The 226,802-nt window shown below is 69.5% G+C and carries 227 protein-coding genes and 2 riboswitches (1 of these 229 only partly in view); of the genes, 150 read left to right on the top strand and 77 right to left on the bottom strand.

Going from position 1 to position 226,802, the window contains the following annotated elements:
- The 7 genes from dxr to map all read left to right on the top strand — a co-directional run.
- On the top strand, window positions 1-1,017 hold the 3' portion of the coding sequence (dxr, locus tag LX88_RS11680) for a 1-deoxy-D-xylulose-5-phosphate reductoisomerase (RefSeq protein ID WP_258947804.1). 114 nt of this gene lie to the left of the window's left edge; 1,017 of the gene's 1,131 nt are visible here — the last part of the coding sequence; the start codon falls outside the window, past its left edge; it ends in the stop codon at window positions 1,015-1,017.
- Window positions 1,018-1,024: 7 nt separating this feature from the next.
- Entirely contained in the window at window positions 1,025-2,236 is a 1,212-nt protein-coding gene (locus LX88_RS11685; protein ID WP_258947805.1) for a M50 family metallopeptidase, read from the top strand.
- A 50-nt stretch (window positions 2,237-2,286) separates the two neighbouring features.
- The gene (ispG, locus tag LX88_RS11690) at window positions 2,287-3,417 is read left to right on the top strand and encodes a flavodoxin-dependent (E)-4-hydroxy-3-methylbut-2-enyl-diphosphate synthase (RefSeq protein WP_036016096.1); all 1,131 of its coding nucleotides are present in this window, start codon (window positions 2,287-2,289) and stop codon (window positions 3,415-3,417) included.
- Between the two features lie 138 nt (window positions 3,418-3,555).
- On the top strand, window positions 3,556-4,407 hold the full coding sequence (locus LX88_RS11695) for a GNAT family N-acetyltransferase (protein ID WP_258947806.1): 852 nt from the start codon (window positions 3,556-3,558) through the stop codon (window positions 4,405-4,407).
- Window positions 4,408-4,425: 18 nt separating this feature from the next.
- Window positions 4,426-6,216 carry a penicillin-binding transpeptidase domain-containing protein gene (locus LX88_RS11700; RefSeq protein WP_258947807.1) on the top strand — a complete coding sequence of 597 codons (1,791 nt, stop codon included), beginning with the start codon at window positions 4,426-4,428 and terminating at the stop codon, window positions 6,214-6,216.
- The gene (locus tag LX88_RS11705; protein ID WP_256241091.1) at window positions 6,216-6,344 is read left to right on the top strand and encodes a hypothetical protein; all 129 of its coding nucleotides are present in this window, start codon (window positions 6,216-6,218) and stop codon (window positions 6,342-6,344) included. Before LX88_RS11700 ends, LX88_RS11705 begins: the two co-directional genes overlap by 1 nt.
- A 10-nt stretch (window positions 6,345-6,354) precedes the next feature.
- Window positions 6,355-7,212 (top strand): type I methionyl aminopeptidase, encoded by an 858-nt coding sequence (gene map, locus LX88_RS11710; protein WP_258947808.1) that lies wholly within the window; start codon window positions 6,355-6,357, stop codon window positions 7,210-7,212.
- Here map and LX88_RS11715 read toward each other — a convergent pair.
- Window positions 7,199-7,879, bottom strand: coding sequence for an alpha/beta fold hydrolase (locus LX88_RS11715; RefSeq protein ID WP_258947809.1), 681 nt, complete (start codon window positions 7,877-7,879; stop codon window positions 7,199-7,201). The genes map and LX88_RS11715 overlap by 14 nt on opposite strands.
- Window positions 7,880-7,907: 28 nt before the next feature.
- Between LX88_RS11715 and LX88_RS11720 the strand changes: the two genes are divergently transcribed.
- Window positions 7,908-9,407 (top strand): cobyric acid synthase, encoded by a 1,500-nt coding sequence (locus tag LX88_RS11720; protein ID WP_258948229.1) that lies wholly within the window; start codon window positions 7,908-7,910, stop codon window positions 9,405-9,407.
- Here the strand turns inward: LX88_RS11720 and LX88_RS11725 are convergent.
- Window positions 9,331-10,224, bottom strand: a complete 894-nt coding sequence (locus tag LX88_RS11725; RefSeq protein ID WP_258947810.1) for an EamA family transporter — start codon at window positions 10,222-10,224, stop codon at window positions 9,331-9,333. The two genes, LX88_RS11720 and LX88_RS11725, sit on opposite strands and share 77 nt — an antisense overlap.
- 73 nt (window positions 10,225-10,297) lie before the next feature.
- Here LX88_RS11725 and LX88_RS11730 point away from each other — a divergent pair, with 73 nt between their 5' ends.
- Window positions 10,298-11,188: a LysR family transcriptional regulator gene (locus tag LX88_RS11730; RefSeq protein ID WP_258947811.1), complete on the top strand. Its 891-nt coding sequence runs from the start codon at window positions 10,298-10,300 to the stop codon at window positions 11,186-11,188.
- On the opposite strand, the gene LX88_RS11735 is transcribed toward LX88_RS11730, so the two are convergent.
- The 3 genes from LX88_RS11735 to LX88_RS11745 form a co-directional block, all read right to left on the bottom strand.
- Window positions 11,185-12,276 (bottom strand): winged helix DNA-binding domain-containing protein, encoded by a 1,092-nt coding sequence (locus LX88_RS11735; protein WP_258947812.1) that lies wholly within the window; start codon window positions 12,274-12,276, stop codon window positions 11,185-11,187. The genes LX88_RS11730 and LX88_RS11735 overlap by 4 nt on opposite strands.
- The gene (locus tag LX88_RS11740; protein ID WP_258947813.1) at window positions 12,273-13,376 is read right to left on the bottom strand and encodes an epoxide hydrolase family protein; all 1,104 of its coding nucleotides are present in this window, start codon (window positions 13,374-13,376) and stop codon (window positions 12,273-12,275) included. The genes LX88_RS11735 and LX88_RS11740 overlap by 4 nt, the downstream gene beginning before the upstream one ends.
- 207 nt (window positions 13,377-13,583) lie before the next feature.
- Window positions 13,584-14,255, bottom strand: a complete 672-nt coding sequence (locus LX88_RS11745; RefSeq protein WP_090074208.1) for a FadR/GntR family transcriptional regulator — start codon at window positions 14,253-14,255, stop codon at window positions 13,584-13,586.
- Between the two features lie 54 nt (window positions 14,256-14,309).
- Here LX88_RS11745 and LX88_RS11750 point away from each other — a divergent pair, with 54 nt between their 5' ends.
- Both LX88_RS11750 and LX88_RS11755 read left to right on the top strand, forming a co-directional pair.
- A complete protein-coding gene (locus LX88_RS11750) occupies window positions 14,310-15,548 on the top strand; it encodes an MFS transporter (protein ID WP_258948230.1) in 1,239 nt (412 codons plus the stop codon).
- A gap of 68 nt (window positions 15,549-15,616) precedes the next feature.
- Window positions 15,617-16,030 carry a VOC family protein gene (locus LX88_RS11755; RefSeq protein WP_258947814.1) on the top strand — a complete coding sequence of 138 codons (414 nt, stop codon included), beginning with the start codon at window positions 15,617-15,619 and terminating at the stop codon, window positions 16,028-16,030.
- Here LX88_RS11755 and LX88_RS11760 read toward each other — a convergent pair.
- From LX88_RS11760 to LX88_RS11770, 3 genes are all read right to left on the bottom strand, one after another.
- The gene (locus LX88_RS11760) at window positions 16,027-16,440 is read right to left on the bottom strand and encodes an NADPH-dependent FMN reductase family protein (protein ID WP_258947815.1); all 414 of its coding nucleotides are present in this window, start codon (window positions 16,438-16,440) and stop codon (window positions 16,027-16,029) included. The two genes, LX88_RS11755 and LX88_RS11760, sit on opposite strands and share 4 nt — an antisense overlap.
- A 64-nt stretch (window positions 16,441-16,504) precedes the next feature.
- On the bottom strand, window positions 16,505-17,878 hold the full coding sequence (locus LX88_RS11765) for a mycothione reductase (RefSeq protein WP_258947816.1): 1,374 nt from the start codon (window positions 17,876-17,878) through the stop codon (window positions 16,505-16,507).
- Window positions 17,879-18,309: 431 nt separating this feature from the next.
- The gene (locus LX88_RS11770; RefSeq protein ID WP_258947817.1) at window positions 18,310-18,837 is read right to left on the bottom strand and encodes a YbhB/YbcL family Raf kinase inhibitor-like protein; all 528 of its coding nucleotides are present in this window, start codon (window positions 18,835-18,837) and stop codon (window positions 18,310-18,312) included.
- 179 nt (window positions 18,838-19,016) lie between these two features.
- On the opposite strand from LX88_RS11770, the gene LX88_RS11775 reads away from it, so the two are divergent.
- The 4 genes from LX88_RS11775 to LX88_RS11790 all read left to right on the top strand — a co-directional run bounded on the left by LX88_RS11775 (window position 19,017) and on the right by LX88_RS11790 (window position 21,240).
- A complete protein-coding gene (locus tag LX88_RS11775) occupies window positions 19,017-19,697 on the top strand; it encodes a polysaccharide deacetylase family protein (RefSeq protein WP_258947818.1) in 681 nt (226 codons plus the stop codon).
- A gap of 65 nt (window positions 19,698-19,762) precedes the next feature.
- On the top strand, window positions 19,763-20,212 hold the full coding sequence (locus LX88_RS11780) for an AMIN-like domain-containing (lipo)protein (protein WP_258947819.1): 450 nt from the start codon (window positions 19,763-19,765) through the stop codon (window positions 20,210-20,212).
- Window positions 20,213-20,230: 18 nt separating this feature from the next.
- Window positions 20,231-20,701, top strand: coding sequence for an AMIN-like domain-containing (lipo)protein (locus tag LX88_RS11785; RefSeq protein ID WP_258947820.1), 471 nt, complete (start codon window positions 20,231-20,233; stop codon window positions 20,699-20,701).
- A gap of 62 nt (window positions 20,702-20,763) precedes the next feature.
- Complete coding sequence (locus tag LX88_RS11790; protein WP_258947821.1) at window positions 20,764-21,240, top strand: AMIN-like domain-containing (lipo)protein; 477 nt, start codon at window positions 20,764-20,766, stop codon at window positions 21,238-21,240.
- Between the two features lie 61 nt (window positions 21,241-21,301).
- Here the strand turns inward: LX88_RS11790 and lon are convergent, their stop codons facing one another.
- The gene (gene lon / locus LX88_RS11795) at window positions 21,302-23,653 is read right to left on the bottom strand and encodes an endopeptidase La (protein ID WP_258947822.1); all 2,352 of its coding nucleotides are present in this window, start codon (window positions 23,651-23,653) and stop codon (window positions 21,302-21,304) included.
- Between the two features lie 76 nt (window positions 23,654-23,729).
- Complete coding sequence (locus tag LX88_RS11800) at window positions 23,730-24,380, bottom strand: cytochrome P450 family protein (protein ID WP_258947823.1); 651 nt, start codon at window positions 24,378-24,380, stop codon at window positions 23,730-23,732.
- A gap of 145 nt (window positions 24,381-24,525) precedes the next feature.
- On the opposite strand from LX88_RS11800, the gene LX88_RS11805 reads away from it, so the two are divergent.
- On the top strand, window positions 24,526-25,323 hold the full coding sequence (locus LX88_RS11805; RefSeq protein WP_258948231.1) for an SAM-dependent methyltransferase: 798 nt from the start codon (window positions 24,526-24,528) through the stop codon (window positions 25,321-25,323).
- On the opposite strand, the gene srmL is transcribed toward LX88_RS11805, so the two are convergent.
- Window positions 25,296-26,324: a PheS-related mystery ligase SrmL gene (srmL, locus tag LX88_RS11810; RefSeq protein WP_258947824.1), complete on the bottom strand. Its 1,029-nt coding sequence runs from the start codon at window positions 26,322-26,324 to the stop codon at window positions 25,296-25,298. The genes LX88_RS11805 and srmL overlap by 28 nt on opposite strands.
- A 126-nt stretch (window positions 26,325-26,450) precedes the next feature.
- Window positions 26,451-28,331: a patatin-like phospholipase domain-containing protein gene (locus LX88_RS43605; RefSeq protein WP_307790115.1), complete on the bottom strand. Its 1,881-nt coding sequence runs from the start codon at window positions 28,329-28,331 to the stop codon at window positions 26,451-26,453.
- 6 nt (window positions 28,332-28,337) lie between these two features.
- Here LX88_RS43605 and LX88_RS11825 point away from each other — a divergent pair, with 6 nt between their 5' ends.
- Window positions 28,338-29,108, top strand: a complete 771-nt coding sequence (locus tag LX88_RS11825) for a hypothetical protein (RefSeq protein WP_258947825.1) — start codon at window positions 28,338-28,340, stop codon at window positions 29,106-29,108.
- Between the two features lie 3 nt (window positions 29,109-29,111).
- Here the strand turns inward: LX88_RS11825 and LX88_RS11830 are convergent, their stop codons facing one another.
- From LX88_RS11830 to LX88_RS11845, 4 genes are read right to left on the bottom strand one after another with little or no spacing between them, the layout of a single operon-like run.
- A complete protein-coding gene (locus LX88_RS11830) occupies window positions 29,112-29,654 on the bottom strand; it encodes an AAA family ATPase (RefSeq protein ID WP_258947826.1) in 543 nt (180 codons plus the stop codon).
- Window positions 29,651-30,286: a CatB-related O-acetyltransferase gene (locus tag LX88_RS11835; RefSeq protein ID WP_090074229.1), complete on the bottom strand. Its 636-nt coding sequence runs from the start codon at window positions 30,284-30,286 to the stop codon at window positions 29,651-29,653. The genes LX88_RS11830 and LX88_RS11835 overlap by 4 nt, the downstream gene beginning before the upstream one ends.
- Window positions 30,283-32,157, bottom strand: coding sequence for an ABC transporter ATP-binding protein (locus tag LX88_RS11840; protein ID WP_258947827.1), 1,875 nt, complete (start codon window positions 32,155-32,157; stop codon window positions 30,283-30,285). Before LX88_RS11840 ends, LX88_RS11835 begins: the two co-directional genes overlap by 4 nt.
- Before the next feature lie 34 nt (window positions 32,158-32,191).
- On the bottom strand, window positions 32,192-33,088 hold the full coding sequence (locus tag LX88_RS11845) for an alpha/beta hydrolase (protein WP_258947828.1): 897 nt from the start codon (window positions 33,086-33,088) through the stop codon (window positions 32,192-32,194).
- 69 nt (window positions 33,089-33,157) lie between these two features.
- On the opposite strand from LX88_RS11845, the gene LX88_RS11850 reads away from it, so the two are divergent.
- Both LX88_RS11850 and LX88_RS11855 read left to right on the top strand, forming a co-directional pair.
- On the top strand, window positions 33,158-34,180 hold the full coding sequence (locus LX88_RS11850; RefSeq protein ID WP_258947829.1) for a M48 family metallopeptidase: 1,023 nt from the start codon (window positions 33,158-33,160) through the stop codon (window positions 34,178-34,180).
- A gap of 15 nt (window positions 34,181-34,195) precedes the next feature.
- The gene (locus LX88_RS11855; protein ID WP_258947830.1) at window positions 34,196-34,972 is read left to right on the top strand and encodes a S1 family peptidase; all 777 of its coding nucleotides are present in this window, start codon (window positions 34,196-34,198) and stop codon (window positions 34,970-34,972) included.
- Between the two features lie 46 nt (window positions 34,973-35,018).
- On the opposite strand, the gene LX88_RS11860 is transcribed toward LX88_RS11855, so the two are convergent.
- Window positions 35,019-35,627: a LysE family translocator gene (locus LX88_RS11860; RefSeq protein WP_258947831.1), complete on the bottom strand. Its 609-nt coding sequence runs from the start codon at window positions 35,625-35,627 to the stop codon at window positions 35,019-35,021.
- Window positions 35,628-35,775: 148 nt separating this feature from the next.
- Between LX88_RS11860 and LX88_RS11865 the strand changes: the two genes are divergently transcribed.
- Both LX88_RS11865 and LX88_RS11870 read left to right on the top strand, forming a co-directional pair.
- Window positions 35,776-36,510, top strand: a complete 735-nt coding sequence (locus LX88_RS11865) for a serine protease (RefSeq protein WP_258947832.1) — start codon at window positions 35,776-35,778, stop codon at window positions 36,508-36,510.
- Window positions 36,511-36,523: 13 nt separating this feature from the next.
- Entirely contained in the window at window positions 36,524-36,982 is a 459-nt protein-coding gene (locus LX88_RS11870) for a GNAT family N-acetyltransferase (RefSeq protein WP_245983288.1), read from the top strand.
- On the opposite strand, the gene LX88_RS11875 is transcribed toward LX88_RS11870, so the two are convergent.
- Window positions 36,936-38,129, bottom strand: coding sequence for an 8-amino-7-oxononanoate synthase (locus LX88_RS11875; RefSeq protein ID WP_258947833.1), 1,194 nt, complete (start codon window positions 38,127-38,129; stop codon window positions 36,936-36,938). The genes LX88_RS11870 and LX88_RS11875 overlap by 47 nt on opposite strands.
- A gap of 43 nt (window positions 38,130-38,172) precedes the next feature.
- On the opposite strand from LX88_RS11875, the gene LX88_RS11880 reads away from it, so the two are divergent.
- The 12 genes from LX88_RS11880 (at window position 38,173) to cobA (ending at window position 51,932) form a co-directional block, all read left to right on the top strand.
- Window positions 38,173-39,234: a cytochrome P450 family protein gene (locus tag LX88_RS11880; RefSeq protein ID WP_258947834.1), complete on the top strand. Its 1,062-nt coding sequence runs from the start codon at window positions 38,173-38,175 to the stop codon at window positions 39,232-39,234.
- A gap of 22 nt (window positions 39,235-39,256) precedes the next feature.
- Window positions 39,257-40,216, top strand: a complete 960-nt coding sequence (locus tag LX88_RS11885; protein ID WP_258947835.1) for a threonine aldolase family protein — start codon at window positions 39,257-39,259, stop codon at window positions 40,214-40,216.
- 39 nt (window positions 40,217-40,255) lie between these two features.
- Window positions 40,256-40,382, top strand: a riboswitch (cobalamin riboswitch).
- A gap of 39 nt (window positions 40,383-40,421) precedes the next feature.
- Window positions 40,422-42,326, top strand: a complete 1,905-nt coding sequence (locus LX88_RS11890; RefSeq protein ID WP_258947836.1) for a putative cobaltochelatase — start codon at window positions 40,422-40,424, stop codon at window positions 42,324-42,326.
- 78 nt (window positions 42,327-42,404) lie between these two features.
- Entirely contained in the window at window positions 42,405-43,019 is a 615-nt protein-coding gene (gene cobO / locus LX88_RS11895; protein WP_258947837.1) for a cob(I)yrinic acid a,c-diamide adenosyltransferase, read from the top strand.
- The gene (locus LX88_RS11900; RefSeq protein WP_258947838.1) at window positions 43,013-44,392 is read left to right on the top strand and encodes a cobyrinic acid a,c-diamide synthase CobB; all 1,380 of its coding nucleotides are present in this window, start codon (window positions 43,013-43,015) and stop codon (window positions 44,390-44,392) included. Before cobO ends, LX88_RS11900 begins: the two co-directional genes overlap by 7 nt.
- Before the next feature lie 30 nt (window positions 44,393-44,422).
- Window positions 44,423-45,460 (top strand): cobalt-precorrin-4/precorrin-4 C(11)-methyltransferase, encoded by a 1,038-nt coding sequence (locus LX88_RS11905; protein WP_258947839.1) that lies wholly within the window; start codon window positions 44,423-44,425, stop codon window positions 45,458-45,460.
- A 5-nt stretch (window positions 45,461-45,465) separates the two neighbouring features.
- A complete protein-coding gene (locus LX88_RS11910; RefSeq protein WP_258947840.1) occupies window positions 45,466-46,281 on the top strand; it encodes a hypothetical protein in 816 nt (271 codons plus the stop codon).
- Window positions 46,278-47,534 carry a cobalamin biosynthesis protein gene (locus LX88_RS11915; protein WP_258947841.1) on the top strand — a complete coding sequence of 419 codons (1,257 nt, stop codon included), beginning with the start codon at window positions 46,278-46,280 and terminating at the stop codon, window positions 47,532-47,534. Before LX88_RS11910 ends, LX88_RS11915 begins: the two co-directional genes overlap by 4 nt.
- Window positions 47,535-47,635: 101 nt before the next feature.
- Window positions 47,636-49,012, top strand: a complete 1,377-nt coding sequence (locus LX88_RS11920; protein ID WP_258947842.1) for a M4 family metallopeptidase — start codon at window positions 47,636-47,638, stop codon at window positions 49,010-49,012.
- A gap of 124 nt (window positions 49,013-49,136) precedes the next feature.
- Complete coding sequence (locus LX88_RS11925; protein WP_258947843.1) at window positions 49,137-49,913, top strand: S1 family peptidase; 777 nt, start codon at window positions 49,137-49,139, stop codon at window positions 49,911-49,913.
- A 45-nt stretch (window positions 49,914-49,958) separates the two neighbouring features.
- Window positions 49,959-50,672, top strand: coding sequence for a PIG-L deacetylase family protein (locus LX88_RS11930; protein ID WP_258947844.1), 714 nt, complete (start codon window positions 49,959-49,961; stop codon window positions 50,670-50,672).
- 51 nt (window positions 50,673-50,723) lie between these two features.
- Window positions 50,724-51,932 (top strand): uroporphyrinogen-III C-methyltransferase, encoded by a 1,209-nt coding sequence (gene cobA, locus LX88_RS11935; protein ID WP_258947845.1) that lies wholly within the window; start codon window positions 50,724-50,726, stop codon window positions 51,930-51,932.
- Window positions 51,933-52,002: 70 nt separating this feature from the next.
- Here the strand turns inward: cobA and LX88_RS11940 are convergent, their stop codons facing one another.
- The 5 genes from LX88_RS11940 to LX88_RS11960 form a co-directional block, all read right to left on the bottom strand.
- Window positions 52,003-53,262 (bottom strand): MFS transporter, encoded by a 1,260-nt coding sequence (locus tag LX88_RS11940; protein WP_258947846.1) that lies wholly within the window; start codon window positions 53,260-53,262, stop codon window positions 52,003-52,005.
- A gap of 331 nt (window positions 53,263-53,593) precedes the next feature.
- Entirely contained in the window at window positions 53,594-55,141 is a 1,548-nt protein-coding gene (locus tag LX88_RS11945) for a DEAD/DEAH box helicase (protein WP_090074272.1), read from the bottom strand.
- A 236-nt stretch (window positions 55,142-55,377) separates the two neighbouring features.
- Entirely contained in the window at window positions 55,378-56,349 is a 972-nt protein-coding gene (locus LX88_RS11950; protein ID WP_372511274.1) for a serine protein kinase RIO, read from the bottom strand.
- 208 nt (window positions 56,350-56,557) lie between these two features.
- A complete protein-coding gene (yaaA, locus tag LX88_RS11955; protein WP_258947848.1) occupies window positions 56,558-57,286 on the bottom strand; it encodes a peroxide stress protein YaaA in 729 nt (242 codons plus the stop codon).
- A 110-nt stretch (window positions 57,287-57,396) separates the two neighbouring features.
- Window positions 57,397-58,152 (bottom strand): SAM-dependent methyltransferase, encoded by a 756-nt coding sequence (locus LX88_RS11960; RefSeq protein ID WP_258947849.1) that lies wholly within the window; start codon window positions 58,150-58,152, stop codon window positions 57,397-57,399.
- Between the two features lie 85 nt (window positions 58,153-58,237).
- Between LX88_RS11960 and LX88_RS44230 the strand changes: the two genes are divergently transcribed.
- Entirely contained in the window at window positions 58,238-59,194 is a 957-nt protein-coding gene (locus LX88_RS44230; RefSeq protein ID WP_258947850.1) for a GNAT family N-acetyltransferase, read from the top strand.
- On the opposite strand, the gene LX88_RS11970 is transcribed toward LX88_RS44230, so the two are convergent.
- Window positions 59,191-59,550 carry a VOC family protein gene (locus tag LX88_RS11970; RefSeq protein WP_258947851.1) on the bottom strand — a complete coding sequence of 120 codons (360 nt, stop codon included), beginning with the start codon at window positions 59,548-59,550 and terminating at the stop codon, window positions 59,191-59,193. The two genes, LX88_RS44230 and LX88_RS11970, sit on opposite strands and share 4 nt — an antisense overlap.
- A 135-nt stretch (window positions 59,551-59,685) precedes the next feature.
- Here LX88_RS11970 and LX88_RS11975 point away from each other — a divergent pair, with 135 nt between their 5' ends.
- A complete protein-coding gene (locus LX88_RS11975; RefSeq protein ID WP_258947852.1) occupies window positions 59,686-61,428 on the top strand; it encodes a proline--tRNA ligase in 1,743 nt (580 codons plus the stop codon).
- Window positions 61,429-61,904: 476 nt separating this feature from the next.
- Here the strand turns inward: LX88_RS11975 and LX88_RS11980 are convergent, their stop codons facing one another.
- Entirely contained in the window at window positions 61,905-62,885 is a 981-nt protein-coding gene (locus LX88_RS11980) for a DUF8017 domain-containing protein (protein WP_258947853.1), read from the bottom strand.
- A 119-nt stretch (window positions 62,886-63,004) separates the two neighbouring features.
- On the opposite strand from LX88_RS11980, the gene LX88_RS11985 reads away from it, so the two are divergent.
- Window positions 63,005-63,964: a YhgE/Pip domain-containing protein gene (locus LX88_RS11985; protein ID WP_258947854.1), complete on the top strand. Its 960-nt coding sequence runs from the start codon at window positions 63,005-63,007 to the stop codon at window positions 63,962-63,964.
- Here the strand turns inward: LX88_RS11985 and LX88_RS11990 are convergent.
- Together LX88_RS11990 and LX88_RS11995 are read right to left on the bottom strand one after the other, a co-directional pair.
- Complete coding sequence (locus tag LX88_RS11990; RefSeq protein ID WP_258947855.1) at window positions 63,860-64,267, bottom strand: secondary thiamine-phosphate synthase enzyme YjbQ; 408 nt, start codon at window positions 64,265-64,267, stop codon at window positions 63,860-63,862. The genes LX88_RS11985 and LX88_RS11990 overlap by 105 nt on opposite strands.
- Window positions 64,268-64,271: 4 nt before the next feature.
- Window positions 64,272-64,829, bottom strand: coding sequence for a sugar O-acetyltransferase (locus tag LX88_RS11995; RefSeq protein ID WP_258947856.1), 558 nt, complete (start codon window positions 64,827-64,829; stop codon window positions 64,272-64,274).
- 22 nt (window positions 64,830-64,851) lie between these two features.
- Between LX88_RS11995 and LX88_RS12000 the strand changes: the two genes are divergently transcribed.
- From LX88_RS12000 to LX88_RS12015, 4 genes are all read left to right on the top strand, one after another.
- Window positions 64,852-65,805, top strand: coding sequence for a glycosyltransferase (locus tag LX88_RS12000; protein WP_258947857.1), 954 nt, complete (start codon window positions 64,852-64,854; stop codon window positions 65,803-65,805).
- Between the two features lie 11 nt (window positions 65,806-65,816).
- A complete protein-coding gene (locus LX88_RS12005) occupies window positions 65,817-66,281 on the top strand; it encodes a DUF4442 domain-containing protein (RefSeq protein WP_258947858.1) in 465 nt (154 codons plus the stop codon).
- Window positions 66,274-67,227, top strand: a complete 954-nt coding sequence (locus tag LX88_RS12010; protein ID WP_258947859.1) for an aminotransferase class V-fold PLP-dependent enzyme — start codon at window positions 66,274-66,276, stop codon at window positions 67,225-67,227. Before LX88_RS12005 ends, LX88_RS12010 begins: the two co-directional genes overlap by 8 nt.
- Window positions 67,228-67,294: 67 nt before the next feature.
- Complete coding sequence (locus tag LX88_RS12015) at window positions 67,295-68,011, top strand: hypothetical protein (protein WP_258947860.1); 717 nt, start codon at window positions 67,295-67,297, stop codon at window positions 68,009-68,011.
- 7 nt (window positions 68,012-68,018) lie between these two features.
- Here the strand turns inward: LX88_RS12015 and LX88_RS12020 are convergent, their stop codons facing one another.
- The gene (locus tag LX88_RS12020) at window positions 68,019-68,441 is read right to left on the bottom strand and encodes a ferritin-like domain-containing protein (protein ID WP_258947861.1); all 423 of its coding nucleotides are present in this window, start codon (window positions 68,439-68,441) and stop codon (window positions 68,019-68,021) included.
- Entirely contained in the window at window positions 68,438-68,881 is a 444-nt protein-coding gene (locus tag LX88_RS12025) for a hypothetical protein (RefSeq protein WP_258947862.1), read from the bottom strand. Before LX88_RS12025 ends, LX88_RS12020 begins: the two co-directional genes overlap by 4 nt.
- A gap of 127 nt (window positions 68,882-69,008) precedes the next feature.
- Here LX88_RS12025 and rimP point away from each other — a divergent pair, with 127 nt between their 5' ends.
- The 19 genes from rimP (at window position 69,009) to LX88_RS12120 (ending at window position 88,466) form a co-directional block, all read left to right on the top strand.
- On the top strand, window positions 69,009-69,533 hold the full coding sequence (gene rimP, locus LX88_RS12030; protein WP_090074532.1) for a ribosome maturation factor RimP: 525 nt from the start codon (window positions 69,009-69,011) through the stop codon (window positions 69,531-69,533).
- Window positions 69,530-70,543, top strand: coding sequence for a transcription termination factor NusA (gene nusA, locus LX88_RS12035; protein WP_090074529.1), 1,014 nt, complete (start codon window positions 69,530-69,532; stop codon window positions 70,541-70,543). Before rimP ends, nusA begins: the two co-directional genes overlap by 4 nt.
- A gap of 126 nt (window positions 70,544-70,669) precedes the next feature.
- Window positions 70,670-70,909: a YlxR family protein gene (locus tag LX88_RS12040; RefSeq protein ID WP_245983337.1), complete on the top strand. Its 240-nt coding sequence runs from the start codon at window positions 70,670-70,672 to the stop codon at window positions 70,907-70,909.
- An 87-nt stretch (window positions 70,910-70,996) separates the two neighbouring features.
- Entirely contained in the window at window positions 70,997-74,221 is a 3,225-nt protein-coding gene (gene infB / locus LX88_RS12045; RefSeq protein ID WP_258947863.1) for a translation initiation factor IF-2, read from the top strand.
- A gap of 70 nt (window positions 74,222-74,291) precedes the next feature.
- Entirely contained in the window at window positions 74,292-74,588 is a 297-nt protein-coding gene (locus LX88_RS12050; protein ID WP_258947864.1) for a DUF503 domain-containing protein, read from the top strand.
- Window positions 74,589-74,601: 13 nt separating this feature from the next.
- Window positions 74,602-75,051 (top strand): 30S ribosome-binding factor RbfA, encoded by a 450-nt coding sequence (rbfA, locus tag LX88_RS12055; protein WP_258947865.1) that lies wholly within the window; start codon window positions 74,602-74,604, stop codon window positions 75,049-75,051.
- 165 nt (window positions 75,052-75,216) lie between these two features.
- Window positions 75,217-76,203, top strand: a complete 987-nt coding sequence (locus LX88_RS12060) for a DHH family phosphoesterase (RefSeq protein ID WP_258947866.1) — start codon at window positions 75,217-75,219, stop codon at window positions 76,201-76,203.
- Window positions 76,200-77,333 (top strand): ROK family transcriptional regulator, encoded by a 1,134-nt coding sequence (locus LX88_RS12065; RefSeq protein ID WP_258947867.1) that lies wholly within the window; start codon window positions 76,200-76,202, stop codon window positions 77,331-77,333. The genes LX88_RS12060 and LX88_RS12065 overlap by 4 nt, the downstream gene beginning before the upstream one ends.
- A gap of 47 nt (window positions 77,334-77,380) precedes the next feature.
- A complete protein-coding gene (locus tag LX88_RS12070) occupies window positions 77,381-78,685 on the top strand; it encodes an MATE family efflux transporter (protein ID WP_258948233.1) in 1,305 nt (434 codons plus the stop codon).
- Window positions 78,686-78,782: 97 nt separating this feature from the next.
- Window positions 78,783-80,108 carry an MFS transporter gene (locus LX88_RS12075; RefSeq protein WP_258947868.1) on the top strand — a complete coding sequence of 442 codons (1,326 nt, stop codon included), beginning with the start codon at window positions 78,783-78,785 and terminating at the stop codon, window positions 80,106-80,108.
- A gap of 11 nt (window positions 80,109-80,119) precedes the next feature.
- On the top strand, window positions 80,120-81,007 hold the full coding sequence (gene truB, locus LX88_RS12080; protein WP_258947869.1) for a tRNA pseudouridine(55) synthase TruB: 888 nt from the start codon (window positions 80,120-80,122) through the stop codon (window positions 81,005-81,007).
- A 73-nt stretch (window positions 81,008-81,080) separates the two neighbouring features.
- Window positions 81,081-82,013 (top strand): bifunctional riboflavin kinase/FAD synthetase, encoded by a 933-nt coding sequence (locus LX88_RS12085; protein WP_258947870.1) that lies wholly within the window; start codon window positions 81,081-81,083, stop codon window positions 82,011-82,013.
- Window positions 82,014-82,097: 84 nt separating this feature from the next.
- Complete coding sequence (locus LX88_RS12090; RefSeq protein WP_258948234.1) at window positions 82,098-82,580, top strand: helix-turn-helix domain-containing protein; 483 nt, start codon at window positions 82,098-82,100, stop codon at window positions 82,578-82,580.
- Complete coding sequence (locus tag LX88_RS12095; RefSeq protein WP_258947871.1) at window positions 82,577-83,023, top strand: 2'-5' RNA ligase family protein; 447 nt, start codon at window positions 82,577-82,579, stop codon at window positions 83,021-83,023. Before LX88_RS12090 ends, LX88_RS12095 begins: the two co-directional genes overlap by 4 nt.
- A gap of 126 nt (window positions 83,024-83,149) precedes the next feature.
- Entirely contained in the window at window positions 83,150-83,419 is a 270-nt protein-coding gene (gene rpsO / locus LX88_RS12100) for a 30S ribosomal protein S15 (protein ID WP_258947872.1), read from the top strand.
- Window positions 83,420-83,654: 235 nt separating this feature from the next.
- Entirely contained in the window at window positions 83,655-85,898 is a 2,244-nt protein-coding gene (locus LX88_RS12105; RefSeq protein ID WP_258947873.1) for a polyribonucleotide nucleotidyltransferase, read from the top strand.
- 107 nt (window positions 85,899-86,005) lie between these two features.
- Complete coding sequence (locus tag LX88_RS12110; protein ID WP_258948235.1) at window positions 86,006-87,298, top strand: M16 family metallopeptidase; 1,293 nt, start codon at window positions 86,006-86,008, stop codon at window positions 87,296-87,298.
- A complete protein-coding gene (gene dapB / locus LX88_RS12115; protein WP_258947874.1) occupies window positions 87,295-88,032 on the top strand; it encodes a 4-hydroxy-tetrahydrodipicolinate reductase in 738 nt (245 codons plus the stop codon). Before LX88_RS12110 ends, dapB begins: the two co-directional genes overlap by 4 nt.
- Window positions 88,029-88,466 carry a tetratricopeptide repeat protein gene (locus LX88_RS12120; RefSeq protein ID WP_258947875.1) on the top strand — a complete coding sequence of 146 codons (438 nt, stop codon included), beginning with the start codon at window positions 88,029-88,031 and terminating at the stop codon, window positions 88,464-88,466. Before dapB ends, LX88_RS12120 begins: the two co-directional genes overlap by 4 nt.
- Before the next feature lie 33 nt (window positions 88,467-88,499).
- On the opposite strand, the gene LX88_RS12125 is transcribed toward LX88_RS12120, so the two are convergent.
- Window positions 88,500-89,705: a winged helix-turn-helix domain-containing protein gene (locus LX88_RS12125; RefSeq protein WP_258948236.1), complete on the bottom strand. Its 1,206-nt coding sequence runs from the start codon at window positions 89,703-89,705 to the stop codon at window positions 88,500-88,502.
- Window positions 89,706-89,775: 70 nt separating this feature from the next.
- Between LX88_RS12125 and LX88_RS12130 the strand changes: the two genes are divergently transcribed.
- Together LX88_RS12130 and LX88_RS12135 are read left to right on the top strand one after the other, a co-directional pair.
- Window positions 89,776-90,318, top strand: a complete 543-nt coding sequence (locus tag LX88_RS12130; protein WP_258947876.1) for a GNAT family N-acetyltransferase — start codon at window positions 89,776-89,778, stop codon at window positions 90,316-90,318.
- A gap of 21 nt (window positions 90,319-90,339) precedes the next feature.
- Window positions 90,340-90,846, top strand: coding sequence for a hypothetical protein (locus LX88_RS12135; protein ID WP_258947877.1), 507 nt, complete (start codon window positions 90,340-90,342; stop codon window positions 90,844-90,846).
- A 122-nt stretch (window positions 90,847-90,968) separates the two neighbouring features.
- Here LX88_RS12135 and LX88_RS12140 read toward each other — a convergent pair whose 3' ends face one another.
- Window positions 90,969-91,835, bottom strand: coding sequence for an SRPBCC family protein (locus LX88_RS12140; RefSeq protein WP_258947878.1), 867 nt, complete (start codon window positions 91,833-91,835; stop codon window positions 90,969-90,971).
- The gene (locus tag LX88_RS12145) at window positions 91,832-92,374 is read right to left on the bottom strand and encodes a winged helix-turn-helix domain-containing protein (protein WP_258947879.1); all 543 of its coding nucleotides are present in this window, start codon (window positions 92,372-92,374) and stop codon (window positions 91,832-91,834) included. Before LX88_RS12145 ends, LX88_RS12140 begins: the two co-directional genes overlap by 4 nt.
- A gap of 127 nt (window positions 92,375-92,501) precedes the next feature.
- On the opposite strand from LX88_RS12145, the gene LX88_RS12150 reads away from it, so the two are divergent.
- The 3 genes from LX88_RS12150 to LX88_RS12160 are packed head-to-tail and all read left to right on the top strand — an operon-like array spanning window position 92,502 to window position 94,613.
- A complete protein-coding gene (locus LX88_RS12150; protein ID WP_258947880.1) occupies window positions 92,502-93,485 on the top strand; it encodes an aldo/keto reductase in 984 nt (327 codons plus the stop codon).
- A 6-nt stretch (window positions 93,486-93,491) separates the two neighbouring features.
- Window positions 93,492-94,100, top strand: a complete 609-nt coding sequence (locus LX88_RS12155) for a TetR/AcrR family transcriptional regulator (protein WP_258947881.1) — start codon at window positions 93,492-93,494, stop codon at window positions 94,098-94,100.
- A gap of 18 nt (window positions 94,101-94,118) precedes the next feature.
- On the top strand, window positions 94,119-94,613 hold the full coding sequence (locus LX88_RS12160) for a hypothetical protein (protein WP_258947882.1): 495 nt from the start codon (window positions 94,119-94,121) through the stop codon (window positions 94,611-94,613).
- An 86-nt stretch (window positions 94,614-94,699) separates the two neighbouring features.
- Here the strand turns inward: LX88_RS12160 and LX88_RS12165 are convergent, their stop codons facing one another.
- Window positions 94,700-95,605, bottom strand: a complete 906-nt coding sequence (locus LX88_RS12165) for a DUF4097 family beta strand repeat-containing protein (RefSeq protein WP_258947883.1) — start codon at window positions 95,603-95,605, stop codon at window positions 94,700-94,702.
- A 5-nt stretch (window positions 95,606-95,610) separates the two neighbouring features.
- Window positions 95,611-96,123, bottom strand: coding sequence for a toxin-antitoxin system HicB family antitoxin (locus LX88_RS12170; RefSeq protein WP_258947884.1), 513 nt, complete (start codon window positions 96,121-96,123; stop codon window positions 95,611-95,613).
- Between the two features lie 67 nt (window positions 96,124-96,190).
- Between LX88_RS12170 and thyX the strand changes: the two genes are divergently transcribed.
- The 9 genes from thyX (at window position 96,191) to atpB (ending at window position 104,929) form a co-directional block, all read left to right on the top strand.
- A complete protein-coding gene (gene thyX, locus LX88_RS12175; protein WP_090073867.1) occupies window positions 96,191-96,895 on the top strand; it encodes an FAD-dependent thymidylate synthase in 705 nt (234 codons plus the stop codon).
- A 4-nt stretch (window positions 96,896-96,899) separates the two neighbouring features.
- Window positions 96,900-97,301: an ACT domain-containing protein gene (locus LX88_RS12180; protein ID WP_090073869.1), complete on the top strand. Its 402-nt coding sequence runs from the start codon at window positions 96,900-96,902 to the stop codon at window positions 97,299-97,301.
- Window positions 97,302-97,373: 72 nt separating this feature from the next.
- Complete coding sequence (locus LX88_RS12185; protein WP_258947885.1) at window positions 97,374-98,819, top strand: serine/threonine-protein kinase; 1,446 nt, start codon at window positions 97,374-97,376, stop codon at window positions 98,817-98,819.
- A 2-nt stretch (window positions 98,820-98,821) separates the two neighbouring features.
- The gene (locus LX88_RS12190; protein ID WP_258947886.1) at window positions 98,822-99,235 is read left to right on the top strand and encodes a hypothetical protein; all 414 of its coding nucleotides are present in this window, start codon (window positions 98,822-98,824) and stop codon (window positions 99,233-99,235) included.
- Window positions 99,236-99,260: 25 nt separating this feature from the next.
- A complete protein-coding gene (locus LX88_RS12195; protein ID WP_258947887.1) occupies window positions 99,261-99,872 on the top strand; it encodes a TIGR03085 family metal-binding protein in 612 nt (203 codons plus the stop codon).
- Window positions 99,873-99,891: 19 nt separating this feature from the next.
- The gene (gene dapA, locus LX88_RS12200; protein ID WP_258947888.1) at window positions 99,892-100,788 is read left to right on the top strand and encodes a 4-hydroxy-tetrahydrodipicolinate synthase; all 897 of its coding nucleotides are present in this window, start codon (window positions 99,892-99,894) and stop codon (window positions 100,786-100,788) included.
- The gene (locus LX88_RS12205) at window positions 100,785-102,464 is read left to right on the top strand and encodes a ribonuclease J (RefSeq protein WP_090073877.1); all 1,680 of its coding nucleotides are present in this window, start codon (window positions 100,785-100,787) and stop codon (window positions 102,462-102,464) included. The genes dapA and LX88_RS12205 overlap by 4 nt, the downstream gene beginning before the upstream one ends.
- Before the next feature lie 63 nt (window positions 102,465-102,527).
- On the top strand, window positions 102,528-104,048 hold the full coding sequence (locus LX88_RS12210; protein WP_258947889.1) for a DUF8426 domain-containing protein: 1,521 nt from the start codon (window positions 102,528-102,530) through the stop codon (window positions 104,046-104,048).
- A gap of 77 nt (window positions 104,049-104,125) precedes the next feature.
- Window positions 104,126-104,929, top strand: coding sequence for a F0F1 ATP synthase subunit A (atpB, locus tag LX88_RS12215; protein ID WP_258947890.1), 804 nt, complete (start codon window positions 104,126-104,128; stop codon window positions 104,927-104,929).
- Here atpB and LX88_RS12220 read toward each other — a convergent pair.
- On the bottom strand, window positions 104,926-105,540 hold the full coding sequence (locus LX88_RS12220; RefSeq protein WP_177224662.1) for a class I SAM-dependent methyltransferase: 615 nt from the start codon (window positions 105,538-105,540) through the stop codon (window positions 104,926-104,928). The two genes, atpB and LX88_RS12220, sit on opposite strands and share 4 nt — an antisense overlap.
- Before the next feature lie 105 nt (window positions 105,541-105,645).
- On the opposite strand from LX88_RS12220, the gene LX88_RS12225 reads away from it, so the two are divergent.
- From LX88_RS12225 to LX88_RS12235, 3 genes are read left to right on the top strand one after another with little or no spacing between them, the layout of a single operon-like run.
- Window positions 105,646-108,450 (top strand): AfsR/SARP family transcriptional regulator, encoded by a 2,805-nt coding sequence (locus tag LX88_RS12225; protein ID WP_258947891.1) that lies wholly within the window; start codon window positions 105,646-105,648, stop codon window positions 108,448-108,450.
- Window positions 108,451-108,459: 9 nt separating this feature from the next.
- Complete coding sequence (locus LX88_RS12230; protein ID WP_258947892.1) at window positions 108,460-109,152, top strand: alpha/beta fold hydrolase; 693 nt, start codon at window positions 108,460-108,462, stop codon at window positions 109,150-109,152.
- 48 nt (window positions 109,153-109,200) lie between these two features.
- Window positions 109,201-109,881, top strand: a complete 681-nt coding sequence (locus LX88_RS12235) for a hypothetical protein (protein ID WP_258947893.1) — start codon at window positions 109,201-109,203, stop codon at window positions 109,879-109,881.
- Here the strand turns inward: LX88_RS12235 and LX88_RS12240 are convergent.
- Window positions 109,778-110,521, bottom strand: coding sequence for a lysophospholipid acyltransferase family protein (locus LX88_RS12240; protein ID WP_258948237.1), 744 nt, complete (start codon window positions 110,519-110,521; stop codon window positions 109,778-109,780). The genes LX88_RS12235 and LX88_RS12240 overlap by 104 nt on opposite strands.
- Before the next feature lie 148 nt (window positions 110,522-110,669).
- On the opposite strand from LX88_RS12240, the gene LX88_RS12245 reads away from it, so the two are divergent.
- Complete coding sequence (locus LX88_RS12245; RefSeq protein WP_258947894.1) at window positions 110,670-113,045, top strand: FtsK/SpoIIIE family DNA translocase; 2,376 nt, start codon at window positions 110,670-110,672, stop codon at window positions 113,043-113,045.
- Window position 113,046: 1 nt separating this feature from the next.
- Here the strand turns inward: LX88_RS12245 and LX88_RS12250 are convergent, their stop codons facing one another.
- The 7 genes from LX88_RS12250 to LX88_RS12280 all read right to left on the bottom strand — a co-directional run bounded on the left by LX88_RS12250 (window position 113,047) and on the right by LX88_RS12280 (window position 118,104).
- Window positions 113,047-113,517 carry a phospholipase gene (locus tag LX88_RS12250; RefSeq protein WP_258947895.1) on the bottom strand — a complete coding sequence of 157 codons (471 nt, stop codon included), beginning with the start codon at window positions 113,515-113,517 and terminating at the stop codon, window positions 113,047-113,049.
- Window positions 113,518-113,600: 83 nt separating this feature from the next.
- A complete protein-coding gene (locus LX88_RS12255) occupies window positions 113,601-114,254 on the bottom strand; it encodes a nitroreductase family protein (protein WP_258947896.1) in 654 nt (217 codons plus the stop codon).
- 5 nt (window positions 114,255-114,259) lie between these two features.
- A complete protein-coding gene (locus LX88_RS12260) occupies window positions 114,260-115,414 on the bottom strand; it encodes a YcaO-like family protein (protein WP_258947897.1) in 1,155 nt (384 codons plus the stop codon).
- A complete protein-coding gene (locus LX88_RS44235) occupies window positions 115,411-115,821 on the bottom strand; it encodes a hypothetical protein (RefSeq protein WP_258947898.1) in 411 nt (136 codons plus the stop codon). The genes LX88_RS12260 and LX88_RS44235 overlap by 4 nt, the downstream gene beginning before the upstream one ends.
- A 94-nt stretch (window positions 115,822-115,915) precedes the next feature.
- A complete protein-coding gene (locus LX88_RS12270; RefSeq protein ID WP_258947899.1) occupies window positions 115,916-116,707 on the bottom strand; it encodes a hypothetical protein in 792 nt (263 codons plus the stop codon).
- Complete coding sequence (locus tag LX88_RS12275) at window positions 116,691-117,542, bottom strand: MerR family transcriptional regulator (protein WP_090073903.1); 852 nt, start codon at window positions 117,540-117,542, stop codon at window positions 116,691-116,693. Before LX88_RS12275 ends, LX88_RS12270 begins: the two co-directional genes overlap by 17 nt.
- A gap of 61 nt (window positions 117,543-117,603) precedes the next feature.
- The gene (locus LX88_RS12280) at window positions 117,604-118,104 is read right to left on the bottom strand and encodes an amino-acid N-acetyltransferase (RefSeq protein WP_090073905.1); all 501 of its coding nucleotides are present in this window, start codon (window positions 118,102-118,104) and stop codon (window positions 117,604-117,606) included.
- 64 nt (window positions 118,105-118,168) lie between these two features.
- On the opposite strand from LX88_RS12280, the gene rimO reads away from it, so the two are divergent.
- The 7 genes from rimO (at window position 118,169) to LX88_RS12315 (ending at window position 124,640) form a co-directional block, all read left to right on the top strand.
- Window positions 118,169-119,572, top strand: coding sequence for a 30S ribosomal protein S12 methylthiotransferase RimO (gene rimO, locus LX88_RS12285; protein ID WP_258947900.1), 1,404 nt, complete (start codon window positions 118,169-118,171; stop codon window positions 119,570-119,572).
- On the top strand, window positions 119,569-120,147 hold the full coding sequence (pgsA, locus tag LX88_RS12290) for a CDP-diacylglycerol--glycerol-3-phosphate 3-phosphatidyltransferase (RefSeq protein ID WP_090073911.1): 579 nt from the start codon (window positions 119,569-119,571) through the stop codon (window positions 120,145-120,147). The genes rimO and pgsA overlap by 4 nt, the downstream gene beginning before the upstream one ends.
- Window positions 120,144-120,617 (top strand): CinA family protein, encoded by a 474-nt coding sequence (locus LX88_RS12295; RefSeq protein WP_504928581.1) that lies wholly within the window; start codon window positions 120,144-120,146, stop codon window positions 120,615-120,617. The genes pgsA and LX88_RS12295 overlap by 4 nt, the downstream gene beginning before the upstream one ends.
- A gap of 108 nt (window positions 120,618-120,725) precedes the next feature.
- Window positions 120,726-121,148 (top strand): helix-turn-helix domain-containing protein, encoded by a 423-nt coding sequence (locus tag LX88_RS12300; RefSeq protein WP_090073917.1) that lies wholly within the window; start codon window positions 120,726-120,728, stop codon window positions 121,146-121,148.
- Between the two features lie 359 nt (window positions 121,149-121,507).
- A complete protein-coding gene (locus LX88_RS12305; protein ID WP_258947902.1) occupies window positions 121,508-122,359 on the top strand; it encodes a PspA/IM30 family protein in 852 nt (283 codons plus the stop codon).
- A 37-nt stretch (window positions 122,360-122,396) separates the two neighbouring features.
- Complete coding sequence (pspM, locus tag LX88_RS12310) at window positions 122,397-123,218, top strand: phage shock envelope stress response protein PspM (protein ID WP_258947903.1); 822 nt, start codon at window positions 122,397-122,399, stop codon at window positions 123,216-123,218.
- A gap of 168 nt (window positions 123,219-123,386) precedes the next feature.
- Window positions 123,387-124,640 (top strand): uracil-xanthine permease family protein, encoded by a 1,254-nt coding sequence (locus tag LX88_RS12315; protein ID WP_211335485.1) that lies wholly within the window; start codon window positions 123,387-123,389, stop codon window positions 124,638-124,640.
- 4 nt (window positions 124,641-124,644) lie between these two features.
- Here the strand turns inward: LX88_RS12315 and LX88_RS12320 are convergent, their stop codons facing one another.
- The 4 genes from LX88_RS12320 to LX88_RS12335 all read right to left on the bottom strand — a co-directional run bounded on the left by LX88_RS12320 (window position 124,645) and on the right by LX88_RS12335 (window position 128,554).
- A complete protein-coding gene (locus LX88_RS12320) occupies window positions 124,645-125,622 on the bottom strand; it encodes a quinone-dependent dihydroorotate dehydrogenase (protein WP_258947904.1) in 978 nt (325 codons plus the stop codon).
- Between the two features lie 61 nt (window positions 125,623-125,683).
- Window positions 125,684-126,922, bottom strand: coding sequence for a cytochrome P450 family protein (locus LX88_RS12325; protein ID WP_258947905.1), 1,239 nt, complete (start codon window positions 126,920-126,922; stop codon window positions 125,684-125,686).
- A 32-nt stretch (window positions 126,923-126,954) separates the two neighbouring features.
- Complete coding sequence (locus LX88_RS12330) at window positions 126,955-127,716, bottom strand: Fpg/Nei family DNA glycosylase (RefSeq protein WP_258947906.1); 762 nt, start codon at window positions 127,714-127,716, stop codon at window positions 126,955-126,957.
- Complete coding sequence (locus LX88_RS12335; protein ID WP_258947907.1) at window positions 127,709-128,554, bottom strand: ParA family protein; 846 nt, start codon at window positions 128,552-128,554, stop codon at window positions 127,709-127,711. Before LX88_RS12335 ends, LX88_RS12330 begins: the two co-directional genes overlap by 8 nt.
- 33 nt (window positions 128,555-128,587) lie before the next feature.
- Between LX88_RS12335 and LX88_RS12340 the strand changes: the two genes are divergently transcribed.
- The 6 genes from LX88_RS12340 to shbA all read left to right on the top strand — a co-directional run bounded on the left by LX88_RS12340 (window position 128,588) and on the right by shbA (window position 132,846).
- Complete coding sequence (locus LX88_RS12340) at window positions 128,588-129,307, top strand: class I SAM-dependent methyltransferase (protein ID WP_258947908.1); 720 nt, start codon at window positions 128,588-128,590, stop codon at window positions 129,305-129,307.
- Window positions 129,308-129,406: 99 nt separating this feature from the next.
- Entirely contained in the window at window positions 129,407-129,976 is a 570-nt protein-coding gene (locus LX88_RS12345; RefSeq protein ID WP_258947909.1) for a sigma-70 family RNA polymerase sigma factor, read from the top strand.
- Window positions 129,973-130,689, top strand: a complete 717-nt coding sequence (locus LX88_RS12350) for a class I SAM-dependent methyltransferase (protein WP_258947910.1) — start codon at window positions 129,973-129,975, stop codon at window positions 130,687-130,689. Before LX88_RS12345 ends, LX88_RS12350 begins: the two co-directional genes overlap by 4 nt.
- 85 nt (window positions 130,690-130,774) lie before the next feature.
- Window positions 130,775-131,341 (top strand): sigma-70 family RNA polymerase sigma factor, encoded by a 567-nt coding sequence (locus tag LX88_RS12355; protein ID WP_258947911.1) that lies wholly within the window; start codon window positions 130,775-130,777, stop codon window positions 131,339-131,341.
- A gap of 102 nt (window positions 131,342-131,443) precedes the next feature.
- The gene (locus LX88_RS12360; protein ID WP_258947912.1) at window positions 131,444-132,121 is read left to right on the top strand and encodes a sigma factor-like helix-turn-helix DNA-binding protein; all 678 of its coding nucleotides are present in this window, start codon (window positions 131,444-131,446) and stop codon (window positions 132,119-132,121) included.
- 233 nt (window positions 132,122-132,354) lie between these two features.
- On the top strand, window positions 132,355-132,846 hold the full coding sequence (shbA, locus tag LX88_RS12365) for an RNA polymerase sigma factor ShbA (RefSeq protein ID WP_258948238.1): 492 nt from the start codon (window positions 132,355-132,357) through the stop codon (window positions 132,844-132,846).
- Here shbA and LX88_RS12370 read toward each other — a convergent pair.
- Window positions 132,827-134,137, bottom strand: coding sequence for a type I glutamate--ammonia ligase (locus tag LX88_RS12370; RefSeq protein WP_258947913.1), 1,311 nt, complete (start codon window positions 134,135-134,137; stop codon window positions 132,827-132,829). The two genes, shbA and LX88_RS12370, sit on opposite strands and share 20 nt — an antisense overlap.
- Before the next feature lie 12 nt (window positions 134,138-134,149).
- Here LX88_RS12370 and LX88_RS12375 point away from each other — a divergent pair, with 12 nt between their 5' ends.
- The 3 genes from LX88_RS12375 to LX88_RS12385 all read left to right on the top strand — a co-directional run bounded on the left by LX88_RS12375 (window position 134,150) and on the right by LX88_RS12385 (window position 137,302).
- Window positions 134,150-135,247, top strand: coding sequence for an amidohydrolase family protein (locus LX88_RS12375; RefSeq protein WP_258947914.1), 1,098 nt, complete (start codon window positions 134,150-134,152; stop codon window positions 135,245-135,247).
- A gap of 35 nt (window positions 135,248-135,282) precedes the next feature.
- The gene (locus tag LX88_RS12380; protein ID WP_258947915.1) at window positions 135,283-136,557 is read left to right on the top strand and encodes a DNA polymerase IV; all 1,275 of its coding nucleotides are present in this window, start codon (window positions 135,283-135,285) and stop codon (window positions 136,555-136,557) included.
- An 85-nt stretch (window positions 136,558-136,642) separates the two neighbouring features.
- Entirely contained in the window at window positions 136,643-137,302 is a 660-nt protein-coding gene (locus LX88_RS12385; protein ID WP_258947916.1) for a hypothetical protein, read from the top strand.
- Window positions 137,303-137,901: 599 nt separating this feature from the next.
- Here the strand turns inward: LX88_RS12385 and LX88_RS12390 are convergent.
- Both LX88_RS12390 and LX88_RS12395 read right to left on the bottom strand, forming a co-directional pair.
- Window positions 137,902-139,002, bottom strand: coding sequence for a DUF4034 domain-containing protein (locus tag LX88_RS12390; protein ID WP_258947917.1), 1,101 nt, complete (start codon window positions 139,000-139,002; stop codon window positions 137,902-137,904).
- 18 nt (window positions 139,003-139,020) lie between these two features.
- Window positions 139,021-140,526, bottom strand: a complete 1,506-nt coding sequence (locus LX88_RS12395; RefSeq protein WP_258947918.1) for a M48 family metalloprotease — start codon at window positions 140,524-140,526, stop codon at window positions 139,021-139,023.
- 268 nt (window positions 140,527-140,794) lie between these two features.
- Here LX88_RS12395 and LX88_RS12400 point away from each other — a divergent pair, with 268 nt between their 5' ends.
- Window positions 140,795-143,950: a S8 family serine peptidase gene (locus LX88_RS12400; protein ID WP_258947919.1), complete on the top strand. Its 3,156-nt coding sequence runs from the start codon at window positions 140,795-140,797 to the stop codon at window positions 143,948-143,950.
- 236 nt (window positions 143,951-144,186) lie between these two features.
- On the opposite strand, the gene LX88_RS12405 is transcribed toward LX88_RS12400, so the two are convergent.
- Window positions 144,187-145,725 (bottom strand): alkaline phosphatase D family protein, encoded by a 1,539-nt coding sequence (locus tag LX88_RS12405; RefSeq protein ID WP_258947920.1) that lies wholly within the window; start codon window positions 145,723-145,725, stop codon window positions 144,187-144,189.
- A complete protein-coding gene (locus LX88_RS12410) occupies window positions 145,725-146,231 on the bottom strand; it encodes a hypothetical protein (protein WP_258947921.1) in 507 nt (168 codons plus the stop codon). The genes LX88_RS12405 and LX88_RS12410 overlap by 1 nt, the downstream gene beginning before the upstream one ends.
- A gap of 282 nt (window positions 146,232-146,513) precedes the next feature.
- On the opposite strand from LX88_RS12410, the gene LX88_RS12415 reads away from it, so the two are divergent.
- Window positions 146,514-146,909: an SCO2097 family morphological protein gene (locus LX88_RS12415; protein ID WP_090073948.1), complete on the top strand. Its 396-nt coding sequence runs from the start codon at window positions 146,514-146,516 to the stop codon at window positions 146,907-146,909.
- Between the two features lie 68 nt (window positions 146,910-146,977).
- Here the strand turns inward: LX88_RS12415 and LX88_RS12420 are convergent, their stop codons facing one another.
- From LX88_RS12420 to LX88_RS12430, 3 genes are read right to left on the bottom strand one after another with little or no spacing between them, the layout of a single operon-like run.
- Entirely contained in the window at window positions 146,978-149,452 is a 2,475-nt protein-coding gene (locus LX88_RS12420) for a transglutaminase TgpA family protein (RefSeq protein WP_258947922.1), read from the bottom strand.
- The gene (locus LX88_RS12425) at window positions 149,452-150,717 is read right to left on the bottom strand and encodes a DUF58 domain-containing protein (protein WP_258947923.1); all 1,266 of its coding nucleotides are present in this window, start codon (window positions 150,715-150,717) and stop codon (window positions 149,452-149,454) included. The genes LX88_RS12420 and LX88_RS12425 overlap by 1 nt, the downstream gene beginning before the upstream one ends.
- Window positions 150,718-150,719: 2 nt before the next feature.
- A complete protein-coding gene (locus tag LX88_RS12430) occupies window positions 150,720-151,904 on the bottom strand; it encodes an AAA family ATPase (RefSeq protein WP_372511280.1) in 1,185 nt (394 codons plus the stop codon).
- A 273-nt stretch (window positions 151,905-152,177) separates the two neighbouring features.
- Here LX88_RS12430 and mraZ point away from each other — a divergent pair, with 273 nt between their 5' ends.
- From mraZ to LX88_RS12455, 5 genes are all read left to right on the top strand, one after another.
- Window positions 152,178-152,609 carry a division/cell wall cluster transcriptional repressor MraZ gene (gene mraZ / locus LX88_RS12435; RefSeq protein ID WP_030479478.1) on the top strand — a complete coding sequence of 144 codons (432 nt, stop codon included), beginning with the start codon at window positions 152,178-152,180 and terminating at the stop codon, window positions 152,607-152,609.
- 167 nt (window positions 152,610-152,776) lie between these two features.
- Window positions 152,777-153,730: a 16S rRNA (cytosine(1402)-N(4))-methyltransferase RsmH gene (rsmH, locus tag LX88_RS12440; RefSeq protein WP_258947924.1), complete on the top strand. Its 954-nt coding sequence runs from the start codon at window positions 152,777-152,779 to the stop codon at window positions 153,728-153,730.
- Complete coding sequence (gene ftsL, locus LX88_RS12445) at window positions 153,727-154,299, top strand: cell division protein FtsL (RefSeq protein WP_258947925.1); 573 nt, start codon at window positions 153,727-153,729, stop codon at window positions 154,297-154,299. The genes rsmH and ftsL overlap by 4 nt, the downstream gene beginning before the upstream one ends.
- Window positions 154,299-156,200 carry a peptidoglycan D,D-transpeptidase FtsI family protein gene (locus LX88_RS12450; protein WP_258947926.1) on the top strand — a complete coding sequence of 634 codons (1,902 nt, stop codon included), beginning with the start codon at window positions 154,299-154,301 and terminating at the stop codon, window positions 156,198-156,200. The genes ftsL and LX88_RS12450 overlap by 1 nt, the downstream gene beginning before the upstream one ends.
- 313 nt (window positions 156,201-156,513) lie before the next feature.
- The gene (locus LX88_RS12455; protein ID WP_258947927.1) at window positions 156,514-157,566 is read left to right on the top strand and encodes a putative glycoside hydrolase; all 1,053 of its coding nucleotides are present in this window, start codon (window positions 156,514-156,516) and stop codon (window positions 157,564-157,566) included.
- Here the strand turns inward: LX88_RS12455 and LX88_RS12460 are convergent.
- Entirely contained in the window at window positions 157,563-158,312 is a 750-nt protein-coding gene (locus tag LX88_RS12460) for a universal stress protein (protein WP_258947928.1), read from the bottom strand. The genes LX88_RS12455 and LX88_RS12460 overlap by 4 nt on opposite strands.
- A 276-nt stretch (window positions 158,313-158,588) precedes the next feature.
- Between LX88_RS12460 and LX88_RS12465 the strand changes: the two genes are divergently transcribed.
- The 8 genes from LX88_RS12465 to LX88_RS12500 all read left to right on the top strand — a co-directional run bounded on the left by LX88_RS12465 (window position 158,589) and on the right by LX88_RS12500 (window position 168,835).
- Complete coding sequence (locus tag LX88_RS12465; protein ID WP_258947929.1) at window positions 158,589-160,115, top strand: UDP-N-acetylmuramoyl-L-alanyl-D-glutamate--2,6-diaminopimelate ligase; 1,527 nt, start codon at window positions 158,589-158,591, stop codon at window positions 160,113-160,115.
- On the top strand, window positions 160,112-161,572 hold the full coding sequence (locus LX88_RS12470) for a UDP-N-acetylmuramoyl-tripeptide--D-alanyl-D-alanine ligase (protein ID WP_258947930.1): 1,461 nt from the start codon (window positions 160,112-160,114) through the stop codon (window positions 161,570-161,572). Before LX88_RS12465 ends, LX88_RS12470 begins: the two co-directional genes overlap by 4 nt.
- Window positions 161,569-162,654 (top strand): phospho-N-acetylmuramoyl-pentapeptide-transferase, encoded by a 1,086-nt coding sequence (gene mraY / locus LX88_RS12475; protein ID WP_258947931.1) that lies wholly within the window; start codon window positions 161,569-161,571, stop codon window positions 162,652-162,654. Before LX88_RS12470 ends, mraY begins: the two co-directional genes overlap by 4 nt.
- Window positions 162,655-162,658: 4 nt before the next feature.
- Entirely contained in the window at window positions 162,659-164,032 is a 1,374-nt protein-coding gene (murD, locus tag LX88_RS12480) for a UDP-N-acetylmuramoyl-L-alanine--D-glutamate ligase (protein WP_258947932.1), read from the top strand.
- Between the two features lie 87 nt (window positions 164,033-164,119).
- Window positions 164,120-165,586, top strand: coding sequence for a putative lipid II flippase FtsW (gene ftsW, locus LX88_RS12485; RefSeq protein WP_443674874.1), 1,467 nt, complete (start codon window positions 164,120-164,122; stop codon window positions 165,584-165,586).
- A 35-nt stretch (window positions 165,587-165,621) separates the two neighbouring features.
- Entirely contained in the window at window positions 165,622-166,725 is a 1,104-nt protein-coding gene (murG, locus tag LX88_RS12490; protein ID WP_258947933.1) for an undecaprenyldiphospho-muramoylpentapeptide beta-N-acetylglucosaminyltransferase, read from the top strand.
- Entirely contained in the window at window positions 166,722-168,089 is a 1,368-nt protein-coding gene (gene murC / locus LX88_RS12495; RefSeq protein WP_258947934.1) for a UDP-N-acetylmuramate--L-alanine ligase, read from the top strand. Before murG ends, murC begins: the two co-directional genes overlap by 4 nt.
- Window positions 168,086-168,835 (top strand): cell division protein FtsQ/DivIB, encoded by a 750-nt coding sequence (locus LX88_RS12500; protein ID WP_258947935.1) that lies wholly within the window; start codon window positions 168,086-168,088, stop codon window positions 168,833-168,835. The genes murC and LX88_RS12500 overlap by 4 nt, the downstream gene beginning before the upstream one ends.
- 277 nt (window positions 168,836-169,112) lie before the next feature.
- On the opposite strand, the gene LX88_RS12505 is transcribed toward LX88_RS12500, so the two are convergent.
- Window positions 169,113-169,238 (bottom strand): hypothetical protein, encoded by a 126-nt coding sequence (locus tag LX88_RS12505; protein ID WP_258947936.1) that lies wholly within the window; start codon window positions 169,236-169,238, stop codon window positions 169,113-169,115.
- 237 nt (window positions 169,239-169,475) lie between these two features.
- Here LX88_RS12505 and LX88_RS12510 point away from each other — a divergent pair, with 237 nt between their 5' ends.
- The 9 genes from LX88_RS12510 to LX88_RS12550 all read left to right on the top strand — a co-directional run bounded on the left by LX88_RS12510 (window position 169,476) and on the right by LX88_RS12550 (window position 176,900).
- On the top strand, window positions 169,476-169,970 hold the full coding sequence (locus LX88_RS12510; RefSeq protein ID WP_258947937.1) for a DinB family protein: 495 nt from the start codon (window positions 169,476-169,478) through the stop codon (window positions 169,968-169,970).
- A gap of 340 nt (window positions 169,971-170,310) precedes the next feature.
- Entirely contained in the window at window positions 170,311-171,663 is a 1,353-nt protein-coding gene (gene ftsZ, locus LX88_RS12515) for a cell division protein FtsZ (RefSeq protein ID WP_258947938.1), read from the top strand.
- Window positions 171,664-172,180: 517 nt separating this feature from the next.
- Window positions 172,181-172,885 carry a peptidoglycan editing factor PgeF gene (gene pgeF / locus LX88_RS12520; RefSeq protein WP_258947939.1) on the top strand — a complete coding sequence of 235 codons (705 nt, stop codon included), beginning with the start codon at window positions 172,181-172,183 and terminating at the stop codon, window positions 172,883-172,885.
- Entirely contained in the window at window positions 172,882-173,580 is a 699-nt protein-coding gene (locus LX88_RS12525) for a YggS family pyridoxal phosphate-dependent enzyme (protein WP_258947940.1), read from the top strand. The genes pgeF and LX88_RS12525 overlap by 4 nt, the downstream gene beginning before the upstream one ends.
- A gap of 67 nt (window positions 173,581-173,647) precedes the next feature.
- Window positions 173,648-174,301: a cell division protein SepF gene (locus LX88_RS12530; protein WP_090067507.1), complete on the top strand. Its 654-nt coding sequence runs from the start codon at window positions 173,648-173,650 to the stop codon at window positions 174,299-174,301.
- Window positions 174,302-174,319: 18 nt separating this feature from the next.
- A complete protein-coding gene (locus LX88_RS12535) occupies window positions 174,320-174,613 on the top strand; it encodes a YggT family protein (RefSeq protein WP_372511295.1) in 294 nt (97 codons plus the stop codon).
- Window positions 174,614-174,643: 30 nt separating this feature from the next.
- Window positions 174,644-175,459, top strand: coding sequence for a DivIVA-like cell division protein Wag31 (gene wag31 / locus LX88_RS12540; protein WP_086669281.1), 816 nt, complete (start codon window positions 174,644-174,646; stop codon window positions 175,457-175,459).
- A gap of 15 nt (window positions 175,460-175,474) precedes the next feature.
- Window positions 175,475-175,960, top strand: a complete 486-nt coding sequence (locus LX88_RS12545) for a hypothetical protein (RefSeq protein ID WP_258947942.1) — start codon at window positions 175,475-175,477, stop codon at window positions 175,958-175,960.
- Window positions 175,961-176,015: 55 nt separating this feature from the next.
- Window positions 176,016-176,900 carry an alpha/beta fold hydrolase gene (locus LX88_RS12550; RefSeq protein ID WP_258947943.1) on the top strand — a complete coding sequence of 295 codons (885 nt, stop codon included), beginning with the start codon at window positions 176,016-176,018 and terminating at the stop codon, window positions 176,898-176,900.
- Window positions 176,901-177,020: 120 nt separating this feature from the next.
- On the opposite strand, the gene LX88_RS44240 is transcribed toward LX88_RS12550, so the two are convergent.
- Window positions 177,021-178,169 carry an AfsR/SARP family transcriptional regulator gene (locus LX88_RS44240; RefSeq protein ID WP_258947944.1) on the bottom strand — a complete coding sequence of 383 codons (1,149 nt, stop codon included), beginning with the start codon at window positions 178,167-178,169 and terminating at the stop codon, window positions 177,021-177,023.
- Window positions 178,166-178,510 (bottom strand): DoxX family protein, encoded by a 345-nt coding sequence (locus LX88_RS12560; RefSeq protein WP_258947945.1) that lies wholly within the window; start codon window positions 178,508-178,510, stop codon window positions 178,166-178,168. Before LX88_RS12560 ends, LX88_RS44240 begins: the two co-directional genes overlap by 4 nt.
- Window positions 178,511-178,758: 248 nt before the next feature.
- Between LX88_RS12560 and ileS the strand changes: the two genes are divergently transcribed.
- Together ileS and LX88_RS12570 are read left to right on the top strand one after the other, a co-directional pair.
- The gene (gene ileS, locus LX88_RS12565) at window positions 178,759-181,863 is read left to right on the top strand and encodes an isoleucine--tRNA ligase (RefSeq protein ID WP_258947946.1); all 3,105 of its coding nucleotides are present in this window, start codon (window positions 178,759-178,761) and stop codon (window positions 181,861-181,863) included.
- 121 nt (window positions 181,864-181,984) lie between these two features.
- Window positions 181,985-182,932 carry a hypothetical protein gene (locus tag LX88_RS12570; RefSeq protein WP_258947947.1) on the top strand — a complete coding sequence of 316 codons (948 nt, stop codon included), beginning with the start codon at window positions 181,985-181,987 and terminating at the stop codon, window positions 182,930-182,932.
- A gap of 97 nt (window positions 182,933-183,029) precedes the next feature.
- Here LX88_RS12570 and LX88_RS12575 read toward each other — a convergent pair whose 3' ends face one another.
- Window positions 183,030-183,509, bottom strand: a complete 480-nt coding sequence (locus LX88_RS12575; protein ID WP_258947948.1) for an SRPBCC family protein — start codon at window positions 183,507-183,509, stop codon at window positions 183,030-183,032.
- A 58-nt stretch (window positions 183,510-183,567) separates the two neighbouring features.
- On the opposite strand from LX88_RS12575, the gene LX88_RS12580 reads away from it, so the two are divergent.
- Window positions 183,568-184,134 carry a TetR/AcrR family transcriptional regulator gene (locus LX88_RS12580; protein WP_258947949.1) on the top strand — a complete coding sequence of 189 codons (567 nt, stop codon included), beginning with the start codon at window positions 183,568-183,570 and terminating at the stop codon, window positions 184,132-184,134.
- Here LX88_RS12580 and LX88_RS12585 read toward each other — a convergent pair.
- Window positions 184,107-185,045: a M28 family metallopeptidase gene (locus LX88_RS12585; protein ID WP_258947950.1), complete on the bottom strand. Its 939-nt coding sequence runs from the start codon at window positions 185,043-185,045 to the stop codon at window positions 184,107-184,109. The two genes, LX88_RS12580 and LX88_RS12585, sit on opposite strands and share 28 nt — an antisense overlap.
- Before the next feature lie 113 nt (window positions 185,046-185,158).
- Between LX88_RS12585 and LX88_RS12590 the strand changes: the two genes are divergently transcribed.
- The 5 genes from LX88_RS12590 (at window position 185,159) to LX88_RS12610 (ending at window position 190,628) form a co-directional block, all read left to right on the top strand.
- Window positions 185,159-186,646, top strand: a complete 1,488-nt coding sequence (locus tag LX88_RS12590) for a potassium/proton antiporter (RefSeq protein ID WP_307790122.1) — start codon at window positions 185,159-185,161, stop codon at window positions 186,644-186,646.
- Between the two features lie 73 nt (window positions 186,647-186,719).
- A riboswitch (SAM riboswitch) is annotated at window positions 186,720-186,834 on the top strand.
- A 37-nt stretch (window positions 186,835-186,871) separates the two neighbouring features.
- Window positions 186,872-188,203: an aminotransferase class V-fold PLP-dependent enzyme gene (locus LX88_RS12595; protein ID WP_258947952.1), complete on the top strand. Its 1,332-nt coding sequence runs from the start codon at window positions 186,872-186,874 to the stop codon at window positions 188,201-188,203.
- 23 nt (window positions 188,204-188,226) lie between these two features.
- Entirely contained in the window at window positions 188,227-188,973 is a 747-nt protein-coding gene (gene lspA, locus LX88_RS12600; RefSeq protein ID WP_308203436.1) for a signal peptidase II, read from the top strand.
- Between the two features lie 100 nt (window positions 188,974-189,073).
- Complete coding sequence (locus tag LX88_RS12605) at window positions 189,074-189,958, top strand: RluA family pseudouridine synthase (protein ID WP_090067970.1); 885 nt, start codon at window positions 189,074-189,076, stop codon at window positions 189,956-189,958.
- A 73-nt stretch (window positions 189,959-190,031) separates the two neighbouring features.
- A complete protein-coding gene (locus tag LX88_RS12610) occupies window positions 190,032-190,628 on the top strand; it encodes an NAD(P)-dependent oxidoreductase (RefSeq protein WP_258947953.1) in 597 nt (198 codons plus the stop codon).
- Here the strand turns inward: LX88_RS12610 and LX88_RS12615 are convergent.
- Entirely contained in the window at window positions 190,617-191,513 is an 897-nt protein-coding gene (locus LX88_RS12615; RefSeq protein WP_258947954.1) for a LysR family transcriptional regulator, read from the bottom strand. The genes LX88_RS12610 and LX88_RS12615 overlap by 12 nt on opposite strands.
- Window positions 191,514-191,536: 23 nt before the next feature.
- Between LX88_RS12615 and LX88_RS12620 the strand changes: the two genes are divergently transcribed.
- Window positions 191,537-192,301, top strand: a complete 765-nt coding sequence (locus LX88_RS12620) for an inositol monophosphatase family protein (protein WP_258947955.1) — start codon at window positions 191,537-191,539, stop codon at window positions 192,299-192,301.
- Here LX88_RS12620 and LX88_RS12625 read toward each other — a convergent pair.
- Window positions 192,298-193,137 carry an Lrp/AsnC family transcriptional regulator gene (locus LX88_RS12625; protein ID WP_258947956.1) on the bottom strand — a complete coding sequence of 280 codons (840 nt, stop codon included), beginning with the start codon at window positions 193,135-193,137 and terminating at the stop codon, window positions 192,298-192,300. The two genes, LX88_RS12620 and LX88_RS12625, sit on opposite strands and share 4 nt — an antisense overlap.
- A gap of 298 nt (window positions 193,138-193,435) precedes the next feature.
- Between LX88_RS12625 and dnaE the strand changes: the two genes are divergently transcribed.
- The 3 genes from dnaE (at window position 193,436) to LX88_RS12640 (ending at window position 199,479) form a co-directional block, all read left to right on the top strand.
- Window positions 193,436-196,948, top strand: coding sequence for a DNA polymerase III subunit alpha (gene dnaE, locus LX88_RS12630; RefSeq protein ID WP_372511296.1), 3,513 nt, complete (start codon window positions 193,436-193,438; stop codon window positions 196,946-196,948).
- A 58-nt stretch (window positions 196,949-197,006) separates the two neighbouring features.
- Window positions 197,007-198,212, top strand: coding sequence for a cytochrome P450 family protein (locus LX88_RS12635; RefSeq protein ID WP_258947958.1), 1,206 nt, complete (start codon window positions 197,007-197,009; stop codon window positions 198,210-198,212).
- A 64-nt stretch (window positions 198,213-198,276) separates the two neighbouring features.
- Entirely contained in the window at window positions 198,277-199,479 is a 1,203-nt protein-coding gene (locus LX88_RS12640) for an adenosylmethionine--8-amino-7-oxononanoate transaminase (RefSeq protein ID WP_258948242.1), read from the top strand.
- On the opposite strand, the gene LX88_RS12645 is transcribed toward LX88_RS12640, so the two are convergent.
- Entirely contained in the window at window positions 199,452-199,694 is a 243-nt protein-coding gene (locus LX88_RS12645) for a glutaredoxin family protein (RefSeq protein ID WP_258947959.1), read from the bottom strand. The genes LX88_RS12640 and LX88_RS12645 overlap by 28 nt on opposite strands.
- Window positions 199,695-199,766: 72 nt before the next feature.
- Between LX88_RS12645 and bioD the strand changes: the two genes are divergently transcribed.
- From bioD to LX88_RS12665, 4 genes are all read left to right on the top strand, one after another.
- Window positions 199,767-200,486, top strand: a complete 720-nt coding sequence (bioD, locus tag LX88_RS12650; RefSeq protein ID WP_258947960.1) for a dethiobiotin synthase — start codon at window positions 199,767-199,769, stop codon at window positions 200,484-200,486.
- Window positions 200,487-200,556: 70 nt separating this feature from the next.
- Complete coding sequence (gene bioB / locus LX88_RS12655; protein ID WP_090067528.1) at window positions 200,557-201,573, top strand: biotin synthase BioB; 1,017 nt, start codon at window positions 200,557-200,559, stop codon at window positions 201,571-201,573.
- On the top strand, window positions 201,573-201,770 hold the full coding sequence (bsaP, locus tag LX88_RS12660) for a biotin synthase auxiliary protein BsaP (RefSeq protein ID WP_258947961.1): 198 nt from the start codon (window positions 201,573-201,575) through the stop codon (window positions 201,768-201,770). The genes bioB and bsaP overlap by 1 nt, the downstream gene beginning before the upstream one ends.
- 13 nt (window positions 201,771-201,783) lie before the next feature.
- Window positions 201,784-202,377 (top strand): DUF2567 domain-containing protein, encoded by a 594-nt coding sequence (locus LX88_RS12665; RefSeq protein ID WP_258947962.1) that lies wholly within the window; start codon window positions 201,784-201,786, stop codon window positions 202,375-202,377.
- Window positions 202,378-202,404: 27 nt separating this feature from the next.
- Here the strand turns inward: LX88_RS12665 and LX88_RS12670 are convergent, their stop codons facing one another.
- From LX88_RS12670 to LX88_RS12685, 4 genes are all read right to left on the bottom strand, one after another.
- Window positions 202,405-203,127 carry a putative hydro-lyase gene (locus LX88_RS12670; RefSeq protein ID WP_258947963.1) on the bottom strand — a complete coding sequence of 241 codons (723 nt, stop codon included), beginning with the start codon at window positions 203,125-203,127 and terminating at the stop codon, window positions 202,405-202,407.
- The gene (locus LX88_RS12675) at window positions 203,124-204,368 is read right to left on the bottom strand and encodes an MFS transporter (RefSeq protein ID WP_258947964.1); all 1,245 of its coding nucleotides are present in this window, start codon (window positions 204,366-204,368) and stop codon (window positions 203,124-203,126) included. The genes LX88_RS12670 and LX88_RS12675 overlap by 4 nt, the downstream gene beginning before the upstream one ends.
- A 289-nt stretch (window positions 204,369-204,657) precedes the next feature.
- On the bottom strand, window positions 204,658-205,338 hold the full coding sequence (locus LX88_RS12680; RefSeq protein ID WP_258947965.1) for an LON peptidase substrate-binding domain-containing protein: 681 nt from the start codon (window positions 205,336-205,338) through the stop codon (window positions 204,658-204,660).
- 10 nt (window positions 205,339-205,348) lie between these two features.
- A complete protein-coding gene (locus LX88_RS12685; protein ID WP_258947966.1) occupies window positions 205,349-206,044 on the bottom strand; it encodes an NUDIX hydrolase in 696 nt (231 codons plus the stop codon).
- A 73-nt stretch (window positions 206,045-206,117) separates the two neighbouring features.
- Here LX88_RS12685 and nadA point away from each other — a divergent pair, with 73 nt between their 5' ends.
- The 3 genes from nadA to nadC are packed head-to-tail and all read left to right on the top strand — an operon-like array spanning window position 206,118 to window position 209,583.
- Window positions 206,118-207,137: a quinolinate synthase NadA gene (gene nadA / locus LX88_RS12690; RefSeq protein WP_090067533.1), complete on the top strand. Its 1,020-nt coding sequence runs from the start codon at window positions 206,118-206,120 to the stop codon at window positions 207,135-207,137.
- Window positions 207,137-208,750, top strand: coding sequence for an L-aspartate oxidase (locus LX88_RS12695; RefSeq protein WP_258947967.1), 1,614 nt, complete (start codon window positions 207,137-207,139; stop codon window positions 208,748-208,750). The genes nadA and LX88_RS12695 overlap by 1 nt, the downstream gene beginning before the upstream one ends.
- The gene (gene nadC / locus LX88_RS12700; RefSeq protein WP_258947968.1) at window positions 208,747-209,583 is read left to right on the top strand and encodes a carboxylating nicotinate-nucleotide diphosphorylase; all 837 of its coding nucleotides are present in this window, start codon (window positions 208,747-208,749) and stop codon (window positions 209,581-209,583) included. The genes LX88_RS12695 and nadC overlap by 4 nt, the downstream gene beginning before the upstream one ends.
- Before the next feature lie 58 nt (window positions 209,584-209,641).
- On the opposite strand, the gene LX88_RS12705 is transcribed toward nadC, so the two are convergent.
- Window positions 209,642-210,058 carry an antibiotic biosynthesis monooxygenase gene (locus LX88_RS12705; protein WP_258947969.1) on the bottom strand — a complete coding sequence of 139 codons (417 nt, stop codon included), beginning with the start codon at window positions 210,056-210,058 and terminating at the stop codon, window positions 209,642-209,644.
- Window positions 210,059-210,081: 23 nt separating this feature from the next.
- Window positions 210,082-210,861 carry a carbon-nitrogen hydrolase family protein gene (locus tag LX88_RS12710; protein WP_258947970.1) on the bottom strand — a complete coding sequence of 260 codons (780 nt, stop codon included), beginning with the start codon at window positions 210,859-210,861 and terminating at the stop codon, window positions 210,082-210,084.
- A gap of 42 nt (window positions 210,862-210,903) precedes the next feature.
- Between LX88_RS12710 and LX88_RS12715 the strand changes: the two genes are divergently transcribed.
- Window positions 210,904-212,403 (top strand): ABC transporter substrate-binding protein, encoded by a 1,500-nt coding sequence (locus LX88_RS12715; RefSeq protein ID WP_258947971.1) that lies wholly within the window; start codon window positions 210,904-210,906, stop codon window positions 212,401-212,403.
- Here LX88_RS12715 and LX88_RS12720 read toward each other — a convergent pair.
- Together LX88_RS12720 and LX88_RS12725 are read right to left on the bottom strand one after the other, a co-directional pair.
- On the bottom strand, window positions 212,396-212,887 hold the full coding sequence (locus LX88_RS12720; protein WP_258947972.1) for a hypothetical protein: 492 nt from the start codon (window positions 212,885-212,887) through the stop codon (window positions 212,396-212,398). The two genes, LX88_RS12715 and LX88_RS12720, sit on opposite strands and share 8 nt — an antisense overlap.
- Window positions 212,888-212,897: 10 nt before the next feature.
- Window positions 212,898-213,386 (bottom strand): hypothetical protein, encoded by a 489-nt coding sequence (locus LX88_RS12725; protein WP_258947973.1) that lies wholly within the window; start codon window positions 213,384-213,386, stop codon window positions 212,898-212,900.
- 27 nt (window positions 213,387-213,413) lie between these two features.
- Between LX88_RS12725 and LX88_RS12730 the strand changes: the two genes are divergently transcribed.
- Window positions 213,414-214,535 (top strand): aminotransferase class V-fold PLP-dependent enzyme, encoded by a 1,122-nt coding sequence (locus LX88_RS12730; RefSeq protein WP_258947974.1) that lies wholly within the window; start codon window positions 213,414-213,416, stop codon window positions 214,533-214,535.
- Here LX88_RS12730 and LX88_RS12735 read toward each other — a convergent pair.
- On the bottom strand, window positions 214,519-215,814 hold the full coding sequence (locus tag LX88_RS12735; protein ID WP_090067540.1) for a M14 family metallopeptidase: 1,296 nt from the start codon (window positions 215,812-215,814) through the stop codon (window positions 214,519-214,521). The two genes, LX88_RS12730 and LX88_RS12735, sit on opposite strands and share 17 nt — an antisense overlap.
- A gap of 133 nt (window positions 215,815-215,947) precedes the next feature.
- Between LX88_RS12735 and hisD the strand changes: the two genes are divergently transcribed.
- From hisD to LX88_RS12755, 4 genes are read left to right on the top strand one after another with little or no spacing between them, the layout of a single operon-like run.
- Entirely contained in the window at window positions 215,948-217,264 is a 1,317-nt protein-coding gene (gene hisD / locus LX88_RS12740) for a histidinol dehydrogenase (protein WP_258947975.1), read from the top strand.
- Window positions 217,261-218,367 carry a histidinol-phosphate transaminase gene (locus LX88_RS12745; RefSeq protein WP_258947976.1) on the top strand — a complete coding sequence of 369 codons (1,107 nt, stop codon included), beginning with the start codon at window positions 217,261-217,263 and terminating at the stop codon, window positions 218,365-218,367. The genes hisD and LX88_RS12745 overlap by 4 nt, the downstream gene beginning before the upstream one ends.
- On the top strand, window positions 218,364-218,963 hold the full coding sequence (gene hisB / locus LX88_RS12750) for an imidazoleglycerol-phosphate dehydratase HisB (RefSeq protein ID WP_090067543.1): 600 nt from the start codon (window positions 218,364-218,366) through the stop codon (window positions 218,961-218,963). Before LX88_RS12745 ends, hisB begins: the two co-directional genes overlap by 4 nt.
- The gene (locus LX88_RS12755; RefSeq protein WP_258947977.1) at window positions 218,963-219,118 is read left to right on the top strand and encodes a CG2302 family histidine operon protein; all 156 of its coding nucleotides are present in this window, start codon (window positions 218,963-218,965) and stop codon (window positions 219,116-219,118) included. Before hisB ends, LX88_RS12755 begins: the two co-directional genes overlap by 1 nt.
- Here the strand turns inward: LX88_RS12755 and LX88_RS12760 are convergent.
- Together LX88_RS12760 and LX88_RS12765 are read right to left on the bottom strand one after the other, a co-directional pair.
- The gene (locus LX88_RS12760) at window positions 219,115-219,258 is read right to left on the bottom strand and encodes a hypothetical protein (RefSeq protein WP_258947978.1); all 144 of its coding nucleotides are present in this window, start codon (window positions 219,256-219,258) and stop codon (window positions 219,115-219,117) included. The two genes, LX88_RS12755 and LX88_RS12760, sit on opposite strands and share 4 nt — an antisense overlap.
- A gap of 302 nt (window positions 219,259-219,560) precedes the next feature.
- Window positions 219,561-220,085, bottom strand: coding sequence for an RNA 2'-phosphotransferase (locus LX88_RS12765; protein ID WP_258947979.1), 525 nt, complete (start codon window positions 220,083-220,085; stop codon window positions 219,561-219,563).
- 54 nt (window positions 220,086-220,139) lie between these two features.
- On the opposite strand from LX88_RS12765, the gene LX88_RS12770 reads away from it, so the two are divergent.
- Complete coding sequence (locus LX88_RS12770) at window positions 220,140-221,015, top strand: alpha/beta fold hydrolase (RefSeq protein ID WP_258947980.1); 876 nt, start codon at window positions 220,140-220,142, stop codon at window positions 221,013-221,015.
- On the opposite strand, the gene soxR is transcribed toward LX88_RS12770, so the two are convergent.
- Window positions 220,959-221,405 (bottom strand): redox-sensitive transcriptional activator SoxR, encoded by a 447-nt coding sequence (gene soxR / locus LX88_RS12775; RefSeq protein ID WP_258948243.1) that lies wholly within the window; start codon window positions 221,403-221,405, stop codon window positions 220,959-220,961. The genes LX88_RS12770 and soxR overlap by 57 nt on opposite strands.
- A 74-nt stretch (window positions 221,406-221,479) precedes the next feature.
- Between soxR and LX88_RS12780 the strand changes: the two genes are divergently transcribed.
- The 7 genes from LX88_RS12780 to priA all read left to right on the top strand — a co-directional run bounded on the left by LX88_RS12780 (window position 221,480) and on the right by priA (window position 226,028).
- On the top strand, window positions 221,480-222,142 hold the full coding sequence (locus tag LX88_RS12780) for a thiamine pyrophosphate-binding protein (RefSeq protein ID WP_258947981.1): 663 nt from the start codon (window positions 221,480-221,482) through the stop codon (window positions 222,140-222,142).
- A complete protein-coding gene (locus tag LX88_RS12785; RefSeq protein ID WP_258947982.1) occupies window positions 222,142-223,035 on the top strand; it encodes a transketolase family protein in 894 nt (297 codons plus the stop codon). The genes LX88_RS12780 and LX88_RS12785 overlap by 1 nt, the downstream gene beginning before the upstream one ends.
- A gap of 68 nt (window positions 223,036-223,103) precedes the next feature.
- Window positions 223,104-223,277: a hypothetical protein gene (locus LX88_RS12790; RefSeq protein WP_258947983.1), complete on the top strand. Its 174-nt coding sequence runs from the start codon at window positions 223,104-223,106 to the stop codon at window positions 223,275-223,277.
- An 8-nt stretch (window positions 223,278-223,285) separates the two neighbouring features.
- The gene (locus tag LX88_RS12795) at window positions 223,286-224,098 is read left to right on the top strand and encodes a hypothetical protein (protein WP_258947984.1); all 813 of its coding nucleotides are present in this window, start codon (window positions 223,286-223,288) and stop codon (window positions 224,096-224,098) included.
- Between the two features lie 10 nt (window positions 224,099-224,108).
- Window positions 224,109-224,744, top strand: coding sequence for an imidazole glycerol phosphate synthase subunit HisH (gene hisH / locus LX88_RS12800; protein WP_258947985.1), 636 nt, complete (start codon window positions 224,109-224,111; stop codon window positions 224,742-224,744).
- Window positions 224,741-225,325, top strand: a complete 585-nt coding sequence (locus LX88_RS12805) for a hypothetical protein (RefSeq protein WP_258947986.1) — start codon at window positions 224,741-224,743, stop codon at window positions 225,323-225,325. The genes hisH and LX88_RS12805 overlap by 4 nt, the downstream gene beginning before the upstream one ends.
- Window positions 225,297-226,028 (top strand): bifunctional 1-(5-phosphoribosyl)-5-((5-phosphoribosylamino)methylideneamino)imidazole-4-carboxamide isomerase/phosphoribosylanthranilate isomerase PriA, encoded by a 732-nt coding sequence (gene priA / locus LX88_RS12810; RefSeq protein ID WP_030477030.1) that lies wholly within the window; start codon window positions 225,297-225,299, stop codon window positions 226,026-226,028. Before LX88_RS12805 ends, priA begins: the two co-directional genes overlap by 29 nt.
- Here priA and LX88_RS12815 read toward each other — a convergent pair.
- Window positions 225,994-226,695, bottom strand: coding sequence for a Clp protease N-terminal domain-containing protein (locus LX88_RS12815; protein ID WP_258947987.1), 702 nt, complete (start codon window positions 226,693-226,695; stop codon window positions 225,994-225,996). The genes priA and LX88_RS12815 overlap by 35 nt on opposite strands.
- Window positions 226,696-226,802: the final 107 nt, after the last annotated feature.

Genomic DNA, 226,802 nt, shown 5'->3' on the forward strand with positions numbered 1-226,802 from the left:
GGTGGACGTCAGCTCGACCTGCTGAAAGAGCAGGCAGCGGAGTTCGACGTGAAGGTGGTCGCCGTCGCCAACGGCGCCGAGGTCCCCGGCGTCCGCACGCTGAGCAGCATGACCGACCTGATCGAGGCGGCCCCGGCGGACGTCGTCCTCAACGGCATGGACGGCTCCAGGGGGCTGGAGCCGTCCCTCAAGGCGCTCGAGACGGGGGCCACGCTCGCCCTCGCGAACAAGGAGTCGCTCATCGCGGGCGGGCCGCTCGTGCTGAAGGCGGCGAAGCCCGGCCAGATCGTGCCGGTCGACTCCGAGCACTCGGCGCTCGCGCAGTGCCTCCGGGGCGGCACCGCGGACGAGGTGCACAAGCTGGTGCTCACGGCGTCCGGCGGGCCGTTCCGCGGCAAGACGCGGAAGGACCTCGAGGCCGTCACCGTGGCGCAGGCGATGGCGCACCCGACCTGGTCGATGGGCCAGGTCGTCACGATCAACTCGGCGAACCTGGTCAACAAGGGCCTGGAGCTGATCGAGGCGCACCTGCTGTTCGGGGTCCCCTACGACCGCGTCGACGTCGTGGTGCACCCTCAGTCCATCATCCACTCCATGGTCACCTTCACGGACGGCTCGACGCTCGCGCAGGCGTCGCCTCCGGACATGCGGCTGCCGATCTCGCTGGGGCTGTCCTGGCCCGAGCGCGTCGCGGGCGCGGCCCCCGCCTGTACCTTTGACACCGCCACCTCGTGGACGTTCGAACCCCTGGACAGCGTCACGTTCCCGGCGGTCGAGCTCGCGCGGCAGGCAGGCACCGCGGGCGGTTGCCTACCTGCGATCTACAACGCCGCGAACGAGGAGGCACTCGCCTCCTTCGTCGCCGGCCACACGTCGTTCCTGTCGATCGTGGACACCATCGGCCAGGTTCTCGGCGAGGCGAACGACTGGCAGAAGGACCCCGCGGACGTCGCGGAGGTCCTGGCCGCCGAGGACTGGGCACGCGCACGTGCCCGCGAGCTGGTTGGAAGGAACTGAGCTTTCCGTGAACACATTCATCAACATCCTCGGGGTGCTGCTGTTCGCGTTCGGCATCGCGGTCTCCATCGCGTTGCACGAGTTCGGGCACCTGCTGACGGCGAAGTTCTACGGCATGAAGGTCACCCGCTACTTCATCGGTTTCGGCCCGAAGCTCTTCTCGTTCCGCAAGGGCGAGACCGAGTACGGCCTGAAGGCGATCCCGGCGGGCGGCTTCTGCGAGATCACCGGCATGACGGCGCTGGACGAGGTGCACCCGGACGACCGCAAGCGCGCCTTCTACAACCAGAAGGTGTGGAAGCGCGTCGTCGTGCTGTCCGCCGGCTCGATCACGCACTTCGTCCTCGGCTTCTTCATCCTGCTGATCCTCGCGATGACGCTGGGCCTGCCGAACAACAAGGACCAGCCGGTCCTCGCCGAGATCACGCCGTGCGTGCAGAACCACACCGTCGGCCTCACCGCGCCGTGCCAGCCCGGCGCCCCGGCCCCGGCCAAGGACGCGGGCCTGCAGCCCGGCGACGAGGTCACCGCCATCGCCGGCAAGCCGATCTCGACCTGGTCCGAGATGCTCACGGTCACCCGCGAACTGAGCGGGCCGACCGAGTTCAAGGTCCTGCGCGACGGCAAGGAGGTCGCGCTCACGGTGAACGTGCCGAAGGTCACCCGCGAGGTGACGGACGGCAAGGGCGGCCGTGAGGTCAAGGAGGTCGGCGCCATCGGCGTCACCTGGCAGCAGAACTTCGAGTACAGCCCGCTCGCCGCGGTCCCGGCCTCCATCGCGTTCACCGGCGACATGTTCGTGAACACCTGGAAGGGCCTCATGCGCTTCCCGGAGCGCATCCCGGCCGTGGTCAAGGCCATCGGTGGCGGAGAGCGAGACCTCGACACGCCCATCTCGGTGGTGGGCGCCTCACGACTGGGTGGTGACGCCGCCGAACGCGGTTTGTGGGCGTTCTTCATCCTTATGCTGGCGGGCCTGAACTTCTTCGTCGGTGTGTTCAACCTCCTGCCCCTGCTGCCGCTTGACGGTGGTCACATCGCCGTCAACCTCTACGAACGGGTGCGAGACTGGGTGAGGAAGCTGCGCGGGAAGCCCGCCGGCGCCCCGGTCAACTACATGCGCCTGTTGCCGCTCACCTACGTGGTCATCTTCATCGGCGGCGCCATCACGCTGCTGACCGTGACCGCCGACATCGTCAACCCGATCAGGTTGCAATAAGTGATCCACGGAAAGGTGCACAACCCATGAGTGACGGCGTGATGCTCGGAATGCCGGCACTGCCGCCGCCGGTGCTGTCGGAGCGACGCAAGACCAGGCAGCTGATGGTCGGCAACGTCGGTGTCGGCAGCGAGTTCCCCGTCTCCGTCCAGTCGATGACGACGACGCTCACGTCGGACGTCAACGCGACGTTGCAGCAGATCGCGGAGCTCACCGCGTCCGGCTGCGACATCGTGCGGGTCGCCTGCCCCTCGCAGGACGACGCGGACGCGTTGCCGGCGATCGCCAGGAAGTCCCAGATCCCCGTGATCGCCGACATCCACTTCCAGCCGAAGTACGTCTTCGCCGCCATCGAGGCCGGTTGTGCCGCGGTCCGGGTCAACCCGGGCAACATCCGCAAGTTCGACGACCAGGTGAAGGAGATCGCGGCCGCCGCCAAGGACCACGGCACCCCGATCCGGATCGGCGTCAACGCCGGTTCGCTCGACCCGCGCCTGCTCAAGAAGTACGGCAAGGCCACGCCCGAGGCGCTGGCCGAGTCGGCGATGTGGGAGGCGTCCCTCTTCGCGGAGCACGACTTCCACGACATCAAGATCTCCGTCAAGCACAACGACCCCGTCGTCATGGTGCGCGCGTACGAACTGCTGGCCGAGCAGTGCGACTACCCGCTGCACCTGGGCGTCACGGAGGCCGGCCCCGCCTTCCAGGGCACCATCAAGTCGGCCGTGGCCTTCGGCGCGCTGCTGCGCCAGGGCATCGGCGACACCATCCGGGTGTCGTTGTCCGCCCCGCCGGTCGAGGAGATCAAGGTCGGCCACCAGATCCTCCAGTCGCTCAACCTGCGCCCGCGCAAGCTGGAGATCGTCTCCTGCCCGTCGTGCGGCCGCGCCCAGGTCGACGTGTACACGCTCGCCGAGCAGGTCACGGCCGGTCTGGAGGGCATGGAGGTGCCACTGCGCGTCGCCGTCATGGGCTGCGTCGTGAACGGCCCCGGTGAGGCCCGCGAGGCCGACCTGGGTGTCGCCTCCGGCAACGGCAAGGGCCAGATCTTCGTGAAGGGCAAGGTCATCAAGACCGTGCCCGAGCACGCGATCGTGGAGACCCTCATCGAGGAGGCCATGCGCCTCGCCGAGGAGATGGAACCCGTCGAAGGCGGCACCCCGGCCGTCACGGTCGGCTGAGAACGCCACGCGGGGCCCTTTCGTACTGCATGAGAGTACGAAAGGGCCCCGCGTGCGTGTGAAAAGTGCCTGCGGTCACTGACAGTAGGCACTGTTGGCTGATGTCACGGACACGCCGAATCTGGCACGCTAGGTGACGTGCTGAGGCTTGCCGGAGCTCGCGTTCTCGACGAGCGCGACCTGATCGACGTGCGCGGGGTCTTCGACGACGACCCCGTGGCGGCGTGCATGGTCGCGGCACGGGTGGAAGTGGCGGGCCTCGACCCGTGGCGCCTGGGCGGCGAGATGTGGGGCTCCGACTCCAAGCCGATCAGGGGCAAGGTGGAGGGTCTCTGCTTCTCCGGCCCGAACCTGATCCCGCTCAAGGGCGGCGCGACGGCCATGCGCATGTTCGCCGACCGCGCCCGGCGCCGGGGCCGCATGTGCTCGAGCCTCGTCGGTCCGGCCGAGCAGGTCCTGACCCTCTGGGACGAGCTGCAGCCCGACTGGGGCCCGGCCAGGGAGGTCCGCGGGGACCAGCCGCTGATGGCCATCTCGACGGCCCCGAAGATCACCCCGGACCCGCACGTCCGCCAGGTCCGCCCGAGCGAGCTGAACCGCTACCTCCCCGCCGCCATCTCGATGTTCATCGAAGAGGTGGGCATCGACCCGTGCGCCGAGGACGGCGGCGCGGGCTACCGGGCGCGGGTGTCCGAGCTGATCGCCGCGGGCAGGGCCTTCGCCCGGTTCGAACACGGCGAGGTCGTCTTCAAGGCCGAGATCGGCGCCATGTCCAGCAAGGTCGGCCAGATCCAGGGCGTCTGGGTGCGTCCGGACCGCCGCGGCGAGGGCATCGGCACGGCGGGCACGGCGGCGGTGGCCGACCGGCTGACCAGGGTTCTCAACAGGACCGCGAGCCTCTACGTCAACGGTTACAACCACGTGGCGCAGGCCGCCTACCGGCGAATCGGATTCGAACAAGTCGGCCAGTACGCCACTGTCCTCTTCTGAACGGGCATACTCGCGCGAGTGCGCCTTCTCGCGACGATCACGGTGTTGCTGGTGACGGTGAGCGGCTGTGGGCTGTTCGAATCCGAACCAGGACCACCGGAGATCACCAACGACTTCCTGGCGAAGCTCGCGTCCGGTGACGTGCAGGGTGCCGCCGGGATGACGGACAACCCGAACGACGCCAAGGACACCCTCGAGAAGTTCCGGGGAGCGCTCAAGCCGGAAGGCCTGAGCAGCAAGGTCGACCAGATCCGCAAGAACGGCGAGCTGGCGTCCGAAGCGTCCGTCACGCTCGACTGGAACCTCGGCAAGAACCGCCACTGGACCTACCCGACCAAGTTCGACGTGCGCCAGGACGGCGGCACGTGGAAGGTGCACTGGGCGTCGTCGGTGGCGCACCCGAAGCTCGCACCGCAGCAGACGGTCAAGCTCGCCGAGCTCACGCCGGACCCGGCGCCGGTGCTCGACCGCGACGGCACGCCGTTGCTCGCTCCCGAACGCGTCGTCTCGGTGCTGCTCGTCGGCAAGGAGGCCGGGGACGTGGCGGCCGTCACGAAGTCCCTCGCGGACGCGCTGAACCCGCTCGACAAGGCCATCACCCAGCAGACGATCACCGACGGCGTGGGCAAGACCCCGGAGGGCCAGGCCTACCAGGTGGCGGCGCTGCGGGACGCGGACTACCAGTCGGTGAAGCCGAAGATCTACGACCTGCCCGGCGTGCGGTTCAGCTCGCAGACGTCGCTGCTGGCGCCGAGCCGCAACTTCGCCACCCAGGTGCTGCCCGCGGTGCGCAAGCTCGTCGAGAACGACATCGCCGGCAACGCGGGGTTCCGCGTCAGCACGGTCGACGCCCAGGGCACCGAGGTCGAGGAACTGCACTCGAAGGCCCCCGAGCCCGCCAAGGCCGTGAACATCGCGCTGTCGCGGGTGGTCCAGGCCGCCGCCGAGGACGCCGTCGAGCCGCTCACGCAGCCCACGATCCTGGTGGCCATCCAGCCGTCCACCGGCGACATCCTGGCCGTCGCGCAGAACGACCCGGCCGACGCCCAGGGCGCGCTCGCGCTGACCGGCCGCTTCCCGCCGGGCTCCACGATGAAGGCGGTCTCGGCGCTGGCCGCGATCCAGTCCGGCAAGGTCACCGCCGACACCCCGGTGCCGTGCCCCGGCAAGACCACCATCGACGGACGGCGGATCGTGCCGAACTCGAACGAGTTCGACAAGGGCACGATCCCGCTGCACTCCGCGTTCGCGTTCTCCTGCAACACCTCGTTCGCGCAGCTCGCCGTCGACATGCCGCCGGACCTGCTGCCGAGCGCCGCGCTGTCGCTGGGCCTCGGCGTCGACTTCGACATCGCGGGCCTCACCACGATCACCGGGTCCGTGCCGCCCGCGACGGACGTCGTGGAACGGGCCGAGGACGCGTTCGGCCAGGGCAAGGTGCTCGCCTCGCCGTTCGGCATGGCGCTCGTCTCGGCGTCGATCGTGAAGGGCTCGGTGCCGGTGCCGCAGCTGGTGCGGGGCAAGGAGACCAAAGCGGACGAACAGCCCACCGCGCCGCCCGTGGCCGCGCTGGACCCGGTGCGCGCCATGATGCGCGAGGTCGTCGAGTCGGGCACTGCACCGCAACTCAAGCCGTACGGAGACGTGCGGGGCAAGACTGGCACGGCGCAGTTCGGTGACGGCGTGCACTCACACGGGTGGTTCATGGGCTACCGGGGCGATCTCGCGTTCGCGACCCTGGTGCTCAGCGGGGAAACTTCGACACCGGCCGTGGAGGTGGCGGCGAGTTTCCTCAAGGCGGTGCCGTGATGAGCAAGACCAAGGACCTGACCACCCGTGAACGCCTGATCCGGGCCGGCATCCTGCTGCCCGTGCCCAGGCTGCCCGAGCCGAGGGCGGAGGACCAGGTTCAGGGCGTGCGGCGCGCACAAGGCTAATCTGGACTGCATGTCTGTTCGTGCCCCGCTGCAACCCGGTGTGCAATCTCCGCGACGTCAGGTGCCTTCGCGCATCGTGCGTCCCGAGTACGTCGACAAGCCCGCGCCGACGCGCGGCACCGACCCCTGGGTGCAGACGCCGGAGATCATCGAAGCCATGCGGATCGCCGGGCGCCTCGCCGCCCAGGCGCTGCAGGAGGCCGGCAAGGTCGTCGTGCCGGGCGTGACGACGGACGAGATCGACGCCGTGGCGCACGAGTTCCTGTGCGACAACGGCGCCTACCCGTCGACGCTGGGCTACCGCGGCTTCCCGAAGTCGTGCTGCACCTCGCTCAACGAGGTCATCTGCCACGGCATCCCGGACACCACCGTGGTCGAGGACGGCGACATCGTGAACATCGACGTCACCGCGTTCATCGGTGGCGTGCACGGCGACACGAACGCCACCTTCCTCGCGGGCAACGTCTCCGAGGAGGCCAAGCTCCTCGTCGAGCGCACGCACGAGGCGACGATGCGCGCCATCAAGGCCGTGAAGCCCGGCCGCGAGCTCAACGTCGTCGGCCGCGTCATCGAGGCGTACGCGAACCGGTTCGGCTACGGCGTGGTGCGCGACTTCACCGGCCACGGCATCGGCCGCACGTTCCACAGCGGCCTCGTGGTCCTGCACTACGACGAGCCGTCGGTGAAGACGGTGCTGGAACCCGGCATGACGTTCACGATCGAGCCGATGATCACGCTCGGGGACTACGAGGGCGAGATGTGGGACGACGGCTGGACCGTCACCACGAAGGACAAGAGCTGGACCGCTCAGTTCGAGCACACGATCGTCGTGACCGAGACAGGCTCGGAGATCCTCACAGTGTGCTGATCACTGCCTTCAGCGCGGCCGCGACAGCCGACGGCGACGTCGCGGCCGCCAGGTGGTGCGACTCCAGGCGCTCGACGGGCCAGCCGAGTTCAGTGGCGCGAGCCGCCGCGTCGTCGTAGACCGGCGACAGCTGCACGTACCCGCACGCCCCGGACCACTCGACGCTCGGGCGCTGTTCCTTCAGGAAGTCCCACGGCACCTCGGGTGCCTCGTCGCGCATCTCCTCGCGCAGGCCGGCGGGCACGAGCTTCAGCGGGTCCGAGTCGAACCAGCGGTCCCAGCGCGGCAGCTTGCCGTCCCGCACCGACGCCTTGACCTTCTCCACGAGGGCCGGGTCGACGGTCTCGCGCCACGACCTGCCCGGCGTCGGCAGGTCCGAGTCGAGGAACACCAGGCCCGCCACGTCCATTTCGAGTGCGTCGGCGAAGCACGGCAGCAACGGGCCCGCGCCGCTGTGGCCCACCAGCACCAGCGTGCCGCCGACGCCGGCGTCCTCCAGGGCGTCGGCGAAGGCGCCGATCAGCCGCTGGTGCACGGGCGCCTCGTTGATCCTCATCTGCAGGTCGACCAGCAGCACGGCCATCCCGTCGGAGGCCAGTTCGTCGGCGAGCGGGCGCATGCTCGACGGGCCGAGGAACGGGCTGTGCATGAGCACGACGGTGAGCATGGAGGTGATGATGGCAGCATTGGCGTCCATGCGGGGCGCGATGTTGATCTGTGGGACGACCTCGGACGCGGGCAAGAGCGTCCTGGTGGCCGGTCTGTGCCGCTTTCTGGCACGCCAGGGCGTCGACGTCGTGCCGTTCAAGGCGCAGAACATGTCGAACAACTCGTTCGTCACACTCGACGGCGGGGAAATCGGGCGGGCCCAGGCGGTGCAGGCGCGGGCGGCGTTCAAGGAGCCCAGCGTCCGGTTCAACCCGGTGCTGCTCAAGCCCGGCAGCGACCGCACGTCCCAGGTCGTCGTGCTCGGCCAGGCGGTCGGCGAGGTCTCGGCGCTGAGCTACCGCGAACGCAAGCAGCAGCTGCTCGGCACCGTCTTGTCCACTTTGGACGGGCTCAGGCGGGACCACGAGGTCGTGATCTGCGAGGGCGCGGGCTCGCCGGCCGAGATCAACCTGCGCCCCAACGACATCGCGAACATGGGCCTGGCCGTCAACGCGAACCTGCCGGTGCTCGTCGTCGGCGACATCGACCGCGGTGGCGTGTTCGCGCACCTCTTCGGCACGGTCGCGGTGCTGGACGCCGCGGACCAGGCGTTGATCTCCGGCTTCGTCGTCAACAAGTTCCGTGGCGACCAGCGCCTGCTCGAACCGGGCCTGAGGCAGCTCAAGCAGCTCACCGGGCGGCCGGTGCTCGGTGTGCTGCCGTGGAGCGAGGAACTCTGGCTCGACGCCGAGGACTCGTTGTCCTACAACGCGGACGGCGTGATCGGCAGGCCTCGGCCGCCCGTCAAGGACTGGCTGCGGGTCGCCGTGATCCGGTTGCCGCGCGTGTCGAACGCCACCGACGTCGAGGCGCTGGCCTGCGAGCCCGGTGTCTCGGTGCGGTTCGTGACGGAGCCGTCCCGGCTGGCCGACGCGGACCTGGTCGTGCTGCCCGGTTCGAAGGCCACCGTCTCCGACCTCGCCTGGTTGCGGGAAACCGGTCTGGCGCAGGCGATCGGGCGCTTCGACGGCCCGGTGCTCGGCATCTGCGGCGGGTTCCAGATGCTGTCCAAGCGGATCGAGGACGACGTGGAGTCGGGGTGCGGCGCCGTCGACGGCCTCGGCCTGCTCGACGTCGACATCCGCTTCCAGCCGCGCAAGACGCTCGCCACGCCGTCGGGCACCGCGTGGGACGAGCCCGTCACCGGCTACGAGATCCACCACGGCCAGGTCGTCCGCAGCGGGGAGACCCCGCTCATCGGTGACGAAGGTGCCCAGACCGAGCGTGTGCTCGGCACCCATTGGCACGGCCTGCTGGAGAACGACGCGTTCCGCCGCAGGTTCCTGCATTGGGCGGCCGAGCGCGCGGGCCGCGACTTCGAACCGGGCGAGGTGAGCTTCCAGGCCGCCCGCGAGGCCCAGCTGGACCTGCTGGGCGACCTGGTCGCCGATCACCTCGACACGAAGGCCGTCATCGACCTGCTGGAACGAGGGGCTCCGGCAGGGCTGCCGTTCGTGCCGCCCGGCGCCCCATCAGCTGCGGAATAGCCAGCCCGACCAGCACCAGGCCACCGGCGACGGCCTGCAGCCCGCTCAGGTCCTCGCCGAGGAACGCCCACGCCGAGAACATCCCGAACACCGGCACCAGCAACGAGAACGGCGCCACGACGGACGACTCGTACTGGCGCAGCAGGAATCCCCAGATGCCGAACCCGAGCAACGTCGAGATCCACGCGACGTACCCGACCGCGCCCACACCGGTCCAGTTGAGGCGGCCGAGCGCGCTCATGTCCTCCGTGAGCGCCGACAGGGCGAACAGCGGAAGCACCGCGACGGCACTCACCCACACCATGAACCGCAACGTGTCCGCCGGCCGTGCGTACCGCATCAGCACGTTCGACACGCCCCAGCAGGCCGCCGCCGCGATGAGCAGCGCGAACCCCAGCAGCGGCGACGAGAGGCCGTAGTCCCACGCGATCACCCCGATCCCGGCGAGGGCCAGTGCGATGCCGGTGATCTGCACGGGCTTCGGCCGTTCGCGCAGCACGACCGCCGCGAACACCGCCGTGAAGATGACCTGGCTCTGCAGCACCAGGCTCGACAGCCCCGCCGGCATGCCCGCCTTCAGTCCGATGAACAGGAAGCTGAACTTCGCGACGCCCAGCACCAGCCCGACCGAGATGACCCAGCGCCACGCCACCGACGGCCGGCCGATGAAGAAGATCGCGGGCACCGCCGCCGCGAGGAACCGCAGCGCCGAGAACAGGATCGGCGGGAACTCGTCCAGGCCGGCCTTGAGCACGACGAAGTTGAAGCCCCAGATGGCGGCGACCAGCACAGCGAGCAGGACGTGACGGGGACTCATGCCCTTAAGCTTGCGCCTGACAACTATTTAGCACTAGTTCCGATTTCTAAGGTTTTGGGTTTAGCATCGCTACATGCTCGATCTGGGAAGGCTGAAGGCCCTGCACGCCATCGCCGTGCACGGCACGGTCGGCGCGGCGGCCGAGGTGCTCGGCTACACGCCGTCCGCGGTGTCGCAGCAGATCGCCAAGCTCGAACGCGAGACCCGCACCACGCTGCTGGAACGCAGTGGCCGCGGCGTCCGCCTCACTGACGCCGCCCGCCTGCTCGCCGACACCGCGAGCCAGGTCCTCAAACTCGTCGAGGAGGCCGAGGTCGCGCTGGAGGAACAGCGGGGCGCCGCGATCGGCCGCCTCTGCATCGGCGCCTTCGCCACGGCCTCGCGTGGCCTGCTGCCCGACGTCCTGGTGCGCTTGGCCGAGCAGCACCCGGCCCTCGACGTGCGGCTCACGGAGATCGACCCGCCCTACGCCACCGAGGCCGTCGCCCGCGGCGAGCTCGACCTGGCGATCGTGCACGACTGGGCGAACACGCCCCTGCCCGTGCCGGAGTCGCTGTCGCGCGCGTTCCTCGTCAACGACGTCGCGGAGGTGCTGATCCCGGTCACGAACCCGTTGTCGCGCAAGGAATTCCTCGAACCGATCGACCTCGCCGGCGAGCGGTGGATCTGCCAGACCGAAGGCTCGATCTGCTTCGACTGGCTCGAGCGGACGTTTCACGGCGCGGGCATCGAACCGGTGGTGGCGTACCGGATCAGCGAGTACCGGACGCAGATCGCGTTGCTGGCCAAGGGGATCGGCGTGGCGCTGATCCCGCGGCTGGGCAGGGGAGAGGTGCCGGACAACGTCAAGGCCGTGCCGTTGCGGCCCACACCCACGCGGCGGCTGTACGCGGTGTGGCGGACCCAGGCCTCGCGCAGGCCCGCCATCACCGCGACTCTCGACGTGATCAAGCAGATGTCTTAGGGCGCGAGGACCACGTGCGGTTTCTTGGGGGACATCACCTTCAGCACCGCCTTGGCCTCGCGGACCACGCCGGCCATGTCCTTCTTGGTGGTCTTGAAGTACGGCTCGATCGTCAGCGTCGCCGCGTCCTTGTTCTCCACCACGTTCCAGGTGCCGCGCAGGAACCCGTCCACGAGGAACGTCGGCGGGAACACGCCGTTGCGCACCGCGCCCCAGCGCGACCGCGCCTCCTCGCTCATGATCCGCTTGCGGTCGGCGTGCCCCAGCAGCACGTTGTCGAACGCGGGCAGCAGCCGTGCGGGTGCCGGCACGTCCTCGGAGACGATCACGCCGTCCGGCACGTCGAGCAGCACCTTGCCGTCCTCGTTCTTGTACTCCACCAGGTCGAGGTCCGCCGCGTGCGCCTTGAGCCCGATCAGCCGGGACCAGGCCTGCATGTCCGCGAGCGTCGCCGGTCCGAACGCCCGCAGGTACCGCTTGATCAGCTCCGGCACCGCGGCCCGTTCGGGAAGCTCGCGGCCGAGCCACGAGGCCATCGCGACGTTCTGCGGAATGCCGCCCACGCCCCAGATCCCGCGCGGCGGCACCTGGATCATCGGCACCAGCATCTGCGCCTGCGTGGACATCTCGCGGGCCTTGGCCTCGGGGAAGTGCTCCTCGAGGTGCGCGCCGATCTCCGCGACCGTGCGGGGTTCGGCGTCGATGTACTCGCGGGTGATCCGCGCCAGCTTGTCGAGGTCGATCTCGACCCGCGTGGCGGGCGGCATCACGATCTTCGCCCACTTGTTGAGCTCCGGCTGCAACGCCGTGCGCATCAGGTACACGTCGTCGGCCGAGATCAGGTGCAACGTGCCGCGCCACAACGTCATCCGCACCAGCGAACGGTCGATGATGAGCTTGCTCAGCGCGTCGACCTTGAACGGCTTGAGCCGCGTCCACAGCGCGAGGTACGGCGGGATCGGAGCCTGGGCCTGAAGGCCGCCGAGGTGCTCGACGGCCTCGACGATCGGCATGGACGTCCGCTCCAGGAGCAGTTGCCGCGCCAGGAGGGTCCGGTTGAGGGTGCGGTTCGACAGTGTTGTGCTCACAGTGATTCGAAGAACTTCCTGATGTCTTGGACCAGCAGGTCCGGCTCCTCCATCGCGGCGAAGTGACCGCCGCGGTCGAACTCGGTCCAGTGCACGATCGACGGGATCATCTTCTCCGCCAGCGACCGCACCGGCAGGCTCAGGTCGTGCGGAAAGATCGCGACGCCGGTCGGCACGGTCGACGGCTGCTGCTGACCCCAGGTCGCCGACTGCTCCTTGTACAGCGCCGCCGACGAGCCCGCCGTGCCGGTGAACCAGTAGACGGACACGTTGGTCAGCATCTGGTCGCGGTCCACCGCGTCCTCGGGCGCGCCGTCGTTGTCCGTCCAGTCGTGGAACTTCTCCGCGATCCACGCGAGCTGCCCGACGGCCGAGTCCGTCAGCGCGTACGACAGCGTGCGCGGCCTGCTGCGTTGCAGGTGCATGTAGCCGGAGAGCTCTTTCTGGTAGTGGTCGAGTGACTCCAGCGCGCGCAGCTCCTCGTCCGACAGGTCGTTGACGCCCTGCGGCCGGAAGGTCTGCAGCATGTTCACGTGCACGCCGATGACCTGCTCGGGGAACACCCGGCCGATCTCCTGCGCGATGCCCGAACCCCAGTCGCCGCCCTGCGTGCCGTAGCGGTCGTAGCCCAGGCCCTCCATCAGCTTCGCGAACGCCCACGAGACGCGCAGGACGTTCCAGCCGGGCTTGCGGACCGGGCCCGAGAAGCCGAAGCCGGGGATCGACGGGATGACGAGGTGGAAGTCCTCGGACAGCGGCTCGATCACGTTCAGGAACTCGACGAACGAACCGGGCCAGCCGTGGACGAGCAGCAGCGGTGTCGCGTCCGGGTTCTTCGAGCGGACGTGCAGGAAGTGGATGCGCTGCCCGCTGATCTCGGTCGTGAACTGGGGGTGGGAGTTGATCCGCTCCTCCTGCGCGCGCCAGTCGAACCCGTCGCGCCAGTACTCGGCGAGCGGGCGCAGGTAGCTCAGCGGGATGCCGTAGGACCAGCCGACGCCCGGCAGGTCCTCCTCGGGCCAGCGCGTGCCGGCCAGGCGGGAGCGGAGGTCGTCGATCTCCGCCTGCGGGATCTCGATGCGGAACGGCGTGATCTCCATGGCCCCCACGCTATGAGCTCATGCGGACAGCGCTTGTCCGCGATTTGTGACACATCCACAATCCTTGCCGGTCTATTTCGCGCCCAGGTGGGCGCCTCCCGGCGCCGCCCCCACGCCCCCATATGCCCGATATGAGGGCGTGGGGGCGGCACCGCGATGCACCCGCCTGGCCCCGAAATAGGCCGACAAGGGTTAGTGGACGCGCCACTAGCAGAACTTCTCGATCAGCTCCTCGAAGAAACCGCCCGCCTCGATCGCCGCCTTCTCCTGGTCGCCGTCCCGGACCGCGTGCAGCAGCCCGGTGTGCGACACCTGGTCCTGGCCGGGCTGGCTGGTGTCGACAGAGGCCGCCACCGAAGCTTTGACCGCCTCGGTCAAGCCCTGGTAGAGCTCGGCTAGAAGCGTGTTGTGGGAGCACTGCACGAGCAGCACGTGGAACGCGGTGTCGTGCTCGATCACCTCGGCCCACTGCTCGCCCTCCATCGCCGCGTCGCGCTTCTGCAGCAACTCGGTGAGGCGCGCCAGCTCGGCGTCCGTGCGGTGCTTCGCGGCCAGGCGCGCGCCCTCCACCTCGAGGGTGCGGCGGACCTGGAGCACTTCCTTCAGTTCGGTCCCGCACATGCGGCGGACGGCGCCGGAGATCTCGCTGGTCGCGCGGACGAACGTGCCGTCGCCCTGCCGCACCTCCAGCAGTCCGGCGTGGGAGAGCGCGCGCACGGCCTCTCTGACCGTGTTCCGCCCCACCCCGAGCGCGGTGACCAGCTCGGGTTCGGGCGGGATGCGCTGCCCGACGGGCCATTCACCAGTCGTGATCGCGCCGCGCATCTGCTCGATCACCTGGTCGACGAGACCCGCCCGTCGGGTAGTGGCCAACGGCACAGCGTCATCCTTTCATCCGAACATCCTACGTCTGCGATAGTGGCTCGCGTGACGATGAAGCAGACGACTCTTGCCGCACAGACTGCCACCGATCCAGGTCGCAGGGTGACGGTCGTCAAGAATCGTCACGTTCCGCTGGTCGGGTCCACGTTGCTCGCGATCGGGGTCGCCCTCGCTGCCGCGAATCTCCGGCCTGCGGTGACCAGTCTGGCCTCGGTCCTGGGTGATGTCCGCGCCGCCCTTGGGGTTTCGGCCGCTTGGACCAGTGCGCTGACGGCCGTTCCGGCGCTTTGTTTCGGCTTCGCGGCGTTCGCGGCCCCCTGGCTGGGTCGCCGCCTCGGCATGGCTCGTGCGATCGGACTGTCACTGGGGGTGCTCACGCTCGGCCTCGTACTGCGCGTGATCGACGGTCCGTGGGTCGTGCTGGGCGGCACCTTCATCGCGTGTGCGGGCATCGCGGTGTCCAACGTGCTGATCCCGGTGGTGGTGAAGGCGTCCTTCCCGAACAAGGTCGGGCTGCTCACCGGCGTGTACACGGGAACGCTCTCCGCGGGTGCGGCCTTGGCCGCCGCGCTGACTCCTCGGATGGAGGAGTGGCTCGGCTCGTGGCGCCTGGCCGTCGGCGCGTGGGCGCTGTTGTCGGCCGGTGCGCTGGTCGTGTGGTTCGCCGGGGCCCGGCACGGTGCCGCGTCGACCGTGGTGCGGTCGGTCGCGCCGGTGGAGAAGCGGTCCTTGCTGCGCAGCCCGCTGGCGTGGGTGATCACGGTGTTCTTCGGGCTGCAGTCGCTGTTCGCCTACACCGTCATGGGCTGGCTGCCCGCGATGCTCGTCGACTCCGGTGTCGACCGGAACACCGCCGGCATGCTGCTCGCCGTCTCGATGCTGCTGAGCGTTCCGGTGAGCCTGTTCGTGCCGCCGATCGCCGCCCGGTTCTCCAGTCAGGGACCGATGGTCCTCGCGTTGGGCGTGCTGTCGTTCGGCGGGATCCTGGGCATGCTGGTGGCGCCCGCTGCCGCACCGGGGCTCTGGGTGGTGCTGATCGGGTTCGGCATGGGCATGTTCCCGCTGGCGCTGCTGGTGATGTCGCTGCGCACCAAGTCCACTTCGGACACCGCGCGGCTGTCGGCGATGGCGCAGAGCATCGGTTACCTGATCGCGGCTTCCGGGCCGTTCGCGTTCGGCGTGCTGCGTGAGGCCACCGGGACGTGGACCACGTCGTTGACGTTGCAGCTGGTGCTGCTCGTCGCGCTGACCGTGCTCGGCATGATCGCCGGGCGTCCCCGGTACGTCTAGGCCCTGTCCCGGCCAGCCGGTCAGGAATCAAGAAGCTTCGCGTCGGCGCTGGTCCTAGCGTTGCCGGCATGGACATCACCATTCAGGCCACGTTCCTCCCGCACACCGACCCCGAGGCCTCGCTCGCGTTCTACCGCGACCTGCTCGGCTGGGAGGTCCGCGCCGACGTCGGCCGGGGCACGATGCGGTGGGTCACCGTCGCACCGGCCGGTAGCGGCTCCGCCGTGGTCCTGGAACCGCCTGCCATGGCCGAAGGGCTCACGGACGGTCAACGGACCGCGATCGCCGAGATGATCGAGAACGGGTCGTACGCGTTCATCAACCTGGTCACGCCGGATCTCGACGGCGCGTTCGACAAGCTCCAGGCCGGTGGTGCTGACGTCGTGCAGGAACCGGCCGACCAGCCGTGGGGTGCGCGGGACTGCGTGTTCCGCGATCCCGCGGGGAACACGGTCCGGATCCAGCAGGCCCAGCCTGCCTAGTTGGAGACGAAACCGCGGTGCAGCACCGCGAGCTGGTCGGCGAGGTAACGGGCCCAGGCCTGGGCGCGGTCCCAGTCCGGCGCCTCGCCGCCGAAGCTGATCGGCCCGCTCGCGCCCAGCTTGCGGACCATGCGCGTGACGTCGTTCGGCACGGGAGGCGTGCCGCGGTGGAACAACCAGATGGGCGTGCGCTTGAGGTAGACCCTGTGCCGCTTCACGAACCGTTGCGCGTCGCGGGCCGCGACGTCACCCAAGATCACGGCACCGAACCCGTGCAGCGATTCGGCCGCGGCGACCGGGAGCACGGTGACTCTCAGCCCGCAGCCCGCGAGTTCGGTGCCGATGATCTCGGCGATCTCGTCCGTGGCAGCTGTTTTCGACGTGTAGGCGACGAGGACTCTGTCTGTCATCGCTGCATCGTCGTTGGTGCCGCTCGTTTTGGGCAGCGGCGTAAGTCCCTGTCCTTCAGGGAATTCAGTCCAGCGGCAGGTTCAGGAGCGCGTTCTCGACCAGTTCAGGCATTGCCGGATGGATCCAGTACTGGCCACGTGCCATGGACTTCGCGTCCAGGCCGAAGCTCATCGCCTGGATCAGCGGCTGGATCACCGACGAGGCCTGCGGCCCGATGATGTGCGCGCCGAGGAGCTGACCGGTGGCCGGGTCCGCGATCAGTTTCGCGAAGCCGGTCGTGTCCTCCATGGCCCAGCCGTACGCGATGGAGGCGTAGGCCTGGCTGGCCGTGACGTAACGGATGCCCTTCTCCTTGGCCTGTTCCTCGGTCAGGCCGACGCTCGCGATCTGCGGGCTGGAGAAGACGGCGGCCGGCACGAAGCGGTGGTCGCTCTTGATCTGGTCGTCGGGGTGCAGCAGGTTGTGCTGGACGACCTTGGACTCGTGGTTGGCGACATGCTTGAGCTGGTAGTCCGAGCTGATGTCGCCGAGGGCGAAGATGTGCGGCTGGCTCGTGCGCTGGTACTCGTCGACCTTGACGCGACCGTCGCCGTGCTGGTCGAGGCCGGCGTTCTGGACCTGGAGCAGGTCGCTGTTGGGCTGCCTGCCCGTTGCGATGAGAAGTTGTTGTGCCTCAACGGTTTCCTCGCCGTTGGGGCCTTCCAGGTGGAGCTTCACACCGGTCGCGGTCTTCTCGGCGCGGGTGGTCTTGCGGTTGAGCAGGACGTTCCACTTGCCCTTGGCGACCTCGGTGAAGCGCTGGGCGATCTCCAGGTCCTCGTGACGGAGGAGGAGGTTCGACCGGGCGATCACGGTGACCTCGACGCCGAAGCTGCTGAAGACGTGCGCGAACTCCGAGGCGATGAAACCGCTGCCGACGATGATCAGGCTCTCGGGGAGTTCGTCGAGGCGCATGACGGTGTCGCTCGTGTGGAAACCCGTGGTGTCCAGGTCCGCGATGTCCGGGACGGTCGGACGGCTGCCCGCGGCCACGACGATCCGGTCGGCGGTGATCGTCTCGCCGGTGCCCGTGTCGATCGTGTGCGCGTCGATGAAGTGCGCGGTGCCCTCGTAGACCGTCACGTTCGCGTTCTCGTTGGCGCGCCAGTTGCGGCCGCCCTCCGCGATCGGGTCGATCCTGTTGAAGATCCTGTCTCGGATCTCTGGCCAGTGGACGGTGTCCAGGGTGGCGTCCACGCCCAGCTTCTTGGCGTTGGCCGGGGCTGCGGCCTGGTCTGCTGTGTGGACGAACATCTTGGTGGGGATGCAGCCCACGTTGAGGCAGGTGCCACCGAAGGTGCCCTTTTCCAGGATGGCGATCTGCCAGCCTGCCATGGCTTCCGTCGGGATGCTGTTGCCGGAGCCGGTGCCGATTATGACCAGGTCGAAGTGCCTCACGTGAGGATCCAACCACTTTGGGGGTGGGGGTGTTCCCTGGATGGGGGTTGTGGAGGGCTTACGGGGGTGGCTGGGCGGGATGCGACCGGGCGGGTGGTCACCTTGCGGGCGGCCTGGTCGCCTTGCGTGCTTCCCCTGGGGGCTCTGCCCCCAGACCCCCGGCAATCTGATCGGGGGTGGCGCCGCGGGCGGGTTGATGGCACGCCTGTTGCGTTGGGCGGCTGCCGGTTGGTTTGAGGGTGCGTTTGGCGGTGGGGTCCCGTCACGAGCCGCACCAAGAGCGGGCCACATGCAAGGAGGGGTGTCCGCTTGACACCCCTCCTTGCATGCAGCAAGAGCTATGGCGCGACTCGTGACGGGACCCCACCGCCCGGCCCGTGTGGAAGGACGGCTCGCCTTCGGCTTCGCGGGTGAGTGGCGCTGCGTGCGTGTTAGTGCTGGTAGGTAGGGGTGATGATGGCCCTTGCCAGGGTGTGGAAGGCCAGGTTGAAGCTCACCACTGCTGGGGAGGCGTTCTCGTCCACGTCCAGCTTGTCCACGTCTACGGCGTGCACCACGAAGTAGTAGCGGTGGGGGTGGTCGCCCTTCGGTGGGGCGGCGCCGCCGAAGGCTCGGGTGCTGTAGTCGGAGCGGACGTGGAAGGCGTCGCCTGGGAGGGTGGCGTCTTCGGCGCCTGCGCCTGTGGCCAGGCTGGTGGTGGTCGCCGGGATGTTCACGGCCACCCAGTGCCAGAAGCCCGACGGGGTCGGTGCGTCCGGGTCGTAGCAGGTGACCACGAAGCTGCGGGTCTCCTCCGGGAAGCCCGACCAGGTCAGTTGCGGGGAGGTGTTGCCGCCCTCGAAGACCTGGGCGTCGGGGAGTTGCTCGCCGTCGCGCACGTCCGTCGAGGTGACGGTGAAGGTGCCGACCTGCGGTAGCAGCTCGTAGGGGTCGGGAGCGACTGGGCGCTCGAGGCTCATGTGGTCCTCCTTTTTGTGATCACTTCGACCCTAGCCCCGTGCAACCATGAGGGCCTGCGCGACGTCTTTCGCGTGGAGGGGGATTTTTGATGTCCAAGATGCGGCTTCTTGCTGCCTTTTTGCTGGTTGCCGGGGTTGTGGCGTGTGGGGACGCGCCTGAAACGCAGTCCGGTGGTCCGGTGTTGACCACGTCGTCGGCGCCGGTGACCACCAGTTCGTCCGAGCGGCCCAAGCGGATGTTCGAGCCGCCGTATTCGTACGGGACTGTGCAGGCACAGGCACCTGCTGTTGTCGACGGGATGGTGCCCGTTGTCACGCGGATTCAGACGGACAAGCCGTACGTGTTCATCACCATCGACGACGGGGCCGTGCAGCATCCGAAGGCTCTGGAGTTGATGATCGAGGCCGGGGTGTGGCCGTCGGTCTTCTTGAACACCAAGTACGCCGAGGGGCACAGGGACTACTTCAAGCGGTTGCCCGTGACGGTGCACAGCCACACGTCGAACCACCCGAACCTGATGGGCAAGGGGCTCGAGTTCCAGAAGAACGAGATCTGCGGCAACGCCGACTTCCTCGCCGGGGACTACGGGAAGCGGCCCACGTTGTTCCGGCCGCCGTTCGGGAACTACGACTCGACCACTCGTCAGGCGGCGGCCAGTTGTGGGTTCAAGGCGTTGGTGAACTGGACCGCGGCTGTCAACGACGGGCGGGTGCAGTTTCAGCAGGGGGACAAGCTCAGCCCTGGTGACATCGTGCTCATGCACTTCCGGACGACGTTCGTCGAGGACTTCACGGCCTTTCTCCACCGGGCGAAGCAGGACGGGCTGACGCCTGTGCCGCTGGAGGACTTCCTGGGGTAGCGGGCAACCCCGAGGGCTCGTGGGGCGTGTCCACGTGAGGGGCCTTTCGGGGAAGAGGGGGAGAGATGAAGCGCATCGCTGTCGCGCTCGTCGCCGTGGGGATGGCGATGAGCGTGGTGCCGGCCGCGTCCGCGGTTGAGGGGAACCAGCTCACGGACATCCGCACCGAGCGGCACGCCGGGTTCGATCGGGTCGTGTTCGAACTCGGCGGGCCGCGGCCCGAGGTGACGGCGGAACGGTCGGCCGAGCCTTACAACTGCGGGTCGGGCAAGCCGATCTCGGCCAAGGGGGACGAGTTCGTGGACGTCACCATGCAGCCCGCCAACGCGCACGGCTACGCCGGACCGCGCTCGTTCGAGACGCCTGGGCTCTTGAACGTCCGGAGCGTCACGAACACGTGCAACTTCGAGGCGCGCCTCGGCTTTTCGATCGGGTACGCGGGCAAGGGGCGGACGTACGAGGTCTCGTTCCTCGACAACCCGACCCGTGTGGTCGTCGACGTCAAGAACAACTGACATTCAGAGGGGGAGACGGTGAAGAAGCGTCTTGGTGCGGTGCTGCTCGCGGTGGCCGCGGTGTTCACGTTCGTTCCGATGGCGTCGGCTCAGGGGCATGCCGAGCTCACGAACATCCGGACCGGCAAGCACGACGGGTTCGAGCGGATCGTGCTCGACATGAACGGGCTGCCGAGCAACCACCAGTCCCGGGAGACCGGTTCGGTCGCGAACTGCGCTTCGGGCAACCCGGTTCCCGTGCAGGGCAACGAGATCCTCCAGTCGGTGTTCCACTACGCCGCCTCGTACGACGAGAACTTCGACCCGACCTACACGGGTCCGCGCAACTTCTCGCCGGCCGGCCTGACCAACGTGAAGACCATCGCGTTCACCTGTGACTTCGAGGCGACGCTCGGCATCGCGGTCGGTTACGACGACCCGGACTCGTGGCACAAGGTCTTCACGCTGACGAATCCCGACCGGGTCGTCATCGATGTCTACTCACGCTGAGGCAACTGTGGCGTGGGTCACACGTCTTTAGGGCATCAAGTGAGCCCTGAGAGGGGGCCGAAATGAACAAACGTCTTGTCGCACTGCTGGTGGCGGTACTGGCGGTTTTCACCTTCGTGCCGGTCGCGTCGGCGCAGAGCACGCCCACGCTGTCGAACATCCGGACCGGACAGCACGTCGGGTTCAGCCGCGTGGTGCTGGACCTGTCCGCGTTGCCGACGGAGCACCGGGTCAGTGAGGTCACGAGCGTGGCGCACTGCGCGTCCGGGAACCCGATCGCCATTGCGGCGCCTGGGGTCAACGAGATCCTGGCGGTCACGTTGATCGGTGCGGCCGCGCACGACGACAACGGGAACCTGACGTACACCGGGTCGCAGAACTTCGCGACGCCCGGCCTGAGTCACGTTCGCGGCGTCGCGCTCACGTGCGACTTCGAGGCCACCCTCGGGATCGCTGTCGGGTACAGCAATCCCTACTCGTGGCACCGCGTGTTCACGCTGACGAGCCCGAACCGGCTCATCATCGACGTGGGCCTGTAGACACGAAAAAGCCTCGTGGGGCAGCAGTCGCCGCTGCTGCCCCCACGAGGGGTCTTTGTCGTTACGCCGCAACGGTCGTCGCGACGGTCTCCTTCGAGAGCGCGTGCTCCAGCACCTGGGCCACGTCCGAGACGAAGTGCACCGTCAGCTGCTCACGCACCGACTCCGGCACGTCCTCCAGGTCCGGCTCGTTGCGCTGCGGCAGCAGCACGGTCGTGATGCCCGCACGGTGAGCGGCCAGCAGCTTCTGCTTCACGCCACCGATCGGCAACACCCGGCCGGTCAGCGAGATCTCGCCCGTCATCGCCACGTCGGAACGCACCGGGCGGCCCGAGAGCAGCGACGCCAGTGCCGTCGTCATCGTGACGCCCGCGGACGGACCGTCCTTCGGCACCGCGCCCGCCGGGACGTGGATGTGCACTCCCCGGTCGGCCAGCGCCGCGGCCCTGTCGTCGTGCGAACGCAGGTACGACAACGCGATCTGCGCGGACTCCTTCATCACGTCGCCCAGCTGGCCGGTCAGCGTCACGCCGGACGCGCCGGTGTCCTTCGGGGCCAGCGAGGCCTCGATGAACAGCACGTCGCCACCGACGCCCGTGACGGCCAGACCCGTTGCCACGCCTGGGACGGACGTGCGTTCCGCCGACTCCGGCGTGTTCTTCGGGCTGCCGATGTAGGACTTCAGCGACGGCTGGTCGACCGTGATCGGGAACTCCGCCTCGCCCAGTGCCACCTTCGCGGTCGCCTTGCGCAGGATGCGCGCGAGGGCCCGTTCCAGTTGCCGCACACCGGCTTCGCGCGTGTACTCGCTCGCGAGCTGGTGCAGTGCGGGCTTGTCGAACGTGACGTCCTCAGGCGTGAGGCCGGCCCGTTCGATCTGGCGCGGCAGCAGGTGGCCGCTGGCGATCGTGACCTTCTCGTCCTCGGTGTAGCCGTCGAGCTGCACGAGTTCCATGCGGTCGAGCAACGGCGCCGGGATCGACTCCAGCACGTTCGCGGTCGCGAGGAACACCACGTCCGAGAGGTCGAGCTCGACCTCCAGGTAGTGGTCGCGGAACGTGTGGTTCTGCGCCGGGTCCAGCACCTCGAGCAACGCCGCCGTGGGGTCGCCGCGGTAGTCGGAGCCGACCTTGTCGATCTCGTCGAGCAGCACGACCGGGTTCATCGAACCGGCCTCGCTGATCGCGCGGACGATCCGGCCGGGCAGCGCGCCGACGTACGTGCGGCGGTGCCCGCGGATCTCGGCCTCGTCGCGCACGCCACCAAGCGCCACGCGAACGAACTTGCGGCCCATCGCCCGCGCCACGGACTCGCCGAGCGACGTCTTGCCGACGCCGGGAGGGCCCGTCAGCGCGAGCACGGCACCGGAACGACGGCCGCCCACCACGCCCAGGCCGCGGTCGGCACGACGCTTGCGCACGGCCAGGTACTCGGTGATGCGCTGCTTCACGTCGTCGAGGCCCGCGTGGTCGGCGTCGAGGATCTCGCGCGCCGCCTTGATGTCGTAGGAGTCCTCGGTACGGGAGTTCCACGGCATCTCGAGGACGGTGTCGAGCCACGTCCGGATCCAGCCCACCTCGGGCGACTGCTCGGAGGTGCGCTCCAGCTTGTCGACCTCGGCCAGGGCGGCCTTCGCGATTTTCTCCGGCAGGTCTGCCGCCTCGACGCGGGCGCGGTAGTCGTCCTGCTCGGTCGCCGGCTTGCCGTCGAGCTCGGCCAGTTCCTTGCGGATCGCGGCCATCTGCTGGCGCAGCAGGAACTCCCGCTGCTGCTTCTCGACGCCTTCCTTGACGTCCTTCGCGATCGTCTCGTTGACGTCGAGCTCGGTCAGGTGCGCCTGACCCCACTCCACCAGCTTCTCCAGCCGGGTGGTGACGTCGCTCGTCTCCAGCAGCCAGATCTTCTGCTGGTCGTCGAGGTAGGAGGCGTAGCCCGCGAGGTCGGCCAGTGCGGACGGGTCGCTGATCTGCTGCACCGAGTCGACCATCTGCCACGCGCCACGCGTCTGCAGGATGTTCGTCACGAGCGCGCGGTACTGCTTCGCGAGTTCACGGGTCCGGTCGGTGATCACGGAGTCGTCCGCGATCGTCGCGTTCACCCACAGCGCCGCGCCCGGCCCCGTCGTGCCCGTGCCGATGCGCACGCGCTTGGTGCCGCGCACGACGGCAGCGCGTTCGCCACCGGGGAGGCGGCCCACCTGTTCGATCTCGGCCAGCGTGCCTACTGCTGAGTACTTCCCGTCCAGCCGTGGGACGAGGAGCACTTGATGGTTTGCCGCGGTCGTGGCCGCGTCTACGGCCGCACGCGCCTCGGAGCTCGCGTCCTCGCCGGAGATGCGGATCGGCACGACCATGCCGGGAAGCACCACGACGTCGTCCAGCGGCAGAACCGGCAGGGCCAGAGTCTCGCCCATCTCGTCACCCTCCAAAGTTGAGTCTGTACCGCTCAACCAACTGGAGTGGACTGGTGTTCCCCTGGCGTGTTCGCTGTCAGCGAGCAGCTGCCCGAACGCGTCTGACCAGCGCGATCTCACCGGTCACGCGGGCCAGCGCGGCGCTCGTGGGGCACGCGGCCAGCACGCCGACGGGTCTGCGGCGCAGGTCGAGGCGGTCGCCACCCGGGAACCTCACCGAACACCGGTTGGCCGCCGCGACGAACGGCACGAGCACCTCGCCTGCTTCGACCGTACGCCCGCTCAGCACGACCGGGTGGGGCGTCCGGCGGGCGGGAGCGATGGGGATCGGGGTGTCGAACCGCAGCAGCTCCTCCGCAGCGTCCCTGGCGAGCTCCGGCGTGGTCCTGAGCAACTCGGCCTGCTGGGGGTGCTCGTGCAGTGCGCGCAACGCGTTGGCGAGGAACGCCTGCGTGGTGGCCAGGGCACTGGCCGCGAACGCCTCCATGCCGTGCGCGAGCGTGAACGCCTCGGCCGCCGTCGCCGCGACCGACTGCGTGAAAGCCGCGTCGTCGGCGTCGAGCATTTCGAGGGTGCTCAGGGTGATCACCGGCCGGGCGAGCTTCACGGCGCGCGCGATCGCCCGTTCGGGTAGTGGTTCCGGATCACCGGAATCGATGCCGAGCACTGTGAGCACGTCGTCGTAACGGGTGATGCACCACCCGCCGATATCGGCGTCGAAGTGCACCGGAGAGCGTTCCCTGAGAAGGCGGAACCTCGCATGGCGTTCAGCAGTGCTGGAGTGCATGGTTCCTCACACGTGACCGAAACCATCTCGGTTCGGATGTGTGGCGGTGGACACCCGTGTGGCGACGACGGAGGATGCGCACGTGATGGAAGAGCTGAAGTGGGTCCCGTCCACGGTCGACGTCACGCGCCCGAGCGTGGCGCGGATGTACGACTACTACCTGGGCGGCTCGCACAACTTCGAAGCCGACCGCGCCGCCGCCAAGCAGGTGGAGCAGATCTTCCCCGGCGTCGCCCAGAGCGCGCAGGCGAACCGCTCCTTCCTGCGCCGGGTCGTCCGCCACCTGATGACGGAGGGGGTCGACCAGTTCCTCGACCTGGGATCGGGCATCCCGACCGTCGGCAACGTCCACGAGATCGCCCAGCACGACAACCCGGACGCGCGCGTCGTCTACGTCGACTTCGAGCCCGTCGCCGTCTCGCACAGCAACGCCCTGCTGGCCGACAACCCCAACGCGAACGCGATCCTCGCCGACCTGCGCGCGACCTCCACGGTCCTCGCCGGCGCCCGCGAGACGCTCGACTTCTCCCGCCCGGTCGGCGTGCTGGTCATCGCCGCGCTGCACTTCGTCCCAGACACCGACAGCCCGTACGAGGCCATCGCCCAGTACATGGCCGACCTGCCGTCCGGCTCGTACCTGGCCATCACCCACGCCACCTGGGACACGCTGTCCGAGCAGGAACTCGCCGAGGCACGTGAGGTCGCCAAGATCTACAGCAACTCGGACAACAAGCTCACCATGCGCACGCACGCCGAGGTGACGCGGTTCTTCGAGGGCATGGAGATGCTGGAGCCGGGCGTGGTCGCGGTCAACGACTGGCGCCCGGACTCCTTCGACGAGGCCCACGTGGGCATCTACGGCGCCGTGGGCCGCAAGCCCTGAAGCAGCCTGTCCCTGATCTCGTTCGTCTCGCGGTCGGTGAGGGTGCGTTCCGGCGCCCTCATCGTCACGCGGATCAGCACGTTCTTCTGGCCAGGCCTCGCGCCGAGCCTCTCCTGAACGTGGTCCGGCAGCTGTTCCGACGGCGTCTCGCTGAGCACCTCGATCTCCTCGACGACGTCCTCGGGCACCAGCGCCCGGATCCGGTCGCCCAGCATGTCCGCGTCGTCGTCGTGGCCCGCCATGATCGAGATGTCCCTGATCGCGGCCGGGTGCCGGGAGATCGGCCGGTACTCGGCCAGGTCCAGCATCTGTGAGCTGATGCGCGGGTCGGGGTTGCGCAGCAGGCGGATGTCCGGGACTCCCTTGCGCAGCATCAGGATTCGATCCAGCCCGAGGCCCATCGCGAGGCCGTGCGGGTGGTGTTTGAGGACGTGTCGCGCGGCCCGTCCGCACTCGCCGACTTCAACCCACTGGCCGTCGTGCTCGACGTCGATCTGCTTGCCGTGCGTGGTGTACGGGTGCTCGGCGTCGATCGTGCGATAACGCTTGCCGGGCAACAGGGTCCTGACGACCGTGTCGATGAGGTCGTCGAGTGGTTCGGGGCTGCTGCTGATCCGCCAGACGTCGAGCTGGTGCGGTGTGCCGGTGTGCAGGCGGTCGACCGTGTCGCGGCGGTAGACGAGGCCGGGGCAGAGCAGCGTCACGTCCGGGGACACGTCCTTGAGCGCAGGCGGGATCATCGCCGTGGTGTGGCTGCGGAGCATGCAGGTCTCGCTGACGTACCTGGTGTAGCGGGCGTCGCGGGTGATCGCGTCCCTCGGGTAGCCGAGGTGCTCGTAGTTGTGCTCCACCGGGACGAGCGGGTGGTGGCGGACTTCCCGCGGGTCGTCCAGCACGGCTTTGAGCTCGACGATCAGGAGTTGCATCGCGTGCGGGCCCTGCGCGGGATCGGTGAGGTCGCGGACGTTCAGGGCGTGCACGAGCTCTTCGTTGCGGTACATGGGTTTCCCGTTCTTCTGGCCTGGGTTCCTGGTTGCGGAGTCCCCCGGCCGACGGGAATTTCAGGCGCGCGCCACCCACGCGGGTCGGGGGTGGCTAAATCGCGTCACGGGACCAGGCTAGCGCGCCTACTCGGGTGGCGTCAGCCGCAAATCCGGATCGACCGGCGGCACCCCGTCGAACGGACCGTCGTCCTTGAGCACCCCGACGTGGTCCAGCGCCACCTCGATCCCGGCCCGGAACGGATCACCGTCGGCCGGGGGAGTGCGGAACCAGTCGTGCAACTCCTCGGGAATCTCGAACCGCCGCAGCAGTTCCTCGTACAGCGCGTCGCGGTCGGCTGCCTGCGCGCCGAGGTCCTGGTACTCGCGCAGCGCGATGCGCAGCCGGATCCAGCGGTAGCGGTCGGTGTTCTGCTGCTGCTGGAAGCGTTCGCGCAGCAGGTCACCGGCCCGTTGGCCGCGCAGTGCGAGCTTGCGGATGGTGGCAGGCGGCATGAACAGGTTCGAGCCGCCCTCGTCGGCCGACTGCCGCACGTGCGCGATGCGGCCGCGGTAGCCGGGCAGCGCCGACTGCATGGTGTCGCGCCAGTCCAGGAATGTGTCCAGGATGGACACCAGGAACCGCGGCATGGAACCGATCGACGAGTAGGGCGTGCCCGAGGCCGACGCGTCCTGTTCCGGCAGCCACACGTCCTTCGTGTCGCCGTTCGGGTAGGGCTGCAGGCTCAGACCGAACGTGGGCCAGCGCGGCAGCAGCGCGTCGAAGAAGTGGATCGGGAAGTTGCTGGTGATGCCGCCGTCGGAGAACCAGTGCACACGCCCGTCCCGGCACAGCGGCACCGCGGCGATCAGGCCGGGGAACGACAGCGACATCCGCACGGCGACCACGACCGGCAGCTCGTCGCGCGAAGGCAGGTCCCGCAACGGCATGTACTCGTGCAGCGGGCATTTGGAAGCCGTCTCGCGCCCGTTCAGCTGCTCGACCACCCGGCGCGGCAGGACGTAGCCGAGACACTCCTCGCAGTACTGCCACTCCTCCTTGAACGGCAACCGGTACGGCCTTCCCCCGGACAGGTCGGTCGTCATCAGCACGAGGTTGATGTCGCCGAGGTCGCCGAACGTCAACGCCTCGTCGGTCCCCGCGATGTCGTCCAGCTGGTCCGCGATCCAGTCGGCCAGCGGCGGCACGCCTGTCGACTTCGGCACGCCCGCCAGCCGGTCGAGCCACGACGGCCTGAAGTCACCGGTGCCGGGCACGAGTCCGAAGTGGATGGACCGCGCGTTGTTCTTCAGGAACCGCTGCATGGCATACCCGTACGTGACGAACAGCGCGCTGACGGCCGCCAGCGACAGCACCAGCCAGACCAGCAGCACGATCGCCGTCGTCGCGTGATGCCGGGAGAACGCCAGGCCCAACGCGAGCGGCACCGCCGCGAACATCCAGGCAGGCCAGGGCAGACTCGACCGCAACGGCCACAGCACGATCACCAGGCACGCCAGCGCCACCACGACGACGACCACCGCGAGCCACCCCGGATACGCCGAAGGCGCGAGCCACGCCGAGAACAGCACGGGCCCGCCCAGCCACAGCAACGCCATCAGCGCCAGCACGGACTTCGCGCGCCACCCGACCGCGCCCAGCAACGCGAAGAACAGGCACGAGATCGCACTGCGCCCCGTCGTCTCCCGCTTCTGCATGGACGCGACGACGATCCGGTACAGCGCACGGGTCTTCTCGGCGGGCTGGAACAGCTGTGCCATCCGCCACCGCTCGGCGCCCGGCCCGGACGTGAACCAGTCGATCAGCCCGGCCAGCTTCTCGAAGCCACCGGAGGCGCGCCCGCGTTCGGCCGCCGCGGTGAACCCCGCCGCGATGGCGCCGGCGGACGAACCGCCGATCTGCTTGAACTCGTAGTGGCGGGCCAGCGAGGCGACCGCGAGCGGGTACACGACTCCGCTGGTCGTACCGCCGCGCATGGTCAGGTCGCAGTAGCGGTCGTACTCCATGTGCCCATGATCGCGCGTCAGGCGGCGGTCGTCGCGAAGTTTCACCCGGACGCCATCCCGCCGATCTCCGCTCGTGACCAGCACTCGCACGTTCCGGGTGCCTGCTTGGATGTCGGCATGTCCGCGTACGACGTCGCTCGTCTCCTGCCCGCCATCCCGGAACTGCGCTCGCTGTGTCGTGCACTGGCCGCGCTGGACGTCGTGCTCAGCCCCGGCAGCGATGACCGGCACCACCTCTACGACACCGCGTGGGCGCCTGGCGAGGAGCTGGCGTCCATGCGGGACGGCGCGGGCAACGAGTACTCCATCACGTTCACGGCCGCGGGGGCATACGTGCGCGGGTTCGACCACGAGTCGCCCATGAGCCCCTACGCCACCGACGACGAGGAGCCGTGGCCCGGTGTTCTCGACAGGGTGCCTGAGGTGTTCCGTGATTGCGTGGAGGAACCGGCGTTCTCCGACGAGTTCGGCACGCCGTACGTCACGGTGTGCCTGTGGCGTGAGCACGGCGACACCGCATGGCGGCACGGAGACATCGCCTTCCCCGAGGGAGGCGACGACGGGGCCGACTGGCTGTTCGCCCTGCTGACCGACGGCACGCCCGAGGCGTTCCGGGAGTGGGCGCAGGACTACTACGAGATGCCGGTCGACCTCGGCGCGGTCCGGCACTTCTACGCCGGGCTGCCGTTGACCGCGGGCGTCGTGACCGCGCTCAACCCCGGCACGACCCTGGCCGCCGTCACCGGCGACGTCGTGGCGACCGGGTACCCGGTCTGACGTTCAGCCGGACGCCGGCGACTCGATCGGCTGCCGTTCCGCGGCCAGCCACCACGAGATCACGTCCTGCGCCACCTCGGCCACCGGCTGGTCCGCGGAGACCACGAAGTCCTCGATCCAGGTGGTGCTGTAGATCATCTCCAGCTCCTCGGCCCGGTTCAGGTGCCACCGCAGCCCGGCCTCGTCGTGGTGCCGCGCCGCGAGCCGCCGGTGGAGGACGGACAGGTCCGCCTTCAGCCGGCAGACGTTGAGCTTCGCGCCGACGACCTCGGCGTACCGCTCGCGGCCGGCCCGGCTCTCCACCACTCCCGCGAGCACGATGCGGTGCACACCGGCGTCGACGTAGTTGCGCACCACGGCTTGCAGGTTCCGCAGCTGCAGTTCGAGGTGGAACGGGTCTTCGGCCGGTGCGGGCCAGCACGCCGACAGCTGGTCGAGGTCGATGACGGCGTGCGGGACCTTCGCTTCGACGAGTCGCGCGCCGACGGCCTCTGCCACCGTCGTCTTGCCGACCCCGACCGGGCCGGTGATCAGCAGTGCCTTCACGGAGCGACGGCGGCGAGCTCGGCGGGCGTGCCGGCCATGATCACGCGGACGTGTTCGGTCACCTTCTCCACCGGCCAGTCCCACCACGCGACGCGTTCCAGCAGTGCGACGTCCGCCTCGCTGTAGCGCGTCTTCAGCAGCTTCGCGGGGTTGCCGCCGACGATGCCGTACGCGGGAACGTCCGACACCACCACGGAACCGGCGGCGATGATCGCGCCGTTGCCGATCCGCACGCCCGGCATGATCACGGCGTTGTAGCCGATCCAGACGTCGTTGCCCACCACCGTGTCGCCACGGCTCGGCGCTCCCAGCGCGATGTCGAGCGTCTTCTCGCCCCAGACGCCGCCGAAGATCGTGAACGGGAACGTCGACACGCCCGCCATGCTGTGGTTGGCGCCGGACATGATGAACCGGACGCCCTCCGCCAGCGCGCAGTAGCGCCCGATGACCAGCTTCTCCGCGCCGTAGTTGTAGAGCACGTTGCGCTGCTCGAACTCCGTGGCGTGGTGCGGGTCGTCGTAGTAGGTGTACTCGCCGACCTCGATCTGCGGGTTCTTCACCAACGGCTTGAGCAGCACCGTGCGGGCGTAGTCCGGCAACGGGTAGAGGTTGTCGGGCGAGGGAATGCTCACGGTGCTCCGATCGGCTCTTCACTGAACTGCGTGCGGTACAGCTTGGCGTAGTGGCCTTCCAGGGCCAGCAACGCTTCATGCGTACCACGTTCGACGATCTGCCCCTTGTCCACGACCAGGATCTGGTTCGCCGCGCGGATGGTCGAGAGCCGGTGCGCGATCACCAGTGACGTCCGGCCGGCGAGCGCCTCGACCAGCGCCTCCTGCACGGCGGCTTCCGATCGCGAGTCCAGGTGCGCGGTCGCCTCGTCCAGGATCACGACGCGGGGCTTGGCCAGCAGCAACCGCGCGATGGTCAGCCGTTGCCGTTCGCCACCCGAAAGACGGTAGCCGCGTTCGCCCACGACGGTGTCCAACTGATCCGGCAGCGACGCCACCAGGTCCGCGAGCCGGGCGCGGGTCAGCGCGTCCCAGATCTCCTCGTCCGTGGCCGTGGGGGCGGCGAGCCGCAGGTTCGCGCCGATCGACTCGTGGAACAGGTGCCCGTCCTGCGTCACCATGCCGACGGTCTCGCGGATCGAGTCGAACGACAGGTCACGGACGTCCACACCGGACAGCCGGACGGCACCGGAGTCCGCGTCGTACAGGCGGGGCACCAGTGAGGCGATCGTCGACTTGCCCGCACCCGACGCACCGACCAGCGCGATCAGCGAGCCGGGCTCCGCCACGAACGACACCCCGCCGAGGATCTCCTCGCCACCGCGGGTGTCGAGCGACGCCACCTCCTCCAGCGACGCCAGCGACACCTTCTCGGCGGACGGGTAGGCGAACTTCACGTCGGAGAACTCGACCCGCACCGGCCCGTCGGGCACGGAGACCGGCTCCGGCTTCTCCTTGATCAGCGGCGGCAGGTCGAGCACCTCGAAGACGCGCTCGAACGACACCAGCGCCGTCATCACGTCCACCCGTGCGCCGGCCAACGCCGTCAACGGCGCGTACAGCCTCGTGAGCAGCAGCGCGAGCGTCACGATCGTGCCCGGCGCCATCTGCCCGGCGAACACGAAGTACCCGCCCAGCCCGTAGACCAGCGCCAGCGCCAGCGACGACACCAGGGTCAACGCCACCAAAAACAGCCACTGCGCCACCGCGGTCCGCACGCCGATGTCGCGCACCCGCCGCGCCCGCGTCCCGAACTCGGCGCTCTCGATGGAGGGCCGGCCGAACAGCTTGATCAACGTCGCGCCCGGCGCGGAGAACCGCTCGGTCATCTGGGTCGTCATCATCGAGTCGAGGTTGGCCGCCTCGCGGTGCAGGGACGCCAACCGCTTGCCCATGCGCCGCGCGGGGATCAGGAAGATCGGCAGCAACAGCATCGCGAGCACCGTGACCTGCCACGACAGCGTCAGCATCACGATCAGGGTCAACACGAGCGCGATCACGTTCGTGACGACGCCGGAGATCGTCTCGGAGAACGCCCGCTGTGCCGCGATCACGTCGTTGTTCAGCCGCGACACCAGCGCACCGGTGCGCGTGCGGGTGAAGAACGCGATGGGCATCCGTTGCACGTGGTCGAAGACGGCCTGCCGCAGCCGCAGGATCAGGTCCTCGCCCACCCGCGACGACTGCCAGCGCTCGGCCAGCGAGAACCCGGCCTCCAGCACCGCCACGCCGGCGATCGCCAGCGCGAGCCACACGACCAGCCCGAAGTCACGGCCGCCGATGATGGTGTCGACGACCCGTCCGGCCAGCACCGGGGAGGCCACCGCGAGCACGGCCGCGACCGCGCTGGTGGCGAGCAACGCGTACACGGCATGTCGTTGTGGGTGGGCGAACCGGGCGACACGCTTCAACGTCGCCCGGCTCACGCGACGGTTCTTCTCGTCCTGCATCGCGCTTTCGAGCGCGTACCAGGCGTTGAAGTCGATGTTCATGACGACCAGTCTCGAACCTCGACCTACAACGAGGTCAAGCTGTTTTCAGGAACTCGTCGACTTCGGCGAGGGCCGCCGCACGCACTGGCTCAGGCGACAGGAACAGGTCGTGCATGCCGGCCTTGATCTCCACCACCTTGACCGATGATCCGATCTTCGGACCCCACTTGCGCATTCCCTCGACGTCGAGCACGGCGTCCGCCTTGGAGACGTCCTCGCTCCACTCCCGAGCGTTCAACATGCTCCTGTCGGAGTGCAGCACCAGCACCGGGACCCGCACGTCGAGTCCCTTGTGGACCTTCTCCTGCGCCACCAGCACAGCCCGGATCCACCCGGCCAGCACGGGGAAACCCGCGAGCGGCTTCCACTTCAGGTCGAAGTCCCACTCGCCGTTGCGCGAGTTGTGGATCGCGGCCCCGTACGCCTCACCGAGGTTCGCGCGGATCTTCACCTTCGGCGCGAGCCCGCCGATCAGCTTCACGACCTGCCGCATCAACGGCGGCTCGACCACGTCCAGCCATGGGCTGTTGAGCACCAACGCGTCGATGAGCTCGCTTGAGCGTCGTTCGTGCGCCCACAACGACGTGGTGAGGCCACCGGTCGAGTGACCCATGAGGACCACACGCGAGTGCTCTTCGCGGATGACGGCGATCGCCGCGTCGATCTCCTCGAAGTACACGGCCATGTCGGTCGTGTAGTTCGGCACCTCGCCGTCCCGCAGCGACCGGCCGTACCCGCGCAGGTCGACGGCGTAGAAGTCGTAGCCCTGGGCGGTGTAGTGCTCGGCCACGTGCTCCTGGAAGAAGTAGTCCGCGAAACCGTGCACGTAGAGGATGGCGCCGCGGTCGTTGGCCGCGGCCCGCCGGCGGACCAGGGTCGCTGAGGCTCCGCCGCGCAACGGCAGAACCGTGGTGTCTTCGTCGCTGCTCACCGGGCAAGTTTGCAACGGTCTGACGCCGTTTCCGTGCAGGCTTGTCCGGATCGTGTCTAACCTGGGGGAGTGACGGGGGATATTGAGCAGTCATCGAGGGTGCGGTTCCCGGGCATCAGCCCACGCGCCTATGAGCATCCTGCCGACCGAGGCGCCCTCGCGGTGCTGAGGGCGGTGCCCGCCGTGGCACCGATCCTCAAGGCGGTCGCCGGAGCCTTCACCGAGCGGGGTGAGCGCCTGCTTCAGGTGGCGTCGTCCGTCCGGGTCGGTCCCAAGCAGTACCCGCAGCTCGACCGCATCCGCAACGAGGTGGCGGCGACGTTCGACCTCGCCGAGGTGCCCGAGCTCTTCGTCGAGCGCAACGCCCAGGCGTACGGCTACACCTACGGCATCGACAAGCCGTTCATCGTGATCAGCACCGGCTCGGTCGACCTGCTCGACAACGAGTCGCTGCGCTTCCTGATCGGTCACGAGATGGGCCACGCGATGTCGGGCCACGCGCTGTACAACACGCTGCTGCGCCGGCTGATCGACCTCACCACCTCCTTCGCGTGGGTGCCCGCGGGAGCGATCGCGATGCGCGCGGTCATCGCGGCGTTGCGCGAGTGGCAGCGCAAGACCGAGCTCTCCTGCGACCGGGCCGGCCTGCTCGCCTGCCAGGACCCGCAGGCGGCGCTGCGCACGCACCTCGCGCTGGCGGGCGACCTGGGCGGCCAGGTCGACATCGCGTCGTTCCTCGCCCAGGCCAGGGAGTACGAGGAGGTCGAGGACATCCGCGACAGCCTCCTCAAGCTCCTGCACACCGAGCACCGCACGCACCCGCTGGTCGTGGTGCGGGCCGCCGAGCTGCAGCGCTGGTCAGCGAGCGAGGAGTACCGCGAGATCCTGACCGGCACGTACGCGCGCCGCGAGGACGACCGGCCGACGACGAACCTCAGCGACGACATCAAGGGCGCCGCCCGGTCGTACAAGGAGTCCATGAGCAACTCCGCCGACCCGCTGATCAAGACGATCAACGACATCGGCGAGTCGGTCATGGGCGCTGCCGGAAAGCTGTGGAGCAAGGTTGCTCCGAACGGCCCAGCGGAGTAGCTACCATCTGGAGTCATGAGACGACTCCTGGTGTTGGTTCTCTCCGCAATTCTCGCGTCAACGGGCACCGCCGCCGCCGACGAACGGATCGTCGGCGGCGAGCGGGCGTCCATCCAGGCAAACCCGTGGGCCGTTTACCTGGTCGACGAACGTGGTGCCCAGTTCTGCGGCGGCACGATCGTCGCGCCGTCCAAGGTGCTCACCGCCGCCCACTGCGCGCTCGGCCGCTCGCCGAGGGAACTGAAGGTCGTCGCCGGTCGCGAGGACAAGCAGGACCGCAGGGCCGGGGTGACGGCCGATGTCACCAAGATCTGGATCCACCAGCAGTACGTTGCCGCGGACGAGGGCGAGGACGTCGCCGTCCTGACGCTGAGGGACGCGCTGCCGTACGAGCCGCTGCCCTTCGCCGAACTCTCCGACGAGGCGCTCTACCAGCCCGGCACGATGCTGCGCGCGCTCGGCTGGGGCCGCACGTCCGAGAACGGCAAGACGTCCCGCTTCCTCCTGCAGGCCACCGTGCCGGTGCTGCCGGACGAGTTCTGCGTGGACACCTACCCGCAGTTCGTGAAGGCGGACATGTTCTGCGCGGGCTACGAGGGCGGCAAGGTCGACACCTGCCAGGGCGACTCGGGAGGCCCGATCGTGGTGGACGGCAAGCTCGTCGGCGTCACGTCGTGGGGTGAGGGCTGTGCCCGCAGGGGCAAGCCGGGTGTGTACGTCCGGATCTCGCGCTACGCGAAGGACCTTCACGCGGTCGTGGATGCTTCGCCGCCCGTGGTCGTCGACCCGTAAGTCGCGGCTGGTGGCCCGACGTCGTCGTCGGGCCACCCGTCCTCTGCTAGAGCACGAGCCCGACGGACATCGTCAGGAAGACGGCCGCGCACACCGCGTCCAGCGCCGTCGTCACGCCGGGCCGCTTGAGCTTCCCGGCCACCCGCGACGCCGCCAGCACGATCATCAGCTCCCACACCGCCGCGAGTCCGAGGAACAGGACCGCGAGCATCGCGAGCTGCGGTGCCGGTTCACCCGATCCGATGAACTGTGGCAGGAACGCCAGCGAGAACAGGATCATCTTCGGGTTCGTGATGTTGGTCAGGAAGCCCTGCCGGAACGGCCGTGTGCTCATGACCTCCTCCGGGGCGTCCCCGGTGCGCCTGATGAGCCCGCGCGTGATGGAAACCGCCAGGTAGAGCAGGTAGCCGGCGCCGATCCAGCGCAGCGCCACGAGCACCATCGGGTACTGCGCGAGCACCACTCCCAGGCCCGAGATGACCAGTGCGACCTGGACCGCCGCGGCCGTGTGGATGCCGCCCAGCGCGAGCAGGCCGGCGCGGGTGCCGGACCGCAGTGACGTGCGCAGCAGCAGGAACGCGTCCACGCCGGGGGTCACGATGACGACCGCGCACGCGATGAGGAAGGCCGGAACCTGGCCGAAGTCGAACAACACCGTACATACCCCCGTGAGCTACACCACAGACCGTAAAATCTTCGGCCTAACGGGACACTAACACGAGAATCTCCGGTTTTGACGTCGTCCTAGCGCGATCGCTACCGTAGGTGACCGTTCGTCCACCTGGTGCAACGAGGAGTGGTCCGTGAGGGGTAAGCGGCTTGCCGTGCTGGTGGCGGTGATCGCCCTGGTCAGTGGCGCGACGTCCGCCGATGCGATCGTCGGGGGGACACCCGCGCGGGTGGCCGACACCCCCTGGGTTGTGGCGATCACCACCACGGACGGTCAGCTGATCTGCGGTGGCACGCTCGTCGCCCCGGACAAGGTCATCACCGCCGCGCACTGCGTGACGCTCAAGGGCGTGCTCGGCAAGAACCAGCGTCCCGCCGAGCAGTTGCGCGTGGTCGCCGGCCGCACGGACCTCAGGAGCAAGGCCGAGGGAGTCGAGGCGGTGGTCGCGAGCGTGTGGCGGCACCCCGAGTACGTCGAGGTCACCAAGGGCGACGACGTGGCGGTGCTGACGCTGGCCCAGGCCGTGCCGTACCGGACGATCGCGCTCGGCGAGGTCGGTGACGACGGCGTGGTGCTCGGCTGGGGCCGCACCGCCGAGAACAGCCCGCCCGCCATGTCGCTGCGCAAGGTGACGGTGCCGATCCTGTCCGACTCCGAGTGCCTGCGGAAGGAACCGGACTACCGGCAGGGCGCGATGCTGTGCGCGGGGCGCGGTGACAGGGACGCCTGCACCGGCGACTCGGGCGGGCCGCTCGTGGTGCGCGGCAGGCTCGCGGGCGTCGTGTCGTTCGGCCGCGGCTGCGCCCGGCCCGATGAACCCGGTGTCTACACCCGGCTCGCGAACTACCGGCAGACGCTGGGCTTCTGATATCCACGACCAGGTGCGAACCACACAGTTTCCCGCCACCCTGCGCCGCCAGTGGGGGCTCGACCTGAGCCCCGCCCAGCTCTACGCGATCCTGCGGCTGCGTCAGGACGTCTTCGTCGTGGAGCAGAACTGCGTCTACGCCGACGTGGACGGCCGTGACCTCGACCAGGGGACACGGCACTTCTGGCTGGAGACGGAGGGAACGCTCGACCCGCTCGCCTACCTGCGGTTGCTCGAGGAACCCGACGGCACGTTCCGCGTCGGACGCGTCGCCACGGCGCGCATGGCCCGCGGCCGCGGGTACAGCCGCCGGCTCATGCAGGCCGCGCTCGTGGACATCGGCACCACGCCGTCAGTGCTCGACGCGCAGACGTACGTCGCCGACTTCTACGCGTCGTTCGGGTTCGTCGCCGAGGGCACCGAGTTCATCGAGGACGGGATTCCACACCTGCGGATGCGGCGCTCTCCCTGATCACGCGCACCGCGCGCTCGATGTCGGCCTCGGTCAGATCGGCGCGCGCGGTGAGCCGCAGCCTGCTGATCTGGTCCGGTACCGACGGCGGCCGGAAGCAGCCGACGACGACACCGCTCGTGCGGCACGTCTCGGCCCACTGGAACGCCTGCTCCGGCGAGGGCGCCCGCACGCTCACGACGGCCGCGGTCGGTGTGCTGACCTGGAAACCGGCCTCCTTCAGGCGGTTGCTCAGGTCGTGCGCCACGGTCAGCGCCCGCTCGGGACGGTCCGGCTCCTCGCGCAGGATCTTGATCGCCGTGAGGGCCGCCGCCACGCTGCTCGGCGCGAGGCCGGTGTCGAAGATGAACGGGCGCGCGGTGTCGATCAGGTGCCTGATCACCCGGCTCGGGCCGAGGACCGCACCGCCCTGCGCGCCCAGCGACTTGCTCAGCGTCAGCGTGGTGATCACGTCCGGCGCCTTGATGATGCCCGCCTCGGCGACCGCGCCGCGGCCACCGGGCCCGACGACACCGAGGCCGTGCGCGTCGTCGACGACCAGCGCGGCGCCGGTCGCACGGCAGGCCTCGTGCAGTTCGTTCAGCGGGGCGATGTCGCCGTCGACGCTGAACACCGAGTCCGTGACGACGATCGCGCGCCGCTTGCCGCGGGTCTCCAGCGCGTGCCGGACCTTGCCGACGTCGCAGTGGTCCGCGACGACGACGTCGGCCTTGGACAGGCGCGTGCCGTCGATCAGCGAGGCGTGGATGTGCTGGTCGGCGACGATCGCCGTACCGGGGCCCGTCAGCGCCGTGACCGCGGCGAGGTTCGCCATGTACCCGCTGCTGAACACGAGCGCCGACTGCGAGCCGCAGAAGTTCGCGAGCTCGAACTCCAGCTCGGCGTGCAGCTCGGTCGAGCCCGTGACCAGGCGCGATCCGGTCGAGCCCGAACCCCACTTCAGCGTGGCGGCGGCCGCGGCACCCGCGACGCGCTTGTCCTTGGCGAGGCCCAGGTAGTCGTTGCTCGCGAGGTCGAGGTCCGTCGAGTCCGACGTGCGCGGCCGCAGTCGCCGGCTCAGACCGGCCTTGGCCCGCGCTTCGGAGCGGGTGTCGATCCAGTCGAGCGTCGACTCACCGCCGCTGGAACTCGCCTCAGTTGTGCTCACGGTCACCGACCGAGTCTCCCATCCGCCCGCTAGCGTGCCGCTCGTGGACCTGTTCACCTTCACGCGCGCCGAACTCACCTCGCCGGTGCAGTTCCTCGGCGGACGCTGGGTGGTGTCGGCCTACGACGACGTGCGCGCCGTGCTGGCCGATCCGGTCACCTTCCTGCCCGACAACGCGCTCACCGCCGTCACCCCGGTGGCTCCGGCCGCCCTGCGCGCCCTGGTGAGGGCCCGCTTCTCGTTGCCGCCGACGCTCGCGAACAACGGGTCCTCGTCGCACGCCGACCTGCGGCGGCTCGTGGCCTCGTTCTTCACACCGGCTCGTGTCGCCGCTGCGGAGCCTCGCATCCGGTCCCTGGTTTCGGAACGCCTGGGTGGCGCGGATCTCGTGCGCTCGCTCGCGTGGGACCTGCCCGCGATCGTGCTGATGGACCTGCTGGGACTGCCGAACGTGGACATCCTGACGCTGAAGCGCTGGAGCACCGGTTCGCTGGAGTTCTTCTGGGGCGACATCACCCGCGAACGGCAGATGGAACTGGTCGACGACGTCGGCGACTTCCACCAGTGGCTGGTCAAGCGCTACCACGCCCGCGACGGCGAGCTGTTCTGCGCGCTGGCCGACGCCGGGGTGTCCGCTGAGGACTCCGCCGGTCTCTGCTACTTCCTGCTGATCGCGGGCCAGGAGACGACGACCCAGCTGCTGTCGACGGCGTTGCGCCGTGCGTTGCAGGACCGCTCGCTGTGGGCGCGACTGCCCGAACCCGGCGTGGCCGAGTCGTTCGTCGAGGACGTGCTGCGGACCGAGACGCCCGTGGTGACGTGGCGGCGGCTGACCGCGCGGGAGGTCGTGCTGTCCGGGGTGCGCGTGCCTGCCGGCGCGGAACTCGTGTTGTTGTTGAGCGGCAAGGAGACCGACCCCCGGCACCTCGCGTTCGGCTATGGCCGGCACTTCTGCCTCGGAGCAGGGCTGGCCCGGTTGGAGGCCGCCGTGACGTTGCGGACCGTCGCCGAGCACGAGCCGTCGCTGCGCCTGGTGGGCCCGGAGCCGGAGTGGCTGAACCTGCTGTCGTTCCGCGCACCGAAGTCGGTGGCAGTGACTCGCTGACCTGAGGTTTGATGCCCGGGTGATGAACCGACAGCTCTCCGGAACCCGCAAGAAGACGCTCCTGGAGAGGCTCGGCCCGGTGCCGGACGTCGACCCCGACCGCTACGGCGACGGCGGGCCGGTGGGCGCGCTGGAGACGCGGGTCGCGCAGCTCCTGGGCACCGAGGCCGCGCTGTTCGTGCCGACCGGGACCATGGCGCAGCAGATCGCCCTCAAGTGCTGGGCGGACCGCACGCACAACCCGATCGTCGCGATGCATCCGCAGGCCCACCAGCTCAACCACGAGGACGACGCGCTCACCGTGCTGTCCGGCCTGCGCCCGATCAAGGTGCCGAACTCCCAGGTCGCGACCTGCCCGGAGCCGTACGGGACGCTGCTGCTGGAGGTACCGGACCGCGAAGCCGGGTTCGTCCTGCCCACCTGGGACGAGCTGACCTCGCTCGTCGACGCCGCCCGCGAACGGGACGCGGTCGTGCACCTCGACGGCGCGCGGCTGTGGGAGAGCACCTTCGGCCTGGGCAAGCCGTTGCCGGAGATCGCGGGCCTGTTCGACTCGGTCTACGTGTCGTTCTACAAGTCCCTCGAAGGCATCTCCGGCGCGGCGCTCGCCGGCACCCAGGACTTCGTCGACCAGGCACGGGTGTGGCGGCACCGGTACGGCGGCATGCTGTTCCAGCAGTGGCCGGCGGCGCTGTCCGCGTTGCACGGCCTGGACACCGTGCTGCCGAAGCTCGGCACGTACGTCGAGCACGCCAAGGTCGTGGCGTCCGCCATGGGTCTGCCCGAGCCGCACACCCACCAGTTCGCGCTGCACCTGCCCGGCGACCCGCAGCGGCTGACCGAGGTGAGCGGCGAGTTCCTCGGCAACTTCTGGCGGGACGGGACGCTCGCGAAGAACGAGATCACCGTCGCCGAGCCCGCCCTGGAGTGGACGGCGGAGGAGGTCGAGGAGGCCTGGGCGGAGTTCCAGAGTCTGATCTAGGGCGACGTCGCTCACCTGGCTGTTGGACCTGGCGGTGCGAAATGCGACGATGCCGGGGCTGTGAGGGGAGTGCGAGGAAGCCGGTGTGAATCCGGCGCCGTCCCGCGACTGTGACCGGTAGCGAGAGAACCGGGAGTCAGGAACTCGTCCCCCTCTTCGACCACCGACCGCGGGCGTGGACACCCGAGGAAGGACTTCGCCGAGCATGTACCCCTTTTCGGCTGTCGTCGGACATGAAGACCTCCGCCTTGCCCTGCTGCTGAACGCCGTGCACCCCGGCATCGGCGGCGTTCTGGTCCGCGGCGAGAAGGGCACCGCGAAGTCGACCATCGTGCGGGCCCTCGCCGCGCTGTTGCCCGACCTCGACGTGTCCCGGGGCTGCCGCTTCGGCTGCGCGCCCGGCACCACCGACTGCCCCGACGCTCCGCACGAGGGTGTCGAACGGCGGCCGGCCCGGCTCGTGGAACTGCCCGTCGGCGCCACCGAGGACCGGCTGGTCGGGTCGCTCGACCTGGAGAAGGCGCTGACCGAGGGCGTGCGGGCGTTCCAGCCCGGCCTGCTGGCCGCGGCGCACCGCGGCGTGCTCTACGTCGACGAGGTCAACCTGCTGCACGACCACCTGGTCGACCTGCTGCTCGACGCCGCCGCCATGGGCCGCGCGCACGTCGAGCGCGAGGGCGTCTCGGTCTCGCACCCGTCCCAGTTCCTGCTGGTCGGCACCATGAACCCCGAGGAGGGCGAGCTGCGGCCGCAGCTGCTCGACCGGTTCGGGCTGACCGTGGCGGTGAAGGCCGCGCGGGACGTCGCCGTGCGCACCGAGGTCATCCGGCGGCGGCTCGCCTACGAGGCCGACCCCGTCACGTTCGCGGCGAAGTGGGCCGGGCAGGACGCCGAGCTCAAGCAGAAGATCACCGACGCCCGCGCCAACCTGAAGCAGGTGTCCCTTCCGGACGGTGAACTCCGCCGGATCGCCGCCGTCTGTGCCGCTTTCGAGGTCGACGGCATGCGCGCGGACCTCGTCGTCGCCCGTGCCGCCACCGCCCACGCGGCGTGGCGCGGCGCCACCGAGGTCGAGGAGACGGACGTCGAGACCGCGGTCCGGCTCGCGTTGCCGCACCGGCGCCGCCGCGACCCGTTCGACGAGCCCGGCATCGAGGAGCAGCAGCTCGAGGACGCGATGTGCCAGGCGGCCGAGCACGCGGAGGAGCCGCCGGAGGGCCCGGACGACGACGGTCCCGGCGGCGGTGAGCTGCCCGAGCCGCAGGAAGGCCCGAAGGGCAACGGGAACGCGCCCGCCGACCGTCCGGCACCGGAGCCGTCGCCCGCGTTCAAGGCGCGGCTGCTGGAGGTTCCCGGAGTCGGGGAAGGCGCACCGGGCAAGCGTTCCCGGGCCCGCGCCCGCACGGGCCGGATCGTCCGATCGTCCAAAGTGGACGGCAGTGGCCTGCACCTGGTCGACACGCTCACGAACGCGGCACCACACCAGGCGGCGCGCGGCCGCAGCGGTCCCGGGCTGTTGCTCACCGCGTCCGACCTGCGCAAGGCGGTCCGCGAGGGCAAAGAGTCGAACCTCGTCCTGTTCGTCGTCGACGCGTCGGGCTCGATGGCGGCGCAGAAGCGGATGTCGGCCGTCAGCGGCGCGGTGATCTCGTTGCTGCGCGACGCCTACCAGCGCCGGGACAAGGTCGGCGTGGTGACGTTTCGCGGCAACCAGGCCGAGCTCGCGCTCCCCCCGACGACGTCCGTCGACGCGGCGGCCACGCGCCTGAAGAAGATGCGCACCGGCGGCCGGACGCCGCTCGCCGACGGCCTGCTGAAGGCCCACCGCGTCCTGGAGATCGAACGGATGCGCGACCCGCGCAAGCGCCCGCTCGTGGTGCTGCTGACGGACGGCCGCGCGACGTCGTCCGGCCTGGGTGGCGACCCCACCAAGGACGCGCTCAAAGCCGCGACACTGCTGGAGAAGACCGCCGTCGTGGTCGTGGACTGCGAACAGGGCCACGTCCGCCTCGGTCTCGCCCAGAAGATCGCCGACGCGCTTCAAGGCACTTGCGTGAAGCTCGACCAGCTCAGCGCCGACCACCTCGCCGGCGTCGTCCGGGCCGCGTGAGTTCGCGCTGGACGACCAGCTTCCCGGCGAACTCACCGGAGTCTGCGGAGCAGCGACCAACGAGCAAGGAGAACCCCAGTGCCTCAAGGACAACCCACCGAGGTGCCGAAGGACGGCCTGACCACGCGCCAGCGCAGGAACAGGCCGTTGCTGATGCTGCACACCGGTGAGATGAAGGGGAAGTCGACGTCGGCCTTCGGCATGGCGTTGCGCGGCTGGAACCAGGGCTGGGACATCGGCGTGTTCCAGTTCGTGAAGTCCGCCAAGTGGAAGGTGGGCGAGGAGTCCGCGTTCAAGGCGCTCGGCCGGCTGCACGACGAGACCGGCGAGGGCGGCGCGGTCGAGTGGCACAAGATGGGCGAGGGCTGGTCCTGGACCCGCAAGCAGGGCACCGAGGACGATCACGCCACGGCCGCGCTCGAAGGCTGGCACGAGATCCAGCGCAGGATCAACGCCGAACGCCACGGCTTCTACGTGCTCGACGAGTTCACCTACCCGCTGCACTGGGGCTGGATCGACGTCGACGAGGTCGTGGAGACGCTCGCGAACCGGCCCGGCCACCAGCACGTCGTGATCACCGGCAGGTACGCGCCGCAGAAGTTGGCCGACGCCGCCGACCTCGTCGTGGAGATGACCAAGGTCAAGCACCCGATGGACGCCGGGCAGAAGGGGCAGCGGGGGATCGAGTGGTGAACAGGCTGGTCGTCGCCGCCCCGGCCTCCGGCAGCGGCAAGACCACCGTCGCGACCGGTCTGATGGCCGCGTTGCGCGCGGCCGGGTCGCGGGTCGCGCCGTTCAAGGTGGGGCCCGACTACATCGACCCCGGCTACCACTCGCTGGCGACCGGGAGACCGGGCCGCAACCTCGACCCGGTCATGGTCGGCGAGCACCGGATCCCCGGTCTGTTCGCGCACGGCTCGAAGGGCTGCGACATCGCCGTGGTCGAGGGCGTGATGGGGCTGTTCGACGGCCGCATCGACACCGCCGGCATCGGCTCCACCGCGCACGTCGCCAAGCTGATCGGCGCACCGGTGCTGTTCGTCGTGGACGCCCGCGGGCAGAGCCGGTCGCTGGCCGCGCTGCTGCACGGGTTCCGCGGCTACGACCCGACGGTCCGGCTCGGCGGCGTGATCCTCAACCAGGTCGGGTCGGAACGGCACGAGCAGGTGCTGCGGTCGGCGTGCGACGAGGTCGGCCTTGACGTGCTCGGCGTGCTGCCGCGCGATCCGCAGTTCTCCTTGCCCTCACGGCACTTGGGACTCGTGACGGCGGCGGAGCACGGTCCGGAGGCCGTCGCCGCGGTGGACGCGATCGCCGCCGCGGTGGCCAAGCACGTCGATCTCGACGCGGTGCGCAGGCTGGCGTCGTCGGTGCCCACGATGGCGGTCTCCGCGTGGGAACCGCAGGTCGAACGCGTCGCGGACGAGCCGGTGATCGCGGTCGCGGGCGGAGCGGCCTTCACGTTCGGCTACGCCGAGCACGTCGAGGTGCTGAAGGCGGCGGGCGCGGCCGTGGCGGTGCTCGACCCGCTGCACGACGAGGGCCTCCCGGAGGGCACGGCGGGACTCGTCCTCCCGGGCGGATTCCCGGAGCAGCACGCGGAAGCGCTGTCGGCCAACGCGACGTTGCGGGAGTCGGTCGCCCGGTTCGCTCGATCGGGCGCGCCGGTGCACGCCGAATGCGGAGGGTTGCTGTACCTCGCGAGATCGCTCGACGGGCACCCGATGTGCGGCGTGCTCGACGCCGAGGGGTTCATGACCCCGAAGCTGACCCTGGGCTATCGCGACGCGGTGGCGTCCACCGGCTCACCACTACATCCGCCGGGCAGCCGCGTGACCGGCCACGAGTTCCACCGGACCCAGCTGTCCACACCGCACTCCACCCCGCCCGCGTGGCACTGGCGCGGCGTCGACTCACGGCCCGTCGCCGAGGGCTTCGTGGTGGGTGGTGTGCACGCGTCGTACCTCCACACGCACCCGGCCGGTGACCCGGAGGCCGTAGCCCGTTTCGTGCGGGCCTGCCACCCGTTCGTGGCAGGAGTGGCAGACGGTACGGTCATCGCTTAAGTCTCTCCCCAAACCCCCTGTGGAGCTGTCGTGACGACGACCGGTCGGGTCTCCTTCGTCGGCGCCGGTCCCGGTGCCGCCGACCTCATCACTCTCCGAGGCGCTCGCCGCATCGCGGAAGCCGACGTGGTCGTCTGGGCCCCCAGCGCGGTGGACGCCGAGTGCGTCCGCGAGCACGCCCGCGCCGAGGCCGAGCTGGTCGACTTCTCGCGCGTCACGCCCGAGGAGATCACCGACGTGTACCGCCGTGCCGCCGCGGCGCGCCAGGTCGTCGTGCGCCTGCACTCGGGTGACGCCGCGACCGGTGGTGGCGTTCAGGAGCAGCACGACCTGTGCGTGCGTCTCGGCCTCGAGGTCGAGGTCGTGCCGGGCGTGTCCGTCGTCGCCGCCGCGGCCGCCAAGATCGGCCGCGAGCTCACGCAGACCGAGGCGTCCTCCACGGTGCTGATCTCGCCGGAGAGCAGCGAGCTCGTGAGCGAGTTCGCCGCGCTGCAGACCACGATGGCCGCCACGGTCTCGGGTGCGCGCACCGGCCAGTTCGTGGAGAAGCTCCTGCAGGGCGGGTACTCCGAGAGCACGCCGGTCGTCGTCGCGTACAAGGTGAGCCAGGCCGACGAACTGATCGCGCACACCACGATCGGCGAGCTGGAGTCGGTCGTGAAGCAGCACAAGCTGTACCGCCCGACGCTGTTCCTCGTCGGTGCCGCGGTGAAGGCGCCCACGCGCCGTGTCTCGGCGACGGCCACGAGCTCGGTGGACGAACCGCTGCGCGCCGCCCGCCCGACCCGCTGGTCGCGCCGTGCCGCCTCGCGCATCGCGACGCGCACGGACGAGCCGATCCCCGCTGCCGCCCCCGCCGTTCCCACCGCTCCCGCGGCCGAGCCGAACCCGGCGTGGACGGCGGTCGAGGAAATACAGCAGTCCGTGCGCAGGCCCGCCGAGGAGCCCGCGCCGAAGCCGAAGCTGACGGTGGTCGCGGCGGAGATCCCGAAGCCGCCGACGGTCAACGCCTCGACTTCCACCCCGAGGAAGAAGCCGGTCCGCAAGCCCAAGCGGTCCGCTAACTGATGTCGGTGGAGAAGCTGCGGGAGGCAGCGGGCCGTTCCGTCGAGATCGTCGACGCCGAGGACGGCCTGCGTCCCGCGCTGAACGTGTGCCGCGCCCACTCCGCCGTGATCGTCAGGCTCGCCGAGGGCATCGGCCCCGCCGAGATCGGTGCCGGCCTCGCGGGCTGGCGCCGCACGCTGACGGTGCAGGACGGCGACGAGCTGGTCCCCGTCGACCCGCGCGACGCGGTGACGCGCCGCTGGACTGCCCCGGACGCCGTGTTGTGCCTGGCGGACAACGAGTTCCTCCGCTCGAACGACGGCTGGGCGCTCCCGGACGACGCCTTCGCGAGCCGTACCCACGTGCTCGGCGCCGAGGTGCGCGCGTTCGTGCTGGCCCGCCTCGCCCCACGCCCCGGCGTGCTGGTGTGGGACGTGCTCGCGGGTTCCGGCGCGGTCGGCGTGGAGTGCGCCCGGCTCGGTGCCGCGGTGATCGCGGTCGAGCCGGACCCCGTGCAGTGCGTGCGGATCATCGCGAACGCCTCCGCGCACGGTGTCGACGTCCGCGTCGAGGAGTCCGAGCTGGACGCGCCTTCGTTGCCGCGCCCGGACGCGGTGTTCGTCGGCCGGGGTGAGCTGAGCGCGGTCAAGGCTTCGGCGGCGGTGTCGGCTCGCCGTGTCGTGGTCGCGACGGAGAGCGTCGACGAGATCGTGCCCGCGCGGGACGCGTTGCAGGCCGCCGGCTACGAGGTGGAGGGCGTGCACTGGACCGCCTCGCGCCTGCTGGACTCGGGATTCGCTCCGGCGGTCCCGGTGACCTTGTTGTGGGGAAACAAGAAGTGATCGGAGTGTTCGCCGGCCCGGCGCAGCGCGGTGACGCCGCTGACCTGGCCGGGCTTCTCGGTGCCGATGCCGTCGTCCCCGACGGCCCGGTCAAGCCCGCCGTCCGCAGCCTCTGGCCCCGCCTGGGCGCCGTCGTGTTGTTCCTGGACGCGGGGTCCGCGGTCCGGCTGGTCGCGCCCCTGTTGCGGGACAGGCGATCCGATCCCGCCGTGGTGTGCGTGGACGAGCACTTCGTCGTCGCGCTGGCCGGCGACGCGGACGTGTTCACCCGTCACGTCGCCGACGTGCTGAACCGCACGGCCGTGGTGACGACCGGTCCGCTGGTCGACTCGATGCTGGACGAGCTGGTCGAGCAGCTCGACGCCACCGCCGTCGGTGACGTCGAGGGCTGCACCGCCGCCATCGAGGCGGGCGAGAAGGTCGTGCTGCGCAATCCGCTGAGCTTCCCGCTGCCCGCGTTACCGCCCAACGTCGTGGCGGGTGGCGAGGACGCGACGTGGGTGATCGTCGTCGACGACCGGGCCGCCGCGGCGAAGGAGAACGTGTTGCGGATCGTGCCGCGCACGCTCGTCGTCGGAGTGGGGTCGACGCGCGGTGCGTCGGCCACGAGCGTGGGCGCCGCGTTGTCCGAGTTGGACGTTCAGGGCGGCCTGGACCTGCGTGCCATCAAGGCGTTCGCGACAGCGGACGCCAAGGCGGACGAACCCGGCATCGTGGACGCGGTGGAGGACTGGGGTTTCTGGCACGGCGACACGGCCGAGCTGCTGACGTTCCCGACCGGCGAGCTCGCCGAGATCGGGGTGCCGAACCCGAGTTCGGTCGTGCGCAACTCGATGGGCACCGCAAGCGTCGCGGAGGCAGCCGCGTTGCGCGGTGCGCGCAGCGTCGGGCACGGCGGCCAGATCGAGCTGGCGGCCGAGAAGTTCAAGCGGGACAACGTGACCGTGGCCGCGGCACGGGTGCTGCCGCGCGGCCGGCTCGCGCTGGTCGGGCTCGGCCCGGGTCCGGCCGAGCAGCGCACGCCCCGTGCGGAGGCGGAGATCCGGCGCGCGGCGTTCGTGATCGGCTCGCCCGAGGCGATCGACTCCGTGCGCCCGCTTCTGCGCTCGGGCACCGAAGTCGGTCACGAGGGCGCGTTCGACCTGGCCGCTCGGGGTGCCGCGGTCGCGTTCGTCGCTTTCGGAACGGGACCAACGCTGGACATTCCGGTCGAAGCCGACGTGATTGTTGTTCCCGGAGTGTGGGAACACTGATTTTTTTCCTTCTTTCGTAGGGTCTGCACCGAAGTTCTCTTGATTAGCGTCGCCATGCACACGGCCCACCCTGCTCGGGCCCGAAAGCACTGGAGACCGGCATGAGAGCCCGTCGTCTCGTCGCTGTCGCCTGCACCGCCGGCGTCGCACTGTCCCTGCTGACGATCACCGCCCAGGCCGCCGCGCCGAAGGAAGGCCTGCGGCTGCTGACCGTCCGCGACTCGCTGACCGCCACGCACACCTGGTACGAGCAGATCTACGACGGGAAACCGGTGCTGGGCGCGTACTACGCCGAACGCGTGGACAAGGCGACCGGCGAGAAGACCGTGGACGACGGCCGGCTGACGGTCGGTTCCGTCGACGTCACGCCCGCGGTGTCCGCCGAGGACGCCAGGGCGAAGTCCGCCGGTGCTCCCGAAAGCGCGAACCTGAAGGTGCTGCCCGGCACCGGGCTCGTCTACGAGGTGATCTCCGACAACGGCAAGGGATCCGAGCGCACGCTGGTGCACGCCGAGTCCGGCGTCGTCGTGAAGACCGAGAGCCTGGTCAAGCACGCGGACGGCACCGGCAAGGTGTTCAGCCCGAACCCCGTGTCGTCGCAGCAGAACCAGAACCTCGTGGACGGCGACGACGCCGACTCGGCCGTGCCCACCACCGCGTACAGGTCGGTGACGCTGTCCAACCTGGACGGATCCGGCTACCTCAAGGGCAACTACGCCCAGCTGACCGGCTCGAAGAGCAAGCTCGCGTACAACAAGAGCAACAAGTTCGAGTACACGCGCGCCAACGACCTCTTCGAGCAGGTCAACGCCTACTGGGGCGTGACGGAGTCGCAGAAGTACATCCAGGGCCTCGGGTTCAAGAACGTCAACAACGAGTCGCAGAAGATCACCACGATCGGCCTGAAAGAGGACAACTCGTTCTACGACCCGAACAAGGACCAGATCACGTTCGGCACGGGCGGCGTGGACGACGCCGAGGACGTCGAGGTGGTGTGGCACGAGCTCGGCCACGCCATCCAGGACGCCCAGGTGCCCGGCTTCGGCTCCACCGTCGAGGGCGGCTCGATCGGCGAGGGTTTCGGCGACTGGTGGGCGTTGATCATGTCCTCCGCGGATGCCAAGGACACCGCCACGGTGCCGTTGGCGTGCATCATGGACTGGGACGCCACGGCCTACACGACCGAGACGCCGCACTGCCTGCGTCGCACCGACACCGACCTGAAGTACGCCGACCGCAAGGGCCAGGTGCACTTCGACGGTCAGATCTGGTCGCGGGCACTGTGGGACCTCTACCAGAAGTTCGGCCGGGACAAGTCCGCGAAGATCGTGCTGGAGGCCCAGTTCTCCTACTCGCCTTCGACCGACTTCGCGCAGGCCGCCACCGCGACCGTCGAGACCGCCAGGAAACTTTACGGTGACACGGACGCAGCAATCGTCCGATCTGTTTTCGACGCCCGCGGAATCGAAAAGAACTAAGTCAAAAGTCAAACTGCCCTAAACAGACAAGTGGCGGTTGTGCTGCCGAATCTTCGCCCGTGACGCTGTGTGTGCTGTCGCTGTACACCCTGCACACACAGTGTCATCGGGAAGGACTGGCAACATGGCGAAAACCCTGCATCGCCTGATCGTGTCCGTCGTGGTGTCCGCTCTCGCGAGCATTTTCTTCAGCGCCCCCGCGGCCAACGCGGAGGACGTGTCGCCGATGATCGTCGGCGGTACGCGAGCGAGCACCTCGACCTATCCGTGGGTGGTCTACCTGGCCTCGACCTCCGGTTCGCAGTTCTGCGGAGGCACGCTGGTGAAGGCCAACAAGGTCGTCACCGCCGCACACTGCGTGAAGGGCCGTACCGCCGCCAGCACGCGCGTCGTGCACGGCCGTGACGACAAGCAGAGCACCGCGGGCACGGTCGCGAGCGTGACCAGGATCTGGGTGCACCCGAGCTACACCACCGCGACCGCCGGCTACGACGTCGCGGTGCTGACGCTGGACCGCAGCATCAGCTCGGCCACGCTGCCGCTGGCCACGCCGCAGGACACCGCGCTCTACGCGGCCGGCAACTCGGCGCTGATCCTCGGCTGGGGCACCACCTCCTCCGGTGGTTCCGCCTCGCGCTACCTGCTCAAGGCCAACGTGCCGCTGACCTCGGACGCGACCTGCAAGACCGCGTACTCGCAGTACAGCAACACCTCCATGGTGTGCGCGGGCTTCCCGCAGGGCGGCACCGACACCTGCCAGGGCGACTCCGGTGGCCCGCTGGTGTACGGCGGCAAGCTCATCGGTGACACCTCGTGGGGCCGCGGCTGCGCCGGCGCCGGCTACCCCGGCGTGTACGGCCGGATCGCCTCGTACTACTCGGTGATCACCGCTCAGCTCTGAGCCTGTCTGTTGCAGGGTGCGTGCTCCGGCGCGCACCCTGCACGCATGGCTGATCTGGAAGCTGTGCCCGAAGACTGGTCGAGCGCTCTGGTCGTCGTCGCTCACCCCGATGACATGGAGTACGGCGGTGCGGGCGCCATCGCGCGTTGGACCGCCCAAGGCAAGAACATCAAGTACCTGCTCGCGTGCCGTGGAGAGAACGGCATCGACTCGATGGAACCGGCTGCCTGCGCGCCGTTGCGGGTCGAGGAGCAGATCGCGTCCTGTGCGGCCGTCGGCGTCACCGAGGTCGAGTTCCTCGACCACCCGGACGGCACCATCGAGTACGGCATCCCGTTGCGGCGTGACATCGCGGCCGCCATCCGCCGCCACCGGCCGGAGTTCGTGATCACCGGCAACTACCGCGAGACCTGGCCCGGCGGCGGCCTGAACATGGCGGACCACATCGCGGTCGGACGCGCTGCCGTCGACGCGGTCAGGGACGCGGGCAACCGGTGGATCTTCCCGGAGCTCGGACTGGAGAAGTGGGAAGGCGTGAAGTACGTGGCGGCGGCGTCCTCGCCGTTGGCGACGCACGCCGTGGACATCACCGACTCGTTCGACGCTTCGGTGGCCTCTCTGCGCGCGCACAAGGCGTACCTGGAGGCGTTGAGCGGCGACATGGCCGACCCGGAGCCGTTCCTCCGTTCGATGGCAGAAGTGGTGGGGGAGCGCTTCGGAGGGGTGCTCGCCACCTCTTTCGAGCTGCTGTCCGTGTGACCATGTTCCCTTCGGCTGGACACGGCGTGTCCCGTGTGGATGCTTCTACGCATGCCCTTTGAACAGCACTACCTGGCCGGCCTCGACCTCCGGGGCCGGCGTGTCCTCGTGGTCGGCGGAGGCACGGTCGCGCAGCGCCGTCTACCTCGCCTGATCGCGTCCGGCGCCGTCGTCGAGCTCGTGTCGCCGTCCGTCACCCCCGCCGTGCAGGGCATGGTCGACGCGGGAGAGCTGACGTGGCACGAGAGGCGTTACGAGGCCGGTGACGTCGAGGGCGCGTGGTACGTGGTGGCGTGCACGTCCGACATCGAGGTGAACACGCAGATCGGTGAAGAAGCGCTCTCGCAGCGTGTGTTCTGCGTGCGCGCGGACATCGCCGTCGAGGGCACGGCCGTCACTCCGGCCACCGGCATGCACGACGGCATGTTGATCGGTGTGCTGGCGGGTGGCGAGCACCGCCGGTCGGCCTCGGTGCGCGACGGGCTCGTGGCGGCGTTGCGCGACGGCCGCATCGCGGACCAGACCGCGCCGCCCGTCGGGGTGGCCCTGGTCGGCGGCGGCCCCGGTGACCCCGAGCTGATCACCGTCCAGGGCAAGCGTTTGCTGGCACACGCGGACGTGGTCGTCGCGGACCGCCTTGCCCCGCGTGAGCTGCTGGAGGAACTGCCCGCGCACGTCGAGGTCGTGGACGCGGCGAAGATCCCCTACGGCCGTGCGGCGACGCAGGAGTTCATCAACCAGACGCTGATCGACCGCGCCAAGGAGGGCAAGTTCGTCGTCCGGCTCAAGGGCGGCGACCCGTACGTCTTCGGGCGCGGTTTCGAGGAACTGCTGGCGTGCGCGGAAGCCGGGATCCCGGTGACCGTGGTGCCGGGCGTGACGTCGGCGTTCGGTGTGCCTGCATTGGCCGGTGTGCCGGTGACGCACCGAGGAGTGGCGCACGAGGTCGTGGTCGTCTCTGGTCACGTCGCGCCGGACGATCCGCGCTCTCTCGTCGACTGGTCCGCGATCGCACGCCTTCGTGGCACCGTCGTGCTGATGATGGCGGTCGAACGGGCCGGTGCGTTCGCTACGGCGTTGATGGAAGGCCGTCCCGGTTCCACGCCCGTCGCCGTGATCCAGGAGGGCAGTACGGCGGCTCAGCGCGTGTACCGGTCCACTTTGGACACGCTGGGCGCTGATGTGAAGGCCTGGGAAGTCCGCCCGCCGGCGATCATCGTGGTGGGCCCGGTCGCGGGCATCGCTCCCGAAAGTAGCTAGTTTCTTCGCCGCGCAGCCGGTGGACTCCGCATTCGTCCCGCCTGAGTCCACCGGTTCCGCGAAGCGGACGTTAAGGCCGCGGCCGAGAAACAGCGTTCTCCCCGGCCGACACCCGCAGGTGCGTGCGCAGTGACTTCAGGCTGAGGAGCCCCACCGCGGTGCGGAGCGTCACCGCGACGTACCAGGGCGCCAGCAGCCCGAAGGAGTCCGCGGCAAGTCCGCCCAGCAGCGCGCCGACCGGCTGAACACCCCAGGTGATCAGCGTCTGCGCGCTGCTGACGCGGCCAAGCAGTTCGGCCGGCACCACACGCTGTCTGAAACTCGACGTGGCCACACCCCACACCGCCGTGCAGAACGAACTCACCACCGCGAAAACCGCGACCGTGACGAGGTCGTGGGCCACAGCGGCGATTCCCAGCCACATCAACGGAATCAGCACCACCGTGACCGTGACCGTGTTCCGGTACCTGGCGAGCAACCGCTCAGCGAGCAGCCCACCCGCAACACCCCCGCACGCGAGCGTGGCCAGGAAGACACCGAACCCCGCACCGGTGAGCCCGAGCCGTTGCTGGGCGAACAACACCAGCGTCGCCATGGTCATCGCGATGCACAGGTTCGTAGTGGCCGACACGACCGTGATGGTCCTCAACGCCTTGTGCTTCCCCAGCCACAGCAAGCCTTCCCTGACCCTGGGCCTGGCCGTCGGCACCTTGCGTTCCGTACGCATCCTGCTGACCAGCAACGCCGCAACCGCGAACGTCAGCGCGTCGACCCAGAACGGCGCAGGCACAGCGATCGCGAACAGCAGCCCACCCAGCGGCGGCCCCACGAACTGCAACGCCACAGCCTGCGACGCGAACAACCTGCCGTTCGCACGCTCCAGCAGATGGTTCTCCACAGTGGCCTTGATGAGCGGCTGCCCCACGGCCCGTGGCACGTTCTCGGCCGTGCCGATCAAAAAGGCCATGCCGTACAGAACCGCGATGTGCGCGCTGTGAAACGCAGCGAGCACCGCCATGAGCGCGCACTGAACCCACAACGCCACCAGCAGAAGCCGCCTGCCGTCGTACCGATCAGCCGCCGCGCCGGCCGGAAGCGCGGCCAGCAGCCAGGGCAGCGCGCCGAAGAAACTGACGCCGGCGATCAACTTCGGATCCTGGGTGATGGTGGTGGCGAGCAACGGGAGCGCCGCCAGGAAGATGCCATCCCCCAACGCCGAGATGGCGCTGCCGCCCCACAGCAGGTACCAGTTCCGCCCCATGGGGCACCTTACGTGCCACGACCAAAACCAACCGCAGCCGAGGCCCCGCCCTCCCAGGGGGCTGACCACCAACCTCCACTCAACCTAGCGACGATTCGCGCGTGTCAACCCACCGCTCACCGATCTGTGGACAACTCGGCCCCGCGCACGCCGAGGGCGCCTCTTCGAGGCAGGAAGGGGGCGACGCTGTCGGTTAAGGCAGCTGCCGCCGAGGAGGCACAGTCGCTGCTCTGCGGTGGGTGGCTCGGCCTGACCACGGCGAAGGCGGTCCCCTCGACGCGGGAAGTGGTCATCGCCGTCCAAGGTGTCCGTCGCGGAGGCGTCACTCGTCTACGACCCCGCACACGGCAAAGGCCGCCTCCCCAAGGGGAAGCGGCCTTTGCCGTCGATCAGATCAAGCTCAGTGCTGCGGCGCTGCCCGGCGCGGACGACCCGCGCCACGCTCGGTCCGCCCGAACGCGCGACCACCCTCGGTGCGCTCCGAACGGCGCGGTCCACCGCGGAACTCGCCACCCTCGGTGCGACGGCCGGAGCCACCGCGGTACTCACCGCGGGCGGCGCCGGCGGCGGCCGGAGCACCGAAGCGGCGGCCGGAGCCACCGGTGCGGCGGGCCGGCTTCTCGCGTTCGATGATCGGCTCGCCGGACGGCGTGCGGGCGCCGGTGATGCGAGCCAGGTCGTCGTCGCCGGGGCGCACCTTCGTGCTCTCCGGACGGATTCCCGCGCGCGCGGCCATGCCCTGGACTGCGCGACGCTGATCGTGCGTGACCAGGGTGACGACCGTGCCGGACTGACCGGCGCGGGCCGTGCGGCCGGCGCGGTGCAGGTAGTCCTTCGGGTCGGCCGGCGGGTCGACGTGGACGACCAGTGAGACGTCATCGACGTGGATGCCGCGAGCGGCGACGTCGGTGGCGATCAGGACCGGCATGGTGCCCTCGCGGAATTCGCCGAGCACGCGGGTGCGCGCGCTCTGCGCCTTGCCGCCGTGCAGCGCTCCGGCGTTGACGCCCATCGAACGCAGCTTCTTGGCCAGGCGGTCGACGTGGTGCTTGGTGCGCACGAACATGATCGTGCGGCCCTCGCGCGCGGCCACCTCGTTCACCACGTTCTGCTTGTCCTCGGCGGACACGAGCAGCAGGTGGTGCTCCATCGTCGTGACGCTCGCGGTGGCCGGGGCCACCGAGTGCGTCACCGGGGAGTGCAGGTACTGGCGGACCAGCTTGTCCACGTCGCCGTCGAGCGTCGCGGAGAACAGCAGGCGCTGCCCGTCCTGCGGGGTCAGGTCGAGGATCGCCCGGACCTGGGGCATGAAGCCCATGTCGGCCATCTGGTCGGCCTCGTCCAGCGCGGTGATCTCGACGGAGCCGAGGTCGCACGTGCCCTGGCGGACGTGGTCGGACAGGCGGCCCGGCGTCGCGATCAGCAGGTCGACGCCGCGGCGCAGGTGTTCGATCTGGCGCGGGAACGACGTGCCGCCGACGATGACGCGGCACCACAGGCCCAGCGAGCGGGCGTGCGGCGTGAGCGCCGTCTCCACCTGCATCGCGAGCTCGCGGGTCGGGACGAGGATCAGGCCGCGCGGCTTGTTCGGCTGGGAGCGGCCCTTCGCGAGGCGGGTCAGCATCGCGAGACCGAACGCCAGCGTCTTGCCGGAGCCGGTCTGGCCACGGCCGAGGATGTCGCGGCCGGCCATGGCGTCGGGAAGGGTGGCCGCCTGGATCGGGAACGGCTCGGTGATTTCGTTGGCGACGAGCGACTTGATCAGCGCGTCGGCAAGGCCGAGTTCAGCGAACGAGGGCAACGGGCCTTCCGGCAACGTGCTCTCGAACGGCTCGGCGACGATCGGTTCCTCGACCCGCTGCTGCGGACGCGAGGAATTGCCCTGGCGACCCGAGCGGCGCCGCGGTGACCTGCGGCTTTGCCCATGCTCGGAACGACCTTCGGACATTGTTGGCAAAACAAACCTCCGGGACATGGCACGTCTCGAGGCTGCCCCGCGCGCTACCGCGGCGCCGATCACAAGGACGGGCCCGGCGTGATGGTCACGCCGCTGATGAGTGGGTGGAAACACCGGTCAACGGCCGTCAGGCCTTCATCGGTGTACAGCACAGTCTAGCTGATCAATGGCGATGCCTCGCGCGCCCGGCAGTGTCGTTGGACACGGCCGGGCGCGCGACGGCCGGGTCAACCCATGCCCGCGACCTCCAGCAGCGTCGCCACCAGCGCGGACGGGTCGCCGATCTCCGGCGGCAGGCCGCGCGAGGCGAACCAGCCGCAGATGTTGCGGACGTCGCGGTCGAGGAACTCCACGCCGCGAGGGTTCGCGACGAGGTCGACCACCTGCGGCAGGTCGATCACGACCAGCCTGCCGTCGTGCACCATCAGGTTGTACGCCGAGAGGTCGCCGTGCGTGATGCCCGCCTCGGCGAGCGTCATCAGCGTCGCGACCAGCTGGCGCCACAGGTCGAGCAGCTCGTCCTCGTCGGGACGGACCTGCGCGAGCCGCGGTGCCGCGTTGCCCTCGGCGTCCCCGATGAACTCCAGCAGCAGCTCGGTGCCGCTGCGCTGCACCGGGTACGGCACCGGGGCGCCGATCTGCCACAGCCTGGAGAGCGCGGCGAACTCCGCGACCGTCCACTGTTCCGCGATCAGGTTGCGCCCGAACGCGGTGCGGTTCGCGATCGCCCGCGTCTCACGGGACTTCTTCATGCGACGACCTTCGAGGTACCCCGCGTCGCGGTGGAACATCCGGTGGTCGTTGCTGCGGTAGCGCTTGGCGGCGAGCAGGCACGACCTGTCGCCCATCGCGCGTTCCAGCAGGAAGACGTCCGCCTCCTTGCCGGTCTTCACGATGCCCAGCTCGCGGTCGACCGCGGCCAGTTCCGTGATGAGCCAGTCCGGGTGCGGTGCCGGGCCCTGGTCGGCGTCGCCCCACGTGGACCAGCGGTCGCCGTCCTCGGGGGTGTCCGCCGAACTGAGCTGGTCCTCGCGCACTCGTGCGACGCGCAGCTTCTCTTCTTCGGTCATGCGGCCGCGACGCGTGGGTTCCGCGTCATCGGCACTGTTGTTCCTGCTGCGCTTTCCCTTGCGCCGCATGGTGTCGTCGGCGCCTTCGAAAGCAGATTCGTAACGTTCGAAAAGATCGTGCTCGCGCACGGTGGGGTCTCCTACGAGATGAAGGTGACCGCCCCACTGGCGCTCTGCGATCAAACGGTGCTGATCAGGCGCGAAGGGCGGCTGGACGGGTCGCGAGTGCGGTGCCGCGCCCAAAGACAGGCTCTGACATTTCGCACCTCCTCGTTCCAGCTCCGTTATCACGCTTCGGGGAGAAGCTTGGCGCGCGCGTCCCGTGCGCGCAACCGAATTAACCGGTGATCAGGTCCGCTGTCCTCGCACCGGTCGGCACCATCGTGAGCCCGGCCTTTCGCGCGAGCTTGACCAGGCCTTTCAGGTCCGCCGGCTCCGTGCTGGACTTCGCGATGGCCCGTGCGAGCAGACCCTTGTGCGCCTTGTTGAAGTGGCTGACGACCTTGCCCTCGCTCGTGATCACCCGGACGACGACGGCGTGCGGGATCCGCGCGAGGCTCGAGTACGCGCCGGAACGCAGGTCGACGACGAACTCGTCGGCCTCCTCGAACACCGGCTCCAGCGCGGGCTTCCACACCGTGCGCAGGCTGCCGTGGGACGGGAGCGTGCTGCCGCCGGACAACCGGTACGCCGGCACCGGGTCGCCGCCGCGGACCGCCCCGAACAGCGCCGAAGCGACCGCGAGCCGCTCGTAGGCGCGTTCCTTCTCGGCCTTCTTCAGCGACGGGAAGTCCAGGTTGTCGTAGAGCACGCCGGTGTAGCGCAGCAGTGCGGGCGTGGTCTCCGACGTGCGCAGCGACGCGTTGCGGTGCACCTCGTCGACCTGGCGTTCGGAGATGTCGAGCGCCTTGAGACTCGCCGGGACGTCCTTCGCGAGATCGGCCAGCGCGGACACCAGCTTGTCGCGCACCGGGTTGAGCTCGGGGAACGACAGCGCGCCGAGGTCGAGCGGCGCGCCCTCGCCGCCGATCGCCTTGGTCTCCGACGGGGGAAGCAGCACCAGCACGGGTCAAAGGGTAGGGCAGCGGCCGAAAACGGCTGGACCTGCGGGGTCTCCCGCGCGGCACGGACGCGTTCGGCCGTCTGCGCCGCGTCGCGCGGCGCCTTGGCCGATCCCTAGGGTGCCAGCAACGTCAGGTAGGCGAGACCCATCGGGCCGCGCCACCCGCGCAGCCGGCGGTCGCGCGCGCTGTCGGCCGTCGCCCGGATCTCCGCGGCGTGCTCGGACTCCGGGTTGTCGCGCAGCCAGCGCTCCCAGGCGAGACCGTGGCCGTTCTCGAACACGTCCCACTCGTCGAGGTTCGCCTGTTCCGCGGCGAGCATGCGGTAGCCGTGGCTGTGAGCCAGGTCCACCAGGTCTGCCAGCGAGCCTAACTGGTCTCGCGGGACCGGCATGGCGGCCAGCTGGGCCTCCGTGGGCTCGCGTTCCCAGAAGCACTCGCCGAGCAGGAGCCGCCCGCGGGGAGCGAGCAGTTTCCTGGCCTCGGTGAGCGCGTTCACCGTGTGCTGCAACGGGTCTCCGCCCCACACCTGGCTGGCGCCGTTGACGATGACCACGTCGGCCGGCCTGGTCGGGTGCCACTCGGCGACATCGGCCACCTGGAGGCTGACGCGGCCGCTCAGGCCTCGGGCGTCGGCGTTGGCCTGGGCGCGCGCGATGTCCGTCGCGTTCCTGTCCACGCCGGTGCCGGTGGCCGTGGGCGCGGCCTCCAGCGTGCGCAGGAGGAACTCCGCCCAGCCGCAGCCGAGGTCGAGCACGTGAGCGTCGTCCAGTGGCATGAGCGAGCGGATGAGGCGGGCGGCTCGTTCCTCGGACAAGGGTCCGTGGAACGTCACGTCCTCGTACAATGGTGTGATCTTCGGAGATGTCATCGCTCGCAGCATGGCGCTGGTGGTACGTCCCGGGCAAGCGTTATTCGGTTGTTGGGGCCATCTCCCTTCCGTAGCGTCGATCGGCGTGGAACTCGTGTGGCGCCCGCTCACGACAGCGGACATCCCGGCGGTGGCCGCGCTCTACAACGCGGCCGAGGCGGTCGACGACACCGGCGAACTGTTGTCCGAAGAGGACTTCGCCCAGTCGTTCGGCGAGAGCGACCTGCCCGGTGGATCGCTGGCCGTGCTCGCGAGCGGACAGCTCGCGGCTTACGGGCTGATCGCGTTGCGCGACAACCCCGTTGGCACGCACCGCGTCCGGCTCGACGGGATGGTGCACCCCGAGTACCGGCGCGCGGGCATCGGCCTGCAACTGCTGCCACGCCTCACCGCACTGGCGCGCGACCTCCACGTCGCACGCCACCCGGACCTGCCCCTCACCGTGTGCACCATGGTCGAGAGCCGGTCCGAAGGGCACGTCGCGCTGGTCGAGAAGCTCGGGTTCGGCGCGAACCGCCACTTCTACGAACTGGAGGTGGCCCTGGGCGAGACACTCGCCCACGCGCCGATCCCGGCCGGCTACGAGATCGTGCCGTTCTCCGCGGCCCGTGACGAAGAGGTCCGCCTGGTCTGCAACGCGGCGTTCGCACAGCACTGGGGTTCGGTCGAGCGCAGCCCTGAGGAGTGGGCGGCGTCGTTCACCGACAGCAAGCGGTTCGTTCCGGAATCCTCCTTCCTGGCGCTCTCACAAGGCGCCGTGGCCGGGTTCGTGCTCGCACGGCACTACCCGGTCGTCGAGGAGATGACCGGCGTCCGCGAGCTGTGGATCGGCGACGTCGGCACCCTGGAGGAGCACCGCGGGCGTGGCGTGGCCTCGGCCCTGCTGAGCCACACGCTGGCTCAGGGCAGGGCGCAGGGCTACCAGCGCGCGGGACTCTCCGTGGACTCGGCCAACTCGACCCGTGCGCTCGGCGTGTACGAGCGCGCCGGGTTCGAGGTGACGCGGACCTGGATCGACTACGGGCGGCCGGAAGAGCTTTAGAGCTCCTCACCCAACTGGCCGACGCAGAACTGGTTGCCGTCCGGGTCGGCGAGCACGGACCACACGATGCCGGGGACGCTGTGCACCCCGACCTCCGTGGCGCCGAGCTCGACCAGGCGGGCGACCTCCGCCAGGCGGTCCGGCACGTGCGAGTCGAAGTGGAGTCTGTTCTTGCCTGGTGTCGCGTCCGGCACCTGCTGGATGCCGAGCGCCGGCCCGGACTCGGAGGCCTGCGCGAGCAAGATGAAGTCACCCCAGTCGTCTTGGATCGTGGTGCCCAGGGCGGCAGTCCAGAACTCCGCGAGCTTGCGCGCGTCGCCCGTGTCGATCGTGATCATGTCAATGGTCAGCGGCATGGGAAGGACGCTACTCAGGGGGTCTGACAGTTCCGGTCGCCGCAGGTCAGAGGCGAACCGGAGCACCGCGCGCGATTTCGGGGAACGTCCAACCAGTACGCTGCTACAACTGCCCGTGAACGAGGAGTACCCACCGTGATCACCAGGATGTCGTCGCTGTTCCTGCGCACCCTTCGCGAGGATCCGGCGGACGCCGAAGTGCCCAGCCACAAGCTGCTGGTGCGCGCCGGCTACGTCCGCCGCGTCGCTCCGGGCGGGTACACCTGGCTGCCGCTGGGCCTCAAGGTCCTGCGCAACATCGAGGCCGTCGTCCGCGAGGAGATGGACGCCTTCGGCGCGCAGGAGATCCAGTTCCCCGCGCTGCTGCCCAAGGAGCCCTACGAGGCGACGAACCGGTGGGAGGAGTACGGCCCCAACCTGTTCCGCCTCAAGGACCGCAAGGGCGCCGACTACCTCCTCGGCCCCACGCACGAGGAGATGTTCACCCTCACCGTGAAGGGCGAGTACAGCTCCTACAAGGACTACCCGGTCACGCTGTACCAGATCCAGACCAAGTACCGCGACGAGGCGCGTCCCCGTGCGGGCATCCTGCGCGGCCGCGAGTTCCTGATGAAGGACTCGTACTCGTTCGACCTCACCGACGAGGGCCTGAGCCAGTCGTACAAGGACCACCGCGACGCCTACATCCGCATCTTCGACCGGCTCGGCCTGGAGTACGTGATCGTCTCCGCCACGTCCGGCGCGATGGGCGGCTCGGCGTCCGAGGAGTTCCTCGCCGTCGCCGAGACGGGCGAGGACACGTTCGTCCGCAGCACCGAGTCCGGTTACGCGGCGAACGTCGAGGCCGTCGCGACGCCCGTGCCCCCCGCGCAGTCGATCGACGACAAGCCCGCGGCCCAGGTGCACCACACGCCGAACACGCCCACCATCGAGACGCTGGTGGACTTCCTCAACGCGAACACCGACCGCAAGTTCACCGCGGCGGACACGCTGAAGAACGTCCTCGTGAAGGTCAAGCACCCCGGCAAGGACTGGGAGCTGCTCGCGATCGCCGTCCCCGGTGACCGCGAGGTCGACTTCAAGCGCCTCGAGGCAGCGCTCGAACCGGCCGAGGTCGCGATGCTGGAAGCGGCGGACTTCGCCAAGAACTCGTTCCTGGTCAAGGGGTACATCGGCCCGGGAGCGATCCAGGCCAACGGTGTCCGCTTCCTCGCCGACCCCCGCATCGTCACGGGCACCGCGTGGGTCACCGGTGCCGACAAGGCCGACCACCACGTCGTCGACCTGGTGGCGGGCCGCGACTTCACCCCCGACGGCGTCATCGACGTCGCCGAGGTCCGCGAGGGCGACGCGTCGCCGGACGGCAAGGGCGTGCTGGTCGCCGCGCGCGGCATCGAGATCGGCCACATCTTCCAGCTCGGCCGCAAGTACGCGGACGCGTTCTCGCTCGACGCCCTCGGCCCGGACTCCAAGCCCGTCCGCATCACCATGGGCTCGTACGGCGTCGGCGTCTCGCGTCTCGTCGCGGTCATCGCGGAGCAGTCGCACGACGACCGCGGCCTGATCTGGCCCCGCAACGTCGCGCCCGCCGACGTCCACGTCGTGGTCGCAGGCAAGGACGAGACGCTCATGGGCGCCGGCGAGGACTTCGCGAAGCAGCTCAGCGCCAAGGGCCTCAAGGTCCTGCTGGACGACCGCAAGGCGAGCCCCGGCGTGAAGTTCGCGGACGCCGAGCTCGTCGGCATCCCGACGATCCTGGTGATCGGCCGCGGCCTGAAGGACGGCACGGTCGAGGTCAAGGACCGCCGCTCCGGCGAGCGCGCCGAGGTGCCGGTCGCCGAAGCCGTCGAGCACCTGGTGCAGGTCGTCAACAGCTGAGATCGGAACTGAACGCCGGGCAGTGCGCTGGAAGTTGGGGCGCGCGGCCCGGCGTTCGGCGTTTCGGCGGGGAGCGGTCAGGGCAGCGTGGACCGCGCACGTTCGGCGAGGCGGGACGCCCGGGGGAGCGCGCCGCGACGTGCGAGAAGGACCTCGGCCGGGTTGGTGCGGCGTGGATGCGGCTCGGCCTCGCGTGGTGGCTCGCCGCCGTCCAGGTCGGACGGCCGCGCGCGGCCCGGCGTTTCGGCGACGAGCGATAGGGCCGTCCGCGAGGGGTGGACCCGTTGCCTGACGCGGTCCTGTCGAATGGCGGCGCGCGGCAGGGTTCACGCGTCGGGGAACCTTCGGGCGGCGGTCGTTCCGAGTAGTGCTGTCGAACCGTTGCGCGGCCGGACAAGGCGTGCAAGCCGCGCGGCCGGCGTCGTGCGCACCGTTGCCCGCCGCCGTCCACGTCGGACGGCGGCGCGCGGGAGGTCCTACGAGGTCGGGATCAGCGACTCGACGATCTTCTGCAGGTCGGACTCCTTGGGCAGAGGCGGGGTGGTGCCGCCACCGCCTCCCTCCAGGTCGCCGTTGACGACCAGCACGTGCAGCTTGTTGCTGCCGTTGAGCACCACGACCTTGAGCATGCCCTTGCTCGCCAGGCACTTGTTGCTGGTCTGCGTGACGGTGGCGTCGACCTGCACACCGTCGATGGTGACCTTCTTGCCGTCCTTCTGGGTGTGCTGGATCTTCACCGGCTTGGGCTGCGTCGTCGTGACCGTCGGGGCACCGCCCGACGAGTAGTACTGCGTGGCGAGGGCCTTGGTGAAGTCGGTGGCCGTGGTGTTGATGTCGCTCTTCGGGAGCAGCGTGCCACCGTTGGTGCCCTTGGTGAACGACTTGCCCTCGCAGGTGTAGTCGCCGTAGGTGGTGACGCCGGACAGCGAGATGCCCGTGAAGCCCTCCACCGGAATCTTGGCGTCCGCGATGACGTCCCAGTTCTTCGGGACCTCGTAGTTGAAGCCGAGCGCCGTCTCGACGCACTGCCGGCCCTCGTTCTTCGGGCAGGCGGCGTCGGTCGGCTGCGCGGAGGTACTGGGCGACGGGGACGGGTCGTTCGTCGCCGTCGTGCCGCCCGAGCGCGAGAGCAGGAGCCAGGTGAGGCCGCCGCCTACGAGCAGCACGAGGACCACGGCGCCGAGCACCAGCCAGAGCGTCTTCTTGCTCTTCTTCGGCGGCTCGTCGTCGAAACCGCCGTACACGCCGAGGCCGCCGTACCCGCCGTAGCCCTGCTGCGGGAACTGGCCCTGGTCCGGGAATTGGCCCTGCTGCGGGAAACCGCCGGTCTGCGGGTACCCGCCGGTCTGGTAGCCGCCCGTCTGGTACCCACCGCTCTGGTGGTCACCCTGTTGCTGCTGGCCCCAGCCCTGCTGGTCGTTCCAGCCGCCCTGTCCGCCGCCACCTGGGTAAGTCACGGGGAAACGGTACCTGGTGGGTCTGACAGCGGTTCAATTCATCACGCGTTGACTTCCGTGGCGGGCGAGGCGTAGCGTGCCCGTTAAATTCAACGCATGATGAACTAAGGGGCCCGATGATGCGCACCGTGCTGATCACCGCCGTCGCAGGTGCTGCGGTGGCGTTCCTCCTGGGACTGCTGACGTTCGGCGTGCAGGCGACCGTGCACCCGCACGACGTCCCACTCGCCGTGGTGGCGCCTCCGCCGATAGCGGAACGCGTCGCGAGAGCCGACTCCGCCGAGGTCGACATCAGGGTCGTGTCCGCGGACGAGGCCCGGAACCTCCTGCGGGACAAGGAGGTCTACGGGGTGCTTGAGATCGCGCCCGGCCAGGCGACGATCCGGCTGAACCCGGCGGTCAACCCGTCCGGCACGCAGGTCGCCCAGCAGGTGCTGACCGGTGTCGCGCAGGGTGCCGGGCTGCCGGTGAAGGTCGAAGCCGCCACCCCCACCGCCGCCGAACGCACCGCGCCGCTCGCCGCGTCCGCGTTGCTGTGGGTCGGCGGGATGATCGCCGGACTGCTGTTCGTGGTGCTGAAGGGCACGAGGCTGAGATGGCTGTCGGCGGTGACCGCCGCCGTCCTCGTCACCGGTTCGACGGTGGGCCTGCTGGCGTGGTGGGGCGTCACGTTCACCGCTCAGGCGCTCGCGTTCATGCTCGCCGTCGCCGTGTCGTTCGCGCTGCTGCAGGCCGGGCTGTTCAAGCACCTCGGCATCCGCGCGATGGGTGTTCTCGGCATCCTCTACCTGATGGCACCGGCGGTCGCGGGCCAGGTGCCCGAGTTGCTCAACCCTGTCTACAAGGCGGTCCTGTGGTCGTGGACGCCGTTCCGGTTCTCGGCGGAAGGCCTGCGCAGCCTCATGTACGACGGTTCCATCAGCACCGAGTGGTGGGTGTTCGGCGGCATCGCGCTCATCGGGCTCGTGTTGCTTCTAGCCGGCAAGAAAGCTCAGACGGACCGTGCGGACGGGATTGTCGACGTTGGTGTCGACCAGGCAGATGGACTGCCAAGTGCCGAGCGTCAGCACACCGCCTAGAACGGGGATCGTCGCGTAGGGCGGCACCAGTGCGGGCATCACGTGGTCACGGCCGTGGCCGGGGGTGCCGTGCCGGTGCCGCCACTTCACGTCGCGGGGCAGGATGCGCTCCAGCGCGGTCAGCAGGTCGTCGTCGCTGCCCGCGCCCGTCTCGATGATGGCGATGCCCGCAGTCGCGTGGGGCACCCACACGTGCAGCAGGCCGTCGCCGTTCTCATCGGCGAGGAACCGTTGGCACTCGCTCGTCAGGTCGTGCACGACCTCGTCGGCACCGGTGCGGATCTGGATCTCCTCGCTGCGCATGACCTCAGATCTTACGAACCACCCGTGCGGGGTTGCCGACCGCAAGCACGTGAGCAGGCAGATCCCGCGTCACGACGCTGCCCGCGCCGACCACCGTGTTGTTGCCGATGATGACGCCGGGGCACACGATCACGCCGCCGCCGAACCACACCTTGTCGCCGATGACGATCGGCGCGGTCGTCTCCCAGCCCTCGATCCGCGCGTCGTGGTCCTCGATCGGGTGCAACGCCGTGAGCAGCTGCACGTTCGGACCCATCATCACGTGATCGCCGATGGTCACCGGTCCGCAGTCGAGGATGACGCCGCCGTAGTTCATGAAGCTGTTCGCACCGACGCGGGTGTTGTAGCCGTACTCGATCTGCAGGCGCTGCATGAACGTCGAGTTCTCGCCGATCTCCGCGACGAACCCCTCGAGGATCGCGTACATCCCGTCGAGGTCCTCCGGGTCGTGCGCGTTGAACCTGGCCATCTCACGCCAGCCGCGGCGCCGGTCCGCGTCCAGCTCGGGGTCCGCCGGCAGGTAGGGCTCGCCGTTGATCATCTTCTCGCGGTTGGTTCCCATGAGGACTCAGTATCGTCACGGCATGCGCGTGCTCTTCGCCAGCATGGCCGCCGCCGGCCACACGTACCCGTTGATCCCGTTGGCGCAGGCCCTGCACAAAGCCGGGCACGAGGTGCACTTCGCGGTCGGCGAGGAGATGCACCCGGTGCTCGGGAAGCTCGGGCTGCGGCCGTTCCGGCCGGGACTGGTGTTCGGTGAGATCTACGCCGAGGACATCGCGCAGGAGCTGGAGCGGTTGCTGCCCGACCTCGTGATCGGAGGGTGGGCGGTGCCCGAGGTCGTCTCCGAGGCGCGGCGCCGCGGGTTTCCCGCGCTGTGGCACGGGTTCGGGCGGATGTTCCCCGAGGGGATCGGCCTCGTGCGGCCCACCGGTGGCCGGCACCTCGACATCTGTCCGCCCTCGTTGCAGGAGGCGAACTTCCTGGAGGAGGAGCGGATCCCGTTGCGGGCGGTGCCGTTCTCGCCGCCCGGTGACGTGCCGGTGCGCACGGCCGGGAAGCTGGTCTACCTCACGCTCGGCACGGCGTTCGGCACGCGGGAACTGCTCGCCGAGGCGGTCGTGGGGCTCGGCAAGATCCCTGAGGCGCAGGTGGTCGTGGCCGCGCCGCACGTCGAGCTCGGCCACGTGCCGCCGAACGTGACGGTCCACCCGTGGCTGCCGCAGGCGGAGGTGCTCCGGTACGCGGACGTCGCCGTCCACCACGGCGGTAGCGGCACGATGCTGGGCGCGCTCGCCGCCGGCGTGCCCCAGGTCGTCCTGCCCCAGGGGGCGGACCAGTTCGGCAACGCGGACGCGCTCGTCGCGGCCGGTGCGGCGCTGCGGCCGGCCGCGTTCAGTGCCGGGCCGATCGCGGACTGCGTGCGACGGCTGCTCGTCGACTCGTCCTATCGGGAAGCCGCTGGTCAGATAGCCCGGGAGATACGTCACACGCCTTCGCCGGAAGAAGTTGCGGACAGTCTGGCGGACGTTGTGTAACACTGTTTTTTATGAAGGCAAGCCGCCTGCGCTTCGGGATGAACCTGTGGCCGCCGTTCCTGTTCGCCGGCATCCGCGTCGTGGAGATCTCGCCGGACTACCGGTACGCGCGGGTGCGGATGCGCCTGCGCCCCTGGAACCGCAACTTCTTCGGCACCCACTTCGGCGGGTCGCTCTTCGCGATGACCGACCCGTTCTGGGTGTTGCTGCTGTTCAACCAGCTCAAGGGCGAGCACGTGGTGTGGGACCGGGCCGGTGAGATCGAGTTCGTCGCGCCCGGCCGCGGCACGGTGTACGCCGAGTTCCGGCTGACCGACGACCACGTCGCCGAGGTCCTGGACCAGACCAGGGACGGCGACAAGGCGTTGATCTGGTTCGAGACGGACGTCGTCGGGCAGGATGGGGCCGTGATCGCACGGGTGAAGAAGCAGGTCTACGCGCGTCGCAAGCGCGACAAGCAGCTCGCGCATGCGTGAGGCCTTCGGAGCGGTCTTCGACGTCGAGCCCGGCTACCTGAACACGGCGTCCATCGGCGTGCCGCCCCGGCACGTCGCCGACGCGGTGGCTGCCTCGCACGAACGGTGGCGGCACGGCCAGGACACGTCGTCCACGTTCAACGAGGTCGTCGAGACCTCGCGCGAGGCGTTCGGGCGGCTGGTCGGGGTGCCCGCGGCCTCGGTCGCCTGCGGCGCGACGGTGTCGCAGTTCGTGTCGCTGGTCGCGCAGTCCCTGCCGGCCGGCTCGAAGGTCTTCGTCGACCCCGGCGACTTCACCAGCGTCACGCTCCCGTTCGTCGCGGCCGGCCACCAGATCGTGTCCACAGTGGAGGAAGCCGATCTCGTCGCCACGAGCGTGGTCCAGTCGGCGGACGGCAAGATCGCGGACCTCGAGGCGTTGCGCGCTTCGGGCAAACCCGTGCTGCTCGACGTGTCGCAGGCCGCCGGGTGGCTGCCGTTGTCGTTGGCGTGGGCCGATTTCGTCGTCGGTGTGGCCTACAAGTGGCTGATGGCACCGCGCGGCGCGGCGTGGATGGCGGTGCGCCCGGACCGGATGGCGTCCCTCAAGCCGTTGGCGGCCAACTGGTACAGCACCGGTGAGAACTACGGCACCGAGCTCGTGCTCCGTTCGGACGCACGGCGCTTCGACCTCTCGCCGACGTGGTTCTCCCACGTCGGTGCGGCGGTTGCGCTCCCGTGGGTCGCCTCTTTGGACCTCGAAGCAGTGCGCGCGCACTGCGTGAGCCTGACGGATCGCCTCCTGACCGGTTTGGGGCTGCCGCCCAACGGCTCGGCGATCGTCTCAGTCGGCGCGCCACCCGTTCAGGGGGTCGTGTCTTCGGTTCGTGCAGGTCGCACGCGGTACGCGTGTCACATGTACAACACGATCGAGGACGTTGACCGGGTGCTCGAAGCGCTCGCGTGACTGCCGTCCGTTACCGTGGGTCCTTGTGTCGGAACCACGCCAGTCACCTGAAGAGGTGACCCAGAACATGCCTCGCTTCCCGCCGAGGCCCACCGACACCGCGCCGTTGTACCCGGCCGACGAGCTCGTGAAGCTGCAGTCGATCATGGACAACCGCCAGGGGCAGCTGCCCCCGCCGCCGCCTCCGCCCCAGCGCAAGTCGACGTGGGTGGGCAAGGCGCTGGCGCTCGTCGGCGTCGCGGTGGTGTCAGGGTTCGTCTGGTGGGTGTTGCAGCCGTCGGACCCGGTCGACAAGCCGGTCGCGCAACCGCAGAAGACCGCGGGGGAGTTCGAGTTCACCACCGTGCCGGAGTTGCCGGAACCGGTGAAGGACAGCGACTGCGCCGCCCACGCGACGAGCCAGACCCAGGCGTTCTTCAAGACCACGCCGTGCCTGCAGCTGACGCGCGCCTTCTACACGGCCAAGCTGCCGGACGGCCGCACCGTGTACTCGTCGGTGTCGGTCGTGAAGATGAAGACGGCCGCCGAGGCGAAGCAGCTGCGGGAGCTCACGCAGAAGGACGGCACCGGCAACGTCAAGGACCTGGTGCTGGACAAGGCCATCAGCGTGCCGCCGCTGACCACGCTGGCCAACGGCGGGTACGCCTCCGAGCAACGCGACCAGCTCGTCGTGATCGTCGAGTCCGACTCACCGACCAGGGGAGCCGACGCGCTCGCGCACAACAAGGACATGAAGAGGGTCTCCAACGACGCGATCAGGCTCGCGTCGTCGTTCGCCGGCTGACACCCGGTCAGCCCGAGGCGACACCCGGCATCGTGATCGATGCCGGGGCCGACCCGGCCGCCTTGCGCCACCGCGTCGCCCGCACCGCCGCCGTCGTCAGCGCCTCCAGCGCCGACGTCCGCAGCGCGGAGTCGTCGGTCCGCTCCAGCACACCCCGCCACGCGGCACAGGTGTCCTGCTCGACGGCCACGAGCGCGGCGAGCGCGGAGGGCCCGTCCGACACCGGCGCGGGCGGCAGGTAGGCCGCTGCGGGCGGGTTCGGGGTCGTGCCGTGGTCACGCAGCCACCGCTCGGTCGTGTCCCGGCGCGCGCGGTGCAGGTTCGAGCCCTCCGCGACGGCCTTGTCGTTCAGGAACGCCGACACCATGCCGTAGGTCCACAACGCCGCGTGCTCGGTGCCGAGGGCGGTCTGCACGGACTCCACGCTCATGCGAGCACCTCCCGCAGCGAGGCGCAGCCGGCGGCCACCGAGCCGACGAGACCGGCTCGGTAGGCGGGCAGCGAGGCGACCGTGGCCGAGGCCTCGCGGACGGCCTCGTCGAGCGCGGTGCGCAACGCGGCCAGCGGGTCCGGCGGCGTGGGCGGAGCGGTGGGGGCGGGCGGCACGGTGGACGACTGCGGCGGGCGTTCGCGGTCGACCTCGGCCTGCAGCAGCGAGGCGTGCGTCTCACGGGCTTTCGCGATCTCCGCGGCCGCGGGCACCGTCGTCAGCGCCTGGGCCAGCTTGGCGTCCGCGCGGGCCTGCGCCGCGAGGGCCGAGAGCGGGTCCGGAGGCGGTGGCGGCGGCGGTTCTGCGGTGCACGCGACGGCGAGCGGCGCGGCGGCCACCGCGAACAGCACCCGGCGGCGGCTGACCGATTCGGAGATCACGCGACCCATGGTGCCAGCAGCCGTGCGGCGCGGTGGGAGCCGGGCGAAGGAGATAGTCTGGTCGTCCACGGCCGCCGAAATACCGTCGGCCGGGGTTTTCATGCGTTCGAACTGAAGGAGACACCACGTGTCCAGCCCGCCGCGCGGAGAGCTTTCCGCGCAGCTAGCACCCGTTGTGCGGGAAGCTCTCGAAGCCGCCGGCTTCGACCTCGACGCGCTCGACGTGAATCAGGCTGGGCGCCGCCGTCTGGTCAAAGTGGTCGTGGACGGCGAGGACGGGATCGGGCTCGACGAGGTCGCCGAGGCGAGCCGCGTGGTCTCCGCCGCACTCGACGAGCACGACCACATCATCAACGGGCCGTACACCCTCGAGGTCACCTCGCCGGGTGTCGACCGCCCCCTGACGCGCCCGCGCCACTGGAAGCGCGCTCACCTGCGTCTCGTGAAGATCAAGCAGCCCGACCAGGCCGAGTGGTTCGGCCGGGTCGGCGAGTGCGACGAGACCGGGGTCGAGCTGCTGCACAAGGACGAGCTGCGACGCGTGGAGTACCGCCACATAGAACGCGCGGTCATGGAGATCGAGTTCAAGCAGCCGCCGGTCGAGGAACTGGCTCGGCTCACTCGGAAAGCACCGGAGGAGGAGCCGAGGTGAACGTCGACATCGCCGCCCTGAGGGCGATCGAACGTGAAAAGGACATCCCCTTCGAGACGGTCCTGGAGGCGATCGAGTCAGCACTGCTGACCGCCTACAAGCACACCGATGGGCATGCCACGCATTCGAAGGTGGAGATCGACCGCAAGACCGGTGTCGTGCGCGTGATCGCGCAGGACCTGGCGCCGGACGGTGTGGTCCGGGAGGAGTGGGACGACACTCCGGAGGGCTTCGGCCGCATCGCGGCCACGACGGCGCGCCAGGTCATCCTGCAGCGCCTGCGCGACGCCGAGCACGAGCGCACGTTCGGTGAGTTCGCCGCCAAGGAGGGCGAGATCATCGCGGGTGTCGTCCAGCGCGACGCCCGTGCGAACGCCCGCGGCATGGTCGTCGTGCAGGTCGGCGACACCGAGGGCGTGCTGCCGCCGGCCGAGCAGGTGCCGGGCGAGCAGTACAACCACGGCGAGCGCATCAAGTGCTACGTCGTGAGCGTGTCGCGCGGTTCCCGCGGGCCGCAGATCGCTCTCTCGCGCACCCACCCGAACCTCGTGCGGCGGCTGTTCGCCCTCGAGGTCCCGGAGATCGCGGACGGCACCGTGGAGATCCCCGCGGTGGCACGTGAGGCAGGTCACCGTTCGAAGATCGCGGTGAAATCAACGGTTGCCGGAGTGAACCCCAAGGGCGCCTGCATCGGCCCGATGGGAGCCCGTGTGCGCAACGTCATGCACGAGCTCGGTGGCGAGAAGATCGACATCATCGACCACTCGGACGACCCTGCCACGTTCGTCGGGAATGCCTTGTCCCCGGCGAAGGTTGTGTCCGTGCGGGTGCTCGACGAGCGCGCCAAGACGGCGCGTGTCGTGGTGCCGGACTTCCAGCTCTCGCTGGCGATCGGCAAGGAGGGCCAGAACGCCCGCCTGGCCGCCCGTCTGACGGGCTGGCGCATCGACATCCGCAGTGACGCGGAGGCTCCGGCCACCGATGCGGTCACATCCGGTTCGGCTGAGTGAGCTCCAGGGGATAGAATTATCAACGGTTCAACGTCGGGAGCGGCTTCCCAGCACATCGGCCCAGTTCGTACGTGTATTGGATGCCGCACACGGACGTTGCCCTCTGAGCTGCTGCGAGTGGTCGCGGTGGACGGTTCGGTGGTTCCGGACCTCCATCGGCGGCTTCCTGGTCGAGGTGCTTGGTTGCATTTCGATCTCGAATGTCTCCGCAACGCCGAGCGGCGACGGGCGTTCTCACGGGCCCTCAAGGTCCAGGGAGCACTCGACGTCGCTTCGCTGCGCGAGCACGTCGAGCAGCAAGGGAAATTGGCTTCGGGACAGCCCCGCGGCCAGCAAGCAACAAGGAAGCAGGTCGACCCGTCATGAGTCAGCCGTGAAGCTGAAGACATGAACGCGCGACGTTAAGACGAGGTCGATGGGACTTGCCCGCCGGCCTCACGACTTAGGAGAGCAGTGGCAGGCAAGGCCCGCGTGCATGAGCTCGCAAAAGAGCTCGGTGTTACGAGCAAGGAAGTTCTCAACAAGCTCGCCGAACAGGGCGAGTACGTGAAGTCCGCGTCCTCGACCGTCGAGGCCCCCGTGGCCCGGCGGCTTCGTGACGCCTACGAAGCCAAGTCCTCGAAGCCGGCTCCCAAGCCGTCCGCTCCGAAGCCGAAGGCACCCGCACCCGCTGCCGCCGCAGCGCCCGCCGCACCGGCGGACGCCAAGCCGGCGGCCGACGACAACAAGCCCGCTGCGGCCAAGGGCATGCCCGGACCTCGTCCGGCCGCCCCGCGCCCGCCGGCCCCGAAGCCCGCACCGGCAGCTCCTGCCGCGCAGGCTCCGGCCCCCGCGGCGCCCGCACCGGCACCCGTGCAGTCCGAGGCTCCGGCAGCTCCTGCCGCGCAGGCCCCGGCCGCGCCCAAGGCAGCCCCGGCTGCCGGCTCCAAGCCGGGCAGTGGTCCGCGTCCGGGCCCGCGCCCGGCTCCGGCTCCGGCTCCGGCTCCGCAGCAGCAGCCTCAACAGCCCCAGCAGCCGCAGGCCCCGGCCGCGTCCGCTGGTGCACAGCCCCAGTCCGTGGTGCCGCCGCGCACGCAGGCTCCCAAGTCTGCGGGCCCGCGCGCCCCGCGTCCGGGCAACAACCCCTTCGGCGTCGGTGGCGGCAACGCTCCGTCGCCGCGTCCTGGACCTCGTCCCGGCCCGCGCCCCGAGCAGGGCGGCGACCGCCCCGCAGGCGGCGGTGCGAAGCCCGGAGACCCGCGTCCGGCGAACCCCCGTCCGAGCGGTGCGCCCGGTCAGGGTGGTCAGCGTCCGGCTGCCGCACAGGGTGGCGGTCGTCCCGGCCCCGGCCAGGGCGGTCCTCGTCCCGGTGGCCCCGGTCAGGGCGGTCCTCGCCCCAACCCGGGCAACATGCCCCCGCGGCCGAACCCCGGCATGATGCCGGGCAACCGTCCGGCCGGTAACAGGCCTGGTCCCGGCGGTGGCGGCGGTGGCCGTCCCGGTGGTGGCGGCGGTGGCGGCGGTCGTCCCGGTGGGGGCGGCGGCGGTGGCGGCGGCTTCCGCGGTGGCGGCGCCGGTGGCGGTGGTGGCGCCGGTGGCGGCTTCCGTCCCGGTGGCGGCGGTGGCGGTGGCGGTGGCTTCCGTCCCGGTGGCGGCGGTGGCGGCGGTGGCGGCTTCCGTCCCGGCGGTGGCGGCGGCGCAGGCGGCGGTGCCCCTGCCGGTGGTGGCGGCGGTTTCCGCGGTCGTCCCGGTGGCGGCGGTGCTGGTCGCGGCGGTACCGCTGGTGCCTTCGGTCGTCCGGGTGGTCCGGCGCGTCGTGGACGCAAGTCCAAGCGGCAGAAGCGCCAGGAGTACATGGACAACATGCAGGCGCCTTCGGTCGGTGGCGTCCGCCTGCCCAAGGGCAGTGGCGAGACGATCCGCCTTCCGCGCGGTGCCTCGCTGACCGACTTCGCCGACAAGATCAACGCCAACCCGGCGTCGCTCGTGCAGGTGCTCTTCCACCTGGGCGAGATGGTCACGGCGACCCAGTCGGTGTCCGACGAGATCTTGGAGCTGCTCGGCACCGAGATGAACTACGTCGTGCAGGTCGTGTCCCCCGAGGAGGAGGACCGCGAGCTGCTCGAGACGTTCGACATCACCTACGGCGAGGACGCCGGCGGTGAGGACGACCTGCAGATCCGTCCGCCGGTCGTGACCGTCATGGGTCACGTCGACCACGGTAAGACCCGCCTGCTCGACACCATCCGCAAGGCGAAGGTGGCCGAGGGCGAGGCCGGTGGCATCACGCAGCACATCGGTGCGTACCAGGTGCAGACCGAGCTCGAGGGCAACCCGCGGCTCATCACCTTCATCGACACCCCGGGTCACGAGGCGTTCACCGCCATGCGTGCTCGTGGTGCGAACGCGACCGACATCGCGGTCATCGTCGTCGCGGCTGACGACGGCGTGATGCCGCAGACGGTCGAGGCGATCAACCACGCCCAGGCCGCTCAGGCGCCGATCGTGGTCGCGGTCAACAAGATCGACAAGGAGGGTGCGAACCCCTCCAAGATCCGCCAGCAGCTCACCGAGTACGGACTGGTCGCCGAGGAGTATGGCGGCGACACGATGTTCGTCGACATCTCCGCGAAGCAGGGCATCAACATCGACAGCCTCCTCGAGGCCATCCTGTTGACCGCCGACGCCTCGCTGGACCTCCGGGCCAACCCGGACATGGAGGCCCAGGGTGTCGCGATCGAGGCGCACCTCGACCGCGGTCGCGGTCCGGTCGCCACGGTGCTCGTCCAGCGCGGTTCGCTGCGCGTGGGTTCCTCGATCGTCGCGGGTGACGCCTATGGTCGCGTCCGCCGCATGGTCGACGAGCACGGCGATGACGTCATCGTCGCGACCCCGTCGCGTCCGGTGCAGGTCATCGGTCTGACCTCGGTGCCGCGCGCCGGTGACTCGTTCCTCGTCGTCGACGAGGACCGCGTCGCCCGCCAGATCGCCGAGCGTCGTCAGGCCCGCACCCGCAACGCCGCCAACGCGGCGAAGCGCAAGCGCGTCAGCCTGGAAGACCTGGACGCAGCGCTCAAGGAAACCAGCGCTCTCACCTTGATCATCAAGGGTGACAACTCGGGTACCGTCGAGGCCCTCGAGGACGCGCTCATGAAGATCGAGGTCGGCGACGACGTCGAGCTGCGCGTGATCCACCGCGGTGTCGGTGGCATCACCGAAGGCGACATCAACCTCGCCGTGGCCGGTTCCGCCATCGTCATGGGCTTCAACGTCCGGGCCGAGGGCAAGGCGACCGAGCTCGCGAACCGCGAGGGTGTGGACGTCCGTTACTACACGGTCATCTACTCGGCGATCGACGAGATCGAGGCGGCCCTCAAGGGTCTCCTCAAGCCGGAGTACGAAGAGGTCCAGCTCGGCCGCGCCGAGGTCCGCGACGTCTTCAAGTCCTCCAAGGTCGGCACGATCGCGGGTTGCATGGTCCTGTCGGGCGAGATCCGTCGCAACGCCAGGGCTCGTCTGCTCCGTGACGGCAAGGTGATCGCGGAGAACCTCCCGATCAGCTCGCTCAAGCGGTTCAAGGACGACGCCACCGAGGTTCGCGAAGGTTTCGAGTGTGGTCTCACGCTCGGCAACTACAGCGACCTCAAGCTGGAAGACATCATCGAGACCTTCGAGATGCGCGAGAAGCCGCGCGCCTAGTCGGTAGGTGAAGGGTGCGGAGCCGTTTAACCGGTGGCTCCGCACCCTTTTCTTCTGGAGGATCTTGCCCATGTACGTGGGTGCTCTGGAATTGGACGTGCTTCTGGGCGACGTCCACTCGTTGAAGGAGAAGCGCTCGGTCGTCCGGCCCGTCGTGGCCGAACTGCGCAAGCGCTTCGAGGTCGCTGTCTCCGAGGCCGGTCACCTGGACCTGCATCGGCGCAGCTTGATCGGTGTGGCGGCGGTCGCCGCCGACTTGGAGCACGTCAGGGACGTTCTAGCCGGCTGTGAAAGGCTGGTCGCGGGACGACCTGAACTTGAATTGCTCTCCGCCCGGACACGATTCGTCGGGCCGGAGGACGACTAGGAAGGGGAGGCTCGTGGCCGACACGGCACGTGCCCGCAAGCTCGCCAAGCGGATCTCGCAGATCGTCGCTTCGGCTTTGGAGCACGAAGTCAAGGATCCGCGGCTTGCCCGGGTCACGATCACCGACACCAAGGTGACCGGGGACCTGCACGACGCGACCGTCTACTACACGGTGCTCGGTGAGCGCCTGAACGTGGAGCCCGACTACGCCGGGGCCGCACTGGCCCTGGAGAGCGCCAAGGGCGTGCTGCGCTCCATGGTCGGAGCTCAGACGGGGGTTCGTTTCACGCCCACGCTGACGTTCATGACCGACACGGTGCCGGACGAGGCGCGGAGGATGGAAGAGCTGCTCGCCAAGGCTCAGGCTGCCGATGCCGAAGTGGCTCGGCGGTCTGCGGGGGCGTCTCCCGCCGGGGAGGCCGACCCGTACAAGGCGCCTCGTGAGGACGACGACGAGGACTGAGTTCTCGTCGGATTTTTTGTGACCAGGGCGGACACGGTGATCGTGTCCGCCCTTTGGTTTTCGCCGGCGGTCCACGTGGCCCACAGGCGCCGGAACTGGATGGAAACTGTCTTGTCTGAGGGTGCCGCACAGCACTTCGAGACGGTTAACGGCTAACGTCTCCCTGTGGCAGACGACCTGAGCACGACCATTGCCGAGGCCGCGCGGTTATTGGCCGGCGCCCGCGATGTGACTTTGCTGAGTCACATCAACCCCGACGCTGACACGCTCGGGAGTGCTCTGGCGGTGGGACTCGCGCTGCACCGGCGCGGTGTGGCGGTGCGGGTGGCGTTCGGCGACCCGGAGGCCGTGCCCGAGAGCCTGAAGGCGCTGGACACCGCCGGGCTGCTCGTCCACCGCGACGAGGTGCCCGAGGCGCCGGAACTGCTGGTCGTCATGGACACGGGCAGCCTGGAACGGCTCGGGCCGCTGAAGAACCGCGTCGCGAACTGCCGTGGGCCCGTCATCGTCGTCGACCACCACGTGTCGAACACGCGGTACGGGACGTTGCACTGCATCGACGAGCACGCCGAGGCCACGGCGCTCATCGCCCTCAAGCTGCTCGACGAGATGGACGCCGAGGTCGACGAGCCGATCGCGCGGTGCATCTACGCCGGGCTCGTGACCGACACCGGTGGCTTCCGGAAGGCCGGGCCCGAGGCGCACCACACGGCCGCACGGCTGCTGGAGACCGGAGTGGACGCGTATGCCGTTACGCGGCCGTTGATGGACGCACATCCGTTCGCGTACCTGGGCATGCTGTCGCGCGTGCTGGCCAAGGCGGAGCTGGACCAGAAGGCAGCGCACGGCATGGGGCTCGCGCACGCGATCGTGAGCATCGAGGACGCTCACGGAGTGCGTAGCGAGGAGGTGGAGAGCGTGATCGACGTGGTGCGCTCCGCCTCCGAGGCCGAGGTCGCGGCCGTGTTGAAGGAGCTCAGGCCCGGGTTCTGGTCCGTGTCGCTGCGGGCCGTGAGCAGGGTCGACGTTCGTGAGGTGGCGCAGGTCCTCGGGGGCGGCGGGCACCGGCTGGCGGCCGGGTTCACGTTCGAGGGGGCCGCGGAGCAGGTCGTTGCCGCGCTCAAGGACGCGTTGGAACGGGTGGGGTCATGACACGGACAGGAAGCCCGCGGCTGCTGCGGGAGATCAACGACCGGGCCGCGATCGAGACCCTGCTGCGCAGCGGGGCGATGACGCGGGCCGAGCTGGAAGAGGTGATCGGGCTGTCCAAGCCCGCCACCGCCCAGCTGCTGGCGCGGCTCGAAGAGGACGGCATGGTCGTCCGCACCGGGTTGCGCGGCGGTGGGCGCGGGCCTCGGGCGCAGATGTGGGCCGTCAACGGCGGCGTCGGCTACGTGGCGGCGGTGGCGTTGTCGGCCGAGCTGATCGACGTGGCGATCGCGGACATCACCGGGTCGCTGCTGGCCGAGCACAGCGCGCCGATGCCCAAGGAGAACACCCTCCGGATCTTCCGGGAGACGGTGCAGAAGACGGCGGCGCTGGCCGGACTGACGCTCGACGCGTTGTCGCACGTCGTCGTCGGCACGCCGGGCGCGGTCGACCCGGCCACCGGTCACCTCGGGTTCGCGCCGCACCTGCCCGGCCTTTCCGCCGTCGACCTGCCGTCGACGTTGCGCGAGCTGCTCGGGACGTCGGTGTCGATCGAGAACGACATCAACCTCGCCGCGCTGGAGGAGATGAGCTCCGGCCGGGCGGCAGGGGTGCGCAACTTCGTGCTGTTCTGGCCCGCGGACGAGATCGGCTCGGCGGTCGTGGTCAACGGCACGCTGCTGCGTGGCGTCACGGGCGGCGCGGGTGAGATCGACTCGATGCAGGTGCCCGGTGGGCGCTACGGCGACCAGGTCGACAGCGAGGCGATCGTGGCGCTCGCAGCCGAGCACGGCATCACCGAGTCGTCCGGACTGGAAGCCGTCGCGCACGCGCTGAACGCCGGTACCGAGGGGCGCGCGTTCCTCACGGCGCTGGCGCACCGGATAGCACTCGGGCTGGCGAACGTCGTGTGCGTGCTCGACCCCGAACTGGTGCTGCTGTCCGGTGCGGTGGCGCACGCGGGCGGCGAGACGTTGTGCGAGCTGGTGGCGGCCGAGCTGCTGAAGCTGGTCGTGCCGCGGACGCCGGTGCACCTCGCGCAGATCACCGCGAACCCGGTGCGGGCGGGTGCGCTGCACTCGGCCCTGGCCGTGGCGCGCGAGCAGGTGTTCGGGTTGCCCCAACGGTCGTGAGTGGCCGCCATCACCGGACGGCAGCGCCTGTGGGCGCATAAGTTCGTCTGGTGGAGGATCGGGTTCCCGCTCGGCGGGTGATCGGGCTGGCGGTGCCCGCCCTGGGGGTGCTGGCGGCCGAGCCGTTGTACGTGCTCGTCGACACGGCTGTCGTGGGCCATCTTGGGGCGTTACCGCTCGCTGGGCTGGCTCTCGGCGGTGTGTTGCTCACGCAGGTGTCGACGCAGCTGACGTTCCTCTCGTACGGCACGACGGCGCGCACGGCTCGGTTGCACGGGGCTGGGCGGCGTCAGGAGGCCGTCGAGGAGGGCGTGCAGGCGACGTGGCTGGCGCTGGCCGCCGGTGTGCTCGTGGTGCTTCTGGGGCAGCTGTTCGCGCGGCCGCTGGCGGAGCTGCTCGCCGGGCCCGGAGCCGTGGCGGACGCGGCGGTGGAGTGGGTGCGCATCGCGTTGTTCGGCGCGCCGTTCATCCTCGTCACGATGGCCGGCAACGGGTGGATGCGCGGTGTCCAGGAGACCAAGCGGCCACTCAAGTACATCCTGATCGGCAACGGCATCAGCGCGGTGTTGTGTCCCGCGCTCGTCTACGGCGCCGGCTGGGGGCTTGAGGGCTCGGCGATCGCGAACGTCGTGGCGCAGGTGCTCTCGGCCGGGCTGTTCTTCAAGGCGCTGTTCGCGGAACACGTGTCGTTGAAGCCGCAGTGGACGGCCATGCGCGCGCAGCTCGGCATGGGGCGCGATCTGGTGTTGCGGAGCCTGGCGTTCCAGGCGTGCTTCATCAGCGCGGCCTCCGTGGCGGCACGGACATCCGTCGGCGCGCTGGGTGCGCATCAGGTCGTGTTGCAGCTGTGGACGTTCCTCGCGCTCGTGCTCGACTCGCTGGCGATCGCGGCGCAGTCGCTCGTCGGCGCGGCTCTGGGAGCGTCGCGGCGCCGGGAGGCGGAGAAGCTCGCCTGGCAGATCACGCGGTACGGGCTGGTGTTCGGCATCGGGCTCGGGGTCGTGTTCGCGGCGTTGTACACCGTGCTGCCGCGGGCGTTCACGACGGACGCCGGCGTGCTCGGCGAGATCCCGAACGCGTGGTGGTTCTTCGTCGCACTGCAACCGATCGCGGGTGTGGTGTTCGCGTTGGACGGGGTGCTGCTGGGTGCCGGCGACGTGAAGTTCATGAGGACGGCGACGCTCGGCTCGGCGGTGATCGGGTTCCTGCCGCTGGTGTGGGCCTCGTACGCGTTCGAGTGGGGGCTCGCCGGCATCTGGACGGGGCTGTCGGCGTTCATGGTGCTGCGGCTGGTGGCGGTGGTGTGGCGTACGCGGTCGGGGGACTGGGCGGTCGAGGGCGCCGTCCGTTAGTCCCTGTGGCCGAACTCACGGCATGAAATCGTTACCAAGAAGGTTGTTTAGGCGATGTAACTAATGTCTGCCTACCTCCAGCTTGGGAGAGTGCGCCTTGCCGCCGGTCGATCGCGCCACCCGTACCTCGTGGCTGATCTGGACCACCGCCGTCTTCGTCTACTTCGCCGCCCTGTTCCACCGCACCACGCTCGGCGTGGCCGGGTTGGAGGCGAGCGAACGCTTCGGACTCGGACCCGCTCAGCTCGGTGTGTTCACCGTGCTGCAGATCGGTGTCTACGCCCTCATGCAGATCCCCACGGGCCTGCTCGTGGACCGTTACGGGCCACGCCGGGTGCTCACCGTCGCCGCCCTGCTCATGGGCACCGGCCAGGTGCTCTTCGCCATCGCTGACTCGTACGGCCTCGGACTCGCCGCACGGGCCGTGCTGGGCATGGGCGACGCGATGACGTTCATCAGCGTGATCCGCCTCGTCGCGACGCACTTCCCGCCGCGCCAGTACTCGCTCGTCGTCGCGGTCACGGCCGCGATCGGCGGTGTCGGCAACCTCGTCGCCACGGTGCCGTTGACGCTCATGCTCGGCTCGATCGGGTGGACGTGGGCGTTCCTCATCGCGGGCGGCCTCACCGCGCTCTACTCGGTCGTGGCGTTCCTGCGGGTGCGCGACGTGCCGGCGGGGTTCATCGCGCCGAAGCCGGAAGTCGTGCCGTTCAAGAAGATCTGGCCGAAGGTGCGGCAGGCGTGGAGCGTGCCCGGCACCCGGCTCGGGTTCTGGGCGCACTTCAGCACCATGTCGACGCCCGCCGTCATCGGTCTGCTGTGGGGGTACCCGTACCTCGTGCAGGCGCAGGGGATGTCGCCGCGTGCCGCGTCCTCCACGCTCGGGCTGCTCGTCATCGGCGCGATCGTGGCGAGCCCGGTCATCGGCGGGTTGTTCTCGCGCAACCCCGAGTGGCGCATGCCGATCTCGGTCGGGTTCCTGGCGTTCGCGTTCACCGGGTGGGGCGTGCTGCTGCTGTGGCCGGGCGGGCACGTGCCGACGCCGGTCATCGCCGTGGTGTTCCTCGTGCTCACCGTCGGCGGGCCGATCTCGGGCGTGGCGTTCGCTCTCGCCCGCGACTACAACCCGTCGCACCGGCAGTCCACCGCGAGCGGTCTGGTCAACGTCGGCGGCTTCCTCGCGGTGACCATGACCGCGCTGGGCGTCGGTGTCCTGCTGGACCTCGTCGAGGGCGTGCTGGCGCCTGTTCTGGCGTTCCGCGTGGCGTTCAGCTTCTGCGTGCTCGTCCTCGTGCTGGGCAGCTGGCGGATGCTCGTCTGGTGGCGTCGGGCGCGTGCCGCGGTGTTCGAGGCGGAGGAGCGCGGGGAGACGGTGCCGGTGCAGATCCGGCGTCGCCGTTGGGACGCTCTGAACGTCGCTTAAGCTTCAGCGCCGTGAAACCCTCTGTTGCACCGGGCCTGGTCGTCGTCGACAAGCCGGACGGCATGACCTCGCACGACGTGGTGGCGCGTGTGCGCAGGATCCTCGGCACCCGCAAGGTCGGCCACGCCGGCACGCTCGACCCGATGGCGACCGGCGTGCTCGTGCTCGGCATCGAGCGCGCGACGAAACTCCTGGGCCACCTCGCCCTCGACAGCAAGGCCTACCTCGCGACGATCGTGCTCGGCGCGTCCACCACCACGGACGACGCCGAGGGCGAGGTGCTGTCCACTGAGGACGCCTCCGCCGTCGAGGACGACGCCGTCGCCGCCGAGATCGCGAAGCTGACCGGCCCGATCCAGCAGGTGCCGTCGTCCGTCTCCGCGGTGAAGATCGACGGCAAGCGCGCCTACGCCCGCGTGCGCGCCGGTGAAGACGTCGAGATCCCCGCACGGCCGGTGACCGTGCATCGGTTCGACGTGCTGTTCACGCGCCGTGAGGACAAGACGGTGCTGCTCGACGTGATGGTCGAGTGCTCGTCCGGAACCTATGTGCGCGCGTTGGCCCGCGACCTGGGCGCCGCACTCGGCGTCGGCGGGCACCTCGGGGCGTTGCGGCGCACGAGGGTCGGGCCGTTCGACCTCCGCGTGGCCAAGACCCTGGCGCAGCTGGAGGAGACGCCCGGCCTGTCGCTGGACCTGGACTCCGCGGTCGCCACGGCGTTCCCGCGCCGCGAGATCGACCCGAACGAGGCTTCGGCGCTGTCGCACGGGCAGCGGCTGCGCGCCGGCGGGATCGACGGCACCTACGGGGTGTTCGGGCCGGACGGGCACGTGATCGCGCTCGTCAAGGACGAGGGCGCCGCGTGCAAGCCCGTGGTGGTCCTGAGTCCGGCCGAGTGACGCCGTGACCGAGTCCGGACCGCTTGCGAGGCGGGCGGGCACCCGGCGGGGCCAGCGCCGTAGGCTGATCACCGTGCAACGCTGGCGCGGACTAGACCACCTTCCCGGCGGCTGGGGCCGCTGCGTCGTCACCATCGGTGTGTTCGACGGTGTCCACAATGGCCACCAGGCCCTCATCGGCCGAGCCGTCGAGCTCGCACGTGAGCGCGGCCTGCCGAGCGTGCTGATGACCTTCGACCCCCACCCGTCCGAGGTGGTGCGGCCCGGCAGCCACCCCGCGCAGCTCACCACGCTGCGGCGCCGGGCGGAGCTGGTCGAGCAGCTGGGGGTGGACCACTTCGTGGTGGTGCCGTTCAGCCTCGAGACCAGCCGGATGCCCGCGGACCAGTTCGTCCACGAGGTGCTCGTCGAGAAGTTGCACGCCGCGGCTGTCGTGGTGGGTGAGAACTTCAGCTTCGGGCACAAGGCGGCCGGTAACGTCGCGATGCTGCGCCAGCTCGGGCAGCGGTTCGGGTTCGTGACCGAGGGGGCTGATCTGGTGTCCGCAGACGACGTGACGTACTCGTCGACCTACATCCGGGCGTGCATCGACGCCGGCGACGTGAAGGCGGCGGCCGAGGCGCTGGGCCGGCCGCACCGGCTCGAGGGGATCGTCGTCAAGGGCGACGGGCGCGGCAAGGACCTCGGGTTCCCGACCGCCAACCTGTCCACGCCCAAGTTCGCGGCGGTGCCCGCGGACGGCATCTACGCGTGCTGGTTCACCGACGCCAAGGGCAAGACGCTCAAGGCCGCCGTGTCGGTGGGGACCAACCCGACGTTCTCCGGCCGTGAGCGTCGTGTGGAGGCGTTCGTGCTGGACGTGGACGAGGACTATTACGGCCAGCGCGTGGCCGTCGACTTCGTCGAAAGGCTGCGCGAGATGGAGAAGTACGACTCCGTCGAAGCCCTGCTCGAACAAATGCATCGAGATGTAGACCGAACGAGGGAACTGCTGACCGAGTCGTGACCGTCAGATTGGGCGAAGCGGGCGTCTGCACGCCCGCGGCCTGGCAGGATGCGGGTCGGACTGAGGGCTACCGGAGAGGCCAAGGTGGAGGACCACAAGATCGTTCAGCGCAACCTCGCCCTGCAACGGGAGTGGTACGGGGAGCCGCTGGGTGACCGCGTGCGCCGGTTGGTCGTGGCCTTCAACGTGTCCCAGGCTCAGCTCGCGGACGTGCTCGGGATCAGCGCGCCGATGCTGAGCCAGGTCATGAGCGGCCGTCGCGCCAAGATCGGCAACCCCTCCGTGCTCGCCCGGATGATCATGCTGGAGCGCAAGGTCCTCACGCCGGACGTGGCGACGGGGGCGCCGGAGGCGTTGCAGCGCGCGCTCGACGACGTGCGTGACTCCAAGCCGACGGTGTCGCGCGACTCGTTTCCGGTCAACGGGGACGAGAGCGTCGCGTACCCGGTGCTGCGCAGGGTCGCCGACCGGATCGAGCTGCAGCAGGCCGCCGACCTGCTGCACGAGGACTTCCCGGCGATCGCCGAGCTGTTCCGCCGGGCCATCCGGGCCGCGAACAGCAGGTGAAGTTCTTCACCGCGCTGTACCCGCCCCGGCACGTGGTCGACGAGCTCGACGCCGTGCTGGACCGAGGTCTCGACCTGGAGTGGACGAAGCCGGAGAAGTGGCACATCACGTTGTGCTTCCACGGTGAAACCGCAGATGAGGAACGCTTCAAGGCCCTGGAGGGCCACGAGGTGCCCGAAATCCGGCTCCGGGACTTCGGCGACTTCCGCGGCAAGGTCCTGTGGGCGGGAATAGACGGTGACTTAAATCGGTTGGCAAGAGCAGCGGGCGCGAACGACAATTGGTCCGCGCACCTGACGGTGGCATACGGGTACAAAGGGCAGGCCGTGCCGGAGTTCCTGAGCAGCCCGTGGCAACCGTCCGAAGCAGTACTCGTGAGCAGCGCCGACGGCGTCCACACACCCGTTGACCGGGTGGGGTTGCGCACGTCAGCGCGCCGCTGAGCAGAGTGCCTGATAGCCTTCGCAGTTGGGTCTGGCTGCGGTCCGTGGCGGCCAGTACCGGCTACCCCCGCCAGCAATTCGGCGGCGTGGGGCCGCACGGACCTCAACAAGTAGGAGAAGTACCTAGTGGCACTGTCCACGGAACAGAAGACGTCCATCCTCGGTGAGTACGGTCTGCACGACTCGGACACGGGCTCGACCGAGGCGCAGGTCGCCCTGCTGAGCAAGCGCATCGCTGACCTCACGGAGCACCTCAAGCAGCACAAGCACGACCACCACTCCCGCCGTGGTCTTCTGCTGATGGTCGGCCGTCGCCGCCGTCTGCTGAACTACTTGACCAAGGTGGACATCAACCGCTACCGCGCGCTGATCCAGCGCCTCGGTCTGCGCAGGTGATACTTGCCGAGGGGGAGTGACCGGCCGGTCACTCCCCCTCGGCGTACAACCGGGTGTATACAGATCCCTGGTTGCAAAGAGGAACGAAACATCAGGACCCGCATCGCGCGAAGCAAGTTTCCGCGCCGGTCCTCGGTAGTGGCCTCCTGGTGGAAACGCCCCAGGGGACTTCGATCGAAGACCGGCCTCGTCAAATCGCGTGAGCGGCGTCCAAAAGACGAGGAGTAACAAGTAAATGACGGACATCGAGGTCCACGAGGCGACTGCCGTTATCGACAACGGCAAGTTCGGCTCGCGCACCATCCGCTTCGAGACCGGGCGCCTCGCGCGTCAGGCCGCCGGCAGCGTGGTGGCGTACCTGGACGACGAGACCATGCTTCTGAGCGCCACGACGGCGTCGAAGCACCCCAAGGAGCACTTCGACTTCTTCCCCCTCACGGTGGACGTCGAGGAGCGCATGTACGCCGCGGGCCGCATCCCCGGCTCGTTCTTCCGGCGTGAGGGCCGTCCCAGCACGGACGCCATCCTCACCTGCCGCCTGATCGACCGTCCGCTGCGCCCGTCCTTCGTGGACGGCCTGCGCAACGAGATCCAGGTCGTCATCACGGTGATGAGCCTGAACCCGAAGGACCTGTACGACGTCGTGGCGATCAACGCCGCGTCCGCGTCGACGCAGCTCGCGGGTCTGCCGTTCTCCGGCCCGATCGGTGGCGTCCGCGTCGCTCTGATCGAGGGCCAGTGGGTCGCGTTCCCGACCTACGAGCAGCTCGAGAAGGCCGTGTTCGACATGGTCGTCGCGGGCCGCGTGGTCGACTCCGGCGACGTCGCGATCATGATGGTCGAGGCCGAGGCCACCGACAACGTGATCGACATGATCGCCGAGGGTGCCACCGCCCCGACCGAAGAGGTCGTGGCCGCGGGCCTCGAGGCCGCCAAGCCGTTCATCAAGGTCCTCTGCGAGGCCCAGGCGCAGCTCGCCCAGGTCGCCGCGAAGGCCACCGGCGACTACCCGACGTACCCGGCCTACCAGGCCGACGCGTTCGAGGCCGTCGAGGGCTCCGCTTCCGGCGAGCTCGCGCAGGCGCTGACCATCGCGGGCAAGGCCGAGCGCGAGTCCAAGCTGGACGAGATCAAGGCCGCCACGCTGGAGAAGCTGGCCGAGCAGTTCGAGGGTCGCGAGAAGGAGGTCGGCGCCGCGTTCCGCTCGCTGACCAAGAAGCTCGTGCGCCAGCGCATCCTGCGCGACAACGTCCGCATCGACGGCCGTGGCCTCACGGACATCCGTGACCTCGGTGCCGAGGTGGCCGTGATCCCGAGGACGCACGGCTCGGCGCTGTTCGAGCGCGGCGAGACCCAGATCCTGGGTGTCACCACGCTGAACATGCTGCGCATGGAGCAGCAGATCGACTCGCTCGCCCCGGAGACGCACAAGCGCTACCTGCACCACTACAACTTCCCGCCCTACTCGACCGGTGAGACCGGCCGCGTGGGTTCGCCGAAGCGCCGCGAGATCGGCCACGGCGCGCTGGCCGAGCGGGCGATCATGCCCGTGCTGCCCAAGCGCGAGGAGTTCCCCTACGCGATCCGCCAGGTGTCCGAGGCGCTGAGCTCCAACGGCTCGACGTCCATGGGCTCCGTCTGCGCCTCGACGCTGTCGCTGCTCAACGCGGGTGTCCCGCTGAAGGCGCCGGTCTCCGGCATCGCTATGGGTCTCGTCTCCGACGAGGTCGACGGTGAGACCCGCTACGTGGCGCTGACCGACATCCTCGGTGCCGAGGACGCGTTCGGCGACATGGACTTCAAGGTCGCGGGCACCAAGGAGTTCGTGACGGCGCTGCAGCTCGACACGAAGCTCGACGGCATCCCGTCCGAGGTGCTGGCGGCGGCGCTGGGCCAGGCCCGCGACGCGCGCTACACCATCCTGGAGGTCATGGCCGAGGCCATCTCCGACCCGGACGAGATGAGCGCCTTCGCTCCGCGCGTGACGTCGGTCAAGATCCCGACCGACAAGATCGGCGAGGTCATCGGCCCGAAGGGCAAGATGATCAACTCGATCACCGAGCAGACCGGTGCCGACATCTCCATCGAGGACGACGGCACGATCTACGTCGGTGCGGCGGACGGCCCCTCGGCCGAGGCCGCGATCGGCATGATCAACGCGATCGCGAACCCGCAGCTGCCGAAGGTCGGCGAGCGCTTCCTGGGCACCGTGGTGAAGACGGCCGCGTTCGGCGCGTTCGTCTCGCTGCTGCCCGGCAAGGACGGCCTCGTCCACATCTCGAAGCTGGGCAACGGCAAGCGCATCGCGAAGGTGGAGGACGTCGTCAACATCGGCGACAAGCTCCGCGTCGAGATCGCCGACATCGACCAGCGCGGCAAGATCAGCCTGATCGTCGTGTCGGACGACGCTGCCAAGCCGGCTGACGCCCCGGAGGCCGCCGAGGCCGCCGAGGCTGCTGAGGCGACTCCCGCGCAGTGAGCACGACAGACAACAACGTGACGGCCGCGGGTGCATCCACCCGCGGCCGTCCGCGTACCGGAACTCCTGGGCACCTCCAGCGGCCGGGCAGCACGCGGGTGCTCGAGATGTCCGCGGGGTCCGAGGTGCGGCGCAGCATGCTGCCCTCGGGCCTGCGGGTCATCACCGAGCGCATCCCCGGCGTGCGGTCCGCCTCGGTCGGGCTGTGGGTGCAGGTCGGGTCCCGTGACGAACGGCCCGAGGTCGCGGGTGCCGCGCACTACCTGGAACACCTGCTGTTCAAGGGAACCGCGCGGCGCACGGCGGCGGCCATCGCGGAGGAGATCGACGCGGTCGGCGGCGAGCTGAACGCGTTCACCGCGAAGGAGCACACCTGCTACTACGCGCACGTCCTCGACGAGGACCTGCCGCTGGCGGTGGACCTGGTGGCGGACGTGGTGTTCGAGGCGATCTGCGGTCCGCGTGACTTCGAGACCGAACGCGGTGTCGTGCTCGAGGAGATCGCGATGCGCGACGACGACCCCGAGGACCTGCTGCACGACGCGTTCATCGAGGCGATCTTCGGCGCGCATGCGTTGGGGCGTCCCGTTCTCGGCACCGAGAAGTCCATTCAGGACATGGAACGAGATGCGCTCTACTCGTTCTACAAGAAGCGCTACACGTTGCCGCGCATGGTGTTCTCCGTCGCGGGCAACATCGAGCACACGCACGTGATGCGTCTGGTGCGCAAAGCCGTCGGCGACCGGCTGTCGCGGGAGGGCAGCGCGGTGGCGCCACGAGCGGGTCGCGCGCGCATCGCCGACGCCCGCAAGCTGGTGCTGCACACCGACGACACCGAGCAGGCGCACATGATGCTCGGCATGCGCGGTCTCGACCGCCACGACGAGCGCCGCTTCGCGTTGAACGTGCTGAACGCGGCCATCGGCGGCGGCATGAGCTCCCGGTTGTTCCAGGAAGTGCGCGAACGGCGAGGCCTGGCGTACCAGGTGTACTCGTCGGTCGGCCTCTACGCGGACACCGGCACGTTCGCCGTCTACGCGGGCTGTCAGCCGGACCGGTTGGGAGAGACCGCCGGCGTCATCCGCGAGGTGCTCGTGGACGTCGCACGCGGTGGCCTGTCGGACGCGGAAGTGGCGCGCGGCAAGGGGCAGCTGCGCGGCGCACTCGTCCTGGGTCTGGAGGACACCAGTTCCCGGATGTCGCGCATCGGCAAGTCCGAACTGAACTACGGCGACCACCTGAGCGTCGAAGCGACGCTTGCGCGCATCGACGCCGTCACTTCCGACGAGGTGGCGTTGCTCGCACGTGAGCTGCTGCGCAGGCCCGTCGCCGCGGCGGTGGTGGGCCCTTACGATCACGCCGACGATCTGCCGGACCAGGTACACGAGGTGATTGCATGATTCGCGTCGGAGTTCTCGGCGCGCGGGGCCGCATGGGTTCCGAGGTGGTCCGCGCGGTCGAGGCCGCGAAGGACATGGAGGTCGTGGCGGCGATCGACGCCGACGACCCGTTGTCCACGCTCGTCGACGCCGGTGTCCAGGTCGTCGTCGACTTCACGCACCCCGACGTGGTGATGGGGAACCTGGAGTTCTGCGTCGCCGGCGGAATCCATTGCGTGGTCGGCACTTCCGGCTTCGACCAGGCCAAGCTGGACGCGGTCGCGGCGCTGCTCGCGGACCGTCCGGACGTCGGCGTGCTGGTGGCGCCGAACTTCGGCATCGGTGCCGTCCTGCTGATGCGCTTCTCGGAGATCGCCGCCCGCTACTACGAGTCGGCCGAGATCATCGAGCTGCACCACCCGCGCAAGGCCGACGCCCCCTCGGGCACGGCCGCCCACACCGCGCGGCTGATCGCCGCCGCGCGGGAGGGCATGGATCCGATGCCCGACGCGACGACGCAGGAAGAGCCCGGTGCCCGTGGCGCCGCCGTCGACGGTGTGCGGGTCCACTCGCTGCGGATCTCCGGGATGATCGCGCACCAGGAGGTCGTGTTCGGTGGTGAGAGCGAGACCCTGACCATCCGCCAGGACTCGTTGCACCGCACCTCTTTCATGCCCGGCGTGGTGCTGGGCGTGCGGGAGATCGTCGGTCGCCCCGGACTCGCCGTCGGCCTCGACAAGTACCTCGACCTGTGAAGGTCCGCATCACCGTCGGGGTGCTGATCGCGGCTCTCGCGGTCTACTTCGTCCTGCTCACCGGCCGGGCTGTGGCTTTGCTGCAGACCGGCGAGGTGGCCGGGGTCCTGCTCGGCGTCGGTGTGCTGATCCTGCCGCTGCTCGGGGTCTGGCTCGTGTACTCCAACCTGCGGTTCGGCTGGGAGACCGAGAAGATGGCTCGCGAGCTGGACGCGGACGGCCTGCTGCCGGACGTGTCGCACCTGCCGCGCCGGCCGTCCGGCAGGGTGGACCGGGCCGCCGCGGACTCGTGGTTCGAGGAGCGGCGGGCCGAGGTCGAGGCCTCGCCGGAGGACTGGCGGGCCTGGTTCCGGCTCGCCTACGCGTACGACGTCGCGGGGGACCGCGGGCGGGCGCGCGAGACGATGCGCAAGGCCATCGAGCTGCACGCGTGAACGAAACCCCGGGCCGCTGGCCCGGGGTTTTCGCTATGCGGTGAGCACGGCCGCGATCAGCTCCGCCGCCAGGTCGCCCTTCTGCACCACCAGCACGTCCTCCAGCCCGAGCCAGTCGGCCATGTGCCGCAGCTCAGCGGCGAGCTCCACCGCCACCCGTGGCCGGTCGACACCCTCCTCGGCCCACGCCGACTGCACCCGCAGCACCCCGGCCGCACGATCGGCCTTGATGTCCACGCGCGCCACGAGCGCACCGTCCAGCAGGAACGGGAACACGTAGTACCCGTGCACCCGGCGAGGCTCCGGCACGTAGATCTCGATGCGGTACCGGAAGCCGAAGATGCGCTCGGTCCGTGCCCGCTCCCAGATCAGCGGGTCGAACGGGCACAGCAGAGCGCGCCCGGCCACCCGGCGCGGGGCCTTCGCCTCGATGTGCCGGTAGCCGACGGCCTTCCAGCCCTCGACCGCCACCGGCTCCAGGACTCCGTCCTCCACCAGCGACGCCACCGCGGCCTGGGAGCGGCGCGGGTCGAGCCGGTAGTAGTCGCGCAGGTCGGGTTCGGTCGCCACGCCGAGAGCGACCGCGGAACGCAGCACCAGCTCGCGCGCGCCCGAGTCAGCGGTCCACTTCTGGGCCAGGACGTCGGCCGGGATGACGCGCTCGGTCAGGTCGTAGAGGCGCTCGAACGAACGGCGGGTACCTGTCGTCAGGACGCCCACGCCGAAGAGGACCTCGCAGATGCGCTTGACCTCGGACCAGTCCCACCACGGGCCCTTCGCACGGCCCCGGTCGCCCATGAGGGCCTTCTCCAGGGCGCCAGCGCCGATCGGGCCCAGTTCCTTCACCGCCGCGAGGACGTCCTCGACCAGCTGCGGTGAGCGTTCGAGAATCGTCTGGTAGTTCTGCCACCAGCCGCGCTTCTTGGCGCCGGAGTGGAACAGCGGCCAGTCGGCCACCGGCACCAGGGAGGCCTCGTGCGCCCACGTCTCCACGAGCAACCGCGGCTTGCGCACGGAGTGGGTCCAGGCCGCCTCGTCCAGCAGAGTGGGCTCGTAAGAGCCGAGGCGCGAGAACAACGGCATGTAGTGCGCGCGCACGGCCACGTTCACCGAATCGATCTGCAGCAGCTGCACGCGGGACAGGACTCGCTGCAGGTGCCTGCGGGTGGCCGCGGACGGCCTCAGGTCGGTGAAACCCTGGGCGCCCAGGGCGATTCGACGGGCCACGTCCGCACTCATCCTCTGCACGTCGCCGATGGTGCCACGCACCCCTGACAATTCCGCGACACGGCGTCGATAAGCTGCGTTTATGGCCGACGCCGGCGTGCACACCGCCACCGCTGCTGATCTTTCGGAGATCGCCCGCATCCACCGGGAGACGTGGCGGCTCGCCTACGCCGAACTGCTGCCCCCCGAAGTGCTCGACGCGCTCGACACCGATGAGGCCTGGGCACTGGCCGTCCAGAGCGGCGCGGTGCTCAAGGCGACCGAGGGGGAGTGGGTCGTCGGGTTCGTGGTGGCCAGTAAGGCTCCGGACGAGGAAGTCGCCAAGGCGGACGGTTCGCTGCCGGAGGACGCCGCCACCACCGCGCTGCTCAGCGTCCTCGTGGAACCGCGCTGGGGCCGTCGCGGACACGGCACCCGGCTCGTCGCGGAGGCGGTGCGGAGGCTCGGCGAAACGGGCGCGACGCGGGGCATCGCGTGGGTGCCGGAGGCCGACGAGGCGTCGCGGAACTTCTACGAACGACTGGGCTGGACGGGTGATGGCACGGTGCGCACGTTGGACGCAGGCGGGCGTCCGTTGCGCGAGGTCCGCGTGTCCGGGCCGCTCGAGGTCCGACTCGCCGACTGAGATCTGTGTAACCTCGGCCGCGTGCTCGCCCTCGTTGGCCTCACCTTTGGGGTCGCGTTCGGCTCAGCCGTCGTTCCCCTGATCAGCATCGAGATGTTCGTCCTGGGACTCTGCGTGCGCTGGCCGGACGTCTCGTTCTGGATCATCGGCCTCGCCGTGGCCGTCGGCCAGGTGCTGGGCAAGCTCCTGTACTTCTACGCCGCCCGCGGAGACATCCACCTGCCGAAGTTCCTGCACCGCAAGCCGAGCGGCAAACCTTCGAAGCTCAGCCGCTGGTTCGGTCCCGGCACGCGCCTGCACCGCTGGGGCGACTGGATCCACGTGAAGTGCAAGGCGCACCCGAACTGGATGGCCGGCACGCACGGGGTGAGCGCGCTGGTCGGGGTGCCGCCGTTCATGGCGACGAGCGTGCTGGCCGGGCTCGCGGGCATGTCCACGACGATGTTCGTCGCCACCGGCCTGGTGGGCCGCTTCGCGAGGTTCAGCTTCCTCGCGGCCTCACCGGCCGTCGTGATGGCGTGGTTCTGAGCACCTTCGAGCGATGTCGCCGCCTCAAGCCCCGTGCACGGTTGATGAGGGGAGCTTTCATAAACCTCAAGTTTATGAAAGCTCCCCTCATCAACGTCAGACCGCGAACGTTTCACGCCCGTTCATTCGAGAACGAGGACCCCGTCGGGCACGCCGGGGATGTCGTACGAGTGCCACATCGGGCGCCAGCCGGGCAGTTCCAGCATCCGGCGCAGGTCCGCGAACCCGCTGAGCCAGCCCATCCACGGCCCGTAGGGCGGGTTCGACGTGTCGAAGCCGCTCTGCACGAACGTCAGCCGCGTCTTGCCCTCCGAACCCTTCAGCTCCCACGACGACACCATCCCGCCGGGGAACTCCAGCGCGAAGTTCGACTCGTCGAGCGCGATGACCTTCGCGGGGTTCTCCTCCTCCGCGAGGCTTCCCATCGCCCACCGGCCGCCGACGTGCGGCTCGATCTCCATGCGGGCCCCGAACCACCGCGCGAACACGGCGGGATCGGTCAGCGCGTCGACGATGGCCGCCGGTGACGCCGCGATGTCGAACTCGAACCGCTGCTCGGGCGACGTGAAGTCGCAGAACCCCAGCACCGGCCGGCCCTCGACGTGCTCGACCAGGTTGCCCAGCACCAGCGGCCAGAACGTCAGCAGGATCTCCGACTCCTCCTTGCCGTCGCCCCACTCCGGGTAAGGGGACTGCGTCGCCGCGATGACCGTTTCGCCGTCGCGTTCCTCGACGCCGAGCTCGACCGCGTACTCGGTGCCGTACAGGAACCACGAGTAGCGCACCGACCTGTCGTCGAAGCCCAGCAGCTTCTGCCGGCCGCGTTCGCCCTCCGGTGTGTGGCGCCCCCAGAACTCGTACTCGCCGCGCTCCAGGTCCACGTGCGCGTGCTCGGCCAGCCACACCCGCAGGTCGTCGGCCGTCGTCAACGCCCGGTAGATCCTCTCGGCGGGCGCGGACGTGCGGACGCGGACGGTTCCGGTGCTCATCGGTCTTCTCCTTTGGGGTAGCAGGCGAGCGCGATGCGGAACGCATCCCCCTCCGCGCCGCCGTATCGGGTGAAGAGGTCCTGCAACGTCGTCTGCAGCTCGGCCAGGAACTGCTGCCGTTCCTCCGGCGGCACCCGGATCTCGCCGGACACGCCGATGGACGGCAGTTCGCTCGACCGGTCCAGCGCCGCCACGTCGACCTGGATCTGCTCGGCGAGGTCGACGAGGTGGCCCAGCGCGAGCTCGTCGCGCGACCCGATCCGGCCGACCAGCCGCGGTGACAGCCAGTACGACCGCGCCACGGCCTGGTAGAGGCCTTCCTGGACGCCGCGCACCTTCCGTTCCGACACCTGGGTCGCCAGCCCGGCCTTGACCAGCTGTTTGACGTGGTAGTGCACGCGCTGCGGCGTCTGGTCGAGGACCTCGGCGACCTCGGTGCACGAGCTCGGCGCGGCGAGCTGCCGCAGCACCTCCACGCGCTGCGGCTTGAGCAGGGTCTCGGCCTGCTCCATCCGGTCCAGATAGATCACGTCTCTCATCTCAAAAAAGACTTTGAACGTTCAAAACTCTTTTGTCAATCGGGCGGACAACTATGGACTGACAGATATTGAAATCTGTCAGCTGATCGGGCAGGCTGGAACCCACCGAAGACGAAGGGGTTCGAAAATGCAGAAGCGTCAGCTCGGAGCCACCGGCCCGGTCGTGTCCGCCATCGGCCTGGGCTGCATGGGCATGTCCAACGCCTACGGCCCGGCCGACCGGGACGAGAGCATCGCGACCATCCACACCGCCCTCGACGCGGGCGTCACGCTGCTCGACACCGGCGACTTCTACGGCCAGGGCCACAACGAGATGCTCATCGCCGAGGCCGTCAAGGGCCGTCGTGACGAGGTGCAGCTCAGCGTCAAGTTCGGCGGCATGCGGGACGCCGACGGCGTGTTCCTCGGGTTCGACACGAGGCCCGTCGCGGTCGCCAACTCCCTCGCGTACTCGCTGCAGCGACTCGGCACCGACCACGTCGACGTCTACCGACCGGCCCGGCTCGACCCGGACGTGCCGATCGAGGACACCATCGGCGCCATCGCCGAGCAGATCGACAAGGGCCGCGTCCGGCACATCGGCCTGAGCGAGGTGGGCGCCGACACCATCCGCCGCGCCCACGCCGTGCACCCCATCGCCGACCTGCAGATCGAGTACGGCCTGTTGGAGCGCAATGTCGAGCGGGAGATCCTGCAGGTCACGCGCGAGCTCGGGATCAGCATCACCGCGTACGGCGTGCTGTCGCGCGGCCTGATCTCGTCCACCCCGCTCACCCTCGACGCCGGTGACTGGCGTGGCCACGCACCCCGGTTCCAGGGCGACAACCTGGCCCGCAACGCCGCGCTCGTCGAGAAGCTCGGCGAGATCGCCGCGAGCAAGGGCGTGACGGTCGCGCAACTCGCGATCGCCTGGGTCGCGGCACGCGGTGAGGACGTGGTGCCTCTCGTCGGCACGACGAAGCGTGCGAGGCTGAACGAGGCGATCGGTGCCGTCGGCGTGACGTTCACCGAGCAGGAACTGCAGGAGATCGACGCTGTTGTTCCCGTCGGGGCCGCCGCGGGCACGCGCTACGCGGCCGCGCAGATGGCGATGCTGGACAGCGAGAGGTGAGATGACGTGGCGGAGGCGTTGACCGGCGAGGCGATCCTCGCGGCGACCGAAGAGGTGCTGCGCAGGTACGGCCCGGCCAAGGCGACCGTCGTCGACGTCGCCAAGGCCCTCGGGGTCAGCCACGGCAGCGTCTACCGCCACTTCCCGACGAAGGCCGCGTTGCGCGAGGCCGTGACACGGCGCTGGCTCGACGCGATCCACGTGGAGATGGAGTCGGTCCTCGACGCCGGAGCGAGCGCGGCGGACAACCTGAGGGCCTGGTTGCAGCACCTGTTCGACCGGAAGCGGCTTTCCCACGTCGACGAACCCGAGCTGTTCGCGACGTTCAAGGTGCTGGTGAGCGAGAGCCGCATCATCCCCGAGTACCACCTCGGCCACCTGGTGGGGCAGATCGCGCGCATCATCTCGGCCGGAGTGGAAACCCGCGAGTTCGTGACCGACGACATCCAGAGGACGGCGCAGGCGGTGTGGGACGCGACGCAGATGTTCCACCACCCGGCTCACGCCCAGGAGTGGGGGAATCCTCACATCCAGGACGAGTTCGACGCCGTCGTCTCACTGGTCGTGGCCGGACTGCGGTACAACCGAATCCCTAGTGCCACAGGCGATGCTTGAGGGTCACGGAGGTGAACGGTGCCGCCTGACGAGTGGATCGATCTGCTGGGAGCGCCAGAACGGCGTCCTGACCCGGTTGACTGGGACGCGGTCAAAGGCCGGGTCGGCACCGCGCTGCCCAGCGATTTCGTGCACCTGGCCGAGGCCTACCCACCGCTCATCGTCGGCGGTTATGTCCGCATCCTGCACCCCACGGCACGGGCCGGTTTCATGAACTGGATGTCGACGGCGCCCAAGATGCTGCGGGCACTGCGGCGCCAGCCGGGGCTGCAGGCGCACCCGGACTCCCCGGGCCTGCTGCCCTGGGGCATGACGGTGAACGGCGACCATTGCCTCTGGTACACCCTGGGCGAGCCGGACGAGTGGACCGTGATGATCACGGACATGCGGGAGAAGTGGTCCTATGCCGGCAGCTTCTCGAGTTTCATCAGGAAGTTCCTGACCGGTGAGCTGCGCTGCCCGCTCTTCCCGGACGACGTCCCCGGCGGCTCCAAACCGTTCCAGGAGCCTTAGCCGCCCCTTCTTTCGCCGCACGCGGGGCGCTTTCGTGCGGTGTGCCCGCACGAAAGCGCCCCGCGTGCGCCTTTTCGACCCCCCGGTCAGTTCGAAGCGGCGGTCACCAGTGCGTTGCCGCTGCCCGTGCGGCCCGTGACCGTCAGGGCGGCGTCGCCCAGCGGCTGCGACGAGACGTCGAAGTCGCTGCGCGCGGTGCCGGACGTGGACACCAGGTCGACCCGCGCGAGCGTGCCCTGCCGGATGCCGACGCGGATGTGGCCCGAGCCCGTGCCGAGCTGGATCTCGCCGGAGGCCGCGTCGGCCACGGTCAGATCGCCGCTGCCGGTGCGGACCTGGACGTTGCCCTGCACGGCGCCCAGCCACACGTCACCGGTCCCGGTGATCAGCGTGCTGGTGCCGCCGACCGACGACACCTCGACGTCGCCGCTGCCCGTCTTGGCCTTCAGCGTCGAGAGCATCGTGCCCAGGCGCACGGTGCCGGCGCCCGAGTTCACCTTGGCCTCGCCGGTCGCGCGGTCCGCGGACACGCTGCCCGTGCCGGTGTTCAGGTCCAGACGACCCGCACCGCCCGTCACGACGACGTCAGCCGCACCGGTCCGTGACGACACGTGCGACCCCACGGGAGCCGTCACCACCACGGACAGAGGCACCGCACGCAACGGCAGCGCCTTCGACGACTCGATGCGCAAGCGGTTGCCCAGCAGTTCGACGCGTGCGTCGCGCACAGCCTCCTCGGGGCCTGCCGCGGGAGCGGTCTTGTCAGGGCCGAGCTGGCCGCTGACCCAGCTCAGCACGCTGGACAGGCCCTCGGTCCACGAGTTGCCCGCGTTCGGGTCGTGCCGCACTTCGACGTGCACGCCGGTGCCGTCGACCAGCTGCACCTGCACGCGGCCGCTGAGCAGTGAGATGTCGATCTCGGCCACGCCCGCGAACTCGAAGCTCTGCTGGCGCACGACGCCGGACGGTTCGCTGTCTGTCGGCTCTGTCATCCCGCTCACCCCTGCACCCATCCGCGGACGCGCGAGCCCGAGCCGGCGTTTCCGCTCCACCCCTTGTGCTGCTGCTTGTGCTTGCCGTGCACCGCGCCGCCCACGGCCTGCTGGATGAACGAGTTCAGCGACATGCCCTGAGCCGACGCGGCGGCCTCGGCCTTCGACTTGAGCTCGTTGATCATGCGCAGCGTGATGCGGCTGATGTCACCCGTGGCGTCACCCATGCCGAAGTTCGGCATCTCGTGACGCGGAGCGGGTTCCGGCTCCGGTTCCGCCGATCCCGTGACGACCACCTGGACGTCACGACCGGACAGGCGAACGTCCACGACCTGGCCTTCCAGGGAGGCGGTGACCTCCGCGGCCAGGTCGGACAGTGCGTTCATGATCGCCAGTCGCGCGGCTGGCTCGAGCGCTGCGGACAGTGCGGCGGCCGTGCGGCGGGTGTTCTCGTCCCCCGCGGATGCGGCCGTCGCCAGGTCCTCGCGCAGTGACGCGATGTACGGCGACAGATCCATGACACCACTATGACGTCATATCCGACATCGTGCAACCGCCGCGTGGCGTCAGGACTAGTGTCGGCCCATGCCGAGAGTGCGTTTGGTGGCCAAGACCGAGTTCATCGCGCCGGACGACGTGCCGTGGACGACCGACGCGGACGGCGGCGCGGCGCTCGTCGAGTTCGCCGGCCGGGCCTGCTACCAGTCGTGGGACCGCTCGAACCCCATGACGAACACCAACGCGACGTTCCTGCACCACCTGCTCGACGTCGGGCACCTCGCCGCGTTCGAGCACGGCAGCGCCTCGCTGTACCTGACCGAGCTGCCGCGCTCGCTCACCCACGAGTTGATCCGGCACCGGCACTTCTCGTACTCGCAGCTCTCCCAGCGCACCGACCCGACCGACGTCGTGGAACCGGACCTGATCGCACAGGACCCCGAGCTGCACGCCCGGTTCGTCGCCGCGACCGACGCGAGCCTCAAGGCGTACGAGGACCTGGTGCAGAGCCTCGAGAAGACCGTGAACGGCCGGCGCGCCCGGCAGATCGCACGGTCCGTGCTGCCCAACGCCACCGGCACCGAGATCGTCGTGACGGGCAACTACCGCTCGTGGCGCCACTTCATCGCGATGCGCGCGACCGAGCACATCAACGTCGAACTGCGCGAGCTCGCCATCGCGTGCCTGCGCGAACTGACGAAGGCGGCGCCCAACGCGTTCGCGGACTTCGTCATCTCGACACTCCCGGACGGCACGGAAGTTGCCTCCAGCCCACTCGTGGTTGAAGGCTGACGCCATGAAGCGGCTCATCGTGGACGTCCGGCCCGGCGAATACGCGGTCACTCGCCTGGCACCCGACGCGCCTGTCCCCAGCGGGCTGCTCGACCTCACCGACGTCCTGGTCTCCGTGACCAGGACCCCGGCCGAGCTGTCGATCATCGCGCCCGCGTCGTTCGCAATGGACGGTGACACGGCGGAAAAGGGCTGGCGGCTGCTGACCGTGCGCGGGCCCCTGGAGTTCACGCTCACCGGCATCATGGCTGCTCTGGCGGGTGAACTGGCGGCGGCGGGCGTCTCGCTGTTCGCGTTGTCCACTTACGACACGGACCACCTGTTGGTGAAGCACAAGGATCTGGGGCGCGCGGTGCTCGCCTTGCGTGCCGCAGGTCACGAACTGGTTGTAGCACCGGAAGCCTAGGAACCGATCCTCCGTGTGGCGGGTCTGAAGTACCGTCAACGCCCCCGGTTCCGAGGTTTGTAGGAGCGCACGTTGCACGGACAGGCTGTCGAACCACGCATCATCGCGGGCAGGTACGCCCTGATCGCGGAGCTCGGTCGGGGCGGCATGGGCATCGTCTGGCGCGCCCAGGACCGTCACATCGGACGCTTCGTGGCGATCAAGGAACTGCACCTGCCGGACGGCATCGCGCACGAGGAACGCCGTGTGCTCGAAGAGCGCGCTCTGCGTGAGGCGCGCACCGCCGGCAAGCTCAACGACCCCGCCGTCGTGACGGTCTACGACGCGATCAACGAGAACGGCCTGACCTACATCATCATGGAGCTGGTCGACGCGGCGACGCTGTCGACGTTGATCAGCACGCACGGCCCGATGCCGCCGAACCAGGTCGTGTCGATCGCGCTGCAGGCGTTGTCGGCGCTCGAGACCGCGCACCAGGCCGGGATCGTGCACCGCGACGTGAAGCCCGGCAACCTGATGGTGCGCCCGGACGGCAAGCTCAAGCTCACCGACTTCGGCATCGCCCAGGCCGTCGACGACCCGCGCCTGACGACCAGCGGCAGCCTCATCGGCTCCCCCGCCTACATGGCGCCGGAACGCATCCACGGCCACGAGGCCGGTCCCGCGTCCGACCTGTGGGCGCTGGGCGCGACCCTCTGCTACGCCGTCGAGGGCTGGAGCCCGTTCGAGCGCTCCTCCACGGCCTCGACGCTGCACGCGATCATGAGCGAGACGCCGCGCCTGACCCGTGCCACGGGCGTGCTCGGCGCCGTCATCACCGGTCTGCTGATCGCCGACCCGAACGCCCGGCTGTCCGGCCCGCAGGCCCGCGCGATGCTCGCCAGCATCGGCAACCAGCCGACGCCGCCCACCGGGATCCCGCCCGTGCAGACCCAGCAGTACCAGCAGGCCCCCGCCGCAGCCGACCCGGCGAAGAAGAAGCGCAACCGCGTCATCGCGCTGGTCGGCGCCGTGGCCATCGCCGCGGCGGCGTTCACCGGCGGCATCTTCGCCCACAAGGCGTTGACGACGCCCGGCGCCAGCGGCGGCAGCCAGGCGCTCACCTACGGCGAGGGTGCCGAGATCCCGGTGTTCGGTCTCTACGAGAACACGTGCGGCATCGGCGACGTCGCACCGGCCAAGCTGCTCAACGCGGACACCCGCGAGGAGTGCGACAAGCCGCACGACTTCGAGGTGTTCGACGTGATCGACACGTTGCCCATCCAGTCGAACCTCCCCGACGCCGCGTATCCGGGCCTCGACGCGCTCAAGGGCCTCGGCGTCTCCCGCTGCGAGATGACGCTGAGCTCGGCATGGGTCAAGGACGGTGAGAAGCTCAAGCTCACGACCTTGGTCCCGAGCGAGAGCGCGTGGACCAAGGACAAGGACGGCAACGCGGAGCGCAAGATCTGGTGCATCGCCAGTGCCGGGGACGGCAGCAAACTCGACGGAACCATCAGCACGAAGAAGGACAACTGAACGTGAAGAGCCGGATCGTTCCCGCCCTCCTGGCCCTCGGCTGCGCGGCCGCCCTGACGGCGTGCGGCAACAACGAGGACAAGTTCGTCTCCGAACTCAAGGCCGCCGGGTTCAGCAACCCGGGCGAGCCCACCACGGAGAAGGAGAAGAAGTCCAAGAAGGTCGGCAAGCGCACGGTCAAGTCCTCGGAGAAGACCATCGAGGTCGTGGTGCGGGTGAAGGGCTGCGACCTGGAGTTCGCCAAGATCTCGGGGCAGTCCGGCTACTGGCTCGACGAGCTGCACGTCAACGGGCAGGAACCGGAGTGGCCCGGCTACCCGGAGAACCTGAACCGCGACCAGGTGGTCAAGCTCCTCGCCGACAACTCGGCCAAGCCGGACGGTTTCAAGAGCTGTTACAAGCCGAACGAGGCCTGAGATCGGGTTGTGGTGCAATGGGCGTGTGAGCCTCGCCCGTGACGAGCGCAAAGCGCTGGTCGACCTGATGACCGAGCTCGGCCCCGACGCGCCGACGTTGTGCGGCACGTGGCTGACCAAGGACTTGGCCGCGCACCTCGCGATCCGCGAGCGCCGCCTCGACACCGCGCCCGGCATCCTGCTGCCGGTGTTCACCAAGTGGACGGAGAAGGTCCAGGAGGACTACGCGCACAAGGCGTGGAGCGAACTCCTGGACCTGGTGCGCGTGCCCCCGTTCTGGGTCAAGCCGATCGACGAGCTCGTGAACACCGGCGAGTACTTCGTGCACCACGAGGACGTGCGGCGCGCACAGGCCGACTGGGAGCCACGCCCGTACGACGCCCGGCGCGAGGCGACGTTGTGGAAGCTGCTGCCGTTCACCGCCCGGATGACGTACAGGTCGTCGCCCGTGGGCGTGACTTTGGTGCGCCCCGACGGCGAGCACGTCGTCGCCAAGCAGGGTGCGAACGGAGTGGTGATCACCGGCGAGGTGGCCGAGCTCGTGGTGCTGGCGTTCGGGCGCGACGAGGCCCGAGTGGAATACAGCGGTGACGCCGACGCGGTGCAACGGGTGCGGTCGTTGAACCGAAGCGTCTGAACTCGGGTAGTTTCTGCGCATGCCAGGAAGCCCCTACGCAGGGACGGACCGCCCGTTCGGCCGCGTACTCACCGCCATGGTCACGCCTTTCGACTCGCGCGGCGAGGTCGATCTCCCCAAGGCGCAGGAACTGGCGAAACACCTGGTGGACCTGGGCAACGACGGCCTGGTCGTGAACGGCACGACCGGCGAGAGCCCGACGACGACCGATCGGGAGAAGGCCGCGCTGATCACGGCGGTCGTCGAAGCCGTGGGCGACCGCGCGAGCGTGGTCGCCGGCGCGGGCACGTACGACACCGCGCACAGCGTCCACCTGGTGGAGCAGGCCGCCAAGGCCGGTGCACACGGTGTGCTGGTCGTGACGCCGTACTACTCGCGGCCTCCGCAGGAAGGCCTGCTGGCACACTTCACCGCCATCGCCGACGCCTCCGAGCTGCCGGTGATGCTCTACGACATCCCGCCGCGCGCGGTCGTGCCGATCGAGGTCGACACGCTCCTGCGCCTGGCGGAACACCCGCGGATCCTGGCCGTGAAGGACGCCAAGGGCGACCTGCACGCGGGCAGCAGGGTGATCGCGAGCACCGACCTCGCCTACTACTCGGGTGACGACCCGCTGAACCTGCCGTGGCTGTCCGTGGGCGCGGTCGGGTTTGTGAGCGTCATCGGCCACCTCGCCGCGGACCGTCTCCGCGACATGGCCGACGCCTACGAGTCCGGTGACGTGGTGCGCGCGAAGGAGATCCACGAGTCGTTGCTGCCGCTGCTGCGACCTTTCCGCCGGGTTCCCGGCGTGACGTACACGAAGGCGGCGCTGCGCCTGCGCGGACTGGACGTGGGGGAACCCCGTCTGCCGCTGGTACCTGCCGCCGCCGAAGACATCGAGGCCATCGCGGCCGAACTGGGAGTTAACGCGTGACCCACTCGACCGAACTGCCGCCCGCACTGCCGGAAGGCGGCCTCCGCGTCGTCGCTCTCGGCGGAATTGGCGAGATCGGCCGCAACATGACCGTCTTCGAGCACGCCGGCCGGCTGCTCGTCGTCGACTGCGGCGTTCTGTTCCCCGAAGACGACCAGCCGGGCGTCGACCTGATCCTGCCCGACTTCCGGGCCATCGAGGACCGGCTCGACGACATCGATGCCATCGTCCTGACGCACGGCCACGAGGACCACATCGGCGCCGTGCCGTTCATGCTGAAGCTGCGCCCCGACGTGCAGGTCGTGGGTTCCCGCTTCACGCTGGCGCTGCTCGCCGCCAAGTGCCGTGAGCACCGCCAGACCCCGCGCCTGGTGGAGGTGAAGGAGGGGGAGCGGCGCTCGTACGGGCCGTTCGAGCTCGAGTTCTTCGCCGTCAACCACTCCATCCCGGACGCGCTGGCCGTGGCCATCCGCACCTCCGCGGGGCTCGTCCTGCACACCGGCGACATCAAGCTCGACCAGCTGCCCCTGGACGGTCGCCTGACCGACCTGGCGGGCTTCTCGCGCCTCGGCGACGAGGGCGTCGACCTCTTCCTGGTCGACTCGACCAACGCCGAGGTGCCCGGTTTCGTGGTGCCCGAGCGCGAGATCGGCCCCGTGCTGGAGAACGTGATCCGCAAGGCCGACCAGCGGGTCATCGTGGCCTGCTTCGCCTCGCACGTGCACCGCGTCCAGCAGGTGCTGGACGTCGCCGTGCAGTACAAGCGCAAGATCGCGTTCGTCGGCCGGTCGATGGTCCGCAACATGGGCATCGCGTCCGACCTGGGCTTCCTGAACGTGCCCGACGGCCTGTTCGTCGACCTCGACGTCGCGATGCGGATGGAGGAGGACGAGGTCATCTTCGTCTCCACCGGGTCGCAGGGCGAGCCGCTGTCGGCGCTGTCGCGCATGGCCCGCGGCGACCACCGCCAGATCTCGATCCGCGAGGGCGACACGGTGATCCTCGCGTCGTCGCTCATCCCCGGCAACGAGAACGCGGTCTTCAACGTCGTCAACGGCCTCGCCAAGCTCGGCGCGACCGTCGTGCACCAGGGCAACGCCAAGGTGCACGTCTCCGGCCACTCACCGGCCGGCGAACTCCTGTTCCTCTACAACGCCGTGCGGCCGTCCAACGTGATGCCGGTGCACGGCGAGTGGCGCCACCTCCGCGCGAACGCGGCCCTCGCGGTCGCCACCGGTGTAGCCGAGGACCACGTCGTGATCGCCGAGGACGGCGTCGTCGTGGACCTGATCGACGGCAAGGCAGCAGTCTCCGGCCGCGTCGTCGTCGGCCACGTGTACGTCGACGGCCTGTCCGTGGGCGACGTGGGCGAGTCGACGCTGTCCGACCGCCTGGTGCTGGGCGAGGGCGGCTTCATCTCGATCTCGGTCGCCATCGACCGGACGACGGGCCGCGCCGTGACGTCGCCGACGATCTCCGGCCGTGGCTTCTCCGACGACCCCAAGGCGCTGGAGGCCGTCGTTCCGCTCGTGGAGATGGAGCTGGCGCGCACCGAGGCCGAGGGCATCAGCGACACGCACCGGATCGCCCAGGCCGTGCGCCGCGTGGTCGGGCGTTGGGTGGCGGAAACCTACCGCCGCCGTCCGATGATCGTGCCGACCGTCATTCCGGTCTAGCTGGATCAGTTCGGCAGCGAACGAGTCACTCGGTACTGTCGTCCCCTCTTAGGAGGGGGCGACATGGGTGAACCACTCGCCGCGTGGCTCGTGCGCGGAGGCAAAGACGGTGAACGCGAGGCTGACGCGCTCGGCCAGGGCCTCTTCATCGCGGGCTGGCCAGGCCTGGGTGACATCAGCGGGTGCTCGGACCGCGACGAGCTGAGGCTCGCGTTGCGCGCCGCCTATCCGCTGTCCAAGAAGGGCTCGATCGACAACTGGACCGGCCAGCTCTGGCGGTTGCTGCGGGAGATCGAGGTGGACGACCACGTCGTCATGCCGCTGAAGAGGACGAGGCTGATCGCGATCGGCCGGGTGAGCGGCGAGTACCGGTATCGCACCGAGTGCCCGCCCGGCTTCCAGCACGTGCGACCGGTCGAGTGGCTGCACACCGACCTGCCGCGCGATGCGGTGGGACCGGATCTGCTGCCGAGCCTGGGATCGCTGCTCACCATCGCAGGTCTGCGCCGGTTCGGCGCCGCGCGGAGGATCGCGGAGCTGGCCGGGTCCGGTGTGGATCCGGGCTCTGGCGTCGGAGACGCGGTGAGCGGCGTGCCCGCCGACGCCGTGTCGTTCCTGGCGGCCGCGGTGCAGTCGGCGCCGGAACGGCCCGTGCGGATCACAGTGCTGCAGTTGCTGCGGTTGTTCGGCGCGAGCCGCAAGTCGGCCGGCGTGTCGGCCACGATCGAGCTCGCGCTGGAGGAGAACGGACTCGTCTCCAAGCCGTCGATCATGCAGAGCGACGCGGACGACGTCGTCTCGCTGGAACCGGTCGTCGACGACACCTCGCCGGTCGAGTCCGAGGTGGCGGATCCGGTGGAGGAACGCCTGATCAGGCTGCACGTCGGTCGGATCAGGTCGGCCACGGCCGGCGTGGTCTCGGTACAGCTGCACGACCCGTTGGTCAAAGCTCGGACGCTCATGCTCACCCACAACTTCTCGCAGCTCGCGGTGATCGAGGAGAACGGCGAGTTCCGGGGCGCGGTCAGCTGGGAGTCCATCGGTCAGGCGGACATGGCGGAACGTGCGGCGCAGGTCGAGGACGCGCTGATGCACGCACGGGTGGTCGAGCACAACGAGGACCTGCTCAACCAGATCGCCGAGATCTACGCCAGCGGCTACGTGTTCGTCCGTGGCGCAGATCGCGCGATCAGCGGCATCATCACCGCAGCGGACCTCACGCAGCAGTTCGACGGCGTGGTGCGGCCGTTCGTGTTGCTGGAGGAGATAGAACAACGCCTGCACCGGACCATGGGTGCCGTCTTCGCGGTCGAGGAGATCGCAGCGAAGGCCAGTTCTCGCCAGAGGCAGCAGATCCTGGACGGGCAGAAGCCGATGCTCGGCCTCTACCAGCAGGTGATCAAAGACGAACAGATGTGGCGGCGGCTGCGGTGGCGGCTCGACCATGAAGCGTTCTTGCGCCTGTTCAACCAGGTCCGCGAGATGCGCAACAGCTTGATGCACTTCAGCGGCGGCGTGCTGTCCGATGAGGAGCTGGCACCGCTGCACGGGTTGTTGCGCATGTTGCGCGTGGTCGATCCGTGACCGTGACCCTGCTGTGATCTGCGTCCCCCTCGTCCGATAAGGTCTACTCCCAGACCATGGACGAGGGGGTTCGCCCAATGGCCGGTAACGACGTTTTCAGCCCACCGGGCAAAGACGACATTCTTCTCCCACCGATTTTCACCTGGCACGAGCCGCTCGGCCTGCCGTTCGACTTCTCGGTGACCAAACCGCAGGCCCTGCTGGTGCTGTCGGTGGCGATCATCCTGACCTTCTTCCTGGTCACGACCAGGAGCATGAAGATCATCCCGACCCGCTGGCAGTTCGCCGCCGAATCGGTCTACGACTTCGGCCGCAACACCATCGCGCGGGAGCAGATCGGCGCCAAGGAATTCGCGCCGTACGTGCCGCTGATCGTCAGCATCTTCTGCTTCGTGCTGGTGAACAACGTCTACGGCGTGATTCCGTTCATCCAGTTCCCGACGTTCACGCACAGCGGGTTCCCGGCGGCCGTCGCGCTGCTGATCATCTTTCCGCTATACCACTACGTGGGCATCCGCAAGTTCGGCCTCAAGGGCTACCTGCGCAACCAGTTCATCATCAAGGACGTGCCGAAGCCCGTGCTGTGGGGGCTGCTGATCCCGACCGAGGTCATCCTCAAGTTCTTCTTCGACCCGGTGAACCTCGCGATCCGGGTGTTCGCGGCGATGTTCGCCGGGCACCTGCTGATCCTGGTGTTCACACTCGGCAGCGAGTTCCTGCTGTTCAACGCGCCGGTCTACCTGAAGCCGGTGTCACTGCTGGGCTTCGCGCTCGCCATCGCGCTGTTCTTCCTGGAGGCGCTGGTGCAGGTCCTGCAGGCGTACATCTTCGCCCTGCTGTCGGCACACTTCATCGGCCGCGCGCTGGCCGAGCAGCACTAGGGGCGCTGGCACACCAGGTGCAGCGACTCCTCGGGCATGGCGCCGGGGTAGGACGGGGTGAAGACCGGCCGGCTCCGGCGCACGACCCGCAGGCCGACCTCGCCCAGGTGCGCCTCGAAGTTCTCCTCGGAGAACGACGACACCTGGATCTCCTGGCCCATCCAGGGCAGGGTGACCTGCTCGACGTCGACGGCCACGGTGGCGAGGAAGAAGTGACCGCCTGGCCGCAGCCACGTCGAGATCTGGCCGAGGGTCCGGATGATCTCGGCCTGGGTCATCTGCAGCAGCGAGAAGACGGCGCAGATGACGTCCCACGAGCCGGGGGGTGACTCGAAGTCGCGGATGTCGATCTTGTGGAAGCTGGCGTCGGGGACCTGGGCCGACGCGATGTCGACCATGACCGGGGAGACGTCGAGGCCGGTCACCTTCATGCCCGCCTTGGCCAGGGTGCGCGCCACGGGAACGCCCGTGCCGCAGCCGATGTCCAGCACGCGCGAGCCCGAGGGCTGCGTCGCGGCGAACCAGGCGAGAGTGCCGTGCAGTGCGGGCTGGTGCGACCAAGCGCGTTGGTATTCCAGCCCGAGCGTGTCGAATACCTCGGCCGCGTTCATTTCCCCGCCCCTCATTTCGACCCAATCCACCTGAGTGAAGTGTGGAGAACCTCTCTGCACGCCTTCTGGATGGCTTCTGGACGAAAACTGACGGTAGGTTGCTAGATGAACGCGGACAGCGACGAAGTGAGAACACTGGTGCAGAACGAGTTGCGCGTCAGCTTGCTGGGCGCGCTCGCGGCCACGGTGGACGGTGAGGAGCTCACGCTCGGTCCGCCGCGGCAGAGGGCTGTGCTCGCGGTGCTCGCGTTGCGCGCCAATCACGTGGTGTCGCGCAGTGAACTCATCGACGCCGTATGGGGCGATGATCCACCCGCCAGCGCCGACAACGGCATCCACACCTACGTCGCCGGGCTCCGCCGGTTGTTCGAGCCGGACAGGGCGTCGCGGGCGCCGAGCGCCGTGCTGCTCTCCACGGACGCTGGATACTTGCTGAGGCTCCCGTCCGGCAGTTCCGACGCCGCCGTGTTCCGCTCCCACCTGGACGAGGCCGGACGGCTGCGGGACCAGCCGGTCGAGGCCGTCGCCGCCTTCGACGCCGCACTGGAGTTGTGGCGGGGCGTCGCCCTGGACGGCGTGCCGGGTCCGTTCGCGGCGGTGGAGCGTGCGCGTCTGGCCGAGATGCGGCTCACGGCCGTGGAACAGCGTGCGGCGCTGATGCTGATGGTCGGGCGTGAGACCGAGGTGGCGGCGGAGCTGACGACGCTGGTCACCGCGCACCCGTTGCGCGAGAGGCTGCACGGCCTGCTGATGTCCGCGCTGTACCGCAGCGGCAGGCAGGCGGAGGCGCTGGCCGTGTACGCGGACCTGCGCCGGCTGCTGATCGAGGAGCTCGGCATCGAGCCCGGTCCCGAACTGCGTCAGCTGCACGAACAGGTACTCGTCGGCCGTCCCGACCCGCAGCCGGAACCGGTGGCGCCCGCGCTGGTGCCCGTCCAGCTGCCGCACGAGATCCGCGACTTCACCGGCCGCGAGAAGGAACTGGCGAAGCTCGCCGAGGTCGTCCCGCACGACCACTCGCCGGTGCTCGTCGCGATCACCGGCACCGGCGGCGTCGGCAAGACGGCGCTGGCCGTGCGGTTCGCGCACCAGGTGGCCGCGCGGTTCCCCGACGGTCAGCTGCACGTCGACCTGCGCGGGTTCGACTCGTCGGCACCGCCCGTGCAGCCCGGCGCCGCGTTGCACCAGCTGTTGCAGAGCCTCGGCGTGCCGTCCGAACGCATCCCGGAGGACGTGCCCGCGAAGTCCGCGCTGTACCGCAGCGTCCTCGCGGGCAAACGGGTTCTGGTGCTGCTCGACAACGCGCGGCTGGCCGAGCAGGTCCGTCCGCTGCTGCCGGGCCGGTCGACGTCGATGGTGCTCGTGACGTCCCGCAACCACCTCGGCGGGCTCGTCGCCCGCGACGGCGCGCACTCGATGACGTTGTCGACCCTCACTCGTGACGAGGGCCTGGCGCTGCTGACGTCCGCGGTGGGCTCGGACCGGGTCGCCGCCGAACCGGCCGCCGCCGCGAAGCTCGTCGAGCTGTGCGGGCACCTGCCGCTGGCGGTGCGGATCGCGGCCGAACGGGTCGTGACGCGGCCGCACCTGACGCTGGCCGACCTCGCGAGCGACCTGGCCGACGAGCACGACCGGTTGAACGTGCTGGCGACGGGCGACGACGAGGACACGGCCGTGCGCGCCGCCTTCTCGTGGTCGTACCTGGCCCTGAAACCCGACGCGGCCAGGACGTTCCGGCTGATCGGCCTGCACCCCGGCGCCGAGATCAGCCTGAACGCCGTGGCGGCGCTCGCGGGCGTGCCGGTGTCGCGGGCGCGGACGCTGGTGGACGTGCTGGCGGGCGGGCACATGCTGGAGGAGGTCGCGCGCGGCCGGTTCCGGATGCACGACCTGCTTCGCCTGTACGCCACCGAACTCAGCGCCTCCGAGGAGTCGTCCGACGGCCGCGGCGAGGCCGTGGCGCGCCTGCTGGGCTGGTACTTCGACACCGCGAACGCCGCCGGCACCGTCATCGCGCCGCCCGACCACCCGGCGTTCCTGCTGCCGCCACTGTCCACTCAGGACTTCACCTCGCACGACGACGCCTTCACCTGGTGCCGCACGGAGTCCTCGAACCTGCTGGCGGTGGCGAGACTCGCCGAGGAGCAGCATTCGCCGGCGGCGTGGCAGATCCCGGTGGCCCTGTGGAACTACTTCATCGTGTCGAGCGCGCTGGACGAGTGGACGCGCACGTACCGCGTCGCCGAACGCGCCGCGACCCGTGACGGCAACCAGGCGGCCCGCGCGTGGGCGGTGCACGGCCAGGGGCTGTCGGCGTTCCGCGGGCAGCGTTTCGCGGACGCGCTGGAACTCTTCGACCGCGCGCTCGCCATCCGGCACGAGATCGGTGACGCCGTCGGCGCCGCGTGGAGCCTCACGGGTCTGGGCATGGCGTACGGCGGCCTGCGCCAGTTCGACCTCGCCGTCGACAGGTTCGGCGAGGCCCTGAGGCGGCACGCCGCGGTCGGCTCGTGGTTCGGCGAGGGCGGCACGAGGCTGTTCCTGAGCGACATCCTGCGATCGGCCGGTCAGTTCGAGGGATCGCTGGCGTCCGCGCGGACGGCGTTCGAGCTGATGGACTCGCACGACGCCGTGCACGGCAAGGCGATGGCGCTGGTCAGCATCGGCTGGGCGCAGTCGAAGCTGGGCGACCGGGTCGAGGCGCGTGACTCGTTCCGGCACGCGATCGAGTTCCTGCGGGTGCTCGGTGACCGCAAGTCTCTCGCGGAGGCGTTGCACGGGCTGGGGGAGACGAGCGCGGGGCAGCCCGACGTGGCGCGGACGTACCTGCTGGAAGCGCTGACGATCTACGAGGACTACGACCACCCGCTCACTCCCGAAGTGCGGGCGAGGCTGCACGAGCTGGGGTAGAACGGCTTCGTGCATTTCGCGGAGCACGGTGCCGGCGTCCCGGTGCTCGCCCTTCACGGCTGGACTCCCGACCACCGTTTGATGCTCGGGTGTCTGGAACCGCTCTTCGAGACCAGGCCGGGCTACCGGCGCCTGTATCCCGACCTGCCGGCGATGGGGAAGTCACCGGCGGACGGAGTGGCTTCCAGCGACGACGTGCTCGCCGCCGTCGAGGAACTCGTCGACGCCGAGATCGGTGACGAACCGTTCCTGCTGGTCGGCGAATCGTACGGCGGCTACCTCTACCGCGCTCTCGCCCACCGCCGTCCGCATCAGGTGCACGGGCTCGCCTTGATCTGCCCGACCGGCACGAAGGTGCGCGCGGCCGACCGGACGGTGCCGCTCTTCGAGGTGCGCCGGTCGGACGGCGCCGAACTCGATCCCGCCCTAACCGCGCAGTGCGACGGCATGGCCGTGGCGCGGATCGAGGTCAGGAGGGAACTGCCGGCAGGTCCGGAGCGCGGGACCTACGAACGGCCGGCACTGTTCCTGACCGGCCGCCAGGACAACATCACCGGGTACGAGGACGTGTACGCGTTGCTTTCGCACTACCCGTACGCGTCGTTCGTCGTTCTCGACACCGCCGGGCACGACCTGCAGATCGAGCAGCCGGTGTTGTTCAACGCGCTCATGGGGGACTGGCTGGACCGAGTCGCTCAGTAGGGGAGATCCCTGATGTGCTCGCGCTGATACGTAGGCAAGCTACATGTCATGCAGAAGCGCGCTCGGACCCTGTTGGTGTGGCTGCACGTCGTCACGTCCGTGGGCTGGCTCAGCCAGGCCGTGGCGTTGCTCGCCCTCGTGCTCTACGGCATGAAGACGGGCGATCTCGACGCGTTCAGAATGGCGCGCTACCTCGACCACGAGGTGCTCGCGATCATGGCCAACACCAGTGCCTTCAGCGGGTTCATGCTCAGCGCCACGACGCCGTGGGGCTACTTCCGGCACTGGTGGGTGCTCGCGAAGTTCGTGATCACGGTCAGTCAGCTCTACATCGGCATCTTCATCCTGAGCGGCAACCTCCAGGAGGCCGTGGACGGGCACGTCACGGCGTGGATGCCCGTCGGCACGTCGCTCATGATCGGTGCGATCGCGTTCCAGGCGTGGCTCAGCGTCGCGAAACCGTGGCGCCGCACGCCGTGGGCGGCCCCGTTGGTCAAGCTGCCCACGGCTAGCGCGTTCACGTTCATCGCGGCGCTGGTCATCCCGATCATCGACTTCGCGATCAGCCTGTGGCGGGGCAACCCGATGCCGTTGCTCATGCTGATCACGGTGATCGGCTACTCGATCACGCGGGCCGCCAGGGCGAGACGCCGGTCGTCGGGCGCGTCGGGTCGTGGAAGCGCGGCAGGTCCGGCTCGTCGAGGCGCAACGGCACCAAGCCCTCGGTGATCGCGACCATGATCCGCTCGTGGGCACGCCGGGCGTCGCCCATCGTCTCGGCCTTGAGGTCGGACAGCTCGACCGGCTTGCCGAAGTGGACCTTGAACGTCGGCCGCTTGCGCACCGCGCGCAGCCACGACGTCAGGTAGGGCAACGCGTCCCTCCAGCCGGAGACGTGCAGGTTGCCCCAGTACACGGCCTCGTGCGCGCCCCACTGGCTGATGGGGATCACCGGGATGTCGCCGCCAAGGGCCATGCGGGCGACGCCGGTCTTGCCGCGCTCCGGCCACATGCCGGGGTCCAGGCTGATCTTGCCCTCGGGGTAGACGGCGATCGGGTCGCCGCCCTTCTGCAACGCCGCGACGGCGCGGTGCATCGCCTCGCCCGCGTTCGCCGACCGCCGGTCGACGCGCAGGTGACCGCAGGCCTTCAGGGCCGGGCCCATGACCGGTGCGTCGAGCAGGCCGCCCGCGAGCATGAAGCGCGGGTTGACGCCGATCTTGCGGCAGGCCGCGATGAGCACCATCGGGTCGAGGTTGCCGATGTGGTTGGAGGCGAGCAGCAACGGCTTGCCGAGCAGCTCCGGCGGGATGTCGCCCGATACCTCGAGCTTGCCGGTCAGCGCGATCAGGCCCCGGTCGACCACCATGAGCACGCGCCAGAAAAGCGGTGTGGACACGCGGGGCAGCGTACGGCGTGTCGGAACGACACCGTGCCCGATCGGGGGAACCATGGGGATTCGCACGTGTCCCAGTTGCGAACGTGGCTGGTGATGCACGAGGGACTACCTTGTAGACATGGCCGGGCGCACAGGGACTTCGAGAAAGACCACGTCACGCGGCAAAGCACCAGCCAAGCCGCGGGCGCGATCCACCGCGTCCAGAAAGCCCGCACCACGCAAGAGCGGCGGCGCCATCAGTGCCGTGTGGGGTGCTTTGGGCCGTGGTGTCGGCAGCCTCGTGCGCACTGTCAGTCGTACCAAGGACCTCGATCCCGAACACCGTCGTGACGGCCTGGGTCTGCTGCTGATCGCACTCGCGGTCATCACCGGTGCCGGGGTGTGGTGGCAGGCCGGCGGACCGGTCGGTCAGTGGGTCGACGTCGCCGTGCGCAGCTCTGTCGGGTTCCCGGCGGTGATCGTGCCGGTCGTGCTGCTCAGCATCGGCGTCACGCTGATGCGCACCGACCCGATGCCCGACGCGCGGCCGCGGCTGATCATCGGCTCGCTGCTGATGATGATCGGCGTGCTCGGCATGTTCCACCTCATCGGCGGCCTGCCGATGGACCCGCTGGAACGCCGCAGCGCCGGCGGAGCCCTCGGTTATCTGGCCGGCGGGTTCCTGGCGCAGGGCCTGACGCCGTGGGTCGCCGGGCCGTTGCTGTTCCTGATCTTCGGCTATGGCCTGCTGGTCGTGACGCACACGTCGATTCGGCAGGCGCCAGAACGCATTCGCTCGTTGCTGCACCCCGGCACGTCGAAGGACGAGCCCTCGGACGCGGAGGAGCCGGTCGAGGAACCGAAGCCGGTTCGCCTGCGCCGCCCGTCCCGCCGCCGCCAGGCCGTCGAGCCCGTCGAGGAGGAACCGCAGGCCGAACTCCCGCTGGAGGAGCCCGCGGAGCCCGCCCCCAAGCCCGCCAAGGAGAAGAAGGCCGCTGCCGCACCGGCGATGGCCGTGCGCGCGGTCGAGGGCGAGTACCAGCTGCCGCCGCCGGACGTGCTGAAGGACGGCGACGCGCCGAAGACCCGCAGCAAGGCGAACGACCTCATGATCGAGGCGATCTCCGGCGTGCTGGACCAGTTCTCGATCGACGCCCAGGTCACCGGCTTCACCCGCGGCCCGACGGTCACGCGCTACGAGGTCGAGCTCGGCCCCGGCGTGAAGGTCGAGAAGATCACCGCGCTGACCAAGAACATCGCGTACGCCGTGGCGACCGACAACGTCCGCCTGCTGGCGCCGATCCCCGGCAAGTCCGCCGTCGGCATCGAGGTCCCGAACAGCGACCGCGAGATGGTGCGGCTGGGCGACGTGCTGCGCGCGCCGTCCACGCTCAAGGACACGCATCCGATGGTGATCGGCCTCGGCAAGGACATCGAGGGCCACATGGTCACCGCGAACCTGACGAAGATGCCGCACCTCCTGGTCGCGGGCTCCACGGGTTCCGGTAAGTCGTCGTTCGTCAACTCGATGCTGGTCTCGCTGCTGGCCCGCGCGACGCCGGACGAGGTCCGCATGATCCTGATCGACCCGAAGATGGTCGAGCTGACGCCGTACGAGGGCATCCCGCACCTGATCACGCCGATCATCACGCAGCCGAAGAAGGCGGCGGCAGCGCTGGCGTGGCTCGTGGAGGAGATGGAGCAGCGCTACCAGGACATGCAGGTCAACCGGGTGCGCCACGTCGACGACTTCAACCGCAAGGTGAAGTCCGGCGAGATCACCGCGCCGCCCGGCTCCGAGCGCGTCTACCGGCCGTACCCGTACATCATGGCGATCGTCGACGAGCTCGCCGACCTGATGATGACAGCACCGCGCGACGTCGAGGACGCGATCGTCCGCATCACGCAGAAGGCCCGTGCGGCCGGCATCCACCTGGTGCTCGCGACGCAGCGCCCGTCCGTCGACGTCGTCACCGGCCTGATCAAGACGAACGTGCCGTCCCGCCTGGCGTTCGCGACGTCGTCCCTGACGGACTCGCGGGTCATCCTGGACCAGCCGGGCGCCGAGAAGCTGATCGGCATGGGCGACGCCCTGTACCTGCCGATGGGTGCCTCGAAACCGGTGCGCGTCCAGGGCGCGTTCGTGGGCGACGAGGAGATCTCGGCGATCGTCGAGTTCACCAAGAACCAGGCGCAGCCCGAGTACACCGACGGCGTCACGGCGCAGAAGGCCACCGAGAAGAAGGAGGTCGACGCCGACATCGGCGACGACCTGGAGTTGCTCGTGCAGGCGACCGAGCTGATCGTGACGTCGCAGTTCGGCTCGACGTCGATGCTGCAGCGCAAGCTGCGCGTCGGGTTCGCGAAGGCGGGGCGCCTCATGGACCTGCTGGAGACCCGCGGTGTCGTCGGCCCGTCCGAGGGCTCGAAGGCACGTGAGGTGCTGATCAAGCCCGACGAGCTCGAGAACGTGGTCTACCTGATGCGTGGAGGCGGCCCCGCCGACGACGAGTGACCTACTTCAGTCCGGCGTTCTGGATGCTGGTGGCCGTCGACGACGCGCTGCCACCGAACTCGCGCACGGCCGCGTAGTACAGGTCAGCCGTGCGCTTGCAGGCCCAGTTCGAGCCGCACTGCTGGTACATGTCGGACTTGAAGTTGTTGTCGATGCGCAGGCGGTTCGTCTCGTTCCACCGGCCCTGCCGCTTGTAGTTGCGGTAGCCGAAGTCGTGCCGGTGGCAGGTCGGCAGGAACTTGAAGCCGAAGGGGTTGTCCGGCGAGTACGAACAGCCGTCGGAAGACCAGTCGAGCTGGCCCGCGTAGGGCTGTTGCGCGCGCAGTGTTGTGAACTGGCTGATGGACTTCGAGTAGAGGTAGTCGTCGGTGACCGCGACGATGTCCACGGCGTGGGCCGGGGCGCCCGTGAAGATCAGGGCGAGGGAGGCGGCGGCACCCACGAATGCCGAGCGCAGGGTTGTCGTCGACATGGCGAGCTCCTCGGAGTGTGAGCAGGGTCTCGCCAGTTGTAGCTGGTGATCGACTGTCCGCGGTAGACACGATCCGGTGAACGTCAGGTGATCTTGTGCCCGCACGCGATCGCGGTGGCCACGCGGAGGTCGCGGGGCAGGCCCAGCGCGTGCAGCATTTCGTGGTCCGCTACTCCACCGAGCAGGTAGCCGCCGAGTTCCTGCTCCGCCAAACGGAGGCAGATGTTCTGCGCCGCGGCTCCTGCTTCGATCAAGCCGAAGCGCCCGGCGCGTTCGCCGTACTTCTCGAACGAGTCCTTGTCCGTCAACACCAGGACGATCGTCAGCGGCGGCACCTCGGGCGTGCCGAGGATCTCGGCGAGGTTCGCCGGAGCGGGGCCGATGTCCTGCAGCGCGTGGCGGCGGATGTCGTAGCGGACCGCTCGGCCGTGCACGAACGCGTAGCAGCGCAACGGGTTGAGGCTGCCTGCGGACGGATAGCTGTTGTCCGACAGGGCGCCCAGCACCGCGCCGAGCTGCTTGTCGGTCAGCGGTCCATCGGAGAACTCCCGCGTGCTCCTGCGCGCCTGGAACAGCTTCTGCAGCCGGTCGTGCGGCCGGGGAAGCGGGACCGGCGCCGAGGGCAGTTCGAGCGGGTCGATCAACTCCGGCGGTGGCCGGAAGTCCCGCAGCCGGTCGCCGAGCCTGCGCTGGTGCAGTGGCGAGTACCGGCTCGCGGCCCAGAAGTCGTCGAACATCGGTGTCACCCCAGCGGATGCGGTGCGGGATTGGGGAACACGCCCGGTGAGGCGTGCGGGTAGCGCCAGGCGAGCTCACGGGCGCGGCCGCCGAGGTGCGGCCAGCGGTGGTCCGAGTGCAGTGGCGCGAGGTCGGGGGACAGGACGCGGACGCAGTGCAGTCCGACGGCCGACAGTTCCGGCGTGGTGAGCTCGCGGTAGGCGAGCCGGACGTCCGCGCGGTCGAGGGCGTGCACGAGCTCGGTCAGTTCCGCTGCCGTGCCGCGGGCTTCGGCGTCGCACGGCGGTTCGGTCTCGAAGCCGCCGAACCACGGCAGCGCGTCCCACTCCGCCGGGTGCGTGGCGTAGTAGACGGCGTGCGTGTCGAAGTCGGTGGCCTCCTCGACGGGCCGGTCGCCGTTGCGCGCCAGCCACACCTCGACGAACACCGTCCCCTGGACCCACTCCTCGTAGGCCTTCCGCACCGCTTCCGCCACGGTCGCGCGGCAGGCGAGCCCCAGCGTCGGCCGGGGTTTGCCCGCAATCGGCAGCGATCCCGCGACGGCGACCACCGGGTGCGGGCTGTAGGCGGGCGTCAGGTCGAACGCCATCGCGCCGTGCGGCAGGTCGGCGGCGAACCGTTGCGGTGCGAGGGAATGCAGCCAGGTCGTGGTGAACGCGTCGCGCTCGACCAGTTCCTGTGCGGCCCTCAGCAACGCGCTGGTCGTCGACGGGCCGGCCGCGAGCCCCGACGACGTCGCGGGCAGTCCGTACGAGGCGTCCAGGCCGACGAGACCGGTGGGCACGCGGATCGGTTCGTTGCCGGGCAACGTCCATGCCCGCGTGTACGGCGTGTCGACGTATCCCTTGCGGTAGCGGTAGTTCGGGGCCACGCGCTGCTCGACCGTGTGCAGGCTGAAGTGCTCCAGCGGCCAGCACTCACCGTCCGTGGCCGACTCCAGTGGCGCCCGCGCGGCGGCGTGCCGTTCCAGCGCCTCGGCGATCGCGGCGACCTTGCTGGTGCCGCCGGACGTACCGCCGGTGGCGAACGGTTCCGGGACCGCGGCCCAGCCCTCGACGTCCACATCGGACAGGCTGTGCGGCACGGGGTGCAGTTGCGACACGACGCCCTGCCGCCAGCCGACCGCCCGCTCGACCAGCGCCTCCGCGACGGTCTTCACCGCTTCGCCCGATAACGCCGGAAGATCCAGTACCCGAGCCCCAGCGCGCCGCCGAGGTAGAGCACACCGGCCACCGCCGCGACGCCCTCGTCCACGCTGGCGAGCGGTCCGAGCGTGAACAGAACGACGAACGGCTCCAAGCACCACAGCACGGCCCAGCCGAGCAGCCGGACCACGCTGCCCACCGGGTTCGGCGACTTGGCGATGAACCCGGAGGCGGTGGCCCACGCGAGTGCCGCCGCGAAGCTGCCGAGCCACCAGCCCCAGGGGATGTCGAAGACCGCGCCCATCGTGGCGAACGGCAGCACGACGACCAGCAACGGGAAGATCGCGGCGGGCAGGACGAGCAGGCTGCGAGGCTGGGGGAGCTCTTTCGTCTCCTCGTACAGCGCGGCAGGGATCTGCACGGCCGCTCCGACCGAGGAGATCGCGCAGCAGCAACAACAACAGCAACAGGTGGGCGTGGCGGCGCTGGCGGCGGCCGCACCGGGTGAGAACTGGTCAGGTAACCGTACTGCTGTCGCGTTCATGGTCCCCCCAAGGAAGTGACACGCGCCCGAACTCGACCGTCGGGCAGATCTCGCAGCCAGCCGCGGGCAGCACGCTCTCGCGCGTCGTCGTGAACTCGTCGAGGTTGACGGTCACGACCGTGTCCAGCAGAGCGAGCGAGCCGCTCCGGATGTTCTGGATCGCCTGCAGGGCAAGGGAAATCGGGAAGTCGTGCCGGAGAGCTCCGGGACGCGGGGGAGGCGGCGGATCCCCCCACCGCCGCCCCGCCCGCACCGCGAGGCACGCCAGGCACGCGCCGGCACCGGGCACCACGAAGGGTCCGACGGCGGCGGTGTGGTGGTACGCGAGGTCCAGCAACAGGTGCGGGACCTTCGTCTCGCGCGCCACCTCGACCAGGTCGACCAACGTGCCGGTCGTCCGCACGACGAGCAGCAGATCCGGGTTCTCGTCGTGCGGCAACCGCTCTACCAGCCCGGCGGGTGCCTCCCCGACGACGCGCGTGCCGACCCCCATCGGCTTGACGTCCTCGGCGGGCAACCCGGCCGGGCGGAGAGCGCCCAGGGTCCTCAGCTGGGCCACGTGCCGGCGAACCGGTTCCCCCAACCGGCTCTCGTCGACCGTTCGAGCCACTCCCCTCAACACTGGCTCGAACAGGCCGGCCAGCGCCACGGCCACCGCCCTGGGCAGGTCTGGGATCAGGTACGCGAGATCCGCTCCCGCGTAGACGACAAGGCCTTCGTCACGGACTTGGGCGTGCCAGGCGGGATCAGCGACCAGGCTCATCCTCGTCCCCCCGTTTCAGGAAGTTCTCGATCTCCTGCTCGCTCGGCAGGTCTCCCGCCGGGTCCATGAGGTTCTCGGCGATCGGCGGCAACGGCTGCTCGGCCCACGCGGGCTGGTAGTCGTCGCTGGGCAGCAGCCCGTGCCGTGACGCGAACTCCTCGGCGGCGTCCCGGATCGACTCCCGCAGCGTCCCCACCACCGCGGTCTCCGCCGTGTACGTCAGCTCGACGAGCAACGCCCGCACGTTCTCCAGCTGGTTCTCGTCACCGGCCTTGCGTGCGAGCTCCGGCCAGAACTGCCGTTCGAACAACCGCACGAAGTCCGCCGCCACCGCGTCGGTCGCCGTGCGCAGGCGCGTGAAGCTGTCCATCACGTCATCGCTGGGCACCCTGAGGCCGGCAAGCCTGCCGCCCGCTTCGAGTGCCCAGCGACGCGTGTGCGGCCAGCCGTACTTCCACCGCACCAAGCCCAACCGCATAGCCCGGAGGAGGAGTCGCGGTTGGACGTCTCCTGTCGGAATCAGGTGCTTGATGTCGCGCACCTTGATCCGAACCCAGTCGTCGGGCCCCTCGGCCTCGCTGAAGCCGAGGACCGCGGCGACCGACTCGCCCTTCTCGCGTGCCGAGATCAGTTCCGCGATCGCGGGCAGCGAGAACCCCCGCTGCTGCAACCGCTGGACCAACGTCAACCGCTCGACGTGCGAGGCGTCGTAGTACGCCACGCGCCCCTGCCGTCTCGGCGCGTGCAGCACACCCTTCGTCTGGTACATGCGAATGGTGCTGCTGGGCAGGCCGATCCGGGCGGCGAGCTCGTCGACGGTGAGCGATTCGGGCACGCACCGATCCTGGCGCGCGCCGTTAGTCGAGTCAAGACTCTTCGAGTAATTACTCGAAGAGTTACAACTCCAGGAGCATCCGGCTGTTGCCGAGCGTGTTCGGCTTGACGTAGCTCAGGTCGAGGAACTCGGCGACACCCTCGTCGACCGATCGCATGATCTCCTCGTAGACCTCGGGGCTCACCGGCGTGCCTTCGATCTCGATGAAGCCGTGCTTGGTGAAGAACTTGGTCTCGAACGTGAGCACGAAGATCCGCCCGAGCTGCAGCTCCCTGGCCGTCGCGATGAGCTGCGCCACTATCCGGTGCCCGACACCCCGCCCGAGCGCCATCGGCGACACGGCGACCGACCTGATCTCAGCCAGGTCCTCCCACATCACGTGCAGGGCACCGCAGCCCAGCAGCTCGCCGTCCTCCTCCGCCACCCAGAACTCCTGGACCGCCTCGTACAGCGTGACCAGCGGTTTGGTCAGCAGAACCTTGCCGGCATACCCGTCGATCAACGCCTTCATGGCGCGCACATCGCTGGTGCGGGCACGCCGCACGACTACCCCACTGGTCACAACCGTCAAGTATGAGGTGGGCACGATTCCGGTCTGACATCCCGACCCGGTTACTCTGAGCGCCGTGTCTTCTCCCACCACTCCGCGACGTGTGTCGCTGCTGACCCTGGGCTGTGCCCGCAACGAGGTCGACTCCGAAGAACTCGCCGGCCGTCTCGGCGAGGGCGGCTGGGAGCTGGTGGACGAGGGCGCGGACGTCGTCGTCGTCAACACGTGCGGCTTCGTCGAGCAGGCGAAGAAGGACTCGGTCGACACCCTGCTCGCCGCCTCCGACACCGGCGCCAAGGTCGTCGCGGTCGGGTGCATGGCCGAGCGGTACGGCAAGGAGCTCGCGGACAGCCTCCCCGAGGCGGCCGCGGTCCTGGGCTTCGACCAGTACAACGACCTGGCCGAGCGCCTGCAGGACGTGCTGCACGGCAAGCCGGTCGAGTCGCACGTGCCGGTGGACCGCCGCACGCTGCTGCCGATCACGCCGGTCAAGCGCCAGGAGGCCAAGGACGGCGTCCAGGTGCCCGGCCACGGCTGGGGGCCGACCAAGGTCCAGCGCAAGCGGCTCGACGACGCCCCCGTGGCGCCGTTGAAGATCGCGTCGGGCTGTGACCGGCGGTGCAGCTTCTGCGCCATCCCGAGCTTCCGCGGCGCGTTCGTGTCGAGGCTCCCGGACGAGATCGTCTCCGAGGCCATGTGGCTCGCCGAGAACGGCGTCAAGGAGCTGTTCCTCGTCAGCGAGAACTCCACGAGCTACGGCAAGGACCTGCCGCGCGAGCAGGGCGCACTCGAGCAGCTCCTCCCGCGGCTGGCGTCCATCCCCGGCGTCGAGCGCGTGCGGGTCAGCTACCTGCAGCCGGCCGAGACGAAGCCGTCGCTGGTGGCCGCCATCGCGAAGACCGACAAGGTCGCGAACTACTTCGACATGTCGTTCCAGCACTCCAGCGAGAACGTGCTGCGGCGCATGCGCCGGTTCGGCGACACGGACAGCTTCCTCAAGCTCGTGTGGCAGATCCGCGAGCACGCGCCCGAGGCCGGCATCCGCAGCAACTTCATCGTCGGCTTCCCCGGCGAGACCGAGGCCGACCTGCAGGAACTGGAGCGCTTCCTCACCGAGGCGCGCCTGGACGCGGTCGGCATCTTCGGGTACTCCGACGAGGACGGCACGGAGGCTGAGGGGCTCGAGGGCAAGCTCGACGCCGACACCATCGCGGAGCGGGTGCAGCGGATCGGCAACCTCGTCGAGGAGCTGACGAGCCAGCGCGCCGAGGACCGGGTCGGCACCGAGGTCGTCGTGCTGATCGAGCACGAGGAGGACGACGAGAGCGACTGCGTCGGCCGGGCCGAGCACCAGGCGCCCGAGGTCGACGGCGAGTGCATCGTGCTCGAGGCCGAGGGTCTCCGGCGCGGTGACTTCGTGCGTTGCCGCGTGGTCGACTCCGAGGGTGTGGACCTGATCGTCGAGGTACTCCCGACATGACGGAGGCCCGGAAGGTCCCGCTGCTCAACGTCGCGAACATCCTCACGATGGCGCGGCTGGCGCTCGTTCCGGTCTTCCTGTTCTCCCTGTTCGAAGCGGGCGGCTTCGACACGACGTGGCGCCTCATCGCGTTCGGGATCTTCGCCGTCGCGAGCTTCACCGACCACATCGACGGCACGCTCGCCCGCAAGCACGGGCTGATCACCGACTTCGGCAAGATCGCCGACCCGATCGCGGACAAGGCGCTGACCGGGTCCGCGCTGGTCGGCCTGAGCATGCTCGACGTGCTGCCGTGGTGGATCACGATCACCATCGCCGTGCGCGAGGTCGGCATCACGCTGCTGCGGTTCTGGGTGATCCGCTACGGCGTCATCCCGGCCAGCCGCGGCGGCAAGGCCAAGACGCTGGCCCAGGTCATCGCGATCGGGCTGTTCGTGCTCCCGCAGAACGACGTGCTGGAGCTCATCGCGTGGGCGATCATGGCCGTCGCGCTCGTGCTCACCATCGTCACGGGAATCGATTACGTCATCCGGGCGTTCAAGATGAAGGCAAGAGCAGGCCGGGCGGTGCTGTGACAGACGTCGTCAGCTTGCTCAAAGCGAGAAACCAGACCGTTGCCACGGCTGAGTCGCTGACAGCGGGTCTGCTGTGCGCGACGATCGTCGACACACCGGGGGCGAGTGCCGTGGTCCGCGGTGGGTTGATCGTCTACGCCACCGAGCTCAAGCACGAGCTCGCGGGCGTGGATCAGCAGCTGCTCGACGAGCATGGTGCCGTGCATCCCGACGTCGCGATCCAACTGGCCGAGGGTGCCCGGAAGCGGTGCCGTTCGGACTGGGGGATCGGGCTCACCGGAGTCGCCGGCCCCGATCCGCAGGACGGTGTCGCTCCGGGGACGGTCCACATCGGCTTGAGCGGCCCTGGAGTGTCCACAGTGCGGACAATCACGCTGAGTGGTGACCGCGGTGCGGTCCGTTCCGGTGCCGTGGAAAAAGCCCTGGTCCTGCTGTCGGATCACCTGCTGATCACCGAGGACGGGAACTAATGATGACTCCGCGTTCGTTCGCCCTTGGCGGACGTGTTCGGAAGTCAGTGCCCGTTGTCGGTGTCGATCGGTAACGTAGGGACACGGCCGGCCGGAAGGAGGCGCGCGATGACCGTGCTGCTACGCGAGGCGATCGGTGATCGACTTCGCCATGCCCGCACCAACCAACGCCGCACGCTGCGCGAGGTCTCTCGGACCGCCCGCGTGAGCCTGGGGTACCTGTCCGAGGTGGAGCGCGGCCGCAAAGAGGCGTCCAGCGAGCTCCTCGCGGCCATATGTGACGCGCTTGAGCTGCCCTTGTCCGAGTTGCTGCACCACGTCGCCTCCGACATCGGAGCCGTCCAGCAGACGCCGGACACGGTGCCCGACACCGTCCCGGACGGACGATCGGAGCGGGGCAAGCTGGAAGGTGGCCGCGTGCTGCCGTCCACGCTGTCGGACGACCTGTCCGACCTGCGCCTGCAGCCCATGCTCACGCACAGGCTCACGAGCAAGATCGGCGAGACGCCCAAGGCAGTTGTCGCGGCGTAATCCCATGTCATCCACGACCCCGTTCGCCCCGATGGCGAGCGGGGTCGCCTGCATTCGGGTGACATGTCACCGACTGTGGCCCCCGCCACGTGACGGTCTGCAACAAGATTGCGTCCTCGGACGTTCAACTGACAGCGACGGCAGCGTGCTGGGCGGCAGGCAACGGCTTGGCATCGGCACGCTGGGTCACCGCGTCTCCGGACGCGGGTACCGGCAGGATTGGCACGTCGTCAGGCGTGTACTCCTAAGTCCCGGGGTGGGTCAGGGTGTTCCCGGATATCTCCCCATGTCGGTGGATACGCCGACGAACAATTGAGACGATGGATCCAACACCGGCACCGAGAAGGCAGGCGTAGGAGATGGCCAGTCCGTTCGTGAAGTTCTGGAAGTACCTGATGGCGTCGTTCTCGTCGAAGATCGACGAGCACGCTGACCCGAAGGTGCAGATCCAGCAGGCCATCGAGGAGGCGCAGCGGCAGCACCAGGCCCTCTCTCAGCAGGCTGCCGCCGTCATCGGCAACCAGCGCCAGCTGGAGATGAAGCTGAACCGCCAGCTGGGCGACGTGGAGAAGCTGCAGGCTTCCGCGCGTCAGGCGCTCGTGCTCGCCGACGAGGCGCGCTCGAAGGGCGATGAGCAGAAGGCGACGCAGTTCGAGAACGCCGCGCAGAGTTTCGCCACCCAGCTCGTCACCGCCGAGCAGGGCATCGAGGACCTCAAGACGCTGCACGACCAGTCGTTGCAGGCCGCCGCGCAGGCCAAGCAGGCGGTCGAGCGCAACGCGATGATGCTGCAGCAGAGGCTGGCCGAGCGCACCAAGCTCCTCAGCCAGCTCGAGCAGGCCAAGATGCAGGAGCAGGTCTCCGCGTCGCTGAACCAGATGAGCGAGCTCGCCGCGCCGGGCAACGTACCGTCGCTGGAAGAGGTTCGCGACAAGATCGAGAAGCGCTACTCGACCGCACTCGGGTCCGCCGAGCTCGCTCAGAACTCGGTGCAGGGCCGGATGCTCGAGGTGCAGGCCTCGACCACGCAGCTCGCCGGCTCGTCGCGCCTCGAGCAGATCCGCGCCTCGATGCACGGCGGTCAGGCGAACACGCCGCAGCAGGTGACCGCGGGCAACAGCGCGGCCGCGCAGATCCAGGCCGAGATCGCGCAGCGCGTCCAGTCAGAGCAGAAGACCACGCAGCAGCAGGTTCCGCCCGCCCAGAACTGACTGGGCGCGTCGGGGCAGGAGGAGTCAGCAGGTGATCATGGAGCCCTGGAGAAACCGTCCCAACAACGAGATCGTCCGCAAGGTCGTCAACGAGTTGGGTGTGTCGCTCCAGGGCCACCCGCTGGCCGAGCAGGCGCGCTACCGGATGCAGAAGTGGAACGACCCGCGCGCCAAGCTCGAACGCAAGCGCAAGCGGACGAACGCCGTGCTCACGTTCTGGCTGATCGTGATCTCGATGCTCGGCACGCTCGCCCTGCTGGGCTTCACCGGTGTGCTCGGCACGTGGGCCGCGGTCACCGGGGCGATCGGCGCGGCGGTGCCCACCGTCCTCGCCGTGCGCAGCGGGTTCAAGCTGCGTGAGCTCAAGGCGGACAAGGTGCGTCTGGAGCTCGCTCCACCGCCACCGCCCAGGCCGCCGCTGCCCGCGCACATCTCGTCCGCGCGCGTGCCGATGGAGAAGCTCCACGCCGCCGAGGACACGATGACCCAGCTGCTCGTGCAGCTCGACTCGCCCGCGCTCACGTCGATGCCGACCGAGTCCGTCCAGCACGCCCGCCAGACCGCCCAGGAGGCCTCCACGGCCATCCGCGCGGTGTCGGCGCAGCTCCAGGCCGTCGAACGGGCCCGCGACACAGCGCCGCACCTGGAGCGCGCGTCGTTGGTCGAGGGCGTGCGGGTGCTCAGGACGCAACTGGCCGACGGCGTGGACCGCTACTGTGCGTTGGTCGCAGAGGCGGGCAACGCGCTGGCGGCGAGCACTCAGTTCCAGAACCCGGGCGAGGTCCTGGACGACGCCACGGACCACATGGCCGGTCTCGCGTCCGCGATGCGCGACGTGTCAGGCTATTCAGCCCATTAAGAAGTAACGCTCCGTAGTTGCGTGCGCCTATTCGGCGGTTCTCTCTGGAGATCCTTAGGGCAATCGTGTGATTATCGGACCGTTATCTAGCCGTAGTCGCTACATGGCGTGGCAGGATTCCGGGGCCGGTCTGCGGGAAGTCCGGCTGAATTGCCGGGAGGCAGTGCGTTGGCGTTGTGGACCGTGCACGGGGACGGCCGGATCACCGACAGTGAAACCGTCGCGCCCCAGGAGCGGGTGAGCTGGCCTCTCACCATCGGGTTCGGAGTGCAGCACCTCGTCGCCATGTTCGGCGCGACGGTGATCGTTCCCGCCGCCACCGGCCTTCCCGTCGCCACCACCCTGCTGTTCTCCGGCCTGGGCACGCTGCTCTTCCTCGTCATCACCAAGAACCGCGTCCCGAGCTACCTCGGCTCGTCCTTCGCCTTCGTGGCCCCGCTGGTGGCCGCGCGCGAGCAGGGCATCGCCGCACAACTCGGCGGTGTCGTCGCCGCGGGCCTGCTGGTGATCGTCGTCGGCATCGCGGTCAAGGCGCTCGGCGTGCGGCTGCTGGAGTCGGTCATGCCGCCGGTCGTCACCGGCGCCGTCGTGATCCTCATCGGGCTGAACCTCTCGCGCCAGGCCACCTCGAACTTCAGCGAGCAGCCCCTGATCGCGGGCCTGACCACCCTGGTGATCCTGCTGGCCGGCGTGCTGGGCCGCGGTCTGGTGTTCCGGTTCTCGATCCTGATCGGCTTCGTCGCGATCTGGATGGGCGGCCTGGCGTTCGGCGCCGTGTCGTCGGAACGGCTCGCCGCGCTGCGCGACGCGGCGTGGGTGGGCCTGCCGAAGCTCTACCAGCCCGAACTGCGGCCGTCCGTGGTGCTGCTGATGCTGCCCGTCGTGATCGTGCTGGTGGCCGAGGTCGTCGGGCACGTGAAGGCGGTCGCGGCGCTGACCGGCCGCAACCTCGACGGCAGCGCGGGCGACGCGATCATCGCGAACGGCCTGTCGACCGCCCTGTCCGGCCTAGGCGGCGGCGCCGGGACGACGACGTACTCCGAGAACATCGGCGTCATGGCCGTGACCCGCGTCTACACGACGGCGGCGTTCGCGTTCGCCGGCGTGTTCGCCACGCTGCTGGCGTTCTCCCCGAAGGCCATCGCGCTGTTCGGCACCATCCCGCCGGGCGTGCTCGGCGGCTGCACGCTCGTGCTCTACGGCCTGATCGTGCTGGTCGGCGTGCGGATCTGGATGGACCGCGGCGTCGACCTGGCGAACCCGGCGAACGCCATGGTCGGCGGCGCGGCGCTGGTGGCCGGCGTCGGCGACCTCACCATCGAGATCGGCGACCTGGAGATGGGCGGCATGGTGTGGGGCTCGCTGCTCGTCGTGATCCTGCACCCCGTGATGCGCTGGCTCAGGGCCGCCCGCCACACCTAAGCCCTCACCTCAGCGCCCGGTTGATCCTCGACACGAGTCCGGGACCTTCGTAGATGAACCCGGTGTAGATCTGTACGAGGCTCGCGCCGGCGTCGACCATGCGCTTGGCGTCGTCGGCGGACGCGATGCCGCCGACACCGATGACCGGCAGGTCGCTGTTCTTCGTGATGAACCGGACCACTTCGTTCGCGCGCTGGGTGAGCGGCTTGCCGCTGAGGCCGCCGGTCTCGCTCCTGTGCGCGCTCATGAGGCCCTCACGGCTGAGGGTGGTGTTCGTGGCGATGAGGCCCTTGATGCCGTTGTCGACGCACACCTGGATGACCTCGGAGATCGCGTCCTCGGTGAGGTCCGGCGCGATCTTGACCAGCATCGGCTTGTCCGTCGCCGCGGTCAGGGTCGCGACGAGCTCGGTGAGCGCGCCCTTGTCCTGCAGGCTGCGCAGACCGGGAGTGTTGGGCGAGCTGACGTTGATCGCGAAGTAGTCGCCGTGGCTCTTCAGCGCGTTCAGCGAGTTCAGGTAGTCCTGCACGGCGTCCTCGACCGGCGTGATCTTGGACTTGCCGAGGCTGATGCCCAGCGGTGCCTTGAGCGGCGTCCTGCCGAGCTTCGCGGCAAGCGCTTGCGCACCCGCGTTGTTGAAGCCCATCCGGTTGATGATCGCCTCGTCCTCACGAAGCCGGAACAGGCGGGGCTTCGGGTTGCCCGGCTGCGCGTGCCACGTGACCGTGCCGACCTCGACGAACCCGAAGCCCAGCGCACCCCACGCCGGCAACGCCCGGCCGTCCTTGTCGAGGCCCGCCGCGAGCCCCACGGGGTTGGGGAAGCGCACGCCGAACACGGTGCGCGGGTTGTTCTGGTTGCGGGCGAACCTCGCCAGCGGGCTCAGCCTCGCCATGACGTCGAGCGTGGTCTCGTGGACCCGCTCCGCGTCGCCGCCGTGCATTCCGAACAACGCCCTGCGAACCACCTGCTTGTACACCACGCGCCCACCCTATAACGCCAGCTCAGAGCAGGAGCGCGGCCCTCTGGTCCGCAGTTGGCGGCTAGAGCGGCTTCGGCACCTTGATGGTCGCCTGCTCGTCCAACGGCATCGTGGGCTTGGTCCGGAACGTCACCGGCAGCCCTCGCAACCCGCGGCTGCCCAGCGAGACCCGCCACGACAGCGGTTGCGAGGTGTCCAGGGCCAGCCCCGCGCACCGCCCCAGCAGCGTCCGGAACGCCACCTCGCCCTCCAGCCGGGCCAGCGGCGCGCCCAGGCAGAAGTGGATGCCGTGCCCGAACGCCAGGTGCTGGCGGTCCGCCCGTTCGATGTTGAGCTGGTCGGCCCGCGGGTACCGGTTGCCGTCGTGCTCGGCGGAGGCCAGCGACAGCAGCACGACGTCGCCAGCCTGGACCTGCGCGCCGCCGATCGTCAGCGGCCGCGTCGCGAACCGCAGCAGGTGCGAGGCCGGGCCGTCGAACCGCAGGAACTCCTCGATCGCGCCGGGCAGCAGTGACGACGAGCGCTGCAGCAGTTCGAGCTGCTCGGGGTGGCGCAGCAACGCCAGCGCGCCGTTGCCGACGAGGTCGACGGCCGTGGTGTAGCCGGCCACGAGCAGCAGGAACGCCAGCGAGGCCAGTTCGCTGTCGGACAGTGCGGCCTCGCCGGTCGAGCGGGCCAGGCCACCGATCAGGTCGTCGTCGCCGGACGTCCGCTTGTGCGTCACCAGGTCGCGCAGATAGCCCGATGTCTCCTCACGGGCAGAAGACGCGTCACCGTCCGCCAGCCCGGTGACCACGTCCGCCCAGTAGCGGAAGTTCTCCTGGTCGACGGCGGGCACGCCGAGCAGTTCCATGATCACGGTGATCGGCAGCGGCGCGGCGAAGTCCGCGATCAGGTCGCAGCGCCCGGAGTCGGCGAAGTCGTTGGCCAGCTGTGCGGCGACCTGCTCGATGCGGGGGCGCAGTGCGGCGATGCGGCGCGGCGTGAGCTGGCTCGACACCGCACGGCGCAGACGGGTGTGATTTGGCTCGTCGCTGTTCATCATGTGGTCCGACAGGTCGCCGAACCACCACGACGCGAAGTGCGGATGGCCGCGCAACGGCTCGGCGAGCGCGGAGCCGTGCGAGGACAGCAGCGGGTTGTCCAGTGCGGCGCGCACGTCGGGATAGCGGGTCACGAGCCACATGGGCACGCCGAAGGTCTCGACCCGGTGCACGGGACCTGCGTCGCGCAGGCTCTTCAGCACCGCGTACGGGTCATCGGTGAAGCCGGGGCGCAACGCATCCAGATCGACCGCCATATTGGGGGACACGGCTGGAAGAGCGTCTCGGTTCAATCTGATTGACATTTTGGGCAGAAGTACACGAATCTGCCGTCGATCTCGTCCGATCGGACTCTTGTGCGGCAACGCAAACAGGGTTTGCCGGTCCGCTCGAAAACGTAGTGCTGCACGCGCGGGTCGCCGGTGGTGCTCTGTTCTGGCCGCCACTGGTTGGCCTGCAGGAGCTTGCGTGACAGAGCAACCGCACGTGAGGCGTCCACAGATGACACCGGAGTCGTCGGCAGAACGCGCAACAGGAAACAAACTTCCGCGCGGTAGAGATTGCCGACGCCGGCCATGACCCGCTGATCCAACAATGCGAGCCCGATCGCCCGGGAAGGGTCCGCGGTCAACCGCTGAACGGCCTCAGCGGCGTCGAAGTCGGCTGCCAGAAGATCAGGACCGAGATGGGAGATGAGGCGATCCTCATCGGCGGTCGGCAGGAACTCCAGGTCGTGCAGCGCGAATCCGATGGCCTGCCGGTCGTCCACCTCGAAGACCGCGCGGGCCTGGTGCGCGGGACGACGCCAGCGCTCGCCGGGCCGGTAGAGGTGCCACGAGCCGTCCATCCGGAAGTGGCTGCGCAGGCTGTTGCCGTCGGAGAACCGGGTGAACATGTGCTTGCCGTACGTGCGCACGCCCAGCACGTCCAGACCGGTCAGGTCCAGCGCGGCCAGCCGGGGATGACGCAGTTCCCCGCGTCGCAGCGTCTTCCCAGCCAGCGCCTCGTGCATGCGATGACCGGCCAGGAAGACCGTGTCCCCTTCAGGCATCCACCGCTTCCTGGATCTCGTCGTCGTTGAAGTCGTGGTGCACGGCCCGGCGCCGGCTCCGCGAGATGCGCTGGATGCGGGCGAGCAGCAGGTTGAACGCCAGCGCCACCTCACGCGCGCCAGGAGTACCCCACTCGTGGATCGGCATGCACGCGCCCTGTGCTTGCTGCACGGCGAGACGGTCCGGCAACGCCACCGGCATCACCAACGGCCCGAAGATGTCACGCAGCTCCTCGATGCGGAACTGGTGCTCGTGCGAACGCGGCCGCACGCGGTTCACGACGACACCCAACGGCTGCAGGTCGGCGTTGTTGCTCTCACGCTCGTTCTGCACCGCCTCGAACGCCCGCTGCACACCCGCCACCGCGAACATCGTCGGCTCGGTGACCAGCAGCGCGCGGTCGGCCGCCACCAGCGCCGAACGGGTCAGCTGGCCCAGCGACGGCGGGCAGTCGAGCAGCACGAGGTGGTACGGGAACTCGTCGTACATGCCGCGCAACGTGCGCAACGCGTCCTTGAGCCGGTGCAGCCGCGACTCGTTCGGATCCGGGTGGTTGAGCAGCTCCGCGTCCTCGGACCCGGACAGCACGTCGATGCCGTCACCCCACCTGCTCGGGCGGATCGCCTCTTCGAGGTTCTCCTCGGACGGGTCCTGCAGGACGTCGTAGATGCTGGCCTTGGACTCCTCTGGCTCCAGCGTCGACGTGGCGTTGCACTGGGGATCGAGGTCGATCACCAGAGTGCGGACACCACGGCGGAGAGCGGCAGAGGCCAGGCCGAGCACCACCGTCGTCTTGCCGACGCCTCCCTTGAGGCTGAGCACGGACACCGTATGCACAGACCTACTCTAGGGTCTCCTACTCTGTTGGACATGCGACCGGACGCCGTACAGAGGGTGCTCGACGCCGAATTGGCCGCCGCACGCGAGCGCAGGGGTGGACAACACCCCCGTGTGCTCGACGTTGGTGGTGGCAGCGGTGTCTGGGCCGTTCCCCTAGCCGCAGCGGGATGCGCGGTCACGGTCGTGGAGCCCTCGCCGAACGCACTGGCGACGCTCAACACCCGTGCGCGCGAGGCGGGTGTGACGATCAACGCAGTTCAGGGCGACACGGATTCGTTGGGCGTTCCCGCCGGTGAGGCCGACCTGGTGCTGGCGCACGGCGTGCTGGAGGTCGTGGACGACGCACCCGCCGCGCTCGCCTCGCTGGCCGCCGCGGTAGCCCCTGGCGGCGCGGTGTCGGTGCTGGTCGCGAACCGGTTCGCGGCGATCCTGCACCGCGCGATCGCCGGCCGCATCGTCGACGCGCGCAGACTGCTGGACGACGACGCGGGCCAGCTCGCGGGCACCCGCGACCCGTTGCAGCGCCGGTTCGACGTCGCCGGACTCGAGAAACTCGTGCTGGACGCCGGTCTGTCCGTGGAGATCCTGCAGGGTCACGGGGTAGTTTCTGATCTCGTGCCCGGTGTGGTGCTGGACGCGAATCCGGGTGCCGCCGACGCGCTCGCCGAGCTGGAACTGGCCGCCGCCACGCGTTCCCCGCTCAGGGACGTCGCCGCCCGCCTGCACGTGCTCGCCCGCCGCACCGCCTGAAACGCTTTGCAATCGGGACTTCTATGACCCTGATGAGTGGTCCCAAACAACTCGGCGGCGAAAGATAATGTCTCCGCTGCCGACGTAGGGACCAACGCGATGGAAAGTTCCGACCTGCTGGCCTCCTTGGTCAACGAGGCCGTTGCGGGTGACCGGCAAGCCGTCGAACGGCTGCTGGCCTCCGTGCGCCCGCTCGTCGCGCGGTACTGCCGTGCGCGCGTCGGTCGCAACGAAAGGGCGTACGCGTCGGCGGACGACGTGGCGCAGGAGGTCTGCCTGGCGGTGCTCACGGCACTGCCCACCTATCGCGAGCAGGGAAGACCTTTCCTGGCGTTCGTCTACGGCATCGCCGCGCACAAGGTCGCGGACGCGCACAGGGTCTCGGCGCGCAACCGGTCCGAGCCCGTCGCCGAGGTACCGGACGGCCCGTCGCCGGCCGTCGACCCCGAGGAGAACGCGCTGCTCGGCTCGCTCTCGGTGCGACTGGGTCAGTTGCTGAGGGGCCTGCCGGACAAGCAGCGCGAGATCCTGCTGCTGCGCGTGGTGGTCGGGCTGACGGCGGAGGAGACGGCCGAGGCGATCGGGTCGACGCCGGGCGCCGTGAGGGTGGCGCAGCACCGTGCGCTGGCCAAGCTCCGCACGTCCGTGGGGGTCGAGGAACTGATTTGACCGGCGCCTTCTACGACGACCTCTCCGGGACGTACGACCTGATGTTCCCGGACTGGGACGCGTCGATGGCCCGGCAGGCGTCGCAGCTGGCGGAGTTCATCCCGGCGGACGCGCGCGTTCTCGACTGTGCGTGCGGCATCGGCACGCAAGCGATCGGTCTGGCGCTGCGCGGCCTTGAAGTCGTGGGCACCGATCTGAGTCCCAAGGCGGCTTCTCGAGCCGTTGCAGAAGCCTCTGCACGTGGCGTCGCGTTGCCCGCGTTCGCCGCGGACATGCGCTCGCTGCCGTTCGCGGACGGCTCGTTCGACGTCGTGCTCGCGGCGGACAACGCGCTACCCCATTTGCTGACGGCTCAGGACGTCCTGGCGGCGTTGCGGGAGATGCGGCGTGTGCTCCGTCCCGGAGGCCGGCTCCTCCTCTCGACGCGCGACTACGACTCGATCCGCGACGAGCGGCCGTCGTCGACTCCTCCGTCCGTCGGGCCGGGGCGAGTCGTGTGGTTCCAGCTGTGGCATTGGGACGGCGATCAGTACGAACTGGAGATGTTCCAGCTGCACGAAGCCGAGTCGTGGCACGTCGTGGTGGGCAAAGCACGGTATTGGGCGATTGCTCGTCACGAAATCACCGCTTTGGCGGAACGAGCGGGTTTCGGTTACGTGGAGTGGTTGCTCCACGCCTATTGCCAACCGCTGTTCGTTGCTGCAAACGGGTGACGTTTGAAGTTGCTCCCTACTTTCCGCATAAGAAGTGACGCGTCGCACGTCTCCTCCACGAGACGTCGATGAGGGGGCGCTTCGAATGGAGAGTTCGGCTTTGTCCGCAGAACTGGTCAGCCTGGCCGTGCAAGGCGAGCCCAGGGCCACTGACCAGCTACTTCGCTACCTGCGACCGCTGGTGGTGAAGTACTGTCGCGCGCGTGTCGGTCGCTCCGCGACAACTGCGGACGACGTCGCGCAGGAGGTGTGCCTGGCCGTGCTGACGGCCCTTCCGAAGTACCGGGAGCAAGGTAGACCGTTCCTCGCGTTCGTCTACGGCATCGCCGCGCACAAGGTCGCCGACGCGCATCGCGCGCTCGCTCGTAACCGAGCGGAGCCGGTGGCGGAGGTGCCCGACCAAGCCGGGCGGGGCGTTGGACCGGAGGAGTTCGTCCTCCAGGACGAGCTGAACGGAACGCTCGGCCAGCTGCTGCACCTCCTGCCGGCCAAGCAGCGCGAGATCCTCGTGCTGCGCGTCGTGGTGGGTCTGTCCGCGGAGGAGACCGCGGAAGCCGTGGGGTCCACGCCGGGCGCGGTTCGCGTCGCCCAGCACCGGGCGCTCGGTCGCCTTCGCAAGGAAATCGCGTCTTTGGCTGTCCCGATCGGGTGACATTCGTTTGCGTTTGTTACCAGTCGTGGCGAGTGCGTGGGGTGGACGCACCCAAACGACATACCTAGAGGCAGGAAGACACCGACATAAGGACCAGGGGGCATGGGAAGTTCGGACTCAGCGCTTGCCGCCGAGCGGCTGCGCATGGACGGGGTGCTGGTTCAGCACTTCCGTGAGTCAGGGCTCACCGGTGTCCGCTGGGACCAGTTCCACCGCCAGCTTCTCGGGCGCGGACTGCTGATCGTTACGAAACTCGTGCGGTCCGGCGCCATGTTCTCCCGCTGCGGGCACCAGGGCCGTTACCTGAACAAGCAGGACATCCCGCCGCAGGAAGCCGAGGAACTGGCGAGCGACGCGGTGTACGACGGGTTCGTCTACTTCCGGGACCGGGGTCTGCTCGGCCGGGAGTGGTCGGCGGAACACGGACTGCCGTTGGACGAGTACTTCGTCAACGCGTGCGTGCTCGCGTTCCCGAACGTGTACCGGCGCTGGCAGACGCGTGCACACGGCTGGCAGGACGTGCGGCTCGTGGAAAGCGTCGCCTCGCTCGAACACGTGGTCACCGAGGCGACGCCCGAGGACGCGGTCATCGAGCAGGCGGCGGCGAACGCCGCGTTCGCGACGCTGAGCGAGGACGGCAAGCGGTTGCTCTTCCTTCATGACCAGGGCTATTCGCATGCGGAGATCGGTGAGTTGATGCGACTCACCCCGCGCGCGGTCGAAGGACGGATCCGGCGGGCGCGTCTCGCGGTGCGCCGGCGTCCAGAAGAGGAACGGTGATCTGCGTGGAGTTCACACCCGGCCTGCACCGCAAGGTGCCCGCGGAAGCCGTTCAAGGCTCGTCCGTGGGTGGGCCGGTCTCCGCTTCCAGGGGGACCCTCGACGCGTTGGTCGAGCGGACCGCCGGCGGCACCAAGGAGCCGGTCGACCCGCCGGCACCCTCCTACTACTCGAACCGCCCGCAGACCGCGGACGAACACGTCGCGCGCGCTGTCGCCGGTGATCGCGCCGCCATCGAACGGCTGCTCGGCACCATCCGGCCGTTGATCGTGCGGTACTGCCGTGCGCGCGTTGGATCGTTCGCCTCGGCGGACGACGTTGCGCAGGACGTGTGCCTGGCCGTGCTGACCTCGTTGCCGTCGTACCGCGACCAGGGGCGTCCGTTCCTGGCGTTCGTCTACGGGATCGCGGCGCACAAGGTGGCGGACTCGTTCCGCAGCGCCTCACGCAACCGCGCCGAGGCCGTGTCCGACCTGCCGGAGTCGATGGACACCGCGGCCGGGCCTGAGCAGCGCGCGATGCAAGGAGAGCTCTCGGACCAGATGGCGACGCTTCTGCGCGTGCTGCCCGAGAAGCAGCGCGAGATCGTCGTGCTGCGTGTGATGGTGGGGTTGTCGGCGGAGGAGACGGCCGAGGCGGTCGGGTCGACGCCCGGTGCGGTCCGGGTCGCGCAGCACCGTGCGCTCTCGCGGTTGCGCAAGGAGCTCAATAACGCCAGCGAGTGATGTTGGCGATTCCCTGCGGGCTCGCGTCCTTGTACCGCTCCATCTCACCGCGCCGCACGTCGGCGATCGTGCCCGCCAGCTCCTGGCCGAACGCCTCGGTGAGCACGGTGTCCTTCTCGAACTCGTCGACGGCTTCCTTGAGCGACGTGGGCAGGCGCTGGACGTCGCCGAGCAACGCCGGGTCGACGTTCAGGCCTTCGGGCAGCACGGCCTGGGTGGCGATGCCGTCCAGACCGGCCGCGACCACGCCCGCGACGAGGAGGTACGGGTTCGCGGTCAGGTCGAAGCACTTGATCTCCAGGTTGTCCCGGATCAGGCGCAGCGCCGTTTCGCGGTTCTCCTCGCCCCACGCCACGAACGGTGCCGCCCACGTGTTCGGCACGAGCCTGAGGTAGCTCGCGAGAGAGGGCGCGCCGATCGCGCACAACGCGCGGAGGTGGTTGAGCACGCCCGCGCTGAACTGCCGCGCCTCGTCCTGGAAGCCGTCGAAGAGGTTCGTGCCGTCGCGCCAGAGGCTGAGGTGCAGGTGACCGCCGTTGCCGACGCCGCCGTTGACGACCTTGGGGGAGAACGACGGGCGCATGCCGTGCCGGATCGAGACGGCGCGGATGGTCTCCTTGACGAGCACGGCCGTGTCCGCGGCGGCCAGCAGGTCCTCCGGCGCGGTCGAGACCTCGAACTGGCCGGCGGCGTACTCGGGGTGGAACTGGAGGACCTCGACGTCCTGCTGGTCCAGGGCGTTGAGGAGGTCGACGCAGTAGTCGGACAGCTCCACCTGACGGGCGTGCCCGTACGCGGACCCGCTGGTCGCGGGGACCCAGTCGTCGGTGCCGGACTTGCCCAGGCACCACTCGACCTCGAAGCCCGCCTGGGCGGTGAGACCCGCGTCGGCGAGGTTCCGGACGGCCTTGCGGGCCTGCAGGCGCTGGTCCATCGGATAGGGGACGCCGCTCTGGAAGTGGCGGTCGGCGGGCGCCCAGGCCCAGCCCGGCTGGCCCGCGAGCACGGTGAGGCGCTCGAGGTCGGGGTGCAGCCGCAGGTCGCCGACCGGGCCGCCGGCGAAACGGCCCTGAATGATCCAGTCGTCGAAGAGGAAGACGTCGAACACCGGTGACGCGCCCACGCCGTGCGCCGCCGCGTGAGCCAGCCTGCGCAGGGGGACGGACTTGGTGCGGATGATCCCGCTGTTGTCGACCCAGGTGAGCGCCACGACGCTCACGTCCCGCGCGTTAAGCCCGTCGAAGAGTTCCGTCGCCCGGTCGAACCGCTGGTCCCGTTCCGCAGAGTCCACGATCCTGAGGGTATGGGCATCTTGCCGTTCGTCGCCGAACTCGGGCTGATAGACCACCATTGCCACGGTGTGCTGCGCACCGACAGCGCTCGTCCGGAGTTCGAGTCGTTGTTGCTGGAGGCCGATGCGGTCTCCCCGCTCGGTGGGTCGTTCTTCGACTCCGCCCTGGGGTTCGCGGTGCGGCGGTGGTGCGCGCCGTTGCTGGACCTGCCTCGGCACGCGTCCGCCGACGAGTACCTCGAACGGCGGAACTCGCTGCACATCGCCGAGGTGTCGCGCACGTTCCTGATGGCGTCCGGGATCCACACGTTCCTGGTGGACGGCGGGTTCCAGCCCGATCGGCTGCTGTCGGCCGCCGAACTGGCCGGGCTGGGCGGGGGTGTGGCGCACGAGATCGTGCGGCTGGAGGTCCTGGCGGAGACGTTGAGGCCTTCGGTCTCGCCCTCGGAGTTCGTCGACCTCGTCCGGTCGCGGCTCGCCTCGTCGTCGGCGGTGGGGGCGAAGTCCGTTGCGGCGTACCGGATCGGGCTGGGTCTTCCCGGCGTGCGGCCTGCCGACGCGGAGGTGGAGCGTGCGGTGGCGACGTGGTCGTCCGGGCGGCTGGAGGATCCGGTGGTGATCACCTGGCTGGCCTGGGAGGCGCTGGACGCCGGGCTGCCGTTGCAGTTCCACGTGGGGTACGGCGACTCGGACCTCGACCTGCACCAGTGCGATCCGTCGTTGCTGACGCCGTTCCTGCGGGCGACCGCCGCCCTCGGTGTGCCGGTGTTGCTGCTGCACAACTACCCGTTCCACCGGCAGGCCGGGTACCTCGCGCAGGTGTTCCCGCACGTGTTCTGCGACCTCGGGCTGGCGACGCACGGGCTGGGACATCAGGCGTCGCGGGTGTTCGCCGAGGCTCTGGAGATCGTGCCCTACGGGAAGTTCCTGTTCTCCTCCGATGCCTTCGCCCTGCCCGAGCTGTACTACCTCGGCGCGTTGCTGTTCCGGCGCGCGTTGTCGGACTTCCTGGCCGATGGGCTGCGGAGTGATGCGTTCGCGGACGACGACGCGCACCGCATCGCACGGCTGATCGCGTCGGAGAACGCCTCGCGGGTTTACGAACTGTAGGATTCGCGTCGAACTCACGTTCGAAAGGGGTGTTCATGGGTCGCAGTGCGAACCTGCCACGCGGCCTGGTCGACCGGTTCCGTGCGCGTGATGGCGTCTGGCCTGACGACACGGGCTGCCGGATGCTGCACGTCGACATGGACGCCTTCTACGCGTCAGTGGAGATCCGCGAACGCCCTGAGCTCGAGTCCGTGCCCGTCGTTGTCGGCGGCGTCGGCGGTCGGGGCGTCGTGAGTTCCGCGAACTACCTCGCGCGTGAGTACGGCGTGCGTTCCGCGATGCCCACGGCGCATGCCCGCCGTTTGGCGCCTCACGCGGTGTACCTGCCGCCGCAGTTCGATCTCTACCAGGAGGTCTCGCGCGGGGTCATGGCGATCTTCCGCGACATCACCCCGCTGGTGGAGCCCCTTTCCCTGGACGAGGCCTTCCTCGACGTCGGTGGCGCGCTCCGCCGGCTCGGCCTGACGCCCGGTGGCATCGGGGAGCTGATCAGGGCCCGCGTGCTGGCGGACCAGGGCGTGTCCTGTTCGGTCGGGGTGTCTTCGACGAAGTTCCTCGCGAAGCTCGCCTCGGGCATGTGCAAGCCCGACGGCATGATGGTCGTGCCCGCCGCTGCTTCTCTCGAGTTCCTGCACCCGCTGCCGGTCTCCGCTTTGTGGGGCGTGGGCGCGAAAACCGCTGCGAGGCTCGAAGGACTGGGTCTGGAGACCGTCGCCGACGTGGCCGCCACGCCTCTGCCGCGCCTGCGCCGCAAGATCGGCGTGGCCCTGGCGGAGCACTTGTACGCGCTGGCCTCCGGGGTGGACGACCGCGCCGTGGTGCCGGAGTCGCGGGAGAAGTCGATCGGCGCGGAGGAGACCTTCGAGGTCGACGTCGCCGACCGCGCGCTGCTGCGCCGCGAGTTGCTGCGCCTGTCGGAGCGCTCGGCGGGTTCGTTGCGCGCCAAGGGACTGCACGGCCGGACGGTGTCGATCAAAGTCCGCTTCTCCGACTTCACGACGATCACCCGCTCCCGCACCCTGCCGGTGTCGACCGACGTGACCCAGGAGGTCTACCGGGTGGCCGCCGAGCTCCTGGACACCCAGGTGCCGCCCGGCGACGTCCGTCTGATCGGTGTCCGAATAGAGGGTCTTGACAACGCCGACTCCGCCCAGCAACTGATCTTCGACGCCCCGGAACGAGGCTGGCGCGAAGCCGAACAAGCCGCCGACCAGGCCCGTTCCCGCTTCGGCTCGCTGGCCGTCCGCCCGGCCTCACTGCTCCGCGACAGTCCAGAAAGGACAGCGGACTTCGAACCGAAGCCCGAGTGATCGCGACTTGTCCACAGCCCCTGACTTGTCCACAGATCCGCTCACCCCCGAACCCCCCACCATCCCCAGCCCCCACCATTGACCCATGCGCCACCCCATCGACCTGGAAGCACTGGGCACCCTCTTCGTCCACCGAGTGGCCCCAGTGGCAGCCCTGATCCACATAGGACTGTCCTCGTCCCTGATCGACCAGCGGTCCCGCCCAGGCGGCCCCTGGCAACGCCTGTTCCCGAGCATCTTCCTGCTGTCCAGAGCAGGCCCGTCCCGGGAACAACTGGTGCAGGCCGCCCTCCTCTACGCAGGAGAGGGCGCGATGCTCACCGCGTTCGACGCCCTCTACCTCCACGGCATGAGGTCCGTCCTGCCGACAGCGGACGCCATCCACGTCCTGGCCCCGCGCAACTCCAACGCCTGGGGCCACGGCACCCTGCGCCTGGAACGAACAGACCGCCTACCGAAACCAGCCCTGCGCCGAGGCTTCCACGTGGCCCCCTTGGAACGCGCGGCGGTGGACGCGATCCGCCGAACCCGCTCGATCCCGGACACCAAGGCCATCCTCGACGAGGTGTCGCACTACGTGGGCATCCAAGCCCTCAGGGCCGAGCTGGCCATGGCCCCGCGCAAGGGCACCGCCCTGGCCCGCAAACTCCTGGGCGACTCCCCGTCCCGCCAGCTGGAACTGGCCGTGATGGACCACCGCCCACCATCAGTCCCACAAGCCCGAACCCCACAGCCAGTCGGCTGACCCGCCCAGCCCACAAGGCTCCCCGGCCAACCTCAACCCCGAGCTGCCCGGCAGCGCGCGTCCGTCCTCGGCGGCGTCCGGACACACCTGTCAGGCAGCGCCGCCGCACACCAGCCTCGCCGCTGAGTCGATGACCTCGCTCAGCAGCGGCGCCGTGTACCAGATCAACAGTGGTACCGACATCTCCGCCCCAGCGGCCGCGCCCACAAGGCATCCTGGCCAACCCCAACCGTGCGCTGCCCGGCAGCGCGAATCCGTCCCCGGCGGCGTCCCAACACATCAGCCTGGCAACACCGCTGTGCACGAGCCTCGCCGCTGAGCCGACGACCTCACTCAGCAGCGGCGCCGTGCACCAGATCAGCAGTGATGCCGACGGCTCCGGCCCAGCGCCTCGCCCGCCAACCGGCGCCTCGTGTACCGCGAGGCTCCGCCGCCGACCCCTAGTGGACGCGAGTCGATCCCGCCTAAGCCAGCCGCCGAATCGCACCTGATGTGGCACCCAAATCTCAACCGCCCCAGGCCTAAGCCCGCCCACCCAGAACGAAGCCGGCCAGCTCCATCGGATGCGGCACCCGAACCCCACCCACCGAAAGGAGCCACTATCGAACCGGAGCCTTGACCCCCCTGCCCTTGGCCGCAGCCTTGACCGCGATCCCTCGCTGGCTCAAGAACTTCAGCCGAGGCTCAGCGAAGTAGTCCCAAGGCCCCGCATCCGCCAAAGCCCCCAATGCCCGGAACTGCCCCACGGCCTCCTCGAACCGCTGCAGCTCGAGCAAGGCGTAGATCGCATACCCACGGTCGTTCCGCAACGCATAGGTGTCGGCACCCTCATCCGCCAACCGATCCACCAGCGCGTCGAGTGCCCCGACAACCGCGGGCGACTTCCACACGTCGGGCGAGGTGCCCTCAGCCTCGTAAGCAGCCTGCAGCGGCAGGGACAGGAGCTTGGGCGACTTGGCTGCGGCTTCGACCGCGAACGCCAAGGCCAGCTCATCCGACCCGTGCCACTTGCGGCACCAGTACTGCAGGGCCTGCGCGTGTCCGTTGTGGTGCAGGGGATCGCGCGACATCAGTTCCGCCCAGATCGCGCGGAACTCGTCGTGCTCCACCTGCAGGCCGCGGGCCAGCGTCAGCGTCGTGTTCCACGGCGTCGGGTCGTCCGGCAGCACTGCGGCGGCGACACCTGCTGCCTCGCGGGCCTCGAACAGGACGCGGTGGAAGCCCTCGAACTGTTCGCGGGTGGTCTGGGACGAGGTGCCGCTGCCTCGGATATCCCAGGCGAGGGAGACCAGCGACATCGCGTGCACGACGATCCAGTGCGGGTCACCGGGGCGGGCGGTCTGCCAGGCGTCCATCCAGGTGTCGTCCTTGGCGGCGAGGTCGGCGAGGGTCCAGACGACGCGCTGGCGGCGGTCCCAGTCGCCGTAGGTCGACGTGACGAGGTCGGCGGCGTTCTCCCAGTTGCCAGCTCGGACGTCGTCCTTCACGGCGGCGAGGGCCAGGTCCTCGATCGGCGAGGTGGTGGTCACCTCCGCGTCGGGGACGAGGCCGTAGCGCTCCGGGTGGGTTTTGGGCAGGACGTGTGAAGCCACGACGTCGGAAGGGAGTTCGTCGATCTCCACGCCCAGCCGCTTCGCTTCGCGCATCAGGCGGATGACGGTGATGAGTTCCTTGGGCTTGAACAGAAGTGAGAGCACCACGGGGTTTCTCCTGAACGCTCAGTGCGCGGGGCGGTAGTCGGGGGCCACACCGGCGGTGGCGAGCGCGGTGCGCAGGCCCTCGGTGCTGCCGTGGTCGGCGACCGCGGCGTCCAGGTGATCGGCCATGTCGAAGTCGTGAGAGGAGGTGACGAACGTGGTCCGTCCCAGCCAGTCCAGTTCCCAGCGGGCGAGACCCGTGTCGGAGAACGCCAGTGCCACCAACGCGGACAGCTCGGGCAGCACCTCGCCGCGGGCCATCTCGCGGCGGGCGCGGGCACCGGCGTCCCTGTTGCCGGGCACGTGAGTGCCCAGGCCGGCGAGGTGTCCCGCGTCCAGCGCGTCGAGCACGGTGGTCAGTGACGGCGGTCGGTTCATCGCCGCCGCGGACGCCTGCAGCAGCCGTTCGGTGCCGCGCACGACGCGGGCTCGGGCGCCGATGTGGCCGAGCGTGGCCCAGTCGACGCGTTCCTTCGACGCGGCGTCGGAGACGAGCGTGTTGAGCACGGCGGCGTCTAGCAGCGGCGTCGGGTCGGTGAGCAGTTCCAGTGCCGGGCGGTCGCCCCAGCCCGACTCGGGTTCGAGCGCCATGGCCTCGATCGCGACGATGCGGTCCTTCAGCGGTGGGTGGGAGTCGTACGGGCCGCGGTCCGGGTCGTGCGGGTGCTGGCGGATCTCCTCCAGCTCCTCGTGGAGTTCGGGGGAGGTGCGCAGGCGGGCGAAGCCGTCGAAGAACGTCGTGGGGAGGTAACCGAGTTCCCACGCGACGGTGAGGTGGCGGTTGGTGAAGAGGTCCCACGCGGCGTCGATCACCGGCAGCTCGCGCCAGGCGGACGCGGCGGCGGACGAGCCGGCCAGCGTGGCGGCGACGCGGTCGGCGGCGAACTCCTGCCGGCGGCTGATCGCCCGGGAGAGACGGAGGTACAGCTTGGCGTAGCCGCGGAACAGCTTGGCGATCATGCGCTGGAACCAGTGTTCGGCGTTCATGTGGGAACCGGCGCGCAGCATGGCTTCACGGCCGGAGACCACGACACCGGCGAAACGCGTGTCTTTGTTGGCGTAGTGCCCGAGTTCGTGGGCGAGCACGGCGATGAGTTGCTTCTCGGTCAAGGAGGTGAGCAGAGGTGCACCGATGAACATCCTGCGCCTGAGGACGCGCAGTCCCAGGAAACGGGTGTCCTCGGCGATCGCGGCGTTCACCGCGGCGACGATCCGGATCTCGTCCGGCGGGCGGGTGCCGACATCGGCGGCCAGGCGGCGGACGAGGTCCCAGAGCGCGGGCTGCTGCTCGGGCGTGACGAGGGTGCCCGGCACCTCGTCCCGCGTGCGGCGTTCCAATGAGATCAGACCTTTGACCAGTGCGTACACCAGCGGCACGACGAACAGCGCCAGCTTCACGCCGACGAACGGGCGCTCGATCAGGGCGTACGTCTCCAGCGCGAGCAGGCCACCGATCAACCCGAAAGCGAGGACGTGGAAACCGACGAGCACCGCCACCGAAATGGCAGCACGCAACGAAACACGCATGAGTAGAGCGACCTTCCCCCAAAGCCCCCAGCGCCGCCCCCAGATGACGGCAGCACGAAGTGTGCACGAGAACCCGGTCCCGACTCAATCCCGAAAGGCGGCCGGTCCGAACCTGTCCTGGTGTGTCAACCAGCCGATCGGCCAGTACGGGTACCTCGGCGGGATGACATCCGCCTGTGCAGCTCCGGCCTTCAGGCGGAGGTGAGGTGACGCTCGGTGTCCCTACGGTCACTGGCGCAACACCTCATCGAGCACTGGAGGTAAACCAGTGAGAGCAGGACAGCGAGGTGCCCGCAGGGGGATCACCGCTCTCGCGCTGTCGGCAGGTCTCGTCACCGCGGAAACGACCACGGTGACGGCGGCTGTCGCGCACGCGGAGGAGCAGGCATCGGGGCAGGGGGACCGCAGCGTCACGCTGATCACCGGTGACCGAGTGGAACTGGCCGGCAACCGCGTGGTGCGGGTCGTGCCGGGACCGGGGCGGGTCAGGCTGCCCGTGCGCACCTTCACGCGGGACGGGCACCAGCACGTGGTGCCCGCGGATGCGATCGCGTTGGTGGACAACGGAAAGCTCGACCCGCGGTTGTTCGACGTGACGTCGTTGGCCGAGTTCGGCTACGACGATTCGCGGCGCAGCACCGTTCCTGTGATCGTGCGGCCGGCGGCGGGCGCACGATCGGGCATCACGGCGTTGGCGGCGAAGGGCTCGGTCGACGGCCTGGTGACCGGCACCGTCGAGAAGTCGGGCAGCGCCTGGGAGTCGCTGCGCGGTGGTGCGGTGGAGAAGGTGTGGCTCGACGGCATCCGCGAGGTGTCGCTCGACCGCAGCACCAAGCAGATCGGTGCTCCGCAGGCGTGGCAGGCAGGCGTCACGGGCAAGGGCGTGAAGGTCGCGGTGCTCGACACTGGTGTCGACGAGAAGCACCCGGATCTGCAGGGCAGGCAGGTCGCCGAGAAGAACTTCACCGACTCGCCGGACAACACCGACGAGGTCGGGCACGGCACGCACGTCGCGTCGACCATCGCCGGCAAGGGCGAGCAGTACCGCGGTGTCGCGCCGGACGCAGAGATCCTCGACGGCAAGGTCTGCCAGCCGGGCGGTTGCAGCGAGTCGGCGATCCTCGGCGGCATGCAGTGGGCGGCCGAGCAGGGCGCGAGCGTCATCAACATGAGCCTGGGCGGCGGTGACACCCCGGAGATCGACCCGCTCGAGGAGGCCGTCAACCGGATCTCCCAGGAGACCGGCGCGCTGTTCGTGATCGCGGCGGGCAACTCCGGCCGGCCGGAGACGATCGGTTCGCCGGGCAGCGCCGAGTCCGCGCTGACCGTCGGGGCGGTGGACCGCAACGACGGCATCGCGCCGTTCTCCAGCCGTGGCCCGGCCGCGGACGGAGCGGTGAAGCCGGACATAACCGCGCCCGGCGTCGGCATCATGGCCGCCGAGGCCGGCACGCAGGGCCACGTCGCGATGGACGGCACGTCGATGGCGACGCCGCACGTCGCAGGCGTTGTCGCGTTGCTCAAGCAGCAGCACCCGGACTGGACCGGCACGCGGCTCAAGGCGACCGTCATGGCGTCGGCCAAGGCGAATCCGTCGCTGACGGCGTTCGACCAGGGCGCGGGCCGCGTCGACGTGCCGAAGATGCTGGCGCAGCAGGTGGTCGCGGACCCCGCGAACATCAACTTCGGGTTGCAGCAGTGGCCGCACGACGACGACCAGAAGATCGTCCGCGAGGTCACCTACCGCAACCCCGGCAAGGAACCCGTCACGCTCGACCTGAGCGCGGACGTCAAGGGACCGGACGGCAAGCCCTCGCCCGCCGGTCTGTTCACCGTGTCCCCGGCGAAGGTCACCGTGCCCGCCGGCGGCGAGGCGAAGGCCACGATCACCGCTGACACCAGGGTGAACGCGCCGGACGGCGCCTACAGCGGCGCGATCGTCGCGTCGAACGGCCTGCGCACGCTCGTCAGCGTCAACCGCGAGGTCGAGAGCTACGACACCGCCGTGTCGGTGCTGGGCGCCGACGGCAACCCGGCCGACTCCCACAGCACGTACTTCGTCAACACCAAGACCGGCAAGTCCTACTCAGGGCTGACGAGGAACGCCCGCCTGCCCAAGGGCGAGTACCTCGTGGACAGCGGCATCATCACCCCGGACTTCAAGGTCGCGTTCCAGGTGCAGCCGAAGTTCCAGGTGACCGGCAAGGGGTCGATCACGATCGACGCGCGCAACGCCGAACCGGTCGCGCTCAAGACGCCGGACCCCGCGGCCAAGAGCATGATCGGCACGGTCGGCTACTCCATCCCGATCGCGGGAAGGACGGACGGCCACGGCTGGGCGTTCTTCGGCGGCTTGGCGGGCCAGGTGTCCACGGCTCAGATCGGGCCGGACGTGCCGGGCTTCTCCACGACGATCGCCGAGCAGTTCCAGGGCACGGCACGCGACGAGAAGACCCCGGTCAGCTACCGCCTGATGTACACCGAGAAGGGCATGCCGACCGGCTACGAGCGCACCGCCAAGGCGAACGAGCTCGCCGAGGTGACGTCGAGCTTCCGCAACGCCGGCGAGGGCCGTCAGCACGGCATCGCAGTGATGCCGGACCCGGTGGACGGCAGCGGCGGCTTCGGCTGGTTCACCCAGGTGCCGGAAGGCGGCCGCGCGGTCGACCACGTCTCGACCGCCACCGGCAAGTGGAGTTGGATCTACGACCGAGTCGGCCCGGACAACAACTACGAGTACACGACCCAGACGCCCACGCGTTCCTTCAAGGGCGGCAAGAAGTACGCGCAGACGTTCGGCGCCGCGGTCCTCGGCCCGTCCGTCCCGTCGGCACCCGGCTTCGGCCTCGCGAGGCTCGAGGACCAGATCGCCGTCAGGGTGCCGCTCTTCACCGACAGCAACGGCGGCGAGGGCAGGGTCGACGCCGGAACGGCGAAGACCTCGTTGTTCCACAACGGCACCAAGCTCGGCGAGTCGAACCGCCCCACCGCGGTCTTCGACGTCCCGGCCGGCGAAGGCACCTACCGGGCCGAGATGGAACACAGCCGCGACGCGGAACTCTCGAAGAAGGTGAGCGGTGCCTGGACCTTCAAGGCCAAGCACACCGCCGACATCACGCACCTCCCGCTCACGGTGGTCCGCTTCCTGCCCAAGCTCGACGACGAGGACACCGCGCACGGCCGGGTGCAACTGGTCCCGCTGAAGGTCGAGCAGGCCCAGAACACGCCGAAGGTCAAGCGCGTCACCGTCGAGGTGTCCTACGACGACGGCGCGACCTGGAAGCAGGCACAGGTGGCCGGCGACAAGGTGGTCCTGCACCACCCGAAGGGCGCGAGGTCCGTTTCGTTGCGCGCCAGGACTACGGACGCGGCGGGCAACACCGGCGAGGTCACGATCATCAGCGCCTACAAGATCGCAAGCTGACCGGCCGGACCTGACGGTCAGAACTGACTGCCAGGTCCGGCCAGCACGGACGCCAGGGCCGACAGGCTGGCGCCGACAGCCCGGCCGGTCGCACGTGACGGCCTGGCTGCCCGGCCGGAACTCACCGGCCAGGAACTGTCAGACCTGCTGACTAGCATCGGATTCGGGGGATCCACCCTCCGCCCACAGGAGCCCAGGGCCCCCGAGTCCGAGCGTACTCAGCGGGTCTGACACGTTCAGGGACGCCGGTACTGCGCAGCCGACCCGGCAGTCGCCGGATCCTCGTAGCTCCCGGCCTTCCCCCGGCCGACGTGGAACGTGGTCAGCGTCGACACCGGCGACGAGGCGTCCCGCCGGTCCCCGATCACCTTCATGTGCGTGGTGAACCGCTGCGGCGTCACCTCGTACATGTCGTACCCGTACCTGTTGCCCTCGAAGTACTTCAGGTGCGGGTTCGCCGCTCCCATGACCGGTCCGTTCGCCGCGTTCCACTCCGGCGAGTACGCGCCCGACGTGACGGAGTGCGCGGTGAACTCCGTGCCGATGACCGGCGACGTGACGTCGTCGAAGTCCGGGCGGATGTCGTCCACGAACGCCGAGTGCCAGTCGCCGGTCAGCACGACGAGGTCCTTCATGCCCTCGGCGGCGACGTGGCCCAGCACCTCGCGGCGTTCTGCCAGGAAGCCGTCCCACTGGTCGGTGAAGTAGTAGCCGCCGCCGGGGCGGGCGAGTTGCGACAGCATGATCGAGTTGATCCACACCTGCCACGTCTCGCGGGCTCCGGAAATGCCGTCCAGCAGCCACTTCTTCTGTTCTGCGCCCAGGATCGTGCCGCCGGCGAGGTTCTGCGCCGACCGGTACTGCCGCAGGTCCAGCACCGTCAGGTCGAGCAACGAGCCCCACTGGCGATGGCGGTAGATCTGTGGTTCGAGAGCGCTCCCAGAGCGGATCGGCAGGTGCTCGTACCAGGCCTGGTAGGCGGCGGCTCGGCGCTTCACGAACGGTGCTGAGCCCTCGGTGCCGCTGTAGTCGTTCACCACTTCGTGGTCGTCCCACGTCAGGTAGAAGGGGTGAGCCGCGTGGGCGTCGCGCAGCGACGGATCGCCCTTGTACAACGCGTGGCGGCGTCGGTAGTCCGCAAGGGACAGCACGGCGGGGCCCTCGTGATCACGCACGTGCGCGCCGCCGACCTGGCCGTGCTCGTAGATGTAGTCGCCGAGGTGCACGACGAAATCCAGGTTCTCGGAGGCGATGCCGCGGTGTGCGGCGTAGAAGCCGTCGTGGAACGCCTGGCAGTTCGCCGTCGCGAACCTGACGCGGGACACCGGGCCGACAGGGGCCGTGCGCGTGCGGCCGACACGAGAACGCTTGCCCAAAGCCGAGAACTGGTAGTAGTAGGTGCGACCGGGCCGGAGACCGTGCACGGGCACGTGCACGCTGTGCCCCAACAGGTTCGAAGCAGCGACACTTCCGCCTGCCAGCCGCGAGCGCATCATGCGATCGGACGCGACAGACCACTCGACCTCGACGATCTCGGGCAGCGGCTGCTCGAACGCCAGGGGCTCGGGAGCCAGGCGCGTCCACAGGACCACGCTGTCCGGCAACGGGTCGCCGGAGCCGACGCCCAGCGTGAACGGCGCGGGGTCCCACGACGCGCCCAGGTCCAGGGCGGCGGCGTGCGCCTCGGCGGGGGACAGGCCGGCCGAGAGCGGCCACACGGTGCCGAGAGCGCCGGCGGCGGCCGCGGCGCGCAGGAGATCACGTCGGTTCAGCATCAGCGGCCTCCGACCGTGAACGAGATGTTGTCCGCGTAGCCGTCGTTCGACGTGCCACCACCGGAACGGGTCATTTGCAGGGTCACGACGGCAGTGCGGCTGCCCGGCGGGACGGTGCCTCGCGCCGTCCGCTCGAGCAGGCCGGTGCGGCTCGAGCGTTCCTCCGCCGTCACCGGGCCGAGCACCACCAGACCGCGCGGGGTGCCGCCGGCGTCGAGGAACTCCACCGACAGGCGGGCGCCGTCCTGCTGCGATGCGTAGCCGCCGAGCCACGCGGACACCTCGAACTGAGACGACCGGCGCGGCAAGGTCACGCTCTGTCGCAGCGTGCTCAGTGGTGTGTCCCCGCCGCCGAAGAACGACGAGCCGCGCCGCGCCGGACCGGGATCACCCGGCCCCGGATACCCCTGGCCCGTGTCGTACCGCAGCACGACCGGGGCGCCCGCGACGACGAGCCAGCCGGTCAGGCCCTGCTCGGCGGCGCCGTTGACGATGAGTTCGGTCATGCGGCTGATCCGAGCAAGCGGGGCTGTCCCGGACGGATCGCGCGGCCGAACCAGGTGTGAACAGAAGGCCACAAGGGGCTGGAACGAGCCTCACGAAGGCCTCACCACTGCCCCAGGAGGATGATGGTGACAGAACAGACCGTATGAGAAGGCCGACTGGCTAGTCGCCGGGGCGTGTGGATCGTATCCTGGAAGGTGACGTCCCCAGGGTGGGTCGTCCGCCGGGTTCGGCGGAAACCGAAAACACCCGGCGCCCGCGACCGCTGTGCCGGAGGAGGAACGATGCCACTCTCCGAGCACGAGCAGCGACTGCTCGACCAGATCGAGCGCGCGCTCTACGCCGAGGACCCGAAGTTCGCATCTACCGTACGGGGCGCCAAGTTGCGCCGGCCGTCCAAGCGACGCCGCGTGCAGGGCATCGTGTTGTTCGTGGTCGGCGTGGCCGCGCTCATCACCGGAGTGATGCTCCCGCAACTCTCGATCGCCAGCATCCCCGTGGTGAGCGTCTTCGGCTTCCTCCTCATGTTCTTCGGTGCGCTCATCACCCTGACGACGTTGCGTCGCGGTGACCAGGTCGCCGAGGGAGCGCAGGAGGACGGCAAGCCCGCGCGCAGCCGCAGCTCGTTCTCCGAACGGATGGAAGAGCGCTTCCGCCGTCGCTTCGACGAAGAGCAGTAAGCAGACCCGAGAGCTTCGAAGCGAAGGGCCCGCCCCCACCGGGAGCGGGCCCTTCGTCTGTCTCGGAACTACACCCCGGCGGGTTCCCGTTCAGCCGTGTCGGCCACCGGCGCGGGCGTCGGCTTGAGCACCGACTTCGGGAACAGCCTCGCCCTCAACGACAGCGGGGCGTTCAGCCGCAACGACTGCCGCACCGCGGCCACGGCGCCGGGCAGCGACGGGTCGGCGGCCGGGTTCGGGCTGTACCAGGACCGCTCGATCGCCCCGATCACCGTCCGCAGGCCGTCCTTGCCCGCGTCGTCCAGGTTGTGCTCGCGCGCCAACCGGCGGGCGGCGATCCGGATCGTCTCGGCGACCGGCACGGGCGCACCGCGGTCGATCGACTCGGCCATGAGCTCGCTCCAGGCGGCCGAGGCCGCGCCGGGACCGAGCGCCGTCACCGCGTGCAGGTGGTTGCGCCGTCGCACGGCACGTATCAGCAACGGCGTGAGCACCACCCCGGCGATCACCAGCAGCGCCGCGAGCCACCACGACAGCAACGCTGCCGCCAGCCCCACGCCCACCAGCCACAGCCCTGCGGCGGCCGGTATCAGCAGCTTGCGCGCCCACGACACGCCCATCAGGCCCGCGCTGAGCACACCGAGCAACGCCAGCACCAGCAGGAGCGACAGCAGCGCGGCCAGCACCAGCACGATGCCCAACGCCCACAGGTGCCACGCCGGCGGTCCCTGGGAGCTCGCCGCCGGCAGGCCCTGGTCGCCGTCCGTGCCGTCGGCCGAGGTGGAGGCCTGGGCCGAGCCGGTCGTGGAGGCCGAGGTCGACTCGGTCTGCGTGTTCGCGGTCGGCACCTCCTCCTGACCCGGCGCGGTCTCGCGCAGGTACGGCGGCACGATCCCGCGGCCGTCGTTGACCGGGGTCGGGTCGAACGTCATCCAGCCGTAGTTCGGGAAGAAGATCTCGACCCACGCGTGGGCGTCCTCGGTGCTGATCACGCGGTAGGAGTTGTCCGCGGACATGACACCGGCGGTGAAGCCGATCGCCACCCGCGACGGCAGGCCCACCACACGGGCCATGATCGCCATCGCGGACGCGAACTGCTCGCAGTAGCCGACCTTGCCCCGCACCACGAAGTCGGTCAGCGCGTCCGTGGTGACGTCGCCGCCGGTCTTGAGGTCGTAGGTGAACCCGCTGGTGGGGCCGTTGAAGAAGCTGGTGAGCGCGGCAGCCTTGTCGAAGTCGTTGGTGGCGCCCTCGACGGCCTTCCTCGCGAGGTCCACGATCGGCTGTTCGACCCCGTCGAACTTGTAGTACTCGCGGTCGACCGCGTTCGCCTGCGTCGGCGCCAGCCGCAGCGCCTGCTTCGTCGGCGTCGCCATCACCGTGTCGAGCTCGTAGGACTCCGGCTCGCGCTCCCGCTGGGTGTAGATCACGCCCTTCTTCGGGTCGAACTGGTAGTCGTCGTCCGGGGTGTCGATGCGGCGGACGGCGCCGTAGGTCGGCAGCCAGAAGCTCCGCCAGTCGCGCGGCTCGATGTTGATCCGGGTGGTCTTGCCCTCGCCGCGGTCGCCCGGCTGCGGCGGGAGCTCACCGCGCGCGGGCTGGCCGCCGGGAGGACTGCCGCGTTCCCAGCCCTTGTTGGGCACGTACTGGGCGAGCGTCGACGCCCGCATGTACGTCGGATCGTTCATGCCGCGCACGTAGAACACCTCGGCGCTGCGGCCGCGGTTGAGCATGCCGCGCAGCGACGTCATCTCGCTCAGCCCGATGCCGCCCTTGCCGCCGCCACCGCCGCCGCTGCCGGGCAGCCTGCCGACCGTGCCGACGAGCGTGAAGCCCGCGCCGACGACCAGCGCGATCACCATCGCGATCGCCGCCACCGAGGTCGCGGACCCGCCGGACCCGCTGGCCGATCCGGAACCGAGCCTGCCGCGCCACGCCTCGTGCCGGTGCTGGCCGTCGACCGCGAGCAACATCGCGAACGCCGCCGCACCCAGGATGAACGTCCAGAACGGCAGCATCTCGTCGGCCAGCGACGCGGGCACCGCGAACACGCACAGCAGCACCAGGCCGGACGCCGCGGGAGCCGCCGCGGCCACGGCCAGCGTGTCGACCAGCACCGCGACCAGGCCGATCGCCAGCACGACGAGCGCCTGGATCGCCGGTGACGCGTGCACCGGCGGCACCCCGGTCTGCACCTGCGCGACGGAATCCGCGAGCACGTCGCCGAGTTCGCCCAGCGCGTCGGGACCGGGGATGAACAGGAAGATGCCCGACCGCGTGTGCAACGCCGTGAGCAGGCACAGCAGCACGGCCACCTGGGCGATCGCGACCAGCGGCGGGGTCAGCCGGGTCGCCCGCAGGAACGCGCCGGTCACGGTGATCGCGACGATCACCACGCCGATGCGCACCAGCCACAGGTCGCCCTCGATCACGCCGGACAGCGCGGTGGACGCGCAGAGCACGGCCAGCGCGGCGATCCACGGCGTCGCCGAGGTGAACCACTCGGGCTCAGTGCCCTTCGAAGGAGCGGAACGGGATCCCATCAGCCCACCTCCGAGCGAAACGACGGGCCGCGGGTTCCGGCCGAGGCGCACAGCTCCTGCCACACCTGCTGCATCGACGCGGACGGCTTCGCGATCGCCACGCCCCAGCCCGCGCCGCCCAGCAACCGCCGGGCGTCCTCGGGTTCCGGGGCGGACGTGTCGGTACCGCCGGCCCACGCGTTCACGTCCAGCAACACGGCCAGGCTGCGGGTGCCGCGCGGCCGGTACCGGACCAGTTCCTCCGCCGACGCCGGCGAGAGACCGCCGAGCACCGCGATGACCTCCTGGCCCGCGCCGGGGTCCACGCCGCCGCTGAGTTCACGGCGGTGCGAGCCCTGCAGTGCCGCGAGCGAGTCCAGCACCACGTGGTCGCTGTGCCCGCCGTCGGACGACCCGCCCGCGAGCACCCGCCCGTCCTCGGAGACCAGGCGCACCTGGTGGCCGAAGTGGTGCAGGTGCAGGCAGATGGAGGCCGCGAACGAGATGGCCCACTCCAGTGACGCCGTCGGCCCGCTGCCGCGGTGCGCGTGCACCCGGTGGTCGAGCAGCACCGTGGTGCCACCGCGCCACGGGCGTTCCTCGACGCGCACCATCAGCTCGTCCCGCCGGGCCGTGGACCGCCAGTGGACTTTCCGCAGGTCGTCGCCCTGACGGTACGGCCGCACGACCGCGTCGTCCTCGCCCTGACCGGCCCGCAGCCGCACCGAGCCGTCGTCGCCCGCGCCCATGCCGGAACCGCCGGGCAGACCCGCCAGCCGCACCACCCGCGGCACCACGACCAGCCGGGAACGGCCCGCGAGCTCGCGGTCGAACTCGGCCAGGCCGAACGGGTCGGTGATCCGCGCCATCAGCGGGCCGACCTGCTGGATGCCGCGCATCACCGGCTTGAGCGGGTAGCGCAACGACGTCGGCGTGTTGCGGGGCAGCCGCTCCACCAGGAACCGCGGCCGCGCGCCCAGGGCGTACGGCACGGTGTCCTCCAGCATCAGCCCGCCCGTGGGCAGCCGGCCGGTGCTGCGCAGGTCGAGCTTCACCTCGGCCGCCGCACCCACCGGCACCCGGCCCGGGGCGAGGAACCGGGCGGCGTGCAGCCCCACCCGAGCCCTCGTCGCGAGCCACGCGGCCAGCAGGGGCAGCGCGATCACGAAGGCGGCGACCCGCAGCAGGTCGCGTTCGTTCAGCACGGCGGCGCACACTCCGGCGGCGAACCCCGCGGCCAGCAAGCATCTTCCGCGTGTGGTCAGACCGGAGAGTGCGGTGCGCATCGTTAGCGTGGCGTCCCTGCGTTGTTGTTGTTCATGCTGCGGACGAACGCCGCGCTCGGGTCGAGTGCCGCGGTGGGCACCGGCACCCGCTGGAGCAGCGCCCTGATCAGCTCGGCGGGGGACCGGCGAGCGGCCTGCGCCTCGGCGGTCATCACCAGCCGGTGCGCCAGCACCGGGATCGAGATCGCGTGGATGTCGTCCGGCACCACGAAGTCACGGCCTGCCAGCGCGGCCTGCGCGCGTGCGGCGCGGACGAGGTGCAGCGTGGAGCGCGGCGAGGCACCGAGTCGCAGCTCCGGCAGGCGGCGCGTCGCCGAGACCAGCTCGACGGCGTACCTGCGGACCTCGGGCGACAGGTGCACCCGGCGCACGGCCTCGACCAGGCGCAGGATCTGCGCGGCGTCCGAGACGGGCCGCAGGTCGTCGAGCGGGTTGTGGCCCGCGTGCTCGTCGACCATCGCCAGCTCGGCCTGCGGGTCCGGGTACCCGATCGACACGCGCGCGGTGAACCTGTCGCGCTGCGCCTCCGGAAGGGCGTAGGTGCCCTCCATCTCGATCGGGTTCTGCGTGGCGATCACCATGAACGGCGAGCCGAGCGGGTACGTCTTCCCGTCGACCGTGACCTGGTGCTCCTCCATGCACTCCAGCAGCGCGGACTGCGTCTTGGGGGAGGCGCGGTTGATCTCGTCGCCGACGACGATGTTCGCGAAGATCGGGCCCGGCCTGAACTCGAAGTCGTTCTCCTGCCGGTTGTAGATGGACGAGCCGGTGATGTCGCTCGGCAGCAGGTCCGGCGTGAACTGGACCCGGCTCACCGTGCAGTCGATCGAGCGGGCGAGCGCTTTGGCCAGCGAGGTCTTGCCGACACCCGGCACGTCCTCGACCAGCAGGTGCCCTTCGGCGAGCAGCGTCACGAGGGCGAGGCGGACCACGTCGGGTTTGCCGACGAGCACGCGCTCGACGTTCGCGGCGATCCGCTGGACGGCGCCGTGCAACTCACCCAGAACCTGATCGACCGGCGCATGACTGTTCGCGCTTGGGCTTCCCGGCGTCACTAAACCTCCAGCAGCCGTGTCCGGAACACGGACGTGTGAGCGTTTCACGCAGTGTGTCAAACCACGGCTAAGTGCCCTACACCTGCGGGCTACATCGGGTTCGCTCCACCAGGTTCCACCTTCCCCCACCATCTCGCCGCCACGCGCTGTTTTCGCCGAATTTTCTAGGCCGTTCGAGTGCTTATTCGGGGCTGAACACTCACCCGCGAAGGTGGTGACGCACCAGCTCCCCCACCGTCCCCCCACGCCGTCACACGGCGTCTACCTGGGAAAACAGGTCACGACATGCTGCGCGGACACCTGTTTCAACGTTGACTGTGGTGAAAAGTGGGGTACTGTGGCGGCCGGTGGGGCAGACGGGGGCTCCACTGCCGGTCGCGTCGTCCGGCAAGGGAGGTGGTTGCCGTGTTCCTGGGCACTCACTACCCGCGTCTGGACGACAAAGGCCGGCTGACACTGCCTGCGAAGTTCCGGGACGAACTGGCGGGAGGTCTGATGGTCACCAAGGGCCAGGACCACTGCCTGTACGTGTTTCCCCGGGCGGAGTTCGAGCAGATGGCGAAGAAGGTCGCCGAGGCGCCGTTCACCAACGACGCCGTACGCGCCTACCAGCGGTATCTGTTCGCAGGAACGGACGAGCAGCGTCCGGACGGTCAGGGCCGCGTCCTGATCGCACCGGAACTGCGGCGGTATGCCGGGCTGACCAAGGAGTGCGTGGTCGTCGGCGCGTTCACCAGGATGGAGATCTGGGACGCGGCGGCCTGGCAGACCTATCTCGACGAGCACGAGGACGGCTACGCCACCGCTCGCGAGGAGGTCATACCGGGCGTCTTCTGATGGCGGTCAGCCGAGCAACAGGCCGGATGTTCCACACGCGATTCGGGTGCCGTGAGGCCTCGGTCCGCTCGATCATCGGCCCTGGCGCACCTTCCCCGGCGCCAGGTTCGACGGGCGGGCGGGGACCTGACGTCACCCGAAACGCGCATCAGGGGAGTAGAGGGACGATGGATCAGCCGCGGCACGTTCCGGTGCTGCTGGACCGCGTCCTGGAACTCTTCGCTCCAGCGCTCTCCGGCAAGCCCGCCGTCGTCGTCGACACGACGCTCGGCATGGGCGGCCACTCCGACGCGCTGTTGAGCGCCCACCCCGAGCTCACGCTGATCGGGCTCGATCGCGACCCGCAGGCCATTGAGATGGCGGGTAAGCGCCTCGCACGCCACGGTGATCGCGTGCACCTCGTCAACGTCACCTACGACCACATCGACGAAGCCGTGGAAGACCTCGGCTACTCGCGTGTGGACGGTGTGCTGATGGACCTCGGCGTGTCCTCGTTGCAGCTGGACGAGGAGGAGCGCGGGTTCGCGTACTCGAAGGACGCGCCGCTCGACATGCGGATGTCCAAGGGCACCGGCATGACGGCGGCGGACGTGCTGAACACGTACTCGCACGGCGACCTGGCGCGGGTCCTCTCCACCTACGGCGAGGAGCGGTTCGCGGGCAAGATCGCCTCCGCGGTGCTGCGGGAGCGCGAGAAGGAGCCGTTCACGAACAGCGGGCGGCTCGTCGAGCTGCTCTACGCCGTCGTGCCCGCGGCTTCGCGGCGCACCGGCGGGCACCCGGCGAAGCGCACGTTCCAGGCGTTGCGGATCGAGGTCAACGGCGAGCTGGAGTCGTTGCGGCTCGCGCTGCCGGCTGCCCTGGGCGTGCTGGCCGTCGGCGGCCGGATCGTCGTCGAGTCGTACCAGTCCCTAGAGGACCGGATGGTGAAGCACGCGCTCGCGGAGCTGGCGAAGTCCAAGACGCCGCCGGGTCTGCCGGTCGAGCTGCCGGGTCACGGGCCCGAGGTCAAGCTGCTCACCAGGGGCGCGGAGCTCGCGAACGAGCAGGAGATCGAGGACAACCCGCGTGCGGCGCCGGTGCGCCTGCGCGCGGCCGAGCGGATCGGAGCACCGAGGTGACGGCTCCCGCACGGGTCGGTGGGCCGTCGCCCCGTGACCCCTCGAAGGACAAGGCCGCGCAGAAGGACAAGGCCCGGCGGCGGACCGCCGGTGCCGAGCGCGCCTACGCGCGGCGGGCCCAGCGCGCCTCGAACCTGCGGGGCGGTTCCGCGAACCCGCAGCAGAAGACCGCCTCCAAGGCGCCGTTCGTCGTGCTGGTGATGCTCGTGCTGGGTGCGGGCGTCGCCGGGATCATGTACTTCTCCACCCAGGCCGCCGCCGACACCTACCGGTTGCAGGAGGCGCGGGCGGAGGCCGAGCGGCTCACGTTGCAGATGGAGCAGCTGCGCCGCGAGGTCGCGCTGCTCGAGTCGCCGACGGACCTCGCGCGCCGGGCGAACGAGATGGGCCTGGTCCAGCCGTCGAACCCGGCACGGCTGCGGCAGAACCCGGACGGCTCGATCGAGGAGTTCGGCAAGCCGAGCGCACCGACGAAGTCGACGCCGCCGCCCCCGCCCGCACCGGAGACGCCCGCACCGCCGGACGCAGGTCAGCCTCCCGCCGGTACGACGCCTCCGGCGGGTGGCTGATGCCCGGTCCGCAGCAGAGGGGGCCACGCCGCCCGCTGTCGGTGCGCGGCTCGCGCCCGGCCGCACGTCTGGGTGGCAACAGCAGGTTGCGCATCGGGGTCGGCCGCGTCCTGCTGATCGGTGCCCTGGTGGTCGCGGGCGTGAAGCTCGTGCAGGTGCAGGGGCTGCAGGCGCAGGAGCTCTCGCTGCAGGCGCAGAAGCAGCGCACGACGCCCATCGACATCCCCGCCGAGCGCGGTTCGATCCTCGACCGCAACGGCAACCAGCTCGCGTTCTCGATCGAGGTGCGCGCGCTCTACATCCTTCCCCAGCGTGCGCGGAAGAACTGGGACGACGCCCACGCGAAGGACGCGAAGAAGTACCCGGGCACCTACGAGGACCGCGCACGCGAGATGGCGAAGTTCATCTCGTCGACGCTGGGACCCGAGGTCAACGGGGAGAAGACCGACGAGGAGACCGTCTACCAGCAGCTGGTGAAGGACATCTCCTACGAGGTCCTGGTCAGCGAGGCCGAGCCGGCCAAGGCCGCGAAGATCGTCACCAAGTACCCGGCGGAGATCGGCTCGGAGTACCGCTCCAAGCGCATCTACCCCAACGGCGACCTGGCGTCGAACATCATCGGCGCGGCCAACTGGCGCCAGGAGGAGAAGCCTCCGACCGTCCAGGGCATCCTCGGCCTGGAGAACGCCCAGGACAACGTGCTGGCCGGCCGCACCGGCCGCCGTGTGGTCGACACGATGTCGGGCGACGACACGCTCGTCATCCCGAACACCGAACGCGAGCTCGTGAAGCCGCAACCGGGCAAGAGCCTCGAGCTGACGATCGACATCGACACGCAGTACGCGGTCCAGAAGATCGTCAGCGACTACGCCAGGAAGACGAAGGCGAAGAACGCCTCGGCCGTCGTGCTGGACAGCCGCACCGGCGAGATCGTCGCGATGGCCAACGACAAGACCTACGACCCGACGGACTTCGGCAACGCGAGCGAGGACCAGAAGCGCAACACCGCGGTGTCGTCGAGCTTCGAGCCCGGCTCGGTGAACAAGATCGTCACGGCCGCGGCCGCCGTCGAGTACGGCCTGTTCAAGCCGGACGACGTGCTGCAGGTGCCGGGTTCGATCAAGGTCGCCGACCGGATCATCAAGGACGCCTGGAACCACGGCACCGTGCCCATGTCGTTCACCGGCGTGTTCGCGAAGTCCTCCAACGTCGGCACGCTGGAGGCGGCCCAGCAGGTCGGCCAGGAGCGCTACGCCGAGATGCTGCAGAAGTTCGGCCTCGGCAAGCGCACCCAGTCGGGTGTTCCGGCCGAGGAGGCGGGCGTCGTGCCGCCGCTGAACCAGTGGTCCGGTTCGACCTTCGGCAACCTGCCGATCGGCCAGGGCCTCTCGATGACGCTGCTGCAGATGACCGGCATGTACCAGGCCATCGCCAACGACGGGCTGCGCATCCCGCCGCGGCTGATCCGCGCCGAGATCGGCGAGGCGGGCGCGCGCTCGGAGAAGCAGCGCCCGGACGGCGTGCGGGTGGTGTCGCCGGAGACGGCGAAGACCGTCCGCGACATGTTCCGCTCGGTCACGCAGTCCGATCCGAGGGACGCGAACCAGAACGGCACCGGCAAGCCGGCCGCCGTGCCCGGCTACCAGATCGCGGGCAAGACCGGCACGGCGCAGCAGATCGACCAGAACTGCAAGTGCTACTCCCAGTCCCAGTACTGGACCACGTTCGCCGGCATCCTCCCGGCGGACAACCCGCGCTACGTCGTCGGCATCATGCTCGACGCGCCGTCGGACGCCCAGTCGGCCGCGCCCGTCTTCCACGAGATCGCGACCTTCCTGACCCAGCGGTTCCAGGTGCCGATGTCGGCGGAGCAGACGCCGTACGTCCGGCTGCAGCTGTAATCATTCCGGCGGGCGCGCATTGTTGGTCGTGCGCGCCCGTTCCGCAAAGTGACCTGAACCACGTCCAGGCGTGGCAGCGGACATTTCTTTTTGACAGTGAAAAACTCTTCGTAATGAGACGCAATCCATCACGTCTAATACTCCCAAACCGGAGTGGCAAGGCGAGATGGGGTTCTGCGTGCGTTCATCCAGCATTTCGATCTTGGCGGGAGTTCTGGCGGTGACCATGATTCCCGCAGTTCAGGCAGGTGAAGAGGAATGGAAGGCCGAGTCTTTTTGGCTTCACATGAACAGCACGCCCGTCAATGATCAAATGATCGCCACCGAGGCGAAGCGCCGTTCGTACGTCGTGCTGAACGCCTGGGAAGGCGATCTTGCCGCGAGGTTCAAGGCGGCCAATCCGAAGATCCAGACCTTTGTCTACAAGGACCTCTCGTCGACGCGCAGCTATGCGTGTTCGAACGGTGCCGACGATTCCGACCTCCCCACCGGCGTCGGTTACTGCGCGGCCGACCCGTCGTGGTTCCTGCGCGACTCCGCCGGCAACCGCCTCGAGTACGGCGGCTACGAGGGCCATTGGCAGATGGACGTCGGCAACACCGCGTACCAGAACGCCTGGGCCGACAACGTTGTCACGTCCTCGGCCGAGGTCTTCGACGGCGTCTTCATGGACAACGCGCTGTTCGCCTGCGACACCTACCACGACGGCGTCTGCCCGGCCGCGTACCCGACCGACGAGTCGATGCGCGAGGCCTACCTCTCGATGCTCGCCGGCACCAGGCAGAAGTTCGTGGACGCGGGCCTCAAGACCGTCGCGAACATGTCCAACGCCCGCCTGCACGAGGGCGCCTGGGACTCCTACGTCGAGCACCTCGACGGCGGCTTCGACGAGTGGTGGCTGACCTTCGGCGACAAGGACCTGCTCTCCGAGTACCCGCAGGGCTGGAGCCGGCAGATCGCCGAGATCACCGCCAACGAGGCCAAGGGCAAGATCACCTGGGTCCAGCCGCACCACAGCGGCGCCGAGCAGCCGTTCCGCTACGCCTACGCGAGCTACCTGCTGGCCAAGGGCGAGCACGCGGCGATCTCGGAGATCGAGGAGACCGACCGCTACGACGGCCCCTCGCGATGGCGCGCCGAGTACGACTGGAACCTCGGCACCCCGCTCGGCGCCCACCACGAGATCGCGAAGAACGTCCACCAGCGCGACTTCGAGTGCGGCACCGTGATCGTCAACGCCAACAAGACCGGCAGTGCGCCCGTCACGGTCAGGCTCGATCAGACCCAGACCGACGAGAAGGGCGCCCCGGTCACCTACGTGGCACTGCCGGGCACGTCCGGAACCGTGCTGCGCAAGACCTGTTAGAGCGCGGCCCGGTCGTCCTGCAACGGCTCCGGCCGGGCCACCAGCACGGGACAGGACGAGTGGTAGAGCGCGGCCCGGGTGACCAGTCCGACGCCGTCGTGCTGTCCGCCGCGTCCCACGACCACGAGGTCGGAGTCCAGTTCGGCCAAGGTCTCGTGCGGGTGCCGTGACTCCACCTGCACCTCGGGGGTCAGCTCGGGAGCGGTGGTGCGCAAGAACAACACGGCCCGGCGGACCGCGGCCTCGTCTCGCGGCACGTCCGCGCCGTGCTGGGCCGGCAGGTGCATGTGCAGCAGGCGCAGCCGCGCTCGGCGGGTGCGGCAGAGTTCGACCGCGCGCCGCAGCACGACCGGGTCCTCGCACCCGCCGACGGCAGCGGTGATCCAGCCGTGTTCGCCGCGGATCGCCTTGGGACGGCCGCGCACCACCACGACACCGCACCGCGCGCGGCGCAACACCGGGAGGACGAGGGAGCCCAGCCCCAGGCTGCGGTGCTGTTCGCCTTTGCACCCCAAGACCAAGGTCGCGCTGGAGTCCGACGCCCTCACCAGTGCGGCCACCGGGTCGTCCCCGCTCGGGCGGAAGTGGGCGGTCAGCATGGGAAGTCGTTCCAGGACCCGCTGGACCGTCGTGTCGCCGGGGTCCGCGAGGAACACCTGCAGGTCCGTCCTGAGCGACCACGCGTGTCGCGCGGCCCACTCGAACGCGTGATACGCGAATTCGGACGCGTCGACCCCGACTGTCACCGAACGACTGAAATCGGGTGCCCAGAAGGAGAATCTCCTGGCTTCCACCGCCGAGCTGGTTCTCATTACCGCCTCCTGCCGCTCCCTACCTCACCGCAGGCGCACGAGCGCTCACAGGGCACTAAGTCACGAAGCGGGCAGGAACTTGTGCGGCCGGACGGGCTCGCCCGTGAGGACCAGCGCGGCGGGCCACCCGAACGGCCCAGATCCGCGGATCATCACCCGAACGCCAACGCGCCGCTCGGCCACTCCGTGCACGCCGGTAGCCTCTTGCCCGTGCCTGCCAAGCTCGAGGGCAAGGTCGCGACCGCCCCGCCCCGCCCCAACGCCATTCGCCCTGCTTCCGTGGCTGCTCTCGCCGCGGTCGCCGACGTGCACCTGACCAGGCCAGCACATGCCGACGTCCAGGTGACGGGGGTGACTCTGCGTGCACAGCACGCGGTCCCCGGAGACCTCTACGCCGCGCTGCCGGGTGCCCGCGTCCACGGTGCCGACTTCGCCGCCGCGGCGATCGCGAACGGTGCCGTCGCCGTGCTGACGGACGAGGCCGGAGCCGCGCGCGACTCCCTCAAGGACGTCCCCGTGCTGATCCACCCGCGCCCCCGCGAGGTCGTGGGCCTGCTCGCCGCGCACGTCTACGGACAGCCGTCGACGAAGATCAAACTGTGGGGTGTCACCGGCACGTCCGGCAAGACCACCACCACGTACATGATCGAGTCGGTGCTGCGCGCCGCCGGGAAGAACACCGGCCTGATCGGCACGGTCGGCACCCGCATCGGCAGCGAGCAGCTCGGCAGTTCGCACACCACGCCCGAGGCGCCGGACCTGCAGGCGTTGTTCGCGGTCATGGCCGAGCGCGGTGTCACCGACGTGGCGATGGAGGTGTCGAGCCACGCGCTGCACATGGGCCGCGTCGCCGCCACCGAGTTCGAGATCGGCGCGTTCACGAACCTGAGCCAGGACCACCTCGACTTCCACGCGGACATGGAGGAGTACTTCCAGGTCAAGGCGCAGCTGTTCGACGGCCGCGCGCGCAAGGAGGTCGTCTGCGTCGACGGCGAGTGGGGCGAGCGGCTGGTCAAGCCGGGCACCGTCACCGTCGCGACGACCAAGCCCGCCGCCTGGACCGCGAGCGACGTCGAGGTGAGCGCGACCGGTGAGCAGACGTTCACCGCGCACGGCCCGAACGGCGACATCCGGATCCACCTCCCGCTCGCGGGCAGCTTCAACATCGCGAACGCCCTGCTGGCCATCGCCTGCTTGCATTTGGAGGGCATCGGTCCCGAGGCGATCGCCGAGGGCCTGCGGACCGTCCAGGTGCCCGGCCGGATGCAGCGCATCGACGAGGGCCAGGCCTTCACGGCCGTCGTCGACTACTCGCACAAGCCCGCCGCCGTCGCGCTCGCGCTCGACGCGGTGCGCGCCAAGACCGACGGCCGGGTGATCGTCGTGCTCGGCTGCGGTGGCGACCGCGACCGGGCCAAGCGGCCGCTGATGGGCGAGGCCGCCGCCGAACGCGCCGAGATTTTGATCATCACCGATGACAACCCGAGGACCGAAGACGCGTCCTCTATTCGGGCCGCCATGCTCCAAGGGGCCCTCGCCACCGCGAACCGGGGCGAGGTGCTCGAGATCGGCGACCGGAGGCTCGCGATCGAAAAGGCCGTCGAGCTGGCCCTTCCGGGTGACGTCGTCGTCGTGGCGGGCAAGGGGCACGAGACGGGACAAGAGATCGCCGGCGTGATCCAGCCGTTCTCGGACGTCGAGACGCTGACCGCCGCGATCAGAGAGGCGCACCGTTGATCGCACTCACGCTCGCCGAGATCGCTGAGATCGTCGGCGGACGCCTGCACGCGACCGATGGCAGTCCGGTGGTCACCGGCACCATCGAGTTCGACACCCGCAAGATCACCGAGAGGGGTCTCTTCCTGGCGCTGCCAGGAGAACGCGTGGACGGCCACGACTTCGCCGCGCAGGCCGTGGCGTCGGGCGCGGCCGGTGTGCTGGCGGGCCGCGAGGTGGACGCACCGGCGGTGATCGCGCCGCCGGTGGAGACCAGGCACGCCAACGCCTACGTGCTCGCGGGGGACAAGAGCGGCGAGGGCGCGGCGGTGCTCGAAGCACTGGCCAAGCTCGCCCGCCACGTCACGGACCGCCTGAAGGACCTGACGATCATCGGCATCACCGGTTCCGCGGGCAAGACGTCCACCAAGGACCTGATCGCCCAGGTGCTGGCCCCGGCCGGGGACGTCGTCGCGCCGCCGGAGTCGTTCAACAACGAGCTCGGCCACCCGTGGACCGCGCTGCGTTCCACCGAGGACACCAGGTTCCTGGTGCTGGAGCTGTCCGCGCGCGGCATCGGCCACATCGCGAACCTCTGCCAGGTCGCCCCGCCGCGCTTCGGTGCCGTGTTGAACGTCGGCACCGCGCACCTCAGCGAGTTCGGCTCGCGCGAGGGCATCGCGCAGGGCAAGGGCGAGCTGGTCGAGTCGCTGCCGGAGGACGGCGTCGCGATCCTGAACGCCGACGACCCGCTGGTCGCGGGCATGGCGAGCCGCACGAAGGCCAAGGTCGTCCTGGTCGGGGAGAACCCGAAGGCCGACGTCCGGGCCGTCGACATCGAGCTGGACGAACAGGCTCGTGCGAGCTTCACGCTCAAGACCTCGCAGGGCGACGCGCACGTCGAGCTCGGGCTGAACGGCTCGCACCAGGTGGGCAACGCGCTGGTCGCCGCGGCCATCGCACTCGAACTGGGCGCCACGCCCGCCGAGATCGCGCAGCGACTGGGCGCGGCGGAGCGGGTCTCCGCCCACCGCATGGTCATCACCGACCGCGCGGACGGCGTGACGGTCATCGACGACGCCTACAACGCGAACCCCGACTCGGTGCGGGCGGCGTTGAAGGCACTCGCGTCGATCTCGCGCGCCACCACGCCCGCCCGCCGCTGCTGGGCCGTCCTCGGCCCGATGGCGGAACTGGGCGACGACGCGGTGCGCGAGCACGACGAGATCGGCCGCCTGGTGGTGCGCCTCGACATCAGCAAGCTGGTCGTCGTCGGCGAGGCGGCCCGCGCGATGCACCAGGGCGCGCACCTGGAAGGATCTTGGGGAGACGAATCCGTCGCGGTGCCGGACGTGGACGCGGCGATCGCGTTGCTGCAGGGGGAAATCCGGCCCGGTGACGTAGTGCTGGTCAAGGCATCCAACGCCTATCGCCTGTGGCGCATTGCCGAGGCCCTGCTGGAGGCAGGAACCAAGTGAAGAGCATCCTGATCGCCGCAGCGATCGCACTGGCAGTGTCGATCCTGCTGACGCCCTACCTGATCAAGGTCTTCTCTCGCCAGGGCTTCGGCCAGGAGATCCGCGAAGACGGTCCGCAGCACCACAAGACCAAGCGCGGTACGCCGACCATGGGCGGCCTCGCCATCCTGGTCGCGATGTGGGCCGGTTACCTCGGCACGCACCTCGTGAACTCGATGTCGGCCTCGGCGTCGGGACAGACCCCGACGGCGTCCGGCCTGCTCGTGCTGATGCTGACGACGTCGCTCGGCGTCGTCGGCTTCCTCGACGACTTCATCAAGATCCGCAAGGCCCGCAACCTGGGCCTGAACAAGACGGCGAAGCTGGTCGGCCAGTTCATCGCGACCATCACGTTCGCGATCCTGGTGCTGCAGTTCCCGAACAAGGACGGCCTGACGCCCGCGTCGGTCAACCTGTCGTTCGTCCGCGACATCACCGTGGTCTCGTTCGGCGTCGTCGGGTTCATCGTCTTCTGCTACGGCATGGTCGCCGCGTGGTCGAACGCCGTGAACCTCACCGACGGCCTCGACGGCCTGGCCGGTGGCTCGTCGGCGATGGTGTTCGGCACGTACGTCGTGATCTCGTTCTGGCAGTTCCGCTACAACTGCTCCAGCTACGCCGTGGCGGGCTGCTACGACGTGCGCGACCCGCTGGACCTGGCGGTGATCGCGGCCGCCGCGATGGCCGGCTGCATCGGCTTCCTCTGGTGGAACGCCGCTCCGGCCAAGATCTTCATGGGTGACACCGGATCGCTCGCGCTCGGCGGCCTCGTCGCCGGTCTCGCGATCGCGACCCGCACCGAGCTGCTGATGATCGTCATCGGTGGCCTGTTCGTGGTCGAGGCCCTGTCGGTGGCGTTGCAGGTAGCGGTCTTCCGCACCTCACGACGGCGCCTGTTCCGCATGGCCCCGTTCCACCACCACTTCGAGCTGGCGGGCTGGGCGGAAACCACTGTCATCATCCGGTTCTGGTTGATGGCGGGCATCTGCTGCATGTTCGGGCTCGGCGTGTTCTACAGCGAGTGGCTGACGGGCGGTTTCTAGAGTTATGACCAAGCTGGCCGGGACAAAGGTGCTGGTGGCCGGTGCTGGAGTGACCGGCCGGTCCGCCGCGGAGGCGTTGCTCGCGGCGGGCGCCGAGGTCGTGGTGACGGACTCGTCGGCGGAACGGCTGGCGGCGCTGGAGACGCTGCTCGAAGGCGTCGAGCTGGTGCCAGGGCTGACCGAACCCCCGGCCGGCACGTCGCTGGTGGTCACGAGCCCCGGCTGGCAGCCGTCGAGCCCGTTGCTCGCGGCCGCCGCCTCGGCCGGCATCGAGGTCATCGGCGAGGTCGAACTGGCCTGGCGGATGGGCACCGAGCTGGCCGACCCGCCGGTGTGGCTCGCGGTGACGGGCACGAACGGCAAGACCACGACGGTCGGCATGCTGGAGTCGATCCTGCAGGCCGCCGGCGCGGACGCCGTGGCCTGCGGGAACGTCGGCCTGCCGGTCGTGGACGCGCTGCTGGCCGGACGCCGGGTGCTCGCGGTGGAGCTGTCGAGCTTCCAGCTGTACTGGGCGCCTTCGGTGCGTCCGCAGGCCGGCGCGCTGCTCAACCTCGCCGAGGACCACCTCGACTGGCACGGCGGCATGGACGCCTACGCCCAGGCCAAGGCCCGGATCCTCACCGGCGACGTGGCGATCGGCTGGCTCGACGACGAACTCGTCGGCGACCTGCTGGAGGCCTCGACCGCGCGTGACCGCATCGGCTTCACGCTCGACGAACCCGAGGACGGCCAGCTCGGCGTGCGCGACGGCTGGCTGGTCGACCGCGCGTTCGCCGACGACGAGGCGCTGGTCGAGGTCGCGAAGATCCGTCCGGCAGGCCCTCCCGGCATCGCGGACGCACTGGCCGCCACGGCTTTGGCGCGCGCGTACGGCGTGCCGTCCGCGGCCGTGCGCGAGGGCTTGGAGGCGTTCGAACCGGCCGCGCACCGCGCCGTGCTCGTCACCGTCGACGCCACCGGCATCAAGTACGTCAACGACTCGAAGGCGACGAACCCGCACGCGGCCGTGGCTTCCCTGCGGGCGTTCGACAGCGTCGTCTGGATCGCTGGTGGGCTGCTCAAGGGCGCGTCGGTCGAGGAGATGGTGCGGACCGAGGCCCGCCGGCTTCGAGGCGCGGTGCTGATCGGCGCCGACCGTGCCGTGATCGCGGAGGCTCTCGCGAAGCACGCGCCGGACGTGCCGGTTCGCTCGCTCGACGTCGATGGGGCCGAAGATCCGATGCTGGCGGTCGTCCGTGCCGCGCAGGAACTCGCGCAGCCCGGTGACACGGTGCTGCTCGCTCCCGCGGCGGCGTCGATGGACATGTTCAGCGACTACGCGCACCGGGGGCAGGCGTTCACGGACGCCGTCAAGCGCCTCACGGGTGGCCGGTAGGGTCGAAAGGGGGCCACCCCTCAGCGAAAGGGGCGACACGCCCCAGGAATCCCCGTTCGAGCGCTTGACACAGGAGACGATGATCCGGTGACCGTCGTCGCCGACAATCCGAGGACCAAGCGGAAGGTTCGTCCCGCAGGCCGCATCTCATCGTTGCGCAGCGGCATGACCTCGTGGCTCAGCCGACCGCTCGCCGACTTCCACCTGTTGCTCGCGATCTTCGGCATGCTCACCGTGCTCGGCCTGGTGATGGTGCTGTCGGCCTCGGCGCCGGGACAGGTCGCGTCGGGCGTGTCCGCGTACAGCGTGTTCCAGAAACAGCTGATCTACGTGTGCATCGGCGCCGTGCTGTTCTGGGTGATGCTGCGGTTCCCGTTGCGCCGGCTCCGGCACGTCTCGACGGCCGCGATGGGCATCGGCGTGGTGCTGCTGGCGCTCGTCCTGACGCCGCTCGGTGACGTCCGCGGTGGCGCGCGCTCGTGGTTCACGCTCGGGCCTGTTTCCTTCCAGCCGATCGAGGCCGTGAAGCTCGCGTTGGCGTTGTGGGGCGCGCACGTCCTGGTGACCAAGCGGGCGCTGCTGTCGCAGTACCGGCACCTGCTGGTGCCCGTCGTGCCGGTGGCGATGCTGGTGTTCGCGCTGGTCATGCTGCAGCCCGACCTCGGCGGCACGATCACGCTCGGCGTGGTGCTGATCAGCCTGCTGTGGTTCGTGGGCGCGCCGATGCGGTTGTTCGGCGTGATCGCCGGTGGCGCGGTGGCGGGTGCCGTCGTGCTCGCGATCGGTGCCACGTACCGGCTGCAGCGCGTGACGTCGTTCCTCAACCCCGACGCCGATCCCGACGGCGCCGGTCACCAGGCACGCCAGGCCATGTTCGCGCTCGCCGACGGCGGCCTGTTCGGCAAGGGACTCGCCCGGGGCAGCTCGCAGTGGCGGTACCTGCCCAACGTCGAGTCGGACTTCATCTTCGCCGTCATCGGCGAGGAACTCGGGTTCGTCGGGTGCGGTCTGGTGCTGGTGCTGTTCGGCGGGCTCGCGTGGGTCGGCCTGCGGATCGCCTCGCGCAACACCGACCCGTGGATCCGGATCGTGGCCGCGACGCTGACGGTGTGGCTCGTCGCGCAGGCCGCGATCAACATCGGCTACGTCGTGCAGCTGCTGCCCGTCACGGGCCTCACGCTGCCGATGATCTCCTCCGGCGGCACCTCGATCGTGACGACCATGATCGTGTTCGGCATCCTGGCGAACTGCGCCCGGCACGAGCCCGAGGCCGTGGCCGCGCTGCGTTCGCTAGGTCCCGGCCGCGTCGGAGGTCTGCTCCGGCTGCCCGCCCCCGAGGCGTACCGGCCACCGGCCAAGCGCAAGCCGGTCCGCCCGTCCACGCCTCCCCGCGCACCAGGCCGTTCACGCACGCAGCAACTTCCAGTGGTGGACGAACGTCGTATGGCTGGACGCTCCGCTCCGCCTTCGGAGTACCGTCGCCGCGACTCGCGGCGCACGCAGGGCCGTTCAGAGCAAGGCAGGTCGACCCGCGGTCGCGGGCGATCCAACTGAATTCGATCTTCAGCCAACTACCTTCGGGAGAAGTCTTGACCGGGCACCCTGCCCCCAGTGGTCCGTGCGTCGTGGTCGCCGGCGGTGGCACCGCCGGACACATCGAGCCGGCACTGGCGCTGGCCGACGCGGTCATGCGGCTGCGGCCGGACGCGCGTGTCGTCGCGCTCGGCACCGAACGCGGCCTGGAGAACAAGATCGTGCCGGCCCGCGGCTACCCGCTGGAGCTGATCCCGCCGGTGCCGATGCCGCGCAAGCCCACCCTGGACCTGCTGAAGCTGCCGCTCAACGTGCGCAGCGCCGTGAAGCAGACCCGCGAGGTGCTGGAGCGAGTCGGCGCGGACGTCGTCGTCGGCTTCGGCGGCTACGTGGCGCTGCCCGCGTACCTGGCCGCGCGTGGCCGCATCCCGATCGTGGTGCACGAGGCGAACGCCAAGGCCGGGCTCGCGAACAAGGTCGGCGCGAAGTTCGCCGCGCACGTCGCGGCGGCCGTGCCGGACTCCGGGCTGGTGGACGCACAGATCATCGGCATCCCGCTGCGCCAGTCGATCACGTCGCTCGACCGCGCCGCGTTGCGCGCCGAGGCCCGCCGGTTCTTCGGCCTGGACCCGCACGCGCCGGTGCTGCTGGTGTTCGGCGGTTCGCAGGGCGCGCGTTCGATCAACGAGGCAGTGGCGCCGGTCTCGGCCGAGTTCGCCCGTGCCGGCGTCGGTGTGCTGCACGCGTACGGCCCGAAGAACTCCGTTTCGGTGCAACAGGTTCCGGGCGCCCCGGCGTACGTGCCGGTGCCGTACCTGGAGCGCATGGACCTGGCGTACGCCGCCGCGGACGCGGTGCTCTGCCGTTCGGGCGCGATGACCGTCGCCGAGGTGTCGGCCGTCGGCCTGCCCGCGGTGTTCGTGCCGCTGCCCATCGGCAACGGTGAGCAGGCGCTGAACGCCGGCCCGGTCGTCTCCGCGGGCGGCGGCTTGCTCGTGCCGGACGCGGAGCTCACGCCGGAGAAGGTCGTATCGCTGGTGGTGCCGCTGATGGCGGACCGCAACCGGCTCGCGCAGATGTCCCGCGCGACGCTCGGCACCGGCCGTCGCGAGGCGGACGAGATCCTGGCCCGCTCCGTTCTGGATGTGATCAAGAAATGAGCCTCGAACGCGTTCACCTCGTCGGCATCGGCGGTGCCGGCATGAGCGGTATCGCGCGGATCCTGCTGGCGCGCGGCGTGCAGGTGTCCGGATCGGACGCCAAGGACTCGCGGACCGTGCTGGCGCTGCGTGCCCAGGGCGCGCGGATCGCCGTCGGTCACGCCGCCTCGAACCTGGACCAGCTCGTGGGCGGTCCGACCGAGGTCGTGGTGTCGACCGCGATCAAGGACACCAATCCCGAGTACGCGTCGGCCCGTGAGCGTGGCATCACCGTGCTGCGCCGTGCCGAGGCGCTCGCAGCGTTGATGGAAGACCATCGCGTCGTGTGTGTCGCCGGTACGCACGGCAAGACGTCGACCACGTCGATGCTCACCGTCGCGTTGCAGCACTGCCGGGTTGACCCGTCGTTCGCGATCGGTGGTGACCTGAACGAGTCCGGTGCCAACGCCCACCAGGGCACCGGCGGAGTGTTCGTGGCCGAGGCCGACGAGTCCGACGGCTCGTTCCTGTTCTTCTCGCCGTCCGTCGCCGTCGTGACGAACGTGGAGGCCGACCACCTCGACCACCACGGCACCGTCGAGGCCTACACGGCCGTGTTCGACTCGTTCCTGGAACGGATCGTGCCGGACGGCGTGCTGGTGTCCTGTGTGGACGATCCCGGTGCCGCTCGCCTGATCACCGAGGCCCGTGCGCGGGGGATCCGGGTGCGCGAGTACGGCCGTTCCGCGTCCGACGCGCGTCTCGTCGACTACAAGCCGCTGGAAACCGGTGGCCTGGCGTCGGTCGAGATCGACGGCGTGGCGGTCGAGGTCCGGGTCGCGGTGCCGGGCGAGCACATGGCGTTGAACGCGATCGCCGCTCTGCTGGCCGGTCTGGAGCTCGGCGCGGACCAGGCGGGGCTGCTCGAAGGCCTCGCGGCCTTCGGTGGCGTGCGGCGGCGGTTCGAGTTCAAGGGCCGCGGCAAGGGTGTGTCGGTGTACGACGACTACGCGCACCACCCGACCGAGGTCGACGCACAGCTGCGTGCCGCGCGTCCGGTCGCAGGCGCGGGCCGTGTCATCGTGGTGTTCCAGCCGCACCTGTACTCGAGGACCCGTACGTTCGCCACGGAGTTCGCCGCCGCGTTGTCGCTGGCGGACGAGGTCGTCGTGCTGGACGTCTACGGAGCCCGCGAGGAGCCCGAACCCGGCGTGACCGGCGGGTTGATCGCCGAGCAGGTCACGGCTTCCGTGCACTACGAGCCGTCGTTCGACCGCGTCCCCGCACTGGTGGCCTCGCTGGCACGGGAGGGCGACCTGGTGGTGACCATGGGCGCGGGCGACGTGACGATGCTCGGCCCCGAGATCGTCAGCGCGCTGTCATGAGCGCACCGGTTCGCGGCAGGTCCACGCGAGTTCGCTCCGCGAACCGGAGACCGAAGAGCGCCGAGTACCGGGCGCGGAGCAGGGTGATCCTGCGCCGCCGCCTGGTGGCGTTGCTGACAGTGCTTTCCGTGCTGGCACTGGCCTACTGCGTCTTCTTCACCCCGTTGCTCGGCGTCCGCCAGGTCGACGTCCGCGGCAACGTGGCGCTGACCGAGGACGAGGTCCGTGCCGTAGCGGAGATCGAGGCCGGCTCCCCGTTGGTGCGCTTGGACCTCAAGGAGATCCACGACCGCGTGGCCGGCATCCCGCGCGTCGCCGCCGTGGAGGTCGAACGCCAGCTCCCCGGCACGGTCCGGCTGCTGCTCACCGAACGCGTCCCGGTCGGCTCGGTGAAGCTGCCCGACGGCTTCCACCTCGTCGACTCGACCGGCAAGGACTACGCCGTCCTCCCGGCCCCCGCGCCGGGCGTGCCCGAACTGGTGCTGACGCTGCCGTCGTCCTCGGACCCGGCTACTCGCGCCGTGGTCGGGGTCGTGAACGAACTGCCGGAGAAGCTGCGGCCCAACGTGCTGTCGGTGGCGGCGACGACCAGTGCCGACGTGAAGCTGACGCTGTCAGGGAACCGCGTGGTGAAGTGGGGCAGCTCCGACGACACGGCACGCAAGGCGGCCGTGCTGCTCGTGCTGCTCTCGCGGCCAGGCACGACCTACGACGTGTCGTCGCCGGACCTGGCCACGGTCTCCTAGCGTGGGCACGCCCAGCACCTTGTTGTCCTGTTTGAGGATCTCCACCTGCGCGCCGTCGCGCATGTCGCTGTAGCCACCAGAACCGCAGCGTCCGGTGACGGTCATGCTGCCCCCGACGGTGAACGTGCCGGGTGCGCACGGAGGTCCTTCAGTCCGAGGTCGTGTTCGTCACGGCCGTGGTGCCGGTGGCCGTGACGGCGTGGGGAACCGGCGCGGCCGCCGGTTCCGGGACCGATGGATCGGTTGCGAGCACAAAGGATTCTCCTGTGAGTCCGGGTCAGCCGTTCGGCCTCAGCCGCGCCGTCGCGACCCGTGCGACGAGGCTGCCCAGCCTGCTCGTGACGAGTTCCAGGACGATCGCTTCGACGACGAGCGAACGCACGGACGCGGGTGCGGGTGCCAAGACATGCCTCCTGGTGATGAACGACTACCTGCTCATCGGACAGCCATCCGCGGTATTAGCCGTCTTGATCGTTGTCACCCGAAGGAAGTACTCAGGCCGGGCCACGTCGTGCTTGCGGGCGCTGGTCTCGCCGGACCGTAGGCGGCGTTGCGCTTTGCGGGACACCAGTTGGCGGACTGGGGCAGCGGCGGATAAATGCGGTGCGGTGACCTCGCGCGCTCATGCAGGCTGCGCCGCATGACACGAGTTGTACCGCCCTTTGTCGCTGATGAGCGTGCGACGTACACGGCCCTGTTGGACTACCTGCGCGCCACGATCGAACTGAAGGTCGAGGGCCTCAGGGACGCCGACGCGACGCGGGCGGTGCTGCCCTCGAAGCTGACGACCGCGGCCGGCGTGGTGAAGCACGTGCGGTGGACCGAGCACCACTGGTTCGAGGTGGTGCTCGCGGGCCGTGACTCGCGCGCGCCGTACACGATGGAGGACCCCGACGCGGACTGGCGCGTCGAGGAGGGCGAGACGCTCGCCGGGTTCCTGGCGGACTACCGCGCGCAGTGCGACACCAGCCGGGAGGTCCTCGCCGGTCTGGAGCTCGACGCCGAGGTGCCGTTCCGGGGTGATCGGACGATCTCGGCCCGCTGGGTCCTCGCGCACCTCGTCGACGAGACCGCCCGGCACGCCGGCCACCTGGACGTGGTCAGGGAACTGCTGGACGGGACCGTCGGCGACTAGCTCGCGCTTCTCCTGGTCAAGGCAAGCTGGGCGAGCGTCCCCGACGGAAAACGTCGATAGGACGGGCGAGACGATCTCCGATTCGAGGTCCGACTAGGCTTGCGGGTGCGTCGTACTCAGGACCGTACGCGCTACTTGACGGCACGACCGGGGAGTAGTAGCGCACAGTGTTGGGACCCTACGGCGTGGCTGCTGGACCGACGCACCGCTGGTGCTTACCGTCCAGCAGGAACATACGGGGTTGACATAACTCTGGGCCTCGACGAGAGGTTGAGAGTCTCAATCCGGGTGCAGCACACCCAGCACCACAGCGCGGACCACGATCAGGAAGGCGGATCCGATGACGCCCCCGCACAACTACCTCGCGGTGATCAAGGTCGTCGGCATCGGTGGTGGCGGTGTCAACGCCGTCAACCGCATGATCGAGGTCGGGCTGAAGGGCGTCGAGTTCATCGCGGTGAACACCGATGCCCAGGCCTTGCTGATGTCTGATGCCGACGTGAAGCTCGACATCGGCCGGGAGTTGACCCGCGGCCTCGGTGCGGGCGCGAACCCCGAGGTCGGGCACAGGGCCGCCGAAGACCACCGCGAGGAGATCGAGGAGGTCCTCAAGGGGGCCGACATGGTCTTCGTCACCGCGGGTGAGGGCGGCGGCACGGGTACCGGCGGCGCCCCGGTGGTGGCCTCGATCGCCCGCAAGCTCGGCGCACTGACCATCGGTGTCGTGACCCGCCCGTTCTCCTTCGAGGGCAAGCGCCGCGCCAAGCAGGCCGAAGACGGCATCCAGGCGCTGCGCAACGAGTGCGACACGCTCATCGTCATCCCGAACGACCGGCTGCTGCAGCTCGGCGACATCGGCGTGAGCCTGATGGACGCCTTCCGCTCCGCGGACGAGGTGCTCCTGTCCGGTGTCCAGGGCATCACCGACCTGATCACGACCCCCGGTCTGATCAACCTGGACTTCGCCGACGTCAAGTCGGTCATGTCCGGCGCGGGTTCGGCGTTGATGGGCATCGGCTCGGCGCGAGGAGAGGGCAGAGCGGTGCAAGCCGCGCAGAAGGCCATCAACTCGCCACTGCTGGAAGCCTCGATGGAGGGCGCGCACGGCGTGCTGCTGTCCATCGCCGGCGGCTCCGACCTGGGGTTGTTCGAGATCAACGAGTCGGCCTCGCTCGTCCAGGAGGCCGCGCACCCCGACGCGAACATCATCTTCGGTACGGTCATCGACGACTCCCTGGGCGACGAGGTCCGGGTCACGGTGATCGCGGCCGGCTTCGACGCCGGAGGCCCGACCCACAAGAAGCTGGAGCCGACGGCGCTGTCCTCGCCGCCTCGGACGGCCAGCGGGCCGATCGCCTCCGCCACGGCCACGCCTACCCACGTGCAGCAGCCGGTGGCTCAGACTCCGCCGCCCGTTCAGGCGCCTGTCGCTCAGGCACCCGTTCAGGCTCCGGTCCAGCACCCGGTCCAGCAACCAGTTCAGCATTCGGTCCAGCCCGAGGTTCGGCACGCGCCGCCTGTGCAGCAGCCTCCTACCACGGTGCCGCCTCAGCCTTCGCCGGCTCAGGGGAACGGGTACGTGCCCTCCGCGCCTCGGTCCTTGTCGCCCAACGGGTCGTTGCCTTCTCGGGCTGTGCCGGTTACCGAGGACCCTGACGATGAGGTGGATGTGCCGCCGTTCATGCGGCGGTGAGGTTCGGGTCTGGCCGTTTCGGGTCGGAGCTGCTTTGGCTGGCGCCGGGGCTGTTGCCGGACCTGATGTGCCGGACTTGATGTGCTGATCTTGTCGGACCCCCTGAGTAGCGTTTGGGCTCAGGGGGTCCTTCTATTGGGGGGACGCCTGCGTCAGCTTGGCTGCCTTGCGGTTTCGGGGTGGGTGGGCGCGACCTTGTGGGTGGTTGGGTTGCGGGCGGCCTGGTTGCCTTGCGTGCTCTCCCTGGGGCTCTGCCCCGGACCCCGGCAATCTGATCAGGGGGTCCGCGCCACGGGTGGGTTGATGGCACGCCTGTTGCGTTGGGCGGCTGCCTGTTGCTTAGAGGGTTGCGGTGGCGATGGGACCCCACCGCCTATGCCTTGCAGTAAGGACGGCTCGCCTGCGGCATCGCGTGCGGGAAGACAGCTCGCCTTCGGCTTCGTGTGGGTGGCGGCATCGCCATCGGTGTCTGCGGGGGAGGGCTGGGGTGCGTGTTCGTGCGAACTAGGGTGTGAGTGTGCGCATTCGTCGTGTTGTCACCACCCGTGCCGGTGGCGTGTCCAAGGCGCCTTACGAGTCGTTCAACCTCGGCGATCACGTTGGGGACGACCTTCGAGCCGTTGAGGCGAACCGGGGGCGGCTGGCTGAGGGGATCGGGCTTTCTGCTGATCGGTTGGTCTGGATGGAGCAGGTGCACGGGCGCACTGTTGCCACCGTGGACGGGCCGCAGGCTGAGCCGCTTGAGGCTACTGATGCCGTTGTGACGAAACGGGCTGGTCTCGGGCTTGTCGTGTTGACTGCTGACTGTGTGCCGGTTCTGCTCGGGGATCAAGAGGCCGGGGTTGTCGGGGCCGTGCACGCTGGGCGTGTTGGTGCTCGGGTTGGTGTTGTCGTCGAGGCTCTCAAGGCGATGATGGCGCTGGGGGCCGAGCTTGAGCGCGTTGAGGTTTTGCTTGGGCCCTCGGTGTGCGGTGAGTGTTACGAGGTGCCCGCCGAGATGCAGAAGGACGTCGAGAAGCACTTGCCCGGTAGTGCCTCCAAGTCGCGGAAAGGTACGCCTGCCTTGGATTTGCGGGCCGGGCTGTGGAATCAGCTCGCCAGTGCCGGGGTCGGGAAGATCGGGGTCGATCCTCGGTGCACGTTCGAGGAGAAGGACCTGTTCAGCCATCGGCGGCAGGCGCCTACCGGGCGGCTTGCCTCGGTGATCTGGATTGAGCCGTGAACCGGGCCGAGGAGTTGGCGGCGAACCTCGCGGAGGTCGAGGAGCGCATCGCCAAAGCGTGTGAGGTGGCTGGGCGGGCTCGGGACGAGGTGATGTTGCTGGCGGTGACGAAAACGTGGCCCGCCAGCGATGTGGAGATCCTTTACGGGCTCGGGCTCCGGCATTTCGCCGAGAACCGCGACCAGGAGGCCGGTGCGAAGGTCGGCCAGTTGAGACACCTCGGCGAGGCGCGGTGGCACATGGTCGGGCGGTTGCAGCGGAACAAGGCGAAGTCCGTCGTCGAGTGGGCCGACCAGGTCGACTCCGTGGACAGCGTCCGGCTGGCCGAGGCGCTGGCGAAGGCCGCGCACGCGAAAGGCGCCAAGCTTGACGTGTTGCTGCAGGTCAGCATCGACGGGGACACGTCGCGCGGTGGGGTTGCTGTTGCGGATGTGGCGGAACTGGCTGGCGTGATCACTCGTTCGGGTGATCTTATTCTCCGAGGTGCGATGACTGTCGCGCCTCGGACGATGGAGCCATCGCAGGCGTTTCAGGCGTTGGTTTCGGTGGTATCTCGCCTACGTGATGATCATCCCACTGCCACCCATGTGTCAGCGGGATTGAGCGGTGACCTGGAAGATGCCATCTCGCACGGATCGACCTGTGTGCGTGTCGGAACGGCGTTGCTCGGCGGCCGGCGACTAACCTCGCCATAGGTTGTCGGGAACCTCGGGACCGTCCGCACCGTCCCTAAGAGTGGGGAACCGCCGAGGAGGGGCTGGAATGAGCGCTTTGCACAAGCTGAAGGCCTACTTCGGGATGGTCCCCGCCGAGTACGCAGACGACCCCGGCTACGACGACGACCGCGGCCGCTACGGCGACTACCGGTCCGAGTACGCGGCCGAGGCCGACGACTACGACCCGTATCCGCGGCGCAGCCGCGTGTTCACACCGGGCCGGTCGGAGCTCCAGGGCTCCGGGTACCGGGCCGACATCGACGAGCCGGACGACTACGAGCCCGAGTCGCGGCGCGGGGGCAACCCCCCGGGCACGCGGCGCTGGAGTGCCGATGCACCCGTGCACGGCGCACTCGCTGTCGAGCCGCAGCGCGAACCCGTGAGCAGGCTGCGCCCGGTTGCCGAGCCGGCAGGCAACCCGTTGGCGCGCATCACCACGCTTCACCCCCGTACCTACAGCGAGGCGCGCACGATCGGGGAGCACTACCGCGACGGCACCCCTGTGATCTTGAACCTGACCGACATGGACGACGCGGACGCGAAGCGTCTCGTCGACTTCTCGGCCGGACTGGCGTTCGCTCTGCGCGGGTCCATGGACAAGATCACGAGCAGGGTGTTCCTTCTCTCACCGCCGAACGTTGACGTCACGGCGGAGGACCGCAGGAAGCTGGCCGAGGGCGGGTTCGGGAACCACGGTTAGAGTTGACCTGTGTTCTCCATTCGTCTCGTCCTCTTCTACGTCCTGTTCGCGTTCTCCCTGTTCCTGACCGCGCGTGTCGTGGTCGAGATGGTGCGGACGTTCGCGAGGGAGTGGCGCCCAGCGGGCGGCGTAGCCGTGACGCTTGAGACCGTCTACACGGTCACCGACCCACCGGTTCGTGTGCTCCGTCGGGTGATCCCGACTGTGCGGATCGGGGGCGTCGGGCTGGACCTATCGATTATTGTGCTGTGGCTGGTCGTTATCATTCTGATGCGATTTGCAGATCCCAGGGTGACGGGGACCATGGGATGACCGCAGCCCAGGAGTGCGAGAGGTGATCCGATGCCGTTGACCCCCGCTGATGTGCACAACGTTGCATTCAGCAAGCCGCCGATTGGCAAGCGGGGCTACAACGAGGACGAGGTAGACGCGTTCCTCGACCTGGTTGAGGGCGAGCTCGCCCGCTTGATCGAGGAGAACAACGACCTCCGTCAGCAGGTCGAGCAGCTCGACCAGCAGCTCGAGACGTCGCGTGCCGACCTCGACGACGCGCGAGCGAAGGCTTCTGCCAGCCCCATGACGACCCGTATGCCGGTGGAGGAGCCGCGCCGCCTGGCGCCGGTCCCGCCGCCCTCGGTCATGGAGCAGACGTCCCCCGGTGGTGGCGGAGACCACCACGTGCAGGCCGCGAAGGTCCTGGGCCTTGCCCAGGAGATGGCGGACCGGCTGACGGGCGAGGCGAAGGCCGAAGCGGACGGCATGCTGTCCGAGGCGCGCACGAAGTCCGAGCAGCTGTTGTCCGAGGCCCGTGCCAAGGCCGACACGATGGTCAACGAGGCGCGCACGCGTGCCGAGACCATGCTGAACGACGCGCGGACGCGTTCCGAGACGCTGGAGCGGCAGGCCCGTGAGAAGGCCACCGCGCTGGACCGTGACGCGCAGCGCAAGCACGCTGAGGTGATGGGCAACATCACCCAGGAGAAGAACACGCTCGAGAAGCAGATCGACAAGCTGCAGACGTTCGAACGTGAGTACCGCACGCGACTGAAGACGATGCTTGAGTCGTCCCTGCGCGACCTCCAGGACCGCGGCCCCGCCGCTCCGTCCGAGGGTCGGTCCCAGGGCTACTCCTTCGGCGCACGCGCCGAAGCCGGCTGAACTACTGTTCGCTAGGTGCTCTTCGTAGTTCTGCTTCTGGTGCTGGCAGCCCTCGGGTTGCTCGTTCCTGCGCTGGCCACGTCCAACACGATCTGGGCGTGGTCTTCAGTGGGCGCGAGCGTGCTCGCTGCCCTGGTCCTGGCTTGGGACTGGTGGCGGAGACGGCCGGGGGACCCCGCTGCCGACGCGCAGAGTGTAGATCAACTACGTGCAGCTGATGATCAACGGGTGGCGGGGCCGGCGGTAGCCGACACGCCGTCCGCTGACGAGGAACCACCGGAAGAGGACACCGACGCGGCGGACATGCTCGTCGTGGCCGATCTGGTGGACGAGGTGCGGGTGCTGGACGAACGGCCCCGATACCACCTGAGTTCGTGCTCCTGGCTTGCCGGGAGGCCCACGCTGGGCCTCCCGGTGCAGGAGGCACGGCAGTTGCAGTTCACGCCGTGTGCGCTGTGCACCCCGGACGCGGTCCTGGTGCGCAGAAGCCGTACCGCGTGATCTGGAATACGTCGTTTCGCGGACCGACGGAGTAGTCGCGCGCTAAGAACGACACATGTCGCTGAGATCTGTGCTGCGTGTCGTGCTGGTCGCCGCAGTCGTCCTGATCAGTGTCGCCCCGGCGACCGCTCAGCCCGACGCGGAGCTGAACCGGTGCGTCCCCGCAGGTCTGCGCCATGACTCGGTCAGCTTCAGGACAGAGGACCACGTCGTGCTGCGTGGGCTGGTCCTGGGCAGTGGGACGAGCGGTGTGCTGCTCGCACCCGGTGCAACCGAGTCCGTCTGCGCGTGGCTGCCACTGGCGCGAGAGCTCGCGGATGACGGCTACCGAGTGCTCCTCTACCAGTCGCGTTCCGGCCCGATCCCGACGGGCGCGTATCGCTACGACCTGGACCTGAGGAGCGCCGCCCTCGAACTGGGCCGTCTTGGAGCCACCTCGACGGTGGTCGGCGGTGCGGGCATCGCCGCCACCGCGGTCGCGGCGACAGCAGAGAAGATCCGGGGTCTGAAGGGCATGATCCTGCTCGCTCCCTTCGCGATCACGAGGATGGGCACGGACCTCGACGCGGTGGCGGGGGTCAGGGCGGTCCACGTGCCGTCGTTCATCGCCGCGTCGGAGGACGACGTCATCGATCTCCAGGAACTCGGCATGGGCAGGACGCACATGGCCGACTACGCGCGTCAGGTGGCCGGTGCCGCATCGGACGGCAGGCTGGAGATCGTGCCGGGCGCTGCCAGTGGAGTCGTGCTGACCGAGAACTCGGCGATGAGGGACAAGGTGCGGGCCTTCGTTCGCCAGGCGTCGCCTCCGCCGACCTTCGTCGAGCGCTGGAAGGCACCGATCAGCGGCGTTGTGCTGTTCGTACTCCTGGCGGCCGGAGTGGTCCTGCTCCGCAGGCGGAACACGACCACCCCTCCCGACGTCAGCACCGGTAGCTGATCTTCACGCGGAGCGCGTTGTCCGGCTCGTGGCCTTGACGCGTTGGCCTCGGCGTCGAACACGAAGCTCGACTACTCGCCGGCGGAGGCGACTCCCGCGCCCAGCAGGGAAAGAGCGCACTCAGAGCACGACCGGGCGTGCCCCGTGGGCGGTGACGAGGCCCGGCAGGCGTTCGCGGCTCGTCACGACGACCCGGCAGCGCGGTGTTCCCGGTAGCAGCGGCACGACCTGTGCGGTGTCCGCGGCGTTGTCGAGCACGATCAGCATCCGCCGGTCGGCCAGCAACGTGCGGTAGAGCGCTGTCTGCGCGTGCGGCTCCGGCGGGATGCCGTCCGGGCTGGTGCCCAGCGCGGTGATGAACTCGCGGACGACGTCGGCCGGGTCGGAGCCGCCGAGCGCCACGAACAGCTGGCCGTCGGGGTAGTCGGCGGCGTGTTCGTGCGCCCAGTGCAACGCGAGCCGCGTCTTCCCCGTCCCGGCCGGACCGGTGATCGTGACGATCGGTCCGTCCAGGTCGAGGGCCGCCAGTTCGGCTGCCATGCCGGCGAAATCCGCCGGGGCGGGCGGAAGTTGGCGCGGGCTCCATTGTGGACGCTCGACCAGCGACGCGTGCAGGTCGCGCAACGCGGGGCCGGGGTCGAGGCCCAGTTCGTCCGCGAGCCGATGGCGCAGCCGTGAGTAGTAGCCGACCGCTTCGGCGCGTTGGCCGGCACCGATCAACGCACGCATCAGTTGTCCCGCAAGCCGTTCGTCGAGCGGGCGTTCGGACGTGCGCCCGGTCAGTTCCGCGACCAGTGACATGTGCTCGCCTGCGGCCAGGCGCGCGTCGGTGTGGTCCAGTTCGGCCGCGGCGACCTCACCCGCCAGCGTCTCGCGAAGACCGGCGAACCACGTGCCGTGCAGCCCCTCGAACGGTTCGCCGCGCACGAGCGCCATGGCCTCAGCAGGCCGTGCGAGCGCCACGAGAGAGCGGAAGTGGTGCAGGTCGATCGACGCGGGGTCGGTCTCCAGCACGTACCCGCCGGAGCGGCGCACGATCGGGATGCCGTCCAACGCCGTCCGCAACCGCGACACGTAGCTGTAGAGCGCGGCTCTCGCCTGCCGCGGCGGCGCATCGCCCCACACCCGCGACAGCAGCTTGTCGACGCCGACGACCTGGTTGACGTCCACCAGCAACACCGCCAGCACGCTGAGCTGACGTGCGTGACCCACGTCGACGAGGGCGGTGCCCCGCCGGACCTCGGGCGGGCCGAAGAGGTGGAACCTCACCGGTCCAGGAACAGGAGCAACGCGAGCAACCCGAGCAGCGCGAGGTCCACGACGACACCGGTGGGCTTCGAGTCGTACCGCAAGCGCGTGATCGTGGCACCGACCATCAGCAGCCCGAGGCCGGCGGTGGCCGCGTGCGCCACCCACTCCCAGGTGACCAGCCCGACGACGAGGCCCGCCGCGCCCGCCCACTCCAGCGCGCCGATGGTGCGCCACAGCGCCGGGTTCATCCGGAAGTGGTCGCGTGCCTCGAGTGACGCCTTCGCGCCGAACAGCTTGCCCGCGCCCGTCGCCACGAACAGCAGGGCCAGCACGATCGACAACGCGATGGTCAACGTCATCGGCCGAGCATACGGTTTGCGCCTCCGGTTACCCTGTAACTCACAGGCACCGATCCGGCCATCACCGGGGAGCCTCCGGAAGAACGGATGCGCGAGCATCTCAGTAGAACCGGACGGGACCGGCCCGTCACAGCCGAAGAACGAGAGGCTCGCCCCCGTGGCGGGCAAGCGGGGTGGTACCGCGGCAGGCCGAGCCACATCGGTGTGTCGTCCTCGCGTGTCGCATCTGACCGCGAGGAGCAGTGGAGATGGCCTACCCCAGGGCCGGAGCGAACGAGGTCCCGGCGCAGCCGTCCTTTCCGAACCTCGAGCAGGACGTGCTCGGGTACTGGAAGGACGACGAGACCTTCCAGGCGAGCATCGACCGCAACCCGGCCGGCGAGCACGGCGAGAACGAGTTCGTCTTCTACGACGGCCCGCCGTTCGCGAACGGCCTGCCGCACTACGGGCACCTGCTGACCGGCTACGTCAAGGACGTCGTGCCGCGCTACCAGACGATGCGCGGCAAGCACGTCGAGCGCCGGTTCGGCTGGGACACGCACGGCATGCCCGCCGAGTACGAGGCGGAGAAGCAGCTCGGCATCACGCAGAAGCACGAGATCGACGAGCTGGGCATCGAGAAGTTCAACGAGGCGTGCCGCACGTCCGTGCTGCAGTACACGGACCAGTGGCGCGAGTACGTGACGCGGCAGGCTCGCTGGGTCGACTTCGACAACGACTACAAGACGCTCGACCTCGACTACATGGAAAGCGTCATGTGGGCGTTCAAGGCCTTGTGGGACAAGGGCTTGATCTACGAGGGCTTCCGGGTGCTCTGGTACTGCTGGCGTTGCCAGACGCCGCTGTCCAACACCGAGACCAAGATGGACGACGCCTACCGGGACCGGCAGGACCCCGCCGTCACGGTGGCGCTGCGCCTGGAGTCTGGCGAGAAGGCCCTGGTCTGGACGACGACGCCGTGGACGCTGCCGAGCAACCTCGCCGCCGCCGTGCACCCGGACGTCGACTACGTGACGGTCGTGGGCTCCGACGGGGACAGGTACCTGCTCGCCGAGGCCCGTGTCGCGGCGTACGCGCGTGAGCTGGGTGAGGAACCCGAGGTCGTCGCCCGCTACAAGGGATCGGACCTCGTCGGCAAGAAGTACCTGCCGCCGTTCGACTTCTTCGCGGGCCGCGAGAACGCGCACCAGGTCCTGACGGCCGACTACGTGACCACCGACGACGGCACGGGCATCGTCCACATCGCACCGGCGTTCGGTGAGGACGACAAGGTCGTGACGGACGCGGCGGGCATCGAGGTCGTCGTGCCGGTCGGGCCGGACGGCAAGTTCACCGCGGAGGTGGCGCCGTACCAGGGCGTGCACGTCTTCGAGGCGAACAAGCTGATCATCCGCGATCTCAAGGAAGCGGGCCTGCTGCTGCGTCACGAGACCTACGACCACCCGTACCCGCACTGCTGGCGCTGCCAGAACCCGCTGATCCAGCGCGCGCTGTCGGCGTGGTTCGTCGCGGTCACGCAGTTCAAGGACCGGATGGTCGAGCTCAACCAGCAGATCAACTGGGTGCCCGGCCACATCAAGGACGGCCAGTTCGGCAAGTGGCTCGAGAACGCGCGTGACTGGAACATCTCGCGCAACCGGTACTGGGGCTCGCCGCTGCCCGTGTGGACCTCGGACAACCCCGAGTTCCCGCGCACGGACGTGTACGGGTCGCTGGACGAGCTGGAGCGTGACTTCGGCGTGCGCCCGGACAACCTGCACCGGCCGTTCATCGACGAGCTGACGCGGCCGAACCCGGACGACCCGAGCGGCCAGTCGGTGATGCGGCGCATCCCGGACGTGCTCGACTGCTGGTTCGAGTCGGGTTCGATGTCGTTCGCGCAGGTGCACTACCCGTTCGAGAACGCGGACTGGTTCGAGAACCACTACCCGGGCAACTTCATCGTCGAGTACAACGGGCAGACGCGTGGCTGGTTCTACACGCTGCACGTGCTCGCGACGGCGTTGTTCGACCGGCCCGCGTTCCGCGACTGCGTGGCGCACGGCATCGTGCTCGGTGACGACGGCCAGAAGATGTCCAAGTCGCTGAAGAACTACCCGGACGTCAACGAGGTCTTCGACCGCGACGGCTCCGACGCCATGCGCTGGTTCCTCATGGCGTCGCCGATCCTGCGCGGCGGCGACCTGGTGGTGACCGAGCGCGGCATCCGCGACGCGGTGCGCCAGGCGGTGCTGCCGTTGTGGAACTCCTGGTACTTCCTCGCGTTGTACTCCAACGCTTCCGGGAAGGAGGGCACGTGGCGGGTCGACTCGAAGAACGTGCTCGACCGGTACGCGCTGGCGAAGACGCACGACCTGGTGCGCGACGTCCAGGCGGCGATGGACGTCTACGACATCTCCGGTTCGTGTCAGCTGGTGCGTGAGTACCTGGAGGTGCTGACGAACTGGTACGTGCGGCGGTCGCGGCAGCGGTTCTGGGACGGCGAGCAGGACGCGATCGACACCCTGCACACCGTGCTGGAGATCGTCACGCGCGTCACGGCGCCGTTGCTGCCGTACACGTCCGAGGTCGTGTGGCGCGGGCTGACCGGTGGCCGTTCGGTGCACCTGACGGACTTCCCGTCGGTGTCGGACGTGCCGGCGGACGACGCGCTGGTCGCGGCGATGGACGAGGTGCGCGACGTCTGCTCGACGGCGTTGTCGCTTCGCAAGGCGAACAAGCTGCGCGTGCGGCTCCCGCTGGCGCGCCTGACGGTGGCGTCCCCGGTGGCGGGCCTGCTGGAGGACTACGCCGGCATCGTCCGCGACGAGGTCAACGTCAAGGAGGTGTCGCTGTCCACGGACGTCGACGCTTACGGGCAGTTCCAGCTGGTCGTCAACGCGCGGGCGGCCGGGCCGCGGCTCGGGCCGAACGTGCAGAAGGTCATCAAGGCCGTCAAGGCCGGTGACTGGTCCGAGGTCGACGGCAGGATCGTCGCCGCCGGTGTCGAGCTGTTCGAGGGTGAGTACGAACAGCGCCTGGTGGCAACGGATCCGGCCGCGACGTCCGCACTGCCCGGTGGCGCCGGTGTCGTCGTGCTCGACACGGTGGTGTCGCCGGAGCTGGAGGCCGAGGGTGTCGCGCGTGACCTGGTGCGCGTGGTGCAGCAGGCCCGCAAGGACGCCCAGCTCGACGTGTCCGACCGGATCACGCTGACGCTGGAGCTTCCCGAGGCGGTGCGTGCCGCGGTGGAGCCGCACCTGGCGTTCGTCCAGGCGGAGACGCTGACGACGTCGGTGGTGTTCGGCGAGGGCACGGCCGAGGGCACCGTCGGTGACGGCGCCAAGGTGAAGGTCGCCGTCGCGAAGGCCTGATCCGCACGAGTGAACCGCGGGGCCGCCGTCTTCGGACGGCGGCCCCGCGTCGTGTGAGTACGAGCAAAGTGTCAGACCCTCTCGCTACGGTCGGACCAGGCCAACTAGCAAGGGGGTTGCGATGGTCCTGACTGGGGGATGGCGCGTCTTGGCGGGCGCACTGGTCCTGTCGGCCGGTGTGGTGGTGCCCGCCACCGCGTCGGCTGATCCGGCGGCCGATCCGGTCGCCGCGTGCACGTCGTGGGAGTACGTCGAACTGCCGGTGCCGCCTGCCGTGCGCAGCCACGGCGTGGTGTCGGCGGCCGGCTCGTTCGCCGTGGGCACCGGGTCGTTCTGGTCGATGTCCGGCAGCACGGCGCTGGTGTGGAAGGACGGGCAGCTGGTCGACCAGCTGTCTTCCTTCCGCAACCCGTCGTGGGCGCAGGACGTGAACTCGTCCGGTGTGGTGATCCTGACCGCGCAACTGTTCCCGGCCGCCGCGCGGTGGCGGGCGGGCGTGCCGGACTCGGTGCAGGGGTTGCAGGGCCTGCCCGGCGAGCACCGGGTCGAGGCCCTGGACATCAACGAGCGCGGCGACGTGCTCGGGCGTTCGGACGGCAAGCCGGTGGTGTGGCCGGCGGATTCCGCTGTGCCGCAGAGGGTTCCGGGCACGGACGCGTCGTGGATGCCGGTGGGCTTGGCGGACGACGGTTCGGTGCTGGCCTCGTCGGGCGGCATCGCGCACTGGATCCGCCCGTCCGGCGAGGTCGTCCCGCTCGGCAGCGCCGAGGTGCGTGCGGTGCGCGGGAACAACGCCGTGGGCGTGGCCGATTCGAAGGTCGTCAGGTGGGACGTGTCGGGCGCGGTGAGCGAACCGTACGCCTTCGCCGCGGAGGTCCTGGCGGTGAACTCCCACGGTCACCTGCTCGGCAGGACCACCTGGGGCGACACGGAGTTGTGGGCGGATCCCAGCGGTTCGCGTCCGATGCCCGGCGTGCCCGCGTACCCCTCGCTGACCGACGAGGGCGACGTCTACGGCACGTCCGGCACGTCCCCGTTGCTGCTCGACTGCACGGGAGGTGCGCGATGAGTTCGCGGCCGACGTCAACGCATCGGGCACGGTCCTGGTCAACTCCTCTGAGGGAGCACTTTCCCGGTCCGTCCGCGATCTGGCGCTCCACGCCGGTTCACGCGCGCTGTGAGTGACCGGGCCGTGAGTGATCGGGGTTCGCCCGTGGAGTGAACATCCGCCGCACCAGCCTGACCCAGGGCGACCATCGGGCTGGTGCGGCGGGTTCCCGGCCCGCCGCTCGTTCGCAGACGTCGAACAGGTCCTCGAGGCACGCGTCGTGCAGCCACCGGATCGCCAGCGCCCAGCGCAGCCGGTCGACGAGGCCGAACCGGCCGATCAGCTCGTGCCGCAGGACCGTGCCGGACGCCGAGAGCGTGTGGCTGCCCGACATGTCGGTGAACTCGAAGGTGATCGAGTCGCCGGGCACGAACTCCGTGCAGCGGTAGCGGATGGGGCCGTGGCCCCCGTCGGCGCCGACTCCCAGCGGCCGGTCGAACTCCTGCTTGCCCCAGGTGGGCGGCCAGAGTTCCTGGATGCGCTCGATGAACGGGCCCGCGGGCACGCCGAGGTCGCGGATGTGCACGTTCTTGATCATGTGAATCCCCTCCATACGCTGGCGTATGTTCCTGGAACGTACGCTAGCGTATGGAAGCGTGGCGCGGAGGAATCAGGACGACTGGACTGAGATAGCGCTGAGAGCGCTGGCCGAAGGCGGGCTCCAGGCCGTCGCGATCGAGCCGCTGGCGGCGCGGGCCGGAGCCACCAAGGGCAGCGTCTACCACCACTTCCCGAACCGCGAGGCGCTCCTGAAGGCGACCGTCGAGCGGTGGGAGCGGGAGCACACCGAGAAGGTCATCGAGCTGGTCGAGTCCGGAAGGACGCCGCACGAGAAGCTCAGGACGCTGTTCACCGTGGTGCTCGACCAGACCCGCAAGGGGTCGGTGGAGATGGCGTTGCAGGCGGGCGCGGGCAACGAGGTGATCGCGCCGGTCCTCCAGCGCGTCACCGAGAAGCGGATCGGCTACCTGACCGAGTTGTTCGAGCAACTCGGGTTCGACCAGGAGCACGCGAAGAAGCGCGCGCTGATCGCGTTCAGCCTCTACCTGGGCCAGGCGCAGATGTGGGCGACGGTGCCCGGCCTCGTCGAACCGGTGCTCGACGAGGCCGTGCAGGTGCTCACCCAGAGATCAGATCAGGCCGCGGTGGCCCACAACGCGTAGGCGATCACGTCCGCGTTGCGGTCGAGAGCCGTCACGTTGACGTTGGACGTCGTGTCGCAGGAGCGGTGGTAGCAGCGGTCGTAGGCCTGGCCGGCCGTGCCGCCCCACTTCCGCGCCTGTGCCGTGGTCTTGGTCTGCTCGGCGCCGGTGAAGGTGCCGCCGGTCGCGATGCCCTCCTGCGCGAACGCCGCGTGGTCGGAGCGGCCGTTGACCTTGGTGAGCTCGGTCTGGACCCCGATGGAGGTGAAGCCCGCCTGCAGTCGCTGCTGCAGAGCCAGCGCGCCGGGGACGGTGGGCGGCTCGGCGGCGTCGTAGACGAAGTAGCCCGGGTTCGGCGAGCCGGTCATGTCGAAGTTCAGGTACGCCTTGATCCTCGACTTCTCGGTGGCGGACAGCGAGCTCACGTAGGCCCGCGAGCCGCGCAGGCCGAGTTCCTCCGCGCCCCACCAGCCGAACCGCACGTGCTTGGTGGGCTGGAAGTTCGTCGCCTTCATCTGGAGGGCGACCTCCAGGATCGACGCGGAGCCCGTGCCGTTGTCGTTGATGCCGGGGCCCGCCGTGACGCTGTCGAGGTGGCCGCCCAGCATGACGACGTTGTTCAGGTCGCCACCGGGGTAGTCCGCGATCAGGTTGTAGCCGGTGGCGCCGCCGTAGGTGAACGACTGGACGCGCGTGGTGAAACCGGCCGCGTCGAGCTTGCTCTTCACCCAGTTGATCGAGGCCAGGTACCCCGGTCGTCCGTGTGCGCGGTTGCCGCCGTTGGCGTTGGCGATCGACTGGAACTGGTTCAGGTGTGCTTGGACGTTCGCGACGTTGATGTTCGGCGCGGCGAGGGCCGCGGGGGCCGACGCTTGCGCGGTGGTCGCTCCGGTCACCATCAAGGCGGCCGCCAGCGCGATCAGGATCCTCATGGTTCAACTCCGTGCAGGGTTAGGGATTGAGCCACTGATCAACATGCTCCTCCGTGCATGAGCGCGGTAGAGGCGATCGTCGGATTCGTCGGAATCGGTGGTGATCAACCAGAATGGTCCAGGTGGGTGACGTCACGGTCGTTCTGGGCATCGGCGCGGCCGTACTGCTGATCTCCGTGATCGCGGTGCGGGTGTCGACTCGGCTCGGGCTGCCCTCACTCCTGCTGTACCTCGGCATCGGCGTGGTCCTCGGCGAGTCCGTCGTCGGCATCAAGTTCGACGACGCCGACCTCACCCAGTCGCTCGGCATCGCGGCGCTGGTGCTGATCCTGACCGAGGGCGGCATCACCACCCGCTGGAGCGCGGTGAAGTCCTCGCTGTGGCTGGGCGTCGCACTGTCCACAGTGGCCGTCGCCGTGAGCGTGGCGGTGACCGGAACGGCGTTGCACTTCCTGCTGGGCCTCGACTGGCGGATGGCGCTGCTGTGGGGCGCGGTGCTGTCGTCCACCGACGCGGCCGCCGTCTTCAGCGTCCTGCGCTCGCTGGGCGTCGGCGCGCGGCTCACCGGCGCGCTCGAACTGGAGTCCGGCCTCAACGACGCGCCCGTCTTCATCGCCGTGGTGCTGCTGGCCTCGTCGGACCAGATCTCCTGGACCGCGCCGCTGCTGGTGGTCTACGAACTGGGCGCGGGCGCGCTCGTCGGAGTGGCGCTCGGGTATCTCGGCGGGGCCGGGCTCAGACGGGCGGCGCTGCCCTCCACCGGTCTGTACCCGCTCGCCACGGTGGCGGTGTGCGTGATCGCCTACACGGCCGGCGACCTGCTGCACGCCTCCGGGTTCCTCGCCACGTACGTCGCCGCGCTGGTCCTCGGCAACGCCCGCCTGCCGCACCGCGCCGACACCCTCTCGTTCGCCGAAGGCCTCGGCTGGCTCGCCCAGATCGGCCTCTTCGTGCTGCTCGGCCTCTACGCCTCGCCGTCACGCCTGCTCGACGTGCTGTTCCCCGCGCTGGTCGCGGGTGTGGTGCTGACGTTCGTGGCCCGGCCGCTGTCGGTGGTCCTCGCCTCGCTGCCGTTCAAGGTGCCGTGGCGCGAACAGGCGTTCCTCTCCTGGTCGGGGTTGCGCGGCGCGGTGCCCATCGTGTTCGCGCTGATTCCCCTGATCCAGGGCGTCGAGGGCGCGCGTGAACTGGTCGACGTGGTGTTCCTGCTGGTCATCGTGCTGACGGTGGTGCAGGGCACGACGCTGCCGCTCCTGGCGCGACGCCTCGGTCTGGTGAAGGCGGGCGAGGTGCAGGAGGTCCAGGTCGACTCCTCGCCCCTCGACGAGCTGGGGGCCGAGCTGCTGCAGGTGCACATCCAGCGCGGGTCGAAGCTGCACGGCGTCTACATGTCCGAACTGCGGCTACCGACCGGAGCCACGGTCAGCCTCGTGGTGCGCTCGGGGAAGAGTTTCACGCCACAACCGACGACGAGGCTGCAGACGGACGACCAGTTGCTCATCGTCAGCACGGAAGAGTCGCGCGACGCCGCTGAGCGGCGCGTGCGTGCCGTCGACAGGGCCGGCCGCTACGCCAGGTGGAAGGGCGAGACCGGCGATTAGTCGGTCTCCGACGCTTCTCACGATGTGAATCGGGTGTCGACGGGAGTGTCACCCTCCGCTAACGTCGTCGGCAGGTCATGAGAGCCAGCGTCAAGCCCAAGCTTGCTGGCCGGCAACCCTCCAACCGCGGTGGGGTGCCCTTGGTGAGGACCTGGTCCGGCGCGTGGGGCGCCGGTCAAGCGCGGGCCTTCGCACAACGGGGCCCCTGGCCTCGGAGGCAGCTCGATGACGCTCGCGATCACCCCTGGAACCACCACTTCCGTTCCGGCTGTCGTCGGCTCCGACCTGCGCGTTCCCCTGGTCACCGGAGAGCGCGTCACCTACGCCAACCTCGACCACGCGGCGTCGGCGCCCTGTCTTCAGGAGGTCCGCGACGCCGTCGACGAGCTGCTGCCCTGGTACGCCAGCGTGCACCGCGGCGCCGGGTTCGCCTCGCAGGTCTCGACCCGCGTATACGAGCAGGCCCGCGACCGCATCCGCAGGTTCGTCGGGGCGCACTCCTCCGACGCCGTCGTCTTCACCCGCAACACCACGGACTCGCTGAACCTGTTGGCGCGCAGCGTTCCCAAGAACACCGCCGTCGTGCTGTTCGACAGCGAGCACCACGCTGCGCTGCTGCCGTGGCGTGGTCCGAACGTTCAGCGCGTTCCCGCTCCGTCTTCGTCCGGTGCTGCTGTTGTCGCACTGGACCGGGCGTTGGCCGCCGCCCCGGTCGGCCCTCGGCTCGTGATCGTCACCGGGGCGTCCAACGTCACGGGGGAGCTGTGGCCGGTCGCCGAGCTCGCGAAGGTCGCCCGCCGCCATGGCGCGCGCATCGCGCTCGACGCCGCGCAGCTCGCCCCGCACCGCCCGATCAACGCCCGTGAGCTGGGCGTCGACTACATCGCGTTCTCCGGCCACAAGATCTACGCGCCCTTCGGCGCCGGCGTGCTGGTCGGCCGCGCGGACTGGTTGCAGCAGGCCCAGCCATACCTCGTGGGCGGCGGCGCCACGTCCAAGGTGACCGACCACGGCGACCGCCTCGGCGTCGCCTGGTCCGCGGTGCCCGAGCGGCACGAGGCCGGCAGCCCGAACGTCGTCGGCGTGCACGCGCTGGCCGCGGCATGCGAGATCCTGTCGCGGCACTGGGAGCAGACCGTCGCGCACGAGCAGGAACTGCTGACGCGCCTGCAGAACGGCCTGCGCGCCGTCCCCGGCTTCCGCGAGCTCGCGATCCTGGAGGACGCGGACAAGGTCGGCGTCGTGAGCTTCACGATCTCCGGCTTCGACGCGGGCTTCCTCGCGGCGGCGCTGTCCGCCGAGTACGGCATCGGTGTGCGCGACGGAGCGTTCTGCGCGCACGTGATCGTGGGACGCCTGGTCAAGCAGGCCGGATCGCACGAAGAGCGTGCCGTGCGCGCGTCGGTCGGCCTCGGCACGACGGCCGAGCACGTCGACCGTCTGATCGCCGCGCTGCGCACCCTGGTCACCGAAGGTCCGAAGTGGACCTACGAGCAGCGCGACGGCCGTTGGGTGCCGCAGGACGACAACCGAACCCTGCCGCCGTTCCTCGCGTAGTCCCTGTAGTGGACAATGACGTGGTGAGTGACGAGTCCAAGGCCGAGGAGAAAGCCTCAGGGGAGGTCGCTGACAGGTCGGCGGAAGAGCAGGTCAGCGACCCTGAGACGGTCGCGACGCCCGTGCTGTCGCCGGCCTCTGCGGAAGAGGGGTCTCCCGCGGAGTCCTCCGCGAAGGCGGAGGACGACGACGAGTTCTCCATCTCCGGTTCGATCTCCGGCTCGCTGCCGGAACCGAGGACGAAGATCCTCGGGCTCCTGGCCGGCGGCGTGCTGGCCCTCGACGTGCTCACCAAGGTCGTGTCCGTCGCGTTCCTCGAGGGCGCCGACCCGATCAAGCTGTTCGGCGGCGTGCTCTACCTGACGTTCGTCCGCAACCCCGGCGCCGCGTTCGGCCTGGCGGAGAGCATGACGTGGATCCTCGCGCTGATCGCGTTCGGCGTCGCCGGGTTCATCGTCTGGATCTCGCGCAACCTCCGCTCCCAGGGCTGGGCCGTCGGCCTCGGCCTGGTGCTGGGCGGTGCCGTGGGCAACCTCGCCGACCGCCTCTTCCGCGAGCCGGGCCCGATGCGCGGCCACGTGGTCGACTTCCTGTCGCTGTTCGACCCGTACGGCCAGGTGTGGCCGGTGTTCAACGTCGCGGACATGGCGATCGTCGGAGGCGGCGTGACGATCATCATCCTGGCGCTGCTGCAGCACGACTACGACGGCACCGTCCACAAGCGGGCAGAGCCCCTCGTGGAGCAGGACGGTCTGCAGGAGTCGAAGTAGCTGCTCCTGGTAGTTTCAGCAGGTTCTGCAAGAAGAAGAAGGTCGAGGCCCCCGCGTGAGCGGATACCGAACGCTGCCCATTCCCGACGGTCTGGACGGCATGCGCGTCGACGCCGGTCTCGCGAAGCTGCTCGGCTTGTCCCGCACCGTCGTCGCGTCCATCGCCGACGCCGACGACGTGCTGGTCGACGGCCGGGTCGTCGGCAAGTCCGACCGGCTCACGGCCGGATCGATGCTGGAGATCACGCTGCCGGCACCGCCGCAGCCGATCACCGTCCAGGCGATCCCCGTCGAAGGTCTGAAGATCATCCACGAGGACGACGACATCATCGTCGTCGACAAGCCCGTCGGGGTCGCCGTGCACCCGTCGCCGGGCTGGACCGGGCCGACCGTCGTCGGCGGGCTCCTCGCCGGCGGCCACCGCGTCGCCACGTCCGGAGCCGCCGAGCGCCAGGGCGTCGTGCACCGGCTCGACGTCGGCACGACCGGCGTGATGGTGGTCGCGAAGTCCGAGTCCGCGTACTCGGCTCTGAAGCACGCCTTCAAAGAGCGGACCGTCGACAAGGTCTACCACGCGATCGTGCAGGGCCACCCGGACCCGATCAAGGGCACCATCGACGCCCCGATCGACCGGCACCCCAAGCACGACTACAAGTTCGCCGTGATGCAGGACGGCAAGCCGTCCATCACGCACTACGAGGTCATCGAGGCGTTCCGCGCGGCGTCGTTCGTCGAGGTCCACCTGGAGACCGGGCGCACGCACCAGATCCGTGTGCACTTCTCGGCGCTGCACCACCCGTGCGTGGGCGACCTGACGTACGGGGCCGACCCGACGCTGGCCAAGCGGCTCGGGGTGACGCGGCAGTGGCTGCACGCGCGGCAGCTCGGCTTCCACCACCCGGCGGACGGCCAGTGGGTCTCGTACACGTCCGAGTACCCGGAGGACCTGTTCGTGTCGCTGGAGAAGCTGCGCGAAGAAGGCTGATTGCGTTTGAGTAAATCACCGGTTCACGACGTTGCACTTGATGTTAACCGGTGTGCTCAATAGCGTTCTCGGCATGCACCTGACAATTCTCGCGGCCTCGGGCCGGACCGGTCTCGCCCTCACCCGCCAGGCGTTGGAGCGTGGCCACACCGTCACGGCGATCGCCCGCGACCCCGCCCGGATCACCCTCGACCACCCGAACCTGCACAAGGTCCCCGGCGACGTGGGTGATCCGGCCTCGATCGTCGTCGACCCGGACACCGTCGTCCTGTCGGGTCTGGGCACGGACCGCGCGGGCGTGCTCTCGGACGGCGCCAAGGCGGTGATCGCCGCCGGGCCGCGCCGGATCATCTGGCTCGGCACCTACGGAACGGGCGCGTCGGCCGAGGCGGCGGGAGAGGGTGCCGCCGTGCTGTGGAAGTTCTTCGGCGACCGGATCCCGGACAAGGTCGAGGCCGACAACGCCGTCCTCGCCGCCGGGGGCACGGTCTTCCACGCCGGGGTGCTCACCGACGAACCGGCGGGCCCCGGCCGCACCGTCGGCCTGGACATCGCGCCGCCGTTCGACCTCTCGGCCGAGGTCAGCCGGGAGACCGTCGCCGCCGCGATGCTCGACGAGGCCGAGGAACCGCGCTTCCCCGGCGCCGTCGCGTTGCCGCTAGCGGCTTAGGACTTCGCCGACGACCGTGCGCACCTGGTCGCGCAGCCACGCGTGGGCGAGGTCGGAGTCGTAGCGCTGGTGCCAGTTGCAGTTGATCGGCGCTTCCGGCGACTCGGCCGGCAGCGGGTGGGTGACCAGCCCGAACGCCTCGATCAACGGCCGGCACAGGATCGCCGTGGTGGTGACCAGGGCATCGCTCGCGGCCGCGATCTGCACGGCCGAGTGCACGGTCGCCACGGTCGCGATCACCCTGCGCCGCAACCCTTCCGCGGCCAGCAGGTCATCGATCGGGGCGGTCAGCCGGCCGCGCCGTGAGACCAGCACGTGCGGATAGGCGGCGTACGCGCGCAGGTCCAGTTCGGTGCACGGGTGCCCGGACCGCATGACCACGGCGAGCGGGTCGGTGCCGAGCGTCTCCGAGCGGAACTCGGGGAGTTCGGGCGCGCCACCGCCGAGTTCCAGGTCGACCCGCCCGTGCCGCAGGTCGTCGGTGTCGGCGGAGTGCTCGGCGAGCACCCGCAGCCGCACTCCCGGTGCCTGCTCCGCGATCCGCCCGATCAGCGCGGGCACCACCGACGAGGCGAGGGCGTCGTGGCACTGGACGGTGAACGTGCGCTCCAGTTCGGCCAGGTCCAGCTCACGGCTGGGCGCCAGCACGGCGTTGGCCTGCCGCACCAGCCGGCGCACCTCGTCGGCGATCCCGAGCGCGTACGGCGTGGGCGTCATCGTGTGGCCGGTCCGCACGAGGATGTCGTCGCCGGTGACCTTCCTGATCCGCCCGAGCGTGCGGCTGACCGCGGGTGACGACAGGTGCAGCCGTTCCGCCGCCCCCATCACGCTGCCCTCTTCGAGGAGGGCGTCCAGCACCGTCAGCAGGTTCAGATCCGCTTGCATAACAGCCAATCTTGGAGGAAACCGTGCTCGCAGCCACCACCGCCGCCGTCCGCCGTGCCGGAGAGCGGATGTCGAAGCGCTACTCGACCGAATCCCGCACGTCCTCTCTCGCGGAACTCGTCGGCGCCGTCCAAGCCAACGACGCCGCCGTCGTCGACCTGCTGAGGCCGGAACTGGCCGAGATCCGCCCGCAGGCGCGCTGGCTCGACGACGAACACGGCTCCGGCCCCTTGGGCTCCGGCGAGTGGTGGCTCATCGACCCGGTCGGCGGCAACATGAACGCGGTCCAGGGCATGACCGACTGGAACATCGGCGTGAGCCTGGTCCGCGACGGCCGTCCGGTGCTCGCGGTCGTGCACTTCCCGCTGTTCGACGAGATGTTCACCGCAACGGAGGGCGGCGGGGCGTTCCTGAACGGCGTCCGGCTGAGCGTCGCGGACAAGACCTCGCTGGACGGCGCGCTGGCCGGCACCGGCCAGGCCCAGCCGGGGCAGGGCCCGGAGATGGCCGACCGGGTCGGCGCCTCCTACAGCGCCATGGCGAAGCAGGCCCTCTACGTGCGGATCTCGGTGCCGGTCACGCACCAGCTCGCCCAGGTCGCCGCCGGTCGGATGGACGTGCACTGGCAGCACGACAACGTGCGCGCGCACGCGTCAGGCGTGTTGCTCGTGCAGGAGGCAGGCGGAGTCGTCACCGATCTCGACGGCAAGCCGTGGGAGCTGACCAGCCGTGAGTACCTGGCGGCCGCGCCGGGCGTGCACGCGGCGGCGCTGGAGGTACTGGCTTAGTCCTCGACGGTCCAGACCAGGGTGTTCAGGTCGACCTCGGGGCGCACGCTCCAGCGGACCTGGATCACCTGGGTCTCCTCCGGCAGCACGAACACGCTGTGCCCGCCCGCCGTCTCGCCCGGCCCCACGCCGAGCTTGTGCGCGGGCCGGGAGGACAACGAGACGGGCGCCTTCGTCACCGTCTCACCGGTCTTGGTCACGAGGACCAGGTACATGTCCGGCAGCGAGGTGTAGGGGACCTGCGAGGTGTTCGTCACCTCGGTGTGCACGACCACGGACCGTTCGCCCTCGGCGAGCTTGTAACCGGCCGCCGTGAACAGGAAGTCGGCCGGGTCGACGACCTCGACCAGCTGGATGCTGAGACGGGCGCCTTCGAGGCTGTCCGCCTCCAGCGCCGAGCCGATCTTGCCGGTCCGTGACACGACGGGCTTGGGCTGCGGCTGGTCCGCGCGCACCCAGCCCGCGGTCTGGGGCGGACCCCAGGTGGCCTGCGGCGGCTGCTGCGCGGGGAACGGCTGGCTGACCGGGCCCTGCGGGCCGTAGGGCTGCTGCTGGACCGGGTGGGGGCCGCTCTGGTGCACCGCGTACGGGCCGGACGGCGGACCGCCCGCGTAACTCCCGTAGGCGGCGGCGTTCGCGAGGGCCCTGCGCACGCCGTTCGGGTCGCACTCCACACCGACGAGCAACGGGAGTCCGCTGCCGGAAAGGGTGATCAGGCGCATGGCGGCCTCGCGCGGGTCCATGCCCAGGCGCTGGGCGATCTCGTGCACGGCGGCGCGGCCGGACTCGGCGAGAACGGCGAGCAGGCGGGCGTCTACGGGATCGGGGACCACCAAAAGAACGCTACCCGGAGGTCCTGACCACCGTGTCACCGCGTACCGGATCGAGATCAAGGCAACGTGCGCTGTCGTGCGCATCGTGGCAGCCGAAGAGCGTAGGATGCGGCCCTTTTCGCCTTGGCGGGAGTTCCTGGGGCACTTGGCGGGTCGGCTTCTTGAGCCGGCGCAAGTCGGCTAGTCTCGACGAGCGCCAGGGGCCTTCCATTCCCCTCATTCGCGCTAAAACGCTTGCTATACAAGGGGGTTGCCGGTGGCGGACTCGTTTGTGCATCTGCACGTGCACACCGAGTACTCGATGCTCGACGGTGCGGCCAAGGTGGCGCCGCTGTTCGAGGAGGCCGGGCGGCTCGGCATGACCGCTGTCGGCATGAGCGACCACGGCAACATGTACGGGTCCGACGAGTTCTACCAAACCGCGGTGAAGACCGGCATCAAGCCGATCATCGGCATCGAGGCCTACCTCGCCCCGCACAACCGCCTGCACAAGAAGCCGGTCGCCTGGGGCGATCCCGGTCAGCGCAGCGACGACATCTCCGGTGCCGGCGCGTACACCCACATGACCATGTGGGCGCGCAACGCGGACGGGCTGCGGAACCTCTTCCGGCTGCACACCGAGGCCAGCAAGACGGGCTACTACTACAAGCCCCGCATGGACCGCGAGCTCGTCTCGCAGCACGCCGACGGCATCATCGCGACGACCGGCTGCCCGTCCGGCGAGGTGCAGACCCGCCTGCGGCTCGGCCAGGTCAACGAGGCGTTCCAGGCCGCGTCCGACTACCGCGACATCTTCGGCAAGGAGAACTTCTTCCTCGAGCTGATGGACCACGGCCTGGAGATCGAGCGCCGGGTCCGCGACGGCCTGCTGGAGATCAGCAAGAAGCTCGGCATCCCGCCGCTCGCGACGAACGACAGCCACTACGTCACCAAGGACCAGGCGGACACGCACTCCGCGTTGCTCTGCGTGCAGTCCGGCAAGATGCTGACCGACCCGAACCGGTTCAAGTTCGACGGCGACGGCTACTACCTGAAGTCGTCCGAGGAGATGCGGGAGATCTGGAAGGACCTCCCGGAGGCGTGCGACAACACGCTGCTGGTCGCGTCGATGGTCGAGTCCTACGAGGACATCTGGACCGTCAAGGACCGCATCCCGAACTTCGAGGTCCCCGAGGGCGAGGACCAGGCCTCCTGGTTCCGCAAGGAGATCCGGCGCGGCCTCGAGTGGCGCTTCGCGGGCAAGGAAGTTCCCGAGGAGTACATCAAGCGCTGCGACTTCGAGGCCCAGGTCATCATCGACAAGGGCTTCCCGGCGTACTTCCTGATCGTCGCCGACCTGATCAGCTACGCCCGCAGCGTGGGCATCCGCGTAGGTCCCGGTCGTGGTTCGGCCGCGGGTGCCGCCGTGTCGTGGGCGATGGGCATCACGAACATCGACCCCATCCCGCACGGCCTGCTGTTCGAGCGGTTCCTGAACCCCGAGCGCACCGCCATGCCCGACATCGACATCGACTTCGACGACCGCCGTCGTGGCGAGATGATCCGCTACGCCAGCGAGAAGTACGGCACGGACAGGGTCGCCCAGGTGATCACGTTCGGCACCATCAAGACGAAGGCCGCGTTGAAGGACTCGGCGCGCGTGCACCACGGTCAGCCGGGCTTCGCGATCGCCGACAAGATCTCGAAGGCGCTGCCGCCGCCGATCATGGCGAAGGACATCCCGCTCAACGGCATCGTCAACAAGAGCCACCCGCGCTACGGCGAGGCCGCCGAGGTCCGGTCGCTGCTGGAGACCGACTCGCAGGTGAAGGAGATCTTCGACACCGCGCTCGGTCTCGAGGGCCTGATCCGCAACGCAGGCGTGCACGCCTGCGCGGTGATCATGTCGAAGGACCCGCTCACGGAGTCCATCCCGCTCTGGTACCGCGACGACGGCTCGTTCATCACCGGCTGGGACTACCCGTCGTGCGAGAACATCGGCCTGCTGAAGATGGACTTCCTCGGGCTGCGCAACCTCACGGTGATGGGCGACGCGATCGAGAACATCGAGGCCAACCGCGGCAAGGACGCGGTCCCGGACTTCGACAAGCTCACGCTCGACGACCCGGAGACGTACGCGCTGCTCGGCCGCGGTGACACGCTCGGCGTGTTCCAGCTGGACGGCGGGCCGATGCGCGACCTGCTGCGCCGCATGCAGCCGACGACGTTCGAGGACATCGTCGCGGTCGGCGCGCTGTACCGCCCGGGTCCGATGGGTGTGAACGCGCACAACGACTACGCGGACCGCAAGAACGGCCGTCAGGAAGTCAAGCCGATCCACCCGCAGCTCGAGGAACCGCTCAAGGTGATCCTCGGCGAGACGCACGGTCTGATCGTCTACCAAGAGCAGATCATGTTCATCGCCCAGGAGGTCGCGGGCTACTCCATGGGTCGCGCGGACGTGCTCCGCAAGGCCATGGGCAAGAAGAAGGCCGAGGTCCTGGCCAAGGAGTTCGAGGGCTTCCGCGAGGGCATGCGCAACGACCCGCGCGGCTTCTCCGACGAGGCGATCCAGGCGCTGTGGGACACGATCCTCCCGTTCGCCGGCTACGCGTTCAACAAGTCGCACGCGGCCGCGTACGGCCTGATCTCGTACTGGACGGCGTACCTCAAGGCGAACTTCCGCGCCGAGTACATGGCCGCCCTGCTCACGTCGGTCGGTGACAACAAGGACAAGTCGGCGGTCTACCTCGCCGAGTGCCGCCGCCTGGGCATCAAGGTCCTCCCGCCGGACGTCAACGAGTCGGCGCTGCGCTTCGGTGCGGTCGGCACGGACATCCGCTTCGGCCTGGGCGCGATCCGCAACGTCGGCGCGAACGTCGTCGAGTCGATCATCAAGAGCCGCAAGGAGAAGGGCAACTACACGTCCTTCACGGACTTCATGGACAAGTCCGAGCTCGTCGCCTGCAACAAACGCGTGATCGAGTCGCTGATCAAGGCCGGCGCGTTCGACGCGTTCGGCCACCCCAGGCTCTCGCTGATCCAGGTGCACGAGGACGCGGTCGACGCCGTCGTCCCGATCAAGCGCAAGGAGGCGGAGGGCCAGTTCGACCTGTTCGGCGGCGACAGCGCCGACGACCAGGACGACAGCACCTCTCCTTTGGCGCACCTCAAGTTCGGCACGGACGAGTACCCGCGCAAGCAGATGCTCAGCCTGGAGAAGGAGATGCTGGGGCTGTACGTGTCCTCGCACCCCCTCGACGGCGCCGAGCGGATCCTGCGCAAGTACGCGCCGCGGCCGATCGCCGTCGTGCTCGACGACCCGCCCAAGGAGGGCGAGCTGATCGTCTCGGGCATGATCTCGTCGATCGAGCGCCGGGTGAACAAGAACGGCCTGCCGTGGGCGATCACGGTCATCGAGGACCTGGACGCGTCCATCGAGGTCCTGTTCTTCCCGAAGTCCTACGAGGTGCTGCGCGACGACCTGGAGCTCGACTCCGCCGTGTGCGTGAAGGGCCGGGTGAACTGGCGCGAGGACAAGATGGCGATCTTCGGTGACGGTGTCGTCCCGCTCGACATCAGCGACGCGGAGGCGAACCCCGGGGCGGATCCGCCTCTCGTCCTCGGGCTGCAGACCAAGACGCTGACGCCCGAGCTGATCGAGGAACTGAAGAGCGTCTTCAAGTCGCACGAGGGCCAGGTCGCCGTGCACCTGGAGGTGCAGAAGCGCGACAAGTCGAAGGAGATGATGGTGGTGGGCAACTTCCGGGTCAGCACCACGCCGTCGCTCTTCGGTGACCTCAAGACGATCCGCGGCATCACGATCCACCGCTAGAGGACGGCCGCCGGAGAAACAGTGGCGAGGGTTGAGTGAACGGGGTTAACTGGGTGAGGTGACGACACTCACCCGGTTGCCCGCCGACTACATCCAGAACCCGCACGAGGTGCATGACCTGTTACGTGCCGAAGGGCCGGCGCGGGAAGTGATCCTGCCGCACGGCCTCAAGGCCTGGCTCGTCACTCGGTACGACGAGGCGAAGATCGCTCTCACCGACCCGAGGGTCAGCAAGAACGTCCAGACCGGCGGCCACCTGATGGTCAAGCACGCCACCCAGACGCACGTGCGCCGCGAGATCGAGCCCACGCTCTCCGTCCACATGCTCAACATGGACCCGCCGGACCACACCCGGCTGCGCAAGCTCGTGACCAAGGCGTTCACCGCCCGCCGCATCGAGCTGATGCGCCCGCGCGTGCAGGAGATCGCGGCCGAGCTGATCGCGAAGCTCAACGACGGCGACGAGGTCGACCTGCTGGAGGCGTTCGCGTTCCCGCTGCCCATCACGGTGATCTGTGAGCTGCTCGGGATCCCGATCGACAACCGCGACGACTTCCGCGAGTGGTCGAACCAGCTGCTGACCTTCGGCACGCCCGAGCAGGTCAAGGCCGCCGCGGGCGCGATGGCCGGCTTCCTGTTCCAGCACGTCACGGCCATCGCCGAGGCCGAGCCGAACGACACGTTCTTCTCCGCCCTCGTGCACGCCGACGACTCCGGTGACCGGCTGAACACCGAAGAGCTGATCTCGATGGCCTTCCTGCTGCTCGTGGCGGGCCACGAGACGACGGTGAACCTCATCGGCAACGCGGTGCTGTCGTTGCTGAAGAACCCGGACCAGCTGCAGGTCCTCAAGGACCGCCCGGAGCTGATCCCGGCGAGCACCGAGGAGTTCCTGCGGCTGGAAGGGCCCGTCAACGTCGCGACCTTCCGCTACACCTTGGAACCCCTCGACCTCGGCGGCGTCACCGTTCCCGCCGACGAGATCCTCATGGTGTCGCTGATCGCCGCGAACCGGGACCCGCAGCGCTACGAGAACGCCGACCAGCTCGACGTGACGCGGTCCGCGCAGGGCCACGTGGCGTTCGGCCACGGCATCCACTTCTGCCTCGGCGCGCCGCTGGCCCGGCTGGAGTTCGACGTGGCGCTCACGCAGTTGCTGGCCCGGTTCCCGAACCTGGCGCTCGCCGCCGAACCGGAGACGCTGGGGTGGCGGGACAGCACGCTGATCCGCGGCCTGCACACCCTGCCGGTGCGCCTCGCCTAATGTGCTTCGGGTGGACGACCTGCTGAAGCTCGACCAGGCGCACGTCTGGCACCCGTACGGCCCGATGCCGGGCACCCAGGAGCCGTTGCTCGTCTCCGGGGCCTCGGGTGTCCGGCTCAAGCTCGCGGACGGCCGTGAGCTCGTCGACGGCATGTCGTCGTGGTGGGCGGCCATTCACGGCTACCGCCACCCGGTGCTGGACGCGGCCGTCACCGACCAGATCGGCCGGATGAGCCACGTGATGTTCGGCGGGCTCACGCACGAGCCCGCCATCAGGCTCGCCGCGAAGCTGGTCGAGATCACCCCCGAACCGTTGCAGCACGTGTTCCTCTGCGACTCCGGCTCGGTGTCGGTCGAGGTCGCGGTGAAGATGTGCCTGCAGTACTGGCGTTCGCAGAACCGGCCGGAGAAGCACCGGCTGATGACGTGGCGCGGCGGCTACCACGGTGACACGTTCAACCCGATGTCCGTCTGCGACCCCGACGGCGGGATGCACTCGCTGTGGCGCGGAATCCTGCCGCAGCAGGTGTTCGCGGACGCGCCGCCGGCCGAGATGGACACCGCGTACGTCCAGCACCTCGCCGACCTGATCGAGGAACACGCGGACGAACTCGCCGCGATCATCGTCGAGCCGGTCGTGCAGGGCGCCGGGGGCATGCGCTTCCACGACCCGCGCTACCTGCACGTGTTGCGCGAGCTGGCTTATACGCACGACGTGCTGCTGGTGTTCGACGAGATCGCCACGGGCTTCGGCCGCACGGGCGAGCTGTTCGGTGCCGATCACGCGAACGTCAGCCCGGACGTGATGTGCCTGGGCAAGTCGCTGACCGGCGGGTACCTGACGATGGCCGCCACCCTGTGCACGTCACGGGTGGCGGACGGGATCAGCAAGGGCGAGGTGCCGGTGCTCGCGCACGGGCCGACGTTCATGGGCAACCCGCTGGCGGCGGCGGTGTCGCTGGCGTCGATCGACCTGCTGCTGTCGCAGGACTGGAAGCGCGAGGTCGCCCGGATCTCGGCCGGTCTGATAGCGGGACTCGCGCCCGCACGCGCGTTGCCCGGCGTTCGGGACGTGCGCGTGCTGGGCGCTATCGGCGTGGTGCAGCTCCATGAGCCCGTGGACATGGCCCGTGCCACCAAGGCGGCGGTCGACGCAGGGGTGTGGCTGCGGCCGTTCCGCGACCTGATCTACACGATGCCGCCGTTCATCAGCACGGACGACGACATCGCGGCGATCTGTCAGGGCGTGATCGCGGCGGCGAGCTGAGTGTCGGTCGGCTCGACCAGGAACTCGCCGTTCGGCAGCACGACGACGGGGATGTTCTTGCGGCCCGCGATCTCGATCGCCCTGTCCCGCGCCTCGTCGTCGTTCTCGACGTCGACGTAGGTGAACGGAACGTTGCTGCGGGTCAGCCACGACTTGGCGCGGCGGCAGTCGCCACACCACTCGGCGCCGTACATCACGATCGGTTGCTCGGTCATGGCCTCACCGTAGGTGACGCAACCGAGCCGCTCGACCTCCGGAGGACCATCGATCCAATAAGGTGAGCACCTGTGAGCGTGCTGGTGATCACCGGAACCGGGACCGAGGTCGGCAAGACCGCCGTGACCGCGGGCATCGCGGCGCTGGCCAGGGCAGAAGGCAGACGGGTCGCGGTGCTCAAGCCCGCGCAGACCGGCCTGCTGCCCGGCGAGCCGGGCGACGTCGCGGAGGTGGCGCGGCTGGCGGGCGACGTGACGACCCGTGAGCTGGCCAGATACCCCGACCCACTGGCCCCGGCGACCGCGGCGAGACGCGCGGGCATGGCCACCGTGCACCCCAAGGACGTGGCCGCCGAGGTGACCGCGCTCGACGAGACCCACGACCTGGTGCTGGTCGAGGGCGCGGGCGGGCTGCTGGTGCGGTTCGACGAGGCCGGCTCGACGCTGGCCGACATCGCGTGGGCGGTGAACGCGCCGGTCCTGATCGTGGCTCAGGCCGGGCTCGGCACGTTGAACACGACCGCGCTGACGGCCGAGGCGTTGCAGCGGCGTGGGCTCGAGTCGATCGGTGTCGTGGTGGGCAGCTGGCCGCTGCACCCCGACCTCGCCTCGCTCACGAACCTGGCCGACCTGCCGGAGGCCGCGGGCGCACCGCTGCTCGGCGCGCTGCCGCAGGGTGTGACGAAGCTCGGTCCCGTGGACTTCCTCGCCGTCGCCAGGAGATCGTTTTCACCGTGGTTCGGCGGGGAGTTCGACCCGGAGACGTTCGCGGCTCAATTCGCGGTCCAGTGACCTACATCGCTGCACGAGGAAGGATTCAGTGAGGCACACTGGCTCGCCAGGCCACAGAGGAGGAGAGATCGTGACCGCAGCACCGGAACAGATCGACGTGCTCGACGAGGCTCGTGAGCAGGTGCTCGAACGAGGCGTCGGGCTCACCGAGGCTCAGGTGCTGAAGGTGCTGGAGCTCCCCGAGGACCGGATCCCCGAGCTGCTCGCGCTGGCGCACGAGGTTCGTGAACGCTGGTGCGGCCCGGAGGTCGAGGTCGAGGGCATCGTGTCGCTCAAGACCGGCGGCTGCCCCGAGGACTGCCACTTCTGCTCGCAGTCGGGCCAGTTCCCCTCGCCCGTGCGCTCGGCGTGGCTGGACATCCCCGGCCTGGTCCGCGCGGCGCGGCAGACCCGCGACACCGGCGCGACCGAGTTCTGCATCGTCGCGGCCGTGCGAGGCCCGGACAAGCGACTGCTCTCGCAGGTGCGCGACGGCATCAAGGCCATCCGCGCGGACGGCAACGACATCCAGATCGCCTGCTCGCTCGGCATGCTCACCCAGGAGCAGGTCGACGAGCTCGTGGCGATGGGCGTGCACCGCTACAACCACAACCTCGAGACCGCCCGCTCGCACTTCCCCGAGGTCGTGACCACGCACTCCTGGGAGGAGCGCTGGGACACGCTGCGGATGATCCGCGACGCCGGCATGGAGGTCTGCTGCGGCGGCATCATCGGCATGGGGGAGACGCTGGCGCAGCGCGCGGAGTTCGCCGTGCAGCTCGCCGAGCTGGAGCCGGACGAGGTCCCGCTGAACTTCCTCATCCCGAACCCCGGCACGCCGTACGAGAACTACCCGGTCGTCGAGGGCGCCGAGGCGCTGCGCACGGTCGGCGCGTTCCGGCTGGCGCTGCCGCGCACGATCCTGCGGTTCGCCGGCGGCCGTGAGCTGACGTTCGGCGACCTGGGTGCGAAGCAGGGCATGCTCGGCGGCATCAACGCGATCATCGTCGGCAACTACCTGACGAACCTCGGCCGTCCCGCGCAGCAGGACCTCGACATGCTCGAAGAGCTGTCGATGCCGATCAAGGCGCTGAGCCAGACCCTGTGATGACGACGGCTGTGTATTGCGCTTTCTGCGGCAAGGAAGAGGCTGACGGCGACCACGCGTTCTGCCGTCAGCGCCTCTCCATGATCGACCCGCCGCGCTACTGCCCTGAGTGCGCGCGCCGCATGGTCGTCCAGGTGACCCCGGACGGCTGGACGGCGCGCTGCAGCCGCCACGGAGAGACCGCGTCGGCTCGGTAGTAACCTCTCGCGAATGGACGAAAAAGCAGCGCCGGTGCGCATCGAACCCGTGCCGGAGCCGCCGTACGTCTACCACTACTACCCGCGGCCGCGGCCGAAGGTGGTGGTGAAGCGGGATCTGCTGCCGGGCCTCGTGGTGGCGCTGACGACGTTCGCGTTCGGGCTGCCGGCCGCGTACCTCTGGTCGTGGCTGGCACCGGCCCAGCTCAAGATCGTCTCGGCGCAGGACAGCAAGTTCTACCCGATCGGGGTGGAGAGCTACCACCGGCTCGACGCGCTGATGGTGTTCGTGCTGATCGGTCTCGGCGCCGGCGTGGTCACCGGGATCTCGACGTGGCTGCTGCGGCAGCGGCGCGGACCGGTCGTGATGCTGGGGATGACCGCCGGCTCGTTCGCGGCGGGCTGGATGGCGCAGTGGATGGGCGGCAAGCTGGCCCTGGCCGCCTACCCGATGCCGGCGTCGATCAAGCCGAACGACACGTTGCTCGTCGCGCCCGCTCTGGAGACGTGGTGGGGAATTCTGGCGTGGCCGCTGGGCGCCGCGCTGGCGTACGGCTGCTGCACGGCGTGGAACGGCTTGGACGACCTGGGGCGGCGCCTCGGCTGAGAGCTCGAGGCGCCGTTCTCCAGCGGCCTATCCGACTCGGTAGGCGAAGTCGGGCATGTCCGTCACGAACATCTGACCGGGCGCGTGCGTGATCGCGAACGGCGGCCTGGACTTCATCAGCACAGCCTGAGGAGTCACCCCGCAGGCCCAGAACACCGGCACGTCACCGGGTTCGTGCTCGACCGCGTCCCCGAAGTCCGGCGTGCCGATGTCCTCGATCCCGAGCATCCTCGGGTCGCCCGCACCGACCGGTGCGCCGTGCACCGACGGCATGAGCGCCGTGACCTTGTGCGCCATGTCCACAAGGGACTCCGGGATCCAGCGCATCGACACGACCATCGGGCCGTGCAGCCTTCCCGCGGGCCGGCACTGGATGTCCGTGACGAACATGGAGACGTTCCTGCCCTGCTCGACGTGCCGCAGCGGTACTCCCGCGTTGGTGAGCGCCGTCTCGAACGTGAAGCTGCAGCCGATCAGGAACGTCACCAGGTCGTCGCGCCAGTGGTCCGTGGCGTTCTCGGGCTCCGCCACCAGTTCGCCGTTCTCCCAGATGCGGTACCGCGGCGCGTGGGTGCGCACGTCCGCGTCCTGCTTGAGGGCGCTGACGGTCTCGCCCGCGTCCAGCACGTCGAGCACCGGGCACGGCTTGGGGTTGCGGTGGGTGAAGAGCAGGAAGTCGTACGCCCAGTCCCTGGGGACGGCGATCAGGTTGGCCTGCGCCTGTCCCGGTGCTCGTCCCGCGGTCGTCATTCGAGCTCCTTGTTGACCGTCTCCGGCAGCCAGATGAGCGCGACGACGGCGATCCCGTACGCGGCCGCCCCGAACAGCATCGCACCGCCGATGCCGAGCCGGTCGGCCATGAACCCCACCACGCCGGGGAACACCGCGCCGAACGCGCGCCCGAAGTTGTAGGTGAAGCCCTGGCCGGTGCCGCGCAGGTGCGTCGGGTAGAGCTCGCTGAGGTAGCTGCCGAACCCGCTGAAGATCGCGCTCATGCAGAACCCGAGCGGGAAGCCGAGGAACATGACCAACGTGTTGGCGCCGTTGGGGATCTGCGTGTAGGCGACGATCAGCAACGCGCTGGCGACCGCGAACAGCACGAAGGTCTTCTTGCGCCCCAGGTAGTCCGTGAGGTAGCCGCCGCACACGTACCCGATCCAGGCGCCGACGATGAGGAACGCGAGGTACCCGCCCGTGCCGATGACCGTGAGGCCGCGCCCCGTCTGCAGGAACGCGGGCAGCCACAACGCGAGCGTGTAGTACCCGCCCTGCACACCGGTCGCGAGCAACGCGGCGAACACCGTGGTCTTGAGGATCGGCCCCTGGAAGATCTTCGGGAACGTGCCGCGTTCCTTGAGCTGCGCCTTGGCTTCCGGCGCGTCCTCGACGTTGCGGCGCACGTAGAAGATGAGGACCGCGGGCAGTGCACCCGTCCAGAACATGATGCGCCAGGAGATGGCCGGGTCCGCGAACGAGACGACCAGCGTGTTGACGAGGACCGCCAGCCCCCAGCCGACCGCCCACGCGCTCTGGATGAACGCCACGGTCCGCCCGCGGTACTTCGGCTTGCAGTACTCGGCCACGAGGATCGCCCCGGCCGCCCACTCGCCACCGAAACCGAGGCCCTGCAGCGCGCGGAAGACCAGCAGGGTCTCGTAGTTCGTCGCGAATCCGCACAGCACCGTGAAGAACGCGTACGCCGCCACGGTGATGACCAGCGTCCTGGACCGGCCGAACCGGTCGGCCATGATCCCCGCCACCGCGCCGCCGATGGCGCTCATCAGCAGCGTGCTGGTGCCCAGCAGGCCGGCCTCCGCCTTGGTGAGGCCGAAGTAGCCGGTGATCGCGACCAGGCTCAGGGGCAGGACCCAGTAGTCGTACGAGTCCAGTCCGTAGCCGCCGAAGGCGCCGACGAACGCGCGCCTGCCCTTCTGGCCGAGACTGCGGAACCAGGCGAAACGGCCTGTTTCCTCGGTCGTGGACGTGCTCATGGGACACCTCGCAGCGTGGTGGAGGAGTGGTGGGGTGTGATGTGGGACTCAGAGTAAGGATTGTTCAACAATCCCACAAGGCCACAATTCAACGATCCGGCGATCGGCACTTCCGGATGGGCTTGATGGCGTCGGCGGATGCGGCTCAACGGTCCGCGCGTGCGTCGCCTCAACGCACACAGGGACCTTCCGTACTCACGAGCAGTACGAAAGGTCCCCGTATGCGATCGGGCTACAAGTGTGAGGCGACTCGTCCAGCAGCGTCAGCGGCGCGCCGCGAGCGGTCTGGCTAGTTGGGGCTGGGCACGTGTCCGAACTCGGTCAACGGCACCGGAACGGCCTTCAACGCGCTCAGGATCCCGGTCTCCCGGTGCAGCATCCGCCGCACCAGCCGCAACCGCCGAGCCGGCGACCTCTCCTCCAGCAACCGCTGCCGATCCTCCACGGGCAGCAGGCAGTCAGCGGCCAGCAGGTACGACAGGGCTCCCAGCGAGACGTCCTCCCCTGGCGCCGACCAGTCCTCGCGATGCCAGGCGGCGCCGCAGTACCGCTCGTGGGCGGCACGGGCTCCGCGCTCCAGGATCGGCACGACCTCCTGGGCGGCCTCGGGTACGGGAGCGTCGTCCAGGTAGTCGACATGGGCCAGCAGGTACGGCGCCGTCGTCGTGTCGACGTCCAGCAACCGGAACCGCCGCACCCCGCGCGTCACGATGTCGAAGCGGCCCTCGGGCAGCGGCCGGGCGTCCAGCAGGTCCGCCGAGCAGCCGATGTCCTGCAACGAGTGGACGTTGTCGGCTCCGACCTCCCAGCCCTGCTTGATGCACACGATGCCGAACGTCCTGCCGAACAGCGAGCCGGTCATCAGGTCGACGACGAGCTGCCGGTAGCGGGGTTCGAAGATGTGCAACGGCAAAGACGCCCCTGGCAGCAGCACTGTGCCCAGGGGGAACAACGGAAGCGTCTCTGCCACGCGCCCAACGTTACGTGGTGCCACTCCCGCCCGCCGGACGGCCGGATCCTGGCGGCCTCAGCACGGCGAACGGATCGGTCACCTTGATTCCCTTGGCGCTGAACCGGAACAACGCCGCCGGGCGGCCGCCGGACGGGCCGGGGGGAGCGGTACCACCCGTGGGCTCCAGCAACAACCGGCGCGACAGCACGCGCTGCAGGTTCGTCGCGGACACGCGGTAGCCCAGTGCCGCGGAGTAGTGGTCGCGCAGCAGCGAGATCGTGAACTCCGGTGGTGCCAGTGCGAAACCGACGTTCGTGTACGACAGCTTCGAGCCGAGCCTGTGCCGCGCTCGATCCACGATCGAGGCGTGGTCGAAGGCCATCGCGGGCAGCTTCTCCACGCAGTGCCACTCGGTGTCCGCCGGCCGTTCGGGATCGACGTCCGAAGGCACCAGTCCGAGGAACGCCGTCGCCACGACGCGGGGACCGGGAACGCGGTCCGGCGCGCTGAACACGGCGAGCTGTTCGACGTGTGACAACTGTCGCACGTCGACTTTTTCTGCCAGCTGACGGCGGATGGAGGACTCGACGTCCTCGTCCACCCGCAGCTCCCCACCCGGCAACGACCAGCGGTGAGCGTGCGGTTCCCGAGCGCGCTCCCACAGCATGACCTGGAGTGACGCACCTCTCACCCGCAACACAGCGGCCAGAACTTCGTGCCCCACACCTGCCACCTGGCTGATACTATCGGCCACGTTTTCGACCAGTAGGCGAAAACCCCGGATCGAGGAGGCAGTGATGGTCGCTACCGCAACCGTGGAGCGAACCGCGTCGGGTGTGTACGGCGGAGTCGAGCCGAACGCCGCGTGGCGAGACGAGGTGCTGCGTCTCGCGAAGGAACGCGACGCCGTCATCCTGGCGCACAACTACCAGCTGCCCGAGATCCAGGACATCGCCCACCACACCGGCGACTCCCTCGCGCTGAGCCGGATCGCCGCGCAGTCCGACGCGCAGACCATCATCTTCTGCGGCGTGCACTTCATGGCCGAGACCGCGAAGATCCTCGCCCCGCAGAAGACCGTGCTGATCCCGGACGAGCGCGCGGGCTGCTCGCTCGCCGACTCGATCACGGGCGCGCAGCTGCGCGAGTGGAAGGCCGAGCACCCCGGCGCGGTCGTCGTGTCGTACGTGAACACCACGGCCGAGGTGAAGGCCGAGACGGACATCTGCTGCACGTCCTCGAACGCCGTCGACGTCGTCAGGTCCATCCCGGCGGACCGCGAGGTGTTGTTCTGCCCGGACCAGTTCCTGGGCGCGCACGTCAAGCGCGAGACCGGTCGCGAGAACATGCACATCTGGGCGGGCGAGTGCCACGTCCACGCGGGCATCAACGGCCCCGAGCTGGCCGAGCGCGCCGCCGCGAACCCGGAAGCTGACCTCTTCATCCACCCGGAGTGCGGCTGCGCGACGAGCGCGCTGTACCTGAGCGGCGAGGGCATCGTCCCGGCGGAGAAGGTCAAGATCCTCTCGACCGGCGACATGATCACCGCGGCCCGGTCGACCAAGGCGACCAAGGTGCTCGTCGCGACTGAGATCGGCATGCTGCACCAGCTGCGCAAGGCCGCTCCGGAGATCGACTTCCGCGCCGTGAACGACCGCGCGTCCTGCACCTACATGAAGATGATCACGCCGGCCGCGCTGCTGCGCTGCGTGCGTGACGGCCTGGACGAGGTGCACGTCGACCTGGAGACCGCCGAGCGCGCCCAGGGTGCCGTGCAGCGCATGATCGAGATCGGCAAGCCCGGCGGCGGTGAGTGATGGCCGCGCGCTGGGAGGCGCGAGCCGACCTGATCGTGGTCGGCACGGGCGTGGCGGGTCTGACCGCCGCGCTGCGGGCTCGTGAGCTGGGACTGCGCGTCCTGGTCGTCACGAAGGCCGCGGGGGACGACGGCAACACCCGGTGGGCCCAGGGCGGCGTCGCCGTCGTCATGGAGGACCAGCACGACGTCGGCGACTCGGTCGCGCGGCACATCGACGACACGCTGACGGCGGGGGCGGGCCTCTGCGAGGACGCGGCCGTCGCGGCGATCATCACCGACGGTCCCGCGGCCGTCGCCCGGCTGCGCGAGCGCGGTGCCGTGTTCGACGCGAAGCCGGACGGCCTGCTCGAACGCACCCGTGAAGGCGGCCACAGCGCGTTCCGCGTCGTGCACGCCGGTGGCGACGCGACCGGCGCCGAGGTCGAGCGCGCCCTGCTCAAGGCCACTGTGGACGGAACGGTTCCCCTGCTGGAGAACCACGTCGCGGTCGACGCGGTGAAGACGCCGCTCGGTGCCGTGGCCGGACTCCTGGTCCTGGACGGCAACGGCGTGCCCGGTGTGCTCACCGCGCCCGCCGTGCTGCTGGCGACCGGTGGCCTCGGCCAGATGTACCAGGCGACCTCGAACCCCGCGGTGGCGACGGGTGACGGGCTGGCGCTGGCGCTCAGGGCCGGCGCGCTGGCCGCGGACGTCGAGTTCATCCAGTTCCACCCGACCGTCCTCTACACGGGCCGCGGCGCCCGTGGCCGGTGCCCGCTCGTCACGGAGGCCGTGCGCGGCGAAGGTGCCGTGCTGATCGACGCGACCGGTGCCCGCGTGATGAAGGGCGTGCACCCGCTCGAGGACCTGGCTCCGCGCGACGTCGTGGCGGCCGCGATCACCCGGCACATGGCGGCGGGGCCCGGCGGCGTCGACGACCACGTCTTCCTGGACGCGACGGCGCTGCACGACATGGCGACCCGCTTCCCGACCGTGTTCTCGGCCTGCGCCTCGGTGGGCATCGACCCGGCCGTGGACCCGATCCCGGTGGCCCCGGCGGCGCACTTCGCCTGCGGCGGAGTGGTTTCCACCGTCGACGGCCGCACCGGCGTGACGGGCCTCTACGCGGTCGGCGAGGTCGCCCGCACCGGTCTGCACGGCGCGAACCGCCTGGCCTCCAACAGCTTGCTCGAAGGCCTGGTCTGCGGCACGCGTGCCGCCGAGACCGTCGCCGCCGACCTCGCCATCGGCCTGATCGCGCCCGCGCGGTCGATCGAGCCGTCGCTGCCCACGGCGCCCGTCGCGGACCGCGACCTGTTGCAGCGCGTGATGTCCCGCTACGCCGCGATCGGCCGCGACGCCGAAGGCCTGGCCGTCGTCGGCTCGGTGCTCGACGTGTCCACTGTGGACAAGCAGCTGGAGTCCCGCGAACTGGTCGAGGACGCGGCGCTGACCACGGCCGCCCGCGCCCTGATCGCGGCGGCGCAGCAACGCACCGAGTCACGCGGCTGCCACGTCCGCACGGACTTCACCGAGCGTTCCGACGCGTGGCGGCGCAGCCAGCTCGTCCGGCTCACCCCGACCGGTCAGCCCGTGCTGGCCGATCCCGTTCTCGCAGAGGGGGTCGCATGACCATCGACTGGGACGACGCGAACCGGGTCATCCAGCTCGCGCTGGAAGAAGACCTCCGCTACGGCCTCGACGCCACGACGCTCGCGACCGTGCCGGAGAAGGCCGTCGCCACCGCCGAGATCACCCCTCGCGCGGCGGGCGTGCTGTGCGGCGTTTCCGTCGCCCGCACGGCTTTCCAGCGCTACCTGCCCGAGGTCGAGGTGCTCTCCGAGGCCTCCGACGGCGACAAGGCCGTGCCCGGCGAGCCGGCCCTGGTGCTCACGGGCCCGACCCGCGGCCTGCTCACCGTCGAGCGCACGGCGCTGAACCTGATCTGCCACCTGTCGGGCATCGCCACGCAGACCGCCCGCTGGGTGAGCGCGATCGAGGGCACCGGCGCGGCCGTCCGCGACTCGCGCAAGACGTTGCCGGGCCTGCGTTTGCTGCAGAAGTACGCGGTGCGGGCCGGCGGTGGCGTGAACCACCGCATGGGCCTCGGTGACGCGATCCTCATCAAGGACAACCACGTCGCCGCGGCGGGTTCGGTCGGCGCCGCGATCCGCGCGGCCCGTGCGCACGCGCCCGAGCTGCTGATGGAGGTCGAGGTAGACAGCCTCGACCAGCTCGACGAGGCGCTGGCCGAAGGCGCGGAACTGGTGCTGCTGGACAACTTCACGCCCGAGCAGTGCGCTCAGGCCGTGCGGCGGCGTCCGGACGGCGTGAAGCTGGAGGCGTCCGGCGGGCTCACGCTCGACGTGGCCCGCCAGTACGCCGAGACCGGCGTGGACTACCTCGCGGTCGGCGGCCTCACGCACTCCAGCCCGTCACTCGACCTCGGACTGGATCTTCGCTAGGGCGTGTCCCGTGAGTCCGTTCGATGAGAGTCACGGCCGCGACTGTCGCGGACGAGACTTACGGGACACGCCCTACCGGCCGGTACCGCTCGACGCTCACGTGCTGGACGCCGGGGAAGTTCTGCACCCGGCGCCAGTCGGCCGTCGGCGAGCCGACTCCGCCGCCGCGGCCCGACAGCGCGTCGACGTGGTCCTGCTCGCTGACCCACTCCGCGTAGTTGATCACGCGCCTGCCGTCCTCCCGGATGTGGAAGGCGGCGGAGATGCCGCCGGGATGGGGGTTCGGCTCGCTGGCGAGTGCCACGAACACCGAGTCGACCCACGCCCGCGCGGTGGCCTCGCTGTCGGTGTCGACGGTGACGAGCACGACGCAGCCGGGCTCCCGGCGGTCCCGAGGGTCGCCGGAGCGGTAGAGCGTGAAGCCGTCGAGGTCCTTGCGGTCGCGGACGAAGCCGGGCAGTTCGGGAAGTGTCATGTCCCCGATCCTGTGGTCTCGACCTAACTGGAGGTCAAGCGCCGGTTCGCCAGCACCGGCAACACTTCGCGTGCCTGTGCCACCACGTCGGGATCCAGGTCCACGATGGTGTCCGAGGGCTGGTCCGACAGCTGCACGACCACCTTCCCGAACGGGTCGGCGACGGTCGAGTAGCCGATCCCGGTGGGCGCCGATGACCCGAGATCACCGGGATAAGCCTGCCCACAGGCCACGACGTACGACGTGCAGTCCAACGCGCGCGCCCGCACCAGCAGCTCCCACTGCTCCTTCTTGCCCGGCCCGGCGCCCCATGAGGCCCCGACCAGCACGGCGGACGCACCCTTGTCGGCCAGCGCGCGGAAGAGCTCGGGAAAGCGGATGTCGTAGCAGGTGGCGACGCCCAGCGTGACGCCGTCGACCTCGAACGTCACCACGTCGGACCCCGGCGCGACCGTGCGCGACTCCTGGAACCCGAACGCGTCGAACAGGTGGATCTTGTCGTAGCCGGCGTGGACGTCCGGCCCGGTCACCAGGAGCGTGTTCGTCACGCGGTCACCGGAGGGCGTGAACATGCCCGCCACCACCACGACGTCGTGCTGCACTGCGATCTCGTGCACCGCGGACGCCCACGGACCGTCCAACGGCTCCGCGACGGGTCCGAGAGGCACGCCGAAGCGGCACATCGTCGCCTCGGGCAGCAGCACGACCCGCGCACCCTCGGCCCTGCGCACCGCGTCGCGGACGAGCTCCAGGTTGGAGCGGGGATCGGTGGTCGAGCTGATCTGACTCACGGCGACGCGCATGGGGATCAACTGTAGGGTCCTGACCGGATAGGGTCTAACACCGTGCGTTCCCCACTGCTCCTAGTCGTGTTGCTGGCCGTCGCGGGCTGCACCGAGACCCCTGCACCCCGCCCGGACGGTGGGCAGAACGGCACGTCGATCGTGCTGGCGGACCGCGACGAGCCCACGACGCTGAACCCGCTGCTCGGCTACGGCGCGCAGGGTGTGTCGAAGATCTACGACGGGCTGGTCGAGCACCGCCAGGACGGGTCGCTGACCCCGCGACTCGCGGCCGATCTGCCGCAGCCGTCGGCGGACGGCCTGAGCTGGACGGTGAAGCTGCGCGGCGACGTGAAGTTCACCGACGGCAGCACGTTCGGCGCCGAGGACGTCGTCGCCACCTACACGGCAGCGCTGCGGAACCCGGTCAAGGACAGGTTCAGCACGCTCAAGGGCGTCGAGCAGGTCGACCCGTCGACGGTCCGTTTCACCCTCACGCAGACGCAGGCGGCGTTCCCGCACCTGCTCGTGCTCGGCGTCCTGCCCAGCGAGCAGGCGAACCCGGACGGTCAGCCGGTCGGCACCGGCCCGTACAAGGTCACCGAGTGGAAGAAGGGCGACCGGCTGCTGCTGGAGTCCAACGAGGGCTACTTCGACGGCGCGCCCAAGGTGAAGAAGGCGACGATCGTCTTCGTCACCGACGACAACCAGCGCGCCGGCCGCATGCAGGCCGGCGAGTTCGACGGCACGGTGCTGCCGCCCAAGATCGCCACGCAGTTCGCCGCCAGGTCGGGCCTGCAGGTGAACTACCACCGCAGCGCCGACTACCGCGCCGTGCGGCTGCCCGCGGCCAACCCGGTCACCGGCAACGCCTCCGTCCGGCTGGCGCTGAACTTCGCCGCGAACCGCCAGGGCATGATCGACAGTCTGCTCGAGGGCAAGGGCACCATCGCGTACACGCCGGTGCCGGACGCGCTGGCCGAGGTGTTCGACCCGACCGCGAAGTTCCGCTTCGACAAGTCCGAGGCGACGCGGCTGCTCGACGTCGGCGGCTGGGTGCCCGGCGCGGACGGCATCCGGGTCCGCGAGGGCGTCGCCGCCCGTTTCACGCTGATGTACCCGCTGGGCGACGACCTGCGCGCGGACCTGGCCACCGCGTTCGCGGCCGACGCCAAGGCCGTGGGCGTCGACGTGCAGCTCGCCGGCCTGTCGTGGGAGGCGATCCGCCCGCGCATGGCCCAGGACGCGCTGCTCTACGGCGAGGGCTCGCCGTTCGACCCGGACCTGATGCTCTACGACCTGCGCGGCCAGGGCAGTCCCGCCGCCGACGCCGCGCTCGAGAACGGCCGCAGGCTGATCGACCCGGCGCAGCGCGCGGTGGCGTACAAGCTCTTCCAGCAGGCGTTCGTCGCCGCGCCGTCGATGGCGGTGCTGGTCTTCCCCGAGCACGCGTACGTGATGCGCGACTCGTGGAACGGCTACCAGCCGGTGGTCGACCCGAACTCCTACGGCGCGCTGGCCTGGGGTCCCTGGTGGAACCTGGAGAACTGGGAGCCTAAGTAGTCCGGGCGTTGATCTCGCGGACGGCCTTCTCCGGCTCGTCCGCCCAGAACTCGACGCGCTCGACCCGCTGCACGCCCGTCTTGCCGAGGTCGACGAGCTGCGGCTCGTGGAACGGCACGGACACGTTCGTCCTGGTCAGCGACTGGATGACGAGCGCGTCACCGATCACCTCGACGCTGCGCTGCCCCTTGTGGGTGCGCTCGGCGATCTGGGCGGGGCCGAGGTCCGCGGTCGGGATGCGCCAGTCGAAGAACCCCAGCTGCCGCAGCCGCAGCTCGTCGTCGGAGACGGTGTGCGGCTGCTTGGTCAGCACGTAGAGAGCACCCACGCACACCACCGCGTTCAGCACGCCCAGGACGAGCAGCGTGATGAGCAGCCACGGGATGTCCAGGGCGAACGCGACCAGCGCGACCCCGACCACCGTGATGATCAGGAACCGCACGTACCGCGGCTTCATGCGCTTGCCGTAGGGGATCTCCACCATGCGGGTGAGCCTATTTTCGCAGCGCGCGAACCATGCCGCCGGGGTCGTCGGTCCAGAACTCGACCTTCGTCACGTCGTGCGCGCCGCGCCGGCCCAGGTCGGCCTCCTGCGGTTCGTTCAGCCGCAGCGAGACGTTGGTGGAGCCGGAGATCTCCAGCACGAGCGTTCCGTCCACAACGGACCGCGTGCGGTGCAGCGTCCGGCTCGTCGCGCCCTGCGTCACGTTCTCGATGGCCGCCAACGGAATCCGGTACTCGAACTCACGCGCGTACCGCAGCCACAGGTACTCGTCGTCCACCGAGTGCTGGAACTTGGAGAGCATCCAGATCTGCCACCCCAGCAGCGCCGCGCCCACCACACCGAACACGAGCAGCACGGCCCGCAACCAGAACCACGGGATGATCAGCTCCACGAGCAGGACCTCCAGCGGTGTCACCACGATGAACACCCACAGGAACGGCTTCACCTGCGCGCTGTAACCGAAAGTCCGAGCCCCCATGACGTCGATGGTGGCACAGTGGAGCGGGTGAGCGACCTGATCTTCCTGGACAGCGCCGGTTCCTCGATCCCGCCCGCCGAGGTGGTGGACGAGGTGATCGGGCACCTGCGCAGGGAGACCGAGATCGGCGGTTACCGGGCCGCCGCGGAACGGCGTGACGACGTCGAGGCGGGGTACGGAGTGCTGGCCGAGCTCTTCGGCTGCGCACCGTCCGAGGTCGCGTTCACCGACAGCGCGACCCGGTCGTGGCTCACGGCTTTCGACGCCGTCCCGCTGGAGGAGGGCGACCGCGTCCTCGTCACCGAGGTCGAGTACGGCGGCAACGCGGTGCCGATGCTGCGCCGCGCCGAGGAGACCGGCGCGACGATCGAGGTCATGCCGTCCGACTCGCACGGCCGGCTGGACGTCGACGCTCTCGACCTGGACGAACGGGTCAAGCTGATCTCGCTCGTGCACGTGCCCACGAACGGCGGTCTGGTCAACCCGGTCAGCGAGGTCACGGCGAAAGCTCACGAGGTAGGCGCGCTCGTGCTACTCGACGCCTGCCAGTCGACCGGCCAGATCGACCTGTGCGGCCTCGACTACGACATGCTCGTCTGCACCGGCCGCAAGTGGCTGCGCGGGCCGCGGGGGACTGGTGCGCTGGTGGTGCGCGACGAGGTGCGCCGCAGGCTCAAGCCGCGGCTGATGGACCACAGCGCCGCCGAGTGGGTCGCGCCCGACCGTTACGAGCCGCGAGACGACGCGCGGGTGTTCGAACTGTGGGAGTACAGCGTCGCGGACCGGCTGGGTCTCATCGCCGCCGTGAAGTACGCGCTGGCCAAGGGCTTGGACGTGATCGAGGCCGAGGTCCAGGAGCGCGCCCGGCGTTTGCGCGAAGGCTTGGGCGCCATGGACGGCCTCACCGTTCACGACCTCGGCGAACGGCGGTCCGGCATCGTCACGTTCACGAGCGACCGGGTGCCGGCGACGGAGCTCAAAGACCGGCTGTGGCAGGAGGACGTCGCCGTGACGGTCTCCCAGAAGGGCTCGACGCTGATCGACATGACCCGGCGTGGCCTGGACGAAGTAGTGCGGGCCTCCCCGCACTACTTCGTCACGCCACAGGAGATCGATCAGGCGCTGGAGAGGATCAGCAGGTCTGGTTGATGACCCGCTTCACGCAGTCCGAGTAGCTCATGAACAGGTCGACGGCGCGGTCGTTGCGCGACGTCTGCGCCGCGATGACCGTGTCGCGCGGGTAGAAGCCGTTGAGGCCGCCGCTGCTCGGGTACATCTCGAAGGTGTAGGCCCAGATCTTGTGCTGGCCCCACATCCAGTCGTCGCTGCTGCCGTCGGTGATGTACAGGTCGCTCGCCTGTTCCGGCGTGTAGCCGTTGGTGGCGGCCATCTGCCGGCCGAGCGTCTGGAACGCGCGCGCCTCGTCCGCGTTGAGACCGGTGTCGGTGTCGTTGCGGGTGTAGCCGTACGGCCACAGCACGAGCTCCGAGAACGAGTGGAAGTCGATGAACGTCTTGATCTGCTGGGTGCCACCGACCACGCGCGAGTTCACGAAGTCGCGGATGCGGGTGGTCTCCGGTGCGGAGAACGCCGACGGGCCCCGGTAGGTGTCCGACGTGCTGCTGCCGCTGGAACCGCCGCAGCAGCCCCACTTGTAGCCCCAGTTGCGGTTGAGGTCGGTGCCGTTGCCCTGGCGGTTCTTGCGCCAGCCGCGGAACGAACCGGTCTCGATGTCGTACTCGGCACCGTCCGGGTTCATCATCGGGACGATCCAGACCTCGCGGCTGTCGACGAGGTTCTTGATCGCGGAGTTGGCGTAGTTGTCGGTGTAGCGCTTGATGATCTGCAGGCACTGCTCGACGGTCAGGTGCTCGCGGGCGTGCTGGCCGCAGACGAGCAGCACCTCCGGCTCGCTCTCGTCCGAGGTCACGTTGTCACTGACCTTGAGCGCCCAGATGTCCCGGTTCTGGTAGCTCTTGCCAATGCTGCGCAGGCTCGCGAGACTCGGGTGGTCGCGGACGGTCTGCTGCAGCTCCGCGGTCGTCTCCGCGAAGTTGTGGTAGCCGGTGTAGCCGGCCGGGAAGTCCTGCGTGCCGATCTGACCGGGCGCGGGATCGGAGAACTGGACCTTGCCGAGCTTCTTGAGCTCCTGCTCGAAGTCGCCCAGGTACTTGATCGGAAGTCCCGTCGCCTGCAGGGCGCGGTACTGGGACTTGTCCGCCACGACCGAGACCGTGGTGAGCTTGGTCGCACCGAGCACGTCGACGCCGATCTGGGCGACCTGGGTGCGTTCGGCGGACGTGTTGGCGGTGACCTCCAGCAGATAACGGCCGGAGTCGGCGGTACTGGGTGTCGCCATGCCCGCGACCAGCACGGGCAGACAGATGGCGAGCACTGCGGCGATCTTGCCGCGGCTCTTGCTGAACATCTTTCCTCCATCATCAGCAGGGGTTTGCGACGGAGTGGTGCTCGACCGAGCGTGGCCGTGCTGTCACACGCTGAGGTAGCGCCGATAGCGGGCTGACCGTTGACAGATTTCCGCAGGAACTAGGCTGTCGGGCATGCTCAGCCGCATCGACCTGCGAGGTCGCACCACGACTCCCGCCCAGCTGCGCGCCATCGTGCCGCGCGCCGAGGTCGACGTGGACGCTGTGCTGCATCACGTGCGCCCGATGGTGGAGGCGATCGCCGACCGCGGCGTCGAGGCCGCACTGGAGTACACCGAGAAGTTCGACGGGGTTCGTCCTGCTTCTGTCCGTGTGCCCGCTTCGGAGATTTCGTCCGCTTTGTCCTCGCTGGACCCGGCCGTGCGCGAGGCGTTGGAAGAGGTCATCGCGCGCACGCGGCGCGTGCACGCCGACCAGCGCCGCACGGAGACGACCACCCAGGTCGTGCCCGGTGGCACCGTGACGGAGAAGTGGGTGCCGGTCGCGCGCGTCGGGCTGTACGCGCCCGGCGGCCTCGCGGTCTACCCCTCGACGGTCGTGATGAACGTCGTGCCCGCGCAGATCGCCGGCGTCGAGTCGCTGGTAGTGGCCTCGCCGCCGCAGGCGGAGTTCGGTGGCCTGCCGCACCCGACGATCCTCGCCGCCGCCGCGTTGCTCGGCGTCGACGAGGTCTGGGCCGTGGGAGGCGCGCAGGCCGTGGCGCTGCTGGCCCACGGTGGCGTGGACACCGACGGCGCCGAACTGGCCCCGGTCGACATCGTCACCGGACCCGGCAACATCTACGTCACGGCGGCCAAGAGGCTGCTGCGCGGCCTGATCGGCATCGACTCCGAGGCCGGTCCGACCGAGATCGCGATCCTCGCCGACTCGACGGCCGACCCGGTGCACGTGGCCGCGGACCTGATCAGCCAGGCCGAGCACGACCCGCTCGCGGCGTCGGTGCTGGTGACGGACTCCGCCGAGCTGGCGGACGCGGTGGACACCGAGCTGGAGCGCCAGATCGGTTCGACCAAGCACACCGAACGGATCCGCACGGCGCTGGGCGGCAAGCAGTCCGCCACCGTGCTGGTGTCCTCTGTGGACGAAGGCGTCCGGGTCGTCGACGCGTACGCCGCCGAGCACCTGGAGATCCAGACGCGCGACGCGCGTGAGGTGGCCGCGCGGATCCGGTCCGCGGGCGCGATCTTCGTCGGGGCGTACGCACCGGTGTCGCTCGGCGACTACTGCGCCGGCTCCAACCACGTGCTGCCGACCGGTGGCTGCGCGCGGCACTCGTCCGGGCTGTCCGTGCAGACGTTCCTGCGCGGCATCCACGTGATCGACTACTCCGAGGAAGCACTGCGCGAGGTGGCGGACAAGGTCGTCGCGCTGGCCAACGCGGAGGACCTGCCCGCGCACGGGCAGGCCGTCACGGCGAGGTTCGCCCGATGAAGCCCGTGATCGGTGCGCGGGTGGAGCTGACCGACCTGCCCCTGCGCGAGGACCTGCGCGGCCGCACGCCTTATGGCGCGCCGCAGCTCGACGTCCCGTACCGCCTGAACACCAACGAGAACCCGTACGCGCCGACCGACGCGCTGGCCGCCGACGTCGTCGCCGCGGTCGCGGAGATCGCCGGTGAGCTGCACCGCTACCCGGACCGCGACGCGGTGGCGTTGCGCGAGGACCTGGCGGCGTACCTGTCGGACGCGACCTCGGTCCCGCTGACGTCGGAAAACCTCTGGGCCGCCAACGGTTCCAACGAGATCCTCCAGCAGATCCTGCAGGCGTTCGGCGGTCCGGGCCGCGTGGCGCTGGGCTTCGAGCCGTCGTACTCGATGCATCCGATCATCGCGGCCGGCACCCGCACCGAGTGGTCGCCGACCCCGCGTCGTTCGGACTTCTCGCTGGACGTCGAGAAGGCCGCCGCGATCATCGCGGAGACACGGCCCGACGTCGTCTTCGTGACGTCGCCGAACAACCCGACCGGCCAGTCGATCCCGCTGTCCGACCTCCGTCTGCTGATCGCGTCCTCGACGGGGATGATCATCGTGGACGAGGCGTACGCGGAGTTCTCCCCGCAGGAGAGCGCGATCAAGCTGCTGGACGAGTTCGGCTCGCGCCTGATCGTCTCGCGCACGATGTCGAAGGCCTTCGCGTTCGCCGGCGGCCGCCTCGGCTACCTGGCGGCCGCTCCGGCCGTGGTCGACGCCCTGCAGCTGGTCCGCCTGCCGTACCACCTGTCCGCACTGACGCAGGCAGCCGCGAGGGCGTCGTTGCGCCACGCCGAGGAGACGCTGGGTTCGGTGGCCCTGCTGGCCGCGGAACGTGACCGCGTCTCGTCCGAGCTGGCGGCCCTGGGTTTCCAGGTCGTGCCCTCGGACGCGAACTTCGTGCTGTTCGGCTGGTTCGAGAGCGCACGTGAGGTCTGGAAGTCCTATTTGGACCACGGCGTGCTCATCAGGGACGTCGGAATCGCGGGTCACCTGCGGGTGACCATCGGAACGCCCGAGGAGAACGACGCTTTCCTCGCGGCCAGCAAGGAGGTCAGCCGGTGAGTCGTGTCGGCAAGGTGGAGCGCACCACCAGGGAGTCGTCGGTCTACGTGGAGATCGACCTGGACGGCACCGGCCAGGTGGAGATCAGCACGGGCGTGCCGTTCTACGACCACATGCTCACGGCGTTCGGCGTGCACGGCTCGTTCGACCTGATCGTCCGCGCCACGGGTGACACGCACATCGACGCCCACCACTCGGTCGAGGACATCGCGATCGTGCTGGGCCAGGCACTGCGCGAAGCGCTGGGGGACAAGAAGGGCATCCGCCGCTTCGGCGACTGCTGGATCCCCATGGACGAAACCCTCGCGCACGCCGCGGTCGACGTCTCGGGCCGCCCGTACACCGTGCACAAGGGCGAGCCGGAGCAGTTCAACAGCTTCGTGATCGGCGGCAACTACCCGTTCGTGCTGAACAGGCACGTCTTCGAGTCGCTGGCCTTCCACGCCCAGATCGCACTGCACGTGCGAGTCGAGTACGGCCGCGACCCGCACCACATCGCCGAAGCCGAGTACAAGGCCATCGCCCGCGCCCTGCGCGTCGCGACCGAGCCCGACCCCCGCGTCGCCGGCGTCCCGTCGACCAAGGGCGTTCTCTGATGCCGAAGGAAGTGGTCGTCATCGGCCTGCTGGCCCTCGCGGGCTTCCTGGCCGGTGGCGTCTACACCACCTGGAAGACCGCCAAGGTCCTGGCGGTCATCCTGCTGGTGCTGCTCCTGGTGGCGGTCGGCGGCGCCGTTCTCTGGCTGCTCTAGCCCTTGCGGGCGAGCACCCACTGGAACGTCGCCGGGTCCGGCTCGTGCATGGTCACCAGGTCGTCGACGACGATCTCCAGGTGCCGCGCGACGAGTGCGCGGTTCTCGGCGGGGGTGTTGCTGGCGAAGAACATCTCCACGCCGAGCCAGTTCTCGGTGGTGTCCGGCGTGCCGGTGCCGAGCGAGGCCAGGAACAGGCCGCAGGGCTTCAGCCACCGTGCGATCTCCGCGATGAGCGAGGGCTGCTCGGCGCGCGGGGTCAGTCCGATCTACCTGCGCGACAGGCCGATGCCGAGCACGTCGTGCCGTTCAGCGAGCTTCCTGTCGCGCGGTACACCCCCGCCACAGCTGAGTTCGAGAACCCTCGCCCCATCGGGCAGCCGTCAGTTGAATTCGCCGAGGTACCGCGGCCGCGGATCGTAGCCGTCCTCGACGGTCCACTTCACGCCGTGGCCAGGTAACGGGCCGGCACGTGCTGCGCGAGCCACACGCCGTTCGCGCTGAGCCGGAACTCGTGCCCGTCCGCGTGCATCGCCCCGGCGTCGACGGTCAGGATCAACGGCCGCCCCCGCCGGGCCCCGACGCGTCGCGCGGTCTCGCGATCAGGCGAGAGGTGAACGTCGTGGCGTGACATGGGCCGCAGACCGTCGCGCATGATGTCGTCGAGGTACTGCGCGACGGTGCCGTGGAACAGCTGGTCCGGCGGGACCGCGGTAGGCAGGCCGAGGTCGACCTCGACGCTGTGGCCCTGGTTCGCGCGGATGCGGTCGCCGTCGATCGTGAAGCGCTTCTTGTCGTTGTGGTCGACGACCTCGCGCAGGTCGGTCTCGGAGATGCCGAGCGCGTTCAGGAGGTCGGCCACCGGCACCCAGCCCGAAGGGTCGAGGGTGAGGCCGACGCGCTCGGGCTGGTGCCGGAGCGCTTTGGACATCCGCTTCGAGAGGCGGATCATTCGTTCGTCTTCCATTTCTCCATCAGGAAACCACAGCGCGTCCACCGGTTTTGCGGTTTCATGGGCTGGATGTGGCGTGAGCGGCGGGTTCCGGGCGAGACCGAGATCTTCGTGGCCTGGCGGGAGGGCGGCCGGGACCGGACGTTGCTCGCGATCCACGGCGGCCCCGACTGGGACCACAGCTACCTCCGCGATCCGCTCGAGCGGCTGGACTGCCGGCTGCTGCTGCCGGACCTGCGCGGATGCGGCAGGTCGGGGCGAGCGGCGGAGTACCACCCGGACGGTGTGGTGGAGGACCTCGTGCGGGTGCTCGACGCGTTCGAGGTCGAGCGTGCGGACGTCCTCGGCCACTCCTACGGCGGCATGGTCGCGCAGCGGTTCGCCATCACCCACCCGGAGCGGGTGCGGAGCCTGATCGTGTCGGGCAGCAGTGTCCTGCCGGTGCCTCCGGACGCCTTCGGCGGATGGGCTGAGCGGGACGAGGTCATGGCTGACCAGGAGGACCCGTGGCAGCGCGAGGACCTGACGCCGGAGCAGTGCGTGCGGGCGGACGCGTTCGCGGCCGTCGAAGCCAACGTCCGCCGTGCCGCGCGGATACCGGGCTACCTGCAACGGCTGGGCCGGGTGCGGTTCGGCGCGGAGTGGGTGCGGCAGCTCCAGACCGCCGGCCTGGTCTCACCCCGGCTTCCCGACGCCGCGCGCAGCATCGCCGGCCTCGACGTCCCGGTGCTCCTGTTACACGGACGGCAGGACATGACGTTCCCGGTCTGCCTGGTCGAGCCCACCCTCGGCCTGATCCCGCGGGCGAGTGCCGTGGTCCTGGAGAACGCGGGCCACATGCTGCACGTCGACGACCCGGACGGCTATCTGCGCGCGGTGCGGGAGTTCCTAGATGGTGCCGCCCTCGACGGCGGGCTTGAGCTGGGGAGCACCCGGCCCGTGTGAGGCCTGCTCGTCGTCGATGTTCTGCAGGGCGCAGCTGCGCAGCGACAGGCAGCCGCAGCCGATGCAGCCGGTGAGGCGGTCGCGCAGGCGGTACAGGGCGTCGATGCGCGCGTCGAGTTCCGACTTCCACGAGCGGGAGAGGCGTTCCCAGTCGGACTTCGTCGGCGTGCGGTTGTCCGGGAGCTGGGCGAGGGCGTCGCGGACGTCCTCCAGGGTGAGGCCCACGCGTTGCGCGGTGCGGATGAACGCCAGCCGGCGCAGCACCGAGCGCAGGTAGCGGCGCTGGTTGCCCGCGGTGCGGACCGACGTGATCAGACCCCTGTCCTCGTAGAAGCGCAGGGCCGTGTGGGGGACGCCGCTGCGCTCGGCGACCTGGCCGATGGTCAGCATTTCCGGCAACTTGCTCACCGGATCATGGTAACCCGCTTGACCTCCAGCTTGGTCGAGGTTGAACAGTTGTTGCCATGCAACGGATACCAGAGCTCTTCGCGAGGATGACCGGGGACGAGAAGCACGAGTGGGCTGCGGCTTCCACGATCGACGTGCTCTGGGTCCTCTACGACAAGGTCCTCAACGTCACGCCCGCGACGGCCGACGACCCCGATCGCGACCGGTTCCTTCTGTCCAAGGGGCACGGGCCGATGGCGTACTACGCCGTGCTCGCGGAGAAGGGGTTCATCGACGAGTCCACTTTGGACGACTGGACGTCGTGGGACAGCCCGCTCGGCCAGCACCCCGACCGCGTGCTCGTGCGCGGCGCGGAGATCAGCAGCGGCTCGCTCGGCCACGGGCTGCCGATCGCGGTCGGCACGGCGCTCGGGCAGCGGGTCGCCGGCAGTCGTGGCCGCACGTTCGTGCTGGTCGGAGACGGTGAGCTGGACGAGGGCAGCAACCACGAGGCGATCGCCGTGGCGGCGCGGCTGCAGGTCGCGAACCTCACCGCGATCGTGATCGACAACCAGTCCGCGATGTACGGCTGGCCCGGTGGCATCGCGCGGCGGTTCGCCGTCGAGGGGTGGCAGACCGCCGAGATCGACGGTCGTGACCACGAGGCCGTCTTCACCGCACTGACCGCGCCGCACGATCGCCCGTACGCGGTCGTCGCCAAGATCGAGAAGAGCTGTTGATGACCACCATGCGCCAGGCCTTCGTCGAGACGGTCAACGACGAGATCGCCGCCGACCCGCGGATCGCCGTGGTGACCGCGGTGATCTCCAGCAACGAGTTCCCGCAGGAGAACGAACGCGTCGTGGACGTCGGGATCCGCGAGCAGACCATGGTGGGCGTCGCGAGCGGCCTGGCGCTGGCCGGGCTCCGGCCGGTCGTGCACAGCTACGCGCCGTTCCTGGTCGAACGGCCGTACGAGCAGATCAAGCTCGACATCGGGCATCAGGACGTCGGCGCGGTGTTCGTGAGCATCGGAGCGTCCTATGACGACCCGGCGTGGGGCCGCACGCACCAGTCACCGGGTGACGTCGCGTTGTTCGACACGCTTCCCGGCTGGACCGTGCACGTGCCCGGACATCCGGACGAGGTCACGCCTTTGCTCCAGCGGGCACTGAAAGACGACAACCGGGTCTACATGAGGCTTTCGCTGCACGAGAACACCCAGGCGTATCCGGTGGGCGGGGGATTCACGACGGTCCGGCACGGAAAGCGCGGCGTCGTGCTCGCCGTCGGGCCGATGCTCGACCGCGTGCTCAAGGCCGTCGATTCCGAGAACGCCGACGTCACGGTGCTGTACGCGGCCACGGTACGGCCGTTCGACGCGAACGGGCTGCGCACGGCCGTGCAGAACACCGACCACGCCGACGTGATGGTGGTGGAGCCGTACCTGGAGGGCACTTCTTCTCATCTCGTATCGGAGACACTGCAACAAATCCCGCACCGCATTCGTTCTACAGGTGTCAAACGACACGCAGAGCTCCGCAACTACGGCACGGCTGAAGATCATGACGCGGCACATGATCTCGACGTGGTGGGGCTGGGGAGTGCTGTGCGGAGTTTCTTCAGGGGGTGAAGAAATGTTCGCGGTCATGGGGGATGACTGGACCGGTGCGCCTTCTCGCGCCGTTTAGAGATGATGCGGTGGCACGATCAGGCGTGTTCCTGATCGTGCACACCCCAGGAGTCTTCGCATCGGATGACCGGTGGATCGGTCTGGTGTGGACGGAGGGTGTGGAGCCGTCCGGCGCGTCGGCGCGTTCCGGTTCGCGCCTTCCGGGCATGTCCGCACGGGCGCCCGAGGCGGACCAGGAATGATGTTGGTCGTGAGAATGCTGATCTGGACCCCGTTGAACGCCGCCGAGCTGCAGAAGTCCATGCACAGCGGCAACGTGGGCCCCGCGGCGCTGGTCCCGGTGCAGCCCGGCACGGTGCTGCTGCCTCCGCCGGGCACCAAGCTCAGCGAGGCGGCGTACATGACGAACAGGGTGCGCAAGATCGGGCGCGGTGCGGCCCTGGCCGTGTGGAACGACGAGGCGGCGCTGCTCTACCTGTTCACCACGTCGCTCGGCCGCGCCTCGATGTGGGGACCGCGCGAGGCGGTGCTGCGGTTGTCGGCGCAGGCGAAGCAGTCGGGGCCGGTCGGCCAGTCCTTCGACCGCGCCACCGCCGGCATGGTCGACCTCCGCGAGAAGGAGAAGTGGCAGCTCGACGCCATCGACAAGCTCACCGCGCTGTACCCGGCGGCCGGGCGCAAGGGCCCGCTCGAACGCATCCGCGACTTCGGGAACGGCCGTGCGGCGATCCCGGACTTCTTCCGCGAGGCGGGGCTGCACGAGGTCGCGCGGGTGGCCGAACTCACCGGGGAGGGCAGGGCGGACGGCGTGCTGCGGACGCTCGAACCGCCGCGCGCGCAGCTGTGGCCGCTCTGGCTGATCTTCCCGCTGATCGTGCTGTCGGCGGCGATGACGGTGATCTTCGACGTCCCGGCGGTCGTGTACTACCTCGTCGTCGTTCTGCTCCTCGCGGCGCTGGCCGGGCTGCTGGTCGTGCTCAGGCGCCGGCTCGTGCGCACGAAACCGATCAACACCGTGCTGCCGGTCATACCGGTCACGCAGGGCGCGGTCCCGACCGACTAACCTGGTGGGCGTGGCACGTGTCGTCGTACTTGACTATGGATCCGGCAACCTGCGCTCCGCCGAACGCGCGCTCCAGCGGGTCGGCGCCGATGTCGAGGTGACGTCGGACCATCGGGCCGCCCGTGAGGCGGACGGACTGGTCGTGCCCGGCGTCGGCGCGTACGCGGCGTGCATGGAGGGCCTCAACTCGGTGCGGGGCGCCCGGATCATCGGTGAGCGCCTCGCCGGCGGCCGTCCGGTGCTCGGCATCTGCGTGGGCATGCAGATCCTGTTCGAGCGCGGCATCGAGCACGGCGTGCTGACCGAGGGCTGCGGTGAGTGGCCCGGCACCGTCGAGCGGCTCGAAGCGCCGATCGTGCCGCACATGGGCTGGAACACCGTCCGCGCGCCCGAGGACTCGAAGCTCTTCGCCGGCCTCGACAAGGACACGCGGTTCTACTTCGTGCACTCCTACGGCGTGCGCCGCTGGGAGCTGGAGCCGGCCGAGCACCTCAAGCCACCGCTGGTGACGTGGGCGGACCACGCGGGCGACGAGTTCGTCGCGGCGGTCGAGAACGGCCCGTTGTGGGCGACCCAGTTCCACCCGGAGAAGTCCGGCGATGCCGGCGCCCACCTGCTGCGGAACTGGTTGACCACCTTGTCGTGATCACACGACTGCTGACCGCGCGGCCGCACCTCGACCGCGTGGCCGGGTTCGTGCTGCAGGACGAGCCGTTCCACCACGGCGCGCGCTTCGCCGCCGTCGAGTTCTCGGCTCAGCAGATCAGGAACACGTTCCCGGACAAGAAGGTCGTGCTGATCGAGGCGGGCGTCCGGGTCGACGACACCTTCACCGCGCCCGCCGCCGTCGACTGGGTCGGCTTCGACGAGTACTGCGTCGGACACGAGGCCCTGGACGCGCGCATGACCGAACTGGCGCAGCGCGCGCCGGGCAAGGAGCTGTTCCTGATCCCCGAGGCCGCGCCGCAGTCGTGGTGCGCGGACAGGACCGACGCGGACCTCGAAAGCACCCAGCACCTGTACCTGGCGCTGGCACGGCAACACCCCGCGTTCGCCGTGATCATGGTCTTCGGGCCGTGGACGGGCGTCGAACCTGCCGCGACGGGCCCGGGCACGCCGGTCCCGTCGAAGTTCCCGCGGACCACGAGGGCCAGGAGCGCGTGGCCGCCCTCGTGCTGGGGGACGCTAGGCTGCTCGGGTGACGTTCACACTCCTCCCCGCTGTTGACGTGGCCGACGGTCGTGCCGTCCGGCTCGTGCAGGGCGAAGCCGGTACCGAGACGAACTACGGCGAGCCGCTCGACGCGGCCCTGCAGTGGCAGCGCGACGGGGCGGAGTGGATCCATCTCGTCGACCTCGACGCGGCGTTCGGCCGCGGCTCCAACCGCGAGCTGATCGCCCGCGTCGTCGGCGAGCTCGACGTGAAGGTGGAGCTGTCCGGCGGTATCCGCGACGACGCGTCGCTGGAGGCCGCCCTGGCCACCGGCTGCGCCCGCGTGAACCTGGGCACGGCCGCGCTGGAAGACCCGGAGTGGTGCGCGAAGGCGCTGGCCGCGTACGGCGAGAAGATCGCGGTGGGCCTCGACGTCCGCATCACCGAGCAGGGCCACCGGGTCAAGGGCCGCGGCTGGACGTCGGACGGCGGCGACCTCTGGGAGGTCCTCGACCGGCTCGACCGCGACGGTTGCACGCGTTACGTGGTCACCGACGTGTCGAAGGACGGCACGCTGACGGGCCCGAACCTGGAGCTGCTGAGCGAGGTCTGCGCCCGCACCGACGCCCCGGTGATCGCGTCCGGCGGCGTGTCCACTGTGGACGATTTGGTCGCGCTCTCGAAGCTGTCGCGCGACGGCGTCGAGGGCTCGATCATCGGCAAGGCCCTGTACGCCGGCGCCTTCACGCTCCCGGAAGCACTCGCTGCGGTCCGTTGACCACGGCGTCCACGTGAGCGGCCGCGGCCGCGTGCGTCACACCCGTGGTGTGCAGCACGTCGGCCGCGGTCCCTTCGGCCTCCAGCAGCACGCCGAGCAGGATGTGCTCGGTGCCGATGAACATGTGGCCCATCCGTAGCGCCTCGCGCACGGCCAATTCCAGGGCCTTCTTGCAGTGCGTCGTGTAGGGCTGCTTCTCTGGCCGTTGCTTCGCCTCGGAGTCGAGCCGGTTGAGGGTCGCGATGCGCGTGCTGCCGTCGCCCGACTCCAGCTTCGCGATGGTCTTCGCCGCGAGCCCGGCCGACTCGTCGAGCAGCCCCAGCAGCAGGTGCTCGGTGCCGATCCGCTCGCTGAACCGCGCGTGGTGCCTCGCCAGCGCGATGACCCGCCTCGACCGCTGGGTGTAGCGCTCCGTGCTCGGCTTGCTGAGCTCCGGCGACTCCCTGGGTACGAACCGCTTCTGCGCGGCCTGCTTCGTGACGCCGAGGCTCTCGCCGATCTCGGCCCAGCTCGCGCCGCCCCGCCGCGCCTCGTCCACGAAGTGGCCGATCAGGTGGTCGCCGAGTTCGCTGAGCTGCCCGCTCATCTCGACCGCCTTGGCCAGGCGCAGGAGAGCGTCGTCTGCTTCTTGAGCGACCGTGACGATGAGGTCGGTCAACTGGATCATGCGTCAACTCTAGGTTGACGATAAGTGACGGGTCAACCTCGGGTTGACGCTCAACCTGGACTTGACGTTGACGCGTCCTGTCCACGTTGAGTCCAGGTGGACGCCCG

Source organism: Lentzea californiensis (assembly GCF_024648825.1).
Taxonomy (GTDB): Bacteria; Actinomycetota; Actinomycetes; order Mycobacteriales; family Pseudonocardiaceae; genus Lentzea; species Lentzea californiensis.

Bases quoted from the DNA above. Each gene is read 5' to 3' on its own strand.
- ispG (WP_036016096.1), top strand. From the start codon at position 2,287: ATGCCGGCACTGCCGCCGCCGGTGCTGTCGGAGCGACGCAAGACCAGG.
- LX88_RS11705 (WP_256241091.1), top strand. From the start codon at position 6,216: ATGAGCAAGACCAAGGACCTGACCACCCGTGAACGCCTGATCCGGGCC.
- map (WP_258947808.1), top strand. From the start codon at position 6,355: ATGTCTGTTCGTGCCCCGCTGCAACCCGGTGTGCAATCTCCGCGACGT.
- LX88_RS11715 (WP_258947809.1), bottom strand. From the start codon at position 7,879: ATGCTCACCGTCGTGCTCATGCACAGCCCGTTCCTCGGCCCGTCGAGC.
- LX88_RS11720 (WP_258948229.1), top strand. From the start codon at position 7,908: ATGCGGGGCGCGATGTTGATCTGTGGGACGACCTCGGACGCGGGCAAG.
- LX88_RS11725 (WP_258947810.1), bottom strand. From the start codon at position 10,224: ATGAGTCCCCGTCACGTCCTGCTCGCTGTGCTGGTCGCCGCCATCTGG.
- LX88_RS11730 (WP_258947811.1), top strand. From the start codon at position 10,298: ATGCTCGATCTGGGAAGGCTGAAGGCCCTGCACGCCATCGCCGTGCAC.
- LX88_RS11740 (WP_258947813.1), bottom strand. From the start codon at position 13,376: ATGGAGATCACGCCGTTCCGCATCGAGATCCCGCAGGCGGAGATCGAC.
- LX88_RS11750 (WP_258948230.1), top strand. From the start codon at position 14,310: ATGAAGCAGACGACTCTTGCCGCACAGACTGCCACCGATCCAGGTCGC.
- LX88_RS11755 (WP_258947814.1), top strand. From the start codon at position 15,617: ATGGACATCACCATTCAGGCCACGTTCCTCCCGCACACCGACCCCGAG.
- LX88_RS11760 (WP_258947815.1), bottom strand. From the start codon at position 16,440: ATGACAGACAGAGTCCTCGTCGCCTACACGTCGAAAACAGCTGCCACG.
- LX88_RS11770 (WP_258947817.1), bottom strand. From the start codon at position 18,837: ATGAGCCTCGAGCGCCCAGTCGCTCCCGACCCCTACGAGCTGCTACCG.
- LX88_RS11780 (WP_258947819.1), top strand. From the start codon at position 19,763: ATGAAGCGCATCGCTGTCGCGCTCGTCGCCGTGGGGATGGCGATGAGC.
- LX88_RS11790 (WP_258947821.1), top strand. From the start codon at position 20,764: ATGAACAAACGTCTTGTCGCACTGCTGGTGGCGGTACTGGCGGTTTTC.
- lon (WP_258947822.1), bottom strand. From the start codon at position 23,653: ATGGGCGAGACTCTGGCCCTGCCGGTTCTGCCGCTGGACGACGTCGTG.
- LX88_RS11805 (WP_258948231.1), top strand. From the start codon at position 24,526: ATGGAAGAGCTGAAGTGGGTCCCGTCCACGGTCGACGTCACGCGCCCG.
- srmL (WP_258947824.1), bottom strand. From the start codon at position 26,324: ATGTACCGCAACGAAGAGCTCGTGCACGCCCTGAACGTCCGCGACCTC.
- LX88_RS43605 (WP_307790115.1), bottom strand. From the start codon at position 28,331: ATGGAGTACGACCGCTACTGCGACCTGACCATGCGCGGCGGTACGACC.
- LX88_RS11825 (WP_258947825.1), top strand. From the start codon at position 28,338: ATGATCGCGCGTCAGGCGGCGGTCGTCGCGAAGTTTCACCCGGACGCC.
- LX88_RS11840 (WP_258947827.1), bottom strand. From the start codon at position 32,157: ATGAACATCGACTTCAACGCCTGGTACGCGCTCGAAAGCGCGATGCAG.
- LX88_RS11855 (WP_258947830.1), top strand. From the start codon at position 34,196: ATGAGACGACTCCTGGTGTTGGTTCTCTCCGCAATTCTCGCGTCAACG.
- LX88_RS11885 (WP_258947835.1), top strand. From the start codon at position 39,257: ATGAACCGACAGCTCTCCGGAACCCGCAAGAAGACGCTCCTGGAGAGG.
- LX88_RS11890 (WP_258947836.1), top strand. From the start codon at position 40,422: ATGTACCCCTTTTCGGCTGTCGTCGGACATGAAGACCTCCGCCTTGCC.
- LX88_RS11920 (WP_258947842.1), top strand. From the start codon at position 47,636: ATGAGAGCCCGTCGTCTCGTCGCTGTCGCCTGCACCGCCGGCGTCGCA.
- LX88_RS11925 (WP_258947843.1), top strand. From the start codon at position 49,137: ATGGCGAAAACCCTGCATCGCCTGATCGTGTCCGTCGTGGTGTCCGCT.
- LX88_RS11930 (WP_258947844.1), top strand. From the start codon at position 49,959: ATGGCTGATCTGGAAGCTGTGCCCGAAGACTGGTCGAGCGCTCTGGTC.
- cobA (WP_258947845.1), top strand. From the start codon at position 50,724: ATGCCCTTTGAACAGCACTACCTGGCCGGCCTCGACCTCCGGGGCCGG.
- LX88_RS11945 (WP_090074272.1), bottom strand. From the start codon at position 55,141: ATGTCCGAAGGTCGTTCCGAGCATGGGCAAAGCCGCAGGTCACCGCGG.
- LX88_RS11960 (WP_258947849.1), bottom strand. From the start codon at position 58,152: ATGACATCTCCGAAGATCACACCATTGTACGAGGACGTGACGTTCCAC.
- LX88_RS11970 (WP_258947851.1), bottom strand. From the start codon at position 59,550: ATGCCGCTGACCATTGACATGATCACGATCGACACGGGCGACGCGCGC.
- LX88_RS11985 (WP_258947854.1), top strand. From the start codon at position 63,005: ATGCGCACCGTGCTGATCACCGCCGTCGCAGGTGCTGCGGTGGCGTTC.
- LX88_RS11990 (WP_258947855.1), bottom strand. From the start codon at position 64,267: ATGCGCAGCGAGGAGATCCAGATCCGCACCGGTGCCGACGAGGTCGTG.
- LX88_RS11995 (WP_258947856.1), bottom strand. From the start codon at position 64,829: ATGGGAACCAACCGCGAGAAGATGATCAACGGCGAGCCCTACCTGCCG.
- LX88_RS12000 (WP_258947857.1), top strand. From the start codon at position 64,852: ATGCGCGTGCTCTTCGCCAGCATGGCCGCCGCCGGCCACACGTACCCG.
- LX88_RS12005 (WP_258947858.1), top strand. From the start codon at position 65,817: ATGAAGGCAAGCCGCCTGCGCTTCGGGATGAACCTGTGGCCGCCGTTC.
- LX88_RS12010 (WP_258947859.1), top strand. From the start codon at position 66,274: ATGCGTGAGGCCTTCGGAGCGGTCTTCGACGTCGAGCCCGGCTACCTG.
- LX88_RS12015 (WP_258947860.1), top strand. From the start codon at position 67,295: ATGCCTCGCTTCCCGCCGAGGCCCACCGACACCGCGCCGTTGTACCCG.
- LX88_RS12020 (WP_258947861.1), bottom strand. From the start codon at position 68,441: ATGAGCGTGGAGTCCGTGCAGACCGCCCTCGGCACCGAGCACGCGGCG.
- LX88_RS12050 (WP_258947864.1), top strand. From the start codon at position 74,292: ATGTACGTGGGTGCTCTGGAATTGGACGTGCTTCTGGGCGACGTCCAC.
- LX88_RS12065 (WP_258947867.1), top strand. From the start codon at position 76,200: ATGACACGGACAGGAAGCCCGCGGCTGCTGCGGGAGATCAACGACCGG.
- LX88_RS12105 (WP_258947873.1), top strand. From the start codon at position 83,655: ATGACGGACATCGAGGTCCACGAGGCGACTGCCGTTATCGACAACGGC.
- LX88_RS12110 (WP_258948235.1), top strand. From the start codon at position 86,006: ATGTCCGCGGGGTCCGAGGTGCGGCGCAGCATGCTGCCCTCGGGCCTG.
- dapB (WP_258947874.1), top strand. From the start codon at position 87,295: ATGATTCGCGTCGGAGTTCTCGGCGCGCGGGGCCGCATGGGTTCCGAG.
- LX88_RS12125 (WP_258948236.1), bottom strand. From the start codon at position 89,705: ATGAGTGCGGACGTGGCCCGTCGAATCGCCCTGGGCGCCCAGGGTTTC.
- LX88_RS12130 (WP_258947876.1), top strand. From the start codon at position 89,776: ATGGCCGACGCCGGCGTGCACACCGCCACCGCTGCTGATCTTTCGGAG.
- LX88_RS12140 (WP_258947878.1), bottom strand. From the start codon at position 91,835: ATGAGCACCGGAACCGTCCGCGTCCGCACGTCCGCGCCCGCCGAGAGG.
- LX88_RS12145 (WP_258947879.1), bottom strand. From the start codon at position 92,374: ATGAGAGACGTGATCTATCTGGACCGGATGGAGCAGGCCGAGACCCTG.
- LX88_RS12150 (WP_258947880.1), top strand. From the start codon at position 92,502: ATGCAGAAGCGTCAGCTCGGAGCCACCGGCCCGGTCGTGTCCGCCATC.
- LX88_RS12165 (WP_258947883.1), bottom strand. From the start codon at position 95,605: ATGACAGAGCCGACAGACAGCGAACCGTCCGGCGTCGTGCGCCAGCAG.
- LX88_RS12170 (WP_258947884.1), bottom strand. From the start codon at position 96,123: ATGGATCTGTCGCCGTACATCGCGTCACTGCGCGAGGACCTGGCGACG.
- thyX (WP_090073867.1), top strand. From the start codon at position 96,191: ATGCCGAGAGTGCGTTTGGTGGCCAAGACCGAGTTCATCGCGCCGGAC.
- LX88_RS12180 (WP_090073869.1), top strand. From the start codon at position 96,900: ATGAAGCGGCTCATCGTGGACGTCCGGCCCGGCGAATACGCGGTCACT.
- dapA (WP_258947888.1), top strand. From the start codon at position 99,892: ATGCCAGGAAGCCCCTACGCAGGGACGGACCGCCCGTTCGGCCGCGTA.
- LX88_RS12210 (WP_258947889.1), top strand. From the start codon at position 102,528: ATGGGTGAACCACTCGCCGCGTGGCTCGTGCGCGGAGGCAAAGACGGT.
- atpB (WP_258947890.1), top strand. From the start codon at position 104,126: ATGGCCGGTAACGACGTTTTCAGCCCACCGGGCAAAGACGACATTCTT.
- LX88_RS12220 (WP_177224662.1), bottom strand. From the start codon at position 105,540: ATGAACGCGGCCGAGGTATTCGACACGCTCGGGCTGGAATACCAACGC.
- LX88_RS12225 (WP_258947891.1), top strand. From the start codon at position 105,646: ATGAACGCGGACAGCGACGAAGTGAGAACACTGGTGCAGAACGAGTTG.
- LX88_RS12235 (WP_258947893.1), top strand. From the start codon at position 109,201: ATGCAGAAGCGCGCTCGGACCCTGTTGGTGTGGCTGCACGTCGTCACG.
- LX88_RS12240 (WP_258948237.1), bottom strand. From the start codon at position 110,521: ATGGTGGTCGACCGGGGCCTGATCGCGCTGACCGGCAAGCTCGAGGTA.
- LX88_RS12245 (WP_258947894.1), top strand. From the start codon at position 110,670: ATGGCCGGGCGCACAGGGACTTCGAGAAAGACCACGTCACGCGGCAAA.
- LX88_RS12250 (WP_258947895.1), bottom strand. From the start codon at position 113,517: ATGTCGACGACAACCCTGCGCTCGGCATTCGTGGGTGCCGCCGCCTCC.
- LX88_RS12255 (WP_258947896.1), bottom strand. From the start codon at position 114,254: ATGTTCGACGACTTCTGGGCCGCGAGCCGGTACTCGCCACTGCACCAG.
- LX88_RS12270 (WP_258947899.1), bottom strand. From the start codon at position 116,707: ATGAGCCTGGTCGCTGATCCCGCCTGGCACGCCCAAGTCCGTGACGAA.
- pgsA (WP_090073911.1), top strand. From the start codon at position 119,569: ATGACGGAGGCCCGGAAGGTCCCGCTGCTCAACGTCGCGAACATCCTC.
- LX88_RS12300 (WP_090073917.1), top strand. From the start codon at position 120,726: ATGACCGTGCTGCTACGCGAGGCGATCGGTGATCGACTTCGCCATGCC.
- LX88_RS12305 (WP_258947902.1), top strand. From the start codon at position 121,508: ATGGCCAGTCCGTTCGTGAAGTTCTGGAAGTACCTGATGGCGTCGTTC.
- pspM (WP_258947903.1), top strand. From the start codon at position 122,397: ATGGAGCCCTGGAGAAACCGTCCCAACAACGAGATCGTCCGCAAGGTC.
- LX88_RS12325 (WP_258947905.1), bottom strand. From the start codon at position 126,922: ATGGCGGTCGATCTGGATGCGTTGCGCCCCGGCTTCACCGATGACCCG.
- LX88_RS12330 (WP_258947906.1), bottom strand. From the start codon at position 127,716: ATGCCTGAAGGGGACACGGTCTTCCTGGCCGGTCATCGCATGCACGAG.
- LX88_RS12340 (WP_258947908.1), top strand. From the start codon at position 128,588: ATGCGACCGGACGCCGTACAGAGGGTGCTCGACGCCGAATTGGCCGCC.
- LX88_RS12345 (WP_258947909.1), top strand. From the start codon at position 129,407: ATGGAAAGTTCCGACCTGCTGGCCTCCTTGGTCAACGAGGCCGTTGCG.
- LX88_RS12355 (WP_258947911.1), top strand. From the start codon at position 130,775: ATGGAGAGTTCGGCTTTGTCCGCAGAACTGGTCAGCCTGGCCGTGCAA.
- LX88_RS12360 (WP_258947912.1), top strand. From the start codon at position 131,444: ATGGGAAGTTCGGACTCAGCGCTTGCCGCCGAGCGGCTGCGCATGGAC.
- LX88_RS12375 (WP_258947914.1), top strand. From the start codon at position 134,150: ATGGGCATCTTGCCGTTCGTCGCCGAACTCGGGCTGATAGACCACCAT.
- LX88_RS12380 (WP_258947915.1), top strand. From the start codon at position 135,283: ATGGGTCGCAGTGCGAACCTGCCACGCGGCCTGGTCGACCGGTTCCGT.
- LX88_RS12385 (WP_258947916.1), top strand. From the start codon at position 136,643: ATGCGCCACCCCATCGACCTGGAAGCACTGGGCACCCTCTTCGTCCAC.
- LX88_RS12395 (WP_258947918.1), bottom strand. From the start codon at position 140,526: ATGCGTGTTTCGTTGCGTGCTGCCATTTCGGTGGCGGTGCTCGTCGGT.
- LX88_RS12405 (WP_258947920.1), bottom strand. From the start codon at position 145,725: ATGCTGAACCGACGTGATCTCCTGCGCGCCGCGGCCGCCGCCGGCGCT.
- LX88_RS12410 (WP_258947921.1), bottom strand. From the start codon at position 146,231: ATGACCGAACTCATCGTCAACGGCGCCGCCGAGCAGGGCCTGACCGGC.
- LX88_RS12415 (WP_090073948.1), top strand. From the start codon at position 146,514: ATGCCACTCTCCGAGCACGAGCAGCGACTGCTCGACCAGATCGAGCGC.
- LX88_RS12420 (WP_258947922.1), bottom strand. From the start codon at position 149,452: ATGGGATCCCGTTCCGCTCCTTCGAAGGGCACTGAGCCCGAGTGGTTC.
- LX88_RS12425 (WP_258947923.1), bottom strand. From the start codon at position 150,717: ATGCGCACCGCACTCTCCGGTCTGACCACACGCGGAAGATGCTTGCTG.
- LX88_RS12430 (WP_372511280.1), bottom strand. From the start codon at position 151,904: ATGGTGGGGGAAGGTGGAACCTGGTGGAGCGAACCCGATGTAGCCCGC.
- rsmH (WP_258947924.1), top strand. From the start codon at position 152,777: ATGGATCAGCCGCGGCACGTTCCGGTGCTGCTGGACCGCGTCCTGGAA.
- LX88_RS12450 (WP_258947926.1), top strand. From the start codon at position 154,299: ATGCCCGGTCCGCAGCAGAGGGGGCCACGCCGCCCGCTGTCGGTGCGC.
- LX88_RS12455 (WP_258947927.1), top strand. From the start codon at position 156,514: ATGATCGCCACCGAGGCGAAGCGCCGTTCGTACGTCGTGCTGAACGCC.
- murD (WP_258947932.1), top strand. From the start codon at position 162,659: ATGACCAAGCTGGCCGGGACAAAGGTGCTGGTGGCCGGTGCTGGAGTG.
- murC (WP_258947934.1), top strand. From the start codon at position 166,722: ATGAGCCTCGAACGCGTTCACCTCGTCGGCATCGGCGGTGCCGGCATG.
- LX88_RS12500 (WP_258947935.1), top strand. From the start codon at position 168,086: ATGAGCGCACCGGTTCGCGGCAGGTCCACGCGAGTTCGCTCCGCGAAC.
- LX88_RS12510 (WP_258947937.1), top strand. From the start codon at position 169,476: ATGACACGAGTTGTACCGCCCTTTGTCGCTGATGAGCGTGCGACGTAC.
- ftsZ (WP_258947938.1), top strand. From the start codon at position 170,311: ATGACGCCCCCGCACAACTACCTCGCGGTGATCAAGGTCGTCGGCATC.
- LX88_RS12530 (WP_090067507.1), top strand. From the start codon at position 173,648: ATGAGCGCTTTGCACAAGCTGAAGGCCTACTTCGGGATGGTCCCCGCC.
- wag31 (WP_086669281.1), top strand. From the start codon at position 174,644: ATGCCGTTGACCCCCGCTGATGTGCACAACGTTGCATTCAGCAAGCCG.
- LX88_RS12550 (WP_258947943.1), top strand. From the start codon at position 176,016: ATGTCGCTGAGATCTGTGCTGCGTGTCGTGCTGGTCGCCGCAGTCGTC.
- LX88_RS12560 (WP_258947945.1), bottom strand. From the start codon at position 178,510: ATGACGTTGACCATCGCGTTGTCGATCGTGCTGGCCCTGCTGTTCGTG.
- ileS (WP_258947946.1), top strand. From the start codon at position 178,759: ATGGCCTACCCCAGGGCCGGAGCGAACGAGGTCCCGGCGCAGCCGTCC.
- LX88_RS12570 (WP_258947947.1), top strand. From the start codon at position 181,985: ATGGTCCTGACTGGGGGATGGCGCGTCTTGGCGGGCGCACTGGTCCTG.
- LX88_RS12575 (WP_258947948.1), bottom strand. From the start codon at position 183,509: ATGATCAAGAACGTGCACATCCGCGACCTCGGCGTGCCCGCGGGCCCG.
- LX88_RS12585 (WP_258947950.1), bottom strand. From the start codon at position 185,045: ATGAGGATCCTGATCGCGCTGGCGGCCGCCTTGATGGTGACCGGAGCG.
- LX88_RS12590 (WP_307790122.1), top strand. From the start codon at position 185,159: ATGGTCCAGGTGGGTGACGTCACGGTCGTTCTGGGCATCGGCGCGGCC.
- LX88_RS12595 (WP_258947952.1), top strand. From the start codon at position 186,872: ATGACGCTCGCGATCACCCCTGGAACCACCACTTCCGTTCCGGCTGTC.
- LX88_RS12605 (WP_090067970.1), top strand. From the start codon at position 189,074: ATGCGCGTCGACGCCGGTCTCGCGAAGCTGCTCGGCTTGTCCCGCACC.
- LX88_RS12610 (WP_258947953.1), top strand. From the start codon at position 190,032: ATGCACCTGACAATTCTCGCGGCCTCGGGCCGGACCGGTCTCGCCCTC.
- LX88_RS12615 (WP_258947954.1), bottom strand. From the start codon at position 191,513: ATGCAAGCGGATCTGAACCTGCTGACGGTGCTGGACGCCCTCCTCGAA.
- dnaE (WP_372511296.1), top strand. From the start codon at position 193,436: ATGCTCGACGGTGCGGCCAAGGTGGCGCCGCTGTTCGAGGAGGCCGGG.
- LX88_RS12640 (WP_258948242.1), top strand. From the start codon at position 198,277: ATGCCGGGCACCCAGGAGCCGTTGCTCGTCTCCGGGGCCTCGGGTGTC.
- LX88_RS12645 (WP_258947959.1), bottom strand. From the start codon at position 199,694: ATGACCGAGCAACCGATCGTGATGTACGGCGCCGAGTGGTGTGGCGAC.
- bsaP (WP_258947961.1), top strand. From the start codon at position 201,573: ATGACGACGGCTGTGTATTGCGCTTTCTGCGGCAAGGAAGAGGCTGAC.
- LX88_RS12665 (WP_258947962.1), top strand. From the start codon at position 201,784: ATGGACGAAAAAGCAGCGCCGGTGCGCATCGAACCCGTGCCGGAGCCG.
- LX88_RS12670 (WP_258947963.1), bottom strand. From the start codon at position 203,127: ATGACGACCGCGGGACGAGCACCGGGACAGGCGCAGGCCAACCTGATC.
- LX88_RS12675 (WP_258947964.1), bottom strand. From the start codon at position 204,368: ATGAGCACGTCCACGACCGAGGAAACAGGCCGTTTCGCCTGGTTCCGC.
- nadA (WP_090067533.1), top strand. From the start codon at position 206,118: ATGGTCGCTACCGCAACCGTGGAGCGAACCGCGTCGGGTGTGTACGGC.
- LX88_RS12695 (WP_258947967.1), top strand. From the start codon at position 207,137: ATGGCCGCGCGCTGGGAGGCGCGAGCCGACCTGATCGTGGTCGGCACG.
- nadC (WP_258947968.1), top strand. From the start codon at position 208,747: ATGACCATCGACTGGGACGACGCGAACCGGGTCATCCAGCTCGCGCTG.
- LX88_RS12705 (WP_258947969.1), bottom strand. From the start codon at position 210,058: ATGACACTTCCCGAACTGCCCGGCTTCGTCCGCGACCGCAAGGACCTC.
- LX88_RS12710 (WP_258947970.1), bottom strand. From the start codon at position 210,861: ATGCGCGTCGCCGTGAGTCAGATCAGCTCGACCACCGATCCCCGCTCC.
- LX88_RS12720 (WP_258947972.1), bottom strand. From the start codon at position 212,887: ATGGTGGAGATCCCCTACGGCAAGCGCATGAAGCCGCGGTACGTGCGG.
- LX88_RS12725 (WP_258947973.1), bottom strand. From the start codon at position 213,386: ATGGGGGCTCGGACTTTCGGTTACAGCGCGCAGGTGAAGCCGTTCCTG.
- LX88_RS12735 (WP_090067540.1), bottom strand. From the start codon at position 215,814: ATGTTCAGCAAGAGCCGCGGCAAGATCGCCGCAGTGCTCGCCATCTGT.
- hisD (WP_258947975.1), top strand. From the start codon at position 215,948: ATGCTCAGCCGCATCGACCTGCGAGGTCGCACCACGACTCCCGCCCAG.
- LX88_RS12745 (WP_258947976.1), top strand. From the start codon at position 217,261: ATGAAGCCCGTGATCGGTGCGCGGGTGGAGCTGACCGACCTGCCCCTG.
- LX88_RS12755 (WP_258947977.1), top strand. From the start codon at position 218,963: ATGCCGAAGGAAGTGGTCGTCATCGGCCTGCTGGCCCTCGCGGGCTTC.
- LX88_RS12765 (WP_258947979.1), bottom strand. From the start codon at position 220,085: ATGGAAGACGAACGAATGATCCGCCTCTCGAAGCGGATGTCCAAAGCG.
- LX88_RS12770 (WP_258947980.1), top strand. From the start codon at position 220,140: ATGTGGCGTGAGCGGCGGGTTCCGGGCGAGACCGAGATCTTCGTGGCC.
- soxR (WP_258948243.1), bottom strand. From the start codon at position 221,405: ATGCTGACCATCGGCCAGGTCGCCGAGCGCAGCGGCGTCCCCCACACG.
- LX88_RS12780 (WP_258947981.1), top strand. From the start codon at position 221,480: ATGCAACGGATACCAGAGCTCTTCGCGAGGATGACCGGGGACGAGAAG.
- LX88_RS12785 (WP_258947982.1), top strand. From the start codon at position 222,142: ATGACCACCATGCGCCAGGCCTTCGTCGAGACGGTCAACGACGAGATC.
- LX88_RS12815 (WP_258947987.1), bottom strand. From the start codon at position 226,695: ATGATCCAGTTGACCGACCTCATCGTCACGGTCGCTCAAGAAGCAGAC.